Raw genomic sequence first — 228,191 nt, 5'->3', positions numbered from 1 at the left:
GCCGAGATCGATGAGCTGGAGCGCAACGTACTGTGCAGCTCCCTGAACGAGCGGGATATTCAGAACTTGCACAGCTTGCGCCGTGACGTATTACGCCTGCGCCGTTATGCAGCACCGATGGTGGAAATCAGCGAAGAACTGCAAAGACTGGACTTTCCCTTCATCGACAAAAACATGAGCCCGTACTTCCGCGATGTGCAGATTCATGTCACGCGGCAGATGGAAGACCTGGCGACTTTGGCGGACATCGCCAGCCAGACCATTGAAGTCGGCGTGCTGCTCGAAGCGTCGCGCCAGAGCGTGGTGCAGCGCAAGTTCGCGGCGTGGGCGGCGATCCTGGCGTTCCCCACGGCGGTAGCCGGAATCTATGGGATGAACTTCGAGAACATGCCGGAGTTGACCTGGCACTACGGGTACTTTCTGGTGCTGGGGTTTATCGCGGTGGGCTGTACCGCGTTGTGGGGGAGCTTCAAGCGCTCGGGGTGGTTGTAGGCGAGCTTGTAGGCGGTTGAGGCTGGCGTGACATTCATCGCGAGCAGGCTCGCTCCCACACTTGATTACCTGTCTATCAAGTGTGGGGGCGATGGTGTTTTAGTCTTGGGCCGCTGCGGTTTCAGGCTTGTGCGCGACGAAACGCATCATCCACTCAGCCACTGTCGTGCCGTGATGCGCCTGTTCAAGACTGGCCATGCCTTGGCGGTAGATCTGCTCGCCAAGGTGTTGCTGGCGGATCTCCAGCAGCGCCCGGGAGTAATCGTGGATGAATTCCGGGTGGCCCTGGAAGCACAGCACCTGATCGTTGATGTGGTAGGCGGCGAACGGGCAAAAATCGCTGGACGCGATCACCGTGGCGTTTTCCGGCAGCTCGGTGACCTGGTCCTGGTGACTGATCAGCAGGGTCAGCTCTTCCATCACCGGGCTCATCCATGGCGCCTTGGCCGCGAGCTTGTAGCGGTGGGTGCCCACGCCCCAGCCTTGAGTGGCGCGCTCGGCCTTGCCGCCCAGCAACAGCGCCAGCAGTTGATGACCGAAGCACACGCCCAGCAACTTGTCGCCTCGCTGGTAGCGATCCAGCAAGAAGGTCTTGAGGGTTTGAATCCAGGGGTCGGTGCCGAAGGAGTCGGCTTTGCTGCCGGTTACCAGGTAAGCGTCGAACGACTCATCATCGTTGGGGTATTGCCCCTGCATCACGTTGTACACAATGAACTCAGCCGCGACGGGCTGTTGTGAAAACAGGCGCTGGAACATCTGCCCGTAACCCTGATATTGGTCGATCAGTTCCGGACGCAGGGTATCGGTTTCCAAAATGCAGATGCGCAGCGACATAAAAAATACCTGACACGATGATGGGAATATTGCACACCCCCTGAGCGTGCCTTGAAATACCGTCCCAAGGCAAGCCCCTTCCCCTGTCAGTCAGAACAGTTCTTGCCTGGCGGCTTTCTCCAGCAACAAGGCCGGTGGTGAAAATCGCTCGCCATACTGCTCGGCCAGATATTGAGCGCGGGCGACAAAATCCCGCAGGCCGTACTGGTTGATGAACTGCAACGCACCGCCGGTCCAGGCGGCGAAACCGATACCGAAAATCGAGCCGACGTTGGCGTCCGCCGTGGAGGTGAGCACGCCCTCCTCTACGCAGCGCACGGTTTCCAGGGCCTGGATGAACAGCAGGCGATCGCGGATATCCTGAGGCGAAATCTGCCCGTCGGCTTTCTCGAAACGATGCTTGAGCTCCGGCCACAGGTGTTTCTGCCCGTCGGCCGGATACTCGTAGAAACCGGCCCCGGCGGCTTTGCCTGGCCGCTTGTATTCGTTGAGCAGCAGGTCAATCACGGCGAACGCCGGGTGCTCGATCGGCGTTTTCCCTTCCGCTTGCAGGTCTTTGGCGGTTTGCGCGCGGATATGGCTCATCAGGCTGAGGGAAACTTCGTCAGAGATCGCCAGAGGCCCTACCGGCATTCCGGCCTTGCGCGCCTCGGTCTCGATCATCGGCGCGCTCACGCCCTCACCCAGCATGGCGATGCCTTCGTTGGTAAAGGTGCCGAATACCCGGGAGGTGAAGAAGCCACGACTGTCGTTGACCACAATCGGCGTCTTGTTGATTTGCAGAACGAAATCGAAACCTCGTGCCAGGGTCTCGTCGCTGGTGCGGGCGCCCTTGATGATTTCCACCAGAGGCATTTTCTCCACCGGGCTGAAGAAATGCAGACCGATGAACTTCGTCTGATCCGGTACAGCCGTCGCCAGACCGGTGATGGGCAGGGTCGAGGTGTTGGAGGCGAGCACCGCGTCCGCCCCAACAACCGCTTGGGCAGCGGCTGTGACGCTGGCTTTCAGGGCGCGATCCTCAAACACCGCCTCAATGACCAGATCGCAACCGGCCAGGTCGGCGTCGCAGTCAGTGGTTTGAATCCGCGCCAGCGTGGCTTCGCACTGCTCAACGGTGAGCTGCCCGCGGGCGACCTTCTTATCCAGCAGCGCCGCCGTGCGGGCCTTGCCTTTCTCGGCGGCGGCAAGGCTGACGTCCTTGAGCACCACCGCAATCCCGGCCATGGCGCTGACGTAGGCGATACCTGCCCCCATCATGCCGGCGCCGAGTACCCCGACTTTTTGGGTCAGATAAGGTGCAAAGCCCTGCGGACGCGAACCGCCGGCCTTTATTTCGTTGAGCTGGAACCAGAAAGTGCCGATCAGGTTCTTGGCCACCTGGCCAGTGGTCAGCTCAGTGAAGTAGCGGGTTTCGATCACGTGGGCGGTGTCGAAATCCACTTGGGCACCTTCCACTGCCGCGCAGAGAATTTTCTCCGGCGCGGGCAGGCAACCCTGGGTTTTGTTGCGCAGGATCGAAGGTGCTATCGCCAGCATTTGCGCGACTTTCGGGTGAGACGGCGTGCCACCCGGGATCTGATAGCCTTTCGCATCCCAAGGTTGGACCACGCTGGGGTTGGCGAGAATCCAGGCCCTGGACTTGCTCAGCAGGTCCTCGCGATCCACCGCCAGCTCATCGATCAGACCGGCCTGCAGTGCCTGTTGCGGGCGCACCTTCTTGCCCTCGAGCAAATACGGCAAGGCTTTCTCCAAGCCAAGCAACCGCACCATCCGCACCACCCCGCCGCCACCTGGCAACAGGCCCAGGGTGACTTCCGGCAGGCCAATCTGCACCGACGGGTGATCCAGCGCCACACGATGATGGCAAGCCAGGCAGATTTCCCAGCCGCCGCCCAGGGCCGCGCCATTGATGGCCGCCACCACCGGTTTTCCCAGGGTTTCCAGGGCACGCAGTTGCGCCTTGAGCCCGAGCACCATTTCATAGAAGGCCTTGGCTTGGGGTTTACCGACCTTGACCAGTTCGTTGAGGTCGCCGCCAGCGAAGAAGGTCTTCTTGGCCGAGGTAATGATCACCCCGGCAATCGAGTCTTTTTCGGCGGTCAACCGAGCGACGCAGGCAGCCATGGCCTCGCGGTACGTCGCATTCATGGTGTTGGCGCTCTGGCCTGGCATGTCCAGGGTCAGGACGACGATCCGGTCCTGGCCGGTTTCGTAACGGATGGCATCGCTCATGAAAAGTATTCCTTGAAATCGGGGCTCAGAGACGTTCGATAACGGTGGCAATGCCCATGCCGCCGCCGACACACAGCGTCGCCAGGCCATAGCGCAGGTGACGCGCCTCTAACTCATCGAGCAAGGTGCCGAGAATTGCGCAGCCTGTAGCCCCCAAGGGATGCCCCATGGCGATGGAGCCGCCGTTGACGTTGACCTTGGCAGGGTCGATGGCCATGTCCTTGATGAACTTGAGCACCACTGAGGCGAACGCTTCGTTGACTTCGAACAGGTCGATGTCCTCCACCCGCAGCCCAGCCTTGACCAGAGCCTTGCGGGTAGCCGGCGCCGGGCCGGTGAGCATGATGGTCGGATCGGTGCTGGTGACAGCCGTGGCGACGATCCGCGCCCGCGGTTGCAGCCCCAGCGCCTGCCCCTTGGCTTCAGAACCGATCAGCATCAGCGCCGCCCCATCGACGATGCCGGAACTGTTGCCCGGCGTGTGGACATGGTTGATCCGTTCCACATGGCTGTAGACCCGCAGCGCCGTAGCGTCGAAGCCCATCTGGCCCATGGCTTCGAAACTCGGCTTGAGCTTGCCCAGGCCCTCCAGAGTCGAGTCCGCACGGATGAATTCGTCGTGATCCAGCAGCACGATGCCATTCTGGTCCCGCACCGCCACCAGGGATTTGTTGAACGAACCGTCGGCCCGGGCCCGGGCGGCCTTTTGCTGGGAGTGCAGCGCGAAAGCATCGACGTCCTCGCGGCTGAAGCCCTCCAGGGTTGCGATCAGGTCAGCACCGATGCCCTGAGGTGTGAAGTGGCCCTGCAGGTTGGATTGAGGATCCAGCGCCCAAGCGCCGCCGTCGCTGCCCATGGGCACGCGAGACATGGATTCGACACCTCCGGCCACCACCAGATCCTCGAACCCGGAGCGCACTTTCATCGCCGCCAGGTTCACCGCTTCCAGGCCCGAGGCGCAGAACCGGTTGAGCTGCACGCCTGCCACGCTGACATCCCAATCGGCGATCAGCGCGGCGGTCTTGGCGATGTCGGCGCCCTGATCACCTATCGGCGTCACGCAACCGAGCACGATATCGTCAACCTGACTGGTGTCCAGGCCCATGCGCTGCTGCAGGGCGGTGAGCAGGCCGCCCACCAGGTTCACCGGCTTGACGCTGTACAAAGCGCCATCGGCCTTGCCCTTGCCACGAGGGGTACGTAATGCATCAAAAATCAAAGCTTCGGTCATGACATCCTCAAACCACTGGGACAATGCAATGGCTCCAACCATAAGCCCAGCGGCCCGAGATTCAATGACCGCAGTGCTCAACGACGTTGACGGCCACGCTCAGACGAACGGTAGCATGCTATCGGGTTAACCGATTCAGGTGAGCAAAGTGTCTAGCAAAAGGGCCTTCACGAAGGTGGCACTAGGCCTCATACCACTTTAAGAGCGGACGGCAGCAAACTAATACGAATTGGATCTAAGCCAAGGCGGCTGCGGCCCCTAATGTAATCCTTGTACAAGATAGTCGTCGGGTTTTGCCGAGGCGCTTGTCAGACAGGAAGTGCAACGCCAGCCGTCAGGAGATATGCAGGCTGGCCTCAGGAAATAACAAAAAAGGCGGGTCAGCCATGTTCAAACATTCGAAAGTTCGCCAAGCCGGACTCATTCTCTTCGCCACGACGCTGCTGTTGATTGTGCCGAATATCACCAAGGTGATCGGCTGAATCCGGCGCGCGGGTGCCTGTACCATCGGCAAGCGGTAGCGCTTGTATCATCAAAAAATGTGACGAGTTCGTTGTTCGAGTCGCGGTGGCTGTGCCAACCTTTGCGGCACTCCCTCGACATGGAAGACGACCCTCGTGAAAGCTCTCATTGTGTTCGGCGCGCTGCTGCTCAGCACGCCCTTGTTTGCCGCGCAGCTGGTGCTGGAGCTGGGCACGACTGCCCGCACCTGGCAGACCGAAGAACTGCTCCAGCATCCTGAAGCCCGAACGATCCAGATCGCTGAAGACGTTTCCTACAAAAAACCGATGAATTATCGCGCCGTGCCGCTGACAGCGCTGTTGACTGGCGTCGAGCCCGACGACCATCTCCAGGCCGTGGCGCTGGACGGATTTGCCGCCGAATTGCCCGCAGCACCGTTACTCAACACAAACGGCGCGCGAGCCTGGCTGGCGATCGAAGACCCGGCCCACCCCTGGCCCCCACTGGGTGAAGGCAAGAGCAGCGCCGGGCCCTTCTATCTGGTCTGGACCAACCCCCAGGCAGGTCACATCAGCCCCGAACAATGGCCGTACGCGGTGGCGACCATCAAGCGCCTGTCAGCGGTAGCCGAGCGCTTCCCTGCCCTGCTGCCGGCGCCCACGGTGACTCAGGCTGACCCGGTCTATAAGGGCTTTGAACTGTTCCAGAAGAACTGCCTGGCTTGCCATCGGCTCAACGGCGCAGGCGACGCGCAGTTTGGCCCGGACCTGAACATCCCCTTCAATCCTACCGAGTACTTTTCCGGGGATTTCCTCAAGCGCTATATCCGCGACCCACAAAGCCTGCGTCGCTGGCCCCAAGGGAAGATGCCGGGGTTCTCGGCCACGGTGCTGCCGGATGCGGAGCTGGATCTGCTGGTGGGGTATCTCAAGCACATGGCGGGGCGTAAACAGCCGTTGGCCCCATGAAGTCGGTTTTGTGCCTGAAGTAATCTGGTGGGAGCACACCTATGAAAACGGCCGACACATGGGTCAGCCGTTGCTCGGGTTGCGTGAATGAACGGTCAGGCGTGCAGGCGCCGTATTTCCTGTTTGACACCCCAACCCTCGATGATGCCACCCAAAGGCTCCACCACCGCCTCGAAGTTTTGTTCGAAGTCTCCAATGTCATCGTAGGTGGCGTACATCACCCGGCTCAACTCCAATGACCAGGCGCCGTCATCCCGTGCGCTGATCTGTGCATTCAATGACTCACCCCGAAATTGACCTGCCGCCCTGCGCGCCCGCTCCTCATCCGGGAAAATGGCGTAGAACTCGATGGGATGGAATTGTGAGAAATCGAAACCGCCTTCTTTCATGCGGCGAAGCACGCTGGTGCTGATGTCTTCTTGATAGGCTGTGCTCATGAAACGTCCTCCTCAAACCGATGGATAGACTTTCCGTCTTCCCGTGCGGGCAACCCTTGGGTTGCAGCGATACGGCATCAAATTACCGTCGGGACACAAGCATGTAGCTGACAAGACCGGACCTAAGCGATCCTTTCGCTGATCTCAATTGCAGAGTAGCTGCAAGTAGTGGTCACTGCCAAGCGGGGCCAGGCAGTGACTTCATGAAATCGGTGTAATGCTGATGATTTCGATACTGTGCTGGGATTTGAGATTCTTGACCGTAGGGTCTGCGGTGCGGCCCTCCAGGTCATTGAGATCAAGCTTGGCGGGTACGGGGAGCAGCTTTTGGCGAATCAACTGCGCAGCCTGCTCCATTGTGGGCTCCTGTTCATAGTCGAACCGCTCGGCGATGGCTTCGCCGTGATCATCAACGAAAGTGATTTCCCACTTTTGCATCGGTGTCTCCTCGATCAATTCAGGGCCTGGCTTACCTCTATCTCGACATTCAGGGCTGAACAATCGTTCCGCTCAGTCGTTGGACGGCTGCCATAAGAAAAACCGCCTCACGGGCGGTTTTTCATGCAGCGTCGGCGATTATTTCTCGGCACGTGCTTTCAAGGCTTTCAACGTATTGAACGGCGCATCCACCACGAACTTGTTGGCCAGCCAGGAAGGAACATCGCCACCTGGTTCGGTGTGGACCTGATAGATCACTTCGACCTGGCCGGCGTCCTTGGGCGTGAATTTCCAGAAGCCTTCAACTTGAGTGACCCGCACAAAACCCTTTTTTTCAGGCATGTAGGTTGGCACGCCCTTGAGGTTGCGGGTGAGGCTGCCATCGGCACCTTTGACGGTGGTCACTTGCAACACCGAGTCCCGCGGGGTAACCGGCCAGGGCGTGTTGAACTGGGTGTAGGTCCAGCTCTGGTCCCCTTCATGCTTGAGCAGCTCCTGGCTCTTGCATTCGTGAATCCAGGCACAGGCAGCCGAAACGTCTTCCTGAAGCGCTTGCAGCTTGGCCATGGTGGTTTTCATGACGGTCACGCCTTGGTAGGCCTTGTACTTGGAACCGGCCACTTCACTGAGGGAAACCTTGATGCCGTCCTCTTCCTTGGCGACTTTCCAGTCTTCTGCCTGGGCGGTAGCCGTTGCCAGCAGCACGGTCAAACCACACAACACAGCCATACGATGCAGCGAACCCATAGTTTTTTCCTTGTTATCGAAGTTCCGAACTGGCCCATTACGCTGCCGTGATTTGCTCCCACCAACCGATCAGCCGGATGGCGTCTTCAGAGCTGTTGCCGCAGACCTCGATGTCGGCCTCGAACGCCGAGCACACCCTCGGCCGCTCCGGCTGGCCGAAGATCTGGCACAGGTTATCGACTGACAGCTGCACACAACGTTCGCCCGCCGGCTTGCCGTCGGGCATGCCAGGAATCGGCGAACTGATGGAAGGGGCGATGCAGCAGGCGCCACAGCCTTCGCGGCATTTCATGACGACAACATCCTCACGACAAGTAATGATTGGTAACAGAACACAGAGTAACGGCTAAAACACTCGTTTTAAATTACCGTCCGTGTGTTTTTTCTTGTACGCCAGGATGACCCTACAGTCAGCGGCGAGAGGGAGGATTACTGCTTGAATTCGAAATCCAACGCCGCGCCTTCGACTTCATTGCGCTCTTGATTGCGCAATGGCAATTGCATTTCATTGCTCAGCAAACGGCCATTGAGTTGAAACGGTCCCGGTTTTTCCCCAAACATGGAGGGCAACAAAGGCTCACGCTTGGGTAACGGCACCGCACCCGGAGGCTGCAGATCCTCGACCATGTCTTGAGGCAGGCTCAAATCCAGCTTGGCCGGCGGTAACCGGGTTTTGGCGACCTCGCGGGCAGATTGACTCTTGGAAGCGACAGGGGCGCGCTTTTTCTTCGCTGCCGCAGCTTTTTTAGCCGGCGCTTTTTTAACAACTGCCGGTTTTTTCTTCGAGGCGCTTTTAGTGGCACTGGCGGCCGGTTTCTCCTGCGCCGACGCAGCCACGACACCCTCCGAAGGGAAGGCAGTCAACAGGCCGATCAAAACCCAGGCGGCAGGAGCAATGGCTTTCATAGACACTACGGCACTTACGGCAGAGATCCCCATGCTCGCCTGTTACTCAGCCGCTGACAAGCACATCAGGCAGGAGCCGCCAGTTTCTATCAAAAACCGCTGGCGGTCTCCTGGCACAGTTGGGTGGCCAGCAGGCCTAGCGTCATCAAGGCCCGTTCAGCCTCGCGGTTCCAAGGCGTGCCGCAATTGAGGCGGATGCAATGGTTGAACTGTTCGGTGTTACTGAAAATCAGCCCTGGTGCAATGCTGATACCTTGCTGCAACGCCCGTACATGCAACTCCTGAGTGTTGACCCGCCCCGGCAGACTGACCCACAGAATGAAGCCTCCATTAGGCCGGCTCATTTGCGTACCTTCGGGAAAGTATTGCTGCACTGCCAACTGAAAGGCACTGAGGTTTTTGCGGTACTCCTGGCGGATATAACGCAAGTGCCGATCATAGCCGCCATTTTCCAGGTACGCCGCGATGCCCATCTGCGTGACGCTGCATGCCGAGTGCGTGCTGAAGGTCTGGAGCCGTTGGATTTCCTGCTGGAATTTACCGGCAATCATCCAACCAATGCGCACGCCCGGTGACAACGTCTTGGAAAAACTCGAACAGTAAATGACTCGGTCCAACCGGTCATAGGCCTTGAGCGCCTTGGTGCGTCCCTGCTCGAACATCAACTCGCCATAAATATCGTCTTCAACGATCTGGATGTCGAAATCCGAGGCCAGGCGCAACAGTTGCTTTTGCCGCTCCTCGGGCATCGTCCCACCGAGGGGATTGCTCAAGCGCGTGGTCAGCACCAGCGCCTTGATCGACCACTGATTGGCCGCCAGTTGCAGGGCTTCCAGGCTCATGCCGGTGACCGGGTCGCTGGGGATCTCGATGACCTTGAGGCCCAGCAGATCCGCCAGTTGCAGCAAGCCGTAGTAGGTCGGCGACTCGGCGGCGATCAGGTCTCCTGGCCGGGTCAGCACCCGCAAGGACATTTGCAGCGCATCCACGCAACCGTGAGTGATCACCACCTCGGAGGGATCCACCACGACCCCGGCATCGCGCATGCGAATCGCCACTTGGCGGCGCAAGGGTTCGAAGCCCGGGCTGAACATGTAGCTGAACGCCCGCGGGCTGTGGAAGCGCGTGACCTTGGCCAGTTGCTGGTGCAGCGCTCGTACAGGCAGGTAGTCGACGCTCGGCACCGCCGCGCCCAGGGGAAATACCCCTTCGCGGCGCGACTCAACCAACACCTGCTGGATGATGCTGCTGCGCGTGACCAGCCCCGGACGCTCGACCCGCGCGATGTCCGGCGTCGGCGCCGTCAGGGCCGGGGTTTGATGCACGTAGTAACCGGACTGCGGCCGCGCACGGATCAGCCCCTGATCTTCAAGGTTGGCGTAGGCCTGCAGCACCGTCGCATGGCTGACGTTGAGCTGCGAGCTCATCTTGCGCACCGAAGGCACACGTTCGCCGGGCTGATACACACCGCGCCGGATGTCTTCAGCCAGTTGTTGGGCAATACGTTGATAGAGCAAGAGGTTGGTCATGACGCAGCACTCGATTTCACGGGCATTTTATTTTTGTGAGAGATAGTACCGGAACAGTTTAGAAGTGTACTGGGACAGTTGCCAGATTACCCGACCCTACAGGGCAGTGACAGCCCCAACTGTACTCATGAATCACTGATTCGCAGGCCCAAAAAAACCCGGCGCCTCTGAAGGGGCCGGGTTTTCCAGCAACGCAGCCCTTAGCGGGCGGCGCCGAGCTGGCCTTTCTCGTCGGAGAACACAATTTCAACCCGACGGTTCTGTGCCCGACCACGCTCGGAAGCGTTGACGTCGACCGGGAACTCATCACCGTAGCCTTCGACCTGAATGCGCTTTTCGTCGATCCCCAGGTCCACCAGCACGTCCGCCACCGCCTGGGCCCGGTTACGGGACAGCTTGAGGTTTTCCTGCTTGCCGCCGGTGCTGTCGGTGTAACCTTCGATACGCACCACACGCTTGGGGTTGAGCTGCAAGAATTGCACGATCTTGAGCACCACCCGGTTTGCCGAGTTCTTCAACTGCGCCTGGCCGGTGTCGAACAGCACGTCACCGAGCGTCATCACCAGGCCGCGATCGGTCTGGGTGGTGGCCATTGCCATGATCTGCTCTTCCAGCCACTTGCCCTGTTGCTGGACACTCAGCAACTTGGACTCGCGCAGGGCCAATTGCAGGCGCTGGCGCTCCAGTTCGAGCTTCGCCGCCCGCTCTTCATTGAGCACCTGATTGCTGTGCTCACGGGCAATCTCACTGTAACGCTGGCTCAGGTAGGCGTAATGCAGCACATCTTCGCTGCTGCCCCAGTAGCTGGACAAGCGATCGGCCCGGGCCAGGGATTCGCCGGCGCGGATGACATCCTTGGGCGCGGCTCGCAATACGTTGGAGTCTTCCTTGACCTTCTGGAAGTCGGCACCTGCCTTTTCCAGCGCCACTTCGCTGCGCTGACCCGCGCAACCGTACAAGCTGGCCAGGCCCGCGAGAATCAGGCCGCCAAATACTTGGGACTGCTTCATTGGGCATCATCTCTCAACTGTTTGCGCAAGCGCTCGATGCGGGTGTTAAGCACGTTCAGGTGTTCCTCGCCCTTGAGGGTCAGCACCTTCGCTTCGGCCAGGCGTGCATCCAGTTCGGCTTGCTCAGCGCGCATGCGGGCCTTCTTGAACGACTCGTCGGCCATGTTGGACTGGGCGCGGGCGAACTTTTCTTCGGCGAGTTTCAACTCGGGCACTTCTTCGGAGGTGGCGCCCACGGCGCGGGCTTGCTCCAGCGCCTGTTCAGTCAGGCGAATCTGTTCATTCGGCGCCGGATCGGCTGCGCAACCCGCCAGAGCCAGTACGGCCAGGGCAGCGAAAAGAGGTCGAATAGTCACTAATGTTCCCTACTGTTTTGGGGCACCAACAGGTGGCTGCAACTGTGTTTTCCAACGCTCGATATTGCGCTGCAACACAGCCTCCGTCAGGCCGGACGCGGCCAATTCTGTCATCTTTTGCGCCAGCTGTCCGCGCAACCATGGGTCATTGCAGGCGGAGTTATGGGAAACCGCGAGGAACAGCCCCGGGGTATCCACTGGTTGCGGCGCGGCCTGCAGGTCATTGGCCATGCCCAATGTCTGGGCCATCGCCAGGCCCGAGTAACGCCCTGCCAGGACATACTCCACCTCCCCCAGCAGCAGTTTCTGAAAGGCTTCAGTCAGGTTGGGGGTACGGGTCAGGGACAATTGCTGCTCGGCAAATACGCCAAATGCCTGGGTCATTCGCGCCTTTTGCGACAATGCCCCGGGATGACCATGAAGGTCCTCGGGCTGAGCGATCACCAATGTCGAATCCTTGCGGGTCCACACCAGGTAATCGTTATTCAGCAAGGGCGGATGAACATAGTCCAGGGTTTCAAGCTCGCTGATGGTCAGCGCGGCGTCGACGAGCAGGTCCATGCGTCCGCTGCGCACTTCGTCCAGGGCCTGAGCACGCTTGCCGGCATAGAGCAATTCGATCTTGATCCCCAGCTCCGTCGCCACTTGCGTCAGCAGGTCGGCGCTGGCGCCGATCAGGTGCTTGGGATCCTGGGGGTCTTGCCACAGGTAGGGCGGCGCATCCGGGCTACCGGTGGCGATCAGACGTTCACACTTGCCGGCGGCGACAGACAGACCTGGCACGACGGCCAGCGCCCACAGCAACGACACGCCAGCCAAACGGCGAAGATCCATGGCGATATGCTCCCCTTGCAGTGACAACAACGTGCAGATAATAAAAAACCCGGCCAAAGGGCCGGGCTCTTTATAAGTGAAGACGCCGGATTAGACCAGCTTCTCCAGCTCAGGGATGGCTTCGAACAAGTCCGCTACCAGGCCATAGTCAGCCACCTGGAAGATCGGCGCTTCTTCGTCCTTGTTGATCGCGACGATCACCTTGGAGTCTTTCATGCCGGCCAGGTGCTGGATCGCGCCGGAGATACCGACGGCGATGTACAGCTGTGGCGCAACGATCTTGCCGGTCTGGCCGACCTGCATGTCGTTAGGTACAAAACCTGCGTCGACCGCGGCGCGGGAAGCACCGACGGCAGCACCCAGCTTGTCGGCCAGGGCGTACAGGTGTTTGAAGTTGTCGCCGTTCTGCATGCCGCGACCGCCGGAAACGACGATCTTGGCAGCGGTCAGTTCCGGACGATCGGACTTGGCCAGTTCTTCGTTGACGAAGCTGGAGATACCGGCGTCGTGAGCAGCAGCCACCGCTTCAACAGCAGCGGAGCCACCTTCGGCGGCAACCGGGTCGAAACCGGTAGCACGTACGGTGATGACCTTGACCGCAGCATTGGACTGCACGGTAGCAATGGCGTTACCGGCATAGATCGGGCGCTTGAAGGTGTCGGCACTTTCCACCGAGATGATCTCGGAGATCTGGTCGACGTCCAGCGCAGCGGCAACGCGCGGCAGGATGTTTTTGCCGTTGGACGTGGCGGCAGCCAGGATGTGGCTGTAGCCCTTGCCCAGCTCTGCTACCAGCGGTGCAACGTTTTCCGGCAACTGGTGCGCATAGGCAGCGTTGTCGGCCGACAACACTTTTGCCACACCCGCGATTTTCGCAGCGGCTTCAGTCACGGCGCCAACGCCTTGACCGGCCACCAGAACGTGGACATCACCACCGATTTTCGCGGCGGCAGCAACGGTGTTCAGCGTGGCCGGAGCCAGCGCCTTGTTATCGTGTTCGGCGATTACCAAGATAGTCATGTCAGATTACCTTCGCTTCGTTTTTCAGTTTCTCGACCAGTTCAGCCACCGACTTGACCTTGATACCCGCGCTGCGTGCAGCCGGCGCTTCGACTTTCAGGGTCTTGTTGGTGGAGGCGGTGGAAACGCCCAAAGCGTCCGGAGTCAGCACTTCAAGCGGCTTCTTCTTGGCTTTCATGATGTTTGGCAGGGACGCGTAGCGCGGCTCGTTCAAACGCAGGTCGGTGGTGACGATGGCCGGCAGTTTCAGGGAAACAGTCTGCGCGCCGCCGTCGATTTCGCGAGTCACGGCAACGCTGTCGCCGGACACTTCAACCTTGGACGCGAAGGTGCCCTGACCGTAGCCGCTCAATGCCGCGAGCATCTGGCCGGTCTGGTTGTTGTCGCTGTCGATGGCCTGCTTGCCGAGGATCACCAGCTGTGGCTGTTCCTTGTCGACAACGGCCTTGAGCAGCTTGGCCACGGCCAGGGAAGTCACGTCTTCGGCGGATTCGACGAGGATGGCGCGATCAGCACCCAGCGCCAGCGCGGTACGCAGTTGCTCCTGGGCAGTGGTCGGGCCGATGGAGACGACGACGATCTCAGTCGCCACGCCTTTTTCTTTCAGGCGTACGGCTTCTTCTACGGCGATTTCGCAGAAAGGGTTCATCGACATCTTGACGTTGGCGAGGTCGACGCCGGAGTTGTCCGCCTTGACGCGAACCTTGACGTTATAGTCGACCACTCGTTTGACAGCTACAAGAACCTTCATGGATTCCTCGTTACTCTCCGGTGAAAAGAAAGTCGCCTAGGCGAACCTGGCGGTTGATGCTCATGGGCGCAAGGGCACCTCTAAAAACGCCGGCATGAACCACACATGACCTTGCTCACGGGAGTGAAGACCGTTCGTCAGTGATGACCGACGAGTCATTCATTATCGCGGCGTGTAAACTGCGCGTCCGAACCACGCAATACGTCACTTTGTGCTGCCTTCGCCCTGTCTTTAGAGGTGCTCTTGGAACCAACAGTCAGCCTACGGCGAGCGCAAAACCGCCCGTATCTTGACCGGAACGCCCATTCCGGTCAATACGGCAAAATGGTCAGTCATAAGCCGTACGTCAGTGATTTATCTGGCCTGCGGCTATTTCAAACAAACGTTTGTATTGGACCCTGAGAGTGGTGTAGATATAATGCGCCGCTTAAGAGAGAACCGCGGGTCATTCATTGCCGCTTTCGTCGATTTCGCGAAGCAGATCATGGATGCAACGCCAAACCTCCAATTAGAAAAAAACTGTTGAGCCTTGAGTAGGAGATAGCCTGTGGAACGCGAATACATGGAATTCGACGTGGTCATCGTCGGTGCCGGCCCCGCTGGCCTGTCTGCCGCTTGCCGACTGAAACAGAAGGCCGCCGAAGCCGGTAAGGAAATCAGCGTCTGCGTGGTCGAAAAAGGCTCCGAAGTCGGTGCGCACATTCTCTCCGGTGCGGTATTCGAACCCCGCGCCCTGAACGAATTGTTCCCGGACTGGAAAGAACTCGGCGCACCGTTGAACACGCCCGTCGTGCGCGATGACATTTTTGTCCTGAGAAACGCCGAGACCGCGAGCAAAATCCCTGACTTCTTTGTGCCCAAGACCATGCACAACGAAGGCAACTATATTATTTCCCTGGGCAACCTGTGCCGCTGGCTGGCCCAGCAGGCCGAGAACCTGGGCGTGGAAATCTACCCGGGCTTCGCCGCCCAGGAAGCGCTGTTCGACGAGAACGGCGTCGTACGCGGGATCATTACCGGCGACCTCGGTGTCGACCGTGAAGGCAAGCCGAAAGAAGGCCTCTACACCCCTGGCATGGAACTGCGTGGCAAATACACGCTGTTCGCCGAAGGCTGCCGTGGTCATATCGGCAAGCAACTGATCAAGCGCTTCAACCTGGACAGCGACGCCGACGCCCAGCACTACGGCATCGGCCTGAAGGAAATCTGGGAAATCGACCCGGCCAAGCATCAACCGGGCCTGGTGGTGCACACCGCCGGCTGGCCGCTGGACATCATGGGCACCGAAAATACCGGGGGCTCTTTCCTTTATCACCTGGAAAACAACCAGGTGGTCGTCGGCCTGATCGTCGATCTGTCCTACAGCAACACTTTCCTGTCGCCGTTCGACGAGTTCCAGCGCCTCAAGCATCACCCGGTGCTCAAGCAGTACCTGGAAGGCGGCAAGCGCGTCAGCTACGGTGCGCGTGCCATCTGCAAGGGCGGCCTGAATTCGCTGCCGAAAATGGTCTTCAAGGGCGGCGCGCTGATCGGTTGCGACCTCGGCACCCTGAACTTCGCCAAGATCAAAGGCAGCCACACCGCCATGAAGTCCGGCATGCTCGCCGCCGAAGCGGTGGCCGATCGCCTGTTTGCCGAATCCGAAGGCGGCGATGAACTGACCGCGTACGTCGACAGTTTCAAGAACAGCTGGCTGTACGAAGAGCTGTTCGCCAGTCGTAACTTCGGCCCAGCGATTCACAAGTACGGCGCTATCATCGGCGGCGGCTTCAACTGGCTCGACCAGAACATCTTCGCCGGCAAGCTGCCGTTCACCCTGCATGACACCAAACCGGACTACGCCTGCCTGAAACTGGCGGCTGACTGCAAAAAGATCGACTACCCGAAACCGGACGGAAAGATCAGCTTCGACAAACTCAGCTCGGTGTTCATCTCCGGTACCAACCATGAAGAAGAACAGCCCTGCCACCTGAAGCTGACCGATCCGAGCATCCCGATCAGCAAGAACCTGCCGCTGTATGACGAACCGGCCCAACGCTATTGCCCGGCCGGGGTGTACGAAGTGGTGACCCAGGAAGACGGCGAGAAGCGCTTCCAGATCAACGCCCAGAACTGCGTTCACTGCAAGACCTGCGACATCAAGGACCCTGCACAGAACATCACCTGGGTTTCGCCGGAAGGCGCCGGCGGGCCGACTTACCCGAATATGTAAGCCGATTCGCTGAACATCAAGGCTCCCGACATGGGGGCCTTTTTGTTGCCTGCGATTCTGTCAACCACACCGAACCCATGTGGGAGCGAGCCTGCTCGCGATAGCGGCGCGTCAGTCGACCTTCATCTTGAATGACAAGGCGCTATCGCGAGCAGGCTCGCTCCCACAAGGAATCCTGAGTGATCAAGCGACGCGCTCTTCCCCGGGACTGCGCTCGAAGTAACGCTTGTACTCCCGGCTGAACTGCGACGAACTCTGATATCCCACCTGGTGCGCAACCTGGGCCACGCCCATGCCCTCGATCAGCAGCAACCGCTGAGCCTTGAGCAGACGCAGTCGTTTGAGGTACTGCACCGGCGACAACAGCGTGCTGCGTTTGAAATGTTCATGGAAGGTCGAAGCACTCATGTTCGCGCAACTGGCCAGCGTCTCGACGTTCAACGGCTCGGTGAAATGCGCGTGCAGATGGCTCAGGGCAGCGGCAATCCGGGCAAACTGTCCTTGCTGCTCCACCAGCGCGCGCAGTACGTCGGCCTGGGGCCCGCGCAAGGCGACAAACAGCAGCTCCCGCAGCCGCGCCTGCCCCATGACCTGGCATTCCAACGGATCGTGCAGGCAGTGCAACAAGCGCTCGACACATCCACGCATGGCGTCATCGAGCACCGCACACGTCATCGACTCCGGGGTCTGCGGCGCAAGGCTGCGCCCCGGCACCAGTCCCATGGCCAGCACCAGCTCCCCCAGTATCGCCCGATCGATTGCCACGGAAACCCCCAGCAACGGAGCATTGGGCATGGCGTAGGTTTCGCATTCGAACGGCACCGGCAGCGCCTGGATCAAATAATGCCCCGCACCGTACTCCAGCGTGCGTGGCCCCAGGAACGCCAGTTTGCTGCCCTGGACAATGATCACCAGACTCGGCTCGTAGAGCTGTGGACCACGGGCAACGTCCTGGCTGGCCCTGAGCACCTGTACGCCCGGCAACTGCGTGGGCACGAATCCGTCGCGGGTCGCCAGGGGTTCAATCAGCGAGACCAAAGGGGCATTGGCATCAAGATGACGGGTCAACAACATGGGAAAAACTTCACGAAAAAAGGGATGAAAGCATCATCGCAGGTCTAATGCTTCGTAGGATCAAACCATAGCCAATGTCGGAGGAATAGGCACGACACGCGTAGGAATCGCCATCGCCGCGAAGCGACATGACTCCCACAATGGTCCACCTCACCGTTCACTGCTTAGCGAGGTCCATTATGTACACTGCTATCGGATATGCCGCCCAATCGGCCACCACTCCCCTCGCCCCAATGAAGTTCGAACGCCGCAGCCCGCGAGCCGACGATGTGGCGATCGACATTCTCTACTGTGGCGTATGCCATTCCGACATCCACCAGGCCCGCAATGAATGGGGCATTGCCGTTTATCCGTTGATGCCCGGCCATGAGATCGTCGGAAAAGTCACCGCCGTTGGTGCGAATGTCACCCGCTATAAGATTGGCGACCTGGTGGGCGTTGGCTGCATGGTCGACTCCTGCCGCGAGTGCGAAGCCTGTCGCGCGGACCTGGAACAATACTGCTACCAAGGCATGACGCAGACCTACGCCAGCCCGGACCGTATCAGCGGCGGCCACACCATGGGCGGGTACTCCAACAGCATCGTGGTCAGCGAACACTTTGTGCTGCGCATCCCGGAAACCCTCGACCCGGCCGGCGCCGCGCCGATTCTCTGCGCTGGCATCACCACCTACTCGCCCCTCAAGCACTATGGCGTGAAAGCCGGTGACAAGGTAGGCGTGCTGGGCATGGGCGGCCTCGGCCACATGGGCATCAAGTTCGCCAAGGCCATGGGCGCGGAAGTGACGCTGTTCACCCGCTCGGCGAGCAAGGCTGAGGAAGCCCGACGCCAGGGCGCCGACCACGTGATCGTGTCTACCGACGCAGAACAGATGGCCGCTGCCGCCGGACATTTCAACTTCCTGCTGGACACCATTCCGGTGCAGCACGACCTCAATCCCTACCTCGACACCTTGCGTTTCGACGGCGTGCATATCCTGGTGGGTCTGGTCGAGCCGATCGATCCGCCGGTACACGCGGCCAAACTGATCATGGGCCGTCGGGTCCTGGCCGGCTCGCTGATCGGCGGTATCGCAGAAACCCAGGAAGTGCTGGATTTCTGCGCCGAACACAACATCAGCTGCGACATTGAAATGCTCGACATCCGCCAGATCAACGAGGCCTACAGCCGCATGATCGCAGGCGACGTGAAGTACCGCTTCGTCATCGACATGGCGACGCTCAAAGCCTGACGTTCGTCAGACCTTCGCGCCTAGTTCCGCCGACAGCCGGGCTGTGACCCCTTTGACCAGGGGAATCAGCTCGGCCATTTTTTCCAGCGGCATATACGGTACGGTGCTGGCGATGCTGATACCGGCGACGATGCGCTTGCCGGCGTCTCGGATCGGCGCCGCCACGCAACGAATCGACGGCTCGTTGTCTTCCAGATCGAAGGCATAACCACCCGCTACATACTCCACCATCCGCTGCTGGAACTGCTCCCAGGATTGCTCCTGATGCTGGGGCCAGAACTGATTCTTCCCTCCCGCCGGCAAGCTGATTTCATACAGCCTTTTCCATTGTTCCTGAGAATCATCGAGCATCAGCGCCTTACCGATCCCGGTACGCGCCAGCGGCATGCGATGGCCCACGCGCGAACGCATTTCCGGGCCATTGCGCCCTGGATTTTTCAGCAGGTACAACACCTCGTCGCCCTCGCGAATCGCCAGGTGAACAGTGTCACCGGTGAGCGCCGACAACTCGTCCAGGTACGGCCCCGCCAGGCTCACCAACGGCAACTCTTCCCGGGCCTGAAAACCCAGCTCGATCAGCTTCGGCCCCAACAGATAACCCACTTGCGGCACCACCCGCAGGTAGCGCTCATCCACCAGGCAACTGGCCAGGCGATGGGTGGTGCTACGGGTGGTGCCGATCAACCGGGCGATTTCCTTCAGGTCACGGGCGCCGCTGGCGACCGCCTGGACCACACCCAGACCACGCAGCAGTGTCTGGGTGCCTGTGGGCGCCGCGTCCTTGGTGATTTTTGGATCGTCTTGCTGCATATCCGGCCTTCAACAGTGAGCGGGGAACGGGCGGCATTATGGTCGCCCGCCCCGTCGGACTACAACTCGATGCGCTCGACCTTCCCTACCAGCAGGATGTAGGACAGCGCGCCAATCAACGCCAGCACGGCGATATAGGTGATGGCCGGGGCAAACGAATCGCCGCTGGCGAGGAAACCGATGACGATGGGCGTGGCGATGGCCGCCAGGTTACCGATGAAATTGAACACCCCGCCCGTCAAGCCAAGCAACCGCGCGGGCGCCAGGGTCGAGACCAGCGACCAGGTGATCGACGCCAGGCCATTGCCGAAGAACGCCAGGGCCAGGAAAGCGATCACCAACGGTGTCGACTCAACGAAGTTGGCGCCGATGATCGCCGTAGAGATCAGCAGCCCGCCGATGATCGGTAGCTTGCGGGCGAACCCCACCGTGGAACCGCGACGGATCAACCAGTCGGAGAAGAACCCGGAACACAACACACCGACAAACGCGGCGAGGAACGGCAATGACGCCAACAGGCCGGACTTGATGAAGTCCATGCCGCGATATTTCACCAGGTAGGTCGGGAACCAGGTCAGAAAAAACCACAGTGTGGAATTCAGGCAGAACTGGCCCAGGTAAATGCCCCACAGCTTGCGCTGGGTCAGGACGATCCCCAGGTCCGCCCAACTGAACTTGGCCTTGGCCTTGGCTGTATCGGCCTGGATATCCACCAACCCGCCGCCTTCGCGGATCAGTTCGATCTCGGCGGCGTTGACCCCTTTGAAATCCCGCGGTTCGCGATACACCGCGTACCAGATCACCGCCCAGATGATGCCCACCGCGCCCGTGGCGACAAATACCATGTGCCAACCGAAGGCGTGTTGCAGCCACGCCAATACCGGCGTCAGGAAGGCCAGCCCGACGAACTGCCCCGAGGTGTAGAAACCAATGGCCGTGGCCCGTTCGCGCTCAGGAAACCAGGTGGTCACCACGCGGCTATTGATCGGGTAGGCCGGTGCCTCCAGGGCGCCAACCGCCATGCGCAGGACGAACAACGCGATGAAGCTGGCGGCAAAACCGAGCATCACCGTGGCCACCGACCACAGCAATAGTGCAACGCTATACAGAATACGCGGGGGCACCCGATCCACCAGCCAGCCGCCGGGGATCTGCATGGCGGCGTAGGTCCAGCCGAACGCCGAGAAAATCAGCCCGACGTGGATCGGATCGATGCCCAGCTCACTGGTCAGCGCGGGGGCGGCGATCGAAAGGTTGCTGCGGTCCAGGTAGTTGATCACCACGGTGATGAACAGCAGGACCATGATGAAAAAACGCTTGCGGCTGGGCGTCACCAACGACGCTTGCGCGCTCAGGGTGTGCGCTTGCATGTGAGGTGCCTCTTTTTATGTTTATTGAGGAATCGGGCGCATCGAAGAAGATCTCCCTGCTTGCGAAGATCAGACTGTGGGAGCGAGCTTGCTCGCGATGACGGTGTGTCAGTTGCCGCATGTGTGACTGATACATTGCCATCGCGAGCAAGCTCGCTCCCACAAGGGGATCGGGTGAAATCAGAACCCACTCACCACTCAGCAAAACTGCCATCGGCATGGCGCCAGATCGGGTTGCGCCAGCGGTGGCCGATGGCGGCGCGTTCGATGACGTACTCCTCATTGATCTCGATGCCCAGGCCTGGACCGTTAGGGATTTTCACGAAGCCCTTGTCATAGTCGAACACCCGCGGATCCTTGATGTAATCCAACAGGTCGTTGCTCTCGTTGTAATGGATGCCCAGGCTCTGCTCCTGGATGAACGCGTTGTAGCAGACCGCATCCAGTTGCAGACATGCCGCCAGGGCGATCGGGCCCAGCGGGCAGTGCAGTGCCAGCGCCACGTCGTAGGCCTCGGCCATGTTGGCGATCTTGCGGGTTTCGGTGATGCCACCGGCGTGGGACGCATCCGGCTGGATGATGTCCACGTAACCTTCGCTGAGCACCCGTTTGAAATCCCAGCGCGAGAACAACCGCTCGCCCAGGGCAATCGGGGTGCTGGTCAGCGGCGCCAATTCCTTCAGGGCTTCGTAGTTCTCACTGAGCACCGGTTCTTCGATGAACATCAGCTTGTACGGATCGAGCTCCTTCATCAGCACCTTGGCCATCGGCTTGTGCACCCGACCGTGGAAGTCCACGCCAATGCCGACGTTCGGCCCGACTGCATCCCGTACCGCCGCGACATTGGCCAGGGCCAGGTCGACCTTTTCAAAGGTGTCGAGAAACTGCAGTTCTTCGGTGCCGTTCATCTTCACCGCCGTGAAACCCCGCGCCACGGCTTCTTTCGCCGCTCGGGCGGTGTCCGCCGGGCGGTCGCCGCCGATCCACGAATACACGCGGATCTTGTCGCGTACCTGCCCGCCAAGCAAATCGCTGACTGACACGCCCAGGGCCTTGCCCTTGATGTCCCACAACGCCTGGTCGATACCGGCCAGGGCGCTCATATGAATCGCCCCGCCGCGGTAGAAGCCGCCGCGATACAGCACGGTCCAGATGTCTTCGATGTTGCGTGGGTCTTTGCCGATCAGGTAGTCGGACAATTCCTCAACGGCGGCCGCCACCGTGTGGGCGCGGCCTTCAACCACGGGTTCGCCCCAACCAGTGACGCCTTCGTCGGTTTCGACCTTGAGGAAGCACCAGCGCGGCGGAACGATAAACGTGGTCAGTTTGGTGATTTTCATCTTGTTGTCTCTCTTATCAGATGCAGCGCGCGGGGCGCTGGAAAAGTCGTCAGTTCAAGGCATTCCACGCGGCCACGTAGGCCTTGGCGCGCACCGCCACTTCGTCAGCCGTCAGGCCCGGCTTGAACAACCCGGAACCCAGGCCGAACCCCTTGACGCCGGCCTCGACGAACACCGCCATGTTGTCCGGGGTAATCCCGCCCACCGGCACCAGCACGGTTCCGGCCGGCAATACCGCGAGCCACGCCTTGACCACCGCCGGCCCCATTTGCTCGGCAGGAAACATCTTCAACACATGGGCACCTTCGGCCAGTGCGGCAAAGGCTTCGGTGGGCGTGGCGACGCCGGGCGAGAGGTACAAGCCCGCGGCTTTCGCTGCCCGCAACACCTTTGGATCGCTGTGAGGCATGACGATCACTTGGCCGCCAGCGGCTTTTACTTGCTCGACCTGTTCCGGCGTGAGCACCGTGCCGGCCCCGATCAGGCAATCGGCGGGCAAGGTACTGCGCAGGATGCGGATACTTTCGTACGGCTCGGGAGAATTGAGCGGTACTTCGATGACGCGAAATCCGGCGCCATAAAGGACTTCGCCGATAGCGGCGGCCTCTTCCGGCCGCAGACCGCGCAAAATTGCGATCAGCCCGTTGTGCGCCAGTGCTTGTGTGAGCATGTCAGACCTCCAGTCGTTTAACGCGATGCGGTGGAATCGAGCAGCCCGGCCGCCACGGCCAGTTGCCACAAACCACGTTCGGTGGCCTGTTCGGCCAGGGACACCCGGGCAAAACCGCAGGCATCGAGGGCCCGTTGATAACGGACGCAGAGTTGAGAATTGCCGATCAACACCACCGTCGGCAGATGAATGGTGTCGCGCCGTCGGCGTTGCACGGTGGCCAGGGCCGTCAGCTCATGACCGATCAGGAGGCCGGAAAGGTAATCCGCCTGGGCGCTGGCACTGAGTTCGCCAGTCAAGCCCAGACTGCGGGCACTGAACACGGTGGACAACGGGCCGATCTGGCCGTCCACCGACAACGCCACCTGCACGCCGCGATCAAAAGCCAGGCTATCGAACGCCGTGCCACGTTGCTGGGTGCGGCCCAGAATGCTGTGGTCACTGAGCACGGCGAAGATCTCGCCGGTCATGAACGTATCGAAATGCACGATGCAGCCATCGGCCACTTCCACCCATTTCGAATGACTGCCGGGCAAGCCGATCAGTACCGCTTCATCCGGCAGGCTGTGCAAGGCGCCAAGCACTTGGGTTTCTTCGCCGCGCATGACATTGGGTAACCGCGAACGCTGGATCACCCCCGGCACGATGTGCACATCGACACCGCGAAGACTACGAATGATTTGTAGGGAATGTCCGAGATTGGCGACGTTGGCGGGTGTGTCGCAGTAAGGCGCTTCGCGCCAGCCCTGGGCGCTGCCGACCATGCCGCAGGCGATCACGGGCAGGCCTGGCTGGGCGTCGAGCCAATCGCCGCACGCCTCGTCGAAGGCCAGTTCAAAACCGTCGATGCACACCTGACCGGCCACCGTTCGCGGCCCGGAGGGCAACTGCATGATCCCCGACGACAGCGAACGCTGTTCGAGCACCTCGCCCCCGGCGGCGAGTTTGTAAGCCCGTAATGAGGTGGTCCCCCAATCGAGCGCAATCAATTGCGCCTGCATCCGTTTCACCTGTTTTGTTTTTTGGCAGTGAGTGCACGGACTATAAACCTGGGCGCAACAAAATCTCAATATATAAATATCACTCCCATATATTGGGATTAAATACATCGACGACAAAGCCAATCGCCATTCGCCCAAGACCCTGCTACGTTTCTGATCGGACGCCAAACAACTCAGGGAAAAAGGGATGGGACAACAGTTGAAAATCCTCGGCCGCACTTCTTCGATCAACGTCAGAAAAGTGTTGTGGACCTGTCAGGAGCTGGAGATCGCCTACGAGCGCGAAGACTGGGGCATCGGCTTTGCCTCCACCCAAGATCCGGAGTTCCTGGCGCTCAACCCCAACGCCCAAGTGCCGGTGATCATTGATGAAAACGGTGTGCTGTGGGAGTCCAACACCATTTGTCGCTACCTTGTGGGCAAGCATGGAGGCAACGATCTACTGCCCGTCGAGCCGGCCGCGCGCGCCCGAATCGAACAGTGGATGGACTGGCAAGCGACCGAACTCAACCCGTCATGGGGCTATGCGTTTCATGCATTGGTGCGCAAGAACCCGGAGTTTCAGGACCCACAACGCATCGCCGCCGGGGTCAAAGGCTGGAACGAAAAGATGGGGTTGCTGGAGGATCAGTTGAGCCGCACTGGCGCCTACGTGGCCGGTGCGGATTTTTCCCTCGCGGATGTGCTCATCGGTCTGTCGGTGCATCGCTGGCGCCAGACGCCCATGGAACGCCCGGACTACCCGGCCGTGGCCGCATATTGCAAACGACTCGAACCACGACCGGGGTTTGCCGAGTGGGCATCCGACGCCCACTCATGAAGTGCTCAATTGCCGTTAGCGAAATCCCGTAGCACCTTGCCGTCCATCCGGTAGCGCACCCACTCTTCCTGGGGTTGCGCGCCGAGGGACTTGTAGAACTCGATCGCCGGCGTGTTCCAGTCCAGCACGCTCCACTCGAAGCGACCGCAGTCGTTGTCGCAGGCAATTTTCGCCAGGTGACGCAGCAGCGTCTTCCCTGCCCCGCCGCCGCGCTGGTCAGGCGTGATGTACAGGTCTTCGAGGTACAGGCAGTTGCTGCCCAGCCACGTGGAATAACTGAAGAAAAACACCGCATAACCGATGGGCACGCCATCACGCAGACAGATCAGTCCATGGGCAGTGGAGCCCTCGCTGAACAGGCTGCGCTGAATGTCCGTCACGCTGGCGATGACTTCGTGGCGGGCCTTTTCGTAATCGGCAAGTTCAGTGATGAAGGCAAGGATTTGAGGCGCATCGCTGGGTTGCGCAGGACGAATCTGGATCGACATGAACGGGCCTTGTAGCCAATTGAAAGCGCCATACTAAGCCGCCACGCTGCGCTCGTCACACCTCGAAGACAAATTTTGAGTGACGGCCCCTACGGCACCATTCGTCGCCTGTCAGGCACCAACCCGGATTCAGGACAGCCCAAAATCAGGCAAGCATTCTAAAAAATGGAGGCGACACCATGATCTCATCAAGGCTGACTGCATTCACATTCGCCACGCTGCTGTCTTCGGCGGCTTTCGCAGCCACCACCGACGGCACCGGGCCGACCGATCCGGTACAGGCGCCCAATTCCCCGGCCACGGAGGGCCTGCCCAAGTTGAACACCGATGGCACCGGCGGTGGCCTGAACAATGGTCAGCCTCCCGCCAACGGCACCGATCCGCGGGTGCAGGGCAACGATGCTGGTCGTCAGGGCGGCATGAATACGCCGGACTCCAATGCGCCCGATAACGCCGAAACCGGCACGGGCTCAAAAACCACCACCGGCGGGTCGGGTTCCGAGGGCGGCGCCAGCCAGTAACCCCCAGGGAGCGAGCGACGCGCTCCTGGCGGGTGGCTCTGCTCACACACTTGAGGAGAGATTCCCATGCCTCGTGGAAGCAAAGACAAATACACAGCCGAGCAAAAGCGCAAAGCCGAACACATTGAAGCGAGTTATGAGAAAAAGGGGTTGTCCGAGGACAAGGCCGAGGCTCGTGCTTGGGCGACGGTCAACAAGCAGTCTGGCGGTGGCGAACGCTCCGGCGGTTCGGGGAAGGCAAAGCCGGCTGCGGAAAAGAAAACCGACCGCAAGGAATCGGCCCGCCGCGCGGCCAAGACCCGCGAAGGTCAGCCGCGCACCAGCAAGGCCTCCCGCGCGACCCAGACTGTGGATAACCTGATGAAAGAAGCCCGGGCGAAGAATATTCCCGGACGTTCGAAGATGCGCAAGCAGGAATTGGTTGAAGCGCTGCGCAAGGTCGGTTGATCGCGGGCGTCAGGAATGAGGCCATCGCGAGCGGGCTCGCTCCCACAGGGTTCTGCGCTGTGCCAGAGTTAGGAACCTCCCACAGGGGGATCTGCGCCGTGCTCGGGTTCGGAATCCGGCACAAATCCTGTGGGAGCGAGCCTGCTCGCGATTGGGTCCTGCCCGGTCGGGGCAGGTTTCAGCGTTGTTTCATTCGATCGATCACCACCGCCAGCAACAGGATCGAGCCACGGATGACGTACTGGTAGAAGGTGTCGATGTTCTTCAGGTTCATCGCGTTTTCAATAATCGCCAGAATCAGCACCCCGGCGATGACATGGCGAATCATGCCGATACCGCCGCTCAACGACACCCCGCCCAACACGCAAGCCGAGATCACGGTCAGTTCAAAGCCCTGGCCGATCATCGGTTGGCCCGAGGTCATGCGTGAGGCCAGGATCACACCCGCCAAGGCACCGATCACACCATGCACGGCGAAGATGATGATCTTGGTCCGATCAACGTTCACCCCTGCCAACAACGCCGCCTCCTGGTTGCCACCAATGGCCATGGTGTTGCGCCCGTAGGTGGTGTAGTTCAACAACCAGCCGAAAAACAGAAAGCAGACAATGGTGATCAGGATCGGCACCGGCACGCCAAACATCTGGCCGTTACCGAACACGAAGAACGATTCCTGGGACACGCCCACCGCCTTGCCATTGGCAAAGATGTAGGCCAGGCCCCGGACGATCTGCATGGTCGCCAGCGTCGTGATCAACGCATTGACCCGTAGCTTGGCAATGACGATGCCATTGATCAGCCCGACGATCAGCCCCATCACCAGCGCTGCGCTGACGCCGAGGAACACGCTGTTGGTGTCACGCATCACCACCGCCGCGACCACACCGGCACAGGCAATCACCGAGCCCACCGACAAGTCGAAGTGCCCGGAAGCCAGGCAATACAACATGGTGCAGGCCGCAATGCCCGTGGTGGAAATCGCCAGGCCCAGGCCTCGCATGTTCAGGGGTGACAGGAAGTTGTCGATCATCAGGGTGCAGAGCACAAAGATTGCGACAGCCGCCAGCAGCATGACCCAGTCGTCCAGGAAGCGCCGCAGATCCAGGGGTTTGCGTGCCGTTGGCAGTGCATTGTTTTGAATGGTCATGTTTACCTCTCAGTTCGCCGCGTCGGCAACGCGTTGGCGTGGCAGCGCCAGTTGCAGCAGGTTGGATTCGTTGGCCTGGTCACGCGGCAGCTCGCCGCGCATAACCCCTTCGCAGAGCACCAGGATTCGGTCGGATATGCCCATCACTTCCATCAGATCGCTGGACACCACAATCACCGCAATGCCATCGGCCGCCAGGTTGTGGATGATCTGATAAATCTCGGCCTTGGCGCCGATGTCGATACCGCGCGTGGGCTCGTCCAGCAACAGGACTTTCATCGGCATCGACAGCCAGCGACCGAGAATCGCTTTCTGCTGATTGCCGCCAGACAGGTACATGATTTTCTGACCCGCCGATGGCGTCTTCACTTTCAGCGCCTTGATCTGCTTGTCGGCGTTACCCCGCTCCCAGTCGCCCCGCAACAGGCACCCCAGGGTGGAATGGGCGCCGCGAGCGCTGATGTTGATGTTCTCGCCCACGCTGCCCAACGGGATGATGCCTTCCTTCTTGCGATCCTCCGGGCAGAGCAATACGCCCGCGGCAATGGCATCCCGGGGTGAACGCAGTTTCAACTGCTGGTCATGCAGAACCAGGCGCCCGTCAGTTTGGCGTTCCAGCCCACTGAGCAACCGCAGCAACTCGGTACGGCCGGCACCCACCAGCCCGAACAGGCCGAGGATTTCACCTTTATGCACCTGGAAACTCACCGGCTCCCGCAGGCCCGGGCCGAGCAGCCCCTCGACCTGCAACGCCACATCGCCGCGCTCGCGAGGGCGGTAATCGTAGATGTCCTGGATGTCGCGACCGACCATGCAGGTGACCAACTGATCGTGGGTCAGCTCGCTCATGTTCTCGAAGGTATGCACATAACGGCCGTCCTTGAACACCGTGACCGCGTTACAGATGCGGAACACCTCTTCCATGCGGTGGCTGACATACAGCACCACTTTGCCCTCGTCCCGCAGGCGGGTGATGATCGCCATCAGGCGGTCGATTTCCCGCGCCGAGAGGCTGCTGGTGGGTTCATCAAAGGCAATGACATGGGCGCCACGGGACAAGGCCTTGGCGATTTCCACCAGTTGCCGCTGGCCGAGGGACAGGCGACCGACTTTTTCCTGGGGGTCGATTTCGTCGGCCAGGCCTTTGAGCAACGCCAACGCCTGCTGGCGCAGTTGCCCACGATTGACCAGACCGAAACGGGCCGGCAAATGCCCCAGGAACAGATTTTCGGCAACGGTCATTTCCGGCACCAGGTGCAGCTCCTGGTGGATCACCGCCACGCCGCTGGCAATGCTGTCGGCGGTGCCTTTGAAAGCCATCGTCTGCTCGCCGATCTGCAGGTCGCCGCTGCTGGGGATGTAGGCACCGCCGAGGATCTTCAGCAACGTGGACTTGCCCGCGCCGTTCTCGCCCATCAAAGCATGGACCTGTCCCGGATGAGCAACGAAACTGATATTGGCCAGCGCCTGCACACCGGGAAAGGATTTACCAATCCCGTTGAACCGCAAGCTGCCGCCCATGTTGTGTTGCTGTGTCGCTGTTTGCGCTTGCATAACCACCTCGAACTCACAGAGATCAAGCAACCCCGGCACTCGTCAGGCCAGGGCCGCTTTTGAATCAACCGACCATCAGTTCCACAGGCCGATCTTCTCCAGCTCTTGCTTGAAGTTCTCCCGAGTGATCAGCGTCACCTCGTCCATGGCGGTGTACTTCGGTGGCTCTTTGCCGGTGGTGATCCACTCGTACATCATCTCGGCAGTCTTGTAGCCTTCGATGTGTGGGCTTGGCAGCATCGAACCGAAGAAACCACTGTCGGCTTTCTTCAATTCGCCAATGGCGTCGGTGCCGTTGATGCCGATCCCGATCACATTGGCCGCCTTGAACCCGGCGCTTTCGGTCGCGCGCACGCCGCCCAGCACCGTGTTGTCGTTCATGCCGCCGATGATCAGGTTTTTCGCCCCGCTGGGCAGTTTCACCAGGGCCGAGTTAGTGGCGTCCATGCTGCCCGGCACGTCGAGGGTTTTCAGCGCGGTATAAAGGATGTGATCGTCTGGAAAGCCGGCCTTCTTCAGGGCGTCGACCGACCCGTCGGTACGTTTCTTGCCCGTATCCAGCTCGTTGTAGGTGTTGATCACGGCATAGGTGTCCTTCCAGTCCCAACCGCGCTTTTTCGCCTCAGCGGCCATCGCGTCGCCTTGCTTCTGGCCCACTTCGAACGCGGCCATGCCCAGGTACGGCACGTCTTCCATGAACTTGCCATCGGAGCCGACGAAACGGTCATCCACAGCAATCACTTTCATGTCATTGAGTTTGGCCTTGGCCACGATGGCCGGGCCGAGAGCCACGTCCGGTGGGCAGATCACGAAGCCCTTGGCGCCATTAGCGGCGAGGCTGTCGATGGCCGAGAGGGTCTTCTCGCCGTCGGGCACGGCGATCTTGATCACCGTGAAGCCCCGGTCCTTACCAGCCTTTTCGGCGAACGCCCATTCGGTCTGGAACCAGGGTTCTTCGGCCTGCTTGACCAGAAAACCGATCTTCACTTCTTCGGCCGCCAGCAAGGTGCTGCTGAGGCTGACGGCAGTAACCGCCAGGGCGGCACGGCACAGGGAACGGATCCCACGACGATGATTCATAGCTGTCTCCTTGTTTTTTTTATTGAAAGCCAAAACGTCCAGGGCCCTGCTCCAACATCAGTGGAAATGCGCAGGCTGGGCGGTCAAACATGTTGCTGTACAGCATAGGTCCAAATAGTCATATCGTATGATGATTGGATTACAGGCGAAGTTTCCGACTGAAATCCCGAAATATTCAGTCGTGGTACATGACCGAACGTCCACCATCGATGGTGATGCACGAGGCGTTGATGAAAGGTGCTTCATCACTGGCCAGGAACACCGCAGTCATTGCCACTTCGATCGGCTGGCCGATTCGGCGTGGCGGGTGCAGATCCAGCGCACGCTGGCGTTCGGCATGTGGATCGGCGAAGCCGTTCCAGTAGTCGATATTCAATTGGGTTTCGATGTAACCCGGCGCAATGGCATTCACCCGCACACCTTTGGGCGCGTATTCGATACCCAATGCGCGGGTCAGGCCGAGCAGTCCGTGCTTGGCCACCGGGTAAGGGAAACAGCCGGGAATGATGTGGGATGAATGAGTCGAGGCGATATTGATGATGCTGCCCCCGCCCTGCTCAAGCATCTGCGGCAACACAGCCTTGCAACCGTACCAGGCGCCATCCAGGTCGATGGCGAAACAACGCCGCCAATCCTGCTCGGTCATTTCCAGCGGGTCACGAAATACGTTCACGCCCGCGCAGTTCACCAGAACGTCGATGCGACCGTGCAGCTCGACGGCACGACGGGCCATGGCATGCAGGTCCTGCTGGTTGGATACATCGGCTTTGAGTGCCTGCACATCCGCCCCGCGTTCACGCCAGAGGGCTGCGACTGTCTCAACCTTCTCGGCCTGGATATCACTGATGACCAAGCGTGCCTGCTGCGAGGCGAACGCGGCGACGATCGCCTCGCCAATGCCTTGGGCAGCCCCGGTCAGCAGCACAACTTTGTTTTTCAGGCGTTCGCCTTTCGGGGGTTCGGGCATCGGTAACAAGGACAGGGTGTGGGCCATGACTCAAGACTCCTGTCCGCAAGCACGACAAAAACCGGACATCCAGAGATGACCGGTCGAAAGGCTTTTGGAATCGCGTACGCCGTCGGGCGGTACGGAGGAAGATCGTTGCATCACTTCACCTGTCTTGTTTTTTTAGTGTGAGTGCGTGTCGCTGATGGGACCGACTATAAACCCGCTCGCCAAATAATCTCAATATATATATTTACATCCCATATTTTGGGATTTAGCCCGCAAACCGCGTACAAGCCACACCGGGTACATCGACTCGCATCGACAACACCGCGCCGTCGAGTGGATGGTTAAGTGGGCTCGCCGCACTGGTGATGTACAGTGTCTTGAGGTCCTCACCACCAAACACACAGCTGGTGGGACGACTGACGGGCAGCTCGATCACCCGATCAACCTGACCTTGCGGGTCCAGTCGCAGCAGGCAGCTACCGTCCCAGCGAGCATTCCAGACATAGCCCCTGGCATCCATTGCCGAGCCGTCGGGGCCGCCACGCGGGTGAGGGCCAAACCAGACCTCGGCGGGGGCCAGGCTGCCGTCGGGATAAATGAAATGTCGGTAAAGCGTGCCGTCGAGACTTTCGCCGAAATACACCGTAGTGCCGTCAGGACTCCATAACAGCGTGTTGGGAATGCCCCGATCGCGCAGCAGCGGCATGACCCGGCCATCGGCGCCAATGCGAAACAGGCCCCCGAATCGTCCTTCAATGGGCAGGTCTTCTGCGTTTTCGCCGATGTTGTTCTGCATGGTGCCGAGCCAGAGCTGGCCCAGGGCATCGCAACGGGCCTCGTTGGCGCGATTCCCTGGCCGGGGATCGGCCATGCACAGCAATTTCAGGTTCGGTTCCAGTCCCGGCGAATCCAGATCGAGTCGATAGACACCGCTGCTCAGGGTCACCAAGGCGTCGCCGCTTTGTGTCGGAATGAAAGCGGACACATGCTCGGGCATCTGCCAGATTTGCACATTCGCGCCGATCAGCCGCAGCGCCTGTTTACCGGCAATGTCGACCCAATACAGTGCTTGGGTCGGCTCGTCCCAGAAGGGGCCCTCTCCCAATATCGCCCGGTGTTCCGTCACAGCCGTCCACATCATTGAACACTCCTGTTTCCCGCTTGCCCGGCGATCTCTGTCCGCCCGGCCATGACGTTAGGGTAAAAACGCTTGATCGCCAGGTCAGCGTTATCGATCAAGGTCATGCAGGCCCAGACGCCCCGCGCCGCGTCACGGGCAGCGATGGCTTCGGCGATATCCTTGTGGATCGGCAACGTGCGGCGCAGCTCATCCGGGTCGGCGGCGGACACCTCGAACGACACCGCCAGCAGCGCGCCCAGGGCTGGGACCATTTGCTCAATAAATTGATTATGGCTGGCAGCGAGGATGCACTCATGGAAGAACTGGTCGGCACGGTTGTAATCGGCCCCGCTGTCCACCGCCCGCTCCAGGGCATGGTAGGCCAGGCGGATCGCCTGCACCTGATCAGCCGTCGCTCGCTCACACGCCCAGCGCACCGCCATCGGTTCGATGGTACGCCGCAGGTCCAGCAGGTCATCGACAAAATTTTCCGGCAGCCCACTGCGCGACAGCCAACCGACCACCTGCGGGTCGAACAGATTCCAGCGACGCACCGGCAGCACCCGTGTCCCGACTTTCGGGCCGACTTCCAGCATGCCTTTGGCCACCAGGGTCTTGATCGCTTCGCGGATCACCGTGCGGCTGACGCCCAGTTGCTGGCCGAGGTCGGCCTCAACCTTGATGGTCTGCCCAGGCTTGACCTGACCGGCGGCTATCCAGCCCCCCAGCCAATCGACGGTCGATGCGTGAAAACTGCTGGACATGAACACCCCGGGGCCACTTTCTATAGAGGCCCAAACTAATCATCATATGATTGGGTGTCAATTTGAATTTTACGGCTTCACCCGGGTGGGAGCGAACCTGCTCGCGATAGCGGTGGATCAGTTAAGACAAGGTTGGCCATGCTGCCGTCATCGCGAGCAGGCTCGCTCCCACAGGGTTCAGGGTTCCAGGCCTATCGGGAAAAATACCCCACCACTCCATACCCCCAACCACCTCTGCCCGTCGATCTCGCGACTGACCGCCAGCTCCACCAACTGGTAGAACACATTGCGATGGATCAGCGCTTCGAGGTTGCTGCGTACGTGCACGTAGGGCGCGGGTTCCTGGGTTTGCGGATCGATCACCACCCGCATCGGATGTTCACCGCCGGCCTCAGTGGTTTCCTCGACGTTGGTGGTGAAGCGCAGTCGCTGCTGCTCACCCTGCCCTTCAACCTCCAGGGTCACCGCCACAAACGGTGCATCGTCGACCTTGATGCCGACTTTTTCCACAGGAGTGATCAGGAAGTAATCATCGCCGTCGCGGCGGATGATAGTGGAGAACAGCTTGACCATCGGCTTGCGCCCGATTGGCGTACCCAGGTAATACCAGGTGCCATCACGGGCGATGCGCATGTCGATATCGCCGCAGAAGTCAGGATTCCACAAGTGGACTGGCGGCAAACCTTTGGTCTTGGGGATCTGCCCCAGCAGGTCATTGGCTTTTTGCGGTCCGCTCATGGTGACTCCTTGAATGTTACTGGTCGCTCACTCCCAACAGGCTGCGGGCATACTCGCGCAAAGGGGGAGCGATCAGGTCTTCTGGCTGTTTGTCGTGCAACGTCAGTAAACCGCCACGACTCTTGATGCGTGCAGTATCAATCAAATACTGGGTGCTGGTCTCGATCAACATGATTTGAATGACGCTGGTGTCGACACCCAAACGGTCCACGGCCTCTTCATCCAGCCATTCGTCGGTGTTGCCGATACGGTTGTCGGCCTTGGCGAACCGCGTATACAGCAAGTAGTGAGCACCGGCGGCTCGGGCTTCGCCCATGGCCTGGTCCAGACCCTCGGGAACCCGGGCACGACGCACCATGGGGAAATACTCGATGAAACCGTTGAAGGCCTCTTCGGCGACGACATTGGGCCGCGGGTAGGCACTGCCGGGAGGCGCGAAGGCACCCTGAGCAATGTAGATGAACGAATCCGGCTGGATGCGTAGGTTATTCACACGCCGGCTGTCGCTGTGGTCCAGCAAACCGGCGTCGCTCATGTGATAGCGAACGCCCTCCCCCATGTCGCTGACATTCATGCAGCCACCGAGCGCCAAAACGGCCAGCAGCAAAACCAGGCTACGCATCCTACCCTCCAAAAACCGGTGACGGAAAACCGGCGAATGGCCATTGGATGCAGCTTTTGCGCCAGCTCATCGAAATGGGGGTGTCAGACACATCCAAGTGAAGGGGAAATTGCTATCGCGGGCAAGCCTTGCTCCCACGGGTACGGTGTTCACCTGGGAGCAAAGCTTGCCCGCGATAGCATTCGTCAACCGCCGATGATTTTCATGATGGTTGCGCCGCCAGAGAACGCCACTTCCTGCTTATCCCCCAACGCCTTGACCAGCAAACGCTGCAGAGCCGGCAATGCCTGATGCCGGGGTTTGTCCAGCAGATCGCCGACAAAGTGTCGGTTACTCGACGACAGGCAGCCATGCAGCCAACCCGTGGAGGACAGCCGCAACCGTGAGCAGGTACGGCAGAACGGCACGCTTTCGTTAGCGATCACGCCAAAATGCCCTAGCCCCGGAATTTCATAGCGCACTGCGGTGGCATCCACTGGAGCGTCGGCTTGCAGGTACTCGTACTGGTCGCCGATCAGGCTCAGCAACTGCTGAAGGCTGACGAATTGCTGCAGGAACGCGTTGGAGTCGCTGGCCAGGTGCCCCATGCGCATCAGCTCGATGAAGCGCAGCTCATAGCCGCGCTCCAGGCAGTACTCCAGCAGTGGCATCACCTGATCCAGGTTCTGCCCGCGCAACGGCACCATGTTGACCTTGATCTTCATTCCCGCAGCACGGGCCTGATCCATCCCGTCGAGCACGGTTGCCAGATCGCCACCGCGGGCGATACTGCGAAACGCCCCTGGGTCCAGGGTATCGAGGGAAACGTTGATGCGGCGGATGCCGGCATCTACCAGCAAAGGCAGCTTTTTGGCCAGTAACTGACCATTGGTGGTCAGGCTGATGTCCTCCAGGCCCATCTGCCCCACCGCCATCATGAAGCTTTCAAGCTTGGGGCTGACCAGCGGCTCGCCGCCGGTGATGCGCAGCCGCTCGATACCGGCAGCTTCGATCAGGTAGGCCACACCGCGCGCCATGGCCTCGGCCGACAGTTCATCCTGCGCAGCCACCAGCCGCTTGCCGTTGGGCACGCAGTAGGTACAGGCGTAATTGCAGGCTGAAGTCAGGCTGATTCGCAAATTGCGGAAACGCCTGCCTTGACGGTCAACGATCATGGATCACTCCGGCGAAAGAAGAATCGGACTTACGAAACTTGACCCAGAACTCAAGTTTTCGCAAGGCCCAAGCCTGAGTATATTCCTGGGACACTGCGCCATGTAAGCGGACATGGCGCAATCAGGCAGCTGAATGACTTAGCTGCTCGGAACGTCGGTGTCACGCTTGCGCTTGTTGCCCATGCGAACGCCTATGTCCATCAGGAACTGGAAGAAGCCTTCCTGGTCTTCCAGCACGTTGCTCCAGAACGGCGAGTGATACAGCGCCACCGCACCGTGCACCAACGCCCAGGCGGCGCAGTAGTGGAAATAGGGCGGCACGTCTTCGAGCTTACCTTCACTGATCCGGCCTTTGATCAGCAGGGTCAGGCGCTCGAAGTTCGAGGCGCGGATCTTGTGCAGTTCCTCGACCATCTCCGGCACTTGGTTGCCCTTGACCACCTTCTCTTCCAGGCGGTCGAACAAGCGATAACGCTGCGGATCGCGCATGCGGAATTCGAAGTAGGCCCGGGACAGGGCCTCCTTGTCCTTGTCCACATCGGCCGAATGCAGCAACTCATTCAAATCGCGCTCGTAATCAAGCATCAGGCGCAGGTAGATCTCCGCCTTGGATTTGAAATGTTTATAAATCGTGCCTTTGCCGATACCCACGGCATCCGCAATCATCTCGACGGTGACGCTGTCTTCACCCTGGTCGAGGAACAACTTGAGCGCGGTGTCGAGAATTTCCTGCTCGCGGCGACGAAACTCACGGACCTTACGGGGTTCTTTGTGCATAAGAAAAAGGTCTGAAGGGTCAAAATTCGAAGCCGAGTATTATGCCTAACTTACGCAAAAATGCACGGATCATCCGTTCCCAACCACAGTTCTTCACAAAACCGTGCAGCTCCAGCTTCCTGTCATTCGCTTCGCCGCACCGTAACGACTGGCTTTGACGGCAGTGAGAACTTATCCGAAGCGAGCGTATTCCAAATTTGTTTAAAAACCAGCCCGGCTAAACTGGACGCGTCAGCATACTGATCAATACTTGAACTGTCGGCGCGACATCTCCCCCAAGTGACGCGCCGGTAAAGGTACCAACGGACCGCGTGCCTTTGTTTTACTCCTAATGGTCTTAACCCGGATTCACCCCCCAGAACCCGGGTTTTTTTTGCCTGAAACTCAGGCAGACGCCGCGCGGACATGGGCCAGCGGAAACAGCCGCTTGAAGTTCTCCGTAGTCTGTTCGGCAAATCGCTCGTAGGACTCGCCCCGCAACATCGCCAGGAACTCCGCCACTTCCCGCACGTATTGCGGAAGGTTCGGCTTGCCACGATACGGAATCGGCGCAAGGTACGGTGAATCGGTTTCCACCAACAGGCGATCTGCCGGCACTTTGCTGGCCACATCCCGCAGTGCATCGGCATTGCGAAACGTGACAATGCCGGACAAGGAAATGTAATAGCCCATGTCCAGCGCGGCCTTGGCCATGTCCCAGTCCTCGGTGAAGCAATGCAGCACACCCGCCTGGGGCAACGAGGCGTCACGCAACAAGGCCAGGGTGTCGGCCCGGGCGCCGCGGGTGTGGATGATCACCGGTTTGCCAGTCTGTTGCGCGGCCTCCAGATGCAGCCGGAACGAAGCCTGCTGGACCTCGGCGGCTTGCGGTTCGTAGTGATAGTCCAGGCCGGTTTCGCCAATGGCGACCACCCGTGGATGGTCGAGCTCGCGCAACAGCCAATCCAGGGCAGGCGTAGCGTCGGGCTGGACGTCCAGAGGATGGATGCCGACTGAACAATCGACATCTGCATAGCGTTCGGCCAGGGCTTTGACGTCGGCGGCATTGTCGGCGCTGACGCCGATGCACAGGAAGTGACCGACACCGCGCTGGCGGGCGGCATCCAGTGCAGCATCCAGGGAGCCGTCGTGGGCGGCGAGGTCGAGACGATCAAGGTGACAATGGGAATCTACAAGCATAAAGGGCCGGGCTACATCGTATGGGTGGGACGGTCGGATTTCAGGGTTCCGGCCAGGTGGGTTTCGATCTGATTACGGGCTGAGTGGTCGCCGTCGTTGAACTGCACACCAACACCGGCAGCCCGGTTACCCTGGGCGCCTTTGGGCGTCATCCAGATCACCTTGCCGGCGACCGGGATCTTCTCCGCTTCGTCCATCAAGCTCAAGAGCATGAACACCTCATCGCCCAAGCGATAATTCTTGTTGGTGGGGATGAACAGGCCGCCGTTCTTGATGAAGGGCATGTAGGCGGCGTAGAGCACTGACTTGTCCTTGATGGTCAGGGACAGGATGCCGTTGCGTGGCCCGGGACTGACAGGTTCGTTCATGCTGATCTCCGCTGCGATTGAGCTGAGTTTAGGCAGTGTCTGTCAGTTTCGACCAGGCAAACTCGCCCATTGCACCAACAGCGCCTCGAGCAACAGCACCCGATTGAGGTTCGCCTTGCTCAGCACCTTCTGACGTTGGGCAAGAATCCAGTCCTGAATGTTCAAGATTTTATCCTGGCTGCTTTTTTGCGCCAGGTACTGAATCACCTTGCGCATGTCCGCCAGTCCCAGGCCGGTTTCGTCCTCGGTGAGCTGGTAGCGCAGGATCAGACTCGACCAATCACAGAACCAGTCGAACAGCAGAAGCAGCGGGATGGCGTTCCAGCCTTCTGCCAGTTGCGTGGGAGACTGTTGCTGCTTGAGCAGCTTCTTCACCCCATCCACCACCAGCGCCCGTTGTTCACGCACACCCTGGGCCTGGAGACTGACGGCCGCCAACGGCGAGCCGGCGGCAAGGGTCAGCAACTCGACGCGTTCTTCGTCGCTGCTGTCAGGCAAGGCCTCGGCCAACCACTTCAAGCTCATCGCCTCACTGGGCAACGGACAGGCCTGCTGTACGCAACGGCTTTTGATGGTTGCCAGCAAGCGGCTCGGCTGGTGACTGACCAGCAACAGCACGGTATCGCCGGAAGGCTCTTCAAGGCTCTTGAGCAAGGCGTTGGCGGCATTGATGTTCATCGATTCCACCGGCTCGATCAGCACCACCTTGCGCCCGCCCATCTGCGAGGTCTGGACCACGAAGCTGACCAGATCCCGGACCTGGTCGACCTTGATCGCCTTGTCCGCCTCCTCCGGTTCCAACACGTAATTGTCAGGATGACTGCCAGCCTTGAGCAACAGGCAAGACTTGCACTCACCGCACGCGTTCGAGACACCCGGGCGCTGGCAAAGCAGGCTGGCCATCAGACGCTCGGCCAACGCCCGCTTACCGATACCGACCGGGCCGTGCAGCAGGTAGGCATGGGCATGCTGTGCCCTTCCGGCCAGTTGCTGCCAGAGTCCGTCCTGCCAGGGATAGGCTTCAGCCACGGGCACGCTCCAGCAAACGTGGCAACAAACCGTCCAGCGCCTGCTGGACTTGCGCCAACGGCTGAGCGGCATCAATCAACAGATAACGCGCCGGATCGGCCTTGGCCCGACTCAAAAAAGCATTGCGCACCGCGTTGAAGAACGCCTGGCCTTCCAGTTCGAAACGATCCAGCCGGCCCCGGGCGCTGGCGCGGGCCAGGCCGATTTCCACCGGTAGATCGAACACCAGGGTCAGGTCCGGCCGCAGGTCACCCTGGACGAAGGTTTCCAGCGCGGCGATGCGCTCCAGGGACAAGCCCCTTCCACCGCCCTGATAGGCATAGGTCGAATCGGTAAAACGATCGCAGAGCACCACCGCGCCACGGGCCAGCGCCGGGCGAATCACTTCGGCCAAGTGTTGTGCCCGGGCGGCGAACACCAGCAACAGCTCGGTGTCAGGGTTCATGACTTCTTCGATCGGCGCAAGCAGCACCTCGCGAATCCGCTCGGCCAGCGGCGTACCTCCGGGCTCGCGGGTCAACACCACCTCGATGCCGGCGGCTCGCAGGCGTTCGGCCAGGTATTCGCGGTTGGTGCTCTTGCCGGCGCCTTCAGGGCCTTCCAGCGTTATAAACAAGCCAGTCACGGGCGATCCTTAAACAAAGTCATTGCGAGCGCGGCGGCTCGCTGGCATTCGGTTCGTCGACAGACTCCTCATCCGGCACAGTCGGGGCCGGACTGGAGCGATAATCGGCTCGGCGCTTGAGCTGATATTCGCGCACGGCGTTATTGTGCGCATCCAGGTCATCGGAGAACACGTGGCTACCATCACCACGGGCGACGAAGTAAAGGCTGTTGCCGGCAACTGGGTTCAACGCGGCGTGAATCGCCTCGCGCCCCACCATCGCAATCGGTGTCGGCGGCAGGCCAGGAATCAGATAGGTGTTGTAGGGGTTTTCTTCCCGCAAGTGAGCACGGGTGAGTTTGCCGTTGTAGCGCTCGCCCAGCCCGTAGATCACGGTAGGGTCGGTTTGCAACAGCATGCCCAGGCGCATACGGCGCACGAACACACCGGCGATCTGCCCACGCTCCTCAGGCACGCCGGTTTCCTTTTCCACCAGGGATGCCATGATCAGCGCCTGATAGGGCTGGGAGTAAGGTAAATCGGCGGCGCGTTGCGCCCACTCTTTGGCAAGCACGTCTTCGAGCCGGTCGTAGGCAATTTTCAGCAGGTCAGCGTCCGATGTGCCACGCACGAAGCGATAGGTGTCCGGGAAGAACCGTCCCTCGGGGAATATCCCGGAATGCCCCAGGCGGTCCATCACTTCGCTGTCACTCAGACCGGCGAGGGTCTGCTGGAGTTTTTCATCCTTGGCCAGCGCCGCGCGAACTTGGCGAAAATTCCACCCCTCCACCAGGGTGACGCTGTACTGCACCACTTCCCCGCGCTTCCAGACCTCGATCAGGCTTTCCATTGTCATGCCCGGCACCATCCGGTACTCACCGGAATGCAACGGTTGGCCGGCCAGATTGAAGCGCCAATAGACGCGCAACCAGAAAGCGTCCTTGATCAGGCCGTCCGCTTCGAGGCGCTTGAAGGTTCCGGTGGGGGTGGTCCCGTTGGGGACGTCCAGCAGTTCTTCCTGGGTGATGTTCAGCGGTTGTTGCAACGCCGAATGAATTTTCCAGGCGCAAGTGCCCAACAGCAGCACCGCCAGAACCAGTCCGGTTTCCAGCAGAAGCAAGAATTTACGTCTCACGAATCAAACATCCAATAGCGTGCGGGCAAGGGTCTGCAGTTTACGGGTGAGCGGCCCGGTCGACCAGCGCGCCGAACCGCATGCACGTACCGGCCATACGCCATAAACGCTGTTGCAGACGAAGACTTCGTCGGCCTGGTGCAGCTGTTCGAGGCGGATGTCGGTGATGTGCGTGGCGATGCCTTGAGACTCGGCTTGATACAATAATTCGGCCCGCATCACGCCAGCCACGCCACAACGGCTCAGGTCCGCCGTGACCAATTCACCCTCGCGCACCAGAAAGAGGTTACTGAAGACGCCTTCGATCACTCGCCCGGACGTGTCCAGCATCAAGCCTTCGGCGTGCTCGGCATCGCGCCATTCGGCGCGGGCCATCACTTGCTCAAGACGATTGAGGTGCTTGAGACCGGCCAGCAAGGGTTGCTCGGACAGGCGGGTGGCACAGGGAAACAGGCGAACGCCCTGCTCGGCATGCACTGGAGGATAGGCGGCCGGCGGACTGCCCTGCAGGATGCGCCGGGACGGCGCCGAGGGATCAGCGCCATAACCGCGAAGACCATCACCGCGGGTCACGATCAACTTAAGTACGCCGTCACCCAGGCATTGCGCGTAGGCGCGCAACTCAGCCTCCAACGCCCCCATGTCAACCTGGAGCGTCAACCGCTGACAACCTAGCGCCAGACGCTGCAGGTGACGCTCAGGCAATACCGGTTTGCCATTGCGCACAGCGATGGTTTCAAACAACCCATCGCCGTAAGCCAGGCCGCGGTCCTTGAGCGACAGAACGTCGGCAGGCTGACCGTCGACCCAGCTTTCCATCAACCAGCGAACCGGCGGAACACCAGCGAGCCGTTGGTACCGCCAAAGCCGAAGGAGTTGGACAGCACTACATCGATGTCCATGCCACGCGCCGTGTGTGGCACGAAGTCCAGATCGCAGCCTTCGTCCGGCTCGTCAAGGTTGATGGTCGGTGGCGCGACCTGGCTGTTGATCGCCAGTACGCTGAAGATCGCTTCCACCGCGCCCGCGGCACCCAGCAGGTGGCCGGTCATGGACTTGGTCGAGCTGACCGCCAGTTTGTAGGCGTGCTCACCGAACACGGTCTTGATGGCCTGGGCCTCGGCAAGATCGCCCGCCGGGGTCGAAGTGCCATGGGCATTGATGTACTGCACCTGCTCGGCGTTGACCTTCGCGTCACGCAGTGCGTTGGTGATGCAGCGGGCAGCACCGGCACCGTCGGCGGGTGGCGAGGTCATGTGGTAGGCATCGCCACTGGTGCCAAAGCCAATCAGCTCGGCATAAATGGTCGCGCCGCGCGCCTTGGCATGCTCCAGCTCTTCGAGTACCAGCGCGCCGGAACCGTCGGACAATACAAAGCCGTCTCGGCCCTTGTCCCACGGCCGGCTGGCGCGGCTCGGTTCGTCGTTGCGGGTCGACAGCGCACGGGATGCGCCGAAGCCACCCATGCCCAGCCCGCAGGCCGCCATCTCGGCGCCGCCGGCAATCATCACGTCGGCCTCGTCGTACATGATGTTGCGCGCGGCCATGCCAATGCAGTGGGTGCCCGTGGTACACGCCGTAGCAATAGCGTAGTTAGGCCCCTGCACACCCAGGTGGATGGACAGGAAACCGGAAATCATATTGATGATCGAGCCCGGCACAAAGAACGGAGAAATCCGTCGCGGCCCCGACTCGTGCAGCGTACGGCTGGTTTCTTCGATATTGGTCAAGCCGCCAATACCCGACCCCATGGCCACGCCGATACGTTCACGGTTGGCATCGGTGACTTCAAGACCGGCATTACGTACGGCCTGGAATCCGGCTGCCAGGCCGTATTGAATGAACAAGTCGAGCTTGCGGGCCTCTTTGACCGACAGGTACTCCTCGACATTGAAACCCTTTACCGAGCCGCCAAAACGGGTGGAATAGGCAGAAAGGTCGGTGTGTTCGATCAGACCAATGCCACTACGGCCAGCCAGAATGCCCTGCCAACTGCTCGGCACATCCGTGCCCAGTGGCGACAACATACCCATACCGGTGACTACGACGCGTCTACGCGACACAGCACTCTCCTTTATTCTAATGACGACTTTGCATCAGGCCTAAAGAAAAAACCGCACGCCATGATGGCAGTGCGGTTTTTCCATGACAGCTAGCGACGACTAAAAATAATTAAGCCTGATGCTTATTGATGTAGTCGATAGCCAGCTGAACAGTAGTGATTTTTTCAGCTTCTTCGTCAGGGATTTCGGTCTCGAATTCCTCTTCCAGAGCCATCACCAGCTCAACGGTGTCAAGGGAGTCGGCACCCAGGTCTTCAACGAAGGCAGCTTCGTTCTTCACTTCTTCTTCTTTGACGCCCAGTTGCTCGGCAACGATTTTCTTGACGCGCTCTTCGATGGTGCTCATACCTTGTTTTCACTCCTAATGGACAAATTCAGGCAGCTGGCCGGTGGGTAAGTGTATAGAAAGACTTTTCGGTTTTTCAACCGAAAGCTTCACTCCTCAAACCCTGCAGCCCGCCGCCTATAAATAGATTGCAGCTTTATAACGGATTTTAGACAGCTCGTATGACATTTTTTTGAAGCAATCCGTCACATTTAACTCATGTACATCCCGCCGTTTACCGGGATTGTAGCCCCAGTCACGTATGCCGCACCATCCGACGCAAGAAAAGCGACCACGGACGCGATTTCTTGAGCTTGCCCCAGACGACCCAGCGGAATTTGTGTCAACAAGGCTTCACGTTGCGCTTGCGGCAGTTCACGGGTCATGTCGGTATCGATGAAACCCGGGGCTACAGAGTTTACCGTAATCGAACGCGAACCCACTTCACGCGCCAGCGCACGACTGAAACCTTCCAGACCGGCTTTGGCCGCAGCATAGTTTACTTGGCCTGCGTTGCCCATGGCACCCACAACCGAACCGATACTGATAATTCGACCCCAACGGGCCTTGGTCATACCACGCAGAACGCCCTTGGACAGCCGGTACAGGCTGTTCAGGTTGGTATCGATCACATCGAACCATTCGTCATCTTTCATGCGCATCATCAGGTTATCGCGGGTGATGCCGGCATTATTGACCAGGATTGCCGGCGCACCGAACTGTTCCTGAATGCTTGCCAGCACCGCCGCAACGGATTCATCGCTGGTGACGTTCAGTTCAAGACCGGTGCCTTGGATGTCGTTTTCCTTCAGGGTAGCGGCGATGCGCTCGGCGCCCGAAGCGGAAGTCGCGGTACCAACAACGATGGCGCCTTGACGACCCAGTTCCAGGGCAATGGCCTGGCCGATGCCACGGCTTGCACCGGTCACCAGTGCAACTTTACCTTGCAGACTCATGCAAGCTTCTCCTGTTCAGGCCTGCGCTGCACGGGCGGCAGCGAAAGCATCTGGGGTATTGAGATTGGAAGTCGATACGCCTTCGGCGCAGCGTTTGTTCAGACCGGCCAGCACTTTACCAGGACCGCACTCGACCAGTTCGGTCGCGCCCTTGGCCGCCAGGGTCTGCACCGATTCGACCCAGCGAACCGGTTTGTAGAGTTGCTCCAGCAGATCGCGCTTGAGGGTCTCAAGATCCGCAGCCACATCGGCGCTGACGTTCTGTACCACTGGAATCTGTGGCGCCTGCCAGTCAATGGCAGCGATAGACTCGGCAAAACGCTCAGCGGCCGGACGCATCAGTTCGCAGTGCGACGGCACGCTGACGGGCAACGGCATGGCACGCTTGGCACCACGGCTCTTGCACCCTTCAATGGCGCGTTCTACAGCAGCCTTGGCACCGGCAATCACCACCTGGCCAGGTGAATTGAAGTTCACAGCGCTGACCACTTCGCCTTGCGCGGCTTCGGCGCAGGCTGCCAGCACATCGGCATCTTCCAGGCCGAGAATCGCAGCCATGCCGCCCTGCCCGGCCGGAACGGCCTCCTGCATCAACTGGCCACGACGCTCCACGAGCTTCACCGCGTCACCCAGGCTCAGACTGCCAGCAGCCACCAGAGCGCTGTATTCGCCCAGGCTGTGTCCGGCAACGAACGCCGGACGCGCACCGCCCTCGGCCAGCCAGAGGCGCCAGAGTGCGATCGAGGCGGTCAGGATGGCCGGTTGGGTTTTGTCGGTTTGATTGAGTTGCTCTTCCGGCCCTTGCTGGGTCAGTGCCCACAGGTCATAGCCCAGAGCATCGGAAGCTTCTTTGAATGTTTCGAGGATCAACGGGTATTGCGCGCCCAGCTCGGAAAGCATGCCGAGGGACTGCGAACCCTGCCCAGGAAAGACGAATGCGAGAGAAGCAGACATGAAAACAAAGCCCCTAATGATCTTGTCGTCAAAAATTGACGCCCCAGGGGGCGCTAGGAAACTGACAGTTGGATGGCGGCTTGAACCGACCGGTCACATTTAAGCATTGTCAGACGAAAACGCCTAAGTTAACAAATCTTCGAGGCGCCCATGAAGACGCTCCGGCAGGTTTTCCTGGATTTCGATCAGCGCGCGATTGATCGCACTTTGAAACCCCTGCACGCCCGCCGAACCATGACTCTTGATCACAATGCCCTGCAGCCCGAGAAAACTTGCACCGTTATGCCGCGCCGGCGCCAGGTCCGCCTGCAACCGACGCATCAACGGCAACGCCAGGGCACCGACCATCCGCGAGGCCAGGTTCTGCCTGAACAGCTTCTCGATACGCGCGCCGATCATGGTCGCCAGGCCTTCGCTGGACTTGAGCAAAATATTGCCGACAAAACCGTCACACACCACCACGTCCGCCTCACCCCGGTACAACCCATCGCCCTCAACGAAGCCGATGTAATTGATACCCCGCGCAGCCTGCAACAACGTGGCTGCCAGCTTGACTTGCTGGTTACCCTTGATGTCTTCGGTACCGATGTTCAGCAGCGCTACACGAGGGCGCACGATACCCAGGGTTTCAGCCGCTACCGAGCCCATCACTGCAAACTGCAGTAGATGCTCGGCACTGCAATCGACGTTGGCGCCCAGATCAAGCAGCTGGCAAAAACCACGCTGGGTGGGGATGGCCGCGACCATCGCCGGCCGGTCGATGCCCGGCAAGGTCTTGAGCACGTAACGCGACAGCGCCATCAGTGCACCGGTATTGCCTGCACTGACACACGCCTGGACCTTGCCATCGCGCAGCAGCTGAAGGGCTACACGCATCGAGGCGTCAGGCTTGCCACGCAGGACCTGGGCAGGTTTTTCGTCCATGGTGATGACTTCGGACGCAGGTGCGATCGTCAGGCGCGAACGATCCACAGCCGATTGGCCGTTGAGCATTTCTTCTAGAAGGGAGGGTTGACCAACGAGGGTCAGGTGCAACGAGGGTGTAGCATTCAGACAAGCAAGGCTGGCCTGAACAATGCTGCGGGGACCGAAGTCCCCGCCCATTGCGTCAATCGCGATGACTTGAGCGGACAAGGATTACTCGTCAGCGCCCTTGTCGATCACTTTACGACCACGGTATACGCCTTCTGGCGATACGTGGTGACGCAGGTGAACTTCACCGGTGGTTTTTTCTACAGACAGGGTGCTAGCCTCGAGAGCGTCGTGCGAACGGCGCATGTCACGGGCAGAGCGGGATTTTTTGTTCTGCTGAACAGCCATAATTGATTAACTCCTAAACGTTTGGGTCACGCTTTAACTGCGCCAATACACTGAACGGGTTGGACCGCGTTACCTCGTCCTCGCTCGGTTCGGGCTCATCTGCTCCCGCCGGCTGCTGGCATTCTTCCGGATGATGAGCAGGCACAATGGGCAAGGCGAGCAGAAGCTCCTCCTCGATCAGTGACTGCAGATCCAATGGATCTTCGCCCAGTTCCAGCACGTCATAACCTTTCGGTAACGACTGGGTATTCGCACCCTCCTTCACCACGGCATAACTGCATTCGCTGTGGATCGGCAGGGTGACCAGCTCAAGACAACGCTGGCAAACCATTTTGACTTCAGTGTCGATAAAGCTGTGGATTACCACAGATTTACGTTCATCTCGTTCAAAAACGAATTTGGCCTGGACCGTACCGACATCGTCGGAAAGCGGGTCGCAGAGTCTCTTCAAATCGGCCAGCAGCAGTTCACCTTGAAGGGTGGTGCCACGGTCAGCCAATTTGCGCGGGTCAACGTGAGGTGGAATCGGGTCATTCAACATAGGCGCAGCATTATAGGGATGCCCCCGGCCATGTCAAAGGAAATTCAGCCCTGTCCGTCACTTGCGCGCCTCGCTAGAATTCGCCCCTGCCTTTTGGAGATGCCCATGCTGCCTTTATTACTCGCCTCAAGCTCAGTGTATCGCCGGCAATTGCTTGCCCGTCTGGGGCTACCGTTCGTCTGCAGTTCACCGGACATCGACGAAAGCCGCCGGCCTGACGAGGCGGCACTCGACCTGGTAAAACGCCTGGCCCGGGAAAAAGCCCAGGCCCTGGCGAGCAGCCATCCGGCACATTTGATCATCGGTTCGGACCAGGTGGCCGTGCTCGGCGAGCGCATCCTGGGCAAGCCCCATACATTCGAGAACGCCCGCGAACAACTGCTGGCCGCCAGCGGCGCCCGGATCAGCTTTCTGACCGGCCTGGCGGTACTTAACAGCCAGACCGGCGCCTGCCAGGTCGATTGCGTTCCGTTTACCGTCCACATGCGCACGCTGGACCCTGCACGCATCGAACGCTACCTGCTGGCCGAGCAACCTTATGACTGCGCGGGCAGCTTCAAGGCCGAAGGACTTGGCGTGAGCCTGTTCCAGAGCACGGAAGGGCCAGACGCCACCAGCCTGGTTGGCCTGCCACTGATTCGCCTTGTGGATATGTTGCTGGTCGAGGGCGTGCAGGTTCCCTAAGCCAACATACGACTTGTAGCGAGGGCATTTATTTGTGGGAGCAAGGCTTGCCCGCGGCGATGCAGGCGCCGCGATGATGCAGACCAGCCGGGTTATCGCTCATCGCGAGCAAGCTTTGCCCCCACAGACAAGCCACAGGGGATCGCGCAAACCAACGAACTAGCGCAATGACGGCCCTTGGAACCCCATCCACATCGCCAGATGCTCGGCAATGCTCGCCCCCAGCTTCTTCGAGAAGCGATCAAACGGCGACTCTTCGATGGTGAAATCCACCAGCTCTTTTTCGCCAATCACGTCCCGCGCCACCGAACTGGCGCTGCCCAGGCCATCGATCAAGCCCAGCGGCAAGGCCTGCTCCCCAGACCAGACCAGCCCAGAGAACAGCTCGGGATGCTCCTTGTCCTTGAGGCGCTCACCCCGGCCTTTTTTGACACTGGCAATGAATTGCTTGTGGGTCGTGTCGAGCACGCCCTGCCAAAACGCGGTTTCTTCAGGCTTTTGCGGCTGAAACGGGTCAAGGAACGACTTGTGCTCGCCGGAGGTGTACACCCGGCGCTCCACGCCCAGTTTCTCCATCGTCCCGACAAAACCATAGCCGGCCGCCGTCACGCCAATGGAGCCCACCAGGCTCGCCTTGTCGGCATAGATCTGATCGGCCGCGCTGGCAATATAGTACGCACCGGAAGCCCCCAGATCGGAAATGACGGCGTAGACCTTGGTGTTCGGGTGCAACGCGCGCAACCGGACGATCTCGTCATAGACATAACCCGACTGCACCGGGCTGCCACCCGGACTGTTGATGCGCAAGATCACACCCTTGACCTTGGGATCTTCGAAAGCAGCCCGCAGGCTACCGACGATATTGTCCGCGCTGGCAGGCTCCTTATGGGCAATCATGCCTTCGATGTCGATCAATGCGGTGTACGCAGAACCCCGCACGGCGCTTTTTTCCATGTCGAACAGGGGCGTGAACAGCAATAGCGCAACAAAGAGATAAACGAACGTCAGCAGCTTGAAGAAAATGCCCCAGCGGCGGGAACGACGCTGCTCCTGCACACCGGCCAGCAAGGTCTTCTCCAACAGCTTCCAGCTTTTGTCGTCACCGTTCTCGGCGCTCGCCTTGGCCGGTGCCTTCCATTCGTCGGTCATGCAAGTATCCCCAGCAAAAACTTAATTGGCCCGCCGGCTCAGCCAGGCGTGCAATTCAGGAAAATGATCGATCGCCAACTGCGGTTCGAAGGCTTGCAGCGCCGCAATCGTCTGCGCGCCGTAACTCACCGCAACCGACCCCATACCGGCGTTGCGCGCCATCTGCAGGTCGAACGAGGAATCCCCCACCATCAACGCCTGTTCCGGCTGCATGCCGCAGTGAGCCAGTATTTGCTCGAGCATCAGCGGATGCGGTTTACTGGCCGTTTCGTCCGCAGCCCGGGTGATATCGAAATAATCGTCCCAGCCATGGGACTTCAACACTCGATCCAGCCCGCGACGCGCCTTGCCGGTGGCGACAGCCAAGCGATACCCCTCGCCCCTCAAGGTTTCAAGAGTGTCTACCACACCGTCAAACAACGGCGAAGGCTCAGCCTCCAGCGCAATGTAGTGATCAGCGTAATACTGGCGAAAAACCAGCAGCTCAGGGTCACTGATCTCCGGGTACAGACTGCGGATCGCTTCCGGCAAGCCGAGGCCGATGATGCCCTTCACGGCAAAATCATCACACCTGGCAAAACCTGCACGATCAGAGGCGGCATGCATTGCCTCCACGATCCGACCGATGGAGTTCGCCAGAGTGCCATCCCAATCGAAGATCAGCAGCTTGTATTCAGGATGCACTCAACCGCTCCACGGTCTTGGCCCACATTTCATCCACCGGAGCCTGCAATTTCAGCTCACCACCATCGGGCAACGGCACGGTCAACATGTAGGCATGGAGAAACAGGCGTTTGCCACCCAGATCACGGATTTCCCGGGTGAAGTCGTCATCGCCGTACTTGCTGTCCCCAGCGATGCAATGCCCGGCATGTAGCGTATGGACGCGAATCTGGTGGGTGCGGCCAGTCACCGGCTTGGCCTCGACCATGGTGGCGAAATCACCGAAGCGGCGCAGGACCTTGAACACTGTCAGGGCCTCCTTGCCTTCTTCGTTGACTTCCACCATGCGCTCGCCGGAACGCAGGTTGCTCTTGAGCAACGGCGCCCGAACTTGCTTGATGGAGGTATCCCAACGTCCCCGCACCAGCGCCATGTAGCGCTTGTCGACGCCATCGCCGCGCAATTGCTCATGCAAATGCCGCAACATGCTGCGTTTCTTGGCGATCATCAGCAGGCCGGAGGTGTCGCGATCCAGGCGATGGACCAACTCCAGCTCCTTGGCGTCGGGACGCAACTGACGAAAGGCCTCGATCACGCCGAAATTCAGGCCGCTGCCGCCGTGAACCGCAATGCCCGCAGGCTTGTTGAGCACGATCAGCGCCTTGTCTTCGAAGACGATCGAGGCTTCCAGGCGCTGCAACAGGCCTTGGGCCAGGGGCACGGGCTCATCGCGCTCGGGCACGCGAACCGGCGGCACGCGCACGATATCGCCCGCCTGAAGCTTGTATTCGGGCTTGATCCGTCCTTTGTTCACCCGCACTTCACCCTTGCGCAAAATGCGATAGATCAAGGTCTTGGGCACGCCTTTGAGTCGGGCTAGAAGGAAGTTATCGATTCGTTGGCCGGCATATTCCGGCGAGACCTCGAGCAGTTGAACGCCAGGGGTCGAAGGGGCAGTAGTCGTCATGGCGGCGATGATAACAATTTTTTATGGAATTGAAGCACTTAATCATTGCTGCTATAGTCGCGAACGCCGCCAAAAGCGGCCGGACAGCGGACTAACGGTCAAAAACCGGCCCTGACCAACGCAATTCACGAGGACGAGAGGCCGTCCTACGGGGCTTTTGCTAGATAACGGCAGAGTTTGCAGGTGTAACGAGCGCAGGTGACATGAGGCCTGAAATACGCGGCAAAGCAGAGTTTTGACTCGCCTTGCGCGCCACATTCACGGCCAGTTCACAAAGTGCAGTCACCGGTAGACGACCCCGAGCGAGAGCTTCGGAAACAACGCCTAAATTAGCCATGATGCGTGACCTCCCCTTTCGGAGCTCACGGTAAATGCCAACCCGCTGCGGATTCTGCGCGCGGCAGCACCCGATTATCAGGGATACGTGTAGGGTGGAGATGTACAACCGTCGGACTGTGTAGCACTAGGCTTATATTTAGACGCTTCATCTCGTCCACAGGCGCCGGTTGATTCCTCCTCCTGACTGAGTGCTTGAACAGCCAGCAAGCAGGACGCGTCCGTCGCGACTTCGCCATCATTGGGTCGAACTCGCTGGACACTGGAATGGCCCGGCCACTTCCATGACGCACCTGACACCGACCGTGAGAAGTCGTGTGTGCCGAACGCCGTTTCCGGCAGCCCGGAAACCGACGGTACTACATGAAAAGAATGCTGATTAACGCAACTCAACCCGAAGAGTTGCGTGTTGCACTGGTAGACGGCCAGCGCCTCTACGACCTGGATATCGAATCCGGTGCACGCGAGCAGAAGAAGGCCAACATCTATAAAGGCCGGATTACTCGCATCGAACCAAGCCTTGAGGCTGCCTTTGTCGATTTCGGCTCCGAGCGCCACGGCTTCCTGCCCCTCAAAGAAATCTCCCGCGAATACTTCAAGAAGGCCCCTGAAGGCCGCGTCAACATCAAGGACGTCCTGAGCGAAGGCCAGGAAGTCATCGTCCAGGTCGAAAAAGAAGAGCGTGGCAACAAGGGCGCAGCCCTGACCACCTTCATCAGCCTGGCGGGCCGTTACCTGGTCCTGATGCCGAACAACCCTCGCGCCGGTGGTATCTCCCGCCGCATCGAAGGCGAAGAGCGCAATGAACTGCGCGAAGCCCTCAACGGCCTGGTTGCCCCAGCCGACATGGGCCTGATCGTTCGCACCGCCGGCCTTGGCCGCAGCAGCGAAGAAATGCAGTGGGACCTCGACTACCTGCTGCAACTGTGGACCGCCATCAAGGAAGCCTCGCTGGATCGCTCCGCGCCGTTCCTGATCTATCAGGAAAGCAATGTCATCATCCGCGCGATCCGCGATTACCTGCGCCAGGACATCGGCGAAGTGTTGATCGACAGCGTTGAAGCCCAGGACGAAGCCCTGACCTTCATCCGCCAGGTCATGCCGCAGTACGCCAGCAAGATCAAACTCTACGAAGACAGCGTTCCGCTGTTCAACCGTTTCCAGATCGAAAGCCAGATCGAGACCGCGTTCCAGCGCGTCGTCGAACTGCCGTCCGGCGGCTCCATCGTCATCGATCCGACCGAAGCCCTGGTGTCCATCGACATCAACTCGGCGCGCGCCACCAAAGGCAGCGACATCGAAGAAACCGCCCTGCAGACCAACCTTGAAGCCGCCGAAGAAATCGCCCGTCAGTTGCGCCTGCGCGACATCGGCGGCCTGATCGTCATCGACTTCATCGACATGACCCCGGCCAAGAACCAGCGCGCCGTGGAAGAGAAGGTCCGTGAGTGCCTGGAAGCCGACCGCGCCCGCGTACAGGTCGGTCGCATCTCGCGCTTCGGCCTGCTGGAAATGTCCCGTCAGCGCCTGCGTCCTTCTTTGGGCGAGAGCAGCGGCATCGTCTGCCCGCGTTGCAACGGCACCGGCATCATCCGTGACGTCGAGTCGCTGTCCCTGGCGATCCTGCGCCTGATCGAAGAAGAAGCCCTGAAAGACCGCACCGCCGAAGTTCGCGCCCAGGTGCCGATCCCGGTGGCTGCGTTCCTGCTCAACGAAAAACGCAACTCGATCACCAAGATCGAACTGCGCACCCGCGCCCGTATCGTCATCCTGCCGAACGATCACCTCGAGACGCCGCACTTCGAAGTGCAGCGCCTGCGTGATGACAGCCCGGAAGCCCACACCAATCAGTCCAGCTACGAAATCGCTGCTGCCGCTGCCGAAGTGGAAGAAGTGCAGCCGGCTGCCGCCACTCGCACCTTGGTTCGCCAGGAAGCTGCGGTCAAGACGGCTCCAGCCCGCGCCAATGCACCGGTTCCGACCGAAGCAGCCGCGCCGGCACCGGCACCTGCCGCCGCACCTGAACCAAGCCTGTTCAAAGGCCTGGTGAAATCCCTGGTCAGCCTGTTCGCCACCAAGGAAGAGCCGGCTGCGCCGACCGTTGTCGCCAAGCCAGCGGCTACCGAGCGTCCAGCCCGCAACGAAGAACGTCGCAATGGTCGTCAGCAGACCCGCAACCGCAACGGTCGTCGTGACGAGGAGCGCAAACCCCGTGAAGAGCGTGCACCGCGTGAAGAGCGCGCACCACGTGAGCCACGTGAAGAACGCCAGCCTCGCGAAGCCCGTGAGGAAGTGCCAGCCGTAGCCCGCGAAGAACGCGCGCCGCGTCCGCCGCGTGAAGAGCGCCAACCCCGCGCGCCTCGTGAAGATCGCAAGCCACGTGGCGAGCGTGAAGAACGTGTTCGCGAGCTGCGCGAACCGCTGGATGCCGCTCCCGCCGCTGCTGCCGCCACCGCTGAAGAGCGTCCGGCCCGTCAGCCTCGCGAAGAGCGCGCACCGCGTCCGCCACGTGAAGAGCGTCAACCACGCGCCGAGCAGGCTGCCGCTGCCACCGAAGAGGAAGTACTGAACAGCGAAGAGCAACTGCAGGAAGACGGTCAGGACAACGCCGAAGGCGATCGTCCACGCCGCCGCTCCCGTGGGCAGCGTCGCCGCAGCAACCGTCGTGAGCGTCAACGTGACGCCAACGGCAATGTGATCGAAGGTTCGGAAGCCTCCGAATCCGCCGAGAACGCCGAAGCGCCAAGCGCTGCCGACCTGGCCGCCGGCCTGGCCGTCACCGCCGCGGTTGCCAGCAGCTCGATCAGCGCCCCCGCTGAAGCCGAGGCTCACGAACAGGCCGAGCGCGCTACCGCCGTGGTGGAAAACGCACCGGTTGAAGCGCCTGTGGTCGAAACCACTACCCCGGTAGAAACCACCGCTTCGCCAGAAGTGGAACTCGCCCCGGTTCGTGAAGCCGAGCCTCAGGCAGAAGCAGTTTCCGAGCCTGCACCTGTCATCGAGCAACCTGTGGTTGCCGCTGAACCTGTGATCGAAGCTGTGATCGAGGAAAAAGCGCCGGAGCCGGTTCGCGAAGAACAGACCGCGTTCAACTGGCACGCCGAGCCAGCCGTCGTCGAAGCCGAGCCGGCAGCAGAAGCCGTGAAAGCAGCCGAGCCGGTCGTGGTCGAGCCAGCTCCAGCGGTTCAAGCGCCTGTGGTTGCCGAAGCTCCAGCCCCGGTAGAGGTGGAGGCGCCTGCCCCTGCCAGCGCCCTGACCCCCAACGGTCGTGCGCCGAACGATCCGCGTGAAGTACGTCGTCGCAAGCGTGAAGCCGAGCGTCTGCAGAAGGAAGCCGAACAAGCTGCCGCTGCCGCTGCTCAAGCGCCTGCCGCTGAGCCAGCACCCGTGGAGCAAGCAATCGAGGCAGCCCCTGCCCCGGTCGCTGAAACCACCAGCGAAACCGCTCCCGCTGAATCGGCGCCAGTGATCGACGAACCTCAGCACTCCGCTGAAGAAGTCGCACCTCGCCACACTGAAGCCCTGGAAAAAGAGCACGAGCCTAAACCTCACGCCTGATTCCACCGCCCAGTAAAAAGCCCCGCCTGGTTGACGCCAGGCGGGGCTTTTTTATGTCTTCAGACTTAGTTACATGAGTGTTGGAAGCTGGATGGTGTGGAGCGGGCTTGCTGGCGAACATGGCCCGGCGTCCACCCTTGATGCAAGCTGACGCAGCGCTATCGCGAGCAGGCTCGCTCCCACAGGAGATTGGCGGCAGGCATAAATTTCGCGACCATCGAAATTCAATGTGGGAGCGAGCCTGCTCGCGATAGCGCCGGCCCGGCTTGTATCAATGTTGCCTGCCCCACAGGAATCCGCGTCGGCTGTTACTTGAAGATCAGCGCTTCAGGCACGTCCACATCCCAAACCACCCCAGGATCGTCCACTGCCACCTCGACCACCCGCGCCCCGGTAAACAACCCCTTGGCGCCGCGATCAGCGGTCAATGCCATCAATTGCGGGCCAAACGCACGACCAAACCCCACGGGATGCCCATACTCACCCGCCAGGACCGGCACACTGATGCCATCTTCGCTGATCTGCGCCACTACCTGCTCGATGCTTGACGGCAGGATGAACGGCATATCACCGAGCACGATCAACCAGCCATCCAGGTCCGGGCAAGCCTGGACACCCGCAGCGATACTGTCACCCAGCCCAGGCGAGTCCAGTTGTACAAAATCGCACCCGTAAGCCTGGGCCATGCGAATAGCCTGTGGACGGTCCTCACGGGTCACCAGCACGCGTTTTTCCAGAGAAGGCGGCAAGTTCACCAGCACCTGCTCGATGACCGATCGGACAGCGCCGTCACGCCCCGTGCAATCGGCCAGCAGTTTATCTTTGTCCTGGCCTGCAACCTGACGGAAACGGCTGCCCGATCCTGCCGCGAGAATGATCACGCCAATCGATTCAGTCATCCCGTCTCCTCGCCCGCCGATTACAGCGGCTTTTTCTGACGCAACTCGACGCCATTCTTGATCGCCACGATTTCAGCCAGCAAAGACAAGGCAATTTCCGCCGGCGTATGGCTGCCAATGTGCAAACCGATCGGCCCATGCAGCCGTTCGATAGCCTGTGCAGACAAGCCTAGCTGAGCCAGGTTATCCCGGCGCTTCTGGCTGTTCACCCGAGAGCCCAGGGCCCCGACATAAAACGCCTTGGAGTCCAGGGCCGTGAGCAGCGCCATATCGTCCAATCGTGGATCATGGGTCAGGGCGACAATGGCGGTGCGCTCGTCGGTCTGGACGCTCAACACCGCTTCGTCGGGCATGCCGGAAACGAAGCGGCCATGCTGCTCTTCCCAACCGTAGACAAATTCCTTGCGCGGATCGCAGATCAACACCTCGAAATCCAGCAACCGGGCCATTTCTGCCACATAACGCGACAGTTGCCCCGCGCCGATCAACAGCAGCCGCCAGCGCGGGCCGTAGATGGCCCGCAGGACTTGACCGTCGAATACCAGCGCATCGGTTTTGCTGGCCTGCGTCAGCAGCACTTCGCCTGTGGCGACGGTCAGCTCACGGGCGACAATCTCATGGCCATCGCAGCGCTCCAGCAGTTGCGCGACCCATTGCGGATCGCCGACCCGTTCTTCGGTCAGGCGCAAGGTACCGCCGCACGGCAGGCCGAAGCGCGCCGCCTCCTCACGAGTCACGCCATAGGTGATGAGCTGCACTGGCGGACCGTCCGCCGGAATACGCCCGTCGTGCAGCCGGGCGATCAGGTCATCCTCGACACAACCGCCCGATACCGAGCCAATCACCACGCCGTCTTCACGCAGGGCCAGCATCGCCCCCGGCGGCCTCGGCGCCGTGCCCCAAGTCTGGACCACAGTGAACAACACCACCCGCTGCCCGGCGCGGCGCCACTCAAGCACGCTGCGCAGGACGTTCAGATCAACGCTGTCCATCAGGTTCTGGCCTGCTGCCAGCCCTGCAACTGATAACGCACGGGCAGCTCGCGGATGCGCTTGCCGGTGGCGGCGAAAATCGCGTTGCACAGCGCCGGCGCAATCGGCGGCACACCCGGTTCACCCACACCGCCCAACGGCACCTCGCCCGGCGGCGTGACCAAGTGCACCGCGACCTCCTTGGGAGCCAAGGACATGCGTGCCACTTCGTACATGTGGAAGTTGTCTTGCTGGACCTTGCCGTCCTTGAAGCTGATCTCCCCCACCACCGCATTGCCCAGGCCCATGACGCAGGCGCCTTCGAACTGGGAACGGATACGCTCGGGGTTGATCTGCGGGCCGCAGTCCACGGCAATATCGGCCTTGTGCACGATCAACGTACCATCGTCCTTGACCTCCACCTCCAGCGCTGTCGCCACATAGGTGACGAAGCTGTAGTGCACCGCCAACCCCAGGCCACGGCCCTTGGGCAGTTTGCGGCCCCACCCGGCGGCCTTGGCGGCGGTTTCCAGCACGGTGCGGATCCGCGCCGTATCGATGGGATAAAGCTCGGGGGATTCGCCGTAGTTCCATTCTTCATTCAAGGTGCGCGGATCGATCTTACGGTCCGGGCCAAGCAATTTGAGGTGATACGCCAGTGGATCCTGGCCGGCCTTGTGGGCCAATTCGTCGATGAAACTCTGAATCGCAAAACCGTGGGGAATATTCGACACCGAGCGGTACCAGCCAACCCTCGTATGGGCCACCGCTTCGGGGTTCTCCAGGCGCATGTTGGGAATTGCGTAGGCCATGTTGGTCACGCCCATGCCCACTTCGAACGGCGCTTCGTGGGTCATGCCCGGTGCAAACAGTGCGGTAATGCTCGGGGCGACGGTGCGATGCAGCCAGCCGGACGGCATCCCGTCCTGGTTCAGGCCAGCCTTGAGGTATTCGGCCGATACGGTGTGGAAATACGAATGATGGATGTCATCTTCGCGGGTCCACTGCACCCGCACCGCCTGGCCTGGAAACTCCTTGGCCAACACGGCCGCCTCGAGGACGAAATCGGGCTTGGACTTGCGCCCGAAACCACCGCCCAGCAGCGTGATGTGCACGATAACCTTGTCGAAAGGGATCCCCAATCGTTCGGCGACGCGTTCACGGGTGACCTGCGGCGCCTGGCTCGGTGCCCAGGCTTCGCACTGGCCATCCTTGAACCGGGCGACGGCGACCATCGGCTCCATCGGCGACTGCGACAGGTGCGGCAGGTAATAGGACGCCTCCAGGGTTGCGTCAGCCTTGGCCAGCGCGTCGTCCAGATCGCCAGTGTTGCGCAAGACTTTCCCGGGCTTGAGGGCAGCGGCTTCCAGTTCCTTGCGATAGGCGACGGAGTCATAGCCGGCATTCGGGCCGTCATCCCACTCGATTTTCAGCGCCTCGCGGCCCTTGATCGCCGCCCAGGTGTTTTTCGCCACTACCGCCACGCCGCCCAGAGGCTGGAATTCGGAGGGCAGCGGACGTCCTTCGATCTGCAGCACCTTGACCACGCCCGGTACTTTCAGCGCCGCGCTGCTGTCCACGCGCTTGACCTTGCCACCATAGACTGGCGGGCGAGCCACGACGGCATAGAGCATGCCATCGAAATGTACATCAGCCCCGAACACGGCACGACCGTTGACGACGTCTTCGCCATCGATGGCCCGGCTCGACTCCTTACCGATGTAGCGAAATTCCGAAGGTTGCTTGAGGCGCAGGCTGTCACGGGCGGGAACTGGCAAGGCACTGGCCGCGGCGGCCAACGCGCCATACCCCAGTTCCCGACCGGAAGGCTGGTGCACGACTTTGTGCAATTGGGCACGACACTCACTCGCCGGGACTTTCCACTGGGCAGCGGCGGCCAGTTCCAACATGGTCCGGGCAGCGGCCCCGCAACGACGCATTGGTTCGTACCAGTGGCGCATACTGCGCGAGCCATCGGTGTCCTGGTTGCCGAAGCGCACCTCATCCGCCGGTGCCTGCCGCACCTTGACCTGCGCCCAGTCAGCGTCCAGTTCATCGGCCACCACCATGGTCAGGCTGGTGCGCACACCCTGGCCCATTTCCGAACGGTTGCAGATCACCGTCACGCTGCCATCGGTGGCGATGCTCACGTACACCTTCGGATCGTCGATCACACCATTGGGCATGCCCTCGCCGCCGAACTTCTTGTCCTCGGCAAAGGCGTCCGGCAGGCCCCAACTGGCGGCCAGCACCAACACACCCGTGGCGCTCGCGCCTTTGAGGAAACCACGGCGGCTGAGGTTGCTCAGCACAAAATCATTGGGCAAGCGGCTCATGCCTTGGCCTCCTTCAGGTGGGTGGACGCCTGGCGGATCGCAGTCTTGATCCGGTTATAAGTGCCGCAGCGGCAGATGTTGCCGACCATGGCCTCTTCGATCTGCTCATCGCTCGGGTTGGGATTGGTCTTGAGCAAGGCGGTCGCGGACATGATCTGCCCGCCCTGACAGTAGCCGCACTGGGCCACGGCAGTATCGAGCCAGGCCTTCTGGACAATTTGCCCGACCGGGTCGACATGAAGGGCATCGATGGTGGTGACGTTCTGGCCTTTCACCGAACCAATCGGGGTGATGCAACTGCGCGCCGGGGCGCCGTCGATGTGAATGGTACAGGCGCCACACAGGCCCATGCCGCAGCCGAACTTGGTGCCGTTGTAACCGGCCACATCCCGGATAGCCCACAGCAGCGGCATGTCCTCGGTCACATCCAGTTGGTGATCTTTTCCATTGAGTTTCAAGGTAATCATGAGCACGCCCGCACGGTGATCGAATTATGGGGTCGAGCAATCTGCCGTTTGGACAACGGTTCGGTTGGCGCAGACTGACTCAGGCTAATCGGGCTCTCTTGTGCAAACACGCAGGCGTCTGCACTGGGCCTTCAATGATGCGATGGTCGCATCGTTAGCTCACTAAATTAACCCAGGATTAAGCAAAACGCCCTGCACAATCCTGCACAAATGATCCTTGTGCGAGGTTGTGCAGGGCGCTCGGTGAAAGCCAGGTTCAGTACCGATTGGGCTCCATTTCCAGATTGACCTGAAAACGCTCGGCAATGTCTTTCTGGATACGCAGGGCCAGATCCAGCAATTGCGGCCCGGTGGCGCAGCCGTAGTTGACCAGCACCAACGCCTGCAACTTATGCACCCCGGCGTCGCCTTCGCGAAAGCCCTTCCAGCCGGCCCGCTCGATCAACCAACCGGCGGCAATTTTCATCTGCCCTTGGGGTTGTGGATAAGCCACCAGATCCGGGTATTGAAGCTTGAGTTGCGCGACGTGCGAAGCCGGCACCAGCGGGTTCTTGAAGAAACTGCCGGCATTGCCCAGCACGGCCGGGTCAGGGAGCTTTTCACTGCGGATGCTGCAGATGGCCCGGCTGACATCCGAGGGAGTCGCCTGTTCGATGCCCAGTTCGGTCAACCGCTGGCGGACCGGGCCATACTCCAGGTGCAGATGCGCGGCGCGACTGAGGGCAAAGCGCACTCGCAGGATCAGCCAACGACCCGCTTGCTGCTTGAACAGGCTGTCGCGGTAGGCGAAACGGCATTCTTCCAGGGTGAAATCGTGCAGCTCGCCGGTTTGCCGATCCAGGGCGGTCAGGCCGGCGAACACATCCTTGATCTCCACGCCGTAGGCGCCGATGTTTTGCATCGGCGCGGCCCCCACCGTACCGGGGATCAGGCTGAGGTTCTCCAGCCCCGACCAGCCTTGCGCCAGCGTGTACTGGACGAAGGGGTGCCACGGTTCGCCTGCTTCGGCTTCGATCAGCACCCGCTCGCCATCATCGCTGAGCAGACGAATCCCTTGGCTGGCCATGCGCAACACCAGCGCGTCGATATCACCGGTCAGCAGCAGGTTGCTGCCGCCACCGATCACCAGCAACGGCACGTCATTGGCGCTGGCATAGGCCAGCGCCTGGCGGACATCGGCGTCGCTGTGGGCTTCGGCGAATAACCGGGCGGTGACGTCCACGCCAAAGCTGTTGAACGGCTTGAGGCTGACGCCGGCCCGCACCTGCAAGGTCATAGCCGCCCCTTCAATTCGATCACCAGGCGGTCCGTGGCACGCTCGATCAGGTCCAGCACTTGCTCGAAACCCTGTTCGCCGTCGTAGTACGGGTCCGGCACGTCATCGAGTTCAGCCTCGTAGCGGCGCAGGAACAGATCCAGTTCGGCCCTGCCATTGCTCGGTTGCAGGGCTTTCAGATTGCGCAGGTTGCTGCCGTCCATCGCCAGGATCAGGTCATAAGTGGCGAAATCGGCCCGGCTGACCTGGCGGGCACGCTGGGCCGACAGGTCATAGCCGCGTCGTAGGGCCGCAGCCTGGCTGCGCTTGTCCGGGGCCTTGCCGACGTGCCAGTCACCGGTACCGGCGGAGGCGACTTCCACCTGCTCGGCCAGCCCGGCCTCGCGCAGCTTGTGCCGCAGGATGCCTTCGGCGGTGGGTGATCGGCAGATGTTGCCGAGGCAGACAAACAGAACCCGCATCAGGCCTCCAGCAGGCGACGAACGCGCTCGAGGTCTTCCACGGTGTCGACGCCGGTCGGCGGAGCAATCAGCGCATCGGCGACATGGATTCGCACGCCGTGCCACAAGGCACGCAGTTGCTCCAGGGATTCGGTGTTTTCCAGCCAGCACGGGCCCCAGGCGACGAAATCCTGGAGGAAACCGGCGCGGTAAGCGTAGATGCCGATGTGGCGGCGGTACGGCACGCCGTCAGGCATGACGTCCCGACTTTGCGCGAATGCATCACGGGCCCAGGGCAAGGTGGCGCGGCTGAAGGTCAACGCCAGGCCATTGAGATCGCTGACGACCTTGACCACATTGGGGTTGAACAGGGTTTGCAGATCCTCGATCGGCTCAGCCAGGGTGGCCATACGCGCTTCGGGATGGGCTGCCAGATTGTTAGCAACCTGATCGATCACACTGGACGGGATCAACGGTTCATCGCCCTGCACATTGACCACGATGGCGTCGGGTTCCAGGCCCAGCTTGGCGGCGACTTCCGCCAGACGATCGGTTCCGGAGTTGTGATCCTCGCGAGTCAGTACCACTTCGGCGCCAAAGCCCTTGCAGGCCTCCACGATGCGCGCATCGTCGGTCGCCACTACCACGCGCTGAGCGCTGCTTTTGCAGGCCTGCTCCCATACGTGCTGGATCATCGGCTTGCCGGCGATCAACAGCAACGGTTTGCCGGGCAGGCGCGTTGAGGCAAAGCGCGACGGAATGACAACGGTAAAGGCTGCGGTCATTTATCCAGGCGCTCGTCGGTGGTCAGGGTACGGGCCTCGCTTTCGAGCATCACCGGAATGCCATCGCGAATCGGATAGGCCAGGCCGGCGCCTTTGCTGATCAGCTCGGTTTTGTCGGCGCTGAGCTTGAGGGGGCCTTTGCAGACCGGGCAGGCCAGAATGTCGAGCAGTTTGGTGTCCATGAACATTTCCCTGGATAAATGGTTTAAGGCAAAAGCCGATCCGGCAACAGGCGCATCAACTGGGTATCGAACCAGTCCGCGAAGGCTGGCGACGGCGCGGCATCCACCGCCAGGTACCACCAGTGGGGCTCGGCGAAGGCACGGCATTTGACCGCGTCCTTTTCCGTCATGACCACCGGCAACGATGGCGTGAAATTCAATGCCTGGGCGCTGTATTGGGCGTGGTCGGCAAACCCGTGCGGTATAGGTCGCCAGTGTAGCGTTTCGAGGGTGTTGAAGAAACGCCGGGGATTGCCGATCCCGGCCACGGCATGCAGGGCCTGGCCGGGCGGGAAATGGTCCAGTGGACGCCGTTCGCCGCTGGCCAGGTTCACCAGAGCTGTGGGTCGCAGCTCGAAGGCAAAGCCGTCTTCGCGGTCGGCGCTGGCGCCGTTGAATAGCACGGCATCGACCGATTGCAGACGCTCCACGGGTTCACGCAGCGGACCGGCAGGCAGACAACGTCGATTGCCCAGGCCGCGGGCGTTGTCGATCAGCACCAGTTCAAGATCCCGAGCCAGGCGGTAATGTTGCATGCCGTCGTCGGACAGGATCAGGTCCAGCGGTTGAGTCTCCAGCAGCGCCTGGACCGCCCGGCTGCGATCCGGATCGATCATCAATGGCACGCCGCTGCGCTGGACAATCAGCAGTGGCTCATCACCGGCGATGTCGGCGCCCTGCCCGGCTTCGACTCGCCAGGGCAAATGGGGTGGTTTGGCGCCATAACCCCGGCTCACCACGCCGACCCGCAGGCCACGGCGCTGGCAATGCTCAATCATCCACAGGATCAATGGGGTCTTGCCGGTGCCGCCAACCGTGATGTTCCCCACGACCACCAGCGGCACGGGCGGTTGGTAAATCTCACCTTCGCCCGCCAGAAAACGCTCGCGTTTGCCCATCACCACCCGACGGTACAACCACTCCAGTGGTCGCAACAGCGTCAGGGCCGGGTGACCTTCGTACCAGGCGGCGAGCAATCGATCAGACATGGCCATCAGGGTGCCGGCGCCGCCTCGACGGTGGTCATGCGCAGATGGCTGAAGCCGAGCTTGCCGGCCGCGTCCATGGCGGTGATGACGGATTGATGTGGGGTCTTGCCGTCGGCGCTGATGGACAGCGGCAAACTGGTGTCGCCGCCGGACTCCTTCTGCAGCGCATCGATCAGACTCGCCAGGTCGCTCTTGGGCAGCAACTGATTGTTCACCGAAAACGTCCCTTCGGCACTGATCGTGACTTCCAGGTCCTTGAGTTGCTGGTCTTCGGCAGGCGAGCCGCTGACCGCTTCCGGCAGTTCCACCTTGAGCTGGGTTTCCCGGGTGAAGGTGGTGGTCACGACGAAAAACAGCAGCAGGATGAACACCACGTCAATCAGCGACGCAAGGTTGATCTCGACGGTTTCCCGTGGTTTGCGGCGGAATTTCACTTCTTGCCCTCGGCCAGGTCCACGTCACGGTCGCCTTGCACCACCTCGACCAGCTTGATGGCCTCCTGCTCCATGCCCACCACCAACTCATCGATGCGCCGTTGCAGGAAGCGATGGAAAAACACCGAAGGAATCCCCACCATCAACCCGGCGGCCGTGGTGATCAAGGCCTTGGAAATCCCCCCTGCCAGCACCGAGGCGTTGGCGGTCATGCCGGCGCCGGTGAACGAACTGAAAATGTCGATCATGCCCAGCACCGTGCCCAGCAGGCCCAGCAACGGAGCCATGGCGGCAATTGTGCCCAGGGCATTGATGTAGCGTTCCAGCTCATGGATGACCCGGGCGGCGGCTTCTTCGATGCATTCCTTCATGATCTCGCGACCATGCTTGGAATTTGCCAGCCCCGCGGCGAGGATTTCACCCAGCGGTGAACTGGCCCGCAGCTCCTTGAGCCGGTCCTTGTTCAGTTTCTTGTCCTTGATCCAGACCCAGACCTGCCCGAGCAAATGCTCCGGGGTCACGCGGCTGGCCCGCAGGGTCCACAGGCGTTCGGCAACGATTCCCAGCGCCACGATGGAACTCAGAATGATCGGCAACATCATCCAGCCGCCGGATTTGACCAATTCCCACACAGTGACAGCCCCCTCGAAAAAGTGCGCCACTTTATCATACAGACTCGCCTTGCAGGCCCGCCCCGCCGATAACACCGTCGTCGAGGATGACCCGGGTCAAGGTTACGGCCATGGTCCCGCAGACGGCGGGTCGCGCCAGTAGCGCCGTTGGCCGGCCTGAAGGCGCGGTGCTTCGAAAGCCCCCAGTTGCAGACGAATGGCACCCTGTTCGGCACTGTCGTAGATCGCCATGCCCAAGCGGCGATAGCGAGCCAGCACCCGCGGATGAGGATGGCCGAACGCATTGCCCTGGCCGCGGGAGATCAACACCGAATGGGGTTTGAGCCTCGACAACAGCAACATCGAGGATGAACTGCGGCTACCGTGATGGGGCGCCGCCAGCCACTGGACCGGCACTGCCAGGGGCCCGTCGAGCAACGCGCGCTCGGCATGGCTATCGATGTCGCCGGTGAGCAGCAACCGCTCACCGCCGGCCTCGACCAGCAGAACGCAGGATCTCTGATTGCTTTCAAGGGCAGATGACCATTGCCACAGCTCGAACCTGACCCCGTCCCACTCCCAGCGCGCGCCACTGTCGCACGCCTCTGCCTGCAAAGCGGCAGGCAACGCGGCGGGGTCGCCACTGACCACCCGGACCGTTGGCAAGCCATTGCGCACCGCTTGGGCGCCGCCGGCATGATCGGCGTCGGCATGGCTGAGCAGCATCAGGTCCAACCCGGCGACGCCCAGCTTGCGCAGGGTCGGCAGCACCACGCGCTCACCCGCGTCGGCCTCGCCAAAGCGCGGCCCCGCGTCGTAAAGCAAGGCATGATGACGGGTGCGTACCAGCACCGCCAACCCTTGACCCACGTCCAGTTGCCAGATTTCGGCTTGCCCCGGGGGCACATCCTCCCTCGGAGGGAAAACCACCAGCAGCAACATGGGCCATCCCAGTACCCGCAGTGGTAGGCCTTTGGGCAGCAACAGTAACAAAGCCCCCAGAGCGGCCATGCACCATGCCCATACGGGGATAGCCGCAGGCACCCATGCCGGTATTCGTCCCGCCACCAGCGCCAACCCCTTGAAGAGCAGATCGAGCAACCCGCCGGCGATCCAAAGCAGCCCTTCGCCCACGAACGGCACCGGCAACAACGCCGTACCGAGCAGCGCCGGCGGCAACACCAGCAGGCTGACCCAAGGCACCGCCACCAGGTTCACCAGAGGCCCGCTGAGGCTGATCGGCAAACCCAATATCAACAGGATCGGGCACAGTCCGACTGCCACCAGCCATTGGGCACGGGTCCAGGTTTGCCACCAGCGCCAGGGCCCCAAGCGTGCGCCGAAAGTAAACATCAGGATCGCCACCGCGGCGAACGACAGCCAGAACCCTGGCCGCAGGCTGGCCAATGGATCGAACACCAGCACCCCATTGAAAGCCAGCAGCCACGCCCACCAGGGGTCCGGATGCCGGTAACGCAAACGCCACAGCAGCACCAGGCCGATCATCGCGCAAGCGCGCCGCACCGGCACCTCGAAGCCGGCGAGCAAGCCGTAACCCAAGGCTGCGATAAAGGCCAGAGCGCAGGCCCAAGGTAGCCACGGCAGACGCACCGGCCACATGCCATAGCGCGCCGCACCTGCCACCAGCAGGTACACCAGTGCGGCAAGCAGGCCGATGTGCTGCCCGGAGATCACCAGCAGATGGACCGTACCGGTGTCCTGCAGTACCTGCCAGTCATCACGACTCAACCCAGCTCCGTCCCCCAGGACCAATGCCGCCAGCGCCCCGGAGCGGCCCTGGGCGTCGACTTGCGCCAGCGCCTGACGCACGCCGTCGCGCCAGGCACCTTGGGCAGGTTGCTGGAGATGACCGTCCTTGACCGTGCCAGTCGCGCCGATGCCGCGGCTCAACAGCCAGGCCTGGTAATCGAAGCCATTGGGGTTCAGTAGCCCGGTGGGGCGTTTGAGCTTTACCGCCAATCGCCAACGTTCGCCGCTGCTCACAGGCGGTCCACCGAACCAGGCCAGGCGCATCGACGACGGCAGCCGTGTGCGGCGGGAATGGGCATCGGCCAGTTCAAAGCGCACCACACCTTCGTTATATTGCGGTAAACCGACGACGCGCCCTTCGACCCAGCGGGTTTCTCCATCCAGCGCGGCGGGCAACCGATCGTCCAGGGCCAGTTGCGCCGACAGACACGCCCAAGCCAGCCCGATCAGGAAAAAACCCAGCGGATGAGTCCGAAACGGCAAAACCATCAGCGCCAGCACAGGCATGACCGCAATCAGCCACAGCGGCGGCAGCGCCGGGCAAAAAACCGGGGTCAGCAGCCCGAGTGCAAGCGCGACCATCCCTGTGCGCATAAGCCTGTCCTTGAGAGTCTTCTCTTCAGGCATAGTCGGTCTACGGCACGGTGCGCGTTAACAATTGTCACAAAGTCTGAATCAGTCAGCCGTAGAATGCGGACATACTTGCGGCCTCACCGCTTTGAACCGACCGAGAAGCCTTATGCCCCGGCGCCTTTTCAAACGTTACATGCCTGACCCAGCGAGTATTCGGGAACATAAGTCCTTACGTTTTCTCGGTTCCTTGCTGCACGACCCCAACCTTTGGCACCTCAATCGACACTCCGTGGCACGCGCCATGGCCGTTGGTCTGTTCGCTGCCTTTTTGCCGATTCCTTTGCAGATGCTGCTGGCCGCGGCACTGGCCATCACCGTACGCGGCAACATACCGATTGCGGTGAGCCTGGTCTGGCTGACCAACCCCATCACCATGCCCGCCGTGTTTTTCTGCACCTACCAGACCGGAGCCTGGTTGATGGATGTGCCTGCCCGCACGTTACCGGATGAACTGACCTGGGAATGGATCACCACCCAGTTGTCTACCTTGTGGCAGCCGTTTCTGCTGGGGTCGGTGGTGACGGGTCTGGTGCTCGGCGCCCTCGCCTATTTCATGACCATGATCTATTGGCGCTGGTGGGTGGCGCGGCAATGGAAACGGCGCAAGAAAAGCCGGATGTGAAATGCAAAAAGGCCTCCAGTGAATGGAGGCCTTTTGCATTTCGATGTAAGAGCGAGCCTGCTCGCGATAGCGGTATACCAGTCAGCACGCCTGCCGAGTTCTAAGTACGCATCCCTCGCCCACTGACCAACAGCCGTGCACATCCCACATAGAGCACCACGGTTGCCACCAGCATGAAGGTGATCGCGACGCTGATCCGGATGTCCGACACCCCAAGGATGCCGTAGCGGAACGCGTTGACCATGTGCAGCACCGGGTTGGCCAGGGACACGGTCTGCCAGAACGGTGGCAGCAGGGAGATCGAGTAGAACACTCCGCCCAGGTAAGTCAGTGGCGTGAGCACGAACGTCGGGATGATGGAAATGTCATCGAAGTTGCGCGCAAACACGGCATTGATGAACCCCAGCAGCGAAAAGATCGTGGCGGTGAACACCACCACCAATATCGTCACGCCCAAATGGTGCACTTGCAGATCGGTGAAGAACAGTGACAGCAGGGTCACGATCAAGCCCACCGCCAACCCGCGCAATACACCGCCCAGGGTGTAGCCGATCAGGATCGTATGGGGCGAAACCGGCGAGACCATCAGTTCCTCGATCGAGCGCTGGAATTTGCTGCCGAAGAAACTCGAGACCACGTTACCGTAGGAGTTGGTGATCACCGACATCATGATCAGCCCCGGTACGATGTAGTCCATGTACGTGAAGCCCCCCATGTCGCCGATCTGCCGACCGATCAGGTTGCCGAAAATCACGAAGTACAAAACCATGGTGATGGCCGGCGGCAGCAGGGTCTGCGGCCAGATCCGCATGAAGCGTCGGACTTCGCGATAAACGATGGTATTGAGGGCGATGAGGTTGGGTCGCAGTTCGGAACTCATACAGCCACCTTCGCCAGATTTTTCTCCACCAGAGACACGAACAACTCCTCGAGGCGATTGGTTTTGTTGCGCAGGCTCTGCACTTCAATGTTTTGCAGCGCCAGTTGGGAGAACAAGCCGGTAATACCGACGGTTTTATCCACCTGGACTTCCAGCGTGTGGTGGTCCACCAGCCGGGCCGGATAGCCGATCAGTTGCGGCGCGGCCTTCAGATCGTTCTTCAGGTCCAGCAGGAACGTCTCCACATGCAGTTGGCTGAGCAACTGTCGCATGCTGGTGTTCTCGACGATGGTGCCGTGGTCGATGATGCCGATGTTGCGGCACAACTGCTCGGCCTCTTCCAGGTAATGGGTGGTGAGGATGATGGTGATGCCTTTCTGGTTCAGCTCGGTCAGAAAGGTCCACATCGACCGACGCAACTCGATGTCGACGCCCGCGGTCGGCTCGTCGAGAATCAGCAGGCGCGGCTCATGGACCAGGGCACGGGCAATCATCAGGCGCCGCTTCATGCCGCCGGACAATGAACGGGACGGCACATCACGCTTGTCCCACAAACCCAGTTGAGTCAGATATTTCTCGGCGCGCTCATTGGCGATCTTCGGCGGGATACCGTAGTAACCCGCCTGGGTCACGACGATATCGAAGGTCTTTTCGAACTGGTTGAAATTGAACTCCTGGGGCACCACGCCGATGCAGCGCTTGAGAGCGGCGGGCTCACGGTCCAGATCATGACCGAAGATATTCACCGTACCGCTGGTTTTGTTCACCAGGGTTGAAAGAATGCCGATGGTGGTGGATTTGCCGGCTCCATTGGGGCCGAGCAAGGCGAAAAAATCACCTTCGGCGACGTCCAGATCGATACCACTCAAGGCCTGGAAACCGTTGCCGTAGGTTTTGGTTAGCTGCCGGATGGACAGAGCGGAACTCATATCGGATTACGCACCAAGAAGGGGAAGAAACAATTAGATAAGGGCGCACGGCGAGCAATACAACCACGGCGCACGAAGGCAATGGTGCGTGGCGTCGCCGCACAAGTACAGTCAAGCGTGTCGATAGTAAGTATTAAGTCAACGCGGTCATGACCGCCTTGCGATACGCCGGACGCTGCTGCAGCCGGGCGTACCAGGCCTGTAGATGAGGCAGCGCAGCCCGCTCGATGGGCATCTCGAACCAGGCATAAATGAAACTGCCCAAGGGAATATCGCCCATGCCGATTTCATCCCCGGAGAGGTAGGGTTGCTCGCTCAACGTCTGGTCCGCCATCGCCAACAAACCATCGCAGACCTTGATCGCCGCATGGATGGCCGCCCAGTCCTGCTGCTCGGCGGGAGTGCGCAAGACGCCCCAGAACACGGTGCGAAACGGATCGGCAAACGAGGAGGTGGTCCAGTCCATCCATTTTTCAGCCCTGGCGCGAGCCTGGGGGTCTACCGGATACCAGGCCGAACCCGGAGCATGGCGAGACGCCAGATAACGCACGATGGTGTTGGACTCCCAGAGCACGAAACCGTCATCTTCGATCATCGGGACGCGGCCGTTGGGGTTCTTGGCGCGATACTCGGGCGTGTCCACCACGCCGAACGCCCCCCCTGCGTCGATGGCCTCGTAGGCCAGCCCCAGTTCCTCGGCGCACCACAGCGCCTTGCGCACATTCGATGAGTTTTTCCGACCCCAGATCTTCAGCATCATGGCTTGCTCCGATGGATAAATGCCGCAGCAGCATACGCCGGATCAGCCGCGACTCAAATCGCCCTGCATGTCGCCAAGCAGGGGCGGCAGTTGCTCGCCGAACAGGTGCGGGTAGCATTTTTCCAGGTGCCCGAAGAAGAACGCTTCGGGCACATCGGCGAATTGGCCGTGGTCGGTGACGTACTCCATCAACTTGGCGCCCTGGCGATTGAACGGGTGGAAAACGCTGTCCTGGCGGCCATCGAATTCCAGGGGTGCCACATCGAACAACTCACACAAGCCTTGATTGAAGGCCGGCGTGGCCTTGACCCAGCGCTCGTTCAGATAGAACTCGGTATAACCGTGCATGGCGAACACGTCACTCTTGAGCAACTCCAGCAGGCGTGCAGTGGACAAGTGATTACGCACATCCGCCAGGCCGATGCGCGCCGGGATACCACAATGGCGGGCGCAAGCGGCCAGTAAGGTCGCCTTGGGCACACAATAGCTTTCACCGCAGGCCAGTGCGTAACTGCCACGCAGGGTCTGCGGATCGCGGCTGAAGGTATAGGGGTTGTAGCGCACGGCCTCGCGCACCGCGTAATACAGGCTGATTGCTTGTGCCTGCGGGTCGCGATCAGTGCCGCGATGAGTTTCGGCGAACTCAATGACCGCAGGGTGATCGCTGTCGATGAAGCGGCTGGGGTTCAGGTATTGCTGCATGGTCAGGACCTCACGGAAAACGCCTGCGTCCGTAGGAGCTGCCGAGTGCAACGAGGCGGCGATCTTTCCCGGACCATCGAGCCCTGAGAGAAAGATAGACAGATCAAGAGATCGTCCGAACGCGGCCCGCACCTTCGGCAGCGCCTATAGGGCTTGCTTCGAGTCTATCCAAAGCCCACCCTCGGTAATAACGGCGTTTACGCCAAACAATGGCGCTTTCTCACTTTGTTAACGAACGATTTCCCACGGATGTTGCCAACCAGACTGGCGCAATGCATCCAGGGTTTCCCACGAAATCAATCACATCGCGCCGACCGCCGGTTTTGCAGATGCCGTCTAAGCTCTGAGGGTCGGTTTTGCCCTGGTTCACGGAGGATTACATATGCTGTTGTTGTGGATACTGGTTCTGGTTGTCGGGAAAGCCTGGCTGGCGCATCGGCGTACCGCCCCGCTGCCCGCGCTGGGCATCATCGCAGCCTACCTGCTGGCCATGAGCCTGTTCAGCCCCGCTCCCGGTTGGCTGATGCTGATCTTCTGGATCGCGCTCGCCGCCGTCGCGGCTCCACTGCTGCTGCCGGACCTGCGCCGCAAGTATTTCAGCGCGCCGATGTTCAACTGGTTCCAGAAGACCCTGCCCCCCATGTCAGAAACCGAGCGCGACGCCATCGACGCCGGTACGGTGTGGTGGGACGGTGAACTGTTCAGTGGCCGGCCGGACTGGGACACGCTGCTGGCCTATCCCAAGGTGCAACTGACCGAGGAGGAACAGGCTTTCCTCGACGGCCCCACCGAAGAACTCTGCGCCATGGTCAGCGACTGGCAGATCGGTCAGGCCATGGACCTGCCACCCGCAGCCTGGGCACACATCAAGGAGCACGGCTTTTTCGCGCTGATCATTCCCAAGGAATATGGAGGCAAGGGCTTCTCCGCCTATGCCCACTCCCAGGTGGCGATGAAACTGGCCACCCGTAGCGGCGATCTGGCTTCCACCGTGATGGTCCCCAACTCCCTCGGCCCAGCCGAATTGCTGCTGCACTACGGTACCGACGAACAACGCAATCACTACCTGCCACGGTTGGCCCGCGGCGACGACATCCCCTGCTTCGCCCTGACCGGGCCGCTGGCGGGCTCCGACGCCGGGGCGATGCCCGACACCGGCATCATCTGCAAGGGCGAATGGGAAGGTCAGGAAACCCTGGGCCTGCGCCTGAACTGGGAAAAGCGCTACATCACCTTGGGACCGGTGGCCACCCTCCTCGGCCTGGCCTTCAAGGCCTATGACCCCGATCACCTGCTGGGGGATGAAGAAGACCTGGGCATCAGCCTCGCCCTGATTCCCACCGACACCCCTGGCGTCAATATCGGCCGTCGTCACCTGCCCCTTGGCGCCGCTTTCATGAACGGACCGAACTGGGGCAAGGACGTGTTCATCCCGCTGGACTTTCTCATCGGCGGCCAGCCCATGCTCGGCAAGGGCTGGATGATGCTGATGAACTGCCTGTCGGTCGGTCGGTCGATTTCCCTGCCGGCTGTGGGCACCGGGGCGGCGAAGTTCACCAGCCTGGTGACCGGCCAGTACACCCAGGTACGCGAGCAGTTCAACGTGCCATTGTCGGCCTTTGAAGGTATTCAGGAGGCCATGGCCCGTATCGGTGGCAACGCCTGGATGATGGACGCCGCCCGTATGCTGACCGCCAACGCGGTGGACCTGGGAGAAAAACCTTCGGTGCTGTCGGCCATCCTCAAATACCACCTGACCGAGCGCGGCCGCGAATGCATCAGCCACGCCATGGACGTACACGGCGGCAAGGGCATCATCATGGGGCCCAACAACTACCTGGGGCGTAGCTGGCAAGGTGCACCGATCTTCATCACGGTCGAAGGCGCGAATATCCTGTCACGTAACCTGATGATCTTCGGCCAGGGTGCGATTCGCTGCCATCCGTTCGTGCTCAAGGAAATGGCCTTGGCCACGCGTGAAGACAAAGACCAGGCGCTGATCGAATTCGACGGGTTGCTACTCAAACACATCGGTTTTGCCATCAGCAACGCCGCCAGCACCCTGGTGCTGAACCTGGGCCTGGGGCGTTTCGAAAGAGCCCCCGGCAACGCCTTGAGCCAGGGTTATTTCCGCGCCCTCAACCGGCAGGCGGCGGCATTCGCCCTGCTGGCGGACCTGAGCATGATGCTGCTGGGCGGTGAACTCAAACGTCGCGAACGCTTGTCGGCGCGCCTTGGGGATGTATTGAGCAACCTCTACCTCGCCTCCGCCGCGCTCAAGCGCTACCACGACCTGGACTCGCCGGACCATATGGAACCGCTGTTCACCTGGGCCATGGAAGAAAGCCTGGGCCAGGCTGAGCGGGCCCTGGACGAACTGCTGGACAACTTCCCGAACCGGGTGCTGGGTGGTCTGTTGCGCGTGGTGGTGTTCCCCTTCGGTCGTCGCCACAGAGGTCCGAGCGACAGGCTGGACGCTGAAGTGGCTGCAGTGATCGGCCGGGGCAAGGGCGACCCGACCCTCGAGGAGCTGCTGCAGGGTTGCTATCGCCCGCAATCGGTCGACGATCCGGTGGGTGCGCTGCAGCACGCTTGCGACCTGCTCGCCGCGGCTCATCCGCTGCACAAGAAACTGCACGGCGCGCTCAAACAGGGTCAGCTCAACCCCGCTCCAGGCGAACAGGTCATCGACGCAGCCCTTGAAGCCGGCGTGCTACAGGCCGGCGAAGCCCAGACCCTGCGCGAGGCCGAAGCGGCCCGACGTAAAGTGATCGACGTGGATGATTTCGACAAGGAGGAACTCACGCTCGCCGAGGACAAGGTCCGCTGATCCTGGCGACCCTGTGCTCTGTGCCATGTAAAAACGGGCGCAAGCGCTTTATACTCCTGCGCCCGTTTTGCTCTTGAGGACTTATCTCGTGTCCAACGTCGTTGCCGATCACCTTGTCTTGCTTGACCACTTGCGCAGCATCCTGGTCGCCGTGGGTGAGGCAGACCAGGTTCCCGAAGAAAGCCATGCCCTGTTTCTGGAGCGCTTCGACGAATTGCGCGCGCAGTTGCCCGTTGATCCGATCGAAAGCCAGTACCTGGGCCAGGACCTGATGTGCCAGGTCATCGTCCGTTATCCACAGATCGCCCACCTGGTGCCTCGTGACCTGCTGTGGTACTTCGCCGGTGACTGCCTGCATTACATGCCCGATGAAGAAATCGCCTTGTACCAGGCTCTGGAAGAACGTCGTTTCGAAGCCGAGCAAAATGACGAACCCTTCGACTGGAACCAGGAAAAGCAATTGCTGGCGATGTCGGATCAGGACAGCAAGCACTGATTGCGATCAGTCATGCAAAGGCCCGCACGGTTAATCCGGCGGGCCTTTTTTGTGGCCCGCCTTGTTCAAAGTGGGCTCCTTCTCCAGGCACTCCACCAGATAATCAATGAACACCCGCAACTTCGGCGGCAGGTAACGGGTGGGCGAATGCAGCAGCCACAAACCACCTTGGTAAGAGGCTAGGAACGTCCAATCCGCCAGCACCTGCACGATCAAGCCTTGCTCCAGCGCATGACGGGCGGTGAAGTACGGCAAGCTGCCGATGCCAATGTGCTGCAAGACAGCTTCCAACCGCACGCCCGTATGATTGGCGGCATAACGTCCGCGCACGCCCACATGGACGGACTTGGTGCCTTTCTTGAATTTCCAGCGAGCGTCGTGTGGGGTTTCTCCCAGGTAGATGCAACTGTGCTCCAGCAGGTCGTGGGGATGCTCGGGGATGCCGTGTTCGGCCAGGTAGCGCGGCGTGGCGCAGAGCAGGTGGTCAATGGTCAACAACTGACGTCCCACCAGCCCGACCGGCGGCTGGTCGGTGATCCGCAGCGCCAGGTCAACGTGATCGTCGATCAGATCGACCTGTCGATCCTCCAGCAGTAACTCCACATCGACCTTGGGGTAACGACGCAAGAACTCGGCTATGTGGGGATGAATGACAAAGCGCCCCACCGCCTTGGGCACGCTGACCCGGATCCGCCCCTCGGCTTCATGGGCGAACTGGCCACTGATTTCCATCACCGATCGGGCGGCGGCGACCATTTCCCGACAACGCTTGAACACTTCTTCCCCGCCATCGCTCAAGCGCAGCTTGCGGGTGGTGCGTTGCAGCAATCGGGTCGCCAAGGCTTTTTCCAGACGCGAGATGCTTCGGCTGACAGCCGACGGTGACACGCCTGATTGCCTGGCCGCTTCGGAGAAACTGCCGGTCTCCACGACCTTGACGAAAATGGCCATTTCGGCGAGTAAGGCCAGTGATTGATTTGTGCTCATGGAGCAAAAGCCCTGTGAAATTTGAACGGATTATCATCAATTTACACACAACTTATAATCCCGCACACATTCCGATGCGGGTATGAAATATCTGCACCTGAGCCTTTTCTCTTTTTAATCGGTTAGCGCCGCGATGCCTCGCCCCTGACCGTTCGGAGTTGAAATGCTATCGAGCTACCTGGGCGAATTCCTGGCCCTGGCCACCGTTCATTTTCTTGCGGTGGTCGCACCCGGCCCTGATTTCGCCGTGACGATCCGCCAAAGCGTCCGTTTTGGCCGCTGGATCGGGATCTGCACAGCGTTGGGCATAGGCGCCGGTATCTCGGTGCATGTGATCTACACCTTGCTCGGGGTGGGTGCGCTGATGCACACCTTCCCCTGGTTACTGATGGTCGCCAAGGTGGTGGGTGGTGCCTACATTCTTTACCTCGGCGTCAGCCTGCTGCGCAGCAGACCCAAATCCACGCTTGAAGGTGAACACCCCATCGCTCAAAACGCTGCTCGGCAAACGCCATTCAAAGCGTTTGTCACCGGGTTTCTGACCAACGCCACCAACCCGAAAGCCACGCTGTTTTTCCTGGCCATCTTCACCACCCTGATCAGCACCAGCACACCGCTGCAGATCCAGGCGTTGTACGGGGTCTGGATGTGCCTGGTGAATGCCCTGTGGTTTGTCGTCGTCGCGTTGTTTTTTTCCAGCGCCCGGGTACGGGAAGTGTTCATGCGCATGGGTCATTGGTTCGAACGGACCATGGGCGTCATCCTGATTCTGTTTGCCGGGCGGTTGATCCTTTCGCTGTAAATACGTCCCGAAATCGCACAAAAGACAAATTATTGACGGCGACTTTGCCGAGAATTTCCCTCCCGTCACTTTTTAGTCGTTTTTTTTGTTTATGGCGTGGCGCTTTGCCATGCATGAACTACCTTCAAAAAGAAGCGGGCACGGCGGTGAATAAATCACCCCCTAGGGCGACCCGATCAACACCGGTCACCCCTGCTCGTCACCCCGGTATCGCGGGGCTCAAACAGTTTTTTCGAAAGCTGCCTGCCATTCAGTCAGGCCGGTGGGATGCGCTCGCTCGCTTGTAGCGACGAGGCGGTCACCACCACCGCTCAATGGTCTGGTGCAATACAAGGGGCAGCCCGGGCCCCTTAAGTGATCCGAGGCATTTGTTAAGCCTAGGGACGGCCTCTCTGTCGAGGATCACTTCATGAGCTATCGTACCCCGCCCGCTTTAAAGCACTTGATCCATGGTCTGTTCTGGATGGGCCTTGGCCTGGAAGCGGCCCAGGCCGCAACGGCAAATTGTGCTCAGTTGGACAATTTGCCGGCGACCTTCGAGGTTGGCCAAGGGCTTCAGAACGAATTGCGTATCCTGGCCCCCGTAACGAAGCTGGCAGTGGGCGACCCGAAAATTGCCGACGTGCAACCCAGCGGCAGCGATGCCTTCATCCTTACGGGCCTGGCGCCCGGGGCCACCAGCCTGATGGTCTGGACGGCCTGCTCAAAAATCCCCCGCCAGAGCATGATCTTCGTCAAAGGCAGAGCCACCTCGGCACTGACCAGCGCCGCGAGCGTACCCTCCGAAGACCCCATGCTGCTTGCCCAAGTGCAGACTGACATCCGTTTCGTCGAAGTCAGTCGGACCAAGCTCAAGGAAGCTTCAACCTCTATTTTCGGCAGCCGTGGCAACTTCCTGTTCGGCGCGCCGAGAACCCTGCCCACCATCGGTGGCGTGGTGCGGCCTTCATTGCCGGTCAACAACGACATGTTCAACCTGTCCTTTGCCACCGGACAAACCCTGCTGATGATCAATGCGCTGGAAGGCAGTGGCTTTGCCTACACCCTGGCGCGGCCGAGCCTGGTGGCCCTGAGCGGGCAGAGCGCGAGCTTCCTGGCCGGCGGCGAAGTGCCGATCCCGGTGCCCAGTGCCGGCAGCGACAACGTGTCCATCGAGTACAAGGAATTCGGTATCCGTCTGACCTTGACGCCCACCGTCGTCGGAACCAACCGCATCATGCTCAAGGTGGCACCGGAAGTCAGTGAACTGGATTTCACCAACGCGGTGAACATCGCCGGCACGCTGGTTCCGGCGCTCACCGTACGCCGTACCGATACCAGTATTGCCCTGGCCGATGGCGAAAGCTTTGTCATCAGCGGCCTGATCAGCACGCGTAATGCATCTCAGGTGAACAAATTACCGGGGTTGGGCGATGTTCCGATTCTCGGTGCGTTCTTTCGCGATAACTCCATCAATCGCGAAGAACGCGAGCTGCTGATGATCGTCACGCCGCACCTGGTCCAACCCTTGGCCGCCGACGCACAACTGCCGACGTTGCCGGGCGAACAGCTGCGCAATTACGACCCGAACTTCTACCGCATGTACTTCCTTGAAAACGGCGAGTTCGACAACCGTAACGGGCTGTCCCAATGAGCCGGGGCCTGAGGTGCAAGCGTCCACGTGTTCAACCTGATACGAGGAGACATTCAATGAAAGCGGTGATCGCGATAGCCGCAACGGTGCTGCTGGTCGGCTGCGCCAGCAACGGCGTGGCTTCACGTCCGACCAGTTGCATCAAGCCAGGCTCCGATCAGGAACTGGCGCTGAACCTGGCCGATGACATGGCCAATGACGGACGTTTGTATGCCAGCCTGGCGAACCTCGAAGGTCTGCCGGAGGATCTGGTCCAGGTCCGCCTGCGCAAGGCGCGAGTGCTGCGTCTGATGGGACGTAACGAGGCAGAGCCGTTGTACCAGAGCCTACTCGGCACTTGCCTGGCCGCTGATGGCGAGCATGGCCTCGGCCAGTTGGCTGCCGCCAGGCATGATCATGCTGGCGCCACCGAACACCTTGAGCGCGCTGTGAAAATGTCCCCCACCGAAGGAAAAATCCGCAATGACCTGGGAGTTGTCTATCTCAATCAGCGACGGATCCCTGAAGCCCGCTTCGAGTTCATGACCGCCATGGAGCTCAGACAGTCAGACTCGCTGGCCGCCTTCAACATGGTGACGCTGCTGATTTACCAGGACAACTGGAAGCAGGCAGCCGAACTGGCAAACATGGCCAACCTGAGCCCCAAACAAGTGGCAGATGCTCAAGCCCGGGCGGAAAAAATCAGAGGCTCGGCCCCTACCGGGGCGACATCCCCCGCGAACCGCTTGAGCGATGTGGCCGACGCCTCATCCGATGCGGTCAAGTAGCGCCATACGAGGAGTCCAAGAGATGAAAACCAGACAATTGTTGATCGTGTGCATGACTTGCCTGTCCGCCACCGCCTGGGCCATTGAACCCGGGCCCTCTTCGGCTGCGCAACAGGGCACGGAGAGCTGGATGCAGCTGCAGATTCGCGGGGTGGTGGCCTCAACCCACCTGCAAACCGCCTCGGCCGCCGAACGGGAATTGGCCATGCAGCGCTGGCTCAATAGCTTCAATTACCCGATCCCGGAATTCTTCGAACAGGACTCGGGTGGGGAAATCACCAGCAGCAACTGAAACACAGTGGAAAACAAAAGATCGCAGCCTTCGACAATACCTACATCCGATCCGGTGTAGGCCTTTTCGAAGGCTGCGATCTTTTGCTCTGCCTTGCATCACGCCGAACGCGCCTGTTTGTGGCGCGGGGCCCTATCCCCCGCGGGAGTGCGCAGCCCTTCAGGAAACAACCGCCCATGCGAACTGAGTCTTGCGCGGGTCCGGCCAATGGGTGAGACGCCAATCCCCGGTTTCAGGACCGCTAAGCGGCCCAACGGGGATCAACCCTCTCGCCACGGGCGTTGGAGTTCGGTTGGGTATGGACTTCGATCGTTCCCACGCTTCTGCGTGGGAATGTCGCCAGGGACGCTCCGCGTTCCGCTTCTGGAAGGTGACGCAGAGCGTCACGGGATGCATTCCCACGCAGAGCGTGGGAACGATCAAAAACCCTTGTGTGCCTGGCTGAGTGTTGGCTTTCAGACTGTCACTATCGTGGCGAGGGAGCTTGCTCCCGCTGGGCTGCGCAGCAGCCGCAAACCGGGGCTGCAGCGCTGCTCGAGCGGGAGCAGGCTCCCTCGCCACAGGCTTGTACAACCGGGACCGTATGTCCCTCTACATATTTCCAAAGGCCCTGAACACGCCAATCATGGCGGGGCCGATGGCGACCAGGAAGAAGCTTGGCCAGAGGCAGAAGATCAGCGGAAAGATCAGCTTGGTACCGATTTTGGCCCCCATTTCCTCGGCCGCCTGGGTGCGCCGGTCACGAAACTCATCGGCGTAGATACGCAGGGTGTCGGCCACGCTGGTGCCGAAGCGGATGCTCTGGGCCAACAGGCTGACCAGGCCCTGGATATCATCCAGGCCGGTGCGCAGGGCCAGTTGCTTGAGAGCGTCGGTGCTGGTGATACCCGCGCGGATCTGCGCGTTCACCAGGGCCAGCTCTTCGGCCAGCTCAACCTGGCTGACCGACATCTCTTCGGCCACCCGTTCTATGGTGGTGGGCAGAGCCAGGCCTGACTCGACGCACACCACCATCAGGTCCAGCGCATCGGGAAATGCCGCCCGCAGCCGCGCTTGTCGCGCCTGCTTGCGCTTGCCGACGTACAGCGCCGGCAGCAACCATCCGATACCCGCCATCAAGGTCGCCACCAGCAAACCGACAATCAAGGACACCTTGATCAGCGGCAGCAGCAGTAACGTAACGCCAAGCAGCAGCAACGGCAGCATCAGGCGCACGGCCCAGTACATCTGCACCGCCGATGCGGAACGGTAGCCGGCGTGTGTGAGCAGGGTCAGGGTGGCGCTGGCCTGGGCCGGGTCAGTCGCTGCGAACCGCTGGCCGACCCGCTCCAGCAAGAGTTGCAGGTTACCTGGCGCCTCCTGCCCTTGCGTGCTGCCGGAATATCCTCGCTTGATCAGCGCCAGACGCCGTTGCACCGGGTCCTGCAGGCCGAGCATCAGCAAGATCATGGCGACGACCGCCAGTACCGTACTGAGACCGATCACGGCGATGAACAACAGCCGTGCCGCCTCCTCGTTTCCCGTAAACCGACTGAACAACCCGAGCAGAAAATCCATGACTGATACCTCTCGCCGCAAGGGCGCTTAAACCTGGATCCGGATGATTTTTCGGATCCAGAGAATCCCCAGCAACATGGCGCCGAACGCGAACATGATCAGCTTGTGGCCTATAGGGTCGTTGATCAGCACCGGCATGTAGCTGGGGCTGGTGAGCACAATGGCGATCGCCAGCACGAAAGGGATCGCCACCAGCACCCAGGCCGACATGCGCCCTTCCGCCGACAAGGTCCGGATCTTGCGCTGGAAGCGGAAGCGCCCGCGGATCAAGCGGCTCAGGCGCTCCAGCACTTCGGTCAGATTGCCGCCGGTTTCGCGGTGGATAAGTATGGAGGTCACCAGCATCATCACCGTCATGCTCGGCATGCGCTCCAACAGCCCGAGCATGGCCCGGCGCACATCGTTGCCATAGTTGATGTCGGCGAAGGTCATGCCGAACTCCTGGGCGACCGGCCCCCTGTGCTCCTCGGCAACCAGGCGCAGGGTTTCGTTGAACGGGTGCCCGGCGCGCAAGGCCCGGCACATGGCGTCCAGCGCATCCGGCAAGCCTTCCTCGAAGGCGGCGAAGCGCTTGCTACGATCACGCATGATCTTCAGCACCGGCAGCCAGGTCACCGCAAAGGCCGCCAGCAGCGCCATCCACCACACCGGCCAGAACATCAACACCACGGCACCGGCCGCTACGCCCAGGGCCAGGCCGAGCGCCATTACCCGATAGGCCCGGTATTCGTGGCCGGCCTGCTCGATCAACTGGGTCAGGTTGGCCATGAACGGCAATTGTTCAAGCCGGGCTTCCAGGGGCGACAAGCGCGTCAGGTACTTCTGCCGCAACACGGTCTGCATGTTGGGCAGATGGTTGGCTTTCTCCAGCACATGCAGGCGCCCACGGATGCGCTTGCGCATTTTGCCGGCCTCGCCGAACACCGGCACCACCACACCCTGGGACAGGAGGAAGACAGCGATGAACACCATGGCGAGAAAAATCAGGATGAACTCACTGGGGATGTTGTTCATGACGTCCGAGCCTCCATCCACTCAGGGCGGAACAGGGTCAGCGGCAACTCGATGCCGCGCCTGGCCAACACGTCGCGAAAGGCCGGGATCATGCCGCTGGGCCGATAATCCCCCAGCACCTCGCCGTTTTCCCCGATGCCTTGGCGCGTGAAAGAGAAAATTTCGGTCATGGTGATGATCTCCCCTTCCATGCCGTTGATCTCTTGCATGCTCACCACACGACGTTTGCCGTCTTCTTGACGCTCCAGCTGGATCACCACATCGATGGCAGAGGCAATTTGTTGACGCATGGCTTTGATCGGAAAAGTCGCGCCGGTCATCGACACCATATTCTCGATTCGTCCCAAGGCATCGCGCGCGGTATTGGCGTGGATTGTGGTCAACGAGCCATCGTGGCCGGTGTTCATCGCGGTGAGCATGTCCAGCGCTTCGGCGCCGCGCACCTCGCCGATGACAATGCGGTCCGGACGCATCCGCAGGCTGTTGCGCACCAGTTCCCGCTGGCTCACCTCGCCGCGCCCCTCGATGTTCGAAGGACGGGTTTCCAGGCGCACCACGTGAGGTTGCTGCAGTTGCAGTTCGGCCGAGTCCTCGATGGTAACGATGCGTTCGTTGTGAGGGATGAAACTGGACAGCACGTTGAGCATGGTGGTCTTGCCACTGCCGGTGCCGCCGGAAATCAGCACGTTCAAGCGCCCACGGACAATCGCCTTGAGCAACAAGGCAATGGCTGGGGTCATGGTGCCCACCTGGATCAGGCTGTCAGTGTTGAGCAGGTCCACCGCAAAACGACGGATCGACATGCTCGGACCGTCGATGGCCAGTGGCGGGATGATTGCGTTGACCCGCGAGCCGTCCTTGAGCCGGGCGTCCACCAGGGGGGACGACTCGTCGATACGCCGCCCCAGGCTGGAGACGATGCGATCAATGATGTTCAGCAGATGCTGGTCGTCGCGAAAGCGCACGTCGGTTCTTTGCAGCTTGCCGAAGCGCTCGACATAGACCGAGGCAAAACCGTTGACCAGGATGTCGGACACGCTATGGTCGGCCAGCAACGGCTCCAAAGGCCCCAGCCCGAGCACTTCGTCGGTGATCTGCTTGATGATCAACTGACGGCTGGCGGAGCTTACCGGCGCCGAATGCTCATCGAGCAAACGCTGGCAGATATCGCGTATCTGCCTCGCCGCCTCGGCCTGCTCGAGGGAGTCGAGCAAGGACAGGTCCATGACCTTGAGCAGTTGCTGGTAGATTTTTTCCCGCCATTGGGCTTCCACCGGGGTGACCTGACTACGGGTTTCGTAGAGCACGTCGGGGATGGCATGCTCCCAGGCCATCAATTGCTCTGTCGGATCCGGCAGGCTGTCGCCAGCCAGTTCAATGGCGGGTTTACCGGACTGTTTACGCAAGCGGTTGCGGAAGTCGCTGATCATGGGTCATCCCCCGAAAAAACGGTTGAAGGCACGTTTGAGCAGGCCTTTGTCTGCGGCCATCTGGTGACCGACCAGGTCTTCGGTCAAATCGCGCAGGGCAACGGTGATGGCCGCCCTCGGCGCATGCAGCCCCAACGGCACGCCAGTGTTCTGACTCTGGCTGACCAGGTTGAAGTCATTGGGTAATTTCGACAGGTTGGTGCACCGCAGGGCTTCTGCGACATCCTTGAGGCTGACCGCAGCCGCCTTGTCATAGCGGTTGACCACCACCTGCAACTGGTCCCCGCGCACGCCCAGGTCCTCGCGAAGAATCCGCACCAGGGCGCTGGCATCGCGCAGATGGCTGACGCTTTGTTGAACCACCACGTAGACCCGGTCGACCTGCTCCAGCACAGAGCCGGTGAGGTGGTCGATCTGACGCGGCAGGTCCACTACCACCCAGTCATAGCTGGCACGGGCCAATTGCAACAGGGCGTCGAGTTGTTCCGGCTGGGCGTCCTGTGGCAGGCACAACTCGCCGCTACGGCCACCCAGCACGTGCAGGGTCGGACTGAAGTGGCTGCAAAAACCCCGCAGGGCGATACTGTCCAGGTCCTCGACCTGTTGCAGCACTTGCAGATGGCTATGGGACTGGGCCACATCCAGATAGTGGGTCACGCTGCCAAATTGCAGGTCCATATCCAGCAGCAGAGTGGTACCTGCCTGGGCGCTGAGTTGCTGGGCCAGGTTGCAGGCCACCAGCGTTGCACCGGAACCACCCTTGGCGCCGATCACGGCGACCAGCTTGCCTTCGGCGCCGTGGCCGACGCGGACCTCCGCAACCAGACGATTCAGGGCGGCCACCAGTTCCGTCTCGGCGAAAGGCTCGGGCAGCACGTCCCGGGCACCGGCCTGCATTGCCAGCCGCATGCCTTCCTGCTCGCCCATCAGACCGCACACCAGCATCGGTGGACGCTCATGGGCAGGCCGCTGCAGCAACGCCGCCAGCTCTTCGCGCCACAAGTGACTGACCCGCAACAACAGCAGATCGGGCATTCGCTCCAGGCCATAAAGCGGATCGACATGGCCGTTGCTCACCAGGCGCGTGCTCACTTCCAGGCAAGGCATGCGCTGGCAGACGCATTGCAAGTCGCGCAGGGACGAAGCGTCACGGCTGCTGATCAGTAACCGCAGCCCGGCTTTGCCGGTGACGGTCGACAGTGGAGTTTCCCTGGTATTCAGCATGGTGTGATCTCCCCGGAATCGGAATGACGCCCAAGGCTTTCGCGTGGCAAGGTCGCCCTGAATGTGGGCAAGGTAATGGGCACGCCAAACCCAGGAATGAACAGATTGAAAACGAAGTTCTGCACGCTCAACTGGACGTAACGGATAGCGCGGAAGCCGTTGGCGCTGACCGTGTCGGCGGGGTTCGCCACCACCGCGCCGTTCACATCCAGATAGGTCAGCGCCAGGTTCGAGGTGGCGAGGCTGCTGATCAGTTGGCTGGTGCCTGCGTCCGTCGCGGCGTTGAAGATGGCCCGGCGCAACACCACCGGATCGTTGATGTTGCACACCGCCGCCAGACGCGCACCGCGCCGCGCGGCCTCATCCAAGGCATTGGCGGTGAAATACAGCCGGCCCATCTCCACCACGCCAAACAGCAGGATGAACACCAGCAGGCCAACGAAGGCGAACTCCACGATATAGGTGCCTTGCATGTGCTTGTTGTTCATCACAACGCCCTCATGACGGTGGTCGCGACCAGTGGGATACCCAGCGCAATGGCACTGCCGAAAAAACCGGGAATTGTTCCGCCGCAATTGCCCGCTCCAATCACCGGGCAAAAGGTGTAGGTGATGGTGACACGCACATGGTCAGCCCCCACCGCCGCGACCTCCACGTTAGCCGTGGTCAACCCGGCCACCACAGCGGTGCCGGCCTGGCTCGGGGTGCCATACACCGCGACGTTTTTCGTCTGGGTCTGCAGCGTGTTGTTCAGGGCAATGGTGCCCAGGGTGGTATTCCAGGCCTGGCCGGCAACGAATCGATTGGCATCACGGCTGGCCTGTAGCAGCACGTTGTATTGGAAGAGCATGCGGCCGAACTCGCCAAAAGCCAGCAACAGCAGCAGCAACAACGGCAGCACCAGGGTGAATTCCACCAGCGCCACGCCTTGCTGGGCCTGCGCGGGTTTGAAATGGGCAAGTCTCATGACGCCTCCTACGAGTCGGTGCTCGGAGTGCCGCTGCCGTTGAGATAGGTTTTGTAGAGCTGAATGACCTGCGGCCCGGTATCGCTGACCGGCGTGGGGCCGGGCACATTATCGCCTTCGCATTCCTGGACGAACTGGCCAAAAATGATGGAGTCCGAACCTCCGCCATTCACCGGTTGCACGACGAAATAGCAGCCAAAACCCAGGACGGGAATCGAGGTAGAACCGCTCAGTTTGCCGGTGCAGTCACCGATCACGATCTTGAGCATCCGCCGTTCGAAAACCCCGTTGCTCTCACAGCCATTGCCAGCTCCGGCCACACAGGCGGCAACCGCTGTTCGCCAGTCGTTGTAGTCCAGTATTGCCTCGCCGCCGGCCGAGAGATCACCGCTGCTCGAAGTAATGGGCTGTCCTTTGTATTGCGCCTGGGAGAGCGAATCGTTATAGGTCATCGCCGGGTTGCTCGAAGTGGTGACCAGGTCGGGTGGATAGTCCGAAGAACTGACCGGACCGTTATAGATACCGAATCGCGTGTTCAAGCCCTGGGAAGTCGGGCCGGCTTTGTTGCCCGGCGCGGTCTGGACGTTGTCCCCGACACTGCGGCAGACCGAACCGCCGCCCGCCAGGTCTTCGCGCACGGCACTGCCGCCGGAGCCGAAATCGAGCAGTTGGAAATTGCCCGGGCCAATGGGCGACGTGTTGCCCGCGGCCGTCTTCAGCACCGTCAGGTCGCCAAAGCGGTAACTCCAGAAATTTCCGGCAGCCGGGTCGTATTGGCTGGTGTCGCCGCAGACCATCAAGGGCGCCAGATCACACGGAGCCGTCGGGCTGGGGCCTGCGGTGGCGATCGCCGCCACGGCCTTGTTGCCCAGGCCGGCACTGCCCATCGTTTGAACGAAACTCCAGAAAAAACCGCTCAACCGATAGCTGGACACCGACACTCGCACGTATTTGGCATCCGCCGGCCCAGGATAGGAGAACGGGCCATAAACGCTGCTGGCCAGCTCCACTGCGGCGAACGCAGCCGGGTTGCCGGCGACAGCGGTTGCCAGTTCAGCGTTGCCCGCCGCGTTGGCATTGCGTGTCAGCGTGTCCAGGGCAGCGGCCCGAGTCGTGCTGGCCATGTTGAGCCCTCCCGTCACCTGGCTCAGGGTTTTGGCGCCGCTCAGGGCCGCGGCATCCACGGCATTTTGCAGACGGGTCTTGTTCAGCAGCATGTGTCCGCCATCCAGGGCCAATGCCGCCATCATGGAAATCGCCATTAACGCGATCACCATCAATACACTCACTGCTCCTTCCTGGCGCCGAGACGTCGCAGTGACAGGCTGCCGGATACTGGGATTCATGATCGAGCCCTCGTTTGCCGACACGTGAGGATCGGCATCGCCATGGCCGAAGGGACCAGGCATTTTTCTACGCGTTTCAGTGAACGTTGACGACGCTGCTTTCAACTCCACGGATCACCGTGATCCCGCTGGCCTGCGCTTTGGGGCTGCGCTGCACCACGGGCTTTGGCACCACAGCAGTCGCCACCGCCATCACCGGAGCCGGAGGGGGCGCCACGACCACGGTTTTTTTCTCCAGGTTCAGCGGGTTACGCAAGGCCAGTTGCAACTTGCCTTCGGTCTGCGCAGTCACCAGGGCCTCCGCTTCAGTGGCCGACATTTCCAGCGTCACGGCCCTTACCACCACCGGCTGGGTCTTGTCGGTGCCCGCCGTCTGATCCACCGCCAGCACCCGCAGGTTTTCAAGGATGGTCCGGGACACGGCGTTGTTACTGCCGGCGCTGGTGGTCTTGGTTGCCAGCACGTCGACCCGGTTCCCCGGCAACAGGAACCCACCCACACCGACCACATCATCGACCCGTACCGATATGGCGCGTTTGTCAGGATCGATCAGGGACGCCAGGGTGCTGCCACCCAGGTGCTCACTCAGACGCGCGCCCCGCACGATGTCACCGCGCAGAATGTCGAACGTTGCGATCTTGCCCACGGCCTGTTCGCTGGAGTCAAAGGCATCGTCCGGGATCGTATCCATGGGCATGCGCACGGTCGTGACCTGTTGGGCCTCGACCATCTGCCCGAAGGGAATTGGTACGGTGGCGACCACCACACTTCGCAAGTGGTCATCGGGTTTGGCGTTAAGTCGTGCGCTCAGCCAGGAGTCAGCCATCCATGCGGCACCCAGGCCCATTACCAGGGAAACGCCAATCAGCGAAAGCGTACGAGAGCTCATGTCGGTATCTCCGATTCAAAGGAAGTCGAGCTGAACGAAGTAGTTGTGCCAGGCCCATTCCAGCTCTTGCGGCAACAGGGGCCCGGAACCGCCCAGGTAACGCTGGCGGTCGAGCGCCATGTTCAACAGGTCACGGGGATGGCAAGGCACCAGCGGCATGCCCTCGCCGGCATAAAGCTGCTGCAGCACATAGCGCACCAGCAGCGGGTCATGGGGAATGCCCAGACGTTCGCACTCCTGGCGCCAGATGCGCTCGTATTCTTCGGGCTTGAGGTAACCGAACTGCACCTTGTAGCCAATGCGGCGCAGAAAGGCCTCGTCAGCCAGTTCCAGGGGGTTGAGGTTGGTGGAAAACACCAGGACCAGATCGAACGGCAATTCGCAATGGCGACCGCCGCCCAGGTTGATGAAGTCGCGCTTTTCTTCCATCGGCACGATCCAGCGGTTGAGCAATTCGGCCGGGGCCATGCGCTGGCGTCCCATGTCATCGATGATGAACAGGCCGTTGCTGGCCTTGAGCTGCAACGCGGCCTGGTACTGGCGAGTAAAAGGGTCATAGCGAACATCCAACTGCTCCATGTTCAACTCGCCGCCCGTGATGACAATCGGGCGTTTGCAGCACAGCAGCCGACGGTCGATGCCTTCATTGAGCATCAGATTGTTCGATTGACTCTTGTCATCCAGGCGCTGATGCACTTGCGGGTCATAGATCTCGATCACCGACTCATTGATGACGATGGCATGGGGCACCCAGATGGCCTCGGCGAACAGCCGGATAAGACGACTGCTGACATAGGTCTTACCCGTGCCCGCCGGGCCGTAAATCATGATCGCCCGCCCTGAATTCAGTGCCACACCCAACTGATCGAGCATGCCTTGCGACAGCACCATGCCGGCCAGGGCCCGTTGCATGTCGGTGGCGGTAATACGCCCATGGTGAATGGTCTGGATCTTGATCAGGGACCGATAGCTACTCACCGGAAAAGGTGCCGCACCGATATAGCCACTGCGAGACAGGGCATCGCGGGCGGCACTGCGGCCACGTTCGGTCAGGCCGTAACGCAAGGCCTGCACACTTGTTTGCCCGAGCTGGCCGAGCACTTCGACACGACCGTCCTTGCGCAGGAACGCCAGGACTTCTTCCAGTACCGCGCCGGTCAGCGCCAGGCGTTCCACCAGCCGCGGCAGGTCCAACACACCGGCGTCGTGCAGATGCTTGCAGACCAGCTCGCCGAGAAAACTGTCGCTCAGGCCGGTGTCTTGAATCGTGCATGGCTGAGGTGCCAGGCGTTGCACCGCTTCCCGTTCACTGGGGTAGGCATCACTATCGTTGATGACGTGCATGACTAGACTCCCCAGCCATCGGCAATCAGCTGCCAGTAGACGCTGTTCAAGGTGCCGATCAGGATCGCGATCGAATAAGGAAAAGGTTTGCCGGCCACTTCATCCGCGGTAGGTGCCAGGTAAGCCTGGGCCCGCACAATCAGCCAGTAACGCTGGAGGGTCTGGAGCAACTGACCGCGGGCCAGCACGATCAGAAAACCGCACACGCCACCAGCAATCAGACTGAACAGCGCAGCCCACAATGCGTAATGAACCGGCAGGAAACTGCCCACCATGGCCATCAACTTGACGTCTCCGGCGGCCATGCCACCCACCGCATACATGGGCAAAAACAGCGCAAAACAGACCAGCATGCCCAGCAGGCTGTCGCCCGTTCCGCTGATCCCGCCTGTATAAGTCTGACCGGCCAAACCCAAGGCCAGGCCCAACAGGACCAGCGTGTTGGGGATGCGGTGGCGAAGCAAATCGCTCACCACCGCCACACCCAGCAGTCCTAGCAGCAGCACCGTCGACACCAGCAATTCCATGGACATGGCGCGTCTCCCTGTTGCAGTTATCGTTAGCAGGCCACGTTGCCGTTGACGGCCTGGCACAGCGCACGGATCTTGGTGTCCACCGCGCCGCCCAGAAGAACGAAGGCTGCCGCCACCAACACCGTGATCAAACCTCCCGCGACGGCGTATTCAACAATGGTCAGGCCATCTTCATCTTTGGCGAACCGGCTGATCGAAGTTCTTATTGTGTGCAGAGTCATTTTTTTCACCTCACCTTTGAATAAAGGTTGTAACGCCATGAACTGAGTTGTCGGGGACAACGCCAAGTCCATTTGAGTGATTCGTTGTACTCACAGCAAAAGAGTCGCAAGCGAGGCTTCCTTGAAAGCGGCCGTGTCCCCGCGCAGTTATCGCTATCAGCAGGCAACGTTGCCGTTGACGGCCTGGCACAGCGCGCGGATCTTGGTATTCACGGCACCGCCCAGAAGAACGAAGGCGGCGGCCACCAACACCGTAATCAACCCACCGGCCACGGCGTATTCCACAATGGTCAGGCCGTCTTCATCTTTGGCGAACTTCAGCACCGAAGCCTTGATTGTTTGAAGAGTCATTTTGCGCACCTCATCAGGGTTGTTTTCAGAGGCAGTACATTTGCAACTGCCTGATGCAACCCTAGTCAGCGGGTGGGGATAGCCGTTAGGAGGATTTTGCACATCGCTAGGATTATTTTGCGGGGGGAGCCAGGCATGCCTTGCGATTGCAACTCGCAACGATTCGCGCTCTGGCGTTCTGAGCATACGGCGCTTAAAAAACCGGCTTTTTATAAAAAATTATTCGGCGAAGTGATGGCACATTGGCAATACTGCTAGCTTAAGGGCAGTCGCAACGCTGAGTGGTAAGCACATGCCGTCGAATCTGACCAGAAAGCCAAAGCTGTTGTGGTTCGATCTGACTCACGATCGGTCCACCCCGGAACTTGTCAGCCAGTTCGAGGACACTTGCGACTGCACCCAGGCAAAAGATGCCCTGCTGCCCGGCGGGGAACAGGCGGACATGATCTGCATCCATTTCGATCGCCCGGATACGCCGGGCCTGAGGCGGTTACTGGAGATCAAACGCACCGTCCCTGCCACTCCCATCACCATGTTCACCGTGCAGCACTCCGAAGAACTGGCGGTCTGGGCCATGCGCTCGAGTGTGTGGGAATACATGGTACTGCCCCTGTCAGCCACAGAGAGGAAGCGCTACCTGACTGCCCTGGTGCAATTATGCGAGTTACGCCGCCACACCTGTGGCCCGCGCAAGACTTCGTTGATCGACCACGCGCCAACCCTGCCAGACAGCATCCGCCTGACCTCGGGGCACCAGAAACACCAGGCCCTGAGCCATATCATGCTGTACATCGACCAACATTTTCGCGACAGCATCGATCAGCGGGACCTGGCCAAGCGATGCGGCATGACCACGTTTCGCTTCAGCCGTGTGTTCAAGGAAGCCAACGGGCTTGGCTTCACAGATTACGTGCTGAACAAACGCATGAGCTTTGCCAAGGAACTGCTCGACAATAGCCAGATGCCTATCACCAGCATCGGCTATGAGGCCGGGTTCAAGGATCCCTCCTACTTCGCCCGCGCCTTCAAGCAGTACGCCAACTGCACACCCAGTGAATACCGCCTGGCGCGGCAGATGCGAACAATGATTCCCGCTCCCGAGCTGCCGGAAAACGAGCGTGCAGACGCACTTGAGAGCCTGGTGGAGAGCCTCGAAGATTGAAGCACGCTTTTTTCACGGACGAAAAAAAACGCCGCTCAATGAGCGGCGTTTTTTTGAATTTGGAGCGGGAAACGAGACTCGCATCTGGCGACCTACCCATTGAAAAATAAGGGTTTTCTTTTCTCGCCGAAGCAGGAAAAGACTTAATTCTGGACTCGTTTTTGGGGAGTATCAAGGGCCAAGAAGGGGGTGACTCCGGGCTGTGCCATTTCCTTCTATCCATAGCCAACCGGACGGGAAGCGTCCGCTCTGGACAGTTAAGCGATGGCTTACGAGGTGACGATGGCGCGTCGGTCCGTGAAGGACGGCAGGCTCATCTCGTCACGAGCGAGCACGCACCAACCGAGTCGATGATGCCTTTTCAGTACCAGCGGAACACGCCCGCCTTGTGGACTGCTTGTGCCCAAAATTCTCCGAAATTTAACATCCGCTCCGACCGAGTTGACCTAAACACGCGATAGATTGGGGATGACAGACTGCATGTACACATTAGTGACCTTCACCATTGCGGAACTGTTCGAAAAGGTATGGGAAACGCCGATGGGCAAATTGGCTCAGGACATCGGTGTGTCTGACGTTGCCGTCGCCAAGGCTTGCCGCAAAGCCGGCATACCTCTCCCTGGCCGTGGCTACTGGGCGAAGCAGGAAAAGCAGCGACCACGCAAACCCAAGCTTCCTGCTATTGAGGGCGTGATCCAATTCCAAGTTCTCGACCGTGCCCCCCTACCCGCTGCGCATAATGCAGAGACAAACTCACCTACAGTCCAGCGAATGATTGAAGTCCCGTCTCAATTGACCGAGCCCCACGCTCTGGTGAGTCAGTGGTTAAAAAGCGCAAAGGCAGCAAAGCTCAAAGATGGCTACCTCGATTACGCAGGCAAGCGTGTCTTGAATGCAATGATCTCCTCGTCATTGATCGAACGCTGCGCAATCCTGTTTGATGCACTGATCAAAGAAGGTGAAGCTGAAGGTTATGCATGGAAGATCAATGCTGAAGGAAAAACCATTGTCACTGTTAACGACGAGCCCATAGCCGTGCGACTCGTGGAACGCTTAGACAAACATACGATACCGCCCCCGCCTCCCCCCAAGCGCCGCCCCGGTGCTCCTTGGGAACCTGATTTTATGTCGCTGCGAAGGCCACAGTTTGAGTGGACCTCAACGGGTGAGCTGACCTTTCAGATTGAAGCGCGGATGGATTATGGGGAACGGAAAAATTGGAAGGACACCAAGACCGCACCGCTCGAGAAAAAACTACCTAGCATTTTGTCCGGCCTCACGTGCGCCTCAATCTCCATCAAGGCACTTCGAGAGAAAGAGGAGGCAAGAAATCGTGAATGGGCTGAAAATGAGAAACGTCGCCTTGAACGTGTCCGAGAAGCAGAAATACAACGTCGTCTCAGGCGGTCACTCGTTAAGCATACGGAGTGCTGGGAACGCGCCGAGCGCTTACGGGCGTTCATAAAGAGTGTTGAAGACAGCCTTAAATCTGCATCTCTGGCAGATCCCGAAATGGCCCAGAGATGGATTGATTGGGCTCACAAGCAGGCTGACCTCTTAGATCCACTCCAGGAGAATCTCGCACAGATCACCAATTTGGACGTGCAGCTGGAAAGCTGGTTCAGTGGTACACACTACGGCCAGGTGGAAAAAGGTTGGTGGTCCGAATAAGCGCTGAAAGGAGCATTCCTGCCTGGCTTAAATTCGTCGATTCGCCCGTCTCCCAGGACATGGTCCCTTACATCTCAACCTGCGTACCAAGCTCTATCACCCGGTTCAACGGCAGCTTGAAATACTTCAGGTTGCTGTTGGCATTCTTCAGCAAAAACGCAAACAGGTTTTCGCGCCACCGAGCCATACCAATGCGCTTGGTTGGGATCACCGTCTCACGGCTGAGAAAGTAAGTGGTTCGCATAGGACTGAAATCGAGCTGCTCGAGATGGCACTGACTCAACGCCAGCGGCACGTCAGGCTCCTCCATGAAACCGAAATGAAGGCTGACACGGAAGAACCCTTCGCCGTGGGCCTCAGCCTCAAAGCGACGGCCTGCGCAAACGCGAGGACTATCCTCGGAAACCACGGTCAGCAATACCACCCGTTCATGGAGCACCTGATTGTGCAGCAGATTGTGCAAGAGCGCATGCGGAACGGCGTCGGCCCGCGCGGTGAGGAAAACGGCGGTACCCTGCACCCGATGGGGTGGCTGTGAACGGACGCTGGCGATAAACAAAGGCAGAGGGAGCGCAGTCTCATCGAGCCGCTCGACGATGATCTTGCGGCCCCGTTTCCACGTAGTCATCAAGAGGAACAGACCGATGCCGGCAATCACTGGGAACGCACCGCCCTGAAAGACCTTCGGCGCGTTCGCTGCAAAATACAGGCTGTCTACCAGCAAGAAACCGATCAGCAACGGAATGGCCAGCCAACGCGGCGTTTTCCAAAGGAGCAGCACCACCGCTGACGACAGGATCGTGGTGATCAGCATCGTCCCCGTGACTGCAACGCCATAAGCGGCAGCCAGGGCACTAGACGACTCGAAACCGATGACCAGCAACACCACACCGACCATCAATGCCCAGTTGACCGTACCGATGTAGATTTGCCCCTGTTCATGGCTGGACGTGTGCTGGATGAACATGCGCGGAACATACCCAAGCTGGATAGCCTGCCGCGTCAGGGAGAAAGCACCGGATATCACGGCCTGGGAGGCGATGATGGTCGCCAGCGTGGACAGCGCGACCATGGGCAGCAGTGCCCAGCTTGGCGCCAGCAAATAGAACGGATTGCAAACCGCCTCGGGGTTTTCCAGGATCAGGGCACCCTGGCCGAAATAGTTGAGTGCCAATCCTGGCAGTACCAACATGAACCACGCACGAGAGATCGGCCTGCGACCGAAGTGGCCCATGTCCGCATAAAGCGCCTCCGCACCGGTCAATGCCAATACGACGGCGCCCAGGATCGCCACCCCGACACCTGGGTGGACGATGAAGAACTGTAATGCCCAGATGGGGTTCAGCGCCTGGAGCACCTCAGGTCGCTGCAAGATACCGTGGATCCCGAGTGCACCTAACACCACGAACCACAACACCATGACTGGTCCAAACAGAATGCCAATTCGCGCCGTGCCATGTTTCTGTATCAGGAACAGCGCCACCAACACGATGACCGAGAGTGGCACCACCCAGTTCTCTACACCATCAAAGGCAAGCTGAAGCCCTTCGACCGCGGAAAGCACTGAAATGGCCGGAGTGATCATGCTGTCCCCGTAAAACAGTGCGGCTCCAAACAGGCCTAGCAGAACCAGGACCTTGCTCATGTTCGGATAAGGTGACGACGCACGACGGGCCAGGGCTGTCAGCGCCATGATGCCGCCTTCTCCCTGGTTGTCGGCCCGCAGAATGAATAGCACGTATTTAATCGAGACAACCCAGACCAGAGACCAGAAAATCAGCGACAGGATGCCCAGCACCCCATCGTGATTCGCTTGAACCCCGAAGTGACCGGAAAACACCTCTTTCAGAGTGTAGAGAGGACTAGTACCGATATCGCCATAGACTACTCCGACAGCGGCAATGACCAAACCGACGCCGGATGTTTTAGTGGCTGAGTTTTCGTGTGCAATGGTCGCCGTTTCACTCAAGGGGGGCTTCTCTCAAACTGCGGGAGTAAGTACATGTATCCCTGGGCGTTATCACTGCAACGTAGATAAGACACAGGTCGCCAGAAATGCGCTTAGTATCCCGGTGACCAAGAAAAGCCTCCGTAAAAAAAACGTAAAATTCGAGCTATTGAGTCAAATTCGGAATTGCCCCATTGCCCGCCCGCTCCCTTTTCACCATCCGAGGTGATTTAAGGTTTTACGACGACACGGTGCATCGATCTGCTCAAAAACCAGCCTGATGAACGTCGTCAATCGCAAGGCAGCCCCATTTAAGATGCGTGACCTCTTCACCTATCGAAACAGCTTTTCTTTTTCCCTGCGCAGTAATAACGTAGCTATATCTACATTATTTCGATCTATCACTACATGAATAATTGGCTGACGCTGGTTCTCGGGTTGCCAACTGCAAACGCGACGGAGCGCATGCGCGCTTGGCGTGCCCTAAAAGCTTCGGGGGCTGCCGTCCTGCGCGACGGTGTCTACCTCTTGCCCGATACGGCTGCCTGTCGCGAAGCGCTGGCCGCAGTTGAGCGGGACATCCTCGCCATCAATGGCACCGCAGTTGTCCTGCCCGTGGTGGACCCGGCTGGCGAACGTTTTATCGAGATGTTCGACCGCAACGAGGATTACAGCAAACTGCGACTTGAGATCGAGGAATGCCGAGGGCAGTTGACGGCGGAAAATGCGCTGTCGACCACCAAGCAAATTCGAAAGTTACGCAAAGCCTACGATCAGTTGACCGTCATCGATTACTTTCCAGGCAAGCCCAAGCAACAGATCGACGCCGCTTTGCAGGAACTTGAGGCAGCAGTCAGCAAGGCGTTGTCGACGGACGAACCACATAGCCGGGACCTGCCAATAACGGTGCTCAGCGTGGTCGACTATCAGGGTCGTGTCTGGGCGACCCGCAAGCGCCCATGGGTTGACCGTTTGGCTTGCGCCTGGTTGATCCGGCGGTTCATTGATCCGCAGGCCCAGATCCTCTGGCTGAACCATCCCCAAGACTGCCCAGCCGAGGCCTTGGGCTTTGATTTCGATGACGCGGCCTTCAGCCATGTCGGCAACCGTGTGACCTTCGAAACCCTGCAAGCCAGCTTTGAACTTCAAGAACCAGGGTTAAACCGCATCGCGGCCTTGGTGCATTACCTAGATATCGGTGGCCCCCAACCCCTGGAGGCTGCCGGCGTAGAACGGGTGCTGGCCGGTCTACGCGCAACGATTTCCCATGACGACCATCTGCTGGCTGCTGCCAGCGCCATCTTCGACGGCCTGCTCGCCGCATTCGTGAAAGAGGAGCAACCCAATGAGTAAGGTTTTCGAATCGACGGTTGAAACAGATCTATCGAAGCCCGCGCCGATCAGCCTGCGTGAGGCTTTCTGGTTCTGGCTGAAGCTCGGTTTCATCAGCTTCGGTGGGCCAGCGGGACAGATTTCGATCATGCATCAGGAGCTGGTGGAACGCCGGCGTTGGATTTCCGAGCGACGCTTTCTGCATGCGCTCAACTACTGCATGTTGCTGCCCGGGCCCGAGGCCCAGCAGTTGGCGACGTACATCGGTTGGCTGATGCATCGAACCTGGGGCGGCGTGATTGCCGGAGCGCTGTTCGTATTGCCTTCGCTGTTCATCCTGATTGCCTTGTCCTGGATGTACATCGCTTTCGGTGAAGTGCCTGTGGTAGCGGGACTCTTTTATGGGATCAAGCCGGCAGTGACGGCGATCGTCGTACAGGCAGCGCATCGTATCGGTTCACGGGCACTGAAGAACAACTGGCTGTGGGCTATCGCCGCTGCGTCATTCACCGCGATTTTCGCCTTCAATGTCCCCTTCCCGCTGATCGTGCTGGGCGCCGCGTTGATCGGCTATGTCGGCGGTCGCCTGGTGCCTGAGAAGTTCAGGACAGGGGGCCATGGCGGCGCGAGAAAATCCTTCGGCCCAGCCTTGATCGATGATGACACCCCCTCCCCCGCGCATGCCCGCTTCAGTTGGATGAAGCTGACGTTGCTGGCATTGGTCGGCGCCGTGCTGTGGGCCTTGCCGATGGCGACCCTGACGGCCCTCTATGGCTGGCAAGGCACCTTGACCCAGATGGGCTGGTTCTTTACCAAAGCCGCATTGCTGACCTTTGGAGGCGCCTACGCCGTGCTGCCTTATGTTTATCAGGGTGCGGTTGGTCACTATGGCTGGCTGACCCCGACCCAGATGATCGACGGCTTGGCACTGGGGGAAACAACCCCAGGGCCGCTGATTATGGTGGTGGCTTTCGTCGGTTTTGTCGGGGCTTATGTCTCGCAGGTGTTCGGTGCCGATCAAGTGTTCCTGGCCGGGGCAGTCGCGGCCAGCCTAGTGACCTGGTTCACTTTCCTGCCTTCGTTCCTGTTCATTCTCGCTGGGGGCCCGCTGGTGGAGTCAACCCACAACGAACTCAAGTTCACTGCGCCTCTGACCGCGATCACAGCTGCAGTGGTGGGGGTGATCCTTAATCTTGCGTGTTTCTTTGGATATCACGTGCTGTGGCCGACAGGTTTCAGCGGCAGTCTCGACTGGCCTTCGGCGCTGATCGCGATTGCGGCGGCGGTTGCCTTGTTCCGCTACAAGCGCGGCGTGATTGAGGTACTGGTGACCTGTGCACTTGTCGGCTTGGCCGTACATCTGTTGCGCTAAAACACAGCGACTGACTAACGATCTCGCTTCCACGTACGTGAGGAAAACCTGCTCGTACCAAAGCCCAGCCTGACGCTGGGCTTTTGCCTTTAGTGACAGTGGTAATCGTTGGTCTTGTGGTTGCGGTGGCAACCTTTTGAATCAGTACCACCGCTGTGGGCAAAGGCAGTGACGGAAATAAACGAGAGTACAGCGGCGATCAGAATGGCAGACAGTTTCATCAGGGCTTGCTCCATGCGCGTGTTGTTATCGATGTGAGATCTTTCACAACTCGCAGAGTATGGCCAATTGCCTTTATCGAGCAAGCAACTACTTCATTCCTCTGTCGAGTGTTCGACGAAAGGCTCGAATGTCTATTTCTTGAGCTACCACGGCCTCTGGTTTAGGATGGCCTAATATCCTCCCTAGGGGGATGCAGAGTTCCTTGAGAACGAACAACTCGCCGCTCTCTTTTCTCAAGCGTACTTCGACAATCAAGTGATCACACGCCCTCCTCTGTGAGACGCCTCATGCTGAAAATACTCGCCAACCGAACCTACCGTCATCTCTTCCTAGCCCAAGTCATTGCGTTGGTAGGTACGGGGCTTGCGACCGTCGCATTGGGACTGCTGGCCTTCGACCTTGCTGGAGCCCAAGCGGGTGCCGTCCTCGGCACAGCGTTGGCGATCAAGATGACGGCTTACATCGGAGTTGCACCGATTGCCGCGGCTTTTGCAGAACGCCTGCCACGTAAGGCCATGTTGGTCTCGCTGGACTTGGTACGTGCTTTGGTCGCGCTGGCCCTGCCGTTTGTGACGGAGGTCTGGCAGGTCTATGTGCTGATTTTTATCCTGCAATCGGCCTCGGCCGCGTTCACTCCAACCTTTCAAGCGACCATTCCCGACATCCTGCCCGATGAGGACGAATACACCCGGGCCTTGTCTTTATCGCGACTGGCCTATGACCTCGAAAGTGTTGCCAGCCCTATGCTCGCCGCTGCATTGCTGACCGTGATCAGCTTCCATAATTTGTTCGCCGGCACCGTTATCGGTTTTCTCGCTTCGGCGGCCCTGGTCGCCACAGTATTGCTACCGAAAGCGAAGCCGACCCCCAAACGCAGCATCTACGAACGTACCACCCGCGGCATGCGCATCTTCCTGGCGACACCTCGCTTGCGCGGATTGCTGGCATTGAACCTGGCGGTAGCGGCGGCCAGCGCCATGGTCATCGTCAATACGGTTGTGTTGGTCCAATCGCGTTTCTCGTTGCCTCAGAGCTCCACCGCACTGGCACTGGCCGCGTTTGGTGGTGGCTCCATGATCGCTGCCCTGGTGTTGCCTCGGCTGTTGAAAGATATCAAGGACCGAACAGCGATGTTGTTCGGCGGAGGGATACTGGTTGTCGGCCTGGCCATGGGCATCAACCTGACCTCCTACCATTTACTACTGCCGCTTTGGATGCTGCTGGGCATGGGCTATTCGTTGGCACAGACTCCGAGTGGCCGGTTGCTGCGTCGTTCTGCCCATGCCGAAGATCGCCCTGCGCTCTTTGCCGCCCAGTTCGCGCTGTCTCATGCCTGCTGGTTGATTACCTATCCATTGGCAGGATGGCTGGGCGCCGACATCAGCTTGACGGCATCATTTATCGGGCTCGCCGTGGTGGCCGGCGGCGCATTGCTAGTCAGCGTGGTGATCTGGCGTCCTGCCCATGATCAGGACTCGATCAAACACTCTCATGAGAACCTTGCTGACGACCACTCCCACCTGGACGGCGAGGCTATTGAGCACGAACACCCGTACGTGATTGATGATCAGCATCGCCGGTGGCCAAATAACTGATCACGAGTTCAATCATTTTCAAAACTGGCCCGGCGCCGTCACACCAGCAAACGCACCGCTTGCAGAGCGGCGAGGTGGCCTGGGTAAAACCAGTAACCCCATTGCCCCACTGGCCAGACGTTGAGGCTTAACCTCTGGCGCAGTAACCAGAGCCCGATCAGCGGTGCCGCAAATGCAGCGCCCAGGGCCAGTATCGAATAGAGCTCCAGATCCAGCGCCCGACTGATAATGCTACTGCGGGTGTTGATCAACACGCACAGGCCCGCTGGCAACAACCACAGCACAGCGGGCCTGTTGATCACCAGCAAGACCGAGGCCGGGACAAGGACTCCGTAGAAACCAAACATCAACGGATCATCCAGCTCATTGGCAACGGCGGCAGCGAACAACGCCATGGCCCCACTCAATAATGTCCGATGGTGACATCCCCAGGCCACGACCAAGCCCAATGCCAGGGTCAGCAGCACGTTGTACGAGCCGGAAGTGCTGATCATGCGATAAGGCACCTGCGAAATGGCCGCGAACAACAGCATCAAGGCGAGGTAGCGGCCGTTTTTGTAAGTCAGCCATTCACCACGTCTGGACCGCGCGACGTTGGCCGCTATCGCGACACAAAACAGTGGGAATGAGAGCCGGCCTGGAATGAATGGCGTGCTCAGCTCCGGCCACACCAACCGCAAGTGATCGATGACCATTGTCAGCATTGCCAGCCATTTGATCAGATCAAGGCTGGTGCTGCGGCCTTTCAACGAAGGATCCAAGTCTGGGTGAGTCTCAGTCATAAGCCTTATGTGTTTAAACCGATCCAGCCGTGAATGCCCACGTACAGACCGACACCAATGATCAACACGCTGGACAAATAAGGAGCCCGCCGCGCAACGGTGCCCAGCCATGGCCAGCGGTTAGAGGCTTGCCGCGCGCCGATGGCCGCGGCCGCTCCCACGGTAACCAAGGTGATTGCCAAGCCGATGCTGAAGCACAGGACAAGCATACCGCCCAGCGCAACCTCTTTGACCTGAAGACAGAGCAGCAGCACGGTAATCGCGGCGGGACAAGGAATTAGCCCACCCGTCAGGCCGAAGACAATGATCTGGCCCGTGGTCACATCGCGATTGGTGAAGCGCTTGCGGATATCGTTGGCATGCGCCCGTTCGTGGGCGTCTTGGTACCCCTCTAATGACAGTTCCAGGCCTTCCAGTTCGGAGTGTTCATGCCCATGGTCATGCTCGTGGTACTCAAGATCGTAATCGTGGGAATGCCCAGCATGCCCAAGGCTCAAGCGAGCGCTGAATTCATGAGGCTCGGGAATATCGACCGTCGACTCCAGGAATCCATCGTGTTCGGCAAATGAGAACGTCTGAACGCTTCCATCGGGACGAGTGGTCGTCACGCGAACGTCCGCGGCGGACCAGGCATGGCCAGTCAACGTTTTCAGGCGCCAGTGTGGTGGCATGCCCAGCTCGAAGATCGAAAGCTCGACACGGCCGTGGCCGGTATCGATGCGATGGGTTTCATCATGATGCCCATGGTCATGTTCGCCGTGGTGATGTCCCTCGCCATGCTCGAACTTGAACATCTGTTCGCCACGCCATGTACGCCAGAGCATCCACAGGGCGATCGCGATGATCAGCGCAGCCGATGCGAGCTGGAAATATGGCTGCGTGGTCTCGGCGTCGAGGCCTTGGCCCAGGTACATGCCACCAATGGCGACCAACCACACCACGGCAGTGTGGGACAGCGTCGCCGCCAACCCCAGCAACACCGCTTGCTTGACCGAGCCCCGGATGGCCACGATAAACGCCGCCATCATGGTTTTCGAATGACCCGGCTCCAGGCCATGCAAAGCGCCCAGCAAGATAGCGCTGGGGAAATACAGCCAGGCGTGAGCGCCACCCTGTTGCAGCAATTCAGCAAAATTGGGCATCGTCGGGCCTAGAGGTACTTGGTGATTTGCTTGAAGGCTTCCAGCGGTGCGCGCTCACCCTTGTTCAGCGCCGAAACCGTGTCCTCCAGGCAGTGATCTATGTGATCCTGGATCAACGTACGCTTGGCCTGGCATACCGCTTTTTCCACCGCATGCAGCTGCTGGGCGATATCCACGCACTCACGTCCCTCTTCGATCATGAGGATGATGCTGCGCAGGTGACCGTCCGCCCGCTTGAGGCGCTTGATGATTGCTTCATGGCTTTGGTGGGTATGGGGATGGCTGTGTTCGTGCTCGTCACTCATGACTTGAGTCTCGGACTTCAATGAATTACGCTGGCAATCCTATCCCCCCATGGGGGATATGGCAAACGTATCACGATCCAAAACAACGAGTCGAAACACGACACTATGTTCAGCAGAACACTGACTACGACAGTGGTATTCGCGCTGGCTTTCGCCATGTTCATGGCCTGGGCCGGGCATACCCGTACGCTGTCGATGATGTCGCAACAGCCCTCCTGGGATGTCGCACAAGATGCTCATCATCATTCCCATGATGAGCAGGCCAACGTGTCTTGTTCAAACTGCTCGGATCACTATCACTCCCCCCTGACGCCCGATCATCAGCACGAGACGCCGCAACTCACCGCCACGCTGATCCTGGCGGCCCAGCCACAGCTCTCTCCACAAGCCGAGGCCCTTGGTTACGCCGTTCCTCGTCCGCCCATTTTTCTGATCGAACGTCCACCTCGTCCTTCGCTTGCCTCCTGACATGGTCGCCCTGCGGCCCTTGATCACTGCAACGAAGGATTTTATCCATGTATTCGCACTCAATGAGTGGCGTCGGCGCGTTCACTGCGCCATCGCGTCGCCCACTACTGCTGTTGTTTCTCTTGCTCGCGTCATTTCTTCTCGGAATGCCCGAAGCTCTCGCTCACGCCGTCGCTGAAGGCGATAAAGGCTTCATCCAGGAAAGCTCCGGCGTCATGTTGCTGCCCTTCATCTACATGGGCGCCAAGCACATGATGACGGGCTACGATCACCTGCTGTTTCTGTTCGGGGTGATTTTCTTCCTGTATCGCCTGAAGGACGTAGGGCTCTACGTCACGTTGTTCGCCGTCGGACACTCGGTCACGCTGCTGCTCGGCGTGCTGACCGAGGTCAGTATCAGCTCATACATCATCGACGCCATCATCGGTTTCTCGGTGGTGTACAAGGCGCTCGATAACCTGGGCGCATTCCAGCGCTGGTTCGGTTTCCAGCCCAATACCAAGGTCGCCACGCTGATCTTCGGCCTGCTTCACGGGTTTGGCCTGGCAACGAAAATCCAGGAATACGAGATCTCGTCCGACGGCCTGATTCCCAACCTGATCGCCTTCAACGTCGGCGTAGAGATCGGCCAGTTGCTGGCCCTCAGCGCCATTCTCATTCTGATGGGGTATTGGCGGCGCACCGGCAGTTTCTGGCGGCACGCCTATACCGCCAATGTCGCCATGATGAGTGCCGGTTTCCTTTTGATGGGTTACCAGATCACCGGCCTGTTTGCCTCAGCCTAAGGAATTTCAACCATGTTCAATACGCCACTTCCCACTGTTAATGAATTACCCAGCACCCGCCAACTGGTGCGCTCGACTGTCATCGCCTTGTTGACCGCGGTCGGCTTGTTGGTCACCGTCGTTATGCCTTCGGAATATGCGATTGATCCAACAGGCGTGGGCCGTGTACTGGGCCTGACGCAAATGGGCGAAATGAAGATCACGCTCGCCCAAGAGGCGTTGGCGGATGCAGCGCCGCAGCCGGTGCAAGAGACTCCAGCTCCGGCTACGCAGACTGCAGCGGTCACTCCCGCGGCTCAACCTGCGCCTCCACCCGCCGCCCAGCCCGACCCAGCCCTGAAGACAGATGAAATGACCGTCACGCTAAAACCTGGTGAAGGGACAGAAATCAAGCTGGAAATGCTCAAGAACACCACCGTCAGCTATGAATGGGCGGCATCTGGTGGGCCGGTAAACCATGACACCCATGGCGAACCCTACAACGGCGAAAAGGGCTATTTCCACAGTTACTCCAAAGCCAAGCAGGTCAAAGGCGACAAGGGCGAATTCACGGCTCTGTTCGACGGCACCCATGGCTGGTTCTGGCGTAATCGCACGAATAACGACGTGACTATATCGCTGAAAACGACAGGTGATTACCTGAGCGTCAAACGCTGATTCCAGTCGAAACACATTTTTAATTCTTACGGAAAACTCAATGAACGCCTCAACCACGCTGCTCCGTTCCGTGCTTCTGATTTGTTTTATCGGCCTGATGACCGCCTGCAGTGGCGGCGAGAAGCCTGCTGAATCCGAAAGCTCGGGTCATGGGCACTCGCACGAGTAATGCCATAAAACAAAGGGCCGCAAATGCGGCCCTTTGTCCATCGCAGATACGACACGCCGTTCTCACGGTGCGTGGGCCTGTCAGATTCTGTAATAAATCGCCTCGTATGAATTGTTAAAACCGTTGTAGGATTTCTTCCCAAAATTATTTCCAGGTCTGTATGAACACCCTCCAGGAACCTCCCTGTCGCCTTTCGAAGAACCGCTTTCCCCCCAGCGCTCCAGCAGCGCCCTGCATACACTCGTTGCAGTCCCCTTCCCTCGTATTGGCCGTCCGAGGAAGCGAATAATCCATGGAATGGATCGTTGACCCCACGGCCTGGCTGGGCCTGCTGACCTTGATCGTGCTGGAGCTGGTGCTCGGCATCGATAACCTTGTATTTATCGCCATCCTGGCTGACAAACTGCCGCCCGAGCAGCGCGACCGTGCCCGTATCATCGGCCTGTCCCTGGCGTTGCTGATGCGCCTTGGCCTCCTCGCCAGCATTTCCTGGATGGTGACGTTGACCAACCCGCTGTTCGAGGTCTTCAGCAAGACGTTCTCGGGCCGGGACTTGATCATGTTGTTTGGTGGTGTGTTCCTGTTGTTCAAGGCAACCATGGAGTTGCATGAGCGACTCGAGGGCCACGTGGCACAACGTTCCGGCAATGCCGCCTATGCGATGTTCTGGCCTATCGTTGCGCAGATCGTGGTGCTGGATGCGGTCTTTTCCCTGGATGCGGTGATCACCGCCGTGGGTATGGTTGAGCACCTGTCGGTGATGATGATCGCGGTGATTTTCTCCATCGGCCTGACGATGATTGCAAGCAAGCCATTGACGAAATTCGTTAACGGCCACCCTACCGTTATCATGCTGTGCCTGGGTTTCCTGATGATGATCGGCTTCAGCCTCACTGCTGAAGGCCTGGGCTTCCATATTCCGAAAGGCTACTTGTACGCCGCGATTGGCTTCTCGATCCTGATCGAACTGTTTAACCAGTTGGCGCGCTCGCGTCGCAAGAAAAGCCTGCAAGGTCTACGGCCAATGCGCGAGCGTACCGCCCATGCGGTGTTGCGCCTGCTGGGTGGCCAAAAACTGGACGCCGATGAAGTCGGCGAGGAAATCGCCGACATGCTGGAAGGCGACGAACCGGAACAGGTTTTCCATCGGCGCGAGCGGGTCATGATCAGTGGCGTGCTGCAATTGGCTGAGCGCCCGATACGCAGCGTGATGACGCCTCGGGCGCAAATCGACCACCTTGACTTGGCAGATGCTGCGCAAGACATCCGTACGGCGCTGATGCACTCTTCGTATTCACGCCTGCCGTTGATTCGAGAAGGACGCGTGGATGAGCCGCTAGGCTTTGTCCATAAGAAGGAACTGCTCAAGGAAATACTGGCGGGCAATCAGCCGAACCTGGAAATCATGGCGCGCAAAGCCATCAACCTGCTCGACAGCTTCACGATCCTCAATGCATTGGAGCAAATGCGTAAGGAGTCGACCCACATCGCGTTTGTGGTGAATGAGTTTGGTGACTTCGTCGGCCTTCTCACCATGACCGACATCCTGGAGTCCATTGCCGGTGAGCTGCCGGATGCCAGTGAAATCGAAGGCCCGAACATCGTCCCCCAGGAAGGCGGTTTTCTCGTCAGCGGTGCCTTGAATCTCAGTCAGATTCGCGAGCACATCGGCTTCCTGGTTGAAGCGACGGAGGATTACCAGACGCTGGCTGGTTTGGTGATGAGCCTGCTGGATCGTCTGCCGATGATTGGGGATACCCTGAGTTGGCAGGGATGGAGCATGACCGTGATGGAGGTTGAAGAACGCCGGGTGACCAGGGTGCTGTTGCGTAAGGAATAGACGTAGAACAAGGCCGCATTTGCGGCCTTGTTTATTTTCGCTGCCTGCAAATAAAAGAAGGCGAAAAACGCCACTGGAAGAGGAAGAAAAACGTCGATCTGAACGCGCCCGAGAAGCGGAAACACGACGTCGTCTCAGATGGTCCCTCGTACGAGTGCTGGGAACGCGCCGAGCGCTTACGGGCCTTAAAAGGTGTTGAAGATCGCCTTTGGATCTGCTTCGTTGCGGGATCCCGAAATGACCCAGAAATGGATTGATTGAGTTCACAAGCAGGCTGACCTCTTAGATCCACCGCAGGCGAATATGGGGCAGATCACCAATCTGGACGTGCAGCTAGAAAGCTAGCTCAGTGCTTAAGTACGGCTAAATGGAAACAGGTTGGTGGTGCGAGTAAGCGCTGAAAGAGCATTCCGTTCTTACCCGCCTGGCTTAATTTTGTTGGGCATATCAGCCCGTGACATCTTATCTTGGATACCAGACTCTATCACCCGATTCAACGGCAGCAATGAAATATTTCAATTTGTTGTTGGCATCAACAGGAATGCAAACTGAATCGTGCCCCCACGGCCTGGCTGAGCCTGCTGCCCTGATCGTGCTGGAATGTGCTCGACATCGATAACCTCGTATTCATCACCATCATGGAAGACACCTCCCCCGAGCTGCGCGACCGTACCAGTGTGACCTGCTTGCCTTTCGCATTGCTGATGCACCTTGGCTTGCTGGCGAGCATCTTTTAGATGTGATGCAGCTTGAAGTCCTTCTTTTCCCACTCAGGGTCGTTCGCGGCCGTCAAGACAGGCAGAAAACTGCCAAAAGCGGTCACATCAACTCGCACTCTGGCCGTTAAATTCGAAGCGCTCGTGTCCTCCGCCGCACTTCTTTTTTGATACCATCACGCCATCAGAAAGGAGGCAAGCATGGCCAATCGGAGTGGATTCGAAAAGGTGATCCGAGCAATTGCTCGGGAGACAGCCAAGCAGCAACGGCTGAACGAGTCGGAACGTCGCGCTGCACTACGTGCCTCTGAACGCGCGGAACGTCAGCGGCTCAGAGCGCAGGCGATTCGTGAGCGTGACCAAGCACGATATGACCGCCAATCTGAGCGAGCCGCTAAACAAAACTACATGGAGTTTCGTGAGCAAGAGGTTCGTGACGGTAACGCAACCATTCGATCTTGGATAGGTGGTTTACAATCCATATTATCGTCAACGCTGATGGTTGATGACACCGTCACGTTCGACTCGCTTCGTATCACTGACAATCCGCCCCCATTCACACCAGCAAAATCTTTAACAACGGTAATTGAAGGCCCAGCACTGCAATTCTTTACTTCCAAAGTTGCCCCCTTGCCTTGGTATCTTTCACTGATACCAAAGTTTAAAGTAAGGCATGCCGATCAGCTGAGAGCCGCTAAGGAACGATTTCAATTAAGCGAGGAAGAGCATAAAGCCCAGGATGTCGAGCGTCTGGAAATGCTGAAGAACGCGCGAGAGACCTATGAGCGTGGCGTGTCGGCGTTCCTGGAGAAAAAGGCGCTCCGCGACTCTGAAGTCGATGCCTTCCGCTACTCGTACTATGAAGGAGACCCCGAATCAATTGTCGCTTATTGCAGCATGGTCCTAGAGAAGTCCGATTATCCAGAAGGGTTCCCGCAAAATTTCTCTTTGGCGTTCCTGCCTGAATCGAAACAGCTTGTAGTGGAATACGAGTTGCCCACCTCGGATATCATTCCTGATGTAGCCGAGTATCGTTACATAAAATCGAAAGACGAGGTTTCCACTAAACAGCGCAAGCCAGCTGAGATCAAATCTTTATATGCCGACCTCATCGCAAGTCTCGCACTTAGGTGTCTTCATGAGCTTTTCGAGGCAGACCAAGGAGAGTTCCTAGAGGTCTGCTGTTTCAACGGTTATGTGAACACCATTGATCCCGCAACTGGCCGGGAGGTGCAACCTCATCTCGTGTCTGTGCGCACCACGCGTGAAACATTCATGGAGATTGATCTTGCGCGCGTGGATCGTGCCGTCTGTCTGCGAAACCTCGGCGCACATGTCTCCCGATCCCCAAGCGAAGCGCAACCGGTTAGACCAATTATTGAATTCAACATGGTCGACAAGCGTTTCGTGGATCAGCAGGATCTGGCCTCAAATCTCAGTTCAGCAACAAATTTAATGGATCTCAACCCCTATGAGTTTGAAGCGCTGGTGGCAAATCTATTCGGAAAAATGGGGTTAGAGTCAAAACTAACCAGATCATCGCGTGACGGAGGAGTCGATTGCATTGCTTACGACCCTCGTCCTGTATTAGGCGGCAAGGTAGTTATCCAAGCAAAGCGTTACAAGCACACAGTTGGCGTTTCAGCAGTCAGGGACCTCTATGGGACCATGATGAATGAAGGCGCCAATAAGGGAATTTTGGTCACGACAAGCGGCTATGGCCCCGACGCGTTTGAGTTCGCGAAGGACAAGCCCATCGAGCTCATCGAGGGCGGGGGCCTGCTTTTCCTTCTCCAAGAGATTGGGATTGAAGCGCGAATTTTGATGCCTGTGGAGTAGCAAGAGATTAGTCTAAATACTTGAATAGAGTAAAGATTTGGTCCGAGCATTTCTATGCACAACCGAGTGCGCAGGATCCAAGCGCAGGCCTTCTTGCCACGAGCAAATTTTAAGGACCGCTCCGGGTGATTGCTGCCATTCGCGTCAGGCGCCTTTCGGCCAAAAGGAGCCAGTCAGGTGCGTCCAGGGAAACAGGGGCAATTCAGTAGCAGAGGCAAGCTCTGGTATTGGCATAGCGAATCGTTAGCGCTTGCGGCAGAGGGGAGCGTTGGCTTGCTACGACTTACGTCCGTATGCAAAATCGGGTGGCTAAGACGAAGAAATCGATCTCCACCCGTATACCTGAAGATTTAGGGACTGTACATGATGGTGGAGTAAATGCGGCAGATCACACAGCGTTTTTCCTACATAATGCTGTGCCAAACCCAGAGATGGTTAACACTTAACAAGGCGCTGCTACGGAAAATTTATTCGCTGGTGCTCCTAAATTTCCGCGGTAAATGCCTAAAAAGTGGTTAAAATCCTTCGCTTCGCTCCCTGGGACTGCGTGCCGTAGTCCCTTAATCTAAAAGTTATAAGCAAGGAGAGAAATTTTGACCGGAGTAGGTTTTCGCACACCTTTTATTGTTTTGTTCGGCGTATTTTTGTTACCTCTACTATCATTTAAAGATTATTCCGAAGCGCTAGATGGCTTTGTTTCAGAGCCATTGTATTGGGCTAGTGGTTTTGCAAGCCTAGAATTGGCTTTATTGATGTTGCTACTCAAGTTTAAGGAGTCCACTCTCACCAGGACAGCTGAAAATTTAGGTCAGATTTTATCTTTTACCTACGGTATGTTTATAACAGTTGTCATAGCTTTAGCAGTGAAGAATTTTTACTTATATATACAAGCAATAATAATTTGCCTTTGCCTAACCCTGCTAATGCTGCTAGTAGACGTTACATACACTGGAAGATCAGCATGGATAAATGATAAATTTAGTAAAAGCACCAATAAAAAAGCCAATATATTGGCTCAAAAACTACTAATATTCGCTATGCTATTATTTTTCGTCGCGTATATTTTATTGATTTACTGCAAGTAAAGTTATAACAGGCCGCTCAAGCATCGCACCTTTGGCGCTGGACAAATTTTTAATTTATGGCTTTGTGGTTTTGCTGCGCAAAAGTAATCCACAAAAATACGACTTACAAACTGCCGCTTAGCTCGGCGTTATGCAATAATCAGGAGTAAGAATGAGTTCAATAGTTAGAAAAATAGTAAACTCATTGAATAAAGGAGTTTTGGATGAGCTTGAATTGTCTCGAGAAATCAAGCACCCAGGTGAAAATGGAAGAGCTAGAGAGCAAATTCTTTCAGGTTTCTTAAGAAAGATCATTCCATCAAAATTTTCTGTGGATACCGGGTTTGTTATAGATACAGTAGGCGGAATAAGTAATCAAATAGATATTGTTATTTACAGAAGTGACTACCATTCTGTTCTTGAGGTTGGAAATATAAAGCACTTCATGATTGAGTCTGTTGTAGCTGTTATCGAAAATAAGGCTTCTATATCTGATGCAAAAACTTTAAATCAAGCTTTTAATAATATCAAATCAGTAAAATCTTTAGACCGCTCAAGTCGAGGAAGGAATATAATCGTATCTCCACGAGGCGCCTATGATAAAAATAATTTTCAGCATCAAGTCTTTGGTGCCATATTAACAGAGCGGTCACTTTCGAGTAAAAGTTTAAAAAATGAATTTATAAGTTTTTTTGAGAAAACGCCTGATAAAAATCTGTGGCCAAATATTTATATCGATGTCCGAGCTTCATCTTTTAGATACGTTGATAGCAAAGAGCATGTAACGGTAATTCCAAGAAATGCTGTAGCTTTTGCAATATCAGACCCAGAGGCAGAAAATTATACGCCTCCTCTTATTGAACTAGCATATGAGTTGATATCCTACCTTAGGATTGTTCCACTGATTGACTTTCAACCTCATGAGTACTTTTTTGGAGTAAGCGGTAGAGCGAAAGAGTATGTCAGCATTCCGGAGTTATACCGAGGCTGAAATGCATAGCAAATGCATGTTGTCGGACTGGTTCTTCACTACGTGTTGCCACTGGAGCATGATTAACCCAGTAGCTAATGTATCATTGCCTCAAGCGGTTATGAAGTAAACCATTATTGGCTTTGGATCTTTAGAGAGTTGACGCGTGTCAACGTTACCCCAGCAGCTGGGTCAATTCGGTATCACCTGCGACAGATCGTTGTCTGTCGCACCAAGCCACCGTCGCTTAAATCCTAAGTTACGCGACGTTGCGCTCGCACCGCAGGATAAAGCTTTGCGGCGTCGCGTGAGTCTGTCGCAGGTGCTCAATTATCTGCGACATGAAATTCGGTCACTGCCGCTCTGAGAAGGATTGGATGCGACTCCGATACGCCTGCCATTTCTCAGGGTTGGGATCTGCAACCGTAGCTAGTCACGATGGCGATTTTGTGGCTGCCACGAATGTCCGGATATGGCCGATTACTGCCACTGAATCACAGCAAGCGCTCGCTTATTCAACCGCCCTTTTGTTTCCACCCCTTCCGCTGCTACGCTCTTGAGTTCTCGATTGGAGTCGAAAACAATGCCCAGCGAATATTCACTTTCTGATGTTCTTGAGCGGCTGTACCAAAATCAGCTCGCCTTGGAGGCCGCGGTGATGGAGCTGACCTTGAAGGTAGAAGACCAAGGTGCAGCGGAGATTGGTGCCAACGTCCGAGGTGCACTTCAGACCATCGGAGAGAATGCCGGACACATCAAGCAGGGCTTGGCTAAGCTGAGAACCCAGGGTCACTGATTTAACGGCCCATGCGATGGCGAGCTTGGCGGTTATCCTGCACAGCATAAAGGCTGGACTCGCCGAAGTGTCAGAACTCCCGCGCGGTGCGCGGCGACATCGTGAAGATACGGGCGCTCTCAACCTCCCGTTATGAAAGGTGGCGCACCTTGATAATCCTGCCCGAAGCTACCTTATGCTTGGGCTTGGCCATCCGAATAACCGTGTGCAGACCATCGGCCGTTGTTTCAACGAGCACGCCATCCCTGATTTCCATCACACTGAGTCCGGCCGCCAGCGTATTGATATAGGCCGCCTTAATCGCGCCTTTCGCCATGGCTGGAATTTTCTCTTCCAGCCGGCTCACCAGTTCATCACTTAACATCTGGTTGACGTCCATAACGAGCTCCGCATTTCTAGGCCAGCACGGAACCAGCCATCGTTGTTGCTGCGCTCTGTGGCAGGCGCCGCCCCTTCCTTGGGATGTACGCGAAACGTGTCTGGCCGTCGACACCACGTAAAATTTGTACGGAAATTACCATTAATGCCCCTATTAAAGCCCCCGTCTTTAGCAAGATCTTATGACTATTGAATGGCGATTTCAGCCTCAGAGAGCGGATTCCAGAGGCCACTGTTCGGTCATTTTGACTCAGCTTTTTCCCGCAATGATAACGACCCCAATCCGCTCTGCCAGATTGAGCACCGTGTCGAACACAGTCGAGTCGCCGGTCAAGCTGCATGACGCCCCCTGCGGATGGAGTGCGCCGTCAGGAATCCGGTCACCAAAGAGCACCACCGCACGTGCCGAATCATCTTGTCGCGACACCCAAGACAGCCCTTGGGCATCTGGACACTGACGGTGGATAGCCTCGGCCCATTTGCGCGTCGCAGGATATTGATCTTTCTCAGTGTCGATCAATTGTTTGCGCGTGATGCCCAGTTTCCGCAGTGGCACGCTGGATAGATCAACCAGGTGCAGCGGTTGGCTAACCTGGACGGCAGAATGCACCTGTCCAGTCAGCTTGCCTTTGTCGAAGCTTTTAAACCCAGCCGTATGGGGAACGTCGTGGAAGACGGTCTCCATCAAGGCGCAATCGACTGTCGTGCCTCCATACAAGGTGGGAATCGCCCGCCCCTGATCATCCTGGATCGGGCTGAAGCGTGCGTTGCCGTGCACACCAGGATTGAATTGATCAGGCTGATACTTATCCTGATGCACACGGTGAAGCACATCGCCTTTGGCGATCACGGTGAAAGTGACGTGCAACGTAGCCGCAGGCACTGGGGTAACGGACGCCGCCAAATCCGTGGAAGGCGTCGCCCTACCCTCACTGGACTCGGTACGCTGCTTAGCCATGGACAATGCCCTGGATTTCATCCAGTGCAGCAGCAATCACCCGATCAGGCGCCGATGCCAACAGGTCCTGAGGTCTTTTGCCGCCCAGAAAACTATTATCGGAGCGAAACCAGTAAGCCATCCCCCAGCCGTCCTTGTGGCCAGCGAAAGCCTCAATGATTTTGGCCAGTGCCTTGAACGGCCGATAGCCCGCGTCCGGGTCCAAGCCGTAGCCAGGGAAATAGTCGACCCCACCGTGGCTGATGGCAAAGATCTGCCCCTGCTTTTTCCATTTGTTGGGCTGGGCACTCGGGTTTCTAGTACTCAACTGGGCCACCTGGGCGATGTCTGCGGCGGTCAGCCAGTCACCGCTTTCCAACACCGCTTTGCGAGCCTGTACCAGCATTGCCGCTTCCTTGAGCAAGCGAGGCGAAGGCGGCTTACGCGTCACAAACACCTCGGCCAGTCGCTCCAGCGACTTCGGGTCCTGACGCTCCTGCAGCACCTCGTACATCGAAGAAGCCACATTGGCGAAGTTTTCCGCCAACGCCTCAAATACGCTGAGGTTAACCTGATCGAAAGACACGACCAGCACTCGGTCCGCATGCGAGCGGCTTAAGCTAGCCCGAATCTCCTTAGGCGTACCGACCAAGGTGGAGACGCCCGACTGCTCTGTAACGCTCATGGAAATCTCCTCATCAGTTATCTGCGCTATCCAATCCTAGCATATCTTTGATAACCCCAGCCCTAGCCTAGCCTCCATTCATCTGGATGCATAGATAGGTTTGAGGGAGCGCGCCGTGCCGTCGCTCAGCGCATGGCGTTGGGGTGAGAAGCCTAAGGACACGATCTTGGCATTCAGGTGCTGCGAGCGGACTTGTTCAAGACATGCGTTGAAAACCGCAAGAAGTCGCGTAGCACAGTGGCGCTGTCAGCAGACCACGATCTCGATTTAATTACAGTCCGGTCACCGTCGTCGGTGATATCGATTCGTTGAGCATGCGCCGGGGCGAGTTGGGCTCTGCTCCTCCATGAATCACGGCGTCGGTGGCGGTAAGCACTGAGCAGCCATCGACTGAATTCTCGAGGAGGACTGACAACTGCCGGCCAGAAGTGGCAAGGCGGTCACGTAGACGAGCCTGATTCGTTGTGCATCGCTCAGTTCCTTAATGGGTCTGTTCGTTGGCCGACAGACGCTGCTCCAGTTCCAGGCGCCTTCCAGCTCGGGACCCGCCGCTCCACGTGGCCTAAGTAATCTACAGGGCTACATTGCGGAATTGTAGGCATCAAGCCTTGCGATAAATACCCAGTCGAGCCGTAGATGGAAGGGGTAACAGCTTCGTCGAGGTGAGAGTCATTGCCCTCCCTACACCGAACGCTAGCGCTGTACTCATAGACTCCCCCGGCCGCTCCTTGTAGTACTCCTCAAAAAGCATCGAACCTTCTCCGTCGTATGCACCAACAAACAATTGAACCGCCCCGGTGCGGGAAGTCCGCACCTGCACATCAATCTGCCCACCGTCTGAGAGCAAGCCATCGTGACAACGATTGTGAAGCTCGCTATCGGACCACTCCCAAAACACTCGCCTTCGTTGTTTTAAATACATCTGTCGTGGCCTTGGGGATTATTTGTATCTTTTACTCCTTATTTTATTTGGAAAGTAAGGAAATCGAACTTTTTATTGAACTATAATCTCACTGCACGGTACTCGCGCGCCCGTACCTCTTCTTACCTGCCTGCCGGTGAACCGCGGGCGAGAAATTCTTACGCCCGATAAAAATCGGCTGCGCGATGCTGCGATTGGCGCCAAGTTCGGCTTTAGAGAGCGAATTCAAGGGGCGCTGCTCGGTCATTTTGGCTCAGTTTTTCCCGCGATGATGACGACCGATCAGGTCCGCCAAATCTAGCACCGTGTCGAACACAGCCGAATCCTCAGTCAAGCTGCGTGACGCCCCCCTGCGGATGGAACGCACCCTCAGAAATCCGGTCACCGAAAAACACCACCGCACGTGCCGGGTCATCTGTCCCGACACCCACGACAGCCATTGCACATCAGGGTAGTGACGGAGGGTCGCCTCTGCCCATTTGCGCGACGCGGGGCATTGATCTTTCTCAGTGTCGATCAATTGCTTGCTGGTGACGCCCAACCTACGCAGGGGCACGCTGGACAAATCAACCAGGTGTAGTGGCTGGCTAACCTGGACGGCAGAATGCACCTGTCCGACCCTTCACTCATCCCGAGGCATAAATAGGGTTAAGAGGCACGCCTTCGAATGATGCCGCGCCCCTCCCTCAAGGACCGAGGATTTGCAGCACATCAACGCTAAAACGATGCTCAGGAGGCGCTTTGCAGGTCAACAGCTTGGCATTGCGCTCAAGGCGTCGCTGATCGCGGGGATCGATACCCTTCGCGATCAGCGCCCTGGCGATATCACGCAGAACGCGAGCATCGCGTAGACCTATTTCAGGATAAGTACCGAGCGAAATACGAGGCTGCTTGCCCGCCCAAGAAAAGCGGAAGTGCCAGCTCTTGGTGCCTTTCGTATTCACGAAAAGAGCAAGGCCGTCAAAATCAGGAAGGGTGTAGTTTTTGGCGCGAGGTTTGGCGTGCCGGATCGCCGTACTGGTAAGAACCATCGTACTAACTCTACTCATATGAATGAAGGAGTGTTGTAGGGCTTTCAGAGGGTCAAGCAGCTCTAAAAAATGATTTACCAAGCATCGAATTGATGTACTAAATAATGTACTAAAAAGTCGTGGCTATTGATGTATCAGAATGGACTTTACTGGAATAAAAAAAGAGGCCGAAGCCTCTTTTTTTGGTTTCTACATACTTCAATGGAAGTCTATAGAAAAATAATTGGAGCGGGAAACGAGACTCGTATCTGGTGTCCTACTCATTGAAATGTAAGGGGTTTATTATCTTGCCGGGGCAGGAAAAGACTTGATTCTGGACTTGTTCTTGGGGCGTATCAAGGGCCAAGAACAGGTGGCTTTGGACTATGCGATTTGGTTCGCCCCCACAGGTAATTGGACGTAAGCGGCCCGAAGCCCATCACAGTCAATCAGCCGTACGCCTGCCGTGCCGGCCAGCTCTTTTTCTGCGAGCTGACTACTGAGCTAAGCCTTAACTCCTTGTGCCTTTACAGACAGGAAATTTGGAGCCCCCCCAGAACGAGAGTGTCAGATTTTTTGTGTGCGAGCGGTGATGGCGTACCGTGAGGCAGGCCTTCATTCGATAGTCGACACATCCCCTTTCCCGGGACTGATGAGCAAACCTCATGAAGCCTTGCCGATTTACCCGTCTAGTCCTCAGTCGTTAGCGCGCTTACTGTTCCCCAACGCAAGCTTGGGAGAACGAAATGCACAAGCGCACACTTGGCAACAGCACACTTGAAGTGTCGGCACTCGGCTTTGGCTGCATGGGTTTGAGCCATGGTTACGGCCCGGCGACGGACACTGCGCAAGCGATCGCGCTGATTCGTTCGGCGTTCGATCTTGGCGTGACTTTTTTCGACACCGCCGAGGTCTACGGCCCTTATCTGAACGAGCAAGTGGTAGGCGAAGCCCTGGCACCAGTGCGCGATCAAGTGGTGATCGCCACCAAGTTCGGCTTCACCTTCGGCGGCGACAATAAACAGCAGATTCTCAACAGCCGCCCCGAGCACATCCGGGTTGCTGTCGAGGGTTCATTGCGTCGACTCAAGACTGATTACATCGATCTGCTGTATCAGCACCGCGTCGATCCGGACGTGCCCATCGAAGACGTCGCTGGGGCGGTGAAAGATCTGATCAGCGAAGGCAAGGTCAAGCACTTCGGCCTGTCGGAGGCTGGCGCGCAGACCATTCGCCGTGCGCATGCGGTGCAGCCGGTCACAGCGCTGCAAAGCGAATACTCGCTGTGGTGGCGCGAGCCCGAGCAGGAGATCCTGCCCACGCTTTGGGAGCTGGGCATCGGCTTCGTACCGTTCAGTCCATTGGGCAAAGGGTTTCTCACCGGCACGGTGTCGGCGGAGGCCACTTACGGCAGCGACGACTTCCGCAGCATCGTCCCGCGTTTCAGCCAGTCGGCGCTGCAGGCCAATCAGGGCCTGGTGGTGTTGATCCGGCAGATCGCCGCGCAGAAACAAGCGACACCGGCCCAGATCGCGCTGGCCTGGCTGCTCGCGCAGGCACCATGGATTGTGCCGATTCCGGGCACGACCAAACTGCATCGCCTGGAAGAAAACCTCGGCGGCGCGGACATCACCCTAGACGCCGCCGAACTCAAGGCCATTGATACGGCGCTAGCGCAGATCCGCATCGAAGGCGAGCGCTATTCCGAGGCCCTCAAGGCGCGCGTCGGCCGATGAGCAACGATCACGATCCGCTACGGCGCACGGTGATCGCCGCACTGGCCAGCGCCCCGCTGCTGTCGCTCGCCGACACGCAAGGCGCCCGTGAAACACCGCGTTCCGGCTCGCGGATTCTGGTCGCGTATTTCTCGCGCTCGGGCAATACCCGCGTGGTCGCTGGGCTGATCCAGCGTGGACTGGGTGCCGATCTGTTCGAGATTCGACCCGCCCACGCCTACCCCGAGGACTATCTGCAAACCGTGGAACAAGCGCGCCAAGAACGTGACAGTGGCTTCGAACCCGACCTGCAAAACACGGTTCACGCCCTCAGCGACTACGACACGATCTATCTCGGTTTTCCGATCTGGGGTGAAACCGCGCCGCCGATCGTGCGCGCATTCCTCAGCGCCCACGACCTGACCGGCAAGACCCTCATCCCCTTCAACACCCACGGCGGTTATGGCTTGGGCAACAGCCGCAGTGTGCTGGTCAAGCACGCGCCGAAGGCCAAAGTGCTGGAAGGATTTGTGATGGAGGGTGAGCAGGAGCGCAAGACCATGGAACGCGTGAACGGCTGGCTGAACGATCACCCTCTCACGCATTAATCGAATTCTGTACGGAGTGACATCATGAAAATCCGCACGTTGGGCAATGGCCTGGAAGTGTCCGCCTTGGGTCTTGGCTGCATGAGCATGACTTCGGCTTACGGGCCGGCAGCCGACCAAGCCAGCATGATCAAGCTGATTCGTTCGGCCCACGAGCAAGGCGTCACCTTGTTCGACACCGCTGAAGCGTATGGGCCGTTCGCCAATGAAGAGCTGCTGGGCGAAGCCTTGCAGCCGATCCGCGAGCAGGTCGTCATCGCAACCAAGTTCGGCTTCGATATCGACCTGATCACCGGCGCACGTGGTGGCGGCACCAACAGCCACCCGGAGCATATACGCGCCGTGGCCGAAGCGGCGTTGAAGCGTCTGCGTACCGATTGCATCGACCTGTTTTATCAGCACCGCGTTGATCCCCAGGTGCCCATCGAAGACGTGGCCGGCACCGTCAAGGATCTGATCGCCGAGGGCAAGGTCAAGCATTTCGGCCTTTCTGAAGCGGGTGTGGAAACCATTCGCCGGGCGCACGCGGTGCAGGCGGTCACGGCGGTACAGAGCGAATATTCGCTGTTCTGGCGCGGCCCGGAGCTGGAATTGCTGACGGTGCTGGAAGAACTGGGGATCGGCTTGGTACCGTTCAGCCCGCTGGGCGCCGGTTTCCTCACCGGTCAGATCGACGAGAACACGCAGTTCGACGCGAGCGATTTTCGCAATTTCGTCCCGCGCTTTTCCCCTGAAGCGCGCAGGGCCAATCTGGCGTTGGTCGATGTGGTGAAAGCCGTCGCGCAACGCAAACACGCCACGCCGGCGCAAGTGGCACTGGCCTGGTTGCTCGCACAGAAACCGTGGATTGTGCCGATCCCGGGCACGACCAAACAACATCGCCTTGAAGAAAACCTGGGCGCGGTCGAGCTGCAATTGACCGGCGACGATCTGCGCGTGATCAACGAACAGATGGCGCAGATTCAGGTGCACGGCGAACGTCTGCCGGAGTCGGCACTGAAAATGACCGGACTCTGAGTCTGCCCAACGCGGCGCCATGTGCGGCGTCGCTTTCCCTGTTTGACCGGAGAACTAATCCGATGAACCGATTAATTGCGCCACTCGTTGCTTTGTCACTGATGGCGGCAGAGTCCCAGGCCGCCAGCGAAATCCGCATTACGCCAAACGGCTCGCAGCCCTCGGTCAAGGGCGCGGCGCAAAACTTTACCGGTACGGTGCGCGTTGATGGCCTGTTCAAAGGAGATGCGCCCGCGCGTATTGGCGGCGGCACGGTGACCTTCCAACCCGGCGCACGCACGGCGTGGCATACCCACCCGCTGGGACAGACGCTGATCGTCACCGCTGGCGTCGGCTACGTGCAGCAAGAGGGCGGGCAGCGTCAGGAGATCCGTCCGGGTGATGTTGTCTGGATCCCGCCGCACACCCGTCACTGGCACGGCGCTACGGCAGGCAACGGCATGACCCATATCGCCATCGCTGAGGCTGAGGATGGTAAGACCGTCACCTGGGCGGAACAGGTCTCGGATGGGCAATACGCCGGTAAATGAAGTTACGGAATGTGTCGAAGCTGCTCGACCGGCACGTTCGCGGCAAACCGCCACGCAACCTCAAGGCCCCGTAACAACAGGCCCGCACCGGGATTCCAGCGGTTATTGCAACGTCGACTCATGAGTTCTGCTCAGGAACCCATGCGCAATATCAGGGTTAATCGCCATAACCAACCTCCGTACGATTCAGCGACACCGCAGCGCCCTGCAAAGGATGGAGCCCTTCACGATGATCACTGACACCCGCAACAGCATTGCTCTCCCCACACTCATGGCGCTCTGCCTTGGCGTCGGGGCGATGTTCAGCGTCACCACTCAAGCAGCCGAGGCTTCGCCCACCATGACCAGCACACCCGCCAGCGCAGCCAGCTTGTCGAGCCAGCAACAAGCCATTCCACTGATCGCGGCGTTCATGGCGACCAGCGACATGCCCAGCCTCAACACGGCGCTCAACCAAGGGCTTGATGCCGGCCTGACCATTAGCGAAACCCGCGAAGTTCTTGTGCAGCTCTACGCCTACGTCGGCTTCCCGCGCAGCCTCAACGCCTTGAATGAATTGATGACCGTGGTACAGGCGCGCAAACAACGTGGCATCGATGATGCGCCGGGGCGTGAGCCGAGCCGGGCAATTCCGGTCGGGGATGAGCTACTGGCCGCGGGCACGGCGAATCAAACCAAGATCTCGGGCGCACCGGTCAAAGGCCCGGTGTTCGAGTTCGCCCCGGTGATCAACCGTTTCCTGCAAACCCACCTGTTCGGCGACATCTTCGAGCGCGACAACCTCGACTGGCAAAGCCGCGAACTGGCGACAGTCGGGGCGCTGGCAGCGACCCCGGGCGTGGAATCGCAACTGCGTTCGCACATGGCGGCGAGCCTGCGCGTCGGGCTGAGTGCGGCACAGTTGCGCCAGGTCACCGAGCTGCTTGAAAAGCATGGCGATACACAGACTGCCAAGCGGGCAAGCGCAGCGCTGACCCAAGCGCTCGCAACAGCGGGGAAATGACATGAAATCTGCAAAGCATTTACTGAGCGTCACGCTGCTGAGCCTGTTGGCGGCCTGCGCGAACCACTCCGAAGGCCCGCTGCTGATCCAGAAACAAGGCAGCTTCGCCGCAGGCGGAACGATGACCACGGCACCGGGCACCTTCAACCCGCGCCAACCGATGACGCCCAACGGCCAGACCTACCACGGCGACCACGCCTACGCGTTCTATCAAATCCCGGTGGACGCGCGAAAACTGCCCATCGTCATGTGGCACGGCGCGGGTCAGTTTTCCAAGACCTGGGAAACCACCGCCGATGGTCGCGAGGGTTTTCAGAACATCTTTCTGCGCCGCCACTACGGCGTCTATCTGATCGATCAGCCCCGGCGTGGTGATGCCGGGCGCAGCATGGTCGAGACCACCATCAAGCCTGTGCCGGACGAACAACTGTGGTTCAACCAGTTCCGCATCGGCCTTTGGCCCCGCTACTTCAACGGCGTGCAAGTGGCACAGGACGCCCAGACCCGCGAGCAGTTTTTCAGGGCAATGACGCCGAACACCGGGCCGTTTGACATGGGCGTGGTCTCCGACGGTGTGTCGGCGCTGTTCGACAAAATCGGCCCCGGCATCCTGTTTACGCATTCTCAGGGTGGCGGGCCGGGCTGGTTGACGGCGATCAAGAACGACAAGGTCAAAGCCATCGTGGCGTTCGAACCGGGCAGCAGTTTCGTGTTTGCTGACGGTGAAGTGCCGGCGCCGATCCCCAGCGCGTTCGACACGGTGCAAGGCGCAGCGGTGCCGATGGAGCAGTTCATGGCACTGACGCGCATTCCGATTCTGATCCTGTATGGCGACAACATCCCGGAACAGGCAGTCGATCTGCCCGCTCAGGACAGTTGGCGCGCGCGCCTGAAAATGGCCCGACTGTGGCGTGACGCGGTCAATCGCCACGGCGGTGATGTGCAACTGATCCACTTGCCGGAGATTGGCATTCACGGCAACACCCATTTCCCTATGTCGGATTTGAACAACGTGCAGATCGCTGGCCTGGTCGCGCAATTCCTCAAAGAGAAACAGCTCGACTGACCCAAATACTTTTGCAACTGCCGCCTTTTTTTGCTCAGGAGCTTCACGTGAAGAACACCCTCAAAGCCACGTTCATGTCGGCATTGGTCGGCCTCTCGGCAGGCGAAGCCTTGGCCGCCGACTACAAGAAGAACCCGTTCACCCTCGTTTACGACGGCGCCATCAGCAAAAACGAACCGGGCAAGGTCAACATCCATCCGGTGAGCTACAAGCTCAACGGCCTGGACGTTGCTGCCAACGTCTACACCCCGGCCAACTATGACGCGAAAAAGACCTACCCGACCGTGGTCGTCGCGCATCCCAACGGCGGTGTGAAAGAGCAAGTCGCCGGTCTGTATGCCCAGCGCCTCGCCGAACAGGGCTACATCACCATCACGGCCGATGCGGCCTATCAGGGTGCCAGCGGTGGTCAGCCGCGCAGCATCGATAAACCGGGGTATCGCATCGAAGACATTCACGGCATGGCCGATTTCATCAGCCAGTTCGCTGGCGCGGATGACAAGCATCTGGGCCTGCTCGGCATTTGTGGCGGCGGTGGTTATTCGTTGGCGGCGGCGCAAACCGACAAACGCTTCAAATCCCTGGCGACGGTGAGCATGTTCAACTCGGGTCGAGTACGCCGCAACGGCTACAACGACTCGCAAATGGACAGCATCCAGCAACGTTTGCAACAGGCATCAGCAGCCCGCGCGCAAGAAGCAGCGGGGGGCGCGGTGCTGTATTCGGGGGATGCCAACCTCACCGACGAGCAGATTGCCAAACTGCCTTTCCAACTGTATCGCCAAGGTTATGAGTACTACTGGAAAACCCACGCGCACCCGAACTCGACCTTCAAATACACCACCAGCAGCCTTATCGACCTGATGCGTTTCGACGCCACCGACCATATCGAGTTGATCAATCAACCGTTGCTGATGATCGCCGGCAGCAAGGCCGACAGCCTGTACATGACTCAGGATGCGTTCCCCAAAGCCACCGGTACCACCGACAAGGAAGTGTTCATCATCGATGGCGCCACCCACATTGAAACCTACTGGGTGCCGCGTTATGTCGATGCGGCGATCGGCAAACTGACGGATTTTTACGCACGCACCTTGTGATCAGCGCGCCAAGGGTCGCGCATCCGTGCGCGACCTGCTTTCATGGAATAATCAAGCGCTCCTCATGAGAGGTTCTCATCAATGTCCCGCCCCAATCTCAACGACCTGCAAGCCTTCGTGGTCATCGCCCGCGAAGGGAGTTTTACCCGTGCTGCCGCGCAACTGGGCGTTTCGCAGTCAGCGCTGAGCCACACTCTGCGGGCACTGGAAACCCGGCTGGGCGTGCGCTTGCTGACGCGGACTACGCGCAGTGTTTCACCAACGGAGGCGGGCCAACGCCTGTATCAAGCGATGGCGCCGCGCTTTGAAGAAATTGAACTGGAACTGGCTGCAGTCAGCGAGTTTCGCGACACCCCCGCCGGCAATGTGCGGATTCAGGCGTCCGAGCATGCGGCGAACAATATTCTCTGGCCGAAGCTGCTGAAGGTGCTGCCCGACTACCCGGACATCAAGGTCGAAATCACCGTCGATTACGCCCTCGCCGACATCGTCGCGCAGCGCTATGACGCGGGTGTGCGTCTGGGTGATCAGGTGGCTAAGGACATGATCGCCGTGCCGATCGGGCCATCGTTACGCATCGCCGTTGTCGGCTCGCCGCAGTATTTCCAGCATCGGCCCTACCCGATGGAACCGGGAGATCTGGCGGCGCACAACTGCATCAACCTGCGCCTGCCGACTCACGGCAGCCTGATGCAATGGGATTTCGAAAAGGATGGCCACGAACTCAAGGCCCGCGTCGAAGGCCAATGGACATTCAACAGCAGCGTGCCAATTCTGCGTGCGGCCGTGGCGGGATGTGGCTTGGCTTTCCTGCCAGAGGACATGGTGGTGAAGGAGCTTGCCGACGGTAGCCTTGTACGGGTGTTGGAAGATTGGTGCCAACCCTTTGCCGGTTACCATCTCTACTACCCCAATCGCCGTGAACATTCGTCAGCGTTTGGCGTTGTAGTTGAAGCGTTACTCTACAAGAGCTGAGTCATCGATCCTCAAGGCGTCTGAATTTTTCCCGCCCCCTCAAACCCTGAATCAGCAGATGATTTTGATCGACTGCGTCGGGCGCGACCGTCTGCAATGGGTGGTTTACTGTTGATTATGAATGGCAGCTATAGGCCCAGACACCCCCGACAATGCGCTTTTGCGTTCAAGTTTTATTGGCAACAGGACCAATGGCGCGGAGTAGGTTTTGGGGTCATCCGCGCTTTTCTTCCACTTCAGAAACCCAATAGCCAAAAACAGCGTATTCGCACCACCTTCCTCGAGATCAGTCCGCGCCTTTCGATAGAGCTCGACCAAGATGGCATCCAACTTAGTCTTTTCCAGGTTCGCTAGTACCTCACCGCGATCCAGCGCTTGCCGGGCCACCTCCTCCAAGAGGTTTTCTCTGTTTTGCTGCTCATACAACGCTGGGTCACGACCGCCACTCCTGAGGTCAGGCACCGGGACTACCCGGATACGCTTGCCGCTAGCTAGTAAATCCTCAAGCCCCGCAGGGTCCGGGCACATCAAACGAACACCTTTCGCGCTGTCCGGAAGGTGTAACAAGCGATTGCGCGTAGTGAGATCCAGCAACTTACGTTGCCACAAGATGAGCTTACCTGCGGCACCATTGGTCTCCACAACGATCTCAACGTCGAAGCCTGGCAACGACGGAGCCTCTTCTAACACTTCACGTTGCTGTGGCTGTTGTCCCGATTCTACGGGAACATCGTAAGCCGCTACGCTCGCCGAAAGTGGACGGATCTTTTGCATGCGCGCGCGATGTACATCAATTGCCATGACGAAGTCGTCATCGCTCAGTTGGCGCTCGGCAGCAGAAACGGCATGGCTAAAACTCGGAAACGGAGATTGCGTAGCTAATGTGGTTTCAAAAACCACGAGTTCCTTAAGATCGAGACGTTTACGAACGGCCGACGCTTCATCGGTCAACAATTGTGAGAATTCCTGAGGCTGTAGCCAGACTCCGGTGAATGCGTGCCCCTTGGTCATGATTACTAGAGGGTTAAGCCCGGCTTGCTCTAATGCCGCGGCAAACAACAGTGCGCTGTCCAAGCACGTGGCAACACCGTTTTCCAGAACCTGACTGGGCGTGCGGATTTTCTGCCCCTGCTGCTCAAAACTCGCCGGAGGCAGCGCATAGCTCAGCTTAAAGCTGCACACACCTGACCAGATAGCAGACGCAAGCTCCCAGGTCCGCGTGCGAGATTTTCCTTCATAGCCATCAATGCCATCTTTTTTCCTGCACCGCGTAGTACGTCTGACGCCGCCTTCAACAACCGATCGACGGCTGGATCGTTAGGCATACAGAAGGCCGGCAGTAGCTCTGGCATAGCATTGAGGCCACCCCACTCTGCCCGCGCCAAGAGCTCAGTCGGCAAGCGTTCTTCAGCAAGCAGCTCATCGCCCTGGAATAATCGCAATATTACTTCTGCGGCCAAGCTTTCGCTCAAACCAGCCAGGTAATTCGCATTTAGCCTGATATCGCGATCGCTAACGGTGAGTCGATCACCAGGACTGACCCGGTCGATGTGCCAAGTACGGGTTTCAACAAACTCAGGATCAGTGGTGAGCGTAAGTACTAAGCCCTGCTCAGGCACGTCTCCTTCGTTCCTGATACTAAGCTCACGCAGCAGTGGAACAGCGTTCTGGTGCGAGGCAAAGCCGACTTTTCGGGCGACAACCGCCTCGATCTTCATGCTCATCAACGTCTCCTTGAGCGATACGCCTGCATTCCTGGCAAAGGGAGGGCGGCTGGATATAGCGCCGAGGATACATTGCCTGAAAAGCATTCGCACCGAAAGCGAACGCAAACCGGATTTGAAGCGGGAGCGGCTGGTACTGGAGGCAACGACCTGCATGCACGTTACAATATCGGCAAGACACTACCCCAGGATCACGTCGCCCGGTAATTCCAACGCAACAATGATCCTTGGGGCTGCCGTAGCAGTGACTACTGGCCCTATCATTTTGTTGTTGATATAGATTTCAACGCCGGCATGTCCAAGCACCAAAAAAATAGTTTATGCTTTTCGACAAACCTACATTACCATACAGGAAGCAGCGCATTGTCAGAACCGCTCGCAATTTCTCCATTTCAACTAATCGATGCTGGAATAAAAATATCTCCATACTTCGGAGCGCTCATCTTGGCGATATACGTTCTAGGAAGAACGAATGCGCTTTTCTATATCGTATACCGTGGCCATCAAATTTTAGGGGGAGCAAAAGACTTTCATAGCAAGTCCGCCCAACGTCATTGGAAAGCGCATGAAGATTTCCAACGATTTAACCTGTGGTTCGGCATGAACCTCCGAACCTCACGTAATATGACAAAATTCTTGTCTTGGTTAGATCACCATGAATTAACTATCGAGGAACTCTGCCGTGCGCGACGCTACTTCAACGCAAACAAACTCGAATTTGCGATTCCTACACCGTGGCACCGGTGGACGATGCGCGCCAGCATCTTGGCAGGTATCGCAATACTGACTGAGGTCTGGGCGGTATTTGTCGATGCCAGACTGGCTTTTTACACCGTGAACAAAACCAAGACTAGTTTCTGGGTTGAAGAGAACCAAGCCAGGAGTTCTACCGGAAAAGCTTTGGATTGGCTCTCAGAATCTTGGATAATCGATACAGAATATTGCCTATTTTCCACAGATACCGCCCCGCTCGCCAATGAATGGGACAAAGAGGTTATCTGCGATCTGGTGTTGGGAAACCAAAATCCACAAATAGAAGAAGCCATTAAGTCTCAAAGATTCATCGCTGTAAGTGCCGGCATTCTGGGAGCGGCTTGGTTTATATTCTTGCTATTCATCGTTGACCGTGAGCGCAACGCTAAAGCACTGCTGCAAAAGGTGGACAAAAACAATACAGAGCCTACACTTTAGTCGTATATATTTTACGAAAGACAGCAACCAGACTCATTAACTATGGACAACCCATTTACTAGAAGCTAATAACAGACTTGATTATGGCCTAATGATAAATCCAAATGCAGTCACTCACAAAACGAAGCATGAAAATAATTCCCTCTTGAGGCGCGCAAGGAGGGTAACTTCAGGGCGCTGCTCGGTCATTTGATAAACCTTTTCTCGGCAATAATGGCAACACCAATCCGGTCTGCCAGAAATAGCACCGTGTCGAATATACTCGAATCCTTGGTCAAGCTGCGTAGCGCCCCCCCTGCGGGTGGAGCGCACCGTCAGGAATCCGGTCACCGAAGAGCACCACCGCACGTGCCGAATCGTCTTGTCACGACACCCAAGACAGCCCTCGCGCATCTGGGCATTGGCGGTGGATCGCCTCAGCCCATTTGTGCGTTGCGGGGGTATTGATCCTTCTCAGTGTCGATCAATTACCTGCGCGTGATTCCCCATTTACGGAGGGGGGACAGTGGACAGATCGACCAAGTGCAGCGGCTCCGTTTATGTCTTTCAGGTTAGCTTTGGAATACGCTTGGCTTTGGCCAAATCCTGAACAAGCCTGCCACACATCAGTGCGCGGCGGGTGAACCTGTACGACTCAGTTCGTCAGATACAGCTCTTAAGATATGTGCTCCTCGGTAAAAATGGCATATTATGCCAATGGTCGAAAAACCTGTTTGCCCAAAGCTGGAGCTAATTATGGCAACGCGAAACGTTGTGCTCACCCCTCACCAGGAACAGGTTATCCAGGACCTGGTGCAGTCCGGCCGTTATCAGAATGCCAGCGAAGTGATGCGAGAAGGTTTGCGCCTATTAGAACAGCGCGTCGCCGAAGACGCTGCCAAAATTGAGGCTCTGCGTCAGGCTACCTCGATCGGCATTATGGATCTTGAGCACGGGCGCTTCACTCAGTTGAACGAAGGGGAGCTGGAGCACTACCTCGAGGGCTTAAGTCTGGAGGCCACTCTCCCCGCGAGAGAGAAACACTGAGCATGCCGCAGTATCGGATTTCCAACGCGGCGCGCGCCGACATTGTCGACATCCTCAGGCTCTCCCAGACGCAGTTCGGCGATCAAGCACGCCAGCGCTACCAGGCGCTGATCCTCGCGGCGCTTCAAGCGATTGCCGATACGCCTTATCGCATTGGCAGCCACGACCGCGATGAGCTTGCGCCGGGCCTTCGCAGCTATCACCTCATCTATTCACGCCAGCAGGCTAAACACCCCCATGGAACGGTCAAAAGCCCGCGCCATGTCGTGTTCTATCGCGTGGCAAACGACGACGTGATCGAGGTCGTCCGACTCCTTCATGACGCCATGGAGGTCCAGTTGCACCTGCCCAACGACTGATTACCGACCTGGCCCAACGGTTTAACTGACCATAAACGACGAAGGTAAGGCGTCGCCCTCTACACCTCAACCTGAGCGCCCTCGCTGTCAGCCGATTCGGCGGCCAATTGAAGTGGGAGGTTCTGGGTCCGACCGGCCTGTCGAGACCCACGACCACAAACACGATGTTCAACTTTGTGTACCACTTTCGATGCTGAACAACCGTTTCTTAGGCGTTCTCCGTGGCCAGGCGCCTGGCATTACGCTCCAACTGCCGATGGACACGCGGATCAATGCCCCTGGCGACCTGTGCCCGCGCAACATCACGCAGCGCCCGAGCATTTCGCAAGATAACTTCAGGATAGGTACCGAGCGAAATACGGGGTTGCTTATCCGCCCAGGAAAAGCGGAAGTGCCAGCACTTGGCGCCTTTGGTATTTACGAAAAGGGCAAGGCCGTTGTAGTCAGGGAGGGTGTATTCCTTTGCACGGGGTTTGGCATGCCGGACTGCAGTGTCTGTGAGAGCCATCTTACAATCTCCGTCTCGTTTGAATAGAGGAGATTTGTACGGTTTCCAGTGAGGTGAGTACCACGAAAAAGCGATTTATCAAATGCCGAATTGATGTACTAAATAATGTACTGAAAAATTGTGGCTATTAATGTATCAGAATGGACTTTACTGGAATAAAAAAAGAGGCCGAAGCCTCTTTTTTTGGTTTCTACATGCTTCAATGGAAGGCTATAGAAAAATAATTGGAGCGGGAAACGGTCTTCAAAATCGAGAGGGCTTTCCATTATGGCATGGCGTCCAGTCGATCACATCGTCGGCCAGGCAGGCCGCGAACAGGAAGCCTGTGGATCGCTGCGCTCTCAGAGCGTCGAAGGGCTTACTTGCGCATTAGTCATGTCAAACAGAGGGACCATTAAGCAAGCCGTATCAATCGCGTATGCGGCCCTTCCGCCAACATAGGCAGAGCGCCACTAGAAACCCGCCTGCTGACATCAGTGCAGCACAGAGAAATATCGCAGCATAGCCAAAACCTGAGGCAACCAGGCCCATCACCGGGCCGGCGATCCCCACTGCAATATCAAAAAATATTGAAAGGGCACTGAGCGCCGAGTTACGGTTCGCGGCCGGAGTGCTCGCCAATGTCTCCACGCCTAGCCCCGGATAGACCCATGACACACCTATCCCGGTCAACGCCCCGCCGGCAATGGCCAGCGCAGGAGACGGCGCCAGCCATATCAGCAGCATGCCCAAGGTCTGTACAAGCAGGCACCCACCCACCACCTTGTACCCTCTGAATCGCTGCAGTATTCCCGGCGACGACAATCGGGCAACGATAAAACCTGCCCCGAAGCCACTTAGACAGTAGGCGGCGTGATCCCAGCCCAGACTGTCGAAGTACAGTGCGACGAACGCCGTCAGCCCGCCAAACCCCACCGAACTGCAAACCAGGACCAGGCCATTTGGCAAGACGGCGAACAGGACTCGATAAAATGCCAGACGGGCGCCTGTCACTAATGGAGCTGACCGCTTGCCCAGAGCCAAAAGCAGGAACATCAGGCCAAGCAACACGGTGCTCAACCCCACACTGGCGATACCCAACGAATTGTGCAGCAGCACACCCAGTGGCGCGCCAACAGCCGTGCCGCCGTAAGCCGCTATTCCGTTCCACGACATGACCTGTGCTGCCCGAGGGGCACCGCATAACCCGATGGCCCAGGTGCAGCAGGGCGTGGAAATCATGGCTGTGGACGCCCCCAACACCAACCTCCCCAGCAGTAATAGTGTCAGGGTCAACCAGGGTTGGGTGTGCAGGAAAATGGCGAGCGCAGTCAGGGTGCCGCTCAACATCAAGCCACTGAACCCACACACCACCGCGTATTTGGCACCCAGGCGATCGGCCACGCCACCAGCCAAGGGGCGGGTCAGGAGCGTCGCCAGGTACTGCGAGCTGATCACCACACCCGCGAAAACCGAGGGCAGGCCCAGGTCATTGAGGACGTAGCCCGGCAACACAGCAAGCGGCAAGCCACTGCATACGTACGAGATAAAGTTGAAGCTGATAATGGACAGAATCATCCAATGGCTACGGGTCGCCTTGTCGCTGCCATGGCTCAAAACACCGATATCACCCATCATTGATCACTTGATTGCATAGCAGCCCACGGCGACGATGTACCCGTTCACCCGCTGCAGAAAAGTCCTCTTGTATTCGTTCTGCCCGGTCATAGGGTTGCGCCACAGATAGGCGATCTCCCCTGTTTCATGGGCGCTCATCTGCTTGAGAATATCCTCGCCAATAGGCTTGCCGTCGGTTGAGCGCAATGACTTGAAGTCGGTGCCGATCAACCGGGGCGAAAAACCGTGAGCGACAAACCGCTGGGTTTTCAGGTCCACCACAAAGGCATAAAGATCATCCCGGGTGAGCTGCTTATCGTGCTGATTAATGAGGCTGAAGGTGGTTTTAGCGTCGTTGGCAATTTGCCCCGAGATTTGGCGCAGCAGTTGTTGTGCCTGTTCCGGGCTCGACCGTGGCATGTAGTAACCCACGGAGATCACCCGATCCTGCACACGCTGATAGAACACCCGTTTGCGCTCGACCTTGGCGTGTTGCCAGTTCCACCAGCGGTATTCGGCGCTATGCACAACGCCGTCATCTGGCTGTGAAATGGCTTGCTGGAATACAGCTTTGAGGTCGTCGTCCAGGAAGCTGACCACCGGTTTGCCGACCAGTGAAACTGAAGGCCCGCCGCTCGCAAGCATTACACCGGAGGTATCTACCACGTAGATGTACAGCTCACCATCGACATAGGCCCCCTGCCGGCTGAACTCGGCTAACGCTGTGTCGCCCTTGGCTTTGTACTCGGCGACAGCTTTTGCCAGCAAGGCTTTGGCACGCTGGGTGTCGGCACCATAGGCATCCGCTGGGGCTTGCTGAGCAACGCCGACTAGAGAGACAAAACACAGGCAAAGCGCAGCGAATGCTCGATAAAGGCCCACTGTCGTTTCCTTTGGTGATCTTTCTGTTTTCACGATGGACTGAGGCCCCCCTTGGGACTGTGTGGTGATGCATTCCGTGATGGTTAATTCAGTCACCCAGGCGAAGATCCACCGTCAAATTATCGATGAGTCGCGTTTTACCGATGCGCGCCGCCACCAGGATCACAAAATGAGTATCAGTGCTTGTCACAGGATTTAAATTCTGGGCATTCCTGACCTCAAAGTACTCCAGCTGAAAACCGGCGTCGCTTATACGTCGACGACATTCCATCAACTGGCCCTCAGCCACCCGACCCTCAACCTGGATAGACGCCGCCATTTGTTGCAGGCATGCATAAAGCACTGGAGCAATGGCACGCTCTCTATCGGTCAGATAACCGTTGCGGGAAGATAACGCCAACCCATCCGGGGCTCGAATGGTCGGAGCAGCGACAATGTCGACTGTCATATTGAGATCCCTGGCCATTGAACGAATGACCGCCAACTGCTGATAGTCCTTCTCCCCGAAAACCGCGACGTTCGGCTGAACGATATTCAGCAATTTGACAACGACCGTAGCCATGCCATCGAAGTGTCCTGGGCGCGCTGCACCGCACAAACCTTCGGAGACGTTCGGCACACTAACAATGGCCTGGTTAAGCATTCCTTCGGGATAGATCTGTTCGACAGCCGGGACAAATAGCGCATCACAGCCAGCGTCGACCAGTTTCTCTCGATCCGCCTCCGGCGTCCGAGGATAGCCGGCCAGATCCTCACTCGCCCCGAACTGGAGTGGATTGACGAAGATACTCGCGACCACATAATCAGCCCGCTGCCTGGCCCAATGAACCAGGGCTATATGACCCTCATGTAAATTGCCCATGGTTGCCACCAGAGCGACTTTCTTGTTTTCACTGCGCGCGCGGGTTACCAACGCGCGAAGTGCACTCACTGTGTCGACCGTCTGCACGCCTAAGCCTCTTTGGCCAACTGTGTATTTATCGCGTCAAGCAACCGAGGGTCATCCGCCGTAACGTCCGGAGCGAAACGCGCAACCACCGCGCCGTGGCGGTCGATCAAAAATTTCTCGAAATTCCACAGCACGTCCGTGGTGTTGGCCGACTCGATGCCATATCCCTTCAACCGCTCACGGAACGGACCGTCACCGATGGCTTCAGGTTGCGAGCCAGTCAGTTGAGTGTAGAGAGGGTGCTGATCCGCGCCGACCACCGAGATTTTCGAGAACAACGGAAAGTGGACGTCATAGTTGACCGAACAGAACTCGACGATTTCCGCGTCGCTCCCCGGCTCCTGTTCTCTGAAGTTATTGGCCGGGAAACCCAACACCTCAAACCCCTGGTCTTTTTTACTTTGGTACAGCTTTTCCAACCCCTCGTATTGCGGGGTCAGGCCGCATTTTGAAGCGACGTTGACCACCAGCAGAACTTTGCCCTGATAGTCGCCCAGGCGGCTGGCACTGCCATCGTTTTTTTTCAAAGGAATGTCATAAAGGGAGTTATTCATCTGATTGCCTCCTGCGGCAGTACTTCAAAGGGTACGGCCGATAATTTCTTTCATGATTTCCGAGGTGCCGCCGTAGATCCGAGCAACGCGAGCATCTACCCAGGCACGGCTGATCTTGTATTCGCTCATGAAGCCATAACCACCGTGCAATTGCAGGAACTCGTCGAGCAGCTTGCCCTGCATTTCCGACCCCAGTAGCTTGGCCATCGCGGCGATTTCAGGCGTCAACTCACCGCGCATCACCTTGGTCAGGCAGTCGTCAACGAACACCCGCAACATGGTGGCCTGGGCCTTGGCTTCAGCGAGTTTGAAACGGGTGTTCTGGAAGTCGAGCACCGGTTTGCCGAAGACCTTGCGCTCACGGGTATAACCAATGGTTTCCTCCAGCAGCGTGTCGATCGATTGCGCGGCACGGATCGCGATAATCAGGCGCTCCCAGGCCAGTTGATGGGTCAGGTATTTGAACCCCATGCCCTCCTCGCCCAAACGATTGCCGACAGGCACCCGGACTTCATCAAAAAACAGTTCGGCGGTGTCTTGCCCTTTCAGGCCGATCTTTTCCAGCAGGCGTCCCTTGGCGAAGCCGGCACGGTCTTCTTCGACGCAGATCAAGGTCAACTCTTTGGCCGCGGGGTCAATCTTGGTGGCAGTGACCACCAGGCCAGCATTCCCACCGTTGGTGATAAAGGTCTTCTGGCCACTGACAATGTAGTCGTCACCGTCGCGCCGCGCCGAGGTGCGCATGGCCCTCAGGTCACTGCCGATCCCCGGTTCGCTCATGGCGATCACGCCAATCAATTCACCACTGACCATACGCGGCAGCCATTGCTGCTTCTGCTCTTCGCTGCCGTAGGCCACGATGTAAGGCGTTACGATTTCCGAGTGGGTGGTGAAACCCACGGCAGTGGCGTTGGCTCGCGCCAGCTCTTCGATCATCACCGCCGAATGACCGAAGTCACCTCCGGGGCCGCCATATTCTTCTGGCACCGTGGAGCACAGCAATCCGTTCTCGCCGGCCTTGAGCCAAACCTCCTTGGGAACGATGCCGTTCTTTTCCCACTCATGCAGGTAAGGCACGATTTCGCGGTCGACGAAGCGGCGGGCCTGATCACGGAACATGTTGTGGTCTTCTCGAAATACGCCACGCATTTTGCTTACTCCAGCTCGATTCTTGTTGTGGGCAATGGGTGATCAGCGGTCCTGATAATCGGGATCGCGCTTGTCGACAAAAGCCGCCACCGCCTCTTGATGGTCTTCGGTGTGATGCGCCAGCGCCTGATACGCCGCGGACAATTCCAGCAGCGAATCCAGGCGCATATGTTGGCCTTCACGTAGCAGGCGCTTGCACAGGCGCAACGCATGCCCCGGATTACTGGCGATTCGTCGCGCCAGCGCCTGAGCTTCCGTCTGGAGCGTTTCGTGCGTGCAGACTTGCTCCACCAGGCCCCATTCCAGCGCCTTTGCGGCATCGATGGCATCGCCGGTAAACGCCATGAGACTGGCTTTGGGAATGCCGATGATGCGCGGCAACAGCCAGGCACCGCCGTCCCCGGGAACAATGCCCAGGCGCACGAAACTCTCGGCGAAGATCGCCTTGGGCGCCGCCAGGCGGATGTCGCACATGCACGCCAGATCGAGACCCGCGCCAATCGCCGGGCCGTTTACCGCCGCGATGACTGGAATATCCAGCTCGTAAATCGCCAGGGGAATGCGTTGAATGCCATCGCGGTAGGTATTGCGCAACTCATAGGGCGAACCGGCGAAGATACCGCCACGCTCGTGCATATCCTTGACGTTACCGCCGGCACAGAACGCGCTGCCATTGCCCGTGAGCACCATCACCCGCGCCGACTTGTCGCGCCGCAGTTCCGCACACAGGTCGACAAACTCCTGAATCTGCTCGGGCGTCGTCAGCGCATTGCGGGTATCGGGATGGTTCATGCGCACAGTGACGATGCCGTCCTCGCGCTCGATCTGAAGAAAGTTGCTCATGCCGGGTTACTCGCAGGACAGATTAAGGATTGCTGGCCGTGGCTGGTCAGCAACGGCCAGTATCCATCGCTGCCTCCCTGGCATATTTGAGCGCCGAAACGTTGACTCCAAACGCTGGCCGATCCGAATTCGCTGCGCCACGCCCACAACCGCCGCGTGAGCAAATGCAGGGGGTACTCCTCGGTAAACCCGATAGCCCCATGCACGGAATGCGCAATGCCGGCGCCAACACTGGCCGCTTCTGCCGTGCTGATTTTCGCGGCAGCAATGGTCAGCGCGGCCAGGCCCCAACGGGACTCTGCAAAGGCGGCCTCGGCGGCAATGCCGGCGGCAGCAGCCTGTTCGGCGAATACCGCCAATTGCTGTTGAATGGCCTGGAACGAACCAATGGCCTTCCCGAATTGTTTGCGTTCGCCGGCGTAGTTGGCGGTCATGTCCAATAGCGCGTGCAAAGCCCCGGCGGTCTGCGCCGCACGCAGCATCGCACCGCCCAGTTCCAGGACATCGGCGTCGAGCCCGGCGGGTAGCGGCGCTTGCGCCAGTACCTGGGCACTGGTGAACCCCAGGTCATCCCGTGGCTCGCCCGCCACATTCAAGCTCGGCGTGAGTTCGCTGGCAGCACTGCGCTCAAGCAACACCACATGTGGGACACCGGTTACGCTATTGGCAATCGCTACCAGCGCTTCGACATTGCGCCCCCAAGGGACCGAATAGGCAGCGCCATGAACGCGCTCGCCATCGAGCACCAGATCAGCGCTGGCCGCCATGCTCAGGGCGCCTGCCCTGCCCTCCAGGCCGGCCTTGCTCAGTAGCCAGTTGGCGAGCAGGGCCTCACCCAATGGCGCGGGCACCGAAAAGCGCCCGGCGGCACGGACCAGCACATACATATCGGCCCAACTGGCTTCAGCACCTCCCAGCGCTTCGGTGACACCCGCCTGGGTAAAGCCCGACTCGTCCAGCGCGGCCCATAATTCGGCCGGCCATTCGCCGCCTTCACAACCCATCACATAAGCCGGCGTCGCCACATCGGCAAACAGGCGTTCAATCGTCGTTTCAAATATCTCGCGCATTATCGCAACCCCAACCCGCGGGCAATGATGCCGCGTAGAATTTCGCGCGTGCCCCCGCGCAGTGAGAATGAGGGCGCCATCTGAGTCAGGTAGGCCAGCACCCGTGCATGTTCGCTGCCGCCGTCTTGCCGTGGTTCGGTTTCCAGTAACAGCTGGGCAACCTCGGGAATTTCCTGCTCAAAGGCATTGCCCAAGTCCTTCACGCAGGAAGCCGCCCAGGCCGGATGCTCACCCGCTGCCAGCTGTGCCGTGACCGACAACGACATATTGCGCAGTGTCAGCAACTTGGCCGAAAGCCGCCCGATCTCCCGCGCCTGTAGCGCATTGGGTGTCTTGCCCACCGCGTCAATCAGCGTTTTCAACAAGGCCATGCAACTGAGGAACCGCTCAGGGCCGCTGCGCTCGAAGGCCAGTTCAGCGGTGACCTGGTCCCACCCTTTGCCTTCAGTGCCGATCAAGGCGTCGGCGGGCAGCCGCACATTGTCGAAAAACACTTCGTTGAAGTGCTCGCCACCGGCCAGGTCGCGAATCGGTCGGATGGTGATGCCGGGCAGGCTCAGATCGACGATGAATTGCGACATGCCCTCATGCCTGGCGGCCTGTTTCTCACCGGTACGCACCAGGGCAATCATGTAGTGCGAATGGTGGGCGTTGGTGGTCCAGACCTTCTGACCATTGACCAGCCAATCATCACCCTCACGCACCGCAGTGCTTTTGATCGACGCCAGGTCCGAGCCGGAATTGGGCTCGCTCATGCCAATGCAGAAGTAGCTTTCACCCCGGCAAATGGCCGGCAGGTAATGCTGTTTTTGCTGCTCGGTGCCGAAACGATTGATCAGCGGCCCGCTTTGCCGGTCGGCGATCCAATGAGCTGATACCGGCGCACCGGCAGCCAGCAACTCTTCGATAATCACATAGCGGGCAAACGGGCTCGCCTGTGCACCGCCGTAGGCGTTGGGCAAGGCCATGCCGACCCAGCCCCTGGCGCCGAGTTTCTTGCTGAACTCGGCGTCGAACCCCATCCAGGACCGCGCACTCAGGGTGGGAGGATAATCGGCCAGCGTATCGTGAATGAACGCTCGCACCTCTGGGCGAAGCGCTTCCGCCTCGGGAGGAATACTGCTGTAGGAAAATTGACTGATGGCCATATGCGCTCTCTCACGCTCAACACAGGCGCAATCGCTTCGAACGAAGCGACCACAGAACGGCAACCGCTCCACAGCCGCCATTGGCCGGCGACTGTGGGAGCAGCGACAACTTACAACGCGGTTTGCGCGTCAGCCTGGGCGAACATCGCATTGATGTCGCCGGAGGTGACCGGCTTGTTGTCATGGCGACCATGATCGGCGCCGCCCAGGCCCAGGGCAGGCTCGATGCTGACGTGCGTGGCCTGAGCCCGCAGCGCGCCGACCGTGCAGTTTTCCCGGCCATGGATGGAGAACGGATCGAAGGAAAACTCACGCATGGCATTCAAGTGAGTGACCTTGTCGATCATCTCCTTGGGCAGGTGCTGCAACCCTTCCCAGGCGGTTTCCGGCGAGTTTGGCCAGGTGCAGTCGGAGTGCGGGTAATCGCTTTCCCAGGTGACCATCTCGGCGTTCAAGTAATCGAGGTTCTTCAGGCCGAAATTATCTTCGATGAAGCACGTGATGAAGTGCTTGTTGAAAATGTCGCTGGGCATTTTTCCGTCGAAGTTGGAATTGGTCCAGGCGTTGTGATGACGGTGGGTGAAGTCAGCCCGCTCCAGCAGGTAAGGAATCCAGCCGATGCCGCCTTCGGAAAGCGCCATGCGCAGGTCCGGGAATTTTTTCCACATGGGCGCCCAGATCCAGTCGGCGGCGGAGTTGGCGATGGAAATCGGCATGGAGGTAATCCAGGCATCGATGGGGGACAAATCCGATGCGTGGTTGGCTTTTACGCCGGTACCGATGTGACAGCAGATCACCACCTTGTTATCGCTGCAGGCCTTCCACAACGGGTCCCAGTAATCGCTGTGAATCGACGGGTAACCGTGAATGGCCGGGTTATCCGACAGCGATAGCGCGTGCACCCCCTGTTTGGCCAGGCGCTCGACCTCGGCGGCAGCGGCCTTCATGTCCCACCACGGCACGATCATCAGCGGGATGAAACGACCTGGCGCTGCATTGCACCAGTCATGCAAATGCCAGTCGTTGTAAGCCTGGATGGCCGCCATCGACACGTCACGGTCAGCGTGCACCTGGAAACGTTGCCCGGCAAAACCCGGGAAGGTAGGAAAGCACAATGAACCGAGCACGCCGTTGGCGTTCATATCGTCGACGCGGTCCTTGATACTCCAGGTGCCACGACGCATCTGCTCGTAGCCCAGCGGCTCCATGCCGTATTCCTCTTTGGGTCGGCCGACCACGGAGTTGAGGCCCATGTAGCCAGTGGCCTGCTCCTCGAACACCCAAACATCGCGATCGCCTTTCTTGATCACATGCGGCTCGCGCCCCTTGAAACGGGCAGGCATGTGACGAGCAAAGGCATTTGGCGGCTCGATCGCGTGGTCATCGACACTGACGAGAATCAGATCTTCAACTTTCATTGTTTTCCCCTTCGCATTCGGGCTTGTTGTTGTGCCTGAATCATAGTGCACATCTTGATTTAATTAAACACATTTTTTATTTGTGTTCATATTAAATCAGACCCAAGCGCCCATCAGTCCCACTGCACATGCAGGTAGTGCGGGCCGCGCAGCTGCGCGCCGACGATTTGCGGGCCGGGTTTGCTCGGGTCGAGGCGAATGTTGGGCATGAGGTCGAGGATGGCATTCAGCGCACAGTTGATCTCGGTTTTGGCAACGAACTGACCGATACACATGTGCGGACCGAAGCCGAAGCCGAACGAGGGTTTGGGTTTTCGGTCGATGTCGAATTGATCGGCATTTTCGAACGCCTCTTCATCGCGGTTGGCGGAAGTGACAATGCATTGCACCATCGCCCCCTTAGGGATGGGCACGCCACGAATCTCCAGGTCTTTAGCGGCCTGACGCACCTTGAAAGTAGCCACCGGTTCAAAGCGCACCGCTTCATCGATGGCCTTGTTCACGAGGCTGCGGTCATTGCGCACCCGCTCCAGTACGTCCGGATTTTGCAGAAGCAAGGACATCAAGGTGCCGAAGGTTCGGGTTGTGGTTTCACTGGCAGCCGGAAGCAGCGAACGCACAAAGGTGGCAATCTCATGATCGTCCAGGGAGCGTCCCTGGTATTCGGCGTTAATCAGCCGGCTGATCAGATCATCGCCCGATGCCCCGCTTGCGCGACGCTCGGCCACGACTACTTTCACCACATCATACAAGGACTGCGCCGCTTGCATGGCGGCGCCCCGGGCAGCCGCGGCTTTTTCCGGGTCGACTTGCGGACCCGCCAGAATGGCCAGGGCCCAGGCAGCGTATTGCTCGATCTGCTCGGGACGGTCCTCGGGGAAGCCGATCAACGAGTAAATTACCCGGATGGGGAAATACAGCGCGAAATCCATCAGGTCCGCGCCTTTGGCCTGCACCATCGGCTTGAGGTATTCCTCGCGAATCACCCGGTCGATCTTGGTTTCTTTCCAGCGATTCACCGTCTCCGGCATGAAGACCGGCTGCAACAGGTTACGGATGTTCTTGTGGGCATCCCCGTCCATTGCCGTGAGGATCAAGCCATCGAAAAACGCACCCAGCCCTTCCGCTATGAAACCACTCGTGAAGGTGCCGGCGTCACGCATGACAGCCATGACATCGTCGTACTTGAACAATGTGAAGGTCGGTCGACTGGCATCCAGCCCGGCAATCGAGGGCACGCCCAGCCGGGCCATGAAATTGTCTTGCAGCACCGGCGAGTTGGCGCGCATGTCGCGGTAGACCGCGTGCAAGTCGATATCGCTGGTGCCGCGATAATTACTGGCTACGTCAGTAAAAACCTTGACCAGGTCACTCTGTGCGGGTGTGGACATGATCGTCTCCGTAATTTTTGTCATTATTTTTCAAGAAAGCTCGCTTAAGGCCATACTTTACGGCCAATCATAGGCCTTGCCCGAACACTATTGGACACTTATTAAAAAATAGATCATATATACCTCGACATCGAAGGTATCAATAGGCCTGCTGCACCAGGGTCATACGACCTCCAGCCAACATCAGCGCGCAATACAGCCCAAGCTCTACCACTTGGGCCGTGGAGAAGAAGTCCCCAAGCTGGAGGAAATCGGTGTCGTCAATTGCCAGGTAGTCGCCGGCAAACAACTCGGCATAACGCAGCGCAGCGCGCTCGGCTGGCGTGAAGGACGCGCTGTCCGTTGCCATGCACGCAATATCTTCCTCAGTGACCGCATCGGACTTACGCGCCAGTTGGCAGGCCTTGCAGGTGGTGATGCTGGCAATCTTCAGCCGCACCAGCTCGCGCAAGCGCTCATCGAGCACACTGTCGTTGTGCAAGCTCTCCATCAAGCCCAGCCAAGCCAGCGCTACCGCCGGTCGATGCGCCCAGACCTGAACCGGCGTCGTGGAACTGAGCATGCGGCTGTACCGACCACGCTCGACTGCGTCCTGCAACGCAACCGGCATGGCCTCCAGCGAAACCAGCGGTAGGCGCGCCATCTCAATCGAGCCGTTCGATGATGGTCGCCGTGCCCATGCCGCCAGCGCAGCAAATGGCTTGCAGGCCAAAACGACCACCACGGCGTTCGAGCTCGTTCAACAAAGTCGTCATCAATCGCGCACCGCTGGCACCCAACGGATGACCGAGGGCGATGGCGCCACCGTTGACGTTCAACTTATCGTGAGGCACACCGGTTTCCCGCATCCACGCCAGCGGCACGGAGGCAAACGCCTCATTGACTTCGAACAGGTCGATGTCGTTGATGCTCAGCCCGGCCTTGCTCAATACCTTCCAGGTGGCATCGATGGGGCCTGTGAGCATCAACGTCGGATCGGAACCGACCGTGGTGAAGGCCACAACCCGCGCGCGCGCCCTGAGCCCGAGTTTTTTCGCGGTTTCGGCACTCATCAACAATAAAGCCGCAGCACCATCGGAGATCTGCGACGAGTTGCCAGCCGTAATGCGTCCAGTGTCCGGACGAAAACTGGTCTTAAGCGTCGACAGCTTTTCCCGCGACGTGTCACGACGAATGGTTTCATCCTGACGCAACACAGCGGCCGGCGCCGCCAGCACCCGCTCAGACAACTCCTCGACCGCAACCGGCACGATTTCATGATCGAAATAACCGGCATCGGACGCCGAGGCGGCGCGCTGATGACTGGCGAACGCAAAATCATCCAGGGCATCACGGCTGAGCCCCCATTTGTCGGCGATACGCTCGGCTGCCTCGCCTTGACCAGTCAGTTCATAACGCTGCGCCACCATCCAGCCAAACGCCTCGCCGTGAATTTCGCGATTGCTGCCCATGGGCACGCGGCTCATGTTTTCCGCGCCCCCCGCCACCACGACATCAGCGGCGCCAGCAGCAATAGCGCCAGCAGCCACATGCACCGCCACTTCACCCGAACCACATTTGCGGTCGATGGTCAGCCCCGGAACAGTCACTGGCCATCCGGCACCGAGCAAGGCTGTGCGGGCGATGTTGGCGGACTGCTCACCGATTTGCGTGACGCAACCGAAGATCACATCATCGACCAGATTCGGCGACACATCGACCCGCTCCAGCAAGCGGTTGAGCACCAGCGACCCAAGATGATCGGCGCGCACGCTGGCAAGGCCGCCACGGAACTTGCCGATTGGCGTACGTACGGCATCAACGATGACGATGTCTTTCATAGCGCGCTCGCCTTGAGCCCCGAACCCGGAACTTGTTTACCCTCTTCATAGCGGTAGACCCCCTGCCCCGACTTGCGACCCAGCCGCCCGGCGGCAACCATTTTGATGATCAGCGGGCAAGGCCGGAATTTTTCGCCCAGGGTCTGGTGCAAATAGCGCAGCACCGACAACCGCGTATCCCAACCAGTCAGGTCACCCAGCTCCAATGGTCCCATCGGATGGTTGAAGCCCAGGCGCAACGCCGTGTCGATGTCTTCGGCGGTCGCCGTACCCTCCTGGAGCATCCACATCGCCTCGTTACCCAAGAGCGCAGACATGCGGCTGGTGGTCAGTCCTGGCGATTCATTGACGACGATAGAGGTTTTGCCGATCTGCTCACACAGGGTGCGCGTACGCGCCACGACTTCATCGCGAGTGGCCAACCCTCGCACCAGCTCCACCAGCTTCATCTTGTGCACGGGGTTGAAGAAGTGCATGCCGATCACGCGATCCGAACAGTCCACCGACGCAGCAATTTCGGTCACGCTGAGGGCCGAAGTATTGGTCGCGATAATCGCGTCCGGTGCCAGCAGTGGCGCCGCCTGAGCGATAACGGTTTTCTTCACCGCCAACTGCTCGGACACCGTCTCCACCAACCAATTTGCGCCACTCGCGGCTTCGCTCAGGTCGCTGCAGGTCAGCAGGTTGGCCAGGGACTGCTGGGCTTTTTCGTCACTGACTTTGCCCAGGCGCACACCATCGGCAAGGATCTTTTCGATGCTCGCCCTGGCATTTGTCAATGAGGCGGCATTGGTATCGACCAGCAACGTGTTGAACCCGGAGCTGGCGAACGCATGTGCAATACCGGTACCCATCAAGCCAGCACCGACGACGACTACTTTTTCTTTATTGGCGTTCATGTTTGGCTCTCGATTAGGCGCAGTTCTTTTTACTGACCACATTGCGCAACGTGCCAATGCCCTCGACGCTGGCTTCGACCACGTCGCCTTCCTTGAGGAACACACCGGTGCCCATCCCCACCCCCGCTGGCGAACCGGTGAATAGCACGTCGCCACCGGCGAAACTCGAACGCTGCTGCACGAAGCGGATCAGTTGACCGACATCCCAGGTCATTTCCGCTGTCGATCCGTCCTGACGTACTTCACCGTTCACCTTCAAGGTCAGGCGCAGCCGCGGCGAACCTTCCGGGAACTCGTCCTTGGTGACGATCCAGGGCCCGAGGCCGGTGGTCTGGTCCTGGCTTTTCGCCGCGAACAGGTCCATGCCAATCCCCGCAGGCCCGCTGCGTTGCAGGTCTCGGGCACTGACGTCGTTGCCGACCGTGTAACCGAGCACGCAAGCCAGCGGGTTTTCCAGGTCGATCTCATCGGTGCCAATGACCGCGACCAACTCGACTTCGTGATCGAGCTCCTCAGTCAACGGAGGAAAGCGGATAGGGTCATTGGCGCCAATCAACGCGCCATAGGCCTTGAGGAATGCAACCGGCTGCGCCGGCGCCTGCAAGCCGAACTCCACCAGATGCTTGGCGTAATTGGCTCCCGCCACCACCACTCGGTTGACAGGCTCAATAGGCGGCAGCAAACGTACTTTGGAGAGCGGCAACGAGGGCCCGGCGAAACGTACCGAACTGATACCGCGCCCGGCCGCCACCGCGGGTGCCCAGTCTTTGAACTCTCCGCAAATGGGTGTCACCTGATTCTGAGCGACATCAACCACCGCCCAAAAAACCCCAGTATCAAAATACTCACAACGCGCCAGTTTCATCAGGCACCTACCTTGCCCAACTTGGCGGGATCCAAGTGCAGCAGGCGGCATGCGTTTTCATAGCGAATCTTGCGCAGGTCCGCGTCGGACAACTTCAAACCATGGGTCAGGTCGTGACGCACGGCATCGCTGCCGCCGAAGTTGCTGCCGTACAGCACGTGGTCTGCCCCAATGATATCGACCAGAGCCTGGCGCATCGGCACTTCATGCAGCTCGACGTCGAAGTAGAAGTTCTTCATGTACTCGAGCAGCGGCTTTTTGTTGTATTTGACGTCGAGGTTTTCGTTGGTCTTGGCCAGGCGACCGAGCTGGTACGGGACATAACCACCTCCATGGGTGATGTACACCTTCAAATCGGGAAAACGATCCAGCACACCGCCGCAAATCAGGTTCCAGAAACAGCGGCTTTCGTCGTACTGCATGCCTACGATGGCAGTGGTTTCGTAACGGTCATCATTGGCGTTCTTACCCCACGTGACCGACTGGTTGTAGCCGTGGATGAACATCGGCAGATCCAGGTCGCAGAGGGTTCTCCATACCACGTCGAGCTCCGGCGAATCGAACTCCAGGCCGCCGAAGTTGGCCCCTCCGGCGACCAAGCCCTTGGCGCCCAGCTCGGTGCAGGCGTAGCGCAATTCAGCCGCCGCCGCTTCGGGAGCATTGAGCGGTACATGGGCCCAGAACATCAGGCGATCAGGGGCGGCGGAGCAGTATTGCGCCAGCGTCTCATTGACGGTGCGGGCGAACGGTACGGCAAATTCGGCTTCGGTCCAGTACATGTAGCAATGGGATGGGACAGAAACCACCTGCAAATTCTGTCCCGCGGCATCCATGCCGGCCAGACGCGTTTTCGGGTCAGCCCAGCGAGCAAAATACTCCTCAAGCTTGGGACCGTTGCCCGAGCGCACGGCCGCCTTACGCTCGGGCGACCCAAGCCCGAGAATCCAATCACCTACACGCAGCTTGATATCGCCGTCGGCATGTTGTTCGAAGAACGGCCCCCAGTGAGGGTGCTGGTTGTAATAGCCAGGGTGTGGTGCGTGGGCGTGTAGATCGATAAGCATGTCTGGTACCTCGAGGTTGGCACTTTTTGTTGGTTTATTAGCGCGGCGCCTTCACATGGACAGGATCGACCCGTCACGAAAAGGCTTACTACCAGGACCAGAGCTTAAATTTAAATTGAGCAGAAATCAAAATACTGTTCAATTTATTTTGAAAAATCGCCAGGAAGCCTGACGCAGGGCCTTCGACCTAAGTCTTGAAACGCATCGAGGGATTGGAAAGCACGAGCCAAGCTCGAAAAATGAGGAGTGCAGCGGCGAAAAAACTAGCGCCCGGAAACGCGAAGCCCTCGATATGCGAGGGCTTTAGTCAAGCGATGGGTGATTTGTCGAAGGTCAGCGGCGGGTACGGGATGTGGAACCCATGATCAGCGCACCCAGCAGTTTTTTCATCCGCACCGGGAACAAGCGTCGCCCCGCGGCTTCCGGCACCAGGATTTCGCTCAACACATAACGAATGATCATTTCGCAGATCAACTCACGGTCAAGACGTACCCCCAGGCGCTCGTCCCAATCGTCGAAAACAATGCCCAAGCCATCCTGAAAACGCACGATCGAATCGTGGAAAATCCGCCGGAAAAAACCCAACGCATAATCAGGGGCAACCACCAGAAGGCGCCGCGCCCGACTTTGCTCAAGGTAATTGTCGAGATAAGCGAACAGCGCATTCAGACGCGCTTCCGGATCACTGATATGCCCCAGCTCCTGGGACAGCGAGCTGTGGAAACTTTCGCGTTTGTGCCGCGAAAAAGTGTCCAGCAGATCTTCTTGGGAGGCGAAATAGCGGTAGAAGGTCCCCCGCGAAACACCCGCGACCTGACACACATCCAGGATCGAAATACGATCGGCACCGGACATCAACACCACTTCTTCAGTGGCCTTGAGGATATTGGCGATTGTCTCTTCCGAACGTCGGTTCGGCTTCACCTTGATCCCTGCCCCTCCATTGGCAGCGATACGTCGCTCGACCGGTTTAACCTGGCTCGCCCCTGTATCAGGCAACGCCTTTTTCTTCGTTCTGGAGGCCGGCGTAGGCGCTTCTGTTTTCAGGGATGCGGCTTTTGGCATGGATCGATGCGCTCAAGGAAAGTAAAGATGGCGCAACGTTACCACAGGATCTGGGCATAAATAACAGGATATGTTCAACTTATTGCTAAAGACATTTTCACATTTTCTATTTAGAATCTCATTCTCTCTTCAAAATAAAATCAGGCAACCCTTACCAACGTGGGCGCCTAAAAGGAGAAAACTGATGGGCAGCAGTGGAAATCCAGAGACGTGGGCAGTGGGAGAACGAGACACTGTTATCGATGCGTTAGATCGGGCGGTAGCAAGGCATCCAGACAAGATACTGCTGGATTTCAGCGGAGAGTTATACACATATTCACAGATTGACTCACTCTCAACAAAAATGGCGCATGCCTTGATCTCGCTGGGCGTCAAGACCGGTGACACGGTGCTGACAATGCTCGATAACAACATCGACGCAGTCACCACTTGGCTGGCCATCAACAAGCTCTGCGCCGTGAGCGTGCCAATCAACACCGCCCTCAAAGGGGAGTTCCTGCGCCATCAGATCGCCGATACCGGCACCTCGGTGGTGATCTGCGAAGCAGCCTACCTGCCGCGCATAACGCCACTGGCCGGACAACTGCACGACGTACAGCACATTCTCCATCGCGGCGCACTGGAGACAGTCCCCGATTGCCCGATTCATATTGCGCCATTGGATGCATGGCGCGGACATGACACGACCCCGCTGGTCAAGAAACCACAGCCTTCAGACCTGGCTTGCCTGATCTACACCTCAGGCACCACCGGCCCCTCCAAGGGCTGCATGATCAGCTACAACTTCATGTGCAATCTGGCGCGCCTGCAATTGCGTGCCGGTCCAGCCAGTGCCGATGACGTGACCATCACCCCGCTGCCGCTGTTCCACATGAATGCACTGTGCGTATCGATCATCGCCAGCATTCTGGTGGGCGCGCGCGCCGCCATTCTCCCGCGTTTCTCGGTCTCGAATTTCTGGCCTGAAGTGGAGCGCTCGGGCGCAACCATCGCCTCGATCCTGGGCGGCATGGGCGGCCTTCTCGCTCAAGCGCCTGACAATGAAGCGATGCTGCGCTGCGTCGGGCAGATTCATACCGCACGTGGCAACCCTTACACCGAAGAGACCAAGAAAATCTGGCGCGAGCGTTTCGGCACCCAACGGGTAGGCGGCAACGGCTATGGCCTGACCGAAGCCTGTGTCGTCACCTCGCTGGCGGCCGGGGAATACGCCGCGCCCGGCTCGTCGGGAAAACGCATCGCGGATTTTGACGTACGGATCGTCGATGACCTGGATCAGGAAGTACAACCCAACTGCGTGGGCGAAATCGTCGTACGCCCGCTACGTCCGGACATCATGTTCCAGGGCTACTGGCGTCGTCCGGAGGACACCCTGAAATTGATGCGCAATATGTGGTTCCACACCGGCGACATTGGCCGATTCGATGACGACGGCTTCTTCTACTTCGTCGACCGCAAGAAGGACTACATGCGCCGCCGGGGTGAAAACATTTCCAGCTTTGAAATGGAAGCCGCTTTTGCTGTTCACCCGGCACTGGCAGAAGTGGCGGTACATGCCGTCCCGTCAGAGCGGGGTGAGGACGATGTGAAGGTCACTGCCGTACTGCATGAAGGCGTAACGCTTGAACCGGAGCAATTGTTCCATTGGGCCACCGATTCGGTGCCCTACTACGCCCTGCCGCGCTACATCGAGTTTCGCAGCAGCTTGCCAAAAAACCCGCAGGGTCGGGTGTTGAAGTATCTATTGCGCGATGAAGGAAAAACCGAAACCACTTGGGATCTGGAAACCACATCGATCGTAGTGTCCAAAAAGTAGCGGCCTCTTGCTTGGTACGCGCCAACACAGAAAGCCCGCTTTGAAGCGGGCTTTCGCGTTTTTTGGGTCTGGCGCCGTATCCGGTCACAGGAGCGAGCAAGCTCGCCCCCACATTTACGGGCTCAATCAGTACTCCCGCACGGGAACACCTTTCGGGCGGGAGTTGTAGCCGGGAAGGTGCAAGCCACCATCGACGTGAATAGTCTCGCCCGTGATAAACCGCGACATCTCCGACGCGAGGAACACCACCACCGGACCAATGTCGGCCTCAGGCTCGCCACAACGACCCAACGGCCGCATCGAAGCGGACATTTCGGCAAAGCCGGGGTTTTCCGCGGCGAGTTTGTGGAAGGTGGCCCCCATCGCGGTAGGGGCAATGGCATTGGTGCGGATGTTGAAGCGCCCCCACTCAGAGGCCGCGCTGCGGGTCAGTCCGACGATCGCTGACTTCGCTGTGTTGTAGTCGCCGTGCAGCCAGGCGCCGATCTCGATATCGATGGAATAGAAGTTGATGATTTTGCCGCCGCCCCGCGCCTTCATATGGGGCAGCGCGGCTTTCATTGCCCACCAGGCAGCCCATACCGTAGAGCCGAGGGTCTGCTCGAGCATGGCATCGGTTTTTTCTTCCAGAAGGACATTGGGCGTGGGAGCGAAGGCGTTATTGACCAGGATGTCCAGGCCACCAAACTGATCGACGGCCAATTGCACGGCGGCTTCGATATCGGTCTTGCTGCACACATCGGTCTTGATGAATACCGCCTGGGCGCCCAGCGCTTTCAACTCGGCGACTACAGCCTCGCCACTGGAAACATCCAGCTCGGCGACCACCACGGCAGCACCTTCTTTGGCAAAACTCAGTGCAATGCCGCGACCGATTCCGCCACCTGCACCGGTAATCAGCGCAACCTGTTCGTTTAGCAATGCCATAGCCACTCCAATTCTTGTTATTCAGTGAACATTTTTGTTTATAGTGTTCAACTATAGCTGATTTCTTCTGACCGAACAGTAGCGGAACAAGGATATCGAGAATGGCTGTATTTCGTCGCCGCGTGGACATCGTTGCTCATCATGCCCAGGCCACGGGGGAAGTCCGTGCCGCTCTGGAAGACGACTTCCACCACTTCCGCGTCTGGGTTCGTCACCATGAAGGTGAAGTCACCGCCATAGGCGGTGAAGCGTTGCGCTACCCCTATTCTCTGTGCCCACAGGCTTGCGATCAGTTACAGCAGTTGCTGGGCATGACATTGAATCGGATTGCCCACTCCGTCACCCGGCAGACCGACGCCAGCCATCAATGCACCCATTTGTTCGACCTGGCGGGCCTGGCCATTGCCGCCGCCGCGCGCGGTACTCACCAACGTCGCTACGAAATCAATATCGGCCGGCGCATCGACAACCGTACCCGCGCCATCTTGATACGCGATGGTAATCAAGACCTGACCTGGGACGTGAACGGCACCCTGATCGAAGGACCTGCGCCCTATGCCGGCATCAACCTTCGCGAAGGCATGGCCCGCTGGGCCCTCAACACCCTCAGTGAGGAAGCCGCCGAGGCAGCCCTGCTACTTCGCCGCTGCACGCTGATTTCGATGGGACGGGCCTACAACCTCGACGAACAGATTCACGCCTCGAGCACCGCCCGGTGCTACAGCCAACAACCCGAGCGCGCCGAACGGGCACTGCGAATGAAGGGCTCGACCCTGGACTTCAGCTATCAAGCATCAGCGCTGTGTGACCAGGACCAGGCGTGGCTCAGGCAGAAACGCTAGCCGCGCGACACTGGCGTAAAGAGCGGTGCGGCCGATACCTCCAAGGGTTGGCGATCCGGACGCGAGCCGGATCGCCGATACCACCCTAGAGGAAAACAGCCAGGTTGGGCGTCCCGAGCACCGCCTGATCGATAATGACTTCGCGCCGTGCCAGCTTGAAGCCCGCCCCGCCGAGACGCAGCACGTCACGCCGTTCACCACTGATGATATCGACGTGGTGGTCTTTGAAACGGCTGCGGGTCAGCAGCAGGTAACTGGTCACCACGAACTCATCGGGCTTGTCGGTTTCTTCGACAAACACGTTGGTCACCAGACGCCGGGTACGCGAGGGAGGGTCTTCCGCCCAGGCGCTTTTGCCGGACAGGCGCAAAATGCGGCCCATGATCGAGCGGTAATCGTCGTGGTAATGCTGAACGCTGCGCACGATGGTGGTTTTCAGTTCCGCCGCCAGGCGCGTCTGGCGCAGCGGCACGGTGTACACCAGGTCGGTGTCCAGGCGCTCGGCCCATTCCTGCAGGCGGATCTGGTCGAGCAGCGTGGCTTCCTCGTACAAAAAGGTCACCACGTCGTTGTATATCGGCGACCCCACCGGCACCCGCTTGGTACCGACTGGGGAACCCGGCTGGATATCTTCCACGCCGCGCTGTTGAACCTGAGCCATGAGTCATTCCCTCACTGTTATTCTTGTTAATGCTGTTACCGCCGACGGCGGCCCGAGGACCGCAGTCGAACCTGGCCTGACAGCGGGCGTTACTGGTCATCCGATGCCGTCATCAGCTCATGCCAGTACAACCACCAGTGCCACTGGGTATCGTCCTTGGTGAAGCCTTCATTGACGATGCCGGGGCCAGGCCAGCCTTCAGGTGCGCCGGTTTCAAAGCAGGCCTGGTATTTCAGCGTGCTCTTGCGGCCCATTGCCCCTTTGGCGGCCAGGGTCATGTGCGGCCAGGTGTCGGAGTCATCCTGCTCAACCATGCCAGAGGTGCCGAACAGCTGGATGGTTTGCTTGAGCATCTTGTCGCGCAGTTCCGGGGAGGCGTCTTTCTCGGCAAACACCCAGTTGACGAACTCGAGCTTGTCCGGGCCTTGCGGTACGTAAGCATGCAGGGTCATCGAGCCAACGACAGAGCCATCTGGCTGCGGAATGTAGACAAAGCCGAAAAGAATATTCGGGAACATCCCACCGACCTGGGGCGGCATGCTGGTGAGCACGTTCAATTGATCTTCGGTCAGATTGCGTGCCAACTGCTCGACCATGTCGGCCGTCATGCCGGCCGGCGGCAATGCTTCAAGTTTCTGCTGCACAGTCAACTCCGCCGGATCGAGGCCGGTCAGGCGCTTGATCTTGCGCGCCAGGTCGATGCAGCGCAGTGCATGACCGTGCGGCGAGCTGATTTCCACGCCAATCATTTCCGGGCTGAGGTCGGCTGTCTCGCCCTCGCCTTTCTTGGCGTAATTACCCACCTCACCCAACCAACGGTGCAGGGTCAGCGTGTGGAAACCGTCCGCCGCCGATTGCTCGCCCGCCGTTTTCCAGTTGGCGTTGACGATAAAGCGCTGCGGTGGGCCGAGGACTTCCATGCCCTTGTCGGAGCGACAGAACAGCATGTCGTAATACCACTTGGCATCGCCCAGGAACTCGTCGAACGAGGGCCCATCGATATTCCAGGTGGCAAATACCAGGCCGCCATACAGCGTGACCCGCGCCTTCTTCAGGCCCAGTTCTTCCTTGGGCAACATCTTGCCGTGCATGCATTCACGTTCGACGGGCGAGCCGATGAAATCGCCATTGGGGCGGAACGCCCAGCCGTGATAGATGCATTTATGAATTTGCGTATTGCCGCAGTCGGCGGTGCTGATGCGCATCCCGCGGTGCGGGCACACATTAAGGGTCACGAACACCTCGCCCTGCTTGCCACGGGCCACAATGACGGAATCGGACCCCAGGTCTCGGACCATGAAGTCTCCGGAGTTGGGAATTTCCGACTCGTGCCCCAGGAGTACCCAGATCTTGCCGAAGATCTTTTCCATCTCCAGTTCGTAAATTTCGCGATCAGACAACACGCGCATTTGCACTTCACGGCTAGAGGGGTAGATGAGGTCCGAGACCTTGGTTCCATCGGACAATACGGGGCTTGTTTTTGTTAGCATGATTGCCTCCTGATCAGAGCGTTACACGGTTGGTCGCCACAAAATATAAGACACTTTCTATATTTCTGTACATTTAATTCGCGAGCGGTGAATGTCTCCGTCCTCGCATCATAGTCATTCCCTGTCGGGCGCCTTGCCCACTTGAGTCCGCAGCACGCCAATGCCATCGATCTCCAGCTCAACCACGTCGCCGGGTTTCAAATAACGCAATTGCTCCAGGCCACAGCCGTTGCCGACCGTGCCGGAACCAAGAAACTCACCGGGGTACAAGGTTTCCGAACGGGACACGTGGGCAATCACGTCTTCAAAACTCCAGCGCATATCACGGGTATTGCCGCGCCCCCACTCCTCCCCATTGACCCGGGCAACCATATTCAGATCGTAGGGATCACCCAGTTCATCGGCGGTCACCAGGCATGGCCCCATGATGTTGGCGGTGTCGAAATCCTTGCTCTTGGCCGGACCGAGCATGCCGGGCATTTCCAGGGCCTGCGCGTCGCGCGCACTCATGTCGTTGAAGATGGTGTAACCGACGATATGCCCACGGGCTGCTTCACGGCTGATGTCCTTGCCGCGCTTGCCGATGTAGCAACCGAACTCCAGTTCGAAATCCATCGCCCGGCTAAAGCTCGGCCATTGGAATTCATCGTCGATGCCAATCACCGCGAAACGGTTGCCCTTGTAGTAGATGGGCTGCTGGTTGAAGGTCTCGATCACCCGGTCGTCGGCACGAGTGTTCATCGCTTTCAAAGTAGCTTCCGGATCTTCGGTACTTAGCGCACGGGCGCGACGGGCCGCAGCGAAGCTCTGGCGCAGATGCAATTCGAAGCACGAACAGTCGCGCATCTGTGGGGGTGGCTGAATCGGTGCGCGCAGTTTCACGTTGGCACGTTCCAGCACCGCCGCCGAGGGTGCCTTGGCCACCAGCGAACGGGCCAATTCCAGCGCCGGCTCACCGCCCTCCACCAAGGCCAGAATGCTGCTCAGTGCCACACTGTCGCGACTTTCCAGCAAGCGGTAAGCCCTTTGCAGGTCGAGCACCTGCTGGTCCTGGTTGAGCAAGGCTCCTGCGCGGTCAAAGCCTTCGGCGTCGGTATAGGTCACCAGTCTCATACGCGACCACTCACGGGCAACAGCGCACCGGTTACAGCGGCAGCATCATCCGACAGCAGAAAGGCCACCACCGCCGACAACGCTTCTGGCGTCACCCAGCGGCTGCTGTCGGCATCCGGCATGTCGGCACGGTTGGCTGGGGTATCGATGATGCTTGGCAGCACGGCGTTCACCGTCACGCCACGCTCCTTCAACTCTTCGGCCAGGGCTTCGGTCAACCGGGCCACACCAGCCTTGGAGGCCGCATAAGCCCCCATCCCCGTTTCGGCCTTGACCGACGCCAGCGCACCGATATTGACGATGCGTCCCGCGTTGGAGACCAACAGGTGCGTCAGCGCCGATTGAGAACTGATGACCGCGGTACGCACGTTTATCTGATAGAGGCGATCCCAAGTCTCCAGGCTGCCGCCTTCGACGGTCTCCCAGGCAAAACCGCCCGCGACATTGACTAAACCATCGATGCCGCCCCACTGCGCCGCGACCTGCTCGAACGCCGCGCTGGCCGACTCGGTCGAGGTCAGGTCGACACCGCCCAGGCACAGCAGATTCTTTGTATCCAGCAAGGCGGCTGGCGCCTGGCTACGGTCCAGCAAAGCGACCCGGGCGCCGCGCGCCAGCAGGCATTTGCCAAGTGTGCTGCCAAGGGCACCAAACCCGCCGGTAACGACTACCCTCTTGTCCAGTAATGACTGGGACATCGCAAAATCCTCTTGTTGTTGTTTTACGGCGCGAACGGTCGATTCGTGCCTTCGTCGGAACAAATATATGACACTTTTAGAAAATATGTACAAATGATACCGTATGACTTCCAGTCAAATACTCACCTGCGGAGCGCTGATGCCCAGAAAACTACCTGCACTCAACGCCGACAACCGCGCCTTCTGGCAAGGTGGCGAACGGGGCGAACTGCTCGTTCATCGTTGCGCGGCCTGCAGCCGGTACTTCCATCCACCGGCCCCGCTCTGCCCGCATTGTGCAAGCTTTGACGTGGCACCGCAGGCGGTGTCAGGCAAGGGAAAAGTGCTCAGTTACACCATCAACCACCAGCCTTGGGCTCCTGACCTGGAGGTGCCCTATGTGGTGGCAATCATCGAGCTGGTCGAACAGTCCGGATTGCAGTTCGTAAGCAACATCGTGGGCATGCCGGTCACGGATGTGCATATCGACATGCCGGTACGGGTCAGCTTCCTCAATGTCGAGGATGTGTGGTTACCTCTGTTCGAGAAGGATCAGTGATGTTCGATCATCGTTATGAAAAAGACGTCGCCATCACCGGCGTCGGCCAATCGGAAGTCGGGCGCCCCTCGAACAAGTCGGCGATGCGCCTGACGCTGGATGCCTGCCTGGAAGCGATTGCCGACGCTGGCCTGCAACGCAGCGATATCGACGGCGTGGCCTGCTGGCCGGGCGACAACAATAACGGTGACCCGTTCTCCCCGGTCGGCCCCAGCGCACTGAAAAGTGCCCTTGGGCTCAACGTCAACTGGTTCGGCGGCGGTTATGAAGGACCTGGCCCACTCACTGGCGTGATCAATGGCGCCATGGCGATTGCGGCGGGCCTGTGTAATCACGTACTGGTGTTTCGTACTATCACCGAAGCGTCGGCTCGCAGGGTCAACAAACAAGCGGGCGCTCTCACCAACAAGACTCAAGGTCGCGACAGCAGCTACGCCTGGCAGTGGTTTACCCCTTTCAATGTGCAATCGGGCATCAACCTGATGGCGCTGTATGCCCAACGTCACTTCCATGAGTACGGCACCCGGCCAGAGCAACTGGCGCAAATCGCCCTGACGTGTCGCCAGAACGCCATGCGCAACCCCAAAGCGCTGTACCGAACGCCCATGAGCATGGACGACTACATGGCGTCGCGGATGATTTCCTCTCCTCTGCGCATGTTCGACTGCGACGTGCATTGCGATGCATCCACCGCCATCATCCTGTCGCGTCGCGATATCGCGCGGGATCTGCCGAACGCACCGATCCGCATCGAGGCCATGGGCGCGGCGTTGAACCAGCCATGGTCGTGGGACCAGATTTCCCTGACCAGGATGGCCGCCTTCGATGTCGGCCAGATGATGTGGGCACGCACCGACTACACTCCGCAGGACGTTGGCTCTGCGCAGTTGTATGACGGTTTTTCGATTTTGACCCTTATCTGGCTGGAAGCCCTGGGGTTGTGCCCGACCGGGGAAAGTGGCGGGTTTGTCGAGGGTGGCACGCGCATTGCGCTGGAGGGCAGCTTGCCCATCAACACCAATGGCGGGCAACTGTCTGGCGGGCGCACCCACGGCCTGGGTTATGTGCACGAAGCCTGCCTGCAATTGTGGGGGCGTGCCGAAGGCCGACAAACCCGCGAACACCGCGTCAGTGCGGTGGCCGCCGGCGGCGGTCCGCTGGGAGGCAGCCTGCTGTTGGTGCGCGAGTGACCGCGCGCCTCAGTAGAGAACGCCAGCCACTTCGTTACAGAACTCGATCAGCGCCTTGCCCAGTTCGGCAAGGCCCGCTTCATCCCGTTGTCCACGGAACATCACCGCTGAAACGGTGAAGTCGATGCTGTTGGTCGGTGAGTAGACCGGCGCCGCAATGGCAAGAATCCCCCCCGAGAAATGGCCATCATCCACCGCCCAACCACGCTCGGCAGCTTGTCTCACTTCCTTGCGGTAAACCTCCAGCGACAGCGGTTGAGCCCAGCGGATGGTCTCGAAACTGCTTTGTACCTCGGGGTCGTCAAGGTCGATCTGCGTGGCGAACAGACGGCCACTGGCACCCATCAGAATCGGCAGGCGCTGACCTTCGGCCATGTCGATGCGCACATCGGTCGGGCTGGCCGCGGAGCTGACAATGACGATGCGATCAGGGCTCATCTTGCGCCACAGGGTGATGGTCACTCGCAGGCGTGCAGCCAGGTTCTGCAACAGGGGTTTGGCCATCTGTACGCGGTGGCCCTGGGTGACCAATTGCTCGACTAAACGCGCCAGCCCCAGGCCCACGGAGTAACGCTTGGACATGGGACTGAAATCAACCACTTCCTCCTGGACCAGGGTGCGCAGGATATTGAAGCAGGTGCTGGGATTGATCTTCAGTTGCCGGGCGATATCCACCGAACGTTCCGGTGTGCCCACCTGACTGAGGTAGCGCAGGATGCGAATGGCGTTGGAAACGGGCTTGACGAGGGTTACGCCGGCCGATTTGGTGCTGTCATTGACGTCAGTGAATTCCATGCCCGATCCCGTCACTTTAAAGTGCCGGCATTCTAGCCTGAGAATGAACGACAACGTGAAAGTTTTATCTGGGAATTAGTCGAACACTTGAGACGGAGTATTTCTCTAACGGCTGGTAAATCAGCCGGCGGGTTTGCAGGTTCTCTCGACGAAAACGCTCAATGAGACACTCCTGGGCATGGTCAGCCTGGGTCACCCGCATCTGCTGGCGCAGATACTCCAGCCAGGACTCGACAATAAAGCGCTCACTGTAGAGTTGCGGGTCCGCCATGTCGCGGTAAAGGCACCAGTTTTGCGCACCGTTGCGCCGTCGCGCCTTACCTACAGCGTACACGGCGATCAAATTCATCGCGCTCTGGCGCCGTCACTTGGTACAGGATCTTTCACTTATCCAGCGGCAGGCCCAGTCGCCCGACCGCACGGGCGGGGCTGAGCGGGCGTGGCGCAGCAATGGTATTGCGCAGTCGGCCGATGCCTTCGATTTCGGCCTCGACGCGGTCACCCGGGCGCAAAAAGCGCCCGCTTTCCAGCCCCACGCCGTGGGTGGAACCGGTAAACACCAGGTCACCCGGGCGCAGGCTGATGCGCGCATCCAAATAATTGAGCAACTCGTCCAAGGGAAAAATCATCTGCCGGGTATTGTCCTGCTGGCGCAACTCATCGTTGACGCTCAGGCGCATCTCCAGAGCCGGTTGCCCCCTGACGGCCACTTCGTCCGTGGTCACGATCCAGGGACCTACCGGCGTGGTGCGATCCATGGCTTTCTGCGTCAACAGGTCCAGGCGACCAATCTGCTTGCCGGCATCCCGAGCACTGATGTCATTGCCCACCGTGTACCCCAGCAGGCAATCGCTGGCATGGGGTTCATCCAGCAACGGTCGGCCCACCACGGCGACCAGTTCGACCTCATAGTCAAGTTGGGCGGTTAAGGGTGAGTAGTCGATATCGTCATCGGCACCGACCAGCGCCGACCCAGGCTTCATGTAGGCCAGCGGGTGCGCCGGCGCATCACTGCCCAGGCGCTTGAGATGACTGAGGTAGTTGAGGCCCACACCAAAGACGCGGCTGCCCGGCTCCAAGGGCGCGAGCAGGCGCGCGGCTGACAACGGCAACCATTGGCCTGCCAGGTCCAGGGCGTCTATCGCAAGATCCGCGCACAGCCCGACCCAGTGGGAAAACGGCGCGTTAATCCGCCGCAAATGCTCGGTTTGCCCATCCAACAGTGCCCAGAACGCCTGCCCAGCGACTTCGACCCGCGCCAGACGCATATCAGCGCTTGGCCAGGTACGTCGGCAGGTACTCGGCATCGAGCATTTCTTCCGGCGTCTTGACGCTGGGACCGAGAATCGGGCCAACCATTTCGTGGCCCCACAGGCTGAGTTTTTCCGGGTTCAACTCATAGGGATCGCCTTGCCATGGCTCGATTTCAGCAATGGTCTCGAAGGCAAAACCGGACGGATTGAAATGGTAGAACGACAGGTGCGGGTCCTGGGCATGTTGGCCGAGGGTCATCATCATCGGCAGCCCACGCTGGCGCACGATGTCGTAGGTTTCCCCGACATCCCGCACATTGCGCACGAACAGCCCGACATGCTGCACCCCCATGCGTCCCGGCCCATGGCCATAGGCAATATCATGGCTGGTGTGATGGTTGAGTTTGGAGCGGAAGAAACCGGTTCGCCCTTTGCCCGCACCCGCGCCATACCAACTGAAGCCCATCACGTTGAGCAGAAAGTCTTCCAGTTCCGGGGTGTAGTCCGGGGTGATCAGCACCACATGGCCCGCGCCCCGTTCGTCAGCCAGGAAACCACTGTGGGGACGCCCTGGCTGGAACGAGCGCGGCAGCCATTTCTGCCCGTAAAACAGTTCGTGCTGATACCCCACGGGGTCGCGGAAGCGCACCAATTCGCGCACACCGCGCTTTTCACACAATTGGGCGTCGCCACGGCTGTAGTCGACATTCGCCGCCGCCAGCTTCCTGATGCCCTCTTCGAACGCCATGCGCCCCACCGCTTCCCAGCCGATGTAGGCAATTCGGTCTACCTTGCCTGGATGAAAAGCGAAGCGATGGCGTCGATCGTCGATTTTGAAGTACAGCGACTCCGGGTCACTCTCGGGATTCTTGCCGATACCAAAGCCCATTACCTGCGGGCCGTACTCACGCCACGCCTCGAGATTGGGGGTTTCGAAGCCCATGTAACCGATACCGATGATGTCCACGTTATTCACCTTTTTATTGTTCGAGATGAAAGGTGCCTGCGGCACCCGCCCTGACGCCGCGCTAGACAGCCAGCAACCCACCGTCGATGACGAAGTCTGAACCGGTGATGAATGAGGCCTCATCCGAAGCGACAAATACCGCCATGGCCACCACTTCCTCAGGCTCGCCGGGGCGATCCATCAATACGCCGTCCAGCAGCATGGCGCGAATCTTCGGGTCTTCCAGAAACGGCCGGGTACCCGGGGTGGCGACAAATCCCGGACTCAAGCTGACCGCACGGATGCCGAACGGGGCGCCCTCCACCGCCAGCTGGCGAGTGAACGACACCACGGCCCCCTTTGCTGCCGAGTGGGCGCTGATGCCGGCGACTTTCGAGCCGCCCCAGGCTGCGGTGGACGATACGTTGATGATCACCCCGCGCTGCTCGGCCAGGTGGGGCCAGGCATACTTGGTGGTATAGAACAGCAGGTCGATTTCATTGCGCATGGTGTACTGCCAATCCTCGATCGACAGTTCGCTGACCAGTCCGAAACGAGCGGCGGAAGCATTGTTGTAGAGAATGTCGATGCGCCCATGTTCGGCGACGGCGGCATCGATCCAGGCCTGGGCCTGTTCATGATCGCCCAGGTCCACAGGCGCCGAGCCATACAGGGTATGGCCCTCGGCCCGCAGCAAGGCCGCCGTCTCCTCATGACCTTCGGCAACCACGTCGCAACCAACCACGATTGCGCCTTCGCGGGCAAAACGCAGCGCCGCCGCCCGGCCCTGGCCACCACCGGTACCGGTGATCAACGCCACTTTGTCTTGTAAACGTCCCATCAGCACACCCTCACCTCTGTGGTTATCACATTGCGGCAAACGTTCATGCCGTCAAACGGCTTCGTTTTCCGAGGTGATGGGTTCAAGCCAGATCGCCTCGGCGGGACAGGCGGCAGCGCCCTCACGGGCCTCCTCCTCCAACTCCGGGGGGATATGGGCGTCGTCGAAATACACCAGGCCATCGGCATCGAGCTTGTACAGGCTGGGGCAAATCGCGGCACATAAACCATAACCACAGCAGCGGCTACGGTCTACCACGGCTTTGAATTGCGCTTTTTCTGAACTCATTTTTTTCTCCTTATCAGGTTCAGCCTCGGCAAATTATGAACACTATTTTATTTTATGTGCAATTAATATTTGGCACGGCTATGCTGGCAGTCACCTGGGACGATCGCCGTGCCAGACAAAGATCCATGTGGGCGAACTTGCTCGCTCCCAGAGGCCCAGATTGGTCCGAAGGAGGCCCCCACGCAGGGAATTCGTTTGTCTATAAGTCAGATGGTTGGGCTGGACAAAGCGGAATTTTTGATTTTATTCTGAATAAAAAACCAGATTCTGTTCAAAGAATCTGCTGAGGGTGGATTCATTTCCCCCTTGTAGCAATGCTTGGCTCAACAAAACCTATAAGGAAGCCAACCCCATGCACCCGTCTACAAACCAAGCCGCAATCGATCCGCGCGAATTTCGACAGAGCTGGAAAATTCTCATTTTGTCCGTCGCCGGTGTTGCCATCAGCATCAATGCCGCCCTGCTCTATGGCTTCGGCACATTGGTCGTGCCGCTCGGCGATGCCTTTGGCTGGAGCAGAAGCGAGCTGCAGGCCTGCATCACCTTTCTGTTTGGCGGCGCCGTGGTGTCACTGCAACTGGTGGGTTGGTTCAACCTGCGCTATGGCATGAAGCGCGTCACGGTCATTTCCCTGCTGTTGTTGTCACTCGGCTACCTGGCGACAACCCAACTGACCCAATCGATCTGGTCGATGTACATCGCCTTTGCAGTGCTGCCGATCGTGGGCATGGGCGCACTGGCGGTGACCTGGACACAACTGTTGAGCCTTTGGTTTGACCGCAATCGCGGCCTGGCATTGGCCATCGGCCTGTCCGGCACCGGTCTCACCGCCGCCACTATTCCCCGGTTGATGGCATGGGGGATCGAACAATGGGACTGGCGCGCGGCCTTCGTGATTCTCGCCCTGCTCAACCTGCTGGTTTTGTTGCCTCTGATTCTGCTGTGGTTCAAGCTGCCCGCTGCGGCGGGTAGCCAAGACGACGGCCATGCACTGGAGCGATTGCCCGGCATGGGCTTTCGTGAGGGTATGGGCTCGCTGAAGTTCTGGACCTGCAACCTGGCGCTCAGCCTGGTGATTTCTTCGATCGTTGGCATGGTCACGAGCACCGTGCCCATGCTGCAATCCAGGGGGTTGTCCGCTGCGGATGCCGCCACCATTTTCAGCGGTTTTGGTATTTCGCTGATCTTCGGCCGGATGTTGATCGGCTATCTGCTCGATCGCCTGTGGCCACCGGCGGTGTCCGCGCTCAGCCTGGTGTTGCCCGCCGTCGGTTGTTTTATCTACCTGAGCCCCACCGCTGAATTTGCGCCGCTGATGCTGGCTGCCGTACTGATCGGCTTTGGCGCCGGGGCAGAATTCGATATTGCCGCCTTTTTGATTGCCCGCTACTTCGGCCTGCGCGAGTACGGTCGTCTGTTTGGCGTCCATCAGGGCTTGAATACCGTGGCTTCGGCGCTGGCGCCATTGCTTTTCGCCTACCTGCTGGCACGTACTGGTTCGTACACGGCAATGCTGGTGTACAGCGCCGCCTGTTGCCTGGTCGGTCCGCTGCTTTTACTGACCCTGGGACGCGTACCACGCTTCAATGCGCAACCACTTCCCAGCCAATCCTGAGCCCTCCCCCCACAACAAGAACCGGAGCAGAACATGCCCACATTGACGTTTATCGAACACAACGGCACCACCCATCAGGTCAAGGGCGACATCGGCCAATCGGTGATGCAAGCCGCGACCTTCGCCTCGGTGCCCGGTATTTCCGCCGACTGCGGTGGCGCCTGCAGTTGCGCTACTTGCCATACCTACGTGGACGAGGCCTGGCTGGGCAAGGTGCAAGCACCGCAAGGCATGGAAAGCGACATGCTCGAGTACGCCTTCGAACGCCGCGACAACAGCCGCTTGAGCTGCCAGTTGATCATCAGCCAAGAAATGGACGGCATGGTGCTGCACCTGCCGTCGTCGCAATTCTGAATGCACTTGAAGGAGCTCTCATGACCCTCGCCTCAGTCGTTATCGTCGGTGCCGGCCAGGCCGGCTTTCAGGTCGCTGCCTCCCTGCGTCAGGAAGGCTATGACGGGCGCATTACCCTGATCGGCGATGAACCAGGCCTGCCCTATCAGCGACCGCCGCTGTCCAAGGCCTATCTGCTCGGCAAAATCCAGGCGACCAATCTGCTGTTTCGCCCGGCGGACTTTTACGCCACCCAGCGTATTGAACTGCTACATGACCAGGTCAGCGCCATTGACCGCCAGAACCAACGGGTGATCCTGGCCTCGGGTGCGGCTGTCAGTTATGACCATCTGGTGTTGGCCACCGGTGCGCACAACCGTCCCCTGCCGGTTCCCGGCGCAGAGTTGGCGCAAGTGTTCGGTATCAAGACCAAAGCCGATGCCGATGCCCTGGCGCCGCTCGCGAAAGCAGCGCGAAACGTGGTGGTGATTGGGGCCGGGTTTATCGGCCTGGAGTTCGCGGCAGTGGCCGCTGCCTTGGGCGCCAGCGTGCACGTGTTGGAGCTGGGTGAGCGCCCCATGGCCCGTGCCGTGTCGCGGGAGATGTCTGCAGTGTTTCGCCAGGCCCATGAAGCCTGGGGCGTGCATTTTGACTTCCGCCAGGGCTTGAGCCGCATCGATGGCGACAACGGCAAGGTGTGCGCGGTGCAAACCGGTGACGGACGTGTTCTGCCCGCTGACCTGGTGGTCTTTGGTATCGGCGTGATCCCCAACGCGCAACTGGCGACCGAAGCAGGCCTGGACATCGAGAACGGCATCAAGGTAGACGCCAGCCTCCTGACTTCTGACCCGCGAATCTCCGCGGTGGGCGACGTCGCCAGTTTCCCTTGCCAGCAGAACGATGAACAACATACCCGCCTCGAGTCGGTGCAGAACGCCGTCGACCAGGCCCGCGCGGTCGTCGCGCGCTTGATGGGCAAGCCGGCGCCTTACAGCGCCCTGCCCTGGTTCTGGACCGATCAGGGGGACTTGAAGCTGCAGATTGCCGGGCTCTCCAATGGCTACGACAGCACCGTTGTCCTCGGCTCCGTCGACGAGAAACAAGTCTCTGTGCTGTGTTTCCGCAATGACCGCCTGGTGGCCGTGGAGTCTTGCAACCGCATGGGTGATCACATGGCCGCGCGCAAGATCCTCGCCCGCGCGCCCAAGCTGACGGCTGTCGAAGCCGCCGCTGACGGTTTCGACCTGAAGGCCTGGGAAGTGGCCAATCGCGACTGAGCACTGCGGACCTGTAAACCCGCAGCCGCGCCCGCCCCAAAGCTGACGCGGCTTTTTTTGCACAATGCCTGGAGCGATGCGATGAACAAAGTCTGGTTTATTACCGGTGCGGCCCGAGGCCTGGGTGCCGCCATTGCCAAGGCCGCGCTGACCGACGGCGACCGTGTGGTGGTCAGCGGCAGGCGCACCGACGCGCTGGAAAATGTCTTCGCCGAGTATGGCGAGCGCGTGCTGGCAGTGGCCCTGGATGTGACCGATGAAGCCCAGGCGCTTGCCGCCGCAGAGAAGGCCGTTGCGCGTTTTGGCCGAATTGATGTGCTGGTCAACAATGCCGGCTACGGGCAACTGGGGCCCTTTGAAGACAATTTCGCCAGCGACGCCGACAAGCAGTTCGCGACCAACGTGTTTGGTGTGTTCAACGTCTGCCGTGCCGTCTTACCCATCATGCGCCAGCAACGCAGCGGCCATATATTCAATCTGTCCTCGATGGGCGGCCTGGTGGGCATGGGCGGTGCGGCGCTGTATTGCGCGTCGAAATTTGCCGTGGAAGGTTTTTCCGAATCACTGGCCCTGGAGGTGGCGCCGTTCGGTATCAAGGTCACGCTGGTGGAACCCGGCGTTTTCCGTACCGACTTTCTCGACGCCAGTTCAGCGGTCTTCGGTGCAGGTGGGCTAGAGGATTACGCAACATTCACCGCCAAGGTCAAAAGCGCTTCGGCCGCCTACAACCACCGGCAAACCGGCAGCCCGACGAAACTGGGCAGCGCGCTGGTACAGCTGGCCAACAGTGCGCAGCCACCGTTGCGTTACCTGGCAGGCTCCGACGCTTATCAGCAAGTCCGCGACAAGCTCGACAAGATGCTCGTGCAAATCGAGCAGTGGCGGCCGCTGACCTGCTCCACCGATGGCGAATAACCGCAGGTGCGCATAGCCTTTCTTGACAAAAGCTGCACGCACCAGGGCGTCCACGGTTACTGGTTGATGAAATAACGCACAGACAACTTGCCGTCTTCGAATCGGTACAACTCGATCGTCTCGATGCCACCTTGCTGCTCGCGAAAGGCGTTCAGGTGATGACAGGCCGCCTCATTGCCATTGACGATGCACTGGCGCACCTCCACGCGAATCTTCGGCTGCTGTAGCGCCCACATGCCTTCCAACACCTGCCAGGCATCATGCAGGGGTTTGCCGACATATTCGATACTCAAGCCATTGGCCGAGACGCTGCGGTAATGGGCGAAAAAACCCTCTTTGTCGCCTTTATTCCAGCAGTCGATCTGGCCGTGCAGGAAGTGCTCGATTGCTTGTTTGTCCATGCTCATATCAGGTTCATCCTCAGGTGGGGTCAGGCGTGTTGTCCTTGCTGCGGGTTTTGTTGACGGGCCAGGAATGCCGGCTCCATCTTCAACCACAACAGAATGATCGGACCGATGATGGCGCAACAGAAACAGCACACCAGCACCGCCGAATAACTGCCGTACACGTCATAAAGATGACCGAACAGCATGGGCACCAGCCCGGAGACGATGGTAATCAGGCACAGGTGCAAACCAAAGATTCGCGCGTAGTCCTTCAGGCCGAAATAGCGGGCCATCAGGAAGGCCGCCAGATCGAATTCAGCCCCGGCACTGGCGCCAATGCACAGGGTGGCAAGGACCAGCAACGAGGTGTTCTGCGCCCCGCCCAAGAGGAAGATCGCACAACCCAGCGCCGGTAGCGCCAGGCTCACGGCCGCGACCACCGAAGGTGAATAGCGATCCAGCAGATAGCCCACCAACAAACGTCCGCCGATGATGGAAATACCAAAGCTGCTGAAAATCTGACTGGCCTGCTGGGGGCTCAAGCCCTTGCTTTGCAGCATCGGCACGAGGTTGGTGACCATGCCGACGGTCAACGACACCGACAATATCAACGCGACGTTGAAGCCCCAGTACATCCCTGAGCGCAAGGCTTGTCTGAACGACATGCCAGTCAGTTGCGCAAGCGCTTTCTGAGGCGTGGCATCAGCACTGGCGAGCGGTGCCGGCATGCGTAACCACATCAATGACAAAGGCAGGGTAAACAGCATCGGCATCGCCGCCAACGCAATGAACCCGGCCTGCCAGCCGTAGGCGGCAATCAACCGCGACAACAGCGGCGGCAGAATCATCGCCATCAAGCCGGTGCCACACAGGATCACGGCCAGCGCCAACCCACGATTACGCTCGAACCACAGGTTGACCAGTTGTGTCCAGGTAATCGCAATGGTGCCGGCGCAGATGATCGGCATGATGAAGAATGCCAGGTACAACCAGCCAATCGAGCCCTGGATCCGGGTGATGGCCAGGTAACCGACGATCTGCAGCACCATCGAAACAATCGCCACTCGGCGCAATCCGTAACGGCGATACAACCCACCCACCAACTGCGTGGAAATCGCCACACCAGCAAACAGAAAGGTGATCGAGGCCTGCAAGTCGCCACGACTCCAGCCGAACGCCTGCTCCAGCGGAATCACCAGGGTGCCGAAGGAATACAGCAACGCAGCGGAAATGCTCGTGCAGATGCCAAACAACCCCAGCAGGACAATGTGCCAGCCACGCTTGAACTCGGAGAAATCATTGCCGGCGTGGGCCGAGGTGGTGCTGTTGCGTGTATTTGTAGTCATGACCTGACTCCCAGCGCGGCCCGCCATTGCGGACGCGCGACATGATTAGTGGCCCTTGAGGATTTCTTCGACTTTGGGCAGCGCGACCATGGTGGCGCCTCCATCCACCAGCAGCGAGGTGCCAGTGATGTAGGAGGCCTCGTTGGAGGTCAGAAACAGTACGGCATTGGCAATGTCGGCGGACTCACCCAAACGCCCCACGGGAAAATGTGCCGCGAGTTTATGCGGCAGTTCATTGCCCAGGGTTTCCAGCATATGGTCAGTGCCGATCAGCCCGGGCTCGACAACATTGACCAGAATATTCATGGCGCCGAACTCCACCGCCAAGCCACGAGCGAAGGCGTTCATAAAGGCTTTGCTGGAGCTATAGGCAATCAGTCGAGGCGTATATTTGCGGTTGGCTTCGCCGGAGGAGATGAATATCAACCGGCCTTTATCGACCGCCCGGGACAGGTAAAAGGCGCTGTCCTTGGCCAGCCAGAACAACGACTGGATGTTGCTGCGCACGATGTGATCGAAGGTGTCATCGGCCATGTCGGCGATCAATCCGTGGCTCGTATCGGCCGCGCAATGCACCACGATATCCAGGCCGCCAAAACGCTCCACGCCACCTTCCACCATCGACTTGATCGCCTCGCGGTCGGCGATGTCGCCACCGACCAGACAGGCCTCACCGCCCAGGGCCTTGATCTGGCTGATCGTTTCTTCGCCGTATCGAGCGGTGCGTGCCGATACGACCACCTTGGCGCCCTCGCGGGCATAGGCCAGGGCAATGGCACGGCCCATGCCTCGACCGGCACCGGTGACCAGCACGACTTTGTCACGGAATTTCATTGCGGTTCCTCATTGTTGTTATTAGAAGAGGCTTTTGACGCAGCGCGCGCGCCGGGTAACCCATCGCAACCCGGCGCACCCGACCGACTACAGGTCCTTGCCTGGAACGTTACGGGCCGAGCCGTTACGTCGGTCCGATTCGCCCCAGCCCAGCCAGTGCGAAGGCTCACGGGTATCGCCCACCCGACGCCAGCGTCCTTCCTGCTGCGCCGTGATCGGGAAGCCACCGACGAAGTCGATCATCTCCCCCTTCTCGTCGGGCAGGAACTCCCACTCTTCCTGGCCTTCCAGGACAATTTTGGCCGACTTCAGGAAGTAACTGCCGTCCTTGTGCACGGTTTGCCCTTCGATATCGGTGGTGACCCGTACCTCGCCCTTTTCATTGTTGAAAATGGCGTAGCCCAAGTGGTCGTGACCGACCATGAAGGAACCGGTGTCCCAGCTGCCGTCTTTGTAAACGGTGACAAAGGACCACCAGATCACGTGCTTGTTGTTGTTCACCACCAGGTCTTTCTTGAAGTGAATAGCGCCGCCTTCGGCCATGTAGAACTGGTCCAGCGCCATGGCACCTTTCACCGCCCGCCCCTCGCAGACACCGGCGATGTCCCACAACTGCGAAACGTAGAAGGTGCCCCAGTCCACACCCGGCAAGTACCACTGCAGTCCCGGGCCGAGCAGACGCCCTTCCAGGTGAAACAGGCCTTCTTCCTTCCAGGTCAGGCGCTCGCTGCTGGCCGTGATTTCCCAACCATTACCGGGCTCACCCGGTTGGCTGGCCCAGCGTGCGACATCGCCTTCCAGGCTGTGCACGGGCAACGGCGTCAGGGCCTGCCGGGCCATTTTTTCGTGGTCCATGCGCAGGTTGACGTTGTCGACGTGGTTGTTCAGGTAGAAGAACTTGGTCGGGTTCGGGGTGCCATTGGGCGCCATCAGCGAACGCACGAATGAATAGATGTTGCCTTGTTCATCGCGCACCGACCCGAACGGGGAACTCTTGCTCAGGTGCAGCCCGAAGAAACCGCGTTCGGCGGACATCGAAGCCCCCGTGACCTTGTGCGGCCCGACCAGTTGTTGAAAGCCAAAATCACCGCGTTCCGGAATGGTCTTGAACGTTCTCATAATGCCCTCTGTTGTTTTTGTTGAGGCCTGGAGATGGCTCTTAGGCGTGGTTAGTCCCAGATCACCGGAAGCTTGGACACGCCGCGCAGTTGCGCCCCGCCGATCTGCGGGACAGGCTCGCTCGGGTCGAGGCGCAAATTGGGGAATAGATCGAGGATCGCGTTGACCGCGCAGCTGATTTCCACCTTGGCTACGAATTGACCGATGCACATGTGCGGGCCAAAGCCAAAACCAAAGGAGGGTTTTGGCTTGCGATCAATGTCGAATACATCGGGGTTTTCAAAAGCGTCTTCGTCGCGGTTGGCGGACACCACCATGCACTGGACAAACGAACCCTTGGGAATCTTCACGCCGTGAAACTCCACTTCTTTGGCGGTTTCACGCACCTTGAAGGTGGCGACCGGCTCGAAGCGGGTGGTTTCGTCCATCAGTTTACCGATCAGCGAGCGGTCGGCCTTGACGCGCTCCAGCAGGCCGGGCGTGGTCAGTAGCAAGGTCATCACCGAGCCGAACATGCGCGTGGTGGTTTCGCCAGCGGCCGGCAACAACGAGCGGGTGAAGGTGATCACTTCATGGTCATCCAGCGTGCGCCCTTCGTATTCGGCACGCAGCAAACGCCCGATCACATCATCGCCCTGGCTACCCTCGGCACGGCGTTGCACCACGACCTCGGCCAGCGCGTCGTACAGCCCTTTGACGGCGATGCCGGCCTGGCGGCGCGCTTCAGCCATTTTGCTCGGGTCAATCTGGTTGCCGCCGACAATGGCCAAGGCCCAGGCGGCGTATTGCTTGTACTTGGAGGGGTCATCCGAAGGGAAGCCCATCAAGGCGTACATGATGCGAATCGGCAGTTCGAGGCCGAACTTCATCAAGTCGGCCTTCTTCGCTGGCAGCATCGGCCGGATGTATTCTTCGCGAATCACTTGATCGATCTGCGGGCGCCATTTGTTCACGGTCTCCGGCATGAATGCCGGTTGCAGCAAGGCGCGGACCTTGCGGTGTTCGTCACCGTCCATGGCAAGAATGATCAGGCCATCGAAGAACGCGCCCAGACCTTCGGCAATGAATCCACTGGTGTAGGTCGCACCGTCGCGCAGGACGGTCATCACATCCTGGTACTTGAACAAGGCGAAGGTCGGGCGAGTGCCCTGCTGGGTCCCGGCATTGGTCGGAACGCCGAACTGGGTGATGAAGTCGCCTTCATAGATGGGCGATTTCAGCCGTTGCTCGCGGCACACCGCGTGAATATCCAGGTCGGTGCCGCGGTACATTTGCGATACGGCAGAATAAGCGGTTGCCAGGTCCAGTGCCGCGCTGTCGTTGTTCATCAGGGTCTCCCGTCTTGTTTTTATGGCTCTTGCACACCAAGATTGCCCGGCTGCTAACCTATGGTATGCGCTTGCATCCATACCGGTGGCCGGCTTCGTTTGACTTAGGGTCAAACGAAGGCCCACGGGAAAATGCTTCAAAGTATCAATAGCCTGCCCCATGCAGGCATGAGGAGTACGAGGTGGCGGTGAAGGCAGGAGAAGGTGGCGAACAGGGCAAGCGCAATACGATGAATCGCCTGCTCGCTGCTGCGCGCATGGAGTTCGCCAAAAAGGGCCTGGCCGGTGCGCGAGTGGAAGAAATTGCCCGGGATGCGGGCGTCACCAAGCAGTTGGTCTACCACTACTACAAGTCCAAGGAAGGGCTGTTTGTAGCGGTACTGGATGAGTCTTCGGACAACATCATGTCCGAGCTGGTCAACCTCAATGTCGAAGCGCTTCCACCACCGGAAGCGATGCGCGTCGTGCTCAACCATTTCTTCGATCAGTACCGCCTGGACCCCTTCCTTGGCAGCCTGGCGCTGGAGGGCATCCGCTACCACGATACCCACGAAACACCCCGTAACCATTTCCTGGAAATGGCGCCGAAACTGATCGCCAAACTCGACGCGATTCTGCTGCGCGGCGCTGCCAATGGTGATTTCCGTGGGGGTATCAACCCGCGCCTTTTGCTGGCCAGTGCATCTTTGGTGACCACTGGCTGGTTCACCAACCGCTATTCGATGTCGGCACTCGCCGGGTTGGACACCGACTCGGCCCAAGGCATGGCCATCTGGCGTCAGTACTCGGCGGACTTTGTCCTGGCGAGTATTTCACTGGGGGCAGAAAAGAACGCCGACAGCGTTTAAGGCTGTCGGCGCGTTTTCGCGAGCAGGCTCGCTCCCACAGGTTTACCCGCGTTACCTGAACATGATCTCTTTGTGGGAGCGAGCCTGCTCGCGAAGGGGCAAGCACTTGCACCATCATCGCCGCCTGACACACCACCTTCGCGAGCAGGCTCGCTCCCACAGGTTTATCTGTCGACGGTTCAGTTGCCTTTTTTACTCAGGTACTTGCTCACCCGCCTGGCCGCCAGCCGGCCGGCCATGCCATTGACTCCGCCGCCCGGGTGAATGCCGGCACTGCCCAAATACAATCCCGCCACCGGCAAGGTATCGCCTCCCAAGCCGTATGCCGGGCGCATGGTACTCGAGCGCATCGAGGTGGTGTCGATATGCACCACGCAGCCATTCACGGTGTTCAGGCGTTCGGTAAAGTCCGGGGCGGCCTCGATGCGTCGGCCAATCACTTGCCCTTCGATACCCTCGATATAGTCGTACAACTGTTCCTGCACCTGGTCGGCCACTCGCTCACGCAACGCGTCCCAGCCTTCGTTGGGGTTCACCGGCATCACGGGCGGGTAGATGTACAACACATCCTGGCCGGCTGGCGCCTGGGAGGGATCCGCGGCGCTTGGTGCGGCCACGGTGATATAGGGCAATTTGGGGACCTCGCCACGGGCGCAGGCGGCGAAGTTTTCCAGCACGGCCTCTTCGGTGCCGATCAACATCACGGTCTTGCGCAGATCCACACCGTCGCCGCGCGCGGCAGCGAAACGTGGCAGGGAAATCTGCCCACGCAAGGCGACATCCACTTTGAGCGGTCCCGAGCCCTTGCCGTTGGCCGGCGCCATGGCGATGCGGGTCAGCAGGTGTTGCGGGATCTCGCCGCGGGTGACCATGTCCAGCGCTGGCTTGGGATGACAACCGGCAATGACTGCACGGGCCGTGAACTCGCGACCGTCGGCCAGCTTCACGCCTTTGACCTGACCTTGCCTGGCGACGATTTCACTGACGCTGGCCGATACCAGCACCTGGCCGCCCAACTCTTCCAATCGAGCCTGCATGGCATTGCTCAACTGCTGCATACCCCCCATCACCCGGCCCACGCCAAAACGATGGAGGAAACCGAGCAAGGCGTAATAGATGCCACCGCCATCGGCGCTGATATCGCCCGCCAGGCCGGTGAGTGCGCACATCGCAGAAAGGGTCACCGGATGCTCGAAGCGCTCACGGGCCGCCTGCAACGCAGAGCCCGTCATCAGCGCCATCAGCTCGGGTTTCAAGGCTTTGTGCTTAAGCGCGGTGCCGAGCATTTTCAGCTTCACGCCCAGGTTGGTTTTCGCCGGGTCGACCCGCATCATCGGCAGCGCGATATCGAGGAACATGTCGATGACCTTCATGAACTGGAGAAACGCCTCGGCGTCCTTGCTGCTGAAGCGGCGTATCTCGGCAGCGGTTTTCTCACGGTCACGCCAGAAAATCAGCGACTGCCCATCCGGGTGGAGGTAGACATACCCCGGCGCGAGCTCCACCGATTTGAAGCCGTGGCGCTCCAGTCCCAATTCCAGCGGCACATGGGAATGCACACGCATCGACATCATGTCCAAGGCACAGGGGTGTACCAGATGCTGCGGCGCTTCGGGTATCAGGTAGCCAGACGAGGCCATCCCGCCAACCTTGTCCAACGCCTCAAGGACCAACACTTTTTTGCCTTCCATGCCCAAGTAACAGCCCGCTGACAGGCCGTTGGTACCCCCACCGACCACGATTACATCGAAATCAGTGTTTCTCTCAATTTGGTTCTGGTTCATTACAGGCTTCCAATGTCGAAATACAAGCACGGCGGCTGTAGCGGCGAAGATCAGCCTCGGCGCACTGCGTAGAGGGCGCCGAGGCAAGCGTTACATGCCGGTGCGGCCCATCTGCGCAAAGAGCGCGCGCATCGCCACCAGGGATGGCGTGTGGCTGCTGAAACCACCGTCGGCGACCAGTGTGGTGCCGGTGACAAAGGCGGATTCATCACTGGCCAGGAATGCCACGACATCGGCGATCTGCCGGGGTGTGCCCAGCTCGGCGGTGCAGTGGTTGTCGCGCAGAATGTCGAGCACCGGTTCAGGCATGGCGTGCTCCGAAGGCGCCAGGCCGATCTGCACGGCGTTACCACGAATACCTTGCTTGCCGTACTGCGAAGCCACCATGCGCGGCAGCATCATCAGCCCCGCCTTGGAGGTGGCGTAGCCGGTCAGGGACATATCGCCCTGCATGCCCAGGCCTGAAGTGGCAAAGATAATCGAGCCCTTGCCGTTCTCCAGCATGACCGGGATCACATGCTTGGTGCACAGCACCGCGCCCCGCAAGTTGACGGCGATGGCGCGATCCCAGGCCTGCATATCGAGGTTGACGAAGTCACGGTCCAACTGACGTTGCTCGGCATTCAGGATCGCCGCGTTGTTGTGCAGGATGTCGACACGGCCAAAACGCTGTTTCACCTGGGCGACCATCGCCCGCACGTCGTCTTCCGAGGACACGTCCGTAGCGATCGCCAAGGCTTGATGACCCGCAGCCAGCAGCGACTCGGCAACGGCCGTCGCGCCCTCGAAGTTGATATCGACCACTGCGATACTTGCACCATGCGACGCCAGTACCCGGGCGCACTCAGCGCCCAGGCCGCCACCGGAACCGGTAATAATGGCCACTCGCCCTGCCAGTTTTCCTGTGCTCATGTCCTGTTCCTTATTGTTTTTTGGGTGACGCTTTACTCGCCGGTAAAGCGCGGTTCGCGCCGCTCGCTGAACGCCTGGGCCGCTTCGCGGGCATCCTTGGTCGGGGCCAGCAAGGCGAACAGATCGAGCTCCAAGTCCAGGCCGCGCTTGAGATCCATGTCCAGCGCCGCCCGGGCCGCCTGTTTGACAAAGGCCGACGCGGTGGGTGGTTTGCTGGCGATGCGCTGAGCAAAGGCCCGTACTTCGTCCAGCAGGCTGGCGTTGTCACTGGCCAGGCGGCTGACCAGGCCAATGCGCTGCGCGTGTTCGGCACCCACCCGGTCACCGGTAAGCAACATGTCCAATGCCTGACCCGGCGCCACCACACGGGAAAGTCGTTGCGTGCCGCCGCCACCGGGAATCAGGCCCAGGCCGGTTTCCGGCAGGGCGAACACGGCATCGGGCGCGGCGAAACGGATGTCACACGCCAATACCAGCTCCAGCCCACCGCCCATGCAGTAGCCATGGATGGCGGCAATCACGGGTTTGCCGATGCCATCCAGCGCTTCGATCCAGCGCACCTTTTCCATGCGCTGGCGCACTTGCAGGCTCGACTCCGGACCGCGACGTTCCTTGATATCGGCGCCCGCACAAAAGCCTCGCTCGCCTTCCCCGCGAATCACGATCACACGAATTTCCGGGTCTTGTTGCAACAACGCCAATGCTTGCGGCACGCCCTGGCGAATGTCGTCGTTGATGGCGTTGATCTGCCGGGGCCGGGTCAGTACCACCCAGCCCACCATGGCCTCCCGCTCCAGGCGCACGGCATCGTTGATCAGCACGCAAGACGGCTGGTTCTGCGCCGGGCTCATGCAGAGCACTCCTCGAACTCGAAGACTTGGCCATCGAGTTCCTGCGGATCGACCTTGATCAACGCACGGCCACCCACGGCCGCCGAGGATTCGATCCACTGGAACCGAGTGCCGCGCGCTCGCAAGTCCTCGGCTTTGGCGGCCAGGTCGTTGACACCGATGCGGATGTAGTACGGACCCGGGCCCCAATTATTGACGTAGTGGCCGGCGTCGGTGTTCCAGTAGGTAGCCTCGAGCACATCGAGGGTGGCGCTGTTGGGCACTGTGAAGCCCATCCGCGCACGGCGGTAACCTTCACTACCGATGGTCTCTACCGGGCCGCTCGGCTCCCAGTCGAGGTTGGTCGATACCTTGCGCAGGGTTTCATCGAGGTCGCGTACCAGGAAGCCACGGGCGGTGACGCGCACCATGTCGCCGGGCTTGAGATCGCGCGGTTGCATCGGTGGCAGCTGGTAGGTTTCCGGCGGCATCTGCAAAGGCTCGGTCGGCATGATTTCAATGCACAAGCCGCCGTCCACGGAGGGTTGGTAATACGGTTGCTCGGGGGTCGCCCCCAGCCATAGGCGATCGAACGGCATTTCCGGGGTGCGCTGCGCCATGCGGAATGGCAAGCGACGACGCATCAGTTTGTCCACCAGCGCGTCGAACTTGTCCCCATGCAGCGCCAGCACGATGGAGTGGGTAAGCATGGGCCGGTGGTGGCCCTGGAAATCCTTGAGGCTTTCCAGGAAATCATGAAACAGCGGGTCACCGGGGTTCGGCCGATCCAGGTGCCACTGCGGTTCGATGCGCGTCGGCGACACCGCCAGGGATTTGTGTACCCGCAGAAAATGCGCGATGTACGGGTGATTATCGAACGCCTGGCGCCAGCGCTCGTGTTTGTAGATCCCGAGCTTGTCGACCAACATTTGCGTCATGCCGTCCGGGTCTGGAACCATCATGTCGGCACTCATCAATAACTCGAACATCTTTATCTCCTTGCAATTGCCAGCCAGGGCCTGGGCCCGGCCATTAGTCAGCGGGCACGCCGGGGTAAGGCGAGCTCAGTCAATGAGTGTGTTGGTGCACTGGTCGCGGCCTTACGCGGTTCCTGCTGCGCGCGGGCGTCTTCAAGGTCAAGCGTCACTCCGGCCTTGGAGTTGCCCTTGGGGTTGAGCAGGTAATGTGACAGGGCCGGGATCAACACCAGCGCACCGAGCATGTTCCACAGGAACATGAAGGTCAGCAGAATGCCCATGTCCGCCTGGAACTTGATCGGCGACCAGGCCCAGGTAATCACCCCCGCGGCCATGGTCAGGCCCACCAGGGCGACGACACGGCCAGTGAAATCCAGCGAGCGGCGATAAGCGACAGCCAGGCTGCCACCTCGCGCCTGCACCGCCAGTTGCACGCTCAGCAGGTACAACGCGTAATCGACACCGACCCCGACACCCACGGCGATGACCGGCAAGGTGGCCACTTTCAGGCCGATGCCCAACCAGACCATTAGCGCCTTGCAGATGATCGTGGTCATCAGCAGCGGAATCAGCGCCACCAGCGTTGCACGCCAACTGCGGAACGTCAGCAGGCAGAGCAAGGCCGTGGCGCCATACACAGCCAGGTACATCGTGATGATGCCCTTCTCAACCTCGATGTTGGTGGCGGCCTCGATGCCGGCGTTACCCGCGGCCAGCAGGAATTCCACCGGCTGCTCGGCGCCGGCGGCGGTGTTGTTTTCCTTGGCGAACGCCTCGGAGACCTTCAATACCCGGCTCAGGGTATCGGCCTTGTGGTCTGCCAGGTAGGCAATCAATGGCGTCACCGAGCATTGCTGGTTGGTGATGCCGGGGGCGGAAATCATCGCCGCGTCCACCGCCGAGTTGGTGATCGCCTGGTCACGGCTGATGCTCAACCATTTCGGGCTGCCTTCGGCCATGCCGGAGCTGATCATCCGCACGGTTTCGGCCAGCGATTGGGTGGTTTGCACGCCCGGCGTCTGGCGCAGGCGCCAGGCCAGTTTGTCCATGCTTTGCAGCGACTGGTACAGACGGCAGCTGTCTTCGTTGGTCTTCATGATGACCACGAACTGGTCACTGGAAAGTCCGTAATGGCTGGTGATGTAGGCGTTGTCACGGTTATAGCGTGAGTCCGCGCGCAACTCGGGTGCACCGGGGTCCAGGTCGCCCACCTTGAGATGCATCATCACCACGCTGCCCAGCAGGGTCACCAACAGCGACAAGGCAATGACTGCCGTGGCCGCCGGCCGTTCGGTGAAGCGGTCGAGACCACGCCAGATATGCCCAAGCAAACCTCGGCTGGCTTCATCGGCCTGGTCTTTGGCGATGGCGATACGCGCGGCTTTTTCACTCACACCCAGGTATGACAGCGCCACCGGAATCAGCAGCAGCTTGGTGAAAATCAACACCGCCACACCGATGCTGGTGGTCAGGGCCAGGTCGCGGATCACCGGGATATCAATGATCACCAGCACGGCAAAACCGACGATATTGGTCAGTAGCGCGGTAAGGCCGGTGAGGAACAAACGGCGGAAGGTGTATCGCGCGGCCACATACTTATGAGTGCCCCGGCCAATATCCTGGAGGATGCCGTTCATCTTCTGCGTGCCATGGGAAATGCCGATGGCAAAAATCAGGAACGGCACCAGAATCGAATACGGATCCAGCTCGTAGCCGAGGATCTGCATCAAACCCAACAGCCACACCACACCGGCCACCGCCACGCTCACCAGCAACAGGGTGCTGCGCAGGCAGCGGGTATAGCAGTAGACGAACAGGCCGGCGATCACCACCGAGGTGCCAAAGAACAGCATCACCGAATACAGGCCGTCGATCAGGTCACCGACCAGCTTGCTGAAACCGACAATGTGAATGCCCACCTTGTCGCTTTCCAGCGAGCGAATCTGTGCTTCCAGTTGCTTGGAAAAATCACCGTAGTCCAGGGGTTTCCCGGTCTGCGGATGAGTATCGAGCAGTGGCGCGACAATCATGCTCGACCGGCCGTCGTTGGCCACCAGGTTGCCGATAATGCCGGCGCGCATGATGTTGCGGCGCAGCGCCTTTATCGACTTGTCGCTGCCGTCGTAATCGGCTGGCATCACCGCACCGCCATCGATGCCCTCCTCCGTCACTTCTTTCCAGCGAACGATGGGCATCCACAGCGACTTCATCCAGGAACGGTCGATACCCGGAATCAGGTACAGGGTGTCGTTGACCTTCTGCAGGGCCAGCAAGTAGTCAGCGTCGTAGATGTCACCGGTCTTGTTTTCCACCACCACGCGAATGCTGTTGCCCAGGCCTGGTAACTGGTTTTTATAGGCCAGGTAATTCTTGATGTACGGGCTGGAGCTGGGAATCATTTTCTCGAAGCTGGCATTCACCTGCAGCTGGGTAGCAAAGAAGCCCAGCACGACCGTGGCGAGCAAGCAGGCAACGATGACGACCATGCGATGACGGAAAATGACCCGTTCAAACCAGCCACCGGAGTGCTTGTCAAAGTCCTCCAGGTTGGCAATCACTGGCATCCCGCTGTTGAATTTTTGCTCGACCATTTTTTCTTTCTCGTAGGGGAATCGTGCCGGCGGCGTTAGTTGGCCGGGGCGATATCGATGACCTTCGCGCCGCTGAAGCGCGTGACGACCAGGCTCCCAGCCTGTTTGGTGGCGGTGGCTGCATACACCTCGCCTACCCGCGCATCGGTCAACGGGCTGACCTGCAAACTCTGCCGATCGACACTGACCAATTGCCCCCCCTGGCTTACGACGATCAAGGCGTTGCCCTGCTCGACGATACTGACCAGGCTGCTATTGAGCCGGGTCTCCACGGGCTGCCACTGCTGGCCGTCATCACGGCTGGCCAACAGATTGCCGCGCAGTCCGTAAGCCAGCAGTAGATGATCGAAGGCACGAACGCCAAAGTAGGTACCGGTATAGGGCGTATCGATTTTCACGAAACGCTGTTGCTGACCGTCCAGGCGCAACAACAGGCCCTGTTCACCCGCGATATAAAAAGCGCCAGCGTGCTGCGCCAGGCCATACAGGTGCATGCGTCGATCGTTGTCGCTGCGCTCGATCCATGGTTCCCAGCTCTGGCCGTTATCAGCGCTGTGCAACAACATGCCGAAGGCCCCCACGACAAACCCGCTGCCGTGTTCATTGAACATCACATCCAGAAACGGTGCGGCCAACACGTCCGGCGTCGCCGAAGTGCTGGCGGCCATGGCAACCTCCCTGAGCACCAGGGCTGCGGCTTCATCGCCTTTTTCGGCCCGCGGGCCGTAGTAGGCGTTGAGCAACGTCAACAGGCGGCGCCCGTCAAGTTGCACCTGCCAGCTGTCGCCGCCATCGGTGGTGCGCATGACCAAGGCATCGTGACCGACGACCCAGCCATTGCGCTCATCGCGAAAGCGTACTTGCACCAGATCGCTGGAAACCGGGCTGTCGACCTGCCGCCAGGTCCGGCCGTCATCGGTGGAACGCTGGATCAGCCCGTGCAGACCGACGCCGATCATCGCGTTGCCAGCCCTGGCGACCGACAGCAAGGGTGCGGGCAGACGTTCATCCACCCGCTGCGCCGGCACGTCCAGCGAGTCGGCGGAGGACGCGACCGCGCTATAGGCAGGCGTCGTCACCCACGGACTCGCACCGACGATCAGCGCGACAGCCAGCAGCAGGCGCGTCGTGGAGCGGAAAAAAGAAGCAGGGCAAGGGCCAGTCATTATTTTTATTCCTTAACCATCCCACGTGGCGAACCCACCCGCTCTGCCTGCCAGGCTTGATGCGCAAACCGGCACGCAGAACAGGCGAGATCACGTCAGCGCTGAGTCACCCGGGCCACAATGGCTTCAGGGTTCATGTCACGCTCGGAAAGTGGTTTGTCGACGAATTTGTAGCCGCCCTTCAAACCATCGTTGAGCAACGCATACATGCCTTTGTTGAAGTCATAAACGACGTTCTTCACGTTGTAGGGGATGTTCTTGTCGTAGAGCTGGACACCGCTGAGGAAGATCGAGCGATACAAGGCGCCGCTCTTGTCCCAGGCGTCATACAGGCCTACGCCGAAGGTATCTTCATCCAGATAGTAGGTGCGCTTGCTGTAGACGTGACGCATGCCCGGCTTCAACGTCGCCTCGACGACCCAGACCCGATGCAGTTCCCAACGCTCGTTCGCCGGATTGGCGTGGTGCGGCATGAACTGATCTTCCTGCTTGCCAACGCCGAAATAGAACTTGTAGGCGTTGTAAGGGATGTACATCTCCTTGCGGCCGACCAGTTTGTAGTCGAACCGGTCCTGGCTGCCGGAGAACATTTGCAGCTCGTCGAACAGCGTCACACCGCCCTGGCTGGCGACCGGCGTGTCGAAGGCGAATTCCGGCGCCAGTTTTACCCGGCGCTGGCCTGGGGAATAACTGAACGAACGACGCGCCTTGGCCAACGGATCGAGGAAGTCGGTCAGTACCACCACTTCACCAGAACGTCGCGCCGGATAGTCATTGCGCGAGAACACCCGGGCATACATCAATGGGTCGCGATCCTGCTGAGTCACCTGGTAATAAGGGGTTTCCTCGAAGGTCGCCTGTTCAGCGGTCTTGGTAATCGAGCCGTTCGCATCGACTACCCAGCTATTGGAAGAAGACGTGGTCGAGTAGCCGGTGCCGATCTTGTAACGCACCTGCTGGTTCCACATCACTTCGTTGCCGGTTTTCGGAATCGGGAACGGCAAGCCGCCACGGCAGGCCGGATCGACTGCCAACCCGTCCTTTTGGATCTGACAGCTGGTGGCGTTGCGCACGGTGGCGTCAAGTACCGCCTGAGGATAGGCCGCCGTACGGTGGCTTGGGTAAACGTCGATGTAGTAGGTCGGGTATTTCTTGATCAGGGCCTTTTGCCCTTCACTGAGCTTGTCCCCGTACTGGTCAACGTTTTTGGCATCAATGCGAAACAGTGGTTTCTCGTCCTTGAACGGGTCGACCCAGAACCCGCTATCCGCTACGAAGCCGGCCGGTGCCTTGGTCAAGCCGCCATCATAGGCAGGAATCGTACCTTCGGCGTTACCTGCCTTGATCGCCCCGAACGGGGTAAGGCTTTTGCCCAGTTCCGAGGCGTCACCGCCTGCCGCCAGGGTGTAGGTCGCCATGCTCATCAGGGCAATGGATAGGGCAAGTTGTCGTTTCATGAACACATTCTCCGATTCTTGTTGTATTTGTCAGAAGGAGGTCTTGAAGGTAAACGCCAGCCAGCCGCGGTCGGTGCCGCCCACGGGCCCGTTACCCGCCACGGTCCCGTTCGCCAGGTGCTTGGGTTGAGCCCGGGTGTCGGCATAGCGCAACCCGAACTCATAGAGTTGCGCGTAAGTTGCCTTCAGCCCGATCGAATAGGACAGCGCTCCCTCGTTCCCACCACCGGCAGTCGGTGCGTTGCCATGCAGACCGTAGTTGACGGTCAATGGAACATCCAGATCCCAGGACGGAAAGATGGAAATGTACTGTGGCGTATAGTTGACGGCGACGGCGTAGTAGTTCTTCGACGAACAGCCATCGGCTTCGCTGCCCGAATCAGGAATGCCGGGAGTCCTGGCATTGGTACAGGCCGCCGTACCGACGCCCTTGTACAGTTCTTCGTGTTCGGTCACCCGTTGCAAATGACTGTAGGCGAACTCACCGACCAGCGTGGCGTTGTCCGAAATGAAGTTACGCGGTACGCCGTAGACAGCGTTGGCGATGAAGTGGATCGTATCGCCGCGAGGGCCTTCATCATCCAGGGCACTGACACCGGTGGCATTCAACGCGCCGCCCATGCGATAGGACAACTCGGTCCCTACCGCCACGGTGTTGAAGACCCGGGCAAAACTGACACCAGCGAGTTTCACGCCGCGTGGGTAGACCACCCGATAGGAGCCCGATGCCGCTTTGACCTGCGGTGCCAGCCAAGGCTGGTAGTCATCGAACTGACGATAGTAGGCGCCAAAGGTCGATTCGATTTCTTCGACGTTGAGCTTACCCATCACGCCCCAGTTCTTGCCGTCACGCCCGAAGCGCGAATCCTGACGCTGCAACGTTGCCCCATTGGCAGCCACCGGCAATTGGTCCGGACCTTCGAACAGAGGGTCGGCGCCACCGAAATAGGTGCCGCCGAATGGAATCCGGGTCGGTTCCCATTCATAGAAGTACTGAGCGGCAAGGGAGAGTCGGTCGGTGACCTGCGCTTTGGCCGACACTTGTCCGACGGGCAGGAACACTTCCTTGGTTTCGATACCTGGGCTGGTTGACGCCTTCACGCCATCGCTCGGGGCTTGCGAGTAAGACACGGAGTGGGCGCCGAAGAGCAGGCCCTCGCCCCAATAGTTGGTATGGCGACCGACTTTCACGTTGACTGGCGTGTCGCCGATGTTGAAGTTGCGCCAGACGAACGCATCGAGGATCTCGCCCGACGGTCCGTTCATGTAGCGATCCACTTCATCGCTGTACTTATTGTTGTGATAGCTGGTCGCGTAGCCGGGAATGTTACTGGTCACCGAGTCGTCGTGATAAGCCTGGTCAAACCAGGCGGCGGCACTGAGTCGCCCTCCCCATTCGTTGAGGTAGGAAAGGTCGAACTCACTCAACAGATCGAGGCGATTTGTCACGATATCGCCTTTATCGAACTTGCCGTCCGACTCGTCGTAGTTCGGCGTGTTCATGATGTGGCTGTCTTGACTGTCGGTGCGCATCCCGAGGTTGTAACGGACCGTATTGTCCCAACGCACACGGTAGTCCGGGTTCGACATGTCGAACGAGGCCGCCATCGAAACCTGTGCGCCGCCAACCATCAACAGTGTCAGCGCACCTTGAGTCAGCACCCGCCGACCCTGTTTGGTCTTCTCTTTCATACACACTACCTTTTATTTTTATTTTCAGTCGTTTAGTGCGTTCAAACAGTCCTTCCAACAATCTGCGAAACCTCACAGGATCGTTGCAAGTCCCGCCTGGACAGTCCGCTCACGGAGGCCTGGCACGCTCCAGGACCGCTTCCCTCCTCAGCTGAAGTTACCGTAACGGATAAGAACCAAAAATTCCACATAAAGATTTCAATTCTATATACAGAATTATCGATCGACTTCCTTGGGATACCGATTTCAGCCACAGGCGATGCCAGGAATAATACTGCACACAAAATCTATAAACGTTCAAATAGTCTTTGACGCTTTTCCTCTTTCAGCTTTCAATAGCTCCGGAAAACCCAGTGAATTTGGGATGTTCCCCAGCAAAAAACGGCCATCGCAGCGGCAGATAAAAACAAGAGGAGCCACCATGAACATTGATTTGAGTGCCAAACGCGTGATCATCACGGGCGCTTCGCGGGGCATTGGCCTGGCCATTGCCCGGGCTTTCGCGGCCGAAGGCGCACGGGTAGCGATTTGTGCCCGCAGCGAGACTGCCGTCCACGAAGCCGCAAAGGAGCTCTCGCAACACGCCCAAGCGGTCATTGCCCGGGCTGTCGACGTGACCGACAGCGAGGGGGTCAAAGCATTCGTGGCTGAAGTTGCACAGGCCTGGGGCGGTGTCGATGTGCTGGTGAACAACGCCGGTCAAGGGCGTGGCGGCAATCTAGAGACCCTGACGCCGGAAGCCATCCTCGAACATGCCAACATTCTGCAGATGGGGCATTTCCGGTTCGTTCAGGCCGTGGTGCCGTTCATGCGTGAACAGCGCTGGGGGCGGATCATTGAGATCAATGCCCTGGCCGGCGCGATTCCGACGCCCGACGGAATTCCCTCGGTGATCAACCGCGCCTCGTGCATCGCCCTCTCCCGCTCCTTGGGCATGTCCCTGCCCAAGGACAATATCCTGGTCAACAGCCTGAACATGGGCTGGATCGATACCGGTCAGTGGGATCGCCACTACAAGGAAATGGGCCCGGGCGTCAGTCGCGAGGAATTCGATGCCATGGTGATGAAAGTCGTACCGCTCGGGCGTTACGGCAAACCTGAAGACGTGGCCGGCATGGCGCTGTTCCTGGCCAGTGAATATGCCAGCTTCATCAGCGCCGCCTCGATCGACATTGCCGGTGGCATGGGCGGACAGATTGCCTACTTCCCAACCCTCAAGCGCGATTTTGCCGCTGCCATCGCGGCGCGTAACGCTGCCAGCGAATAACACAGGCATGGCCGCCTGGCGGCCATGCCTGGCAGGCTATTCCATCACGGCGTCAATATCCGGTCAGTGCTGGCCGGCACCGTCAGCTTGAGCAGTTCAATCGCGTTACCACTGCGAATCCGCTCGCGGTCCTCAGTGGATAAGCCGATGCCTTCGGTCAGATCGCCATGGTCGTAGGCACCGCCGAAGTTGGTGCCGTACAACAGACGCTGCGCGCCCACCACTTCGGCGACACCACGACGCAAGCCCGGAGCATGAACGTCGAGATCGAAGTAAAAGTTCGGCAGGTAATCCATCAATGGCCGCTGGTTGCGCGAGTCCGGCGCCATGGCCCGGTTCAGTTCGCTCAGGCGCCCCAACTGGAACACCGCCATACCGCCGGCATGGGTGATGTAGGTTTTCAGGGTCGGAAACACATCCAGCGCGCCGCCGCAGATCAGGTACCAGAAAAACAGTGTTTCATCGACACAGTCGCCCACGATCGACGTCGTTTCGAATTTGTCTTGCGTATGTTTCTCGCCCCAATAGATCGACTGGTTGAAGCCGTGCACCATAATCGGCACATCCAGCTGGGTCAGCTTTTCCCAGACAGGAAACAAGCGCTCATCGTGAGCCTCCAAACCATTGAAATTAGCCCCACCCACGCAGACACCCTTGGCGCCTAGCTGAGTCACGGCGCGCTCGATCTCCTTGGCCGCGTTTTGCGGGTCCGCCAGGTTGGCATGGCACCAGAAATCGAAATGGTCGGGGTCGGCCCGGCAAAACGCGGATAATTCATCGTTGCAGATGCTTGCGTACTCATTGGCGAAGTCCCCCGCCCAGTACATGAAGCAGTGGGACGGCGTGGACATCACCAGTTTGTCGACACCCCGCTCGTCCATCAGCTTTCGACGGCTGGCGTGGGTCATGCGCGCCAGGAGATTGGCCTGCGCTTCGGCATCCGTAGCCGCTTTGGCCGGTTGTTTGGTACCGAGGGAAAAATGCCCCACGGTCAGCCCCTGGACCTTCATGAACGGCCCCCAGAACTCATGGCGGTTCAACATGCCCTCGGTCAGCAAGTGGGCGTGGACATCAATCAGCATGGCGTTCTCCTTATTGTAATGAGCCAGCAGACCGAACGCCCCATTGGCAGGGGCTCCGGATCGATTTGAGGGTATAAATGCATCGCCAACTATATAGACACATTTTAATTAAGTGTTCATTTAATTATTGAGTGAACGACTAGAACAGCCACCTGCCGGTAGCGGCTACGAGGCGCAGGCCATGATCAGGAACTGCCGGAACGCCTGGGCCGGCGCCGACAACCGGTTATCCGGCAGCCAGATCAGCCCCAGTTCCATGGGTGGAATCACATCCACCAGCGGCCGGATCTCAATTTTCTTGCCTTCCAGTGACCAGGCCCGGTAGAGCATGTCCGAGAGAATGGTCACACCGAAGCCATGCGCCACCAACCCGCGCAACGCCTCCATGGAAGAGGTGCGAAAAGCTACCTTGGGGGCCAGCCCACGGGATTCCCAATAGCGCAAGGTCGACGCCTCTCCCTCATCCACCGTGGGGAGGATATAGGCATGCCCGGCGACGTCCTCGAGATTGATCGAGGTGGCAGCCATCAACGGGTGCTGGCTGGCCAACCAGAGTTGGCGGCGGGAACGGACCAGCACATGGTGAGCAAATCCGTCGAGGTTCGGTGTGTTGGAGACGATCGTCAGGCCGAGATCGAGGTCGCCATTGCCCAGGGCCTCCTCAATGCTCTGGCGGTTCATATCGATCAGGTCGATCTCGACCTGAGGGTAGCTACGCTTGAAGCGTGCCAGCAGCGCAGGCAGAAAGTAACCCAGCACCGTGTAGGAGGCGCCGATGCGCACGGTCCCCTGCATGGTGTGGCCGAGAAACAGCGGTTCACTGAGGGCATCCTGCAAGGTGTCGAGGATGTGCCGCGCATGCTGGGCAAACTTGTTGCCCTCAGCGGTCAGTGTCACGCCATGAGGTAAACGGTCGAACAGGCTGACGCCCATGGACTGCTCCAGGTGCAGCACCGCCGCAGTAATCGCCGACTGCGAGACATGCGCCTTGAGCGCCGCTTGGGAAAACTGGCCCGCGTCGGCGGCGGCAACGAAATAGCGCAGTTGACGCATGGAAATATCTTTGCCTTTCGTCATCGGATTTTCTGATACCTGTCACCTGAATATGTGAAACAGCTCGGCTCACGCGCTGGGTACACTCAAAGCCGGGTAACTCCCTGACGTATCGTTATCTTTCGAATTTCAGCGCCAATAATAAAAATGGCTGAAGGTTGAACCATGAACGCGATCCACTACAGCGAGTACGACTGCGAAGCGTCGGGTAATTTCCTGACTGAAGCTTCATTGGCCAGACAAGGCTTCGACATCCGGGTTGAACACGCGCAGTGGTCCAACACGGGCACCGCCTTGATCGAAACCGGCGACAGTTGCCTGTTACGCCTGATGCTGCCGACCAGTGCCCAGACCAAGCCTAACTTCGGCAGTTTCCCCAGCCACGGCGCGCATCGATTCCACCCCCTGGGTAATCTATTATTCATTCCCCGCGGCACCGAATTTCACCTGCGTCACGCGGCCAGCGAGCAAAAAGCGCTGGTCTGCCTGTTCGATCCCTCCTCCCTCGGCGTCCTGGGCAGCTATCGCTGGAATTGGCAAGACGGCGTCAGCGAAGCCATGCTCAACCTGCAAAGCGGTTACCTGCACGCCTCCCTGCAGCGTCTGGCCGAAGAGGTGGCCCACCCCGGTTTTGCCAGCGAACTGCAAACCGAGTGCCTGCTCACCAGCATCGCCCTGGACCTGCGTCGCGAGTTCATCGACGCGGACGACGATGCCGTCCACTCCTCGCACAGCGCGGAAAAATTCAGCCCTCGTCAACTCAACATTCTGCGCGAGCTGCTCGACAGCGCCAGCGATGAGGGCCGCTCCCTCGGCCACCTGGCGCAGGCCTGCCAACTGCCGCTGCGAACGCTGTCCAGTCGCTGCAAAAACACCACCGGCATGACCTTGCGTCAGTACGCCGCGCAAAGTCGCCTGCAAAAAGCCGTGGCGCTATTGGCCGACTCACGACTGCTGATCAAACAGGTTGCCTATCAGGCCGGCTTCAACAATGCCGCCGCCTTCAGTGCCGCATTCCGTAAAGAACTCGGTGTCACACCCGAGGAGTTTCGCCACCAGCGCCAGCGCTGACAGGCGCCCTGACAAGGACGCCCTTTTCGCGCTCATGGCTTCAGCGATGAATCTTGGCGGTGATTTTGGCGTGTGGCCCATTGACCTGCGCGGCCCAGGCTTCAGCCGCCTGGTCGAGGGTGTAATCAAGGTAATCCACCTGGATCTGCTGCTCTTTGGCGATCTTCAGCAGTCGGAGCCAGATCTGCTCACGGTCTGCGGGCGGGCGTTGCCCCGTGCCAATGCACGACAAGTTGCGAAACAACAGATCGGCAATATCCAGATTGAGCTGGCGACCGGCTCCCGTGCCAATGGTCATGATCCGCGCCCCCCAATTGGTGGCTTTCAGGGAGGTCAACATGGGTTGACCGCACACGAGGTCAAGCACCACATCAAATCCGCCATCGGCCGCATCCTTCAGTGCAGCCACATCATCGCTGCCACCCAGCGTCACCACAGCGTCGGCCAGGCCCCGCGACTTCAAACGGCCCAGCGCTTCGCCCGACCGTGCAGCACCGACCACTTTGCCAGCCCCCATGCCACGCGCCAATTGCAGGGCAATCTGGCCGAGGGTGCCGGTGGCGCCCAGTATCAGGACCTTTTCACCTTTCTGGATCGCGGCTTTTTCCAGCGGCACGATGGCACCGGTAGCGGCGATGCCCATGCTGATCGCGGTTTTATCGTCGACGTCGTCCGGCACATTCCATACCTCGGCTTGCGGCACCAGGGTGCGCTCTGCCCAGGCACCAAACGGCAACACCGAGCGCTCGCCGAAATACACCCGGCGACCATCCGGTGCCCGGCCCACGCCTTCGCCGCGAATGACACAGGGGTATTCAACCCCGAGTCGGTACGCGCCGAGGACATCCCAGCCGCCCAGGCCGGCGGTATCGACATCGATCAGGACTGCGCCGTCTTGCGATTGCGGCTCACGAAACTCACCGACGGCTGGCGGTGCATTGCGCTCGGAAATGATTGCGGCACGCATGGCATTCTCCTTGTCTGTTTTATTGTCAGGCTGCACCCGAGCAATAATTGAACATTTTTCTATTATCTGTCCATATTTACTTAAGCGCCGCGTTTAACTGCTCGTCAATGGCTCGACCTGATAACGCGGGTACCCACCCAGCGTCAGGAGTAGCAAGGGCCCGACGACAAAGCAGATGGAACTCAACAGCAGCATGGCCGAGTAGCCACCGGTGAGCTTGAACAACCCCGCGAACAGTAACGGTGAAATCGCGGCACCGGCGGTAATCAGGCCCAGGTGGGCACCAAACAAGCGGCCGTAGTCACGCATACCGAAATAGCGGGCGATCAGGAATGCCGCGATATCGAACTCGGCACCCGCCCCCACGCCCACCAGCAACGTGGCGAGGATGTACAGCGCAATACTGGAATCCCCATAGGCGAAAATGCCGCAGGCAAATGCCGGCATCAGCAGCGCCAAAGAGGCGACGCCGGGCGCCCACAACCGGTCAATCAGGTAGCCCACCAGCAGCCGGCCAAGAATCAGCGACACGCCAAAACTGCTGAAAACCTGGCTGGCCTGCAAGGCGCTCAGGCCTCTGTCCTGCAGCAACGGCACGATATTGGTGACCATGCCCACCACGCAGGAAACCACCAAGGTCATCGACAGGTTGCAAACCCAGAACCGCCATGAACGCAGCGCCTCCCGCAGTAACAGCCCTCCAGCTTGTCCGTTGGCGGCTGGGAGTTGTGTGGTGTTGTGGCTGACATTGGCCGTCGGTAATAACCACCGCAGTGCCAAGGGCAACGCCAGCAGCACCGGCAATACGCCCAGCGCCAGGAAACCGGCCTGCCAATTCCAGCGGCCGATCGCCCAGGCGGTAACCAGCGGCAGCATGATGGCGGCCAGCCCGGAGCCGCTGAGGATGATCGCCAGCGCCAGGCCACGGTTTTCCTCGAACCACAAGTTGACCAGGTGCGACCAGGTCACCTGCAATGTACCCAGCCCGGCTAGCGGCACCAGGAAAAACCCCAGGTAGAGGGTCCAGATCGAACCGTTGATACAGGTCAGGGTGAAGACACTCAGGGACAGCGCCAGCAGCGACAGCAACGTGACCCGGCGCAGGCCATATCGCAAGTTCAGCCAGCCCGCCAACTGCGACGCGACAATGGTGCCCAGCGACAGCGCGGTGATCGCTGCCTGCAACTCTGCCCTGCCCCAGCCCATGGCCTGTTCCAGAGGAATGACCATGGAACTGAAGCTGTACAGCAGCAACGAACTGGAACTGGTCGCGACGCCGATCAGGGCCAGGATCAGCACTTGCCACCCGCGTTTGAATTCTGCGTTATCAAAACCTTTCATGGGGGTGACCTCAGTCGTTGCCGATAAACACAGCCGCTTGCGCGCTCTTGCCCAGCACATGGGCACGACGTGCCGCACCGGGTGTATCCGCGCCCTGGGCGAGGATGTCTTCGGGATGGATCAGCGTCGGGCCATTGCCCAGTTCCTCAAGCGCCAGGAGCGCCAGGTCTTCAGCCTGGGGCAAGGTCATGGTCAGAGCGTCGGGAATGTTCAACTTGACCATGGCATCACGCATGGTCGGTGTGTCGACGGTGCCGATGAGCAGGTTGAGCACATCCACGCCACGGTCTTTCCACTCGGCCCATAACGACTCGCCGAGATTCAATGCGAACCCCTTGGTGGCGGCGTACATCGCCAGTTTGCGAATACCGCCCAATGCAGCCTGGGAACCCACCAGCAGCAATCCGCCCTGTCCGCGCGCCAGCATGGCGGCACCAAAGGCATGGCTGCATTGCATCACGGTCGAGCAATTGAGGCGCAGCAAGGCGCCCCAGTCCTCAACCGAGGTGTCGAGGAAGCGTGTGATGTAAGGGTCACCGCCAGCGTTGTAAATGAACAGACCGACTTGCCGTTCACCCACAGCCGCCATCAATTGCTCGCAGGCATTCGGATGAGCAAGGTCTTGGGTCACCACCAGCACATCGATGGCGTACCGTTGCTCCAATTCGCTTTTCAATTGCGCCAGCGCGTTACCACGGCGCGCCACCAGCACGCAGTTGAGGCCACGCTCGGCCAGTGAACGGGCGAACGCGGCGCCCAAGCCATGGGAGGCGCCGGCAATCACGGCCCATGGGCCATACCGATGCGCGAAGGCATTATTAGGAACAGGCATAGGGACTCCCAAAACGAGGGTCCGGTGACCGATCACCGGACGAGGAAGGTTTCAGCGCGTCAGATGACAGGCGGCAGGTCGATGTGGCTGGCGGAGGCGCCAATGGCGGTGCTGCCATAGACCAGGACGCGGCGCTCGATTTGCGCCATGAACAGGCGCAGCAAGGGCTCGTCGTATTCGGGCCCGGCGCTTTTGACAAAGGCCTCCAGCGCTGCATCGATCTCGTTGTAGCCACTGAAGGTGCGGTCCAGCAGGTCTTGCGCTTCTTGTTGTTCCAGCTCGCGCAAGTGCAACTCCATGGCATCACCACGACCCAGGTATTCCACCAATTTGCTCACTGCGCGCAGTTTAGTCTTCTGGAAGTCACTGCTCACTTCCACCTGTGCCAGGGCATCGGCGAGCATGGTCAGCAACGCTGCATTCGGGCCACTGCTGACAATGTCCAGTGTCGGCGTTTGCAGAGCGACCCCCATGGCTTCGGCCAGCGCATGCACCACCACCCGGCGCAGGGCGAGGTCAAACTCGGCGTAGGTGTCATGGGGGTCACCCGGTTGTGGCGTAGCCACCGACGCCGAGAACTGCATCGTGCTGACGGTGGCAAACAGGGCGGTGTGATAACGCACGACATCGGGGTCCGCCGGTTCACCGGTCACTTGCTGGTAGTAGCGATACAGGGCCGCGAAACTGTCCCCGAGCGGCTCATAATTGTCGCGCATGCGCGCCGAAGCCAGGTCGGCCAGGGGATCGCCGATCATGGCGAATTCAAAATCATAGAGGCCAAGCACCTGACCGTTCTCGAACAGGAATTGCCCCGAGTCATACTGAACGAAAGCAGGCCGGGTGCGGTGCCGTGGCACGTTGCGGCGCAGCCAACCGAGGGCGAATTCGGCCAGCGGTTGCGGCTTGGTTTTATTACGCGCGTACAGCGGGTAATAGGCCTCCAGGCCTGCCAAGGTCATGTCCTCGGCACCTGTTGGGAGGTCAATACCCTGCTCGACAAAGGGTTGCAGCGGCAATTGATGCATGCGTGCCATGGCGTCGACCCACTGGCGTGCGACCCCATGGCGTTCGGCATCGCTCTGCGCGGTGCTGACATCACGACTCCCCGGCACCCACTGCATCACGATGGCCTGCGGATCTTCGCAGAAACCGTAGATACGCGGTACCGGCACGCCTTGCTGATCGAGCACAGTGAGAATATCCGCTTCCCGGCGTAGCTCCGGAAATGGACTGACATCCCCCCCGCGCTCGCCACGAATGTGCAGTTGAAGGGTTTCGCCCTCGCGTTGCAGTTCAAGGTTCCAGGCCGGGCGCCAGCGCGGCAGGCGTTGCATGGCAGTGACTTTCCCACCCAGCAGCCCTTCGACAAAGGTACGCAGCTTTTCTTCGAGCGGATCACAGGTCGCATTTATTGTTGTTGACATACAAGGTCCTCATCAGGCGCTGATGACCAGCGCCGTTTTCAATGGGTGTCGGTCACTCCAGCGCCAGGCCCGCCCACCTGTTCCAGCGGCACGCCTTTTTTCCTGGCAAGGTCGGCGGTGTCCAGGTACTCGCGCCAGGCACAGATGAGCCCGTTTTCATCCAGCTCATACACCGCCACCATCGAGTGCGGCATGGGGATGCCATTGCTGACGCAGTAATCGTCGCGCTCGGTCATCACCACGCGCTCGGAAGAGACAATGTGGCGCGTGGTGCAGCGGTTATGCGTGACATAACTCATCTGCCGCTCGATCTCGCGACGCAACGCAGCATGCCCGCGGATCACCGGGCCACCCGGCACCCACAGTTGCCAGACGGCGTTGTCGGCGAAGGTGGCCATGATGCGGTCGATATCGGGGCGGCTGCCGTCGCTGCCATCGCCCCAGGCGGCCAGCATGTCGAGGATGAAGCGTTCCTGTTCGAGTGCCATGAAACGGGCTCCAGTGCAGTGAATGGATCGGCATCAGACCGAGGCTTTGGGCAGCAGGAAATTACGCACCACCGGCACCATCGGCGTGCCGCAGCTCATGCCGCCGTCCACGCGCATCAGCGTGCCGTTGACATAGGCCGCGTCGTCGCTGGCGAGGAAAGCAGCCATGGCGGCGATATCTTCCGGCTCGCCCAGTTGCGGTACGTTTTGCAGATCGAGAAAGGCGGCCTTCATGGCCTCGTTGGCCCAGCTTTCCATGGCAGGCGTGCGAATCACCCCCGGTAAAATGCCATTGCAACGAATGCCGCGCTTACCGAAGGTGGCGGCAATGCTTTGCACGTACCAGTTGAGCGCGGCCTTGGAGGCGCCGTAGCTGAACTGGGATATCTCACCGGCAATCGAGCTGGTGGACGAGGTGAACAAAATCGAGCCACTGCCCTGGGCGAGCATGTGCGGCAAGGCGTATTTGCACGCCAGCACACCGCCCAGCACGTTGACACGCATGCAGTTGTGGAACAGCTCGGTGTTGAAGTTGATGAAGTCGATATCGCGCGTGGTGGCCGGGTTTCGGTACACGGCGTTGTTGAACAGCACGTCGATCCAACCGAAGGTCTGGACGGTCTGCTCAATCATCTGCCGCAAGGCGTCTTCATCACCGACGTCCACCTGCAAGGCCAGGGCGTTGGCACCGATTTCCGCTGCCACGGCCTGCGCCGATTCAGCGTAAAGATCGGTGACCACCACCGTGGCGCCTTCCCTGGCAAAACGCAGTGCCGAGGCACGGCCAATGCCGCTGCCTGCGCCGGTGATCACACAGATTTTGCCGGCTAGACGTTTCAGGATCTCGCTCATAAAGGAATCTCGGGACGGATAAAAAAAATCGGCGCCCGTGGCGAACGCCGAAAAGGAGCATGACGTCAGCGGGTCTGCCCCCCGGCGATGGTCTGCGGGTTGGCTTCACGCTCAGCCACCGGTGCCTTTCGGTAGCGCGTCGGGCCATTGCCGAACATGCCGTATTGGTCACGGGTGAAGTCGTACAGCGAGTAGGAATCCTGTTGCGGATTGTTGGGAATGCCGTAGGCCTCGATGTTGTACTGAGAGCCGGTGCGGAACAGCGCACCGCTGTCGTCCCAGGCGTCGTAGACCGCAGCGCCGTAGGTGTCCTCGTCGATGTAGTAGCGACGTTTCTTTTGCGCGTGGCGCACCCCGTCCTTGCGGGTCGCTTCCACCACCCAGACGCGGTGCAGCTCCCAACGCTCACAAGCGGGGTTGATGTGTTTGGGCATGAGCTTCTTGTCCATGTCGCAACCCCATTTCAGCGTGTAGTTGCTGTAGGGAATGAACATTTCCTTCTTGCCCACCAGCTTCCAGTCGAAGCGGTCCATCTTCCCGGAGAACAGGAAGATTTCGTCGTAGAACGCCACCCCGCCGAACGCCGAGTTGGGGGTGTCGTAATTGAACTCCGGGGCCTTGCGCACACGGCGCTGGCCGGTGCTGTAGCTCCAGGCGTATCGGGCGTCGGCGACCGGGTCGAGGTAATCCCAATACCCGGATGCCTGCCCGGCGGTGCGAGCCGGCGCGACAATGCGCGACCAGATACGCTGGGCGATTTTCGGATCGCGCCCTGGCACCTCCAATTGGTAGAAAGGTTTTTCGCCGGTGGACTGGTTGGTGTTGGTCAGCGTCGCATGGCCTTCGTTGACCACGTAGGCACTGTGGTTCCAGTCCCAGCCATTCACGCCCTGGTAGTTGAGGATGTAATTCCACATCAACTCCCGACCGTCACGCGGCAACGGGAATGGCAGGCCGCCACGGCAGCCTTCGCTGATCGACAGACCGTCGTTTTCGGTTTTGCATTCCTTGCGGCTGGCGTTGCGCTGGGTGGCGGCCAGAAAGTCAGCCGGAAAGGCCGCCGTCCGGTGCGTGGGGTACACCTCGAGATAATAGGTGTCGGGGTTCTGCTTGAGCAGTTGCAATTGCCCGGCCGCCAATTGGTCGGCGTACTGATCGGCGTTGGCCGCCGTGATGCGCAAGCGTGGTTTTTCATTGGCGAACGGGTTGGGCCAGTTCCCATCGCCGGGCACCAGGCCTGCAGGCACTTTCAAACCACCGTCGTACGCCGGGATCGTGCCCGCGGCGTTGCCCGCGACTATCGCGCCAAACGGCGTGAGCTTGCCGCCCAGGTCGGCCGGGGTGAAGCTGTCATCGGCCAACGCCGAACCCGCCAACGCGATGACCACCAGGCCTATCGCATGAAAATCAACCATCATGACATTCTCCGATCAGAGGGGGGTGATCACCGAACCCGGCGATCACTGCATTGCATTCAGAGGCTGTTCAGAACGCGGTGCTGAGGGTCAAGGACACCCAGTTACGGTCGGTCAGACCAACATCGCCGGAACCGCCAACCACCGTTTTGCCGACACCGGCGACGTCCGCGTAGTGGCGCTCACTGCCGTAGCCGATGTACGACAGGGTCACGTCAACGCGCTCGTCGTAAGTGCCCTTGATGCCAGCCTTCCAGGTGTATTTCCCTTCGTTGCCACCGCCCGTTGCGGCATTGCCGTTGACGCCGTAATCCACACTCATGGGCGTGGAAATATTCCAGCCGGGGAACACCCCAAGCCATTGCGGCGCAAAGCTGACGGCGAGGCCGACATAGTTCTTGGTGGCGCAGCCGTAGTGCTTGTCCTGGCCCGCCGGGCAGCCGCCATAGCCTTCGCCCTTGAACAGTTCTTCATGCTGGGTCACCCGTGCCACATGGCTGAAAGCCATTTCGGCAATCAGGCTGCCGGTGTCGAAATAATCGGTGCGCGGCAGCAACCACAAGCCGTTGACCACCATGTGCCACGTATCACCCCGGGCACCTTGGTTGTCGACGGTGCTGATATTGCTGGAGACCAGCGAGGTGTTCTGGCGATACGACAGGTCTACTCCCAGGGAGCCACCACCCAGTACCGGGCCAGCGGAATAACCCAGGCCATAGAGCTTGACGTTCTCGGCGTACACATACCGGGCGAAGGTGGGCGCCACCTGCAGGCCCCACGGGTTGTAATCGTCGAACTGGCGATAGAACAGGCTGACCTCCGAGTGCAGGAAGTCGAAGCTGTAAGTGCCCATCACCCCCCAGTTGCCCCGGTCCTTGGGCTTGACCGGATCGATCAACGGCCGTGATACACCACTGAACAGCGGCAAGCGGTCCGGCCCCTCCAGGGCGACGTCGGCAGACGCCAGATAAGTGCCGCCTTCCGGTGCCCGAGTGGTGTCCCATTCGAAGAAATACTGCGCCGCCACCGATAACTTGTCGGTGACCTGTGCCTGGGTGGAAAGCTGCGTCAATGGCAGGAAAATTTCGCGAGTCTCGGTACCGGGGTTGCTCACGGCCTTGCGCCCATCCAGCGGTGCTTGCGAATAGGAGACCGCATGCCCGGCAATCAGCAGGCCATTGCCCCAGTACACGGTGTGTCGACCGGCACGTACGCTGACCGGAATGTCACCGAGTTCGAAGCGGGTAAAGGCGAAGGCGTCCAGCAACTCACCGCTGGGGCCGCGGTGGTAGCGCTTGGTAAAGCCCGAGTAATGGCCGTTGGTGTAGCTCGACGTGCTGGTACCGGGAAACGCGCCGGGGTAGTAGACATTGCCAGGGCTGGTTTCGACATCGGTGTCCGCATATGCCTGGTCGTACCAGGCGGCGCCGCTGATGCGAAAGCCGTTGTACTGCTTGTAAGCCACCTCCATTTCACTCATCCAATCGATGCGATTGGTCACCACATCGCCTCGATCGAACTTGGAATCGGACTCGTCGTAGCTGGCATTGTTGGCCAACGCGGAGTCGCGTCCCTCGGCCCGTATCCCGAGGTTGTAACGTACGGTGTTGTCCCAGCGCGCGGTCAGGTCGGGATTGCCGGTATCAAACTCGGCAGCCTGACCAGGGCTGACGATGAAGGCACACCCGGTCACGCTGAACCAGACGGCCAGGCTTAACGGCTTTAACTTTGCATCGATCATCAACACTCCCCCTACATTCTTGTTGTTATTGGCAGCCGAGGCGTTGGGCCGTTTGGGCCGCGCGATAAGCGCCGGCCCGACGGCATTCGGTATGGCCTGAAGTAGACGGGAGGGGGAGGTTCGGGCACAACGGTTGGGAGCATTGCTCAAATGCATTTTGGTATTGATCAAATGCTCAGGCCCACGGAGGGCGTGCAACACGCAAGCTGTGTCAGCAAGGACCGCTGGACGACTGAGCGGTATTTGAATAACCAATACCGACCCGTCGTTTTTGTGATTTTACGATGACAGAAGCACTCCCTAGACTCCGGCCAATAACTAGGCAACGCCGCTCTCCTGGCGCCGCCATGACAATAAAGCCTGGAGGATGAACATGAGTGCGCCCCCGTCCCTGGATGACAAATACGTCCAGCACAGTGGAAACGTTTTGCTCAGCGGGATTCAGGCGCTGGTGCGCCTGCCGCTGATGCAGCGCCAACGCGACCTGGCCAATGGCCTGAACACCGCCGGGTTTATTTCCGGGTATCGGGGCTCGCCGCTGGGTGGTTTCGACCAGGCATTGTGGAAGGCGCGCGACTATCTCAAGGCGCACCACACAGTGTTCCATCCAGGCATGAACGAAGACCTCGCCGCCACCTCGATCTGGGGTACGCAGCAGGTCAACCTCTTCGAAGGCGCCACCTACGATGGCGTGTTTGGCATGTGGTACGGCAAGGGTCCGGGCGTCGACCGCTGCGGCGATGTGTTCCGTCACGCCAACGCCGCCGGCACCTCGCCGTTCGGCGGTGTACTGGCCATTGCCGGTGATGACCATGGCGCGCGTTCCTCCTCGCTGCCTCACCAGACCGAGCACATCTTCAAAGCAGTCATGATGCCGGTACTGGCACCATCGGGCGTGCAGGAATACCTCGACTACGGCATGCACGGCTGGGCCATGTCACGTTATTCCGGGTGCTGGGTTGCGCTCAAGGCAGTGGCCGATACCGTGGAGAGCGCGGCCATTGTCGATATCGACATTCATCGCGTGCAGCCGATCATTCCCGATATCCCGCTGCCCGAAGGCGGCTTGAATATTCGCTGGCCAGACCCGCCCCTGGCGCAGGAACAACGCCTGCTGGAACACAAGCTGTATGCCGCCCTCGCCTACGCCCGCGCCAATCGCCTCGACCGGATCGTGATGGACTCGCCGAAGGCGCGGATCGGTATCATCACGTCCGGCAAATCCTACCTCGACGTGTGCCAGGCACTGAAAATCCTCGGTATCGATGAAGCCCTGGCGCAGCAGATCGGCTTGCGCGTGTACAAGGTCGGCATGGTCTGGCCGCTGGAGGCTGAAGGCGTGCGGCAGTTCGCCGAGGGCCTGGAAGAAATCGTGGTGGTCGAAGAAAAACGCCACATGATCGAATACCAGTTGAAGGAAGAACTCTACAACTGGCGCGAAGATGTCCGCCCGCGCATCGTCGGCAAGTTTGACGACAAAGGTGAATGGAGCCTGCCGCACACCGATTGGTTGCTGCCCGCCATCAACGACCTGACCCCGGCGATGATCGCCCGTGCGCTGGCCAAGCGTATGTTGCGGGTACATCAAAGTGGCCCGCTGCAAGTGCGCCTGGCCGTGCTGGATGCGCAGCTGGCCAGCAAAGGCCAGTTCAGCAACCTGATGGACCGCGTCCCCCATTACTGCTCCGGTTGCCCGCACAACACCTCGACCAAAGTGCCCCAGGGCAGCCGGGCACTGGCCGGCATCGGTTGCCATTACATGGCCGCTTGGATCTACCCCCAGACCCAGACTTTCAGCCAGATGGGTGGCGAAGGCGTGGCGTGGATCGGCCAGGCGCCCTTCACCACCACCCAACATGTTTTCGCCAATCTGGGTGACGGTACCTATTTCCACTCCGGCATTCTCGCGATCCGGGCTGCCGTCGCGGCAAATGTGCAGATCACCTACAAGATTCTCTACAACGATGCCGTAGCCATGACCGGTGGGCAACCGGTGGACGGCAGCCTCAGCGTGGCGCAGATCAGCCGACAGCTCGCCGCCGAAGGCGTACAGCGCGTGGTGGTGGTCAGCGACGATGTCGAGAAATACCAGCATATCCATGATCTGGCTGATGGCGTGCCGGTGCTGCGTCGCGACAAGATGGACGAGGTGCAGGAACAGCTGCGTCAATTCCAGGGTGTGTCTGCAATCATTTATGACCAGACCTGCGCCGCGGAAAAACGTCGGCGTCGCAAGCGCGGCAAGTTCCCCGATCCGGCCCGCCGGGTAGTGATCAACGAAGCGGTGTGTGAAGGCTGCGGTGATTGCAGCAGCAAATCCAACTGCATGTCGGTGGTGACAGTGGAAACCGAGTACGGCCACAAGCGGGAAATCGACCAGTCCTCGTGCAACAAAGACTTCACCTGCCTCAACGGCTTCTGCCCGAGTTTCGTCACGGTCGAAGGTGGCGCTTTGCGCAAACCCAAGGCGCTGGCGGCTACGGCGGATGACGTCTGGGAACTGCCAACCCCTGCGACCGTTACCCTGGATGAGCCCTACAGCATTCTGGTGACCGGCGTAGGAGGCACCGGCGTGGTGACCATCGGCGCACTGCTGGGAATGGCAGCGTTTATCGAAGGTAAAGGCACACTCAACCTGGACATGGCGGGCATGGCGCAAAAAGGCGGCGCGGTGTGGTCGCATATCCGCATCGCCGCGCATCAGGATCAGTTGTTCGCGCCCCGGATTGCCGAAGGTGAAGCAGCGCTGCTGCTGGGCTGCGACCTGGTGGTCAGCGCCAACACCGAAACCCTGTCCAAGCTGCGCCAGGGCGTTACCCATGCGTTGATCAACAGTGAAGAAAGTATTACCAGCGCCTTTGTGCGCACCTTTGCCCAACAGGCCGAAAGCGGCGATTTGCAGAAACACCCGGACCCGACATTCCAGACCCAAAGCATGTCGGCACAAATCGCCGAAGCGGTTGGCCAGGCCCAGGCCGACTTCGTCGACGCGAGCAAAATCGCCACGGCATTGATGGGCGATTCGATTGCCACCAATACCTTCATGCTCGGCTATGCCTACCAGAAAGGCTGGTTGCCCGTGGGCGAAGCGGCGCTGCTACAGGCCATCGAATTGAATGGCACTGCGGTCCCCTTCAACCTTTCAGCCTTTACATGGGGCCGGCGCAGTGCCGAAGATTTGCCACGGGTCTTGCGCAAGCTGGAAGCCGGCAACGTGCAGAACGCAGATCGCCGGCTGTCGCAAAGCCTGGAGGAAACGCTGGAACGCCGCGTGGCATTTCTCACGGCGTACCAGAACAAGGCGTATGCCCAACGTTACCGACAACGGGTCGAGCAAGTCATGGCAGCGGAAACGGCACTGCTCGGGCAGCCGGGCAAGCTGTCGGCAAGCGTCGCCCGTTACTACTTCAAAGTGCTGGCGATCAAGGATGAATACGAAGTGGCACGTCTGTTTACCGATGGTCAATTCCTGGAAAAAATCCAGGCGGGCTTCGAGGGCGACTACCGCCTGCGCTTCCACCTGGCGCCACCGCTGCTCAATGATAACGGTACCGGTCGTGAGCCGAAAAAGCGCAGCTTCGGCCCGTGGATGCTGCAAGGCTTCAAGCTGCTGGCCAAGCTCAGGTTCCTGCGCAACACCTGGCTCGATCCATTCGGTCGCACCCACGAGCGCAAGGTGGAACGTAACTGGCTGGCCAACTATGAAAGCATCCTCGACGAAGTGTTGAGTGATTTGACTGCGGACAAGCTGGGCCTGGCTCAGGATCTGGCGCAGTTGCCAGACAGCGTCCGCGGTTATGGTCCGGTTAAAGAACGCTTCCTCGCCCACGCCCGAGAGCGCCAGGCACTTTTGCTTGAGCAGTGGCGCAACGGCACGGGGGCAGCGTTTCACGATGCCAGTCGAACCACAGGAAAAATCACCGTCACCCAACTTTAAGTTCGACACCCCGGCGCTGCGGCGTCGGGGTGTACGTTTTTTTGCCACGTGGCAGGGTATGACGTTCTCTTCTTTTTCAACCTGACAACAAGGTCGACTAATGGACGAAAAGCTGGCGAAAAACTACCGGGAAATACTCCAAGGCGTGGGCGAGGATCCGCAGCGAGAAGGCTTGCTGAATACGCCAGAACGCGCGGCCAAGGCCATGCATTACCTCTGCCATGGCTATCGGCAAACGCTCGAAGAGATCGTCAACGGTGCACTGTTCGAGTCGGACAACGATGAGATGGTCATCGTCCGGAATATCGAACTTTACTCGCTGTGTGAACATCACATGCTGCCGTTTATTGGTAAGGCGCATGTTGCTTACATGCCGACGGGCAAAGTGCTTGGTCTGTCAAAGGTGGCGCGTATTGTCGATATGTTTGCCCGCCGCCTGCAAATTCAGGAAAACCTCACCCGTCAAATTGCCGAAGCTATTGCCCAGATCACCCGTGCCGCCGGCGTGGCGGTGGTAATCGAGGCGAAACACATGTGCATGATGATGCGCGGCGTTGAAAAGCAGAACTCTGTAATGAGCACTTCGGTAATGCTCGGTACTTTTCGCGAGTCGTACAACACGCGCCAGGAGTTCTTGCAGTTGATCCGCAGCCGCTAGGCGATGCACCTGATTCGCCCAGGCATGGCGGCATTCAGTTCAAACATTGACTTGAGGTGCCCTAATGACAACTGAATCTACCCTCAGCTTTGTTCTCCATGACGTTGCCCGTTTGATGCGAAAACGTTTCGAGCGATTGACTCGTGCAGCCGGCCTAACGCGCGCTCAATGGCAAGTTCTATCCAAACTGTCCATGCATGAGGGCATTTACCAAAAAGGTCTGGCCGATCTGCTGGAAGTCGAGCCTGTCACTCTGGTACGCCTGCTGGACAAAATGCAGGCGCGCGGTTTGATTGAGCGTCGCAACCACCCCACTGACCGTCGTTTTTTCTTGTTGTTCCTAACCCCGAGTGCCCACCCGCTGCTGCAGTTCATGCGCTCCATTGGCGAGCAGACGCGACTGGAGGCCATGGCAGACTTCTCCCCTCAGGAGTATGACCAATTGCAGCAGTACCTAGAGCGTATGCGTGAACATTTGCTGACGGCTTGCAGCCTGCCCCCGGACGAAGCCACAGCAGGCTAGGTGCAACGGGAATCCACCAAGCACCCATCCGTAGGCGCCCTGGATCGGTCGGTCATATTTCAAAGCGAAAACGTCCTACCGCCAGATTCAGCTCATCGGACAGCTCCCGCAAAGAAACCACGGCTCCGGAGACTTGATGAGTGATCGCATCGCCCTCGCCGGCCATGCGCGCGATGTGCTCGACGTTCGCAGTGATGCCCCGCCCACCCTCGCTCTGCACACTCGCCGCGTCCGCAATCTGGTCCACCCCGCGCGTGGAATCACCGACCAGTTCCGCTGCCTGTTGTAGCGTACTTTCCAACTCAGTCAACAATCGGCCGCTATCATCCAACGCCACCGTGCCGGCGCGCAGGGCTTCGTCGACAACCTCAGACTGACTCTCCAGCTTCACGGTCAGTTCGTTGATCGAATTAGCGGCCGTCGCAGAGCGTTGTGCCAAGTTGCGCACCTCGTCGGCCACCACACTGAAACCGCGTCCGCTCTCTCCTGCCCGCGCCGCCTCGATCGCCGCATTGAGGGCCAACATACTGGTCTGTGCGGAAAGATCCTTGACCTGAGCGATGCTCGTAGTGATCGCCGTCGTGCTCTCGACGAAGTCGCCCACCGAGCCGCGGATCGCTGAGAACGCAAGGCGCACGCTGTCGATCTTCTGAAGCAGTCGTGCCAGTGCCAGGTGTCCATCTTGCGCACCACGCAAACTGGCTTCGGCACAACTGCGCAGGCTCTCTGCATGACGGGAGATTGCTGCAATCCCGTCGCTCATCTGCTCGATGGTCATCGAAACCGCACCCACCGCACCGGCCTGTGCGGTAGAGCTTTCGGCCACCCGAGCAGAGGTTTCCACAAGTTCCTCCGCCGACGCGCCAACCGATGCCGCAACGCCGGCTACCTTGCGCATGGCCTGCTGGAAGCTATCAATGAGCTCGTTGAATGCCTGGGCGGTATGGGCAACCTCATCTCGCCCCATGACCCGCACACGTCGGGTCAGGTCGCCGTCGCGCAAGTCGATCGACGCCTGCTCGATTTCCCGGATGGGCCGGATGATCTGTGAACGCAATAACAGACTGACCACCACAGCCAGTATGCTGGCGACCAGCAATACCACGACCAGCATCTGCGATACCTGTCGTTGCGTGGCACCGGCCTCGGCAAAGGCGCCAGAGGTCAGCTCCGCCTGCAGCCCCAGAAGGCGGCTGAATTGGCCTTGTAGCCCATTGTTATCGGCGCGCGCCCTTCCGAGCAGCGAAGCAGCCTGTATCTGATCGCTCAGGGCGGTGCGCTTGAAATCGGCAAGGCCCTCGCCAACGACCGCGGCCTGTTCCTGCACGGCCTGGTAGAGGGCTTTCTCCTCGTCACCCAGGCGCGTCTCACGGGCTACCTTGTCCAGCCCCACGCGCATATCGTCGACACTGGCCTGCATGTCTTCCAGATAGGACTCAAGGTCTTCAGCAGAAGCTTGCCCGTTGGATTCGAGAATTCGCGCGCCTGCCGCATAAGCGCCGACCATCGCCGCCTGCGAGGCGGCCGAGGTTTCCAATACCTGGCGATACTGCTGAAAGCGCAACTGGTCTATTTCCTCAATCACCGCTTGCTGCTTGGCAAGCCCCCGGTAGGCCAGACCGGAGACAACCAGGAGAGCGAGCATGAATAACCCGGGCAACACGAGGAGTTTGCCGCCGATAGAAAGGCCTTTGAGAAGTGACATGATGGGTACCGTTTTTGTTTTTATAGGGACATGACTGGGCAGGCAACTCTCCCGCCTAATTCTTTATACAGTATTTAATTCTTCTTTCAGAATAAAAATAACTATTTGCCCCCCATCAATGACCGGTTCCAGCGAGCGCGCACGCGCATCGACGCCTCATCACCTCACATGCCGGCCAAGGCGCATGGCTCATTCAGAACGAACCCGAAACCGCGCCCGATATCGCCCCGGACTCTCCCCCGTCCACTTCTTGAACGCCCGATGAAACGCACTCGACTCCTGAAATCCCAACTGCTCGGCAATCTCGCTGATGTTCGCCTTGCTCTGGCGCAACCATTCAAACGCCAGCGCGCGCCGCACTTCATCTTTGATTTCCTGATACGAACAACCTTCACGTCCTAACTTCCGGCGAAACGTGCTGGGACTCAGGTGCTGCTCCAGGGCGAAGGCCTGCAAGGTCGGCCATTCGCTGTAATGGCTGTGGCGCAGGCGTTGATGAACCTGCGACGCCAGCCCATGTTGGTTGCGAAAGCGGATCACCAGCCATTGCGGTGCGGTGCGCAAAAAAACTTTCAGCGAGGCAAGGTCTTGGACTACGGGCAAGCGCAGGTAATGACTGGCGAACTCGATTTCGGTGCGCTCGGCACCAAAGGTCAAGTTGGCTCCCCAAAGCAACGCATCATCACGCAACGACAAGCGCTGATGACGAAAGTCTGCCCGATCGATAGGAATGCGTCGCCCGCCCAGCCAGCACAGCAGACTGATCATCAACACCAGGAACGTTTCTTCTCCCAACCGGCTGACCTCACTGTCCTGCGAACCGCTCTGCAAGCTGATCACCGCACGTTTGCCACGCACAGTTAGCGTGCCGCGATAATCACCTAGGAACAGGGCAAAATTGGCCAGGCACTGACGCATGGCTTTCTCCAACGTCGGCTCCTGAATCAATGCCCTACATATCAAGGCAAAACTGCCCGGCGGCATGCCATGGGCGTCCAATTGAAAAAACTCGTCGTTCAGCTCACGAATCTGCACCAGCCACAACGCGGCGAAGGCCTTGGCCGGTACCCGTGCTGTCGGTTGACCCAGCAATGCCGGATCGATGCCCACCTGTTCCAGTATTGAACGCAGACGCTGCGGTTTCTCACGCAGCGCATGGATCATGGGGAACATGAAGTAAGCCGCCACCGAATCCGTTTCCCGCATTTGAATGCCTCTCTCACATCTGAATATGGCAAAAAACGCCATCACCCTTGAACAGTTCTGGCATAGGCCAGTGGCGCTGCTGATTCTAAACTCGTGTCCAACATAAAAGACCTGCTTAGAGGGCAACATGAAGCATTCCGATATTTTTGTCGTGAGCGCCGTCCGTTCTGCCATTGGCAGCTTTGGCGGCTCGCTCAAGGACGTGCCGCCTATTGACTTGGCAACCGAGGTTTCCCGCGCCGCTATCGAACGGTCAGGCCTGGCGCCCGAACACATCGGCCATGCGGTGATGGGACATGTGATCCCGACCGAGGCACGTGATGCCTACATCTCTCGGGCTGTCGCAATGAATGCCGGCCTGACGAAAGAAACCCCCGCCTTCAACGTCAACCGCCTTTGCGGTTCGGGTCTCCAGGCCATTGTCAGTGCCGCGCAAAGCTTGATGCTCGGAGACGCGGGTGCTGCGCTGGCCGGTGGCGTCGAGTCCATGAGCCGGGGGGCGTATTTGTTGCCGCAGGCGCGCTGGGGGGCACGAATGGGCAACGTGCTGGCCATCGACTATATGCTTGGGGTATTACAGGACCCATTTGCCGGTTTCCATATGGGTATCACTGCTGAAAATATCGCCGAGCACTATGGCATCACGCGTCAGACCCAGGATGAACTGGCGCTTCTGAGCCAGCAGCGGGCTGCCCGGGCGATTGCCGAAGGGCGTTTTTCCGGGCAAATCGTGCCGATCGAAGTCGCGACCCGCAAAGGGCCTGTTTCGTTTGCGACGGATGAGCACGTACGGGCCGAGGTCGACGCCGAGCAATTGAGTCGCATGAAGCCGGCCTTCAAGAAGGATGGCAGCGTCACCGCTGGCAACGCGTCTGGCCTCAATGATGGTGCCGGCGCACTGATCCTGGCCACGGGCCAGACTGTTCACGAACAAGGCCTCAAGCCCCTGGCGCGACTGGTAGGTTATGCCCACGCCGGCGTTGAACCTTCGATGATGGGGTTGGGACCGATTCCCGCCACCCGCCTGGTGCTCGAACGTGCCGGCCTGAGCGTCGCCGACCTCGATGTAATCGAGGCCAACGAAGCCTTTGCCGCCCAGGCCTGTGCCGTAGCGCAAGAACTGGGCTTCGATCCGCAGAAGGTCAACCCCAACGGGTCGGGCATCTCGCTGGGCCATCCTGTGGGCGCCACTGGCGCGATCATTGCCACCAAAGCCATTCACGAACTGCATCGCTGTCAAGGCCGTTATGCCCTGGCGACCATGTGTATTGGCGGCGGCCAAGGCATCGCCGTGTTGTTCGAACGGGTTTGATAAGGAAATACGCATGACTCTTCAGAATATAGGCGTCATCGGCGCCGGCACCATGGGCAATGGCATCGCGCAGGTCTGCGCCCTGGCTGGTTTCAATGTGACCTTGATTGACATATCCGAGGGTGCCTTGCAAAAGGCAGTCGCAACCGTCAATAAAAACCTTGATCGACAGGTTTCCAAAAACACCCTGACACATGAGCAAAAGCTCGCGGCTCTCGACAGGATACGCACCAGTACTGAATACCACAGCCTGCAAAACGCGCAACTGGTGATCGAGGCCGCCACCGAAAACCTCGACCTGAAACTGCGCGTGCTACAACAAATCGCCGCGCAGGTCAGCGCCGAATGTGTAATCGCCTCCAATACCTCATCGCTGTCCATTACCCAATTAGCTGCCAGTGTGAGCCGGCCTGAACGCTTCATCGGCCTGCACTTTTTTAACCCAGTGCCGGTAATGGGCCTGATCGAAGTGATACGCGGTCTGCAAACCAGCGATGCTACCCGTGCCCTGGCGCTGGAAATGGCATCCACGCTCGGCAAGACCGCGATCACCGCTGCCAACCGTCCGGGTTTCGTGGTCAACCGGATCCTGGTGCCAATGATCAATGAAGCAATCCTGGTGCTTCAGGAAGGCTTGGCCAGCGCCGAAGATATCGACGTGGGCATGCGCCTGGGCTGCAACCAGCCAATCGGCCCGCTGGCGCTGGCGGACCTGATCGGCCTGGATACCCTACTCGCTATCCTTGAAGCGTTCTACGATGGTTTCAACGACAGCAAATACCGCCCCGCGCCACTGCTCAAGGAGATGGTTGCCGCCGGTTACCTGGGACGCAAAACAGGGCGTGGCTTCCATGCCTATGCCTGAGCGTTGCTCGCGCTTCGCCGAGTATCGGGACAAGGTGCTGGAGCTTTTTGCCAGCAAAGGGTTCGGTCAGGTCGGCATGCGAGAGCTTGCCACGTGCCTGGGGCTGTCCCCAGGCTCGCTGTATCACCACTACCCCAGCAAACAACACTTGCTGCTCGACCTGATCGAAGAATTTTACGAAGAGCTGCTGGCAACCCTGGCGCGCATCAAGCAAACGGCTACGACAAAACGCGACAGGCTCAAGCCATTGATCCGCGCCCACCAGGATCTACATCGGGAGATGCCTTGGCATTTTCGCCTGGTGGAGCGTGACAGCGGTTGTTTGAATGAAGAACAGCAAGAACGGGTCCGACAACTTCGCGAACAGTACGAACGCCAACTGCTAATGATGCTCGGTGTCCGCTCCCGACTCAGTGAACAGGGCCGAGCCGTCGGTCATGCCATTGCCACGCTGCTTAACAGCGCGCCCGGTTGGCTGACGCACTATTCGCTGGAGGAACGAGAGCACGATAGTCTGATAGAAAACCTGGTGAGTGGCGCCATCGAGAGGTCGCTGGCATCTGGCAATAAGCCTGGCCTTGGTTTCAAAAAACACCCCCAGGAAACTCATACCCCCGCCGCAGTCCAGAAAACTTATTCGGAGCTCCACTGCAGGAAGACATCGTAGCAGAGGGCAGTTGTTGGGAGCAGGCGCGGCTCCTGTGAACACTGCCCTAGTCTGCACTCGTTTCAAAAACTCCCCTCGATACTAGCAGGCGCAGATCCCCGATGCCCCCTCTCCCAAACATGTGAATCAATTGATCGGCGTAACGAACCGATATTTGAATCCGAACGGCTCGCGCCGCGGAAACGCCTAGCGAAACACTTTTGCTACTTACAGTGGGGTGGTTATGCCCGCAAATCTGCTAAAAGAACAACCGAACGTTGCGTACCGAGCTATGGGTGAAGACTATATTCATCGAACGTATGTAGCTCAACGCTGCAAGAAAGCCAACTGGCTATGATCAGGTAACAAACGCATCAATCGTTACCAACATCAATAGTTGAAATTCTTACTATTTTTTTCTCATGCCCCCATGATGGTCCGAACACTACAATAGTGGCCAGGAACGGACCGTACGTACCTGGGGATAGTATAAAGTTTTTAATCTATTGACACCGGGGCTGGACGAAAGAAAAATGATGGATTCGACGTATAATTTATTCTAGGAGTCCATGATTTACAGGAATAGGAGGTTCCTTCGGTGTACATATCTCAAAGCTGTAACCCACTGGCACAGGTATTCTATCGCCCCATCGATGCAGCAATACGTTGGTGCAACTTAATGGCCTACGAGACGCAGATTCTCGAGGTAGCCTGGCGATCACCTACCATGCTCAGGTCTGCCTTCCCACAATGGCCATGTCTGTACGCAAACACTGAGAAAATTTTCGATGCTATTCGTCATGGAGAACTTCCCTACGGCTGCCTCGGCATACAGGTAGCCATTGGGACTCGCGTCGAGTGCACTCAAGTAACCATCCGCCACGCTGATCTTAAACTTTGGATGTCTCGCTTTCACCCTGAACAAAAGCCAGCTTTCCTTTTCGATCAACCATTGAACCAGAACGGAACAATCAGCATTGGTACCTACTTGGCTCTACAAGCCGATCGTGATGCTTTGCAACTACAGGTGAGGAGTACAGAAACAGCTTATCAACAACTGTTGAGTGAACTTGAAGCTGTCGGTTTGGAAAAGGAGAACATCGAGCATCTCATCAAAATTAACGGCAAAGTAAGCGACCGAAGTGAGGCCACTTACCTCCACATCATCGGAGCGATGCTCAGTCTACTGCTCGGTCACTCTCCCTCAGGAAAACCTCATTCAGTTTTCCGTTCCCAAGCCGCCATTGTCGACGCACTGACCGCCCATTATGACAAGCTGCCAGGCATATCCAAGCGAAATCTGGATGAGAAATTTGCTGCTGCCAAACGCAGCCTCTCGGAGCGCTAGGGCAGATTGCGCTGCAATCGCTGTAGTTGCAGCGCAATGACGCCAACCCGTTTCAACGATTCAATTCAGGTCACGTCTTATCACGCGCCAATCGACGCCAGGAGTGACCATTATGTCCAGCCAGTCCTTCCCCATCGCTAAGCATCAACCACAAGTCGAACGCCATATTATGCGGCGTGAAGAGGTGGAGCAAAAAACCGGCTTCAAGCGCGCGCACATTTACAGCTTGATGAAGGAGGGCAAATTCCCACAAGCCAAGCGCATTGGATTGCGTGCTGTGGGATGGGACTCAATGGAGATCGAGCGATGGGTCACCGATCGCTTGGCGCAGCAGCGCTGATGTTACGCGCGAGGTGTCGGTGGCTTCCACTAAAGGTGGAACAGGTAAACCCACGGTTGCCGTCAACCTCGATAGCCACGTGTGAGGAGGCTCAATGAAACGAATTACCAAGCGGGTGTTTCTCGCCCGGCCATATTGTTTGACCGGCCTCGACGCCAATAGCATTGGCAAGGATCTCTTCGATGTTAGATAAACTACCCATCGTCGTTCAGCCATCCGATTGGCTGCCCCCTCCGCCGTCCGAAGAGTATTGCACCGTGGTATTTCACCTGCAGGGCGGACGCTCTACCATGGGATCGTTCCTAACAGAACTTTCCAGTCACTTCGAAGATGCGCGGACTCTCAAGATCGTCAAATTCGAGGTCGGTGACCATTTGCGCAACCGGCGCTAACTGAGACTATTCAAATGAAGAAGCTCAGTCAGGAGGAGGTCGCCGACAAACTGCACCAGAACCATTTTCCTCGAGGTCCAGAACTGGAGCGACTCTCCGATCCGGTCGTCGACACTCCCATGCTGGTCACACTGGAGCAGTTACGACCCTACGAACACAACCCACGCTTCATCCGTAATCCGCTTTTTGACGATATTAAAGCCTCCATCCGTGAACGCGGGCTGGATCAACCACCGCCGATTACCCGCCGCCCGGGTGGGACCTATTTCATTATCCGCAACGGCGGTAATACGCGGTTGGCAATTCTCGGCGAGCTGTGGCAGGAAACCCGCGACGAGCGCTTCTTTCGCATTCATTGTCTGTTTCGGCCTTGGAGCAATGAAGTCACCACCCTGCTCGGCCATCTGGCCGAAAGCGATCTGCACGGTCAACTCACCTTCATCGAACGGGCTCTGGCGGTGGCCAAACTCAAAACCATGATCGAATCAGACGGAGCGACACTCTCGCAACGTGAGCTGGCGCGACGTATTGCCGCTGGGGGTTACCCAATTTCACAGTCGCACATCAGCCGGATGCTCGACACCCTCGAACATCTCCTGCCCGCCATTCCACAGACCCTGTATGCCGGATTGGGTAAACCCAAAATTGAACGCTTGATCGCTCTGCGTAGCCAGGCTGAACGAACCTGGAATCGTTACCCAACCGACATCATTTCGTTCCCCGAGTTTTGGCTCGACACCTTGGGGCAATTTGATGCCGATCCCGAATCTTTCCACCTTGAGCAAATCAAGGATGAACTGCTCGAACGCATGAGCCGCCTACTCGGCCAGTCCTACCGCATGTTGGCCTTGGAGTTGAGCTCCACACAACGGCCTGGCGTTGTCAGCACTTCCTTAGAGAACAGCCATCTGCCAAGCATTGATGAAGCCGCAGCAGGACCTCCCTCCTCCGAGTCCCGCCCCCCATCAACTGAAACCGGAACCCGGGCCGAAACAGCGCCAGAGGAGCAGCTCACGCTGCCCGAAACGAATGTCGCATCAGCAGTCAGCCCTCGGTCACGTGTCCAACAAATTCGCGAACAGATTGAACGCGACACTGCCCCCGAACCAGCACCGACCGTCGAAACCTGCATGATCGACGACCTCTGGATCATCGCACCAACACTGGATACCCCCGAGCAGCTGCGTTTAGCCATTGCTGGGCTGGCTCGGGAACTGGCGACCTATGCCGGGTATCCCGAGAGCGTCAGCGATCAGCAGCGCGACTTGGGCTTCGCCCTGAACATCGACCAACTTGATCTTGCAGCGCCCCGCGCGACCGGCGTTCACCTATTGCTCCTGGCCCTGCTGCGCGCTCAAGACAAAGTGAACTGGGAAGATCGTAAGCAATTGCCCTCAGCCTTGTTCGGACAACTGCTATTGGGGGTCTATCAACTCCCGCTGACAGATCGTCCCGCCATGGACGTAGGACTGGAGCGACTGCCCGACAGTCTGTTAATCAAACTGTATCGTCTCATTCGCTTAGCCCGGCGCCTGATCGACTTATCGCTTTCCGCTGAAGTCGATTCACCAAGGGAGGAGCCATGAACCTGTCCTTCAACGTGCTCAACCAGGCCATGCTGACTCAGGTCCTTCACGAGTTGCGCCTGGGTAACCTGCAACGCTGCAAAGCACTCGGGCTGGGTGAGGAGGACATTTACTTATTGCAATCCTTACCGCCTACCACGCTGTCACGCCTAGCCCACGCCACCGTCCCCTGGGTTGAGATCAAAATTGATTCGCCGGTGCTACATCGCTTGATCGACCAGGCCGAACGCGACGAACAGAACGAGCGCCTGATCAACCGAGCGCTCAAGCTCGGTGCCAGCAGTACCATCATGTATCAGTGCTTCGGCTTGGCGCATTCGGAGACCGCCCTGCGCCGACGGCTGCTCAAGATAGAACCCCGTAAGGGCCGGCCCCAGAGCTTGAGCGAAGCGCAGGAACATGCGCTCTGGCAGCGTTGGTGCCAGCTACGCGCTGAGGACGATGCTGAGGATCAGCTCGACGCCATGATGATGTTGGCGGAGGAGCAACAAATCAGCTTGACCATCGTTTGGCAGCAGATCGACCATTACAGCAACGGAACATGAACACTACCCCTTCCAGTCGCTGGCAACGTGTTCTGCAGCAATGCACCCAACAACTAAGTGAACGTTGGCCCGCACGCCCCACCACTGAACATCCTTCCAACCAGGCCCTGCAGGCGGGCTTTTTGTTCAGTGGCCAATCTAACGAAGTCGTGCCACGTCGACTGCTGCTGGATAGTCGGCTAACGCCATTGGAACGGAATGCCTGGCAAGTCTTTCGACTCATGCTGCAAGGCCAGGGCGTGGTCACGCCGCGCTATGAAGATCTGCAACCTTACTTGTCGAGCGTGCCCTACGGTGCGTCAGCCTCTCGTGAAACCATCGCTCGCGTTTTGACGATGCTCCGGCTGACCCGCTGGCTCAGCTTGGTAAGTCGTGGCCGCGATCAGCTCAGCGGGCGCCTACAAGGTTCTCTGTACGTCCTGCACGATGAACCGTTAACCCCCGCCGAAGCCATGGAGGTGGATCAGGATTATCTGGAGCTGGTCGGCCATGCCCTCTCTCACGCGACCAAGGCTGTGCGAATTGTCGCTCGGCATGTTTTGGAAGAAATTCGTCAGGACACCGATATCGATTTGGGTCGGCTCCCCACCCGACTCGACAGTTGGGGCGACCATTGGACAAAACAAGGATTGGATCAGACGACCGATGAAGCGTTACACGATTCCGAACGGGGTGGCGATCACCGCGTTCGGAATCATGCGGGACCTCGTTCGGATTCCGAGCCGGGTCTGAACGCCCATGTTTCCGGCACCGTTCGGAATGCGAATGCCGCCTGTACTGTATTAAAAGAAAGTATATGTACTGTACCGCGCGCGACCCCAGCAGTGGATAACCTGCACTGGCCTGATCCGCTGCACCTGAGTCCGAGCGAGCGGCAGGCCGTCACCGTGACGCTGAACAAGCTAAAACCAGCGGATCGGCAGGCGGTGCTCAACGAAGCGGCCGCGCGGTGTGCGGCAGGACGCGTCCGCAAACCGTCGGCGTATCTGATGGGCCTGATCCAGCGGGCGCTGAAAGGCGATTTCCGCCCTTGGGCAGGTCAGGCTGAATCGTTACCCATTGCGGAACCGCCACCCGCTCCCCCGCGCCAGCTTAGGAAAAAGGGCGAGCCCGCCTCTGCCCTCGCCCAAGCGTGCCTGGATGAACTGCGCCAGCTGCGCAGCAAACGCTCTGGACATCAGTAGATTTGATGCCACTGGCATCATTGTCGAGCGTCTCGAAGATTGGCCGTTTCGAAGCAAACCGAACAGACCGCATTCAGCTTTTTGGCTGTCCTTGACCATCATCTGTCGCAACGTTCCCGTCCAAGCCTATGCGAGGACAACACCGTGGCCGATCACTATCAGCTCAACTTGGGTTCTTTGCGCAGCAGCATCACGCTGACCCTGCACACGCACCACGCCGCCAGGATCTGGCAAGGCCGAACCGCACGCGAAGGCGTCCACTCGATTATGGGTATGGCCGGCTACATCAGCGTCACTAACCTGATCAAACAAGCCGCAGCGCAGGACGATCCTTACGCCGACTGGGCGATCGTGCAGCTCGAAGAAAAATTGATGCAGGCCAAGGCTGGGATGCTGGAACTGACCCAGCAGTTGGACCGGATCAGACAGGACCTGCCGACGCAGATCGACATGAGCGACAACCTCAATATCCACCCAGTCACCTTACCCTTGTACATCGGCAGCCAACTGGGATTTCTCGCCGTCTACCTGCTGACTGACTACGACACGCTGGTGCGCCACACCCTGTTGGCCCATCACACCGCCTTGATTGGTCGCCGAGACATGGAAGCCTGGATCGACGATGGTGCCCATTTGCTGCGCAGCCTGTTTGGCCAGGCGCAGCGCTATCGACTTGCAGGAGTCACACGCGATGACATGGCCACAAACAATGCTCGCGGTCTGGCAGCCATAGAGAAGTTTGGATTGCCCCCCACGGACATCCTTGAGGGACATCGCCGCTCCCAGTTCGCGCCGCCCATCATTCGTCGTGGTGCTGTGGCGGTGGATGACGCGGACGCGTTGGCGGAGAACGCGGCAGAGCCATCTGCGACAGTCGATGAGCCGGAGGACGAAGCATGAAGCCCTTTATCTCGACTCAGCCAATCCCCCTCGAAACACTCACACCGGATGCCTATCGACAGCTCGAACATTCTGCCTCCCTAAAAAGCCTTTTAAAACCTTTTAAGGGTAAGGGGGAGCTGGAATACCTGGCGCAGGTGGCGAGGGAAACCGAGGCGCAGTTACGTCGTCTGATGGAGGCTGTGGTGCAGCAAGCCGGACAACCGCCTTACTCGTTGCTGGATATTCGATTGGTGCTGCAGAACACCAGTGCGGGCAGCACCTTTTTGCGATGGCGCACCCGCGACTTTGCCCGCATGGGCGTTGCGGCCTGGGAACGCCAGGTCTCCAACAAGGCTTTGCCCCAAGCCGTACGCGAGGGATTGCACCGTTTCGAATGCGAGCGCATTGCACTGAACTTGCAGATGAGCGTGGTGCATTCGCTCTACCGTCAGGCTTCAACCTGCGCGATCAAAATGGCCAGCGCCGAACGGCTGCTGCGCCAGTCCACACCAGCAGCGGAGATATCACGATGAGTACTTTTTTCGTCGGCGAAGGCAACATCGGCAGCGCGCCAGAGTTCCAGGAGTTCCCGTCAGGCAATGACGAGCCACGGCGTTTGCTGCGCCTGAATGTGTACTTCGACAACCCCGTGCCACGCGATGGCAGCTATGAGGATCGAGGCGGCTATTGGGCGCCGGTCGAGCTCTGGCACCGCGAGGCTGAACACTGGAGCACGCTGTACCAGAAAGGCATGCGTGTGTTGGTAGAGGGCCGCACCGTGCGCGATGAGTGGGAGGACAGTGAAGACAATGCGCGGGTCACCTTCAAGATCGAGGCGCGTCGTGTCGGCATCCTGCCTCATCGCGTGCAGAACGTGGCCATGCGGGAGCGCTCCAGTGAACCAGCCCAACCTGCGGCTCACGTCGGGCAGGCTACAGACCACGCCAGCTCGCCTGCGTCGAAGTCCAAAAAGCGCAGAGGGCAGCCACCATCGGCATGACGGACTTGAGGCATAAAAGTTGCGCCTTTGCGCGAAGTTCCTGGTCTGTCATTACTCGCTGCTCGTGAAGCACTGTCGTTCACATGACTACCAGGTAGTAGCCCACCCCCAATCAAGACCGCCCTCACCGACTAATATGAGGAGCCTGCCATTCAGGTTTCTCATAGCTTGCCACTGCTGTTTCCAACAACGCTGCTCCGAACTCAACCCGGAGCAGTTCTATGCGTCTCTTTCTCTGCGAGAAACCCTCCCAAGGTCGTGACATCGCCAAGGTTCTCGGAGCCAGCCGACGTGGCGATGGTTGCTTGATCGGACGCGAGACAACCGTCACCTGGTGTATCGGTCACCTGCTGGAAACGGCCCCACCTGAAGCCTATGGCGATCAGTACAAAACCTGGTCGTTGGACCACCTACCGATCATTCCCGCGCAGTGGAGGGTTGAGGTCAAACCCAAGACTGTCGCGCAGTTCAAAATCATCAAACAGCTGCTCAGCGAAGCTACCACCGTCGTCATCGCCACCGACGCCGATCGCGAAGGTGAAATGATTGCCCGCGAGTTACTAGAGCTCTGCAACTATCGTGGTTCTGTTGAGCGCCTCTGGTTATCCGCACTCAACGAGGCGTCGATTCGCAAAGCACTGTCCTCGCTGAAGTCTAGTCAGGAGACCTTCCCGCTCTATCACTCAGCCCTCGCCCGCAGCCGCGCCGATTGGCTGATTGGTATGAACCTCAGTCGTTTGTTTACCCTCCTAGGACGGCGGGCGGGCTATGACGGCGTGCTGTCGGTTGGACGCGTCCAAACGCCCACTTTGCGCTTGGTGGTTGAACGAGACCGCGCGATTGCCAGCTTCGTTTCTGTGCCGTATTGGGTGGTGGATGTGCACCTGTCTTCAATGGGGCAACCCTTCATCGCGTCGTGGATACCGCCCAGCTCAGGACGTGACGAAGCCGGTCGCTGCCTGCAGCAGGCGCTTGCCAGACAGACCGTCCAAGCGATTTTTAACAGCAAGACCGCCACCGTAGTCTCGCTGCAGACTGAGCATTTCCGCGAAGCGCCACCCCTGCCCTTCGATCTAAGCACACTGCAAGAAGTCTGTTCACGCAAGTTGGGACTCGGCGCTCAGGAAACCCTGAACATCGCCCAAGCCTTATATGAAACCCACAAAGCCACCAGCTATCCGCGCAGCGATTGCCGCTATTTGCCAGAGAGCATGTTCAACGAGGTCGCCGCGGTATTCGATGCCCTGTTTAAAATGGATCCCGCGTTACGCCCAGCGCTCGGAAGCGTCGATCGATCATTGCGCTCACGAGCATGGAACGATGCCAAGATCACCGCGCACCACGCCATCGTCCCCACCACTGAGCCGGCGAACCTTGGGCGGATGTCTGAACAAGAGCGCCAAGTCTACGAATTGATTCGTAGCCACTACCTAGCGCAATTTCTGCCGCATCACGAGTTTGATCGAACCGAGGTCGAACTGGAGTGCGGCGCCGAGCGTTTGACTGCTGTTGGCAAACGGATCCTCGTCCAAGGCTGGAAAGGCTTGCTCTCCGACAGCACCGAAGACGATGAACCCAGTCAAAAATCCCAGGTGTTGCCCGCTCTACAACAGGGTGTGAAGTGCACAGTGGACAACGTCGAACTCAAATCCATGCGCACCGCTGCGCCCAAACCGCTCACCGAGGGCGATCTTATTAAGGCAATGAAAAATGTGGCCAAGCTGGTCAACGATCCACGCCTGAAACAGAAACTTCGGGACACCACCGGTATCGGCACCGAAGCCACACGTGCCGGTATCATTAAGGGGTTGATTGATCGCGGTTATTTGTTGAAGAAAAAACGAGCTTTGATGGCCTCCGCAGCGGCCCATACCCTGATCGAGGCGGTGCCCGCTGCAGTCGCGGATCCGGGTATGACAGCAATCTGGGAGCAGGCTCTGGATGAAATCGAAGCGGGACGTCTGACCTTGGATGCATTCGTTGCCAAGCAGGCGCACTGGATTACGCAGCTGATCGCAAACTGCGGAGCGCTCACTTTGTCGGTACCGGTCGAAGCCGGGCCTGTCTGCCCCATTTGCAAGGCCTCAATGCTCCGGCGGAAGGGAAAACCAGGGCCGTTCTGGTCATGCTCCCAGTACCCGGACTGCAAAGGCACTGTGCCGATCAGCAAAGGTACGCGTCGTCCATGAGGCGCCATTGGCGTTCACATGAACCCCGGGGGTGTTGTCAGTGCATCATCAACGGCGCCTGATCCTTCTCCAACTCGTCTAGCGGTCGTCCGATTTCACGGGCCAAGGCGATGCCTGTCGCGACCCATATTTGCCCCAGTTCGTTGAACGCTTTCAGGTGAGCAGGATCTTCGTTGAGCCAATGAACAAGGCTGTCGAGGTGTGCGGGGTTATCAGGGCAATCATGGATCTTGATGAACAGCTCCAGTGTTCGATCCCAGATCAAGTCCATGTCGTTCTCGCGCTGCTCATCCATGCTCAACCTTTCCTCCATTTGGTCCTATCAGACCGCTCAGTCTTACTGGTCACTACGGGCTCTGATTCCTGAAGGAACACATGTCACGTCGCGACAAACAGGTATTTCAGTCAATATAACAACCCTATAAGTCGATACACAACCGTTAAGGATGTTCATGTCAACGGGTCTTTGCTCAACCATTCGGGTTGAATTGGAGAACTCATCACTTGGCATATAAACATCCAACCCAAGCCCAAATCGGGCGCATGATCGCGAAGCACCGCACTCAGCGTAATCTGACCCAGGAAGAGGTGGCTGAGCGCCTGGGGATCGGCAGCGAAGCCATTTCGCGCCTTGAGCGGGGTGTGGTGGAGCTTTCCGTGGTCAAGCTGATGCAACTGGCGGACATCTTCGATTGCCGGATGGATGAACTGCTGACGGAGTCGAGCAATCGCCCCAACGACCAGGGCCAGATGATCGCGGGCCTGCTGAGCGGCCTGCAAGAAAGCGACCGTGCCTTTATCCTCACGACCGTCGAACAGCTGGCCGCTCATCTCAGTAGCAAATAACCGCTTCGTCCACTGGCTTGACGTCGTCACACCCGCTCTGCTGTAGTGCCTCAGGATCATCGCTTACGGCGACCCAAGACCGATTCGCTCCGGGTAGCTCGGTCGGACTCCCTGAGTTCGGAGCCTTCTCTTCTGCGGAATTTCATTCCCGCTTCGTGCTCGACCTGATCGTTGTGGCGGATGACCGCTGTTGCCTCTGCCAGGCATCAGCGGTCATCCGCTACGGCGATCGCATTCAGTCCCGGAGCCCGCCGGGGAAACACTGGGCACCCTTTGTGCGCGGATGCGTGCCAGCGTATTCCGACCCAGGCCACGATAAGGGTCGGTTGGCGAATCGAGATGCAGTTAAAGCAAGTTTTGCGAGGAGCTTCTCGACTGCAAAGTTCGCCAAAGGTGGTTTTTCTCTTCCTCGCCTGGCACCCCACCAGGCCCACTTTTCACTTTCGTCCGTCCAGTGTTTGCCACTGTATTCCGGCCATAAAAAAACGGCTTGGGGTATCTTGACGCGCCCCTATGACAGGCTTATACAAAAGGTGTGGTTCGCTGTCGTTGACAGCCCAGGTAGCTTGAACCTTCAAGGCTACGCCACGCTCGTGGTGGTTTACCCAAGTGCGATCAGCATTCGGAGGCTCGCACGATTACCGCGTCAGCGGTGATGAATGCCCACTACCCTAGGTCCGCAGACCTGCTGCGGATTTCTCCTCTGCTGCACCTCTATTCTCCAGGCGCATCGAACTGATGGTCATCGGCTCGCCGGTGCCGTGTCGTTCATCGCTTGCCTTCACCTTACCCACCCTGACGGGGCTCACTTTCCCGTCAGGGGCTGTGCGTCGCCGTTTTTCCTTGAAAGGAGAACCACCATGGCCCACGCCAACCAATCCCAAGAAGCAACTACTTACTTCAATCTGCACACCGTCGGCATCGGCTACCTCAACCGTGTTCGCGAAGTACAAGTCCGCCGCGGCCAGCCGTTCATGGCCTGCGATATCGCCGCCCTGCACGGTGCCACGGATGCGGTCGAATACACTCGCTTCGACTGCAAAGTCGCTGGAGGCGAAGCTGAACGCTTGATCCGCCTCTATATGGATGCAGTCAATGCCGAGAAAAAGGTTTTGCTGTCATTCCGTATCGGCGACCTGTGGATTGACCCATTTCTCTATGAGAAAGGCGCTAAACAAGGCCAACCGGGCGCCAGCCTGAAAGGTCGTTTGCTGTACATCGACTGGATCAAGGTCAACGGCACGTACGAATACAAAGCGCCTGCCAGGCAGGAGGCAACAGCACCTGCTGAGCCAGCGCCAACCAGTGAGCCATCCTCCACGTCAGCTGATGCCGACGCTGAAGATACCGACAACCCAAAGGAATCCAGGATTGAACCTGAATCTCCATCCACTCCCCGCACGGCCCGCCGTGACGCCACACGTACTGTTCAGCCCGCCTGAACAGTCCACGTTGTTTTACATCAAGGCGCTCAATCGAGCGCCTTTTCTTCAGTCCGCACAGGAGAACCAACATGGAATCCTTCTGGCTTTGCGACGACTGCCTCTTCGCTACGGCTTACGAGGACTACAGCACGTTATCGCTCTACTACATGACGGATGAGATCGAGAAACGCATCGCCGGCCTCGATCTTGGGCTGGTTCGGCTAATGCCCATCAGTGCCGACTTCGACCCCGAAACTGGCCGTGGCATAAGAACCTTCTCCCCATTGCCCTGCGACGGTTGCGATTCACACCTGCATGGACAACGCCACCGATTCTCTCGGCTGTAAACAGCGCGTCATCGCGCAATGCCCGTCATTCTATATCCACCTCGGGGACACCACTCCCCTCGGGTGTGTACCCCCCGGATTGTTCCCTTCGGAGGTACCCCATGAGCACCCAACTCACCCTGATTGAAGCCTCGGATGTCGAGGCTGATCGTATCGCCCAGGAAAACCAGCTGATCAACGAGGCGCTGCACATTCTGGATCGCCGACTGTTCACCCGCGGCCCGAACCTGACGTCACCTGACACCGTGGCCTCATACCTAAAACTGCATATTGCACCCCAAGAGCATGAGGTTTTCGGTGTGATTTTTCTCGATGCTCGCCATCGCGTTCTGGCATTCGAGATCCTCTTTCACGGAAGCATCGATGGCGCCAGCGTTTACCCCCGCCAGGTCGTCAAGCGCTCCCTAGCGCATAACGCAGCAGCTGCCATTTTCTGCCACAACCACCCCTCCGGTTGCACGGAACCCAGCCTGGCGGATCGCGCCTTGACCGCACGGTTGAAAGAGGCCTTGGACTTGATTGAAGTGCACTTATTGGATCACTTCATCGTCGGTGAAGGTCGTCCTCTCTCTCTTGCCGAGCATGGCTGGCTTTAACCCCCCCCAAAGGCGTCTACGGACGCCTTATTCATTTCCCTTCTGGAGAATCCTCATGAACCCAACACCCCAACCCTTAGCTCTGCCGGAAACCTCGAATCCATTTGCTCGCGGCTACGACAAACTGCATATCAAACGACTGCTACAGATCACTTACGCAAATGACTGCCCTCCCTGCTTTCGCCCCGTACACGACGCACAAGCCCATCTGCTCGATGATGCGTTAGAACTATTTCCCTGCCTGTTCAATGACGACGTGGCTCTGATCAGCGAGGGTCAGTCCATTCCGGATGAATTGGATGAACGCTTCCAGTCCACCGGGCTGGTACAGCAAGTGATCTATGACGTGACTGGCGAAATGCTCAACGAGCGACATCACGTCGGTGATCTGTACTCCTTGGAAGAAGCCCAAGCCTTGGTCCATCGTTTGAGCTTCGACACAGGACATTACAGCCGAACCTGGGAGCTCAGTACCGCACACCTCACTGACGAAGCACTACGCCACTTGGCAAGCCGGGTTGGCAATTTCGACTCCAAGCCAACCGGACTGCTGTTTGAACCCTTTGCCCTGCCAGACTGCAATGGCATCGGATGTAAGCTGATCGGGACGCCCTGGACCGACGATAACTTGGTGAAGATCGAGGGCAATCCTTACTCTTCGCTGAGGCAAGAGCAGCTCGACGCAGATACGCCGGAGGCCTTGATCAACGTGCTGTATCTGGCGGCATTGGCGGATGTGAGGTTGTTGATTTTCGACCCCGACGCTGCCGTCTTGGATGGGCTAGCCATTTTTGATCAGTAGTAATGCCTTCAGCGTTAACGCGACTCGCCTTGAATCGACTTTCTCACTGCTTGGCTCCTTCACCTCATGTCAGGTTCTGCACTGAATCTGACATGAGGTTTTTTCCATGGAGCGTTTTTTCACGCCTGTCTGCCTGCTGGGCTTGTTGAGTGCTTGCACCGCGCAAATCCCAACCCCATTGCCGACTCATCCAGAGATTGACGGTGGCTCCAATCGGCCTCAGTTATCGAGGAGCCCAGCCGACGAAAACCATCCGTCAGAGCTCCGCTATGGCCGCTATACGCTGGTCAGCACCGACCCCACCACGGAACAACGTGATCTTCTCGCTCAAATCGTTGACGTGAGCATTCCGTCCCACCTGAATTCTTCGGTACAGGAAGCGATGCACTACGTGCTGCTGCGCTCGGGTTATTCGCTCTGTCCTGCCGAAGAGCCAGTGAAAATACTGTTTACCCGGCCTCTGCCCGCCGCCCATTACCGGCTCGACCCAATCTCATTACGCAGCGCGCTCCAAGTGCTGGCTGGCCCCGCCTGGCAACTCACGACCGATGAAGTTAGCCGTTCGGTCTGCTTCGAACCGCAGAAAAATAGCGGCACGGTGCGGGTCACGCCAACCTCGTCCCATCAGTCGGAGGCTCGTCCATGAAAGCCTCAACATTTCAAACTCTCATTGTCGGCTCACTTTGCCTGGCGGTCTTCGGGCTAAGTGGTGGCTTGTATTACCAGTATCAACGCATGACCGAGCTGGAAAATGCGAACGCCCAACGCGCACAGACCCTGGATACCCTGCAACGTGATTCAAGCACCCTCTTGGATGCCCAGGAAAAGCTGCAGTACGCACTGAAAGACCTGAAGCAGATGGTCGATACCGGTGAGCAACAGGCCAATACCCTCGATCCGATGTTGGATCAATGGGCGCAAGAGATACAGGAGCTACGCGACGGTCTGGCAGACCGTGCCACCGAAGCCGACATGATCGCGCTACGCGCACGACTTGAGCACGTCGAACAGCAACTCCTGGACCTCAAAAGCCAGCCACCATTCCCACCACCGACGCACTCCTCGGCCAAGCCGAAAAAAACCGCTCAGCCCAAGCCTGCCCCGCTCCTGCCGCCATTTTCAGTGTTGAGCGTCGAGTACCGCGGTGGGGAGCGCTTTCTGGCTGTCGCACCTCCTGACAGTCGCTCGCTCAATGATATCCAGTTGCTGCACAACGGCGAGCAGTTCGGCACATGGCAACTGAAGGTGCTGGAGCCGAACGCGGCCATCTTCGCGGTGATCAATCACTCAGACCAGACCGTGCACCTTCCTTGAGAAACGATCATGAACAGAGCGCTGCTGCCCGCCGTCGTTTGTCTCGTTTCACTGTTTAGCACGGGCGCTGCGATGAGCAACCCTATCACGGCACCGTCACAGAACCGGGACACACAGTCCATTCCCTTGGAGCGCTCGCACTCTGAACAAGCTGCAAGCTGGGGTCTCACGGAGCAGGAGTGGACACGCTTCGAAAAAATTCAAGCCGGCCCGCGCGGTTTCTGGAGCCCGAGCCTCGACCCATTGACCGCGCTTGGGGTAGAGGCAGAGACCGACCAAGAGCGCCAGCGCTATGCCGAATTGCAGGTAGCGCTGGAAGCCAAACGTGCCGAGCGCGAGTTGGCTTACCAAAACGCCTACACCGCAGCTTGGGCCAAGCTGTTTCCTGGACTGTTGCCGATTCAGGGTATGGCATCCCCGCCCGCTGCTAGCTCACCGGTAGAGCCCCGCCGTGCTCTGTTTGTCGAAGACCATTGCCCTGCGTGCACCGCTGAAGCGCAGCGTCTGCAAAGCAGTGATACAGCGTTCGATATCTACCTGGTGGGTAGCCATGGTGAGGATGAACATGTCCGTGGCTGGGCGCGGCAAGCAGGCATTGATGCGAGCAAGGTCCAACACCGGCAAATCACCCTGAACCATGATCGCGGGCGCTGGTTCAGCCTGGGAGCCCCGAGACCATTACCCGTCACATTTCAGCAGGTGAACGGACAATGGCAACGTCTCGATTGATTGCTATTGCGCTCCTGCTGACGGTGCACGCCGTCCGGGCAGACGAACTTCCGCCTCCGGCTTATCAACTGGCAGCGCATGACGCCAACGTTCCTTCCACGGTGTTGTTCGCGATTGCCCTGCAGGAGAGTGGCGCCCGCCTCCGTGGTCGACTGCTGCCCTGGCCCTGGACGCTGAATATTGCCGGTAGCCCTTACCGTTTCGCCAATCATCAGACCGCCTGTCACGCCTTGCTTCAGGCGCTTGCTCGGTATGACGCCAAGCGCGTCGATGCCGGGCTTGGGCAAATCAACCTGCGTTATCACGGACAGCATTTTTCCAGTCCCTGCGAAGCCCTTGAACCCTACCGCAATCTGGCCGTGACTGCCGCGCTGCTGCAAGAACATCACACCGTTACCGGTGATTGGGTGTCAGCTGCTGGCCGCTATCACCGCCCGGCAGGAGGAACGCCGGCCGCGCGTTACCGCGTCGGCTTTTCCCGACAACTCGAACGATTGCAGGTTTCCTCTAAAGAGGGCACACCACCATGAAGCGAATTCCCAGTGCGTATAACTTCGCCATGCTCTTGGCAGCGTTCGCCCAGCCGGTACTGTCGTTTGCAGAAGTTCACACTCGCCCCCAGTTTGAAGCTTCCACGCCGCCAATAAACAACAAGACCCAGCCTGCTCGGGCCATACATGCAGACCTATCTGCATTTGCCGATGAAACCTGGATACTGCCCGTGCGCAGCTCTCACTTGAGCCCAGGCCAAATCACAACTCGCACCCTGGACATGCCGGGCTTGCAGCCATTTTTCCTTGTCGGGGAGGATCCCCAATCGTTGGCTTGGCTGCATCAGCGTGCGACTGAACTGCAAGAAATGGGGGCAGCCGGCCTCGCCGTCGAAGTGACCGATACTGAAGCCCTGGCCCGAATTCGAGCAGCCGCGCCGGGCATCACCATCCTGCCGGTCAACGGGAACGACATCGCCTCTCGCCTGAAAATTAAGCACTACCCTGTCTTAATCACAGCCACCTCACTGGAACAGTGAGTCTGGGTCATGGCCGAGCATGCGATGGAGTCCAAACTCCGGCCCGCAGTCGAGCTGTATACCGTGGCGATCTGCGTCGCCGCGGTGGTGTTATGCGTGTACTCGCCCTGGGCCGTGGCCCTATCACCCGAGATCGGTCTGATTGCGGCTCTGGCCTATGCCCTGTTCGGTTTGATCCGCCTCCGACAAGCCTGGGAGGTGTTGCGCTATCGGCGCAATATCCGCCGGCTGCCTCGCTACGAGCTGACCAGCCGGCAGATTCCGGTGAGCGGCAAACGTCTGTTCATGGGCCGCGGCTTTCACTGGACCCGTCTGCACACACAGCGCTTGGTAGAGGCCCAGGATCCGGCGGTCGCTCACTATGTCGACCAACCGACCCATTACCGGCTGGCACGCGGACTCGAACGTCGCCTGGAACATGCACCGTTTCCGTTCTCGACACTGGCCCGTGTCACGGCTTGGGACAGCGCCTTCAATCCGTTGCGCCCTTTGCCCCCGGTCGGTGGCTCGCCGCTGTTGCATGGGGTCGAGCCCGACGAAACGGAAGTCAGCCTGCCGCTGGGCGAACGGGTCGGACACACACTGGTGCTGGGCACTACCCGTGTCGGCAAGACGCGACTCGCCGAGGTGTACATCACTCAGGACATTCATCGCATCGACCATGAGGTGGTCATCGTCTTCGATCCGAAGGGCGATGCCGACTTGCTCAAACGCATGTACGTTGAAGCCAAACGCGCCGGTCGGGAAAAGGAGTTCTATGTTTTCCATCTGGGCTGGCCGGAGATCTCCGCGCGCTACAATGCCGTGGGGCGTTTCGGACGTATTTCCGAGGTGGCATCACGCATCGCCGGGCAGCTCAGTGGAGAAGGTAACTCGGCGGCCTTCCGTGAGTTCGCCTGGCGCTTCGTCAACATCATCGCCCGCGCCCTGATCGAGTTGGGCCGACGTCCGGACTACCTGCAGATCCAACGGCATGTGGTCAACATCGATGCATTGTTCATCGAGTACGCCCAGCAGTTTTTCGCCAGAACCGATCCGAAAGCGTGGGAAGTGATCGTACAGCTTGAAGGCAAGCTCACCGAGAAAAATATTCCCCGGCATATGGTGGGACGCGAAAAGCGCGTGGTGGCCATCGAGCAGTACCTGGCAGTGAAACGGGTATTTGATCCGGTTCTGGACGGGCTGCGTTCGGCGGTACGCTACGACCGTACTTACTTCGACAAAATCGTGGCCTCGCTACTGCCGCTGCTGGAGAAACTCACCACAGGCAAGACCGCCCAGTTATTGGCTCCCAACTACACAGACCTGGATGACCCGCGGCCGATCTTCGACTGGATGCAAGTCATCCGAAAACGCGGCATTGTTTATGTCGGCCTCGATGCGCTGACCGATGCTGAGGTCGCTGCTGCCGTGGGCAACTCCATGTTCGCTGATTTAGTCTCGGTCGCCGGACACATCTACAAACACGGCATTGACCATGGCCTGCCCCAATCGGGCAACAACAGCAGCGCCAAGCTACCCATCAACCTGCACGCTGACGAGTTCAACGAGTTGATGGGCGATGAGTTCATCCCGCTGATCAATAAGGGTGGCGGTGCCGGCATCCAGGTGACGGCCTACACCCAGACCCTCAGCGATATCGAAGCGCGCATAGGTAACCGCGCCAAGGCCGGCCAAGTCATTGGTAATTTCAACACCCTGCAAATGCTCCGCGTGCGCGAAACCGCCACCGCTGAACTGCTCACCCAGCAATTGCCCAAGGTTAACGTGCTGACCAAAACCCTCGTGTCGGGCGCCACCGACACCTCCGATCCTGAGGCCAATACGGACTTCACCTCGTCCTCACAGGACCGTGTCAGCAGCACCAGCGTGCCGCTGATCGAGCCTGCGCACATCGTCAGCTTGCCCAAAGGGCAAATGTTTTCCTTCCAGGCCGGTGGCCAGCTCTGGAAAGTCCGCATGCCCTTACCAAAACCCTCCAACGACGACGCCATGCCCAAGGACCTGCAGGAGCTTACCCTGCGGATGCGGGCCACCTACAACGAGCAAGCGGGGCAATGGTGGAGCGCAAGCGGTGGCGGCCCAACAACCAACTTCGATCTGGATCAGGTGGGGTAGCCAGCCTCGCTCCAGGTTTTGATTCATCGGAAAACGATCCAGAAAACATCGTTACGACATTAGCCCTGCAACGCATTGGAGTGAGCGATGACGACTTACGCACCTAACACGCCGCCACAACCGATCCAGCACCCAGGATTAATCGTCTCGCTGATTGGCTTAGTTCTACGCATCATCGGTTTGCTGATCGCCTCGTTGCTATTCTCTATCCTCATCGAGTTCGCCGGTCTGCTGTTGTTCTGGAGCGACCAAGGTTGGCGACACAGCCAAGCCATGTTGAATAGCGAACTGGAATGGCTCAACGAGCACTTCAAAGCTTCACTCATCCTCCAACAACCCGGACCAACGATTGTCCAGTGGCTGGATTTCCTCAATCAGTGGCTGCTAGTCAAGACTGGCTTTGCGGATTTTGCCCGGCAAGCGCGGGTGTCAAGCCAGGGCAACGGCTTCTGGAGTTGGACCAATCAGCTCTACGTGAACATCGAAGATTTCGTGCTGGCTGCAGTGTATGTGACCTTTACCTTCGTGGTGCGCCTGACCACTCTGGTCCTGGCCACACCATTATTTTTGTTGGCGTCGTTCACCGGTTTTGTCGATGGCTTGATGCGCCGCGACCTACGCAAATTTGGAGCTGGGCGAGAAAGCAGTTTTGTCTATCACCGCGCTAAACGAGCAGTGATACCACTGCTGATCGCGCCTTGGGTCATTTACCTGTCCCTGCCCTTTCCACTCAATCCCATAGCTATTCTTTTGCCTTGCGCGGTAGTACTTGGAACGGCAGTAGCGATCACTGCGACGACGTTCAAAAAATATCTCTAGACGCTTAGCGAAGCTATTTTCCCATTAGCCCTACGCTTTCAACTCAAGCTGCCGAAACAAATTATATTTACAGCGGACGACTCAAAAACCAACGGAAGCAGGGCAGTAGATGAACGCACAGTCAAACGCTTCAGAAGAAGCGATCAGGGCACAAAACACTGAAGCACAAAATCAAAGTTCGATAGGTTACATTCAGGTTTTCTTGGGAATTCTGAATGATGGCAAGTGGTGGTTGGCTCCCATGGCTAGCCTAATTTCGATCTTACTTCTGTCGAAGTATTTATGGGTCATCGGTCATCCAGAATTGATTCTGAGCTCCATTGGAAGCCCCTCGAATCTGCTAGTTTGGCTGATCTTTACGGTACTTGGTTTTCTATTACTGCTAGTAACCTTCTCAGTACCGTCGCTGTCATTCATGCTTTGCATGGGCTTGGTTGAACCTGGACGCGACTTAGAACCGGTGCTTGCCAAACGCTTGAGCTGGGTGATCGCATTGGGCTTCGGAATAATGGCGTTGAATCTTCTGGCCTCCACGTTTGATCTTGAGCTGACACCATGGTTGACGTTCGCGCTGGTGACGGTCATATCAATGTTGGCGGCGAAGGTATTGCTGTCTACGCACAAGGAGCTCGCCGACGCGGCATTTGAGGTACCTCAAGGTCAAAAAAAGCCGGTCCACCATAAAGCTCATCGATACCTACGAATGACGCTATTGGGCTTCCTGCTTGCGTTTACTGCAATGAGCGGAGTTCTACCTGCGCAAATCGCGCTTCTGGCTTGGCGAGGAGCTGAAAATGGCTGGGAGGCGCGAGCAGCCATTGGAGCCTGTCTACTCGTAATGATGATCTATCTAGTCCCAGTAATTTTGTTCTACTCGTTTAAGGGGAGTCTGGTACAACGCGCAGGCAAAGCATCTCTTGCGATGTTAGGGGCTATTTTTCTCAATGCCATGCTAATGCCCGCGATTTTCGATATCTGGGTATATTCAGCCGCCAACCTGCTTAAACTTCGTGACAATCGACCTCTCGGCTATGTGTTGGATGCAAAGGACTATCCTAAAGCCCTATTTGAGTCCACGCCCTGGGAGCGTCAGTCGTTCGAGGGCACAGAGGGTCTCTACAGCGTGAGCGCCTTTCGCCAATTCCGTTTTGGCGACGTTCTACTTCTATGTCCGGGACGTTACGCCGGACTTTCACTCAAGCTCCTTGACGCTTTTTCCGATCGTTGCATCGCAGTGTCAGATGCAAAGGTGAAAGCGGCCGCGAAGCGCACGCCGGTAGCAACACGCCCACTTCCAGAGCCATTTTGTCTACTGGCGGCACGTGTACCTACCAGGATTCCGTTGCCGATAGGAGATTCCGCGCATTGTATCTATAGGACTATTTTCTAACACCCAGGTGCTTCCTCTGCATATCCGAGCAGCCTGTCAGAGTGCACTGCTCGGATGTGACCTGGGGGTAATGTTGGTTGCGATAATCGATCACGTTCAAATTGCAGGTCTATACGCCCACGGCCGAATCAATGATGCTTGCTAGCCACTCGGGCTATCATGAACAAAAAAGCTCTGCGACGCTTACGCGTTTGACGAGCCCCGCCGTGCCGTTAAATTTTTCCCCGATCATCGGAGATCAACAAACCCAGGGTGATTTACTACTTCTGCCTTGATTACAGAATTGCTGCATTCGCTTTCGCATCATGCTCGGCGAGCAACACATCGAAGCGCATTGGAAGTGAAATCTCCTAGCCCTCCAGCGCTTTCCGCCAAAGCTGCAGGGATAGATACTGCAAGTAAACATCCTCAGTACTTCCCTTCAAAAAGCGATCCATCACACCTCATATTTCCTGCTGAATAAATCGATCTCAGACTTGATTCTGCCCTCAGATCCATATGGGGCAGCATCATGCCAACTACTACCGTCTTTCGCTGCTTACTACTCTCGTTGGCTATCGTCGATGACAGCAGCTATGCCACATCTGGTCATGAGCAGGATCAGCTCAGCCAAGTCCAGCAGCAACTCGACATAATCGAACGCGTTGCAACGAAAGCTAAGGCAGTCAGCATGCCTCAACCCGACGATCGCTATCGCTTCGACTATCCCCGCCTGTCTCAGGACATCCAACGTATTCGCCAAGGCCTGCTGGACTATCTGTCCCCCTCTCGCGCTCAACCCCGTGACCCCAGTGAACTGGTCGGTGATTACCGCCTCGACACTCCGCCTGCCGAGCCCTCGCCATGAGCATGACCGATTCCCAGACCGCGGCCTTCCAAAACGCCGCCGGTTTCTCACCGCAGAGCAGTTCCACGCTCTGGTTGTCCCTGGTTCTCGTCCTGGCTTTGCTGTGGTGTGCCTGGGTGATGTGGACGGCTTACCGGGGGTGGACATCCGGCAGTGTTCGCTTCGGAGCCTTCGGCGGCAGTGCTGCGCGCGTGCTGCTCACCTTGCTGGTCCTGATGTTCTTCACCCTGTCCTAACACCGGAGATCACCGTCATGCTCAAGTGCCTTATCCCCCTGAAAAACAACCTGCGTGATCGTGCCAGTCAGCGCTTGATCGGTCTGCTGCTAGTTCTCGGTCCAAGTTTGGCTTTTGCTGAACTCCCGACCATGGAAGCCCCTTCACGTGGTGAAGGTTCCGGGTTGATCGAGACGATCAAAAACTACGCCTACGACGGCGGCATCCTGCTCGGTCTACTGATCGCCTTGCTCGCCTTTCTTGGCGTGGCTTGGCACTCGTTGACCGTCTATGCCGACGTACAGAATCAGCGCAAGACCTGGAAGGATTTGGGTGCTGTGGTGGGCATCGGTGCCCTGCTGGTGGTGATCATTATCTGGTTTTTGACCAAGGCTGCCGCGATTCTGTGAGGTTGGCATGAACGACGCTATCGAACGCCTTGCCGACGGTACTTTGGTTTTTCTCCCGGAACGACTCAATCGCGATCCTACCGTTTTGCGCGGATTGACCAACGATGAGATGTGGGTGGCGCTCGGCACCGGCGCCGTCACTGGCCTGCTGATGGGTGTTCCTCTGGCGATCGCCACTGCCTCCATTGCCGTGGCGCCAACTGGCATGATCGCTGGCATGGCGCTAGTGTTATTTGCCGGTGGCACGCTACTGCGTCGGGCCAAACGGGCTCGCCCCGAGACCTGGTTGTACCGCAAGCTCGAATGGATATTGGCCAGTCGTTGGCGCCTGGGCCGTGGAAGTTTGATCCTCCACTCCGGCGTCTGGACGATTCGCCGCTCGCGTCGATTGCGCCCTGCCCTGTCCCGGTGGCAGCCATGAGCCGATTTCGGAACAAAGTCGATGCCCAACAGGCTCATATCCTCAGCCTGCGCCTGGCTGTAGTAATCCTCGCTCTGGTATGTGCTGGACTTTGGTATGGCTGGCGCTCGGCACCGACTGATCTGACCGTGCATGTGCCCCCGGACCTGCGTTCGGGTAGCACGCGCAAGTGGTGGGATATCCCCTCAGAGAATGTCTATGCATTTGCCCTGTACATCTTCGGCCAACTTAACCGCTGGCCCTCCGATGGCGAGCAGGATTATCGCCGCGCCATCTATAGCTTGCAGTCCTACCTGACACCCGCCTGTAAAACCTTCCTCGACGGCGACTACGAATACCGCAAGGCCGCCGGCGAACTCCGCCAGCGGGTGCGTGGCGTCTACGAAATTCTGGGCCGCGGCTACAGCGAAGATCCAGAGCTCAGGGTCAAGCAACTCGACCGCGACAGCTGGCTGGTCACGCTCGACCTCAACGCCGATGAGTATTACGCCGCCGAACCGGTGAAACGGGTCGTGGTGCGTTATCCATTACGCGTGGTGCGTTTTGATCTGGACCCCGAACGCAATAAGTGGGGGCTGGCACTGGATTGCTATCAGGGCACTCCGCAAAAAATCTCCCTGCCTGGAGGTGAACCATGAAGCGGATGTCTACCCTGGGACTCACCGTCGTACTGGTATTATGGGGAGCTACAGCGCGGGCCGTTGAGTTGATGCACTGGGAACGCCTCCCCCTCGCAGTTCCGCTGGTGATCAATCAGGAACGAGTGGTCTTTGTCGATGAGGATGTTCGAGTCGGCGTGCCCTCAACCCTGACGGGTAAGCTGCGCGTGCAATCAACCGGCGGCACGCTGTACCTGCGCGCATCGGAAGCCATTGCCCCGACCCGACTGCAACTGCAATCGGTCGCGACGGGCGAGATCATCCTCCTGGATATCGTGGCCACGCCTGGCGATCAACCGCTGGAGCCCGTGCGCATTCTCAAGAATGCTCAGATGCAGGCTACGGAGGTTGAAACCAGCGCCGTACCTGTTTCAGAACGTACGCCGATCCCGGTCGCTTTGACACGCTACGCCGCGCAAAGCCTGTACGCGCCGCTGCGCACCGTGGAGTCCCTGCCCGGTGTACGCCGCGTCCCGCTCAAGCTGCGCACCGAACTGCCGACCCTGCTGCCGACCGAAAACGTGTCCAGCACACCCATCGCCTCCTGGCGACTCGGTGATTACTGGGTGACGGCGGTGAAGTTGCGCAATCGTGGTTCAGCGAGGGTGCAACTCGATCCGCGTCGGCTGCAAGCCACACTGTTCGCCGCGGCTTTCCAGCATGCTTTCCTCGGACCGGTCGGCAGTGCTGAAGACACCACGATCGCCTACCTCGTCACTCGCGGTGCCGGCCTCGAACACGCCGTGCTGCTCCCGCCCGTTGCGCGAGGTGCTGACGATGAAAGCTAACGCCTTGCTCAAATGGCTGGTACCGGCTGCGCTGCTGGGCGTGGTGCTGATCATCCTGAAAACCTGGGTCCCGGGTGGCAGCACACCTTCTCCAGAGCACCCATTTGATCAGGGCAATATTCAATTATCCGCCGAGCAAGCCAAGTCGCTCGGTATTGCGGGCGACACCCCACGCGACACGGTCGCCACCCTGGTCGGCCAGGTGAAGGCCATGCGCAGCGACATGCTCGGTTTGAAGAAACACAACGATTCGTTGTTGACGGAGAACAATCGCCTGCGCGAGCGGGAAAACAGTGTCGACTCACGTATTCAGACCGCACTGGGCAGCGTAACGCAGCAGGTCGACGAAGGCCGCCGACAAGCTAACGAAGCCCGACTCAAAGCAGAACAAGACAGTCGTCAGGCTCGCGGTCTGCTGACGCAATTGCAGGAACAGTTGTCGGGGCTGAATGGTAAAGGTAAGGACATGCCGATCGGATTGGGGCTTGAGCCGGGCGACGGGGCGCAGTTCGAAGGGCAGCACTCAGCCAATGATGCGCTGCAGTGGATTGAGCCCTCGGATGCTCCGTCCACCGACGCCCGGGGCAAAACTAAGACCGCGTCCGCTCTGAGTCTGCCTACTGCCTTCAGCTCATTGGAGGGTTTGAAGGACAATGCCATCGACCGCAGCCAGAAGCAGTTACGCGAGGTCACCAACGGGGAGCGTGACCTGACGCGATCCGCTGATCGTACCGAAGGCGCGAAGCCGGTCTACACCATTCCCGAAAACGCCACGCTGATGGGCTCCGTCGCGATGACTGCGCTGATCGGCCGAGTCCCGGTGGATGGCACCGTGAATGATCCCTACCCCTTTAAGGTGCTGGTCGGTCCGGAGAACCTGACAGCCAACGGCATCGACCTGCCGGACGTCGCAGGGGCCGTGATGAGTGGTACAGCCTCCGGCGACTGGACCCTGTCGTGCGTACGCGGACAGGTCGAGTCAATTACCTTTGTGTTTACCGACGGCAGTATCCGCACGGTGCCTCAGCCGAAGGCAGTCGCCAGCCGCAATGCATCCACCGCCCAGAGCTCGAACACCGACAAGATCCGTGGCGGGCTCGGTTACTTGTCCGATCCGTATGGCATTCCTTGCATCGCTGGCCAGCGCCGCTCGAACGCCCAGCAATACCTCGGCAGCCAGAGCCTGATCACTGCCGCCGGTGCCGGTGTCGCAGCGCTGCTCGGGGATGAGCGGAACAACAGCAGCGTGATCAGTTCGGGCGGCAGTACGCTAGGAGTCACCAGCAGCAGTGGCAATAGCGCACTGAATTCAATTCTCAGTGGTGGGGTCAGCGACATCCGCGAGTGGGTGAACAAACTGTATGGCGAAGCCTTTGCTGCCGTGTACGTGCCTCCGGCCGCCCAAGTCGCACTGCACCTCGATCATGAAATCACCATCGACTACGAGCCCAAGGGCCGGAGCGTTCGCCATGAAAAAGACCATGCCTCTCTGCCTGACCTTGATTAGCGTGTTTTGCTGGGTCCTGGCGGGGTGTTCCACCGACAAGGACACGCTGCTGCCCCATGGCGAGCAAACCATGTTGGACATCTGGAACGGTGCCGGGTCGCAAGGCACTCAGCAGCAACTGTTGGATGCTCGGCAGCAGTTACGCCGTCCGTTGGCTCAAGCAGATTTTTCCGTTGCTCTCCAAAAACCGTATACGCGCACAGCGGCGAACGAGATTCGCAATCTGTTCCCTCGCTTGCCCAATCCCGATCTGGTGCTGTACGTATATCCGCACCTGAGTGGTACCGAGCAGGCGCCGATCCCAGGTTACTCGACCGTCTTTCCGTTCTACCAACGTGTGCAGTACGCATTGCCGGGTGAACGTCAGGAAGACTTGTAATGCGTAGCGACGATTCGGGTAACCGCACTGGCGCGTGGAAAGCCTGGCGCACCCCATTACGTCCTCGCGCCACCTTGGCCGATGAAGCTGCACTCTATGCGCACAACCCCAGCTTCACCGACCACTTGCCTTGGGTCGAATACCTCGATACAGAACAATGCTTTCTACTGGACGACAATCGCTCGGTGGGCGCGGTGTTCGAGT

228 protein-coding genes and 4 pseudogenes (2 of these 232 cut by a window edge) are annotated in these 228,191 nt (G+C 59.0%); 89 read left to right on the top strand and 143 right to left on the bottom strand.

Annotated elements, in window-relative coordinates:
* Window positions 1-492, top strand: partial view of a magnesium and cobalt transport protein CorA gene (locus MKS85_RS08690; RefSeq protein WP_047228239.1) — the 3' portion only. It extends 480 nt beyond the left edge of the window; the window shows 492 of its 972 coding nt (coding positions 481-972); the start codon falls outside the window, past its left edge; its stop codon occupies window positions 490-492.
* A 99-nt stretch (window positions 493-591) separates the two neighbouring features.
* Here the strand turns inward: MKS85_RS08690 and MKS85_RS08685 are convergent, their stop codons facing one another.
* The 3 genes from MKS85_RS08685 to MKS85_RS08675 all read right to left on the bottom strand — a co-directional run bounded on the left by MKS85_RS08685 (window position 592) and on the right by MKS85_RS08675 (window position 4,792).
* Entirely contained in the window at window positions 592-1,326 is a 735-nt protein-coding gene (locus tag MKS85_RS08685; RefSeq protein ID WP_047228238.1) for an amidotransferase, read from the bottom strand.
* A gap of 90 nt (window positions 1,327-1,416) precedes the next feature.
* The gene (locus MKS85_RS08680) at window positions 1,417-3,561 is read right to left on the bottom strand and encodes a 3-hydroxyacyl-CoA dehydrogenase NAD-binding domain-containing protein (RefSeq protein ID WP_188252058.1); all 2,145 of its coding nucleotides are present in this window, start codon (window positions 3,559-3,561) and stop codon (window positions 1,417-1,419) included.
* Window positions 3,562-3,586: 25 nt separating this feature from the next.
* On the bottom strand, window positions 3,587-4,792 hold the full coding sequence (locus MKS85_RS08675) for an acetyl-CoA C-acetyltransferase (RefSeq protein ID WP_188252057.1): 1,206 nt from the start codon (window positions 4,790-4,792) through the stop codon (window positions 3,587-3,589).
* 617 nt (window positions 4,793-5,409) lie between these two features.
* Between MKS85_RS08675 and MKS85_RS08670 the strand changes: the two genes are divergently transcribed.
* The gene (locus tag MKS85_RS08670; protein ID WP_188252056.1) at window positions 5,410-6,222 is read left to right on the top strand and encodes a cytochrome c; all 813 of its coding nucleotides are present in this window, start codon (window positions 5,410-5,412) and stop codon (window positions 6,220-6,222) included.
* A gap of 95 nt (window positions 6,223-6,317) precedes the next feature.
* Here the strand turns inward: MKS85_RS08670 and MKS85_RS08665 are convergent, their stop codons facing one another.
* The 11 genes from MKS85_RS08665 to MKS85_RS08615 all read right to left on the bottom strand — a co-directional run bounded on the left by MKS85_RS08665 (window position 6,318) and on the right by MKS85_RS08615 (window position 14,250).
* Entirely contained in the window at window positions 6,318-6,659 is a 342-nt protein-coding gene (locus MKS85_RS08665; RefSeq protein WP_047228234.1) for a ribonuclease E inhibitor RraB, read from the bottom strand.
* A gap of 201 nt (window positions 6,660-6,860) precedes the next feature.
* Window positions 6,861-7,097, bottom strand: a complete 237-nt coding sequence (locus MKS85_RS08660) for a hypothetical protein (RefSeq protein WP_047228233.1) — start codon at window positions 7,095-7,097, stop codon at window positions 6,861-6,863.
* Between the two features lie 138 nt (window positions 7,098-7,235).
* On the bottom strand, window positions 7,236-7,844 hold the full coding sequence (locus tag MKS85_RS08655) for an START domain-containing protein (RefSeq protein ID WP_188252055.1): 609 nt from the start codon (window positions 7,842-7,844) through the stop codon (window positions 7,236-7,238).
* Window positions 7,845-7,881: 37 nt separating this feature from the next.
* Window positions 7,882-8,136, bottom strand: coding sequence for a YkgJ family cysteine cluster protein (locus MKS85_RS08650; RefSeq protein ID WP_047228231.1), 255 nt, complete (start codon window positions 8,134-8,136; stop codon window positions 7,882-7,884).
* 137 nt (window positions 8,137-8,273) lie between these two features.
* Complete coding sequence (locus tag MKS85_RS08645) at window positions 8,274-8,750, bottom strand: translation initiation factor 2 (protein WP_188252054.1); 477 nt, start codon at window positions 8,748-8,750, stop codon at window positions 8,274-8,276.
* 89 nt (window positions 8,751-8,839) lie between these two features.
* Window positions 8,840-10,279, bottom strand: coding sequence for a PLP-dependent aminotransferase family protein (locus MKS85_RS08640; RefSeq protein WP_047228229.1), 1,440 nt, complete (start codon window positions 10,277-10,279; stop codon window positions 8,840-8,842).
* Between the two features lie 200 nt (window positions 10,280-10,479).
* Window positions 10,480-11,289: an OmpA family protein gene (locus MKS85_RS08635; protein ID WP_076383844.1), complete on the bottom strand. Its 810-nt coding sequence runs from the start codon at window positions 11,287-11,289 to the stop codon at window positions 10,480-10,482.
* Window positions 11,286-11,645 carry a DUF4398 domain-containing protein gene (locus MKS85_RS08630; RefSeq protein ID WP_047228227.1) on the bottom strand — a complete coding sequence of 120 codons (360 nt, stop codon included), beginning with the start codon at window positions 11,643-11,645 and terminating at the stop codon, window positions 11,286-11,288. Before MKS85_RS08630 ends, MKS85_RS08635 begins: the two co-directional genes overlap by 4 nt.
* Window positions 11,646-11,654: 9 nt before the next feature.
* Window positions 11,655-12,479: an ABC transporter substrate-binding protein gene (locus tag MKS85_RS08625; protein WP_188252053.1), complete on the bottom strand. Its 825-nt coding sequence runs from the start codon at window positions 12,477-12,479 to the stop codon at window positions 11,655-11,657.
* 90 nt (window positions 12,480-12,569) lie between these two features.
* Window positions 12,570-13,499: an electron transfer flavoprotein subunit alpha/FixB family protein gene (locus MKS85_RS08620; protein WP_047228226.1), complete on the bottom strand. Its 930-nt coding sequence runs from the start codon at window positions 13,497-13,499 to the stop codon at window positions 12,570-12,572.
* A 1-nt stretch (window position 13,500) separates the two neighbouring features.
* Window positions 13,501-14,250, bottom strand: a complete 750-nt coding sequence (locus MKS85_RS08615; protein ID WP_188252052.1) for an electron transfer flavoprotein subunit beta/FixA family protein — start codon at window positions 14,248-14,250, stop codon at window positions 13,501-13,503.
* A gap of 547 nt (window positions 14,251-14,797) precedes the next feature.
* Between MKS85_RS08615 and MKS85_RS08610 the strand changes: the two genes are divergently transcribed.
* The gene (locus MKS85_RS08610; RefSeq protein ID WP_139049472.1) at window positions 14,798-16,462 is read left to right on the top strand and encodes an electron transfer flavoprotein-ubiquinone oxidoreductase; all 1,665 of its coding nucleotides are present in this window, start codon (window positions 14,798-14,800) and stop codon (window positions 16,460-16,462) included.
* Window positions 16,463-16,645: 183 nt separating this feature from the next.
* Here MKS85_RS08610 and MKS85_RS08605 read toward each other — a convergent pair whose 3' ends face one another.
* Window positions 16,646-17,536, bottom strand: a complete 891-nt coding sequence (locus MKS85_RS08605; protein ID WP_047228224.1) for an AraC family transcriptional regulator — start codon at window positions 17,534-17,536, stop codon at window positions 16,646-16,648.
* Window positions 17,537-17,715: 179 nt separating this feature from the next.
* Between MKS85_RS08605 and MKS85_RS08600 the strand changes: the two genes are divergently transcribed.
* On the top strand, window positions 17,716-18,768 hold the full coding sequence (locus MKS85_RS08600; protein WP_076383841.1) for an NAD(P)-dependent alcohol dehydrogenase: 1,053 nt from the start codon (window positions 17,716-17,718) through the stop codon (window positions 18,766-18,768).
* Between the two features lie 6 nt (window positions 18,769-18,774).
* Here MKS85_RS08600 and MKS85_RS08595 read toward each other — a convergent pair whose 3' ends face one another.
* The 5 genes from MKS85_RS08595 to MKS85_RS08575 form a co-directional block, all read right to left on the bottom strand.
* Complete coding sequence (locus MKS85_RS08595; RefSeq protein ID WP_013693986.1) at window positions 18,775-19,578, bottom strand: IclR family transcriptional regulator; 804 nt, start codon at window positions 19,576-19,578, stop codon at window positions 18,775-18,777.
* Between the two features lie 59 nt (window positions 19,579-19,637).
* Window positions 19,638-20,948 carry an MFS transporter gene (locus MKS85_RS08590; RefSeq protein ID WP_047228222.1) on the bottom strand — a complete coding sequence of 437 codons (1,311 nt, stop codon included), beginning with the start codon at window positions 20,946-20,948 and terminating at the stop codon, window positions 19,638-19,640.
* Window positions 20,949-21,139: 191 nt separating this feature from the next.
* Complete coding sequence (gene dgoD, locus MKS85_RS08585; protein ID WP_047228221.1) at window positions 21,140-22,288, bottom strand: galactonate dehydratase; 1,149 nt, start codon at window positions 22,286-22,288, stop codon at window positions 21,140-21,142.
* A gap of 49 nt (window positions 22,289-22,337) precedes the next feature.
* The gene (locus MKS85_RS08580; protein WP_047228220.1) at window positions 22,338-22,958 is read right to left on the bottom strand and encodes a 2-dehydro-3-deoxy-6-phosphogalactonate aldolase; all 621 of its coding nucleotides are present in this window, start codon (window positions 22,956-22,958) and stop codon (window positions 22,338-22,340) included.
* A gap of 17 nt (window positions 22,959-22,975) precedes the next feature.
* Complete coding sequence (locus MKS85_RS08575; protein WP_188252050.1) at window positions 22,976-23,959, bottom strand: 2-dehydro-3-deoxygalactonokinase; 984 nt, start codon at window positions 23,957-23,959, stop codon at window positions 22,976-22,978.
* A gap of 187 nt (window positions 23,960-24,146) precedes the next feature.
* On the opposite strand from MKS85_RS08575, the gene MKS85_RS08570 reads away from it, so the two are divergent.
* Window positions 24,147-24,779 carry a glutathione S-transferase family protein gene (locus tag MKS85_RS08570; RefSeq protein ID WP_310662806.1) on the top strand — a complete coding sequence of 211 codons (633 nt, stop codon included), beginning with the start codon at window positions 24,147-24,149 and terminating at the stop codon, window positions 24,777-24,779.
* Between the two features lie 5 nt (window positions 24,780-24,784).
* Here the strand turns inward: MKS85_RS08570 and MKS85_RS08565 are convergent, their stop codons facing one another.
* Complete coding sequence (locus MKS85_RS08565; protein ID WP_047228217.1) at window positions 24,785-25,267, bottom strand: GNAT family N-acetyltransferase; 483 nt, start codon at window positions 25,265-25,267, stop codon at window positions 24,785-24,787.
* Between the two features lie 179 nt (window positions 25,268-25,446).
* Between MKS85_RS08565 and MKS85_RS08560 the strand changes: the two genes are divergently transcribed.
* Both MKS85_RS08560 and MKS85_RS08555 read left to right on the top strand, forming a co-directional pair.
* On the top strand, window positions 25,447-25,788 hold the full coding sequence (locus tag MKS85_RS08560; RefSeq protein WP_188252048.1) for a hypothetical protein: 342 nt from the start codon (window positions 25,447-25,449) through the stop codon (window positions 25,786-25,788).
* A 66-nt stretch (window positions 25,789-25,854) separates the two neighbouring features.
* Window positions 25,855-26,235: a Rho termination factor N-terminal domain-containing protein gene (locus MKS85_RS08555; protein WP_310662805.1), complete on the top strand. Its 381-nt coding sequence runs from the start codon at window positions 25,855-25,857 to the stop codon at window positions 26,233-26,235.
* Between the two features lie 178 nt (window positions 26,236-26,413).
* On the opposite strand, the gene araH is transcribed toward MKS85_RS08555, so the two are convergent.
* The 23 genes from araH to MKS85_RS08440 all read right to left on the bottom strand — a co-directional run bounded on the left by araH (window position 26,414) and on the right by MKS85_RS08440 (window position 46,620).
* Window positions 26,414-27,382 carry an L-arabinose ABC transporter permease AraH gene (gene araH / locus MKS85_RS08550; protein ID WP_076383836.1) on the bottom strand — a complete coding sequence of 323 codons (969 nt, stop codon included), beginning with the start codon at window positions 27,380-27,382 and terminating at the stop codon, window positions 26,414-26,416.
* A gap of 9 nt (window positions 27,383-27,391) precedes the next feature.
* Window positions 27,392-28,936, bottom strand: coding sequence for an L-arabinose ABC transporter ATP-binding protein AraG (gene araG / locus MKS85_RS08545; RefSeq protein WP_047228213.1), 1,545 nt, complete (start codon window positions 28,934-28,936; stop codon window positions 27,392-27,394).
* A 75-nt stretch (window positions 28,937-29,011) separates the two neighbouring features.
* Window positions 29,012-30,016, bottom strand: a complete 1,005-nt coding sequence (locus tag MKS85_RS08540) for a substrate-binding domain-containing protein (protein WP_188252046.1) — start codon at window positions 30,014-30,016, stop codon at window positions 29,012-29,014.
* 175 nt (window positions 30,017-30,191) lie between these two features.
* Window positions 30,192-31,010, bottom strand: coding sequence for an SDR family oxidoreductase (locus MKS85_RS08535; RefSeq protein ID WP_047228211.1), 819 nt, complete (start codon window positions 31,008-31,010; stop codon window positions 30,192-30,194).
* Between the two features lie 226 nt (window positions 31,011-31,236).
* Window positions 31,237-32,112, bottom strand: coding sequence for an SMP-30/gluconolactonase/LRE family protein (locus MKS85_RS08530; protein WP_173406700.1), 876 nt, complete (start codon window positions 32,110-32,112; stop codon window positions 31,237-31,239).
* Window positions 32,109-32,855 (bottom strand): FadR/GntR family transcriptional regulator, encoded by a 747-nt coding sequence (locus MKS85_RS08525; protein ID WP_047228209.1) that lies wholly within the window; start codon window positions 32,853-32,855, stop codon window positions 32,109-32,111. Before MKS85_RS08525 ends, MKS85_RS08530 begins: the two co-directional genes overlap by 4 nt.
* A gap of 177 nt (window positions 32,856-33,032) precedes the next feature.
* The gene (locus MKS85_RS08520) at window positions 33,033-33,593 is read right to left on the bottom strand and encodes a DUF1285 domain-containing protein (protein ID WP_047228208.1); all 561 of its coding nucleotides are present in this window, start codon (window positions 33,591-33,593) and stop codon (window positions 33,033-33,035) included.
* 16 nt (window positions 33,594-33,609) lie between these two features.
* Window positions 33,610-34,215 carry a DUF4823 domain-containing protein gene (locus MKS85_RS08515; protein WP_047228207.1) on the bottom strand — a complete coding sequence of 202 codons (606 nt, stop codon included), beginning with the start codon at window positions 34,213-34,215 and terminating at the stop codon, window positions 33,610-33,612.
* A 185-nt stretch (window positions 34,216-34,400) separates the two neighbouring features.
* The gene (locus MKS85_RS08510; protein ID WP_107322022.1) at window positions 34,401-35,369 is read right to left on the bottom strand and encodes a GTP 3',8-cyclase MoaA; all 969 of its coding nucleotides are present in this window, start codon (window positions 35,367-35,369) and stop codon (window positions 34,401-34,403) included.
* Window positions 35,370-35,507: 138 nt separating this feature from the next.
* Window positions 35,508-36,146: a TetR/AcrR family transcriptional regulator gene (locus MKS85_RS08505; protein ID WP_003204240.1), complete on the bottom strand. Its 639-nt coding sequence runs from the start codon at window positions 36,144-36,146 to the stop codon at window positions 35,508-35,510.
* A gap of 384 nt (window positions 36,147-36,530) precedes the next feature.
* A complete protein-coding gene (locus MKS85_RS08500; RefSeq protein WP_139049464.1) occupies window positions 36,531-37,325 on the bottom strand; it encodes a TatD family hydrolase in 795 nt (264 codons plus the stop codon).
* A gap of 11 nt (window positions 37,326-37,336) precedes the next feature.
* Complete coding sequence (locus MKS85_RS08495; protein ID WP_047228204.1) at window positions 37,337-37,693, bottom strand: PilZ domain-containing protein; 357 nt, start codon at window positions 37,691-37,693, stop codon at window positions 37,337-37,339.
* Window positions 37,694-37,735: 42 nt separating this feature from the next.
* Window positions 37,736-38,722, bottom strand: coding sequence for a DNA polymerase III subunit delta' (locus MKS85_RS08490; RefSeq protein ID WP_092458737.1), 987 nt, complete (start codon window positions 38,720-38,722; stop codon window positions 37,736-37,738).
* The gene (tmk, locus tag MKS85_RS08485; RefSeq protein ID WP_047228202.1) at window positions 38,715-39,347 is read right to left on the bottom strand and encodes a dTMP kinase; all 633 of its coding nucleotides are present in this window, start codon (window positions 39,345-39,347) and stop codon (window positions 38,715-38,717) included. Before tmk ends, MKS85_RS08490 begins: the two co-directional genes overlap by 8 nt.
* A 19-nt stretch (window positions 39,348-39,366) precedes the next feature.
* Window positions 39,367-40,461 (bottom strand): endolytic transglycosylase MltG, encoded by a 1,095-nt coding sequence (gene mltG, locus MKS85_RS08480; RefSeq protein ID WP_310662804.1) that lies wholly within the window; start codon window positions 40,459-40,461, stop codon window positions 39,367-39,369.
* Between the two features lie 3 nt (window positions 40,462-40,464).
* Window positions 40,465-41,280: an aminodeoxychorismate lyase gene (pabC, locus tag MKS85_RS08475; RefSeq protein WP_160893067.1), complete on the bottom strand. Its 816-nt coding sequence runs from the start codon at window positions 41,278-41,280 to the stop codon at window positions 40,465-40,467.
* A complete protein-coding gene (fabF, locus tag MKS85_RS08470) occupies window positions 41,280-42,524 on the bottom strand; it encodes a beta-ketoacyl-ACP synthase II (RefSeq protein WP_047228200.1) in 1,245 nt (414 codons plus the stop codon). Before fabF ends, pabC begins: the two co-directional genes overlap by 1 nt.
* A 109-nt stretch (window positions 42,525-42,633) precedes the next feature.
* Complete coding sequence (acpP, locus tag MKS85_RS08465) at window positions 42,634-42,870, bottom strand: acyl carrier protein (protein WP_047228199.1); 237 nt, start codon at window positions 42,868-42,870, stop codon at window positions 42,634-42,636.
* 191 nt (window positions 42,871-43,061) lie between these two features.
* Window positions 43,062-43,805, bottom strand: a complete 744-nt coding sequence (gene fabG, locus MKS85_RS08460) for a 3-oxoacyl-ACP reductase FabG (RefSeq protein WP_047228198.1) — start codon at window positions 43,803-43,805, stop codon at window positions 43,062-43,064.
* A 15-nt stretch (window positions 43,806-43,820) separates the two neighbouring features.
* A complete protein-coding gene (gene fabD, locus MKS85_RS08455; protein WP_107322018.1) occupies window positions 43,821-44,759 on the bottom strand; it encodes an ACP S-malonyltransferase in 939 nt (312 codons plus the stop codon).
* A 123-nt stretch (window positions 44,760-44,882) separates the two neighbouring features.
* Window positions 44,883-45,893 carry a phosphate acyltransferase PlsX gene (plsX, locus tag MKS85_RS08450; protein ID WP_188252045.1) on the bottom strand — a complete coding sequence of 337 codons (1,011 nt, stop codon included), beginning with the start codon at window positions 45,891-45,893 and terminating at the stop codon, window positions 44,883-44,885.
* A 3-nt stretch (window positions 45,894-45,896) separates the two neighbouring features.
* Window positions 45,897-46,079, bottom strand: coding sequence for a 50S ribosomal protein L32 (gene rpmF, locus MKS85_RS08445; RefSeq protein WP_003179396.1), 183 nt, complete (start codon window positions 46,077-46,079; stop codon window positions 45,897-45,899).
* A 13-nt stretch (window positions 46,080-46,092) separates the two neighbouring features.
* Window positions 46,093-46,620 carry a YceD family protein gene (locus MKS85_RS08440; RefSeq protein ID WP_003204262.1) on the bottom strand — a complete coding sequence of 176 codons (528 nt, stop codon included), beginning with the start codon at window positions 46,618-46,620 and terminating at the stop codon, window positions 46,093-46,095.
* A 105-nt stretch (window positions 46,621-46,725) separates the two neighbouring features.
* On the opposite strand from MKS85_RS08440, the gene MKS85_RS08435 reads away from it, so the two are divergent.
* Window positions 46,726-47,304, top strand: coding sequence for a nucleoside triphosphate pyrophosphatase (locus tag MKS85_RS08435; protein ID WP_188252044.1), 579 nt, complete (start codon window positions 46,726-46,728; stop codon window positions 47,302-47,304).
* 159 nt (window positions 47,305-47,463) lie between these two features.
* On the opposite strand, the gene MKS85_RS08430 is transcribed toward MKS85_RS08435, so the two are convergent.
* From MKS85_RS08430 to rluC, 3 genes are read right to left on the bottom strand one after another with little or no spacing between them, the layout of a single operon-like run.
* Entirely contained in the window at window positions 47,464-48,453 is a 990-nt protein-coding gene (locus tag MKS85_RS08430; RefSeq protein WP_047228194.1) for a S49 family peptidase, read from the bottom strand.
* 21 nt (window positions 48,454-48,474) lie between these two features.
* Complete coding sequence (locus MKS85_RS08425) at window positions 48,475-49,137, bottom strand: HAD-IA family hydrolase (protein ID WP_047228193.1); 663 nt, start codon at window positions 49,135-49,137, stop codon at window positions 48,475-48,477.
* Complete coding sequence (rluC, locus tag MKS85_RS08420) at window positions 49,127-50,083, bottom strand: 23S rRNA pseudouridine(955/2504/2580) synthase RluC (protein ID WP_047228192.1); 957 nt, start codon at window positions 50,081-50,083, stop codon at window positions 49,127-49,129. Before rluC ends, MKS85_RS08425 begins: the two co-directional genes overlap by 11 nt.
* A 699-nt stretch (window positions 50,084-50,782) precedes the next feature.
* Between rluC and rne the strand changes: the two genes are divergently transcribed.
* Window positions 50,783-53,977, top strand: a complete 3,195-nt coding sequence (gene rne / locus MKS85_RS08415; protein WP_188252043.1) for a ribonuclease E — start codon at window positions 50,783-50,785, stop codon at window positions 53,975-53,977.
* Between the two features lie 308 nt (window positions 53,978-54,285).
* Here rne and MKS85_RS08410 read toward each other — a convergent pair whose 3' ends face one another.
* From MKS85_RS08410 to MKS85_RS08355, 12 genes are all read right to left on the bottom strand, one after another.
* Window positions 54,286-54,876 (bottom strand): NTP transferase domain-containing protein, encoded by a 591-nt coding sequence (locus MKS85_RS08410; RefSeq protein WP_047228190.1) that lies wholly within the window; start codon window positions 54,874-54,876, stop codon window positions 54,286-54,288.
* A gap of 20 nt (window positions 54,877-54,896) precedes the next feature.
* Window positions 54,897-55,868 (bottom strand): XdhC family protein, encoded by a 972-nt coding sequence (locus MKS85_RS08405; protein WP_188252042.1) that lies wholly within the window; start codon window positions 55,866-55,868, stop codon window positions 54,897-54,899.
* Window positions 55,868-58,183, bottom strand: a complete 2,316-nt coding sequence (locus MKS85_RS08400; protein WP_188252041.1) for a xanthine dehydrogenase family protein molybdopterin-binding subunit — start codon at window positions 58,181-58,183, stop codon at window positions 55,868-55,870. Before MKS85_RS08400 ends, MKS85_RS08405 begins: the two co-directional genes overlap by 1 nt.
* Window positions 58,180-58,650 (bottom strand): (2Fe-2S)-binding protein, encoded by a 471-nt coding sequence (locus MKS85_RS08395; protein WP_047228187.1) that lies wholly within the window; start codon window positions 58,648-58,650, stop codon window positions 58,180-58,182. Before MKS85_RS08395 ends, MKS85_RS08400 begins: the two co-directional genes overlap by 4 nt.
* Window positions 58,651-58,906: 256 nt before the next feature.
* Window positions 58,907-59,926 (bottom strand): UDP-N-acetylmuramate dehydrogenase, encoded by a 1,020-nt coding sequence (gene murB, locus MKS85_RS08390; protein ID WP_047228186.1) that lies wholly within the window; start codon window positions 59,924-59,926, stop codon window positions 58,907-58,909.
* On the bottom strand, window positions 59,923-60,387 hold the full coding sequence (locus tag MKS85_RS08385) for a low molecular weight protein-tyrosine-phosphatase (RefSeq protein WP_092400061.1): 465 nt from the start codon (window positions 60,385-60,387) through the stop codon (window positions 59,923-59,925). The genes murB and MKS85_RS08385 overlap by 4 nt, the downstream gene beginning before the upstream one ends.
* Window positions 60,387-61,151 carry a 3-deoxy-manno-octulosonate cytidylyltransferase gene (kdsB, locus tag MKS85_RS08380; RefSeq protein ID WP_107322012.1) on the bottom strand — a complete coding sequence of 255 codons (765 nt, stop codon included), beginning with the start codon at window positions 61,149-61,151 and terminating at the stop codon, window positions 60,387-60,389. The genes MKS85_RS08385 and kdsB overlap by 1 nt, the downstream gene beginning before the upstream one ends.
* Window positions 61,148-61,333 carry a Trm112 family protein gene (locus MKS85_RS08375; protein WP_003179363.1) on the bottom strand — a complete coding sequence of 62 codons (186 nt, stop codon included), beginning with the start codon at window positions 61,331-61,333 and terminating at the stop codon, window positions 61,148-61,150. The genes kdsB and MKS85_RS08375 overlap by 4 nt, the downstream gene beginning before the upstream one ends.
* 23 nt (window positions 61,334-61,356) lie before the next feature.
* Window positions 61,357-62,367: a tetraacyldisaccharide 4'-kinase gene (gene lpxK, locus MKS85_RS08370; protein WP_076383825.1), complete on the bottom strand. Its 1,011-nt coding sequence runs from the start codon at window positions 62,365-62,367 to the stop codon at window positions 61,357-61,359.
* Window positions 62,367-62,795, bottom strand: a complete 429-nt coding sequence (locus MKS85_RS08365; protein ID WP_188252040.1) for a biopolymer transporter ExbD — start codon at window positions 62,793-62,795, stop codon at window positions 62,367-62,369. The genes lpxK and MKS85_RS08365 overlap by 1 nt, the downstream gene beginning before the upstream one ends.
* Window positions 62,792-63,427 carry a MotA/TolQ/ExbB proton channel family protein gene (locus MKS85_RS08360; protein WP_177513903.1) on the bottom strand — a complete coding sequence of 212 codons (636 nt, stop codon included), beginning with the start codon at window positions 63,425-63,427 and terminating at the stop codon, window positions 62,792-62,794. The genes MKS85_RS08365 and MKS85_RS08360 overlap by 4 nt, the downstream gene beginning before the upstream one ends.
* A 102-nt stretch (window positions 63,428-63,529) precedes the next feature.
* Window positions 63,530-65,770, bottom strand: coding sequence for a DNA internalization-related competence protein ComEC/Rec2 (locus tag MKS85_RS08355; RefSeq protein ID WP_188252039.1), 2,241 nt, complete (start codon window positions 65,768-65,770; stop codon window positions 63,530-63,532).
* Window positions 65,771-65,915: 145 nt separating this feature from the next.
* On the opposite strand from MKS85_RS08355, the gene MKS85_RS08350 reads away from it, so the two are divergent.
* Entirely contained in the window at window positions 65,916-66,431 is a 516-nt protein-coding gene (locus tag MKS85_RS08350) for a DUF2062 domain-containing protein (protein ID WP_047228179.1), read from the top strand.
* Window positions 66,432-66,531: 100 nt separating this feature from the next.
* Here the strand turns inward: MKS85_RS08350 and MKS85_RS08345 are convergent, their stop codons facing one another.
* From MKS85_RS08345 to MKS85_RS08330, 4 genes are all read right to left on the bottom strand, one after another.
* Window positions 66,532-67,311: an ABC transporter permease gene (locus MKS85_RS08345; RefSeq protein WP_047228178.1), complete on the bottom strand. Its 780-nt coding sequence runs from the start codon at window positions 67,309-67,311 to the stop codon at window positions 66,532-66,534.
* Window positions 67,308-68,240 carry an ABC transporter ATP-binding protein gene (locus MKS85_RS08340; protein ID WP_047228177.1) on the bottom strand — a complete coding sequence of 311 codons (933 nt, stop codon included), beginning with the start codon at window positions 68,238-68,240 and terminating at the stop codon, window positions 67,308-67,310. The genes MKS85_RS08345 and MKS85_RS08340 overlap by 4 nt, the downstream gene beginning before the upstream one ends.
* Before the next feature lie 133 nt (window positions 68,241-68,373).
* Entirely contained in the window at window positions 68,374-68,997 is a 624-nt protein-coding gene (locus tag MKS85_RS08335; protein ID WP_188252074.1) for a glutathione S-transferase family protein, read from the bottom strand.
* Between the two features lie 45 nt (window positions 68,998-69,042).
* Window positions 69,043-69,702: a transglutaminase family protein gene (locus MKS85_RS08330; protein WP_188252038.1), complete on the bottom strand. Its 660-nt coding sequence runs from the start codon at window positions 69,700-69,702 to the stop codon at window positions 69,043-69,045.
* 382 nt (window positions 69,703-70,084) lie between these two features.
* Here MKS85_RS08330 and MKS85_RS08325 point away from each other — a divergent pair, with 382 nt between their 5' ends.
* Window positions 70,085-72,532 carry an acyl-CoA dehydrogenase gene (locus tag MKS85_RS08325; RefSeq protein ID WP_188252037.1) on the top strand — a complete coding sequence of 816 codons (2,448 nt, stop codon included), beginning with the start codon at window positions 70,085-70,087 and terminating at the stop codon, window positions 72,530-72,532.
* Between the two features lie 88 nt (window positions 72,533-72,620).
* The gene (locus tag MKS85_RS08320) at window positions 72,621-73,028 is read left to right on the top strand and encodes a PA2817 family protein (protein ID WP_047228173.1); all 408 of its coding nucleotides are present in this window, start codon (window positions 72,621-72,623) and stop codon (window positions 73,026-73,028) included.
* 30 nt (window positions 73,029-73,058) lie between these two features.
* Here MKS85_RS08320 and MKS85_RS08315 read toward each other — a convergent pair whose 3' ends face one another.
* Window positions 73,059-74,015 carry a LysR family transcriptional regulator gene (locus tag MKS85_RS08315; RefSeq protein ID WP_139049453.1) on the bottom strand — a complete coding sequence of 319 codons (957 nt, stop codon included), beginning with the start codon at window positions 74,013-74,015 and terminating at the stop codon, window positions 73,059-73,061.
* Between the two features lie 163 nt (window positions 74,016-74,178).
* Between MKS85_RS08315 and MKS85_RS08310 the strand changes: the two genes are divergently transcribed.
* The 4 genes from MKS85_RS08310 (at window position 74,179) to MKS85_RS08295 (ending at window position 77,509) form a co-directional block, all read left to right on the top strand.
* Entirely contained in the window at window positions 74,179-74,817 is a 639-nt protein-coding gene (locus MKS85_RS08310) for a LysE family translocator (RefSeq protein WP_139049452.1), read from the top strand.
* A gap of 409 nt (window positions 74,818-75,226) precedes the next feature.
* A complete protein-coding gene (locus MKS85_RS08305) occupies window positions 75,227-76,450 on the top strand; it encodes a type II and III secretion system protein family protein (protein ID WP_047228170.1) in 1,224 nt (407 codons plus the stop codon).
* A gap of 56 nt (window positions 76,451-76,506) precedes the next feature.
* A complete protein-coding gene (locus tag MKS85_RS08300) occupies window positions 76,507-77,217 on the top strand; it encodes a tetratricopeptide repeat protein (RefSeq protein ID WP_139049451.1) in 711 nt (236 codons plus the stop codon).
* Between the two features lie 22 nt (window positions 77,218-77,239).
* Window positions 77,240-77,509 (top strand): DUF3613 domain-containing protein, encoded by a 270-nt coding sequence (locus MKS85_RS08295; RefSeq protein WP_139049450.1) that lies wholly within the window; start codon window positions 77,240-77,242, stop codon window positions 77,507-77,509.
* A 591-nt stretch (window positions 77,510-78,100) separates the two neighbouring features.
* Here the strand turns inward: MKS85_RS08295 and MKS85_RS08290 are convergent.
* From MKS85_RS08290 to MKS85_RS08235, 12 genes are all read right to left on the bottom strand, one after another.
* Window positions 78,101-79,066: a type II secretion system F family protein gene (locus MKS85_RS08290; protein WP_047228167.1), complete on the bottom strand. Its 966-nt coding sequence runs from the start codon at window positions 79,064-79,066 to the stop codon at window positions 78,101-78,103.
* A gap of 27 nt (window positions 79,067-79,093) precedes the next feature.
* A complete protein-coding gene (locus MKS85_RS08285; RefSeq protein WP_047228166.1) occupies window positions 79,094-80,080 on the bottom strand; it encodes a type II secretion system F family protein in 987 nt (328 codons plus the stop codon).
* On the bottom strand, window positions 80,077-81,510 hold the full coding sequence (locus MKS85_RS08280) for a CpaF family protein (RefSeq protein WP_047228165.1): 1,434 nt from the start codon (window positions 81,508-81,510) through the stop codon (window positions 80,077-80,079). The genes MKS85_RS08285 and MKS85_RS08280 overlap by 4 nt, the downstream gene beginning before the upstream one ends.
* 3 nt (window positions 81,511-81,513) lie before the next feature.
* Entirely contained in the window at window positions 81,514-82,734 is a 1,221-nt protein-coding gene (locus MKS85_RS08275) for an AAA family ATPase (RefSeq protein WP_047228164.1), read from the bottom strand.
* Window positions 82,728-83,222 (bottom strand): TadE family protein, encoded by a 495-nt coding sequence (locus MKS85_RS08270; protein WP_047228163.1) that lies wholly within the window; start codon window positions 83,220-83,222, stop codon window positions 82,728-82,730. Before MKS85_RS08270 ends, MKS85_RS08275 begins: the two co-directional genes overlap by 7 nt.
* On the bottom strand, window positions 83,222-83,701 hold the full coding sequence (locus MKS85_RS08265) for a TadE/TadG family type IV pilus assembly protein (protein ID WP_188252036.1): 480 nt from the start codon (window positions 83,699-83,701) through the stop codon (window positions 83,222-83,224). The genes MKS85_RS08270 and MKS85_RS08265 overlap by 1 nt, the downstream gene beginning before the upstream one ends.
* Before the next feature lie 8 nt (window positions 83,702-83,709).
* Window positions 83,710-85,047: a TadE/TadG family type IV pilus assembly protein gene (locus MKS85_RS08260; protein ID WP_223194526.1), complete on the bottom strand. Its 1,338-nt coding sequence runs from the start codon at window positions 85,045-85,047 to the stop codon at window positions 83,710-83,712.
* A gap of 76 nt (window positions 85,048-85,123) precedes the next feature.
* Window positions 85,124-85,936 carry a Flp pilus assembly protein CpaB gene (gene cpaB / locus MKS85_RS08255; protein WP_188252035.1) on the bottom strand — a complete coding sequence of 271 codons (813 nt, stop codon included), beginning with the start codon at window positions 85,934-85,936 and terminating at the stop codon, window positions 85,124-85,126.
* A gap of 15 nt (window positions 85,937-85,951) precedes the next feature.
* Window positions 85,952-87,280 (bottom strand): AAA family ATPase, encoded by a 1,329-nt coding sequence (locus MKS85_RS08250; RefSeq protein ID WP_107322004.1) that lies wholly within the window; start codon window positions 87,278-87,280, stop codon window positions 85,952-85,954.
* Window positions 87,281-87,282: 2 nt separating this feature from the next.
* On the bottom strand, window positions 87,283-87,813 hold the full coding sequence (locus MKS85_RS08245) for a prepilin peptidase (RefSeq protein WP_047228159.1): 531 nt from the start codon (window positions 87,811-87,813) through the stop codon (window positions 87,283-87,285).
* A gap of 26 nt (window positions 87,814-87,839) precedes the next feature.
* Window positions 87,840-88,034 carry a Flp family type IVb pilin gene (locus tag MKS85_RS08240; RefSeq protein ID WP_047228300.1) on the bottom strand — a complete coding sequence of 65 codons (195 nt, stop codon included), beginning with the start codon at window positions 88,032-88,034 and terminating at the stop codon, window positions 87,840-87,842.
* 156 nt (window positions 88,035-88,190) lie between these two features.
* On the bottom strand, window positions 88,191-88,385 hold the full coding sequence (locus MKS85_RS08235) for a Flp family type IVb pilin (RefSeq protein ID WP_008070254.1): 195 nt from the start codon (window positions 88,383-88,385) through the stop codon (window positions 88,191-88,193).
* A gap of 292 nt (window positions 88,386-88,677) precedes the next feature.
* Between MKS85_RS08235 and MKS85_RS08230 the strand changes: the two genes are divergently transcribed.
* The gene (locus MKS85_RS08230) at window positions 88,678-89,547 is read left to right on the top strand and encodes a DNA-binding response regulator (RefSeq protein WP_188252034.1); all 870 of its coding nucleotides are present in this window, start codon (window positions 88,678-88,680) and stop codon (window positions 89,545-89,547) included.
* A 480-nt stretch (window positions 89,548-90,027) separates the two neighbouring features.
* Complete coding sequence (locus MKS85_RS08225; protein WP_047882860.1) at window positions 90,028-91,218, top strand: hypothetical protein; 1,191 nt, start codon at window positions 90,028-90,030, stop codon at window positions 91,216-91,218.
* A 67-nt stretch (window positions 91,219-91,285) separates the two neighbouring features.
* Here MKS85_RS08225 and MKS85_RS08220 read toward each other — a convergent pair whose 3' ends face one another.
* A complete protein-coding gene (locus tag MKS85_RS08220; protein ID WP_310662803.1) occupies window positions 91,286-93,187 on the bottom strand; it encodes a potassium transporter Kup in 1,902 nt (633 codons plus the stop codon).
* 387 nt (window positions 93,188-93,574) lie between these two features.
* Here MKS85_RS08220 and MKS85_RS08215 point away from each other — a divergent pair, with 387 nt between their 5' ends.
* On the top strand, window positions 93,575-94,519 hold the full coding sequence (locus MKS85_RS08215) for a chromate resistance protein ChrB domain-containing protein (RefSeq protein WP_047882839.1): 945 nt from the start codon (window positions 93,575-93,577) through the stop codon (window positions 94,517-94,519).
* The gene (gene chrA, locus MKS85_RS08210; protein WP_047882838.1) at window positions 94,512-95,870 is read left to right on the top strand and encodes a chromate efflux transporter; all 1,359 of its coding nucleotides are present in this window, start codon (window positions 94,512-94,514) and stop codon (window positions 95,868-95,870) included. Before MKS85_RS08215 ends, chrA begins: the two co-directional genes overlap by 8 nt.
* Before the next feature lie 89 nt (window positions 95,871-95,959).
* Here chrA and MKS85_RS08205 read toward each other — a convergent pair whose 3' ends face one another.
* The gene (locus MKS85_RS08205; RefSeq protein ID WP_144419326.1) at window positions 95,960-96,091 is read right to left on the bottom strand and encodes a YHYH domain-containing protein; all 132 of its coding nucleotides are present in this window, start codon (window positions 96,089-96,091) and stop codon (window positions 95,960-95,962) included.
* A gap of 288 nt (window positions 96,092-96,379) precedes the next feature.
* On the opposite strand from MKS85_RS08205, the gene MKS85_RS08200 reads away from it, so the two are divergent.
* Window positions 96,380-97,687: an MFS transporter gene (locus tag MKS85_RS08200; RefSeq protein ID WP_047882837.1), complete on the top strand. Its 1,308-nt coding sequence runs from the start codon at window positions 96,380-96,382 to the stop codon at window positions 97,685-97,687.
* A gap of 38 nt (window positions 97,688-97,725) precedes the next feature.
* Here the strand turns inward: MKS85_RS08200 and MKS85_RS08195 are convergent, their stop codons facing one another.
* From MKS85_RS08195 to MKS85_RS08185, 3 genes are read right to left on the bottom strand one after another with little or no spacing between them, the layout of a single operon-like run.
* Window positions 97,726-98,469 carry a TraX family protein gene (locus tag MKS85_RS08195; protein ID WP_047882836.1) on the bottom strand — a complete coding sequence of 248 codons (744 nt, stop codon included), beginning with the start codon at window positions 98,467-98,469 and terminating at the stop codon, window positions 97,726-97,728.
* A 5-nt stretch (window positions 98,470-98,474) separates the two neighbouring features.
* On the bottom strand, window positions 98,475-99,611 hold the full coding sequence (locus MKS85_RS08190; RefSeq protein WP_047882835.1) for a nickel/cobalt efflux transporter: 1,137 nt from the start codon (window positions 99,609-99,611) through the stop codon (window positions 98,475-98,477).
* Window positions 99,612-99,619: 8 nt separating this feature from the next.
* Window positions 99,620-99,916: a metal-sensing transcriptional repressor gene (locus MKS85_RS08185; RefSeq protein WP_014338967.1), complete on the bottom strand. Its 297-nt coding sequence runs from the start codon at window positions 99,914-99,916 to the stop codon at window positions 99,620-99,622.
* A gap of 156 nt (window positions 99,917-100,072) precedes the next feature.
* Between MKS85_RS08185 and MKS85_RS08180 the strand changes: the two genes are divergently transcribed.
* From MKS85_RS08180 to MKS85_RS08140, 9 genes and pseudogenes are all read left to right on the top strand, one after another.
* A complete protein-coding gene (locus MKS85_RS08180; RefSeq protein WP_223194375.1) occupies window positions 100,073-100,384 on the top strand; it encodes a hypothetical protein in 312 nt (103 codons plus the stop codon).
* Window positions 100,385-100,431: 47 nt separating this feature from the next.
* Window positions 100,432-101,169, top strand: coding sequence for a HupE/UreJ family protein (locus MKS85_RS08175; RefSeq protein WP_047882833.1), 738 nt, complete (start codon window positions 100,432-100,434; stop codon window positions 101,167-101,169).
* Window positions 101,170-101,181: 12 nt separating this feature from the next.
* Window positions 101,182-101,826, top strand: a complete 645-nt coding sequence (locus tag MKS85_RS08170) for a hypothetical protein (RefSeq protein WP_047882832.1) — start codon at window positions 101,182-101,184, stop codon at window positions 101,824-101,826.
* A gap of 461 nt (window positions 101,827-102,287) precedes the next feature.
* Complete coding sequence (locus tag MKS85_RS08165; RefSeq protein WP_310662802.1) at window positions 102,288-103,835, top strand: TerC family protein; 1,548 nt, start codon at window positions 102,288-102,290, stop codon at window positions 103,833-103,835.
* Window positions 103,836-104,383: 548 nt separating this feature from the next.
* Window positions 104,384-104,566 (top strand): annotated as a pseudogene (locus MKS85_RS08160) (hypothetical protein); the annotation flags it as partial.
* Window positions 104,567-104,752: 186 nt separating this feature from the next.
* Window positions 104,753-106,390: a restriction endonuclease gene (locus MKS85_RS08155; RefSeq protein WP_047882830.1), complete on the top strand. Its 1,638-nt coding sequence runs from the start codon at window positions 104,753-104,755 to the stop codon at window positions 106,388-106,390.
* Window positions 106,391-106,983: 593 nt separating this feature from the next.
* A complete protein-coding gene (locus MKS85_RS08150) occupies window positions 106,984-107,475 on the top strand; it encodes a hypothetical protein (RefSeq protein ID WP_047882829.1) in 492 nt (163 codons plus the stop codon).
* 151 nt (window positions 107,476-107,626) lie between these two features.
* The gene (locus MKS85_RS08145) at window positions 107,627-108,445 is read left to right on the top strand and encodes a DUF6602 domain-containing protein (RefSeq protein ID WP_144419325.1); all 819 of its coding nucleotides are present in this window, start codon (window positions 107,627-107,629) and stop codon (window positions 108,443-108,445) included.
* Between the two features lie 562 nt (window positions 108,446-109,007).
* Window positions 109,008-109,220, top strand: a complete 213-nt coding sequence (locus MKS85_RS08140) for a hypothetical protein (protein ID WP_047882828.1) — start codon at window positions 109,008-109,010, stop codon at window positions 109,218-109,220.
* A gap of 130 nt (window positions 109,221-109,350) precedes the next feature.
* On the opposite strand, the gene MKS85_RS08135 is transcribed toward MKS85_RS08140, so the two are convergent.
* The 6 genes and pseudogenes from MKS85_RS08135 to MKS85_RS08110 form a co-directional block, all read right to left on the bottom strand.
* Window positions 109,351-109,599, bottom strand: coding sequence for a hypothetical protein (locus MKS85_RS08135; RefSeq protein ID WP_047882827.1), 249 nt, complete (start codon window positions 109,597-109,599; stop codon window positions 109,351-109,353).
* Between the two features lie 249 nt (window positions 109,600-109,848).
* Window positions 109,849-110,556, bottom strand: coding sequence for an RES family NAD+ phosphorylase (locus MKS85_RS08130; protein ID WP_047882826.1), 708 nt, complete (start codon window positions 110,554-110,556; stop codon window positions 109,849-109,851).
* The gene (locus MKS85_RS08125; protein WP_047882825.1) at window positions 110,549-111,220 is read right to left on the bottom strand and encodes a hypothetical protein; all 672 of its coding nucleotides are present in this window, start codon (window positions 111,218-111,220) and stop codon (window positions 110,549-110,551) included. Before MKS85_RS08125 ends, MKS85_RS08130 begins: the two co-directional genes overlap by 8 nt.
* A gap of 601 nt (window positions 111,221-111,821) precedes the next feature.
* Window positions 111,822-112,142 carry a hypothetical protein gene (locus MKS85_RS08120; RefSeq protein WP_013692855.1) on the bottom strand — a complete coding sequence of 107 codons (321 nt, stop codon included), beginning with the start codon at window positions 112,140-112,142 and terminating at the stop codon, window positions 111,822-111,824.
* Between the two features lie 88 nt (window positions 112,143-112,230).
* Window positions 112,231-112,389 (bottom strand): hypothetical protein, encoded by a 159-nt coding sequence (locus MKS85_RS08115; protein ID WP_177329712.1) that lies wholly within the window; start codon window positions 112,387-112,389, stop codon window positions 112,231-112,233.
* A gap of 517 nt (window positions 112,390-112,906) precedes the next feature.
* Window positions 112,907-113,173 (bottom strand): annotated as a pseudogene (locus MKS85_RS08110) (Arm DNA-binding domain-containing protein); the annotation flags it as partial.
* 725 nt (window positions 113,174-113,898) lie between these two features.
* Between MKS85_RS08110 and MKS85_RS08105 the strand changes: the two are divergent.
* The 8 genes from MKS85_RS08105 (at window position 113,899) to MKS85_RS08070 (ending at window position 121,166) form a co-directional block, all read left to right on the top strand.
* Window positions 113,899-114,888 (top strand): aldo/keto reductase, encoded by a 990-nt coding sequence (locus MKS85_RS08105; RefSeq protein ID WP_047882668.1) that lies wholly within the window; start codon window positions 113,899-113,901, stop codon window positions 114,886-114,888.
* Window positions 114,885-115,475, top strand: coding sequence for a flavodoxin (locus tag MKS85_RS08100; protein WP_047882667.1), 591 nt, complete (start codon window positions 114,885-114,887; stop codon window positions 115,473-115,475). Before MKS85_RS08105 ends, MKS85_RS08100 begins: the two co-directional genes overlap by 4 nt.
* Before the next feature lie 24 nt (window positions 115,476-115,499).
* The gene (locus MKS85_RS08095; protein WP_047882666.1) at window positions 115,500-116,492 is read left to right on the top strand and encodes an aldo/keto reductase; all 993 of its coding nucleotides are present in this window, start codon (window positions 115,500-115,502) and stop codon (window positions 116,490-116,492) included.
* A gap of 62 nt (window positions 116,493-116,554) precedes the next feature.
* Complete coding sequence (locus tag MKS85_RS08090) at window positions 116,555-117,022, top strand: cupin domain-containing protein (RefSeq protein ID WP_047882665.1); 468 nt, start codon at window positions 116,555-116,557, stop codon at window positions 117,020-117,022.
* A gap of 229 nt (window positions 117,023-117,251) precedes the next feature.
* Window positions 117,252-118,025, top strand: a complete 774-nt coding sequence (locus MKS85_RS08085; protein WP_047882664.1) for a carboxymuconolactone decarboxylase family protein — start codon at window positions 117,252-117,254, stop codon at window positions 118,023-118,025.
* A gap of 121 nt (window positions 118,026-118,146) precedes the next feature.
* The gene (locus MKS85_RS08080; RefSeq protein WP_177329705.1) at window positions 118,147-119,091 is read left to right on the top strand and encodes an alpha/beta fold hydrolase; all 945 of its coding nucleotides are present in this window, start codon (window positions 118,147-118,149) and stop codon (window positions 119,089-119,091) included.
* Between the two features lie 47 nt (window positions 119,092-119,138).
* Entirely contained in the window at window positions 119,139-120,191 is a 1,053-nt protein-coding gene (locus MKS85_RS08075) for an alpha/beta hydrolase (protein ID WP_047882662.1), read from the top strand.
* 81 nt (window positions 120,192-120,272) lie between these two features.
* Window positions 120,273-121,166, top strand: coding sequence for a LysR family transcriptional regulator (locus tag MKS85_RS08070; RefSeq protein ID WP_047882661.1), 894 nt, complete (start codon window positions 120,273-120,275; stop codon window positions 121,164-121,166).
* A gap of 138 nt (window positions 121,167-121,304) precedes the next feature.
* Here MKS85_RS08070 and MKS85_RS08065 read toward each other — a convergent pair.
* Window positions 121,305-122,890 (bottom strand): annotated as a pseudogene (locus tag MKS85_RS08065) (DUF4011 domain-containing protein); the annotation flags it as partial.
* A gap of 363 nt (window positions 122,891-123,253) precedes the next feature.
* Here MKS85_RS08065 and MKS85_RS08060 point away from each other — a divergent pair.
* From MKS85_RS08060 to MKS85_RS08050, 3 genes are all read left to right on the top strand, one after another.
* Complete coding sequence (locus MKS85_RS08060; RefSeq protein WP_047882660.1) at window positions 123,254-124,081, top strand: DUF6216 family protein; 828 nt, start codon at window positions 123,254-123,256, stop codon at window positions 124,079-124,081.
* Window positions 124,082-124,816: 735 nt separating this feature from the next.
* Window positions 124,817-125,107 (top strand): type II toxin-antitoxin system ParD family antitoxin, encoded by a 291-nt coding sequence (locus MKS85_RS08055; RefSeq protein WP_047882659.1) that lies wholly within the window; start codon window positions 124,817-124,819, stop codon window positions 125,105-125,107.
* Window positions 125,108-125,109: 2 nt separating this feature from the next.
* Window positions 125,110-125,466, top strand: coding sequence for a type II toxin-antitoxin system RelE/ParE family toxin (locus MKS85_RS08050; protein WP_047882658.1), 357 nt, complete (start codon window positions 125,110-125,112; stop codon window positions 125,464-125,466).
* Window positions 125,467-125,674: 208 nt separating this feature from the next.
* Here MKS85_RS08050 and MKS85_RS08045 read toward each other — a convergent pair whose 3' ends face one another.
* The 17 genes from MKS85_RS08045 to MKS85_RS07965 all read right to left on the bottom strand — a co-directional run bounded on the left by MKS85_RS08045 (window position 125,675) and on the right by MKS85_RS07965 (window position 142,687).
* Window positions 125,675-125,974: an Arm DNA-binding domain-containing protein gene (locus tag MKS85_RS08045; protein WP_047882657.1), complete on the bottom strand. Its 300-nt coding sequence runs from the start codon at window positions 125,972-125,974 to the stop codon at window positions 125,675-125,677.
* A 408-nt stretch (window positions 125,975-126,382) separates the two neighbouring features.
* Window positions 126,383-127,588 carry an MFS transporter gene (locus MKS85_RS08040; protein ID WP_039588606.1) on the bottom strand — a complete coding sequence of 402 codons (1,206 nt, stop codon included), beginning with the start codon at window positions 127,586-127,588 and terminating at the stop codon, window positions 126,383-126,385.
* Window positions 127,589-127,594: 6 nt separating this feature from the next.
* Window positions 127,595-128,452: a cache domain-containing protein gene (locus MKS85_RS08035; RefSeq protein WP_047882656.1), complete on the bottom strand. Its 858-nt coding sequence runs from the start codon at window positions 128,450-128,452 to the stop codon at window positions 127,595-127,597.
* Between the two features lie 88 nt (window positions 128,453-128,540).
* Window positions 128,541-129,401 (bottom strand): pantoate--beta-alanine ligase, encoded by an 861-nt coding sequence (panC, locus tag MKS85_RS08030; RefSeq protein ID WP_014338837.1) that lies wholly within the window; start codon window positions 129,399-129,401, stop codon window positions 128,541-128,543.
* Window positions 129,402-129,403: 2 nt separating this feature from the next.
* Complete coding sequence (locus MKS85_RS08025; RefSeq protein WP_014338836.1) at window positions 129,404-129,955, bottom strand: glutathione peroxidase; 552 nt, start codon at window positions 129,953-129,955, stop codon at window positions 129,404-129,406.
* Window positions 129,956-129,979: 24 nt separating this feature from the next.
* A complete protein-coding gene (locus MKS85_RS08020; protein ID WP_014338835.1) occupies window positions 129,980-131,104 on the bottom strand; it encodes an acyl-CoA dehydrogenase family protein in 1,125 nt (374 codons plus the stop codon).
* A 42-nt stretch (window positions 131,105-131,146) separates the two neighbouring features.
* Window positions 131,147-131,947, bottom strand: a complete 801-nt coding sequence (locus MKS85_RS08015; RefSeq protein WP_014338834.1) for a crotonase/enoyl-CoA hydratase family protein — start codon at window positions 131,945-131,947, stop codon at window positions 131,147-131,149.
* Complete coding sequence (locus MKS85_RS08010; RefSeq protein WP_014338833.1) at window positions 131,944-133,017, bottom strand: acyl-CoA dehydrogenase family protein; 1,074 nt, start codon at window positions 133,015-133,017, stop codon at window positions 131,944-131,946. Before MKS85_RS08010 ends, MKS85_RS08015 begins: the two co-directional genes overlap by 4 nt.
* Window positions 133,017-134,165 carry an acyl-CoA dehydrogenase family protein gene (locus MKS85_RS08005; RefSeq protein ID WP_034114487.1) on the bottom strand — a complete coding sequence of 383 codons (1,149 nt, stop codon included), beginning with the start codon at window positions 134,163-134,165 and terminating at the stop codon, window positions 133,017-133,019. Before MKS85_RS08005 ends, MKS85_RS08010 begins: the two co-directional genes overlap by 1 nt.
* Before the next feature lie 110 nt (window positions 134,166-134,275).
* Complete coding sequence (locus MKS85_RS08000; RefSeq protein ID WP_014338831.1) at window positions 134,276-135,583, bottom strand: amidohydrolase family protein; 1,308 nt, start codon at window positions 135,581-135,583, stop codon at window positions 134,276-134,278.
* A gap of 113 nt (window positions 135,584-135,696) precedes the next feature.
* Complete coding sequence (locus MKS85_RS07995) at window positions 135,697-136,974, bottom strand: cytochrome P450 (protein ID WP_014338830.1); 1,278 nt, start codon at window positions 136,972-136,974, stop codon at window positions 135,697-135,699.
* Between the two features lie 139 nt (window positions 136,975-137,113).
* Entirely contained in the window at window positions 137,114-137,617 is a 504-nt protein-coding gene (locus tag MKS85_RS07990; protein WP_014338829.1) for a carboxymuconolactone decarboxylase family protein, read from the bottom strand.
* A 1-nt stretch (window position 137,618) separates the two neighbouring features.
* The gene (locus tag MKS85_RS07985) at window positions 137,619-138,794 is read right to left on the bottom strand and encodes a thiolase family protein (RefSeq protein ID WP_014338828.1); all 1,176 of its coding nucleotides are present in this window, start codon (window positions 138,792-138,794) and stop codon (window positions 137,619-137,621) included.
* A complete protein-coding gene (locus MKS85_RS07980; protein ID WP_014338827.1) occupies window positions 138,791-139,693 on the bottom strand; it encodes a 3-hydroxyacyl-CoA dehydrogenase in 903 nt (300 codons plus the stop codon). Before MKS85_RS07980 ends, MKS85_RS07985 begins: the two co-directional genes overlap by 4 nt.
* A 13-nt stretch (window positions 139,694-139,706) precedes the next feature.
* Entirely contained in the window at window positions 139,707-140,558 is an 852-nt protein-coding gene (locus MKS85_RS07975; protein WP_034114489.1) for a fumarylacetoacetate hydrolase family protein, read from the bottom strand.
* Window positions 140,558-141,622 (bottom strand): amidohydrolase family protein, encoded by a 1,065-nt coding sequence (locus MKS85_RS07970; protein WP_034114491.1) that lies wholly within the window; start codon window positions 141,620-141,622, stop codon window positions 140,558-140,560. Before MKS85_RS07970 ends, MKS85_RS07975 begins: the two co-directional genes overlap by 1 nt.
* A 333-nt stretch (window positions 141,623-141,955) precedes the next feature.
* Window positions 141,956-142,687, bottom strand: a complete 732-nt coding sequence (locus MKS85_RS07965; RefSeq protein WP_014338824.1) for a TetR/AcrR family transcriptional regulator — start codon at window positions 142,685-142,687, stop codon at window positions 141,956-141,958.
* A 184-nt stretch (window positions 142,688-142,871) separates the two neighbouring features.
* On the opposite strand from MKS85_RS07965, the gene MKS85_RS07960 reads away from it, so the two are divergent.
* On the top strand, window positions 142,872-144,503 hold the full coding sequence (locus MKS85_RS07960; protein ID WP_014338823.1) for an ATP-dependent acyl-CoA ligase: 1,632 nt from the start codon (window positions 142,872-142,874) through the stop codon (window positions 144,501-144,503).
* A gap of 126 nt (window positions 144,504-144,629) precedes the next feature.
* Here MKS85_RS07960 and MKS85_RS07955 read toward each other — a convergent pair whose 3' ends face one another.
* Window positions 144,630-145,430, bottom strand: a complete 801-nt coding sequence (locus MKS85_RS07955) for an SDR family NAD(P)-dependent oxidoreductase (protein ID WP_014338822.1) — start codon at window positions 145,428-145,430, stop codon at window positions 144,630-144,632.
* A gap of 101 nt (window positions 145,431-145,531) precedes the next feature.
* Between MKS85_RS07955 and MKS85_RS07950 the strand changes: the two genes are divergently transcribed.
* Window positions 145,532-146,272, top strand: coding sequence for a DUF2889 domain-containing protein (locus MKS85_RS07950; protein WP_014338821.1), 741 nt, complete (start codon window positions 145,532-145,534; stop codon window positions 146,270-146,272).
* 85 nt (window positions 146,273-146,357) lie between these two features.
* Here the strand turns inward: MKS85_RS07950 and MKS85_RS07945 are convergent, their stop codons facing one another.
* From MKS85_RS07945 to MKS85_RS07930, 4 genes are all read right to left on the bottom strand, one after another.
* On the bottom strand, window positions 146,358-146,933 hold the full coding sequence (locus tag MKS85_RS07945) for an aromatic-ring-hydroxylating dioxygenase subunit beta (RefSeq protein WP_014338820.1): 576 nt from the start codon (window positions 146,931-146,933) through the stop codon (window positions 146,358-146,360).
* Between the two features lie 89 nt (window positions 146,934-147,022).
* On the bottom strand, window positions 147,023-148,423 hold the full coding sequence (locus MKS85_RS07940; RefSeq protein ID WP_014338819.1) for a Rieske 2Fe-2S domain-containing protein: 1,401 nt from the start codon (window positions 148,421-148,423) through the stop codon (window positions 147,023-147,025).
* 114 nt (window positions 148,424-148,537) lie between these two features.
* Window positions 148,538-149,536 (bottom strand): fumarylacetoacetate hydrolase family protein, encoded by a 999-nt coding sequence (locus MKS85_RS07935; RefSeq protein WP_034114495.1) that lies wholly within the window; start codon window positions 149,534-149,536, stop codon window positions 148,538-148,540.
* Window positions 149,533-150,234 carry an SDR family NAD(P)-dependent oxidoreductase gene (locus MKS85_RS07930; RefSeq protein ID WP_014338817.1) on the bottom strand — a complete coding sequence of 234 codons (702 nt, stop codon included), beginning with the start codon at window positions 150,232-150,234 and terminating at the stop codon, window positions 149,533-149,535. The genes MKS85_RS07935 and MKS85_RS07930 overlap by 4 nt, the downstream gene beginning before the upstream one ends.
* 139 nt (window positions 150,235-150,373) lie before the next feature.
* Between MKS85_RS07930 and MKS85_RS07925 the strand changes: the two genes are divergently transcribed.
* Complete coding sequence (locus tag MKS85_RS07925) at window positions 150,374-150,772, top strand: Zn-ribbon domain-containing OB-fold protein (RefSeq protein ID WP_014338816.1); 399 nt, start codon at window positions 150,374-150,376, stop codon at window positions 150,770-150,772.
* Window positions 150,772-151,962, top strand: a complete 1,191-nt coding sequence (locus tag MKS85_RS07920; RefSeq protein ID WP_014338815.1) for a thiolase family protein — start codon at window positions 150,772-150,774, stop codon at window positions 151,960-151,962. Before MKS85_RS07925 ends, MKS85_RS07920 begins: the two co-directional genes overlap by 1 nt.
* 9 nt (window positions 151,963-151,971) lie before the next feature.
* Here the strand turns inward: MKS85_RS07920 and MKS85_RS07915 are convergent, their stop codons facing one another.
* The 6 genes from MKS85_RS07915 to MKS85_RS07890 form a co-directional block, all read right to left on the bottom strand.
* A complete protein-coding gene (locus MKS85_RS07915; RefSeq protein ID WP_014338814.1) occupies window positions 151,972-152,757 on the bottom strand; it encodes an IclR family transcriptional regulator in 786 nt (261 codons plus the stop codon).
* A gap of 64 nt (window positions 152,758-152,821) precedes the next feature.
* On the bottom strand, window positions 152,822-153,106 hold the full coding sequence (locus MKS85_RS07910) for an MFS transporter (protein ID WP_014338813.1): 285 nt from the start codon (window positions 153,104-153,106) through the stop codon (window positions 152,822-152,824).
* Between the two features lie 34 nt (window positions 153,107-153,140).
* Window positions 153,141-154,025: a fumarylacetoacetate hydrolase family protein gene (locus tag MKS85_RS07905; protein WP_014338812.1), complete on the bottom strand. Its 885-nt coding sequence runs from the start codon at window positions 154,023-154,025 to the stop codon at window positions 153,141-153,143.
* Window position 154,026: 1 nt separating this feature from the next.
* Window positions 154,027-154,977 carry a VOC family protein gene (locus MKS85_RS07900; RefSeq protein WP_047882655.1) on the bottom strand — a complete coding sequence of 317 codons (951 nt, stop codon included), beginning with the start codon at window positions 154,975-154,977 and terminating at the stop codon, window positions 154,027-154,029.
* Window positions 154,978-155,038: 61 nt separating this feature from the next.
* Window positions 155,039-155,797 (bottom strand): SDR family NAD(P)-dependent oxidoreductase, encoded by a 759-nt coding sequence (locus MKS85_RS07895; protein ID WP_034114552.1) that lies wholly within the window; start codon window positions 155,795-155,797, stop codon window positions 155,039-155,041.
* A gap of 51 nt (window positions 155,798-155,848) precedes the next feature.
* On the bottom strand, window positions 155,849-156,085 hold the full coding sequence (locus tag MKS85_RS07890; RefSeq protein WP_014338809.1) for a ferredoxin: 237 nt from the start codon (window positions 156,083-156,085) through the stop codon (window positions 155,849-155,851).
* Window positions 156,086-156,437: 352 nt separating this feature from the next.
* Between MKS85_RS07890 and MKS85_RS07885 the strand changes: the two genes are divergently transcribed.
* The 4 genes from MKS85_RS07885 (at window position 156,438) to MKS85_RS07870 (ending at window position 160,225) form a co-directional block, all read left to right on the top strand.
* Window positions 156,438-157,700: an MFS transporter gene (locus tag MKS85_RS07885; protein WP_014338808.1), complete on the top strand. Its 1,263-nt coding sequence runs from the start codon at window positions 156,438-156,440 to the stop codon at window positions 157,698-157,700.
* Window positions 157,701-157,733: 33 nt separating this feature from the next.
* Window positions 157,734-158,054, top strand: coding sequence for a 2Fe-2S iron-sulfur cluster-binding protein (locus MKS85_RS07880; RefSeq protein ID WP_014338807.1), 321 nt, complete (start codon window positions 157,734-157,736; stop codon window positions 158,052-158,054).
* Window positions 158,055-158,074: 20 nt separating this feature from the next.
* Window positions 158,075-159,310, top strand: coding sequence for an NAD(P)/FAD-dependent oxidoreductase (locus MKS85_RS07875; protein WP_014338806.1), 1,236 nt, complete (start codon window positions 158,075-158,077; stop codon window positions 159,308-159,310).
* A gap of 81 nt (window positions 159,311-159,391) precedes the next feature.
* A complete protein-coding gene (locus MKS85_RS07870; protein ID WP_047882654.1) occupies window positions 159,392-160,225 on the top strand; it encodes an oxidoreductase in 834 nt (277 codons plus the stop codon).
* Window positions 160,226-160,281: 56 nt separating this feature from the next.
* On the opposite strand, the gene MKS85_RS07865 is transcribed toward MKS85_RS07870, so the two are convergent.
* The 5 genes from MKS85_RS07865 to MKS85_RS07845 form a co-directional block, all read right to left on the bottom strand.
* A complete protein-coding gene (locus tag MKS85_RS07865; protein WP_014338804.1) occupies window positions 160,282-160,632 on the bottom strand; it encodes a nuclear transport factor 2 family protein in 351 nt (116 codons plus the stop codon).
* Between the two features lie 23 nt (window positions 160,633-160,655).
* A complete protein-coding gene (locus tag MKS85_RS07860; RefSeq protein WP_014338803.1) occupies window positions 160,656-161,957 on the bottom strand; it encodes an MFS transporter in 1,302 nt (433 codons plus the stop codon).
* Window positions 161,958-162,002: 45 nt separating this feature from the next.
* A complete protein-coding gene (locus tag MKS85_RS07855; protein WP_014338802.1) occupies window positions 162,003-162,791 on the bottom strand; it encodes an SDR family NAD(P)-dependent oxidoreductase in 789 nt (262 codons plus the stop codon).
* A gap of 87 nt (window positions 162,792-162,878) precedes the next feature.
* The gene (locus MKS85_RS07850) at window positions 162,879-163,910 is read right to left on the bottom strand and encodes a hypothetical protein (protein WP_014338801.1); all 1,032 of its coding nucleotides are present in this window, start codon (window positions 163,908-163,910) and stop codon (window positions 162,879-162,881) included.
* Between the two features lie 50 nt (window positions 163,911-163,960).
* Complete coding sequence (locus MKS85_RS07845) at window positions 163,961-165,238, bottom strand: cytochrome P450 (RefSeq protein ID WP_014338800.1); 1,278 nt, start codon at window positions 165,236-165,238, stop codon at window positions 163,961-163,963.
* Window positions 165,239-165,420: 182 nt separating this feature from the next.
* Between MKS85_RS07845 and MKS85_RS07840 the strand changes: the two genes are divergently transcribed.
* Complete coding sequence (locus MKS85_RS07840) at window positions 165,421-166,086, top strand: TetR/AcrR family transcriptional regulator (RefSeq protein WP_014338799.1); 666 nt, start codon at window positions 165,421-165,423, stop codon at window positions 166,084-166,086.
* Window positions 166,087-166,265: 179 nt separating this feature from the next.
* Here the strand turns inward: MKS85_RS07840 and MKS85_RS07835 are convergent, their stop codons facing one another.
* The 8 genes from MKS85_RS07835 to MKS85_RS07800 form a co-directional block, all read right to left on the bottom strand.
* Complete coding sequence (locus tag MKS85_RS07835) at window positions 166,266-167,870, bottom strand: NAD(P)/FAD-dependent oxidoreductase (RefSeq protein ID WP_014338798.1); 1,605 nt, start codon at window positions 167,868-167,870, stop codon at window positions 166,266-166,268.
* A 90-nt stretch (window positions 167,871-167,960) separates the two neighbouring features.
* Window positions 167,961-168,782 carry an SDR family NAD(P)-dependent oxidoreductase gene (locus tag MKS85_RS07830; RefSeq protein ID WP_014338797.1) on the bottom strand — a complete coding sequence of 274 codons (822 nt, stop codon included), beginning with the start codon at window positions 168,780-168,782 and terminating at the stop codon, window positions 167,961-167,963.
* A 32-nt stretch (window positions 168,783-168,814) separates the two neighbouring features.
* Window positions 168,815-169,633: an enoyl-CoA hydratase/isomerase family protein gene (locus MKS85_RS07825; RefSeq protein WP_014338796.1), complete on the bottom strand. Its 819-nt coding sequence runs from the start codon at window positions 169,631-169,633 to the stop codon at window positions 168,815-168,817.
* The gene (locus MKS85_RS07820) at window positions 169,630-170,601 is read right to left on the bottom strand and encodes a lactoylglutathione lyase (RefSeq protein ID WP_014338795.1); all 972 of its coding nucleotides are present in this window, start codon (window positions 170,599-170,601) and stop codon (window positions 169,630-169,632) included. The genes MKS85_RS07825 and MKS85_RS07820 overlap by 4 nt, the downstream gene beginning before the upstream one ends.
* Before the next feature lie 47 nt (window positions 170,602-170,648).
* Entirely contained in the window at window positions 170,649-173,180 is a 2,532-nt protein-coding gene (locus MKS85_RS07815) for an RND family transporter (protein WP_014338794.1), read from the bottom strand.
* Between the two features lie 35 nt (window positions 173,181-173,215).
* Window positions 173,216-174,346: a YCF48-related protein gene (locus tag MKS85_RS07810; RefSeq protein WP_014338793.1), complete on the bottom strand. Its 1,131-nt coding sequence runs from the start codon at window positions 174,344-174,346 to the stop codon at window positions 173,216-173,218.
* A gap of 95 nt (window positions 174,347-174,441) precedes the next feature.
* Window positions 174,442-175,803 (bottom strand): DUF1329 domain-containing protein, encoded by a 1,362-nt coding sequence (locus tag MKS85_RS07805; RefSeq protein ID WP_039588653.1) that lies wholly within the window; start codon window positions 175,801-175,803, stop codon window positions 174,442-174,444.
* Window positions 175,804-175,833: 30 nt separating this feature from the next.
* The gene (locus tag MKS85_RS07800; protein WP_014338791.1) at window positions 175,834-177,495 is read right to left on the bottom strand and encodes a DUF1302 domain-containing protein; all 1,662 of its coding nucleotides are present in this window, start codon (window positions 177,493-177,495) and stop codon (window positions 175,834-175,836) included.
* Between the two features lie 421 nt (window positions 177,496-177,916).
* Here MKS85_RS07800 and MKS85_RS07795 point away from each other — a divergent pair, with 421 nt between their 5' ends.
* Window positions 177,917-178,762, top strand: coding sequence for an SDR family oxidoreductase (locus tag MKS85_RS07795; RefSeq protein ID WP_014338790.1), 846 nt, complete (start codon window positions 177,917-177,919; stop codon window positions 178,760-178,762).
* A gap of 44 nt (window positions 178,763-178,806) precedes the next feature.
* On the opposite strand, the gene MKS85_RS07790 is transcribed toward MKS85_RS07795, so the two are convergent.
* Window positions 178,807-179,844 carry an amidohydrolase family protein gene (locus MKS85_RS07790; RefSeq protein WP_014338789.1) on the bottom strand — a complete coding sequence of 346 codons (1,038 nt, stop codon included), beginning with the start codon at window positions 179,842-179,844 and terminating at the stop codon, window positions 178,807-178,809.
* A gap of 165 nt (window positions 179,845-180,009) precedes the next feature.
* Window positions 180,010-180,921 carry a LysR family transcriptional regulator gene (locus tag MKS85_RS07785; RefSeq protein ID WP_034114514.1) on the bottom strand — a complete coding sequence of 304 codons (912 nt, stop codon included), beginning with the start codon at window positions 180,919-180,921 and terminating at the stop codon, window positions 180,010-180,012.
* Window positions 180,922-181,062: 141 nt separating this feature from the next.
* Here MKS85_RS07785 and MKS85_RS07780 point away from each other — a divergent pair, with 141 nt between their 5' ends.
* Window positions 181,063-181,968 carry an AraC family transcriptional regulator gene (locus tag MKS85_RS07780; RefSeq protein ID WP_310662801.1) on the top strand — a complete coding sequence of 302 codons (906 nt, stop codon included), beginning with the start codon at window positions 181,063-181,065 and terminating at the stop codon, window positions 181,966-181,968.
* A 40-nt stretch (window positions 181,969-182,008) separates the two neighbouring features.
* Here MKS85_RS07780 and MKS85_RS07775 read toward each other — a convergent pair whose 3' ends face one another.
* The 8 genes from MKS85_RS07775 to MKS85_RS07740 all read right to left on the bottom strand — a co-directional run bounded on the left by MKS85_RS07775 (window position 182,009) and on the right by MKS85_RS07740 (window position 191,028).
* The gene (locus tag MKS85_RS07775; RefSeq protein ID WP_047882653.1) at window positions 182,009-182,935 is read right to left on the bottom strand and encodes a zinc-binding dehydrogenase; all 927 of its coding nucleotides are present in this window, start codon (window positions 182,933-182,935) and stop codon (window positions 182,009-182,011) included.
* A 93-nt stretch (window positions 182,936-183,028) separates the two neighbouring features.
* A complete protein-coding gene (locus MKS85_RS07770; RefSeq protein WP_014338785.1) occupies window positions 183,029-184,276 on the bottom strand; it encodes an MFS transporter in 1,248 nt (415 codons plus the stop codon).
* 10 nt (window positions 184,277-184,286) lie between these two features.
* The gene (locus MKS85_RS07765) at window positions 184,287-185,108 is read right to left on the bottom strand and encodes an SDR family oxidoreductase (RefSeq protein ID WP_034114521.1); all 822 of its coding nucleotides are present in this window, start codon (window positions 185,106-185,108) and stop codon (window positions 184,287-184,289) included.
* Between the two features lie 59 nt (window positions 185,109-185,167).
* Window positions 185,168-186,532 carry a phosphotransferase family protein gene (locus MKS85_RS07760; RefSeq protein ID WP_014338783.1) on the bottom strand — a complete coding sequence of 455 codons (1,365 nt, stop codon included), beginning with the start codon at window positions 186,530-186,532 and terminating at the stop codon, window positions 185,168-185,170.
* 38 nt (window positions 186,533-186,570) lie between these two features.
* Window positions 186,571-187,020, bottom strand: coding sequence for a nuclear transport factor 2 family protein (locus MKS85_RS07755; RefSeq protein ID WP_014338782.1), 450 nt, complete (start codon window positions 187,018-187,020; stop codon window positions 186,571-186,573).
* Window positions 187,021-187,053: 33 nt separating this feature from the next.
* A complete protein-coding gene (locus MKS85_RS07750) occupies window positions 187,054-187,872 on the bottom strand; it encodes an SDR family NAD(P)-dependent oxidoreductase (protein WP_014338781.1) in 819 nt (272 codons plus the stop codon).
* Between the two features lie 65 nt (window positions 187,873-187,937).
* A complete protein-coding gene (locus MKS85_RS07745; RefSeq protein ID WP_014338780.1) occupies window positions 187,938-189,290 on the bottom strand; it encodes a DUF1329 domain-containing protein in 1,353 nt (450 codons plus the stop codon).
* 67 nt (window positions 189,291-189,357) lie between these two features.
* Complete coding sequence (locus tag MKS85_RS07740; RefSeq protein WP_014338779.1) at window positions 189,358-191,028, bottom strand: DUF1302 domain-containing protein; 1,671 nt, start codon at window positions 191,026-191,028, stop codon at window positions 189,358-189,360.
* Between the two features lie 373 nt (window positions 191,029-191,401).
* Here MKS85_RS07740 and MKS85_RS07735 point away from each other — a divergent pair, with 373 nt between their 5' ends.
* The 3 genes from MKS85_RS07735 to MKS85_RS07725 all read left to right on the top strand — a co-directional run bounded on the left by MKS85_RS07735 (window position 191,402) and on the right by MKS85_RS07725 (window position 196,146).
* Complete coding sequence (locus tag MKS85_RS07735; RefSeq protein WP_047882652.1) at window positions 191,402-194,965, top strand: indolepyruvate ferredoxin oxidoreductase family protein; 3,564 nt, start codon at window positions 191,402-191,404, stop codon at window positions 194,963-194,965.
* Between the two features lie 100 nt (window positions 194,966-195,065).
* Entirely contained in the window at window positions 195,066-195,623 is a 558-nt protein-coding gene (folE, locus tag MKS85_RS07730; protein ID WP_014338777.1) for a GTP cyclohydrolase I FolE, read from the top strand.
* Window positions 195,624-195,687: 64 nt separating this feature from the next.
* Window positions 195,688-196,146 (top strand): MarR family winged helix-turn-helix transcriptional regulator, encoded by a 459-nt coding sequence (locus MKS85_RS07725; protein WP_039588814.1) that lies wholly within the window; start codon window positions 195,688-195,690, stop codon window positions 196,144-196,146.
* A 52-nt stretch (window positions 196,147-196,198) separates the two neighbouring features.
* On the opposite strand, the gene MKS85_RS28935 is transcribed toward MKS85_RS07725, so the two are convergent.
* The 3 genes and pseudogenes from MKS85_RS28935 to MKS85_RS07715 form a co-directional block, all read right to left on the bottom strand.
* Window positions 196,199-196,924, bottom strand: a complete 726-nt coding sequence (locus MKS85_RS28935) for a methyl-accepting chemotaxis protein (protein ID WP_404940916.1) — start codon at window positions 196,922-196,924, stop codon at window positions 196,199-196,201.
* Between the two features lie 138 nt (window positions 196,925-197,062).
* A pseudogene (locus tag MKS85_RS28930) lies at window positions 197,063-197,260 on the bottom strand (HAMP domain-containing protein); the annotation flags it as partial.
* A 780-nt stretch (window positions 197,261-198,040) separates the two neighbouring features.
* On the bottom strand, window positions 198,041-199,057 hold the full coding sequence (locus tag MKS85_RS07715; protein ID WP_014338774.1) for an AraC family transcriptional regulator: 1,017 nt from the start codon (window positions 199,055-199,057) through the stop codon (window positions 198,041-198,043).
* 127 nt (window positions 199,058-199,184) lie between these two features.
* On the opposite strand from MKS85_RS07715, the gene MKS85_RS07710 reads away from it, so the two are divergent.
* The 12 genes from MKS85_RS07710 to MKS85_RS07655 all read left to right on the top strand — a co-directional run bounded on the left by MKS85_RS07710 (window position 199,185) and on the right by MKS85_RS07655 (window position 211,346).
* A complete protein-coding gene (locus MKS85_RS07710; RefSeq protein ID WP_014338773.1) occupies window positions 199,185-200,369 on the top strand; it encodes an acetyl-CoA C-acyltransferase family protein in 1,185 nt (394 codons plus the stop codon).
* 13 nt (window positions 200,370-200,382) lie between these two features.
* Window positions 200,383-201,234, top strand: a complete 852-nt coding sequence (locus MKS85_RS07705) for a 3-hydroxybutyryl-CoA dehydrogenase (RefSeq protein ID WP_014338772.1) — start codon at window positions 200,383-200,385, stop codon at window positions 201,232-201,234.
* On the top strand, window positions 201,221-201,901 hold the full coding sequence (locus MKS85_RS07700) for a TetR/AcrR family transcriptional regulator (protein ID WP_080569988.1): 681 nt from the start codon (window positions 201,221-201,223) through the stop codon (window positions 201,899-201,901). The genes MKS85_RS07705 and MKS85_RS07700 overlap by 14 nt, the downstream gene beginning before the upstream one ends.
* A 577-nt stretch (window positions 201,902-202,478) precedes the next feature.
* On the top strand, window positions 202,479-203,228 hold the full coding sequence (locus MKS85_RS07695) for a hypothetical protein (RefSeq protein WP_047882651.1): 750 nt from the start codon (window positions 202,479-202,481) through the stop codon (window positions 203,226-203,228).
* A gap of 112 nt (window positions 203,229-203,340) precedes the next feature.
* Window positions 203,341-203,568, top strand: coding sequence for an AlpA family transcriptional regulator (locus MKS85_RS07690; RefSeq protein WP_034113396.1), 228 nt, complete (start codon window positions 203,341-203,343; stop codon window positions 203,566-203,568).
* Between the two features lie 406 nt (window positions 203,569-203,974).
* Window positions 203,975-205,546 carry a ParB family protein gene (locus MKS85_RS07685; protein WP_014338768.1) on the top strand — a complete coding sequence of 524 codons (1,572 nt, stop codon included), beginning with the start codon at window positions 203,975-203,977 and terminating at the stop codon, window positions 205,544-205,546.
* On the top strand, window positions 205,543-206,091 hold the full coding sequence (locus MKS85_RS07680) for a DUF2857 domain-containing protein (protein ID WP_039588660.1): 549 nt from the start codon (window positions 205,543-205,545) through the stop codon (window positions 206,089-206,091). The genes MKS85_RS07685 and MKS85_RS07680 overlap by 4 nt, the downstream gene beginning before the upstream one ends.
* Entirely contained in the window at window positions 206,088-207,275 is a 1,188-nt protein-coding gene (locus MKS85_RS07675) for an STY4528 family pathogenicity island replication protein (protein WP_047882650.1), read from the top strand. The genes MKS85_RS07680 and MKS85_RS07675 overlap by 4 nt, the downstream gene beginning before the upstream one ends.
* A gap of 144 nt (window positions 207,276-207,419) precedes the next feature.
* On the top strand, window positions 207,420-208,175 hold the full coding sequence (locus MKS85_RS07670; protein ID WP_047882670.1) for a PFL_4669 family integrating conjugative element protein: 756 nt from the start codon (window positions 207,420-207,422) through the stop codon (window positions 208,173-208,175).
* Entirely contained in the window at window positions 208,172-208,690 is a 519-nt protein-coding gene (locus MKS85_RS07665; protein ID WP_047882649.1) for a DUF3158 family protein, read from the top strand. Before MKS85_RS07670 ends, MKS85_RS07665 begins: the two co-directional genes overlap by 4 nt.
* Window positions 208,687-209,157 carry a single-stranded DNA-binding protein gene (locus MKS85_RS07660; RefSeq protein ID WP_047882648.1) on the top strand — a complete coding sequence of 157 codons (471 nt, stop codon included), beginning with the start codon at window positions 208,687-208,689 and terminating at the stop codon, window positions 209,155-209,157. Before MKS85_RS07665 ends, MKS85_RS07660 begins: the two co-directional genes overlap by 4 nt.
* 221 nt (window positions 209,158-209,378) lie before the next feature.
* A complete protein-coding gene (locus MKS85_RS07655) occupies window positions 209,379-211,346 on the top strand; it encodes a DNA topoisomerase III (RefSeq protein ID WP_047882647.1) in 1,968 nt (655 codons plus the stop codon).
* Window positions 211,347-211,383: 37 nt separating this feature from the next.
* Here the strand turns inward: MKS85_RS07655 and MKS85_RS07650 are convergent, their stop codons facing one another.
* Window positions 211,384-211,641 (bottom strand): hypothetical protein, encoded by a 258-nt coding sequence (locus tag MKS85_RS07650; protein WP_047882669.1) that lies wholly within the window; start codon window positions 211,639-211,641, stop codon window positions 211,384-211,386.
* 209 nt (window positions 211,642-211,850) lie between these two features.
* Here MKS85_RS07650 and MKS85_RS07645 point away from each other — a divergent pair, with 209 nt between their 5' ends.
* The 22 genes from MKS85_RS07645 to MKS85_RS07540 form a co-directional block, all read left to right on the top strand.
* On the top strand, window positions 211,851-212,192 hold the full coding sequence (locus MKS85_RS07645) for a helix-turn-helix domain-containing protein (RefSeq protein WP_047882646.1): 342 nt from the start codon (window positions 211,851-211,853) through the stop codon (window positions 212,190-212,192).
* A gap of 860 nt (window positions 212,193-213,052) precedes the next feature.
* Window positions 213,053-213,634 carry an STY4534 family ICE replication protein gene (locus MKS85_RS07640; protein WP_047882645.1) on the top strand — a complete coding sequence of 194 codons (582 nt, stop codon included), beginning with the start codon at window positions 213,053-213,055 and terminating at the stop codon, window positions 213,632-213,634.
* A gap of 71 nt (window positions 213,635-213,705) precedes the next feature.
* On the top strand, window positions 213,706-213,963 hold the full coding sequence (locus MKS85_RS07635) for a hypothetical protein (protein WP_047882644.1): 258 nt from the start codon (window positions 213,706-213,708) through the stop codon (window positions 213,961-213,963).
* A gap of 101 nt (window positions 213,964-214,064) precedes the next feature.
* On the top strand, window positions 214,065-214,559 hold the full coding sequence (locus MKS85_RS07630; RefSeq protein ID WP_047882643.1) for a JAB domain-containing protein: 495 nt from the start codon (window positions 214,065-214,067) through the stop codon (window positions 214,557-214,559).
* Between the two features lie 55 nt (window positions 214,560-214,614).
* The gene (locus tag MKS85_RS07625) at window positions 214,615-215,361 is read left to right on the top strand and encodes a hypothetical protein (RefSeq protein WP_047882642.1); all 747 of its coding nucleotides are present in this window, start codon (window positions 214,615-214,617) and stop codon (window positions 215,359-215,361) included.
* 106 nt (window positions 215,362-215,467) lie between these two features.
* A complete protein-coding gene (locus tag MKS85_RS07620; protein ID WP_082136191.1) occupies window positions 215,468-216,007 on the top strand; it encodes a PilL N-terminal domain-containing protein in 540 nt (179 codons plus the stop codon).
* Complete coding sequence (locus MKS85_RS07615) at window positions 216,004-216,675, top strand: chemotaxis protein (RefSeq protein WP_047882640.1); 672 nt, start codon at window positions 216,004-216,006, stop codon at window positions 216,673-216,675. Before MKS85_RS07620 ends, MKS85_RS07615 begins: the two co-directional genes overlap by 4 nt.
* 9 nt (window positions 216,676-216,684) lie before the next feature.
* A complete protein-coding gene (locus tag MKS85_RS07610; protein WP_034113418.1) occupies window positions 216,685-217,404 on the top strand; it encodes a TIGR03759 family integrating conjugative element protein in 720 nt (239 codons plus the stop codon).
* Complete coding sequence (locus MKS85_RS07605) at window positions 217,386-217,934, top strand: hypothetical protein (RefSeq protein ID WP_047882639.1); 549 nt, start codon at window positions 217,386-217,388, stop codon at window positions 217,932-217,934. The genes MKS85_RS07610 and MKS85_RS07605 overlap by 19 nt, the downstream gene beginning before the upstream one ends.
* A complete protein-coding gene (locus tag MKS85_RS07600) occupies window positions 217,931-218,434 on the top strand; it encodes an integrating conjugative element protein (protein ID WP_034113420.1) in 504 nt (167 codons plus the stop codon). The genes MKS85_RS07605 and MKS85_RS07600 overlap by 4 nt, the downstream gene beginning before the upstream one ends.
* A 9-nt stretch (window positions 218,435-218,443) precedes the next feature.
* Complete coding sequence (gene traD, locus MKS85_RS07595; RefSeq protein ID WP_047882638.1) at window positions 218,444-220,552, top strand: type IV conjugative transfer system coupling protein TraD; 2,109 nt, start codon at window positions 218,444-218,446, stop codon at window positions 220,550-220,552.
* Between the two features lie 87 nt (window positions 220,553-220,639).
* The gene (locus MKS85_RS07590) at window positions 220,640-221,371 is read left to right on the top strand and encodes a TIGR03747 family integrating conjugative element membrane protein (RefSeq protein WP_047882637.1); all 732 of its coding nucleotides are present in this window, start codon (window positions 220,640-220,642) and stop codon (window positions 221,369-221,371) included.
* 109 nt (window positions 221,372-221,480) lie between these two features.
* Window positions 221,481-222,761: a hypothetical protein gene (locus MKS85_RS07585; protein WP_188251072.1), complete on the top strand. Its 1,281-nt coding sequence runs from the start codon at window positions 221,481-221,483 to the stop codon at window positions 222,759-222,761.
* A 511-nt stretch (window positions 222,762-223,272) separates the two neighbouring features.
* Window positions 223,273-223,608, top strand: coding sequence for an RAQPRD family integrative conjugative element protein (locus MKS85_RS07580; RefSeq protein ID WP_188251071.1), 336 nt, complete (start codon window positions 223,273-223,275; stop codon window positions 223,606-223,608).
* Window positions 223,605-223,844 (top strand): TIGR03758 family integrating conjugative element protein, encoded by a 240-nt coding sequence (locus MKS85_RS07575; protein WP_095973830.1) that lies wholly within the window; start codon window positions 223,605-223,607, stop codon window positions 223,842-223,844. The genes MKS85_RS07580 and MKS85_RS07575 overlap by 4 nt, the downstream gene beginning before the upstream one ends.
* Window positions 223,845-223,861: 17 nt before the next feature.
* Window positions 223,862-224,233, top strand: a complete 372-nt coding sequence (locus MKS85_RS07570; RefSeq protein WP_095973829.1) for a TIGR03745 family integrating conjugative element membrane protein — start codon at window positions 223,862-223,864, stop codon at window positions 224,231-224,233.
* A 7-nt stretch (window positions 224,234-224,240) separates the two neighbouring features.
* On the top strand, window positions 224,241-224,654 hold the full coding sequence (locus MKS85_RS07565) for a TIGR03750 family conjugal transfer protein (RefSeq protein WP_095973828.1): 414 nt from the start codon (window positions 224,241-224,243) through the stop codon (window positions 224,652-224,654).
* Window positions 224,651-225,292, top strand: coding sequence for a PFL_4703 family integrating conjugative element protein (locus tag MKS85_RS07560; RefSeq protein ID WP_188251070.1), 642 nt, complete (start codon window positions 224,651-224,653; stop codon window positions 225,290-225,292). Before MKS85_RS07565 ends, MKS85_RS07560 begins: the two co-directional genes overlap by 4 nt.
* Window positions 225,289-226,101, top strand: a complete 813-nt coding sequence (locus MKS85_RS07555; RefSeq protein ID WP_188251069.1) for a TIGR03749 family integrating conjugative element protein — start codon at window positions 225,289-225,291, stop codon at window positions 226,099-226,101. The genes MKS85_RS07560 and MKS85_RS07555 overlap by 4 nt, the downstream gene beginning before the upstream one ends.
* Window positions 226,091-227,608 carry a TIGR03752 family integrating conjugative element protein gene (locus MKS85_RS07550; RefSeq protein ID WP_188251068.1) on the top strand — a complete coding sequence of 506 codons (1,518 nt, stop codon included), beginning with the start codon at window positions 226,091-226,093 and terminating at the stop codon, window positions 227,606-227,608. Before MKS85_RS07555 ends, MKS85_RS07550 begins: the two co-directional genes overlap by 11 nt.
* Window positions 227,571-227,987, top strand: coding sequence for a TIGR03751 family conjugal transfer lipoprotein (locus MKS85_RS07545; protein WP_188251067.1), 417 nt, complete (start codon window positions 227,571-227,573; stop codon window positions 227,985-227,987). Before MKS85_RS07550 ends, MKS85_RS07545 begins: the two co-directional genes overlap by 38 nt.
* Window positions 227,987-228,191 carry the 5' end (the start) of a conjugative transfer ATPase gene (locus tag MKS85_RS07540; RefSeq protein ID WP_188251066.1) on the top strand. It continues 2,549 nt past the right edge of the window, so the window shows 205 of its 2,754 coding nt (coding positions 1-205); the start codon lies at window positions 227,987-227,989; the stop codon falls past the right edge of the window. The genes MKS85_RS07545 and MKS85_RS07540 overlap by 1 nt, the downstream gene beginning before the upstream one ends.

It is taken from the genome of Pseudomonas sp. JL2 (genome assembly GCF_031570495.1).
Taxonomy (GTDB): Bacteria; Pseudomonadota; Gammaproteobacteria; order Pseudomonadales; family Pseudomonadaceae; genus Aquipseudomonas; species Aquipseudomonas rhizophila.
The sequence above is the reverse complement of the archived record's forward strand: the minus strand, read 5'-3'. Positions and strand labels throughout refer to the sequence as shown.

Coding starts and splice junctions, on each gene's coding strand:
- MKS85_RS08205 (WP_144419326.1), bottom strand. CDS start 96,091: ATGAAACTGTCTGCCATTCTGATCGCCGCTGTACTCTCGTTTATTTCC.
- MKS85_RS08090 (WP_047882665.1), top strand. CDS start 116,555: ATGAACCGATTAATTGCGCCACTCGTTGCTTTGTCACTGATGGCGGCA.
- MKS85_RS08125 (WP_047882825.1), bottom strand. CDS start 111,220: ATGAGCGTTACAGAGCAGTCGGGCGTCTCCACCTTGGTCGGTACGCCT.
- MKS85_RS08165 (WP_310662802.1), top strand. CDS start 102,288: ATGGAATGGATCGTTGACCCCACGGCCTGGCTGGGCCTGCTGACCTTG.
- rluC (WP_047228192.1), bottom strand. CDS start 50,083: ATGACGACTACTGCCCCTTCGACCCCTGGCGTTCAACTGCTCGAGGTC.
- MKS85_RS08080 (WP_177329705.1), top strand. CDS start 118,147: ATGACCACGGCACCGGGCACCTTCAACCCGCGCCAACCGATGACGCCC.
- MKS85_RS07845 (WP_014338800.1), bottom strand. CDS start 165,238: ATGAACAACGACAGCGCGGCACTGGACCTGGCAACCGCTTATTCTGCC.
- MKS85_RS08270 (WP_047228163.1), bottom strand. CDS start 83,222: ATGAACAACAAGCACATGCAAGGCACCTATATCGTGGAGTTCGCCTTC.
- MKS85_RS08120 (WP_013692855.1), bottom strand. CDS start 112,142: ATGTATTTAAAACAACGAAGGCGAGTGTTTTGGGAGTGGTCCGATAGC.
- MKS85_RS08625 (WP_188252053.1), bottom strand. CDS start 12,479: ATGGATCTTCGCCGTTTGGCTGGCGTGTCGTTGCTGTGGGCGCTGGCC.
- MKS85_RS08330 (WP_188252038.1), bottom strand. CDS start 69,702: ATGCAGCAATACCTGAACCCCAGCCGCTTCATCGACAGCGATCACCCT.
- MKS85_RS08315 (WP_139049453.1), bottom strand. CDS start 74,015: ATGAGCACAAATCAATCACTGGCCTTACTCGCCGAAATGGCCATTTTC.
- MKS85_RS08530 (WP_173406700.1), bottom strand. CDS start 32,112: ATGATGTGGACGGCTGTGACGGAACACCGGGCGATATTGGGAGAGGGC.
- MKS85_RS08020 (WP_014338835.1), bottom strand. CDS start 131,104: ATGCGTGGCGTATTTCGAGAAGACCACAACATGTTCCGTGATCAGGCC.
- MKS85_RS07985 (WP_014338828.1), bottom strand. CDS start 138,794: ATGAAAGACATCGTCATCGTTGATGCCGTACGTACGCCAATCGGCAAG.
- MKS85_RS08600 (WP_076383841.1), top strand. CDS start 17,716: ATGTACACTGCTATCGGATATGCCGCCCAATCGGCCACCACTCCCCTC.
- MKS85_RS08620 (WP_047228226.1), bottom strand. CDS start 13,499: ATGACTATCTTGGTAATCGCCGAACACGATAACAAGGCGCTGGCTCCG.
- MKS85_RS07735 (WP_047882652.1), top strand. CDS start 191,402: ATGAGTGCGCCCCCGTCCCTGGATGACAAATACGTCCAGCACAGTGGA.
- MKS85_RS07905 (WP_014338812.1), bottom strand. CDS start 154,025: ATGCGTCTGGCGCGGGTCGAAGTCGCTGGGCAGGCGTTCTGGGCACTG.
- MKS85_RS08005 (WP_034114487.1), bottom strand. CDS start 134,165: ATGGCCATCAGTCAATTTTCCTACAGCAGTATTCCTCCCGAGGCGGAA.
- MKS85_RS08195 (WP_047882836.1), bottom strand. CDS start 98,469: ATGACTGAGACTCACCCAGACTTGGATCCTTCGTTGAAAGGCCGCAGC.
- folE (WP_014338777.1), top strand. CDS start 195,066: ATGGACGAAAAGCTGGCGAAAAACTACCGGGAAATACTCCAAGGCGTG.
- MKS85_RS07930 (WP_014338817.1), bottom strand. CDS start 150,234: ATGTCCCAGTCATTACTGGACAAGAGGGTAGTCGTTACCGGCGGGTTT.
- MKS85_RS07610 (WP_034113418.1), top strand. CDS start 216,685: ATGAACAGAGCGCTGCTGCCCGCCGTCGTTTGTCTCGTTTCACTGTTT.
- MKS85_RS07600 (WP_034113420.1), top strand. CDS start 217,931: ATGAAGCGAATTCCCAGTGCGTATAACTTCGCCATGCTCTTGGCAGCG.
- MKS85_RS07790 (WP_014338789.1), bottom strand. CDS start 179,844: ATGCTGATTGATGTCCACGCCCACTTGCTGACCGAGGGCATGTTGAAC.
- MKS85_RS08605 (WP_047228224.1), bottom strand. CDS start 17,536: ATGTTGTTGACCCGTCATCTTGATGCCAATGCCCCTTTGGTCTCGCTG.
- fabD (WP_107322018.1), bottom strand. CDS start 44,759: ATGTCTGCTTCTCTCGCATTCGTCTTTCCTGGGCAGGGTTCGCAGTCC.
- MKS85_RS07660 (WP_047882648.1), top strand. CDS start 208,687: ATGAGTACTTTTTTCGTCGGCGAAGGCAACATCGGCAGCGCGCCAGAG.
- pabC (WP_160893067.1), bottom strand. CDS start 41,280: ATGGAAAGCTGGGTCGACGGTCAGCCTGCCGACGTTCTGTCGCTCAAG.
- MKS85_RS08400 (WP_188252041.1), bottom strand. CDS start 58,183: ATGAGCCGCTTGCCCAATGATTTTGTGCTGAGCAACCTCAGCCGCCGT.
- MKS85_RS08510 (WP_107322022.1), bottom strand. CDS start 35,369: ATGATCGTTGACCGTCAAGGCAGGCGTTTCCGCAATTTGCGAATCAGC.
- MKS85_RS07775 (WP_047882653.1), bottom strand. CDS start 182,935: ATGCGTGCCGCAATCATTTCCGAGCGCAATGCACCGCCAGCCGTCGGT.
- MKS85_RS07555 (WP_188251069.1), top strand. CDS start 225,289: ATGAAGCGGATGTCTACCCTGGGACTCACCGTCGTACTGGTATTATGG.
- MKS85_RS07880 (WP_014338807.1), top strand. CDS start 157,734: ATGCCCACATTGACGTTTATCGAACACAACGGCACCACCCATCAGGTC.
- MKS85_RS07765 (WP_034114521.1), bottom strand. CDS start 185,108: ATGCCTGTTCCTAATAATGCCTTCGCGCATCGGTATGGCCCATGGGCC.
- MKS85_RS08300 (WP_139049451.1), top strand. CDS start 76,507: ATGAAAGCGGTGATCGCGATAGCCGCAACGGTGCTGCTGGTCGGCTGC.
- MKS85_RS07855 (WP_014338802.1), bottom strand. CDS start 162,791: ATGAAATTCCGTGACAAAGTCGTGCTGGTCACCGGTGCCGGTCGAGGC.
- MKS85_RS07675 (WP_047882650.1), top strand. CDS start 206,088: ATGAACACTACCCCTTCCAGTCGCTGGCAACGTGTTCTGCAGCAATGC.
- MKS85_RS07890 (WP_014338809.1), bottom strand. CDS start 156,085: ATGAGTTCAGAAAAAGCGCAATTCAAAGCCGTGGTAGACCGTAGCCGC.
- MKS85_RS08335 (WP_188252074.1), bottom strand. CDS start 68,997: ATGCTGAAGATCTGGGGTCGGAAAAACTCATCGAATGTGCGCAAGGCG.
- MKS85_RS07570 (WP_095973829.1), top strand. CDS start 223,862: ATGCTCAAGTGCCTTATCCCCCTGAAAAACAACCTGCGTGATCGTGCC.
- MKS85_RS07795 (WP_014338790.1), top strand. CDS start 177,917: ATGAACATTGATTTGAGTGCCAAACGCGTGATCATCACGGGCGCTTCG.
- MKS85_RS28935 (WP_404940916.1), bottom strand. CDS start 196,924: ATGACCATCGAGCAGATGAGCGACGGGATTGCAGCAATCTCCCGTCAT.
- MKS85_RS07715 (WP_014338774.1), bottom strand. CDS start 199,057: ATGCGGGAAACGGATTCGGTGGCGGCTTACTTCATGTTCCCCATGATC.
- MKS85_RS07620 (WP_082136191.1), top strand. CDS start 215,468: ATGGAGCGTTTTTTCACGCCTGTCTGCCTGCTGGGCTTGTTGAGTGCT.
- MKS85_RS08525 (WP_047228209.1), bottom strand. CDS start 32,855: ATGTCCAGCAGTTTTCACGCATCGACCGTCGATTGGCTGGGGGGCTGG.
- MKS85_RS08345 (WP_047228178.1), bottom strand. CDS start 67,311: ATGAGTTCCGAACTGCGACCCAACCTCATCGCCCTCAATACCATCGTT.
- MKS85_RS07545 (WP_188251067.1), top strand. CDS start 227,571: ATGAAAAAGACCATGCCTCTCTGCCTGACCTTGATTAGCGTGTTTTGC.
- MKS85_RS07920 (WP_014338815.1), top strand. CDS start 150,772: ATGTTCGATCATCGTTATGAAAAAGACGTCGCCATCACCGGCGTCGGC.
- MKS85_RS07580 (WP_188251071.1), top strand. CDS start 223,273: ATGCCAACTACTACCGTCTTTCGCTGCTTACTACTCTCGTTGGCTATC.
- MKS85_RS08640 (WP_047228229.1), bottom strand. CDS start 10,279: ATGACCAACCTCTTGCTCTATCAACGTATTGCCCAACAACTGGCTGAA.
- MKS85_RS08355 (WP_188252039.1), bottom strand. CDS start 65,770: ATGCGCACAGGGATGGTCGCGCTTGCACTCGGGCTGCTGACCCCGGTT.
- MKS85_RS08000 (WP_014338831.1), bottom strand. CDS start 135,583: ATGAAAGTTGAAGATCTGATTCTCGTCAGTGTCGATGACCACGCGATC.
- MKS85_RS08635 (WP_076383844.1), bottom strand. CDS start 11,289: ATGAAGCAGTCCCAAGTATTTGGCGGCCTGATTCTCGCGGGCCTGGCC.
- MKS85_RS08615 (WP_188252052.1), bottom strand. CDS start 14,250: ATGAAGGTTCTTGTAGCTGTCAAACGAGTGGTCGACTATAACGTCAAG.
- MKS85_RS08685 (WP_047228238.1), bottom strand. CDS start 1,326: ATGTCGCTGCGCATCTGCATTTTGGAAACCGATACCCTGCGTCCGGAA.
- MKS85_RS07700 (WP_080569988.1), top strand. CDS start 201,221: ATGCCTATGCCTGAGCGTTGCTCGCGCTTCGCCGAGTATCGGGACAAG.
- acpP (WP_047228199.1), bottom strand. CDS start 42,870: ATGAGCACCATCGAAGAGCGCGTCAAGAAAATCGTTGCCGAGCAACTG.
- MKS85_RS07635 (WP_047882644.1), top strand. CDS start 213,706: ATGGAATCCTTCTGGCTTTGCGACGACTGCCTCTTCGCTACGGCTTAC.
- MKS85_RS08025 (WP_014338836.1), bottom strand. CDS start 129,955: ATGAATAACTCCCTTTATGACATTCCTTTGAAAAAAAACGATGGCAGT.
- MKS85_RS08340 (WP_047228177.1), bottom strand. CDS start 68,240: ATGAGTTCCGCTCTGTCCATCCGGCAGCTAACCAAAACCTACGGCAAC.
- MKS85_RS07550 (WP_188251068.1), top strand. CDS start 226,091: ATGAAAGCTAACGCCTTGCTCAAATGGCTGGTACCGGCTGCGCTGCTG.
- MKS85_RS07870 (WP_047882654.1), top strand. CDS start 159,392: ATGAACAAAGTCTGGTTTATTACCGGTGCGGCCCGAGGCCTGGGTGCC.
- dgoD (WP_047228221.1), bottom strand. CDS start 22,288: ATGAAAATCACCAAACTGACCACGTTTATCGTTCCGCCGCGCTGGTGC.
- MKS85_RS08660 (WP_047228233.1), bottom strand. CDS start 7,097: ATGCAAAAGTGGGAAATCACTTTCGTTGATGATCACGGCGAAGCCATC.
- MKS85_RS08185 (WP_014338967.1), bottom strand. CDS start 99,916: ATGAGTGACGAGCACGAACACAGCCATCCCCATACCCACCAAAGCCAT.
- MKS85_RS07665 (WP_047882649.1), top strand. CDS start 208,172: ATGAAGCCCTTTATCTCGACTCAGCCAATCCCCCTCGAAACACTCACA.
- MKS85_RS08040 (WP_039588606.1), bottom strand. CDS start 127,588: ATGGGTGATATCGGTGTTTTGAGCCATGGCAGCGACAAGGCGACCCGT.
- MKS85_RS08675 (WP_188252057.1), bottom strand. CDS start 4,792: ATGACCGAAGCTTTGATTTTTGATGCATTACGTACCCCTCGTGGCAAG.
- MKS85_RS07680 (WP_039588660.1), top strand. CDS start 205,543: ATGAACCTGTCCTTCAACGTGCTCAACCAGGCCATGCTGACTCAGGTC.
- MKS85_RS07740 (WP_014338779.1), bottom strand. CDS start 191,028: ATGATCGATGCAAAGTTAAAGCCGTTAAGCCTGGCCGTCTGGTTCAGC.
- MKS85_RS08070 (WP_047882661.1), top strand. CDS start 120,273: ATGTCCCGCCCCAATCTCAACGACCTGCAAGCCTTCGTGGTCATCGCC.
- MKS85_RS07995 (WP_014338830.1), bottom strand. CDS start 136,974: ATGTCCACACCCGCACAGAGTGACCTGGTCAAGGTTTTTACTGACGTA.
- MKS85_RS08680 (WP_188252058.1), bottom strand. CDS start 3,561: ATGAGCGATGCCATCCGTTACGAAACCGGCCAGGACCGGATCGTCGTC.
- MKS85_RS08105 (WP_047882668.1), top strand. CDS start 113,899: ATGCACAAGCGCACACTTGGCAACAGCACACTTGAAGTGTCGGCACTC.
- MKS85_RS08085 (WP_047882664.1), top strand. CDS start 117,252: ATGATCACTGACACCCGCAACAGCATTGCTCTCCCCACACTCATGGCG.
- MKS85_RS07615 (WP_047882640.1), top strand. CDS start 216,004: ATGAAAGCCTCAACATTTCAAACTCTCATTGTCGGCTCACTTTGCCTG.
- MKS85_RS08375 (WP_003179363.1), bottom strand. CDS start 61,333: ATGGACACCAAACTGCTCGACATTCTGGCCTGCCCGGTCTGCAAAGGC.
- MKS85_RS07755 (WP_014338782.1), bottom strand. CDS start 187,020: ATGGCACTCGAACAGGAACGCTTCATCCTCGACATGCTGGCCGCCTGG.
- MKS85_RS08325 (WP_188252037.1), top strand. CDS start 70,085: ATGCTGTTGTTGTGGATACTGGTTCTGGTTGTCGGGAAAGCCTGGCTG.
- MKS85_RS08395 (WP_047228187.1), bottom strand. CDS start 58,650: ATGATTACCTTGAAACTCAATGGAAAAGATCACCAACTGGATGTGACC.
- MKS85_RS08015 (WP_014338834.1), bottom strand. CDS start 131,947: ATGAGCAACTTTCTTCAGATCGAGCGCGAGGACGGCATCGTCACTGTG.
- araG (WP_047228213.1), bottom strand. CDS start 28,936: ATGCAAGCGCAAACAGCGACACAGCAACACAACATGGGCGGCAGCTTG.
- MKS85_RS07975 (WP_034114489.1), bottom strand. CDS start 140,558: ATGAAACTGGCGCGTTGTGAGTATTTTGATACTGGGGTTTTTTGGGCG.
- MKS85_RS07770 (WP_014338785.1), bottom strand. CDS start 184,276: ATGAAAGGTTTTGATAACGCAGAATTCAAACGCGGGTGGCAAGTGCTG.
- MKS85_RS08540 (WP_188252046.1), bottom strand. CDS start 30,016: ATGAATCATCGTCGTGGGATCCGTTCCCTGTGCCGTGCCGCCCTGGCG.
- MKS85_RS07800 (WP_014338791.1), bottom strand. CDS start 177,495: ATGAAAGAGAAGACCAAACAGGGTCGGCGGGTGCTGACTCAAGGTGCG.
- MKS85_RS07965 (WP_014338824.1), bottom strand. CDS start 142,687: ATGCCAAAAGCCGCATCCCTGAAAACAGAAGCGCCTACGCCGGCCTCC.
- MKS85_RS08275 (WP_047228164.1), bottom strand. CDS start 82,734: ATGCTGAATACCAGGGAAACTCCACTGTCGACCGTCACCGGCAAAGCC.
- MKS85_RS07815 (WP_014338794.1), bottom strand. CDS start 173,180: ATGGTCGAGCAAAAATTCAACAGCGGGATGCCAGTGATTGCCAACCTG.
- MKS85_RS08235 (WP_008070254.1), bottom strand. CDS start 88,385: ATGACTCTTCAAACAATCAAGGCTTCGGTGCTGAAGTTCGCCAAAGAT.
- MKS85_RS07685 (WP_014338768.1), top strand. CDS start 203,975: ATGAAGAAGCTCAGTCAGGAGGAGGTCGCCGACAAACTGCACCAGAAC.
- fabG (WP_047228198.1), bottom strand. CDS start 43,805: ATGAGTCTGCAAGGTAAAGTTGCACTGGTGACCGGTGCAAGCCGTGGC.
- MKS85_RS08350 (WP_047228179.1), top strand. CDS start 65,916: ATGCCCCGGCGCCTTTTCAAACGTTACATGCCTGACCCAGCGAGTATT.
- chrA (WP_047882838.1), top strand. CDS start 94,512: ATGAGTAAGGTTTTCGAATCGACGGTTGAAACAGATCTATCGAAGCCC.
- MKS85_RS08240 (WP_047228300.1), bottom strand. CDS start 88,034: ATGACTCTGCACACAATAAGAACTTCGATCAGCCGGTTCGCCAAAGAT.
- MKS85_RS07960 (WP_014338823.1), top strand. CDS start 142,872: ATGGGCAGCAGTGGAAATCCAGAGACGTGGGCAGTGGGAGAACGAGAC.
- MKS85_RS07925 (WP_014338816.1), top strand. CDS start 150,374: ATGCCCAGAAAACTACCTGCACTCAACGCCGACAACCGCGCCTTCTGG.
- MKS85_RS07605 (WP_047882639.1), top strand. CDS start 217,386: ATGGCAACGTCTCGATTGATTGCTATTGCGCTCCTGCTGACGGTGCAC.
- MKS85_RS08305 (WP_047228170.1), top strand. CDS start 75,227: ATGAGCTATCGTACCCCGCCCGCTTTAAAGCACTTGATCCATGGTCTG.
- MKS85_RS08295 (WP_139049450.1), top strand. CDS start 77,240: ATGAAAACCAGACAATTGTTGATCGTGTGCATGACTTGCCTGTCCGCC.
- MKS85_RS07825 (WP_014338796.1), bottom strand. CDS start 169,633: ATGAGCCCGGCGCAGAACCAGCCGTCTTGCGTGCTGATCAACGATGCC.
- MKS85_RS08290 (WP_047228167.1), bottom strand. CDS start 79,066: ATGGATTTTCTGCTCGGGTTGTTCAGTCGGTTTACGGGAAACGAGGAG.
- MKS85_RS08245 (WP_047228159.1), bottom strand. CDS start 87,813: ATGTCCATGGAATTGCTGGTGTCGACGGTGCTGCTGCTAGGACTGCTG.
- rpmF (WP_003179396.1), bottom strand. CDS start 46,079: ATGGCTGTTCAGCAGAACAAAAAATCCCGCTCTGCCCGTGACATGCGC.
- MKS85_RS08010 (WP_014338833.1), bottom strand. CDS start 133,017: ATGCGCGAGATATTTGAAACGACGATTGAACGCCTGTTTGCCGATGTG.
- MKS85_RS08095 (WP_047882666.1), top strand. CDS start 115,500: ATGAAAATCCGCACGTTGGGCAATGGCCTGGAAGTGTCCGCCTTGGGT.
- traD (WP_047882638.1), top strand. CDS start 218,444: ATGGCCGAGCATGCGATGGAGTCCAAACTCCGGCCCGCAGTCGAGCTG.
- MKS85_RS07885 (WP_014338808.1), top strand. CDS start 156,438: ATGCACCCGTCTACAAACCAAGCCGCAATCGATCCGCGCGAATTTCGA.
- MKS85_RS07650 (WP_047882669.1), bottom strand. CDS start 211,641: ATGGATGAGCAGCGCGAGAACGACATGGACTTGATCTGGGATCGAACA.
- MKS85_RS08575 (WP_188252050.1), bottom strand. CDS start 23,959: ATGCAGGCGCAATTGATTGCGCTCGATTGGGGGACCACCTCATTACGG.
- MKS85_RS07875 (WP_014338806.1), top strand. CDS start 158,075: ATGACCCTCGCCTCAGTCGTTATCGTCGGTGCCGGCCAGGCCGGCTTT.
- MKS85_RS08170 (WP_047882832.1), top strand. CDS start 101,182: ATGTTCAATACGCCACTTCCCACTGTTAATGAATTACCCAGCACCCGC.
- MKS85_RS07745 (WP_014338780.1), bottom strand. CDS start 189,290: ATGATGGTTGATTTTCATGCGATAGGCCTGGTGGTCATCGCGTTGGCG.
- murB (WP_047228186.1), bottom strand. CDS start 59,926: ATGACCTTGCAGGTGCGGGCCGGCGTCAGCCTCAAGCCGTTCAACAGC.
- MKS85_RS08130 (WP_047882826.1), bottom strand. CDS start 110,556: ATGGCTAAGCAGCGTACCGAGTCCAGTGAGGGTAGGGCGACGCCTTCC.
- MKS85_RS08055 (WP_047882659.1), top strand. CDS start 124,817: ATGGCAACGCGAAACGTTGTGCTCACCCCTCACCAGGAACAGGTTATC.
- araH (WP_076383836.1), bottom strand. CDS start 27,382: ATGACCATTCAAAACAATGCACTGCCAACGGCACGCAAACCCCTGGAT.
- MKS85_RS07850 (WP_014338801.1), bottom strand. CDS start 163,910: ATGAGAACGTTCAAGACCATTCCGGAACGCGGTGATTTTGGCTTTCAA.
- MKS85_RS08200 (WP_047882837.1), top strand. CDS start 96,380: ATGCTGAAAATACTCGCCAACCGAACCTACCGTCATCTCTTCCTAGCC.
- MKS85_RS08265 (WP_188252036.1), bottom strand. CDS start 83,701: ATGAGACTTGCCCATTTCAAACCCGCGCAGGCCCAGCAAGGCGTGGCG.
- MKS85_RS08140 (WP_047882828.1), top strand. CDS start 109,008: ATGCCCAGCGAATATTCACTTTCTGATGTTCTTGAGCGGCTGTACCAA.
- MKS85_RS07785 (WP_034114514.1), bottom strand. CDS start 180,921: ATGACGAAAGGCAAAGATATTTCCATGCGTCAACTGCGCTATTTCGTT.
- MKS85_RS08590 (WP_047228222.1), bottom strand. CDS start 20,948: ATGCAAGCGCACACCCTGAGCGCGCAAGCGTCGTTGGTGACGCCCAGC.
- MKS85_RS08045 (WP_047882657.1), bottom strand. CDS start 125,974: ATGGCTCTCACAGACACTGCAGTCCGGCATGCCAAACCCCGTGCAAAG.
- MKS85_RS07705 (WP_014338772.1), top strand. CDS start 200,383: ATGACTCTTCAGAATATAGGCGTCATCGGCGCCGGCACCATGGGCAAT.
- MKS85_RS08500 (WP_139049464.1), bottom strand. CDS start 37,325: ATGCTTGTAGATTCCCATTGTCACCTTGATCGTCTCGACCTCGCCGCC.
- MKS85_RS08225 (WP_047882860.1), top strand. CDS start 90,028: ATGTACACATTAGTGACCTTCACCATTGCGGAACTGTTCGAAAAGGTA.
- MKS85_RS08180 (WP_223194375.1), top strand. CDS start 100,073: ATGTTCATGGCCTGGGCCGGGCATACCCGTACGCTGTCGATGATGTCG.
- MKS85_RS08505 (WP_003204240.1), bottom strand. CDS start 36,146: ATGCACAAAGAACCCCGTAAGGTCCGTGAGTTTCGTCGCCGCGAGCAG.
- MKS85_RS08565 (WP_047228217.1), bottom strand. CDS start 25,267: ATGTCGATCCAGATTCGTCCTGCGCAACCCAGCGATGCGCCTCAAATC.
- MKS85_RS07590 (WP_047882637.1), top strand. CDS start 220,640: ATGACGACTTACGCACCTAACACGCCGCCACAACCGATCCAGCACCCA.
- MKS85_RS08100 (WP_047882667.1), top strand. CDS start 114,885: ATGAGCAACGATCACGATCCGCTACGGCGCACGGTGATCGCCGCACTG.
- MKS85_RS08310 (WP_139049452.1), top strand. CDS start 74,179: ATGCTATCGAGCTACCTGGGCGAATTCCTGGCCCTGGCCACCGTTCAT.
- MKS85_RS08560 (WP_188252048.1), top strand. CDS start 25,447: ATGATCTCATCAAGGCTGACTGCATTCACATTCGCCACGCTGCTGTCT.
- MKS85_RS08050 (WP_047882658.1), top strand. CDS start 125,110: ATGCCGCAGTATCGGATTTCCAACGCGGCGCGCGCCGACATTGTCGAC.
- MKS85_RS07860 (WP_014338803.1), bottom strand. CDS start 161,957: ATGACTACAAATACACGCAACAGCACCACCTCGGCCCACGCCGGCAAT.
- MKS85_RS08260 (WP_223194526.1), bottom strand. CDS start 85,047: ATGAATCCCAGTATCCGGCAGCCTGTCACTGCGACGTCTCGGCGCCAG.
- MKS85_RS07955 (WP_014338822.1), bottom strand. CDS start 145,430: ATGGCATTGCTAAACGAACAGGTTGCGCTGATTACCGGTGCAGGTGGC.
- MKS85_RS07835 (WP_014338798.1), bottom strand. CDS start 167,870: ATGAACCAGAACCAAATTGAGAGAAACACTGATTTCGATGTAATCGTG.
- MKS85_RS08115 (WP_177329712.1), bottom strand. CDS start 112,389: ATGACCGAGCAGCGCCCCTTGAATTCGCTCTCTAAAGCCGAACTTGGC.
- MKS85_RS08535 (WP_047228211.1), bottom strand. CDS start 31,010: ATGGCCCACACCCTGTCCTTGTTACCGATGCCCGAACCCCCGAAAGGC.
- MKS85_RS07625 (WP_047882642.1), top strand. CDS start 214,615: ATGAACCCAACACCCCAACCCTTAGCTCTGCCGGAAACCTCGAATCCA.
- MKS85_RS08495 (WP_047228204.1), bottom strand. CDS start 37,693: ATGAACGAACCTGTCAGTCCCGGGCCACGCAACGGCATCCTGTCCCTG.
- MKS85_RS07760 (WP_014338783.1), bottom strand. CDS start 186,532: ATGTCAACAACAATAAATGCGACCTGTGATCCGCTCGAAGAAAAGCTG.
- MKS85_RS08570 (WP_310662806.1), top strand. CDS start 24,147: ATGGGACAACAGTTGAAAATCCTCGGCCGCACTTCTTCGATCAACGTC.
- MKS85_RS07820 (WP_014338795.1), bottom strand. CDS start 170,601: ATGTTCGAGTTATTGATGAGTGCCGACATGATGGTTCCAGACCCGGAC.
- MKS85_RS07940 (WP_014338819.1), bottom strand. CDS start 148,423: ATGCTAACAAAAACAAGCCCCGTATTGTCCGATGGAACCAAGGTCTCG.
- MKS85_RS08655 (WP_188252055.1), bottom strand. CDS start 7,844: ATGGGTTCGCTGCATCGTATGGCTGTGTTGTGTGGTTTGACCGTGCTG.
- MKS85_RS08515 (WP_047228207.1), bottom strand. CDS start 34,215: ATGCGTAGCCTGGTTTTGCTGCTGGCCGTTTTGGCGCTCGGTGGCTGC.
- MKS85_RS07640 (WP_047882645.1), top strand. CDS start 213,053: ATGGCCCACGCCAACCAATCCCAAGAAGCAACTACTTACTTCAATCTG.
- MKS85_RS07990 (WP_014338829.1), bottom strand. CDS start 137,617: ATGGCGCGCCTACCGCTGGTTTCGCTGGAGGCCATGCCGGTTGCGTTG.
- MKS85_RS08215 (WP_047882839.1), top strand. CDS start 93,575: ATGAATAATTGGCTGACGCTGGTTCTCGGGTTGCCAACTGCAAACGCG.
- MKS85_RS08405 (WP_188252042.1), bottom strand. CDS start 55,868: ATGGACAGCGTTGATCTGAACGTCCTGCGCAGCGTGCTTGAGTGGCGC.
- MKS85_RS07750 (WP_014338781.1), bottom strand. CDS start 187,872: ATGAGCGAGATCCTGAAACGTCTAGCCGGCAAAATCTGTGTGATCACC.
- MKS85_RS07575 (WP_095973830.1), top strand. CDS start 223,605: ATGAGCATGACCGATTCCCAGACCGCGGCCTTCCAAAACGCCGCCGGT.
- MKS85_RS08435 (WP_188252044.1), top strand. CDS start 46,726: ATGCTGCCTTTATTACTCGCCTCAAGCTCAGTGTATCGCCGGCAATTG.
- MKS85_RS07830 (WP_014338797.1), bottom strand. CDS start 168,782: ATGAGCACAGGAAAACTGGCAGGGCGAGTGGCCATTATTACCGGTTCC.
- MKS85_RS08230 (WP_188252034.1), top strand. CDS start 88,678: ATGCCGTCGAATCTGACCAGAAAGCCAAAGCTGTTGTGGTTCGATCTG.
- MKS85_RS07725 (WP_039588814.1), top strand. CDS start 195,688: ATGACAACTGAATCTACCCTCAGCTTTGTTCTCCATGACGTTGCCCGT.
- MKS85_RS08665 (WP_047228234.1), bottom strand. CDS start 6,659: ATGAGCACAGCCTATCAAGAAGACATCAGCACCAGCGTGCTTCGCCGC.
- MKS85_RS08430 (WP_047228194.1), bottom strand. CDS start 48,453: ATGACCGACGAATGGAAGGCACCGGCCAAGGCGAGCGCCGAGAACGGT.
- MKS85_RS08280 (WP_047228165.1), bottom strand. CDS start 81,510: ATGATCAGCGACTTCCGCAACCGCTTGCGTAAACAGTCCGGTAAACCC.
- MKS85_RS08440 (WP_003204262.1), bottom strand. CDS start 46,620: ATGTTGAATGACCCGATTCCACCTCACGTTGACCCGCGCAAATTGGCT.
- MKS85_RS08410 (WP_047228190.1), bottom strand. CDS start 54,876: ATGACTGAATCGATTGGCGTGATCATTCTCGCGGCAGGATCGGGCAGC.
- MKS85_RS07780 (WP_310662801.1), top strand. CDS start 181,063: ATGAACGCGATCCACTACAGCGAGTACGACTGCGAAGCGTCGGGTAAT.
- MKS85_RS07710 (WP_014338773.1), top strand. CDS start 199,185: ATGAAGCATTCCGATATTTTTGTCGTGAGCGCCGTCCGTTCTGCCATT.
- MKS85_RS07630 (WP_047882643.1), top strand. CDS start 214,065: ATGAGCACCCAACTCACCCTGATTGAAGCCTCGGATGTCGAGGCTGAT.
- MKS85_RS08250 (WP_107322004.1), bottom strand. CDS start 87,280: ATGCACGTCATCAACGATAGTGATGCCTACCCCAGTGAACGGGAAGCG.
- kdsB (WP_107322012.1), bottom strand. CDS start 61,151: ATGACCGCAGCCTTTACCGTTGTCATTCCGTCGCGCTTTGCCTCAACG.
- MKS85_RS08190 (WP_047882835.1), bottom strand. CDS start 99,611: ATGCCCAATTTTGCTGAATTGCTGCAACAGGGTGGCGCTCACGCCTGG.
- MKS85_RS08285 (WP_047228166.1), bottom strand. CDS start 80,080: ATGAACAACATCCCCAGTGAGTTCATCCTGATTTTTCTCGCCATGGTG.
- MKS85_RS08145 (WP_144419325.1), top strand. CDS start 107,627: ATGAGTTCAATAGTTAGAAAAATAGTAAACTCATTGAATAAAGGAGTT.
- MKS85_RS08385 (WP_092400061.1), bottom strand. CDS start 60,387: ATGCGGGTTCTGTTTGTCTGCCTCGGCAACATCTGCCGATCACCCACC.
- MKS85_RS08155 (WP_047882830.1), top strand. CDS start 104,753: ATGGCCAATCGGAGTGGATTCGAAAAGGTGATCCGAGCAATTGCTCGG.
- MKS85_RS07690 (WP_034113396.1), top strand. CDS start 203,341: ATGTCCAGCCAGTCCTTCCCCATCGCTAAGCATCAACCACAAGTCGAA.
- MKS85_RS07935 (WP_034114495.1), bottom strand. CDS start 149,536: ATGAGACTGGTGACCTATACCGACGCCGAAGGCTTTGACCGCGCAGGA.
- MKS85_RS08595 (WP_013693986.1), bottom strand. CDS start 19,578: ATGCAGCAAGACGATCCAAAAATCACCAAGGACGCGGCGCCCACAGGC.
- MKS85_RS07805 (WP_039588653.1), bottom strand. CDS start 175,803: ATGAAACGACAACTTGCCCTATCCATTGCCCTGATGAGCATGGCGACC.
- MKS85_RS08580 (WP_047228220.1), bottom strand. CDS start 22,958: ATGCTCACACAAGCACTGGCGCACAACGGGCTGATCGCAATTTTGCGC.
- lpxK (WP_076383825.1), bottom strand. CDS start 62,367: ATGGCCATGTCTGATCGATTGCTCGCCGCCTGGTACGAAGGTCACCCG.
- MKS85_RS08175 (WP_047882833.1), top strand. CDS start 100,432: ATGTATTCGCACTCAATGAGTGGCGTCGGCGCGTTCACTGCGCCATCG.
- MKS85_RS07585 (WP_188251072.1), top strand. CDS start 221,481: ATGAACGCACAGTCAAACGCTTCAGAAGAAGCGATCAGGGCACAAAAC.
- MKS85_RS08520 (WP_047228208.1), bottom strand. CDS start 33,593: ATGAGCGGACCGCAAAAAGCCAATGACCTGCTGGGGCAGATCCCCAAG.
- MKS85_RS07565 (WP_095973828.1), top strand. CDS start 224,241: ATGAACGACGCTATCGAACGCCTTGCCGACGGTACTTTGGTTTTTCTC.
- MKS85_RS08650 (WP_047228231.1), bottom strand. CDS start 8,136: ATGAAATGCCGCGAAGGCTGTGGCGCCTGCTGCATCGCCCCTTCCATC.
- MKS85_RS08645 (WP_188252054.1), bottom strand. CDS start 8,750: ATGAAAGCCATTGCTCCTGCCGCCTGGGTTTTGATCGGCCTGTTGACT.
- MKS85_RS07910 (WP_014338813.1), bottom strand. CDS start 153,106: ATGAATTTGATCGCCGTGTACGCTGTAGGTAAGGCGCGACGGCGCAAC.
- MKS85_RS07970 (WP_034114491.1), bottom strand. CDS start 141,622: ATGCTTATCGATCTACACGCCCACGCACCACACCCTGGCTATTACAAC.
- MKS85_RS07655 (WP_047882647.1), top strand. CDS start 209,379: ATGCGTCTCTTTCTCTGCGAGAAACCCTCCCAAGGTCGTGACATCGCC.
- MKS85_RS07945 (WP_014338820.1), bottom strand. CDS start 146,933: ATGGCTCAGGTTCAACAGCGCGGCGTGGAAGATATCCAGCCGGGTTCC.
- MKS85_RS08555 (WP_310662805.1), top strand. CDS start 25,855: ATGCCTCGTGGAAGCAAAGACAAATACACAGCCGAGCAAAAGCGCAAA.
- MKS85_RS07950 (WP_014338821.1), top strand. CDS start 145,532: ATGGCTGTATTTCGTCGCCGCGTGGACATCGTTGCTCATCATGCCCAG.
- MKS85_RS07915 (WP_014338814.1), bottom strand. CDS start 152,757: ATGGAATTCACTGACGTCAATGACAGCACCAAATCGGCCGGCGTAACC.
- MKS85_RS07980 (WP_014338827.1), bottom strand. CDS start 139,693: ATGAACGCCAATAAAGAAAAAGTAGTCGTCGTCGGTGCTGGCTTGATG.
- MKS85_RS07865 (WP_014338804.1), bottom strand. CDS start 160,632: ATGAGCATGGACAAACAAGCAATCGAGCACTTCCTGCACGGCCAGATC.
- MKS85_RS08135 (WP_047882827.1), bottom strand. CDS start 109,599: ATGGACGTCAACCAGATGTTAAGTGATGAACTGGTGAGCCGGCTGGAA.
- MKS85_RS07895 (WP_034114552.1), bottom strand. CDS start 155,797: ATGGGACGTTTACAAGACAAAGTGGCGTTGATCACCGGTACCGGTGGT.
- MKS85_RS07810 (WP_014338793.1), bottom strand. CDS start 174,346: ATGACTGGCCCTTGCCCTGCTTCTTTTTTCCGCTCCACGACGCGCCTG.
- cpaB (WP_188252035.1), bottom strand. CDS start 85,936: ATGAGCTCTCGTACGCTTTCGCTGATTGGCGTTTCCCTGGTAATGGGC.
- rne (WP_188252043.1), top strand. CDS start 50,783: ATGAAAAGAATGCTGATTAACGCAACTCAACCCGAAGAGTTGCGTGTT.
- MKS85_RS07560 (WP_188251070.1), top strand. CDS start 224,651: ATGAGCCGATTTCGGAACAAAGTCGATGCCCAACAGGCTCATATCCTC.